Origin of the sequence: Caballeronia sp. INML3B, from assembly GCF_023631305.1 — a bacterium.
In the GTDB taxonomy this organism is placed as follows: Bacteria; Pseudomonadota; Gammaproteobacteria; order Burkholderiales; family Burkholderiaceae; genus Caballeronia; species Caballeronia turbans.
Window position 1 is genome coordinate 56,626 of the sequence record NZ_JALQDI010000015.1, and the last position, 229,286, is coordinate 285,911.

A 229,286-nucleotide genomic window follows, 5' to 3' on the forward strand; every position below is an offset into this window, starting at 1 on the left:
GCATGCGTTCCCCGCCCACCCGCGAGCGCGCGGCGAGCGGCGCGGCGCGCAACACGCCTTCCCCGACGACGTCGTCGCCGGGCGCATCGACAGGTTCGAACACGAACGAGCCGCGCCATTGCGGCAGGCGCCACACCTCCTCGTCCCGCCATTGCAGTTCCACAACGGCTTTGAACGGGGCCGCGCCGTCGTCGAGATCGGGCGCGTCAGCGCTGTCGCCCGGTTCCCAGAACAGCACATTGCGATAGACGCGCAGGCTATGCCCCGCATGATCGACGCGCAGCGCATGGCCATCGCGCGCGGCAGCCGCATCGCGCGACTGGCGCAGCATGTCGGCGATACGCGCCGTCGATGCCGCCACCAGGCCGCGCGAGCGAATCCAGAAACGCATGAGGTTGATCGCGCGATCGTCGTCGAGTGCGAGGAACGCGTCGAGCATGAGCGTGCCCTCTTCGCTCGTGCTTCGCACATGCGCGAGATCGATGCGCGCGAGCTGATCCAGAAGCCGCTGCGCCGACGCCGCATGCGATGCCGTGCGCGCGAGCGCGTCGCGAAAACCGGGGAAATGCACCGCGAGCACGGGGAGCACGTCATGCCGAAGCGCGTTGCGCGAGTAGCGCGTGTCGCCGTTGGATTCGTCGTCGATCCAGCTCAGATCGCGCTCGTGCGCGTATTGCTCGAGTTGCGCGCGCAGCAATCGCAGAAGCGGACGCAGACGCGGCACCGCGCCGTCCGCCCGCTGCGGCGCCATCGCCGCCAGACCCGCGACGCCCGCGCCGCGCAGCAACTGCAGCAGCACGGTTTCGGCCTGATCGTCGGCGTGATGCGCGATCAGGAGCGCGTTCGCGCCGTGCTCGTCGCAGAGGTCGTCGAGCGCGCGGTAACGCGCGTCGCGCGCCGCCGCTTCGAGGCTCTCGCCGCCCGCGCGCGCGACATCGACATGACGCGCGGCGTAACGCACGTCGAGCGACGCCGCGAAGCGCTCGCAATGCGCGGCCCACGCGTTCGCGTTGGGACTTAGGCCATGATGAATATGCAGCGCGACGATGCGCCGCGCGCCGAAGCAGCGCACGGCGGCATCGAGCAGCACGGTGGAGTCAAGCCCGCCGCTCAAGGCGACCGCGAGAAGCGCATCGGAGGAAAGGTCCGCGTCCGAAACCGACGCGCGCACCGCCTCGAAGACGAGGCGGCCGGCTGGGGTTTCGTTATCGGAAGTCACGAGAGTTCGTGAAAGATGAGATGACGAACGATGGCGGGATTACGCGCCCGGCAGCGATTCCTTGTACTTGCCGTACGCCATCAGCTTCTCGAAGCGACGCTCGCGCAAGTCGTTGACGCTCATGCCCTGGAACTGACGCAGCGAATCGGCGAGCGCGCGGCGCAGGAGCGCGGCCATGCCCTTCGCATCGCGGTGCGCGCCGCCGAGCGGCTCGTTCACGATCTTGTCGATCAGACCGAGCGCCTTCAGGCGATGCGCCGTGAGGCCGAGTGCCTCGGCCGCCTCGGGCGCCTTCGCCGCGCTCTTCCACAGAATCGACGCGCAGCCTTCGGGCGAAATCACCGAATAGGTTGAGAACTGCAGCATCATCACGGTATCGGCGACTGCGATCGCGAGCGCGCCGCCCGAGCCGCCTTCGCCGATGATCGTCGTGATGATCGGCGTTTTGAGCTCGGCCATCACATACAGATTGCGTCCGATGGCTTCGGACTGTCCGCGCTCTTCCGCGCCGATGCCCGGATAGGCGCCCGGCGTATCGACGAACGTGAAGATCGGCAGGCTGAACTTCTCGGCCGTGCGCATCAGACGCTCGGCCTTGCGATAACCTTCCGGACGCGGCATGCCGAAGTTGCGCAGCGCGCGTTCCTTCGTATCGCGGCCCTTCTGATGGCCGATCACCATGCACGGCTGACCGTTGAAACGCGCGAAACCGCCGACGATCGCGAGGTCGTCCGCGAAGGCGCGGTCGCCATGCAATTCGTGGAAATCGGTGAAAAGCTCGCTCACATAGTCGAGCGTGTACGGACGCTGCGGGTGACGCGCAATCTGCGAAACTTGCCAGGGCGACAGGTTCGCGTAGAGATCCTTCGTGAGCTGCTGGCTCTTTTTCGACAGCCGCTCGATTTCTTCCGAAATATCGACAGCGGAATCGTCCTGAACGAAGCGGAGTTCTTCGATCTTCGCTTCGAGTTCAGCGATCGGCTGCTCGAAATCCAGAAACGTGGTCTTCATATGTTCGAGTCCTAGAACATCGGGCAGCGCGTATTCTAACCGCGTCCGTCCCTCAAAAATTCGCGCGGGAACTATCGATTATAAATCAACGATAGGTCGCGAAATTCGCGCGCCCCGCGCGTGTGTATTTTAGTGATCCGCCGGAATCGGATTGAGACTGCGCCACATGTACCAGGTCGCGACCGTGCGCCATGGTTCCCAGTTCGCCGCCACTTCGCGCGCCTCGCTGCGCGTCACCGGCTCCCCGCTGAAGTAGTTGACGCTGATTGCCTGAATCAGGCCGAGATCGTCGAGCGGCAAAACGTCCGGGCGCGACAGATTGAAGATGAGGAACATCTCGGCCGTCCATCGGCCGATGCCGCGAATCTGCGTGAGCTCGGCGATCACGGCTTCGTCGTCCATCGATGTCCATGCATCGACATGCAGCGCGCCGGATTCGAAATGCTGCGCGAGATCGAGAATGTATTCGGCCTTGCGTCTGGACAAACCGCACGCCTGCAGCTTCTCGTGGCCGAGACGGATGAAATGCGCGGGATGGACCTCCGGGCATGCGCCTTTCACGCGCTCCCAGATCGCTTGCGCCGCCTTCACTGAAATCTGCTGACCGGCCACCGAGCGCGCGAGCGTCGAGAATGGATCGCCGAGATTGACGAGATGGATCTCGCCGAACTTCGGGATCAGCTTCTTGAGGATGCGGTCGCGCTTCATGAGATCGGCGCACGCACGGTCCCAGTAGTCGGGACGAACGATTTCGCGCGTGAGCCCGCCGATCTGCACCGGCACCGCCGCGTCAGCCGTGACGACGCGCGACTTGCGCACGACTTCGCCCCGCTCCGCGACGAGCGCCTGCGCGCTCGCGCCATCGCCGGCAACCGCGCGGCCGTTGCCCTTCGCGGGCGACGCTTCGGCTTCTTCCGTGCCTGCGTTGGATGGGCGTGCGGCCCCGTTCAGGCGCGCCGCCGTCTCGGGCTTCGCCGCCTTGAGCGCGGCGCTTCTCGCCGGCTTCGCGCCGGCGGGGCCGCGCTTGAGCGCCGTCTTGCGGCCGCCCGTCGCACCTGCGCCATCAATCTGCTGCGTGTCCGCTTTCGTTTGCGCGCCGCGCGTGCGCTTTGCCGCGCCCGACGCATCGCTGACAGACGCGGGTCGTTTGACCGGCGTCTTCCTGGCCGTTGCCATCTTGCCTCCTGCCTGGTGAGTCGATCAGAGGGTTCGAATGGTCGCGCTCACACGCGGCGCCATTCGGTCGACCCACCCGGTTTGTCTTCAAGCGCAATACCGGCTTCGAGCAATTCGGCACGAATCCGGTCTGCTTCGGCGTAGTTCTTCGCCTGCTTCGCGGCAATGCGTCCGGCGATCTTCGCTTCGATCTCCTGCGGCGAAAGTCGCGGCTCCGAACCCGTGCCGCTCGCCTGCTGCAGGAACACACGCGGCTCGCGCCCGAGTAGACCGAGCACGCCCGCGAGACCCTTGAGCTGACGAGCGAGCGCGGGCTCGCGCGTACGATTCACTTCGCTCGCGAGATCGAACAACACTGATACGGCCACCGGCGTGTTGAAGTCGTCGTTCATCGCAGACTGGAAACGCTGCGCGTTCGCCTCGTTCCAGTCAAGTTGCTGATTGTCCGGCTCGACATCCTTCAACGCCGTATATAGGCGCGTCAACGCGTTCTTCGCATCGTCGATATGCACGTCGCTGTAATTCAGCGGCGACCGGTAGTGTGCCCGCGCAATAAAGAAGCGCACCACTTCGGCATCAAATTTTTCAAGGACTTCGCGGATCGTGAAGAAGTTGCCGAGCGACTTCGACATCTTCTCGTTGTCGATCTGCACGTAGCCGTTGTGCATCCAGTAGTTCACGAACGTCTTGCCGGTCGCGCCTTCGCTCTGCGCGATTTCGTTCTCGTGATGCGGGAACTGCAGGTCCTGCCCGCCGCCGTGAATGTCGAAGTGATCGCCGAGCAGCGTGCAGCCCATCGCGGAACATTCGATGTGCCAGCCCGGACGCCCGCGGCCCCACTTCGAATCCCAGCCGGAGTCGGCGGGCTCGCCGGCCTTCGCCTGCTTCCACAGCACGAAGTCGAGCGGATCTTCCTTCGCATCGTTCGCGGCGACGCGCTCGCCCGCGCGCAGGTCTTCGATCGACTTGCCCGACAGCTTGCCGTAGTCGGCGAACTTGCGCACCGCGTAGTTCACGTCGCCGTCCTTCGCCTGATACGCGTAGCCGTTCGCCTCCAATGCATCGATCATGCCGAGCATCTGCGGGATGAAGTCGGTCGCGCGCGGCTCGATGTCCGGGCGCGCGACGCCGAGCGCGGCCGCGTCTTCATGCATCGCCGTGATGAAGCGATGCGTGAGCGACTTGATCGGCTCGTTGTTCTCGACTGCGCGGCGGATGATCTTGTCGTCGATGTCCGTGATGTTCTGCACATACGTGACCTTGTAGCCGAGCGTGCGCAGCCATCGTTGCACGATATCGAAGACCACCATCACGCGCGCATGGCCGATGTGACAATAGTCATACACCGTCATTCCGCAGACATACATGCGTACCTCGCCGGCTTTGAGCGGCGTGAAGGGTTGCTTGTCACGGGCGAGCGTGTTGTAGATGCGCAGCGAGTTCATAGAAGGCGAAGCATGGACCGGAGTCGACCGTATGCCGGGCAGCAGGCGGCGTGTTCGAAGCGCGCGGGAGCAAACGAGACCCACACGCGAGCACGAACACGACGGTCATGCGACCAGGACGGAGGCGGCCACGAGTGGCGAAAGATAGTCTGGCGTCGGCGCGGCATGCGTGCCCGGAGAACCAGGCGCAAGACACGTGCGCGGGACGTGCAGACCTTTTGTTAGAATGGGTCGGAGTATAACACCGGGACTTGAGCCTATGAAATGTCGAAGCGGCCGCGCGGCGGGCTTTGCAAGCCGCGCTCCGGGCCAGGCCGAAAGCCTTGCCGGACAGTGCGCCGCATCGGGCAAATCTGCTCGCTCTCCGGTCCTCGCGATCGTTCACGCCCTCACGCGCTCGCGGTCTCTTTCGCCGCTTTCGTGGCTTCTTTCGCTGCAACCTTCATTGACTCGATTCCAAGTGACTCATCGCAAAGCGCGCACGTCTCTGCAACTCTCTTGCCGGTTCGCTTCCCGGACGCTCGGCACATTCGCCGCCCGGACGCTCGCCATCGCGACGCTCGGCTTCGCCGCATGCGTCGGCATGTCCGGGGCCGCGCTCGCGCAGACCTCGACCGCCACGCGCGACGACACGCCGCAAGTCGATTCGGCCATCGCGAACAAGGACTGGAGCGCCGCACTCACGCAACTCGATGCGCGCATCGCGGCCAATCCGCGCGACGTGCAGGCGAAGTTCAAGCGCGCAACCGTGCTCGCGCGCCTGAACCGCGACGACGAAGCCATCACCGCCTTCACCGAGCTCACGCAGGCCTATCCAGAACTGCCCGAGCCATACAACAATCTCGCCGCTCTCTACGCGAAGAAGGGCCGCTACGAAGACGCGCGCGCCGCGCTCGAAACGGCGGTCAAGGCGAACCCCGGCTATGCGCTCGCATACGACAATCTGGGCGATCTTTATCTTCGTCTCGCGAGCGAGTCGTACAAGCGCGCGCAATCGCTCGGCTCGAAGAGCCCGATCACGAGCCAGCGCATCACGGCGATCCAGAACATCTACACGCCTCCGAAGAAGCGCGCGGGCGCGGCGGAAGGCGCATCCGGCGCGGGTGCGGCAATCGCGCCGCGCACGGCCGCCGACGAATGGGCGCCTGCGTCCGACACCGGCTCGCCGGCCATGCCAGCGCCCGACGAGTATTCGCCGTTCGGCGGGCCGACCGGCCCGCTGCCGACCACGCCCTACGTCGCGCCGAAGGCGCAACCGTAAGCGCCCTTCGCGCTCGACTGTCTGCATTCACCACACGAGGATCCATCCTTCATGAAATTCCTGATGTTGGCGCTTTCGAGCGCTGCCCTGATTGCGAGCGCGCCGGCGTTCGCCCAGCCGACTGCGCAGGCTGCGCACCCCACCGTGCTCTTCAAGACCACGCAAGGCGACATCAAGGTCGAGCTGTATCCCGAGAAGGCGCCGAAGACAGTCGCGAACTTTCTCGACTATGTGAAGTCCGGTCAGTACAGCGGCACGATCTTTCACCGCGTGATTCCGGGCTTCATGATCCAGGGCGGCGGATTCAGCACGAGCTTCGCCGAGAAGCCGACGCGCGCGCCGATTCCGCTCGAAAGCAAGAACGGTCTGAAGAACGCCACGGGCACGATCGCGATGGCGCGCACGAGCGACCCGAACTCGGCCACCGCCCAGTTCTTCATCAATACGGTCGATAATGCGGGTCTCGACTATCCGAGCCCTGACGGCAACGGCTATGCCGTGTTCGGCAAGGTCGTCGCGGGCATGGACGTCGTGAAGAAGATCGAGGGCAGCCCGACCACCACGCGCGGCCCGATGCAGGACGTGCCGCAAAAGCCGACCGTGATCGAGTCGGCCACCGTGGTCTCGCAGTAATCCGAAGCGCATGTCGCTGACCTCGCGCGCAGGCCGCGTCGGGGCTCAATCAAACACATTGGAGAAAACACCATCATGGTCGAACTACATACGAACCACGGCGTCATCAAGCTGGAACTGGACGCCGAGAAGGCGCCGAAGACCGTCGAGAACTTCCTCAACTACGTGAAGAAGGGTCATTACGACAACACCGTGTTCCACCGCGTGATCGACGGCTTCATGATCCAGGGCGGCGGCTTCGAGCCGGGCATGAACCAGAAGCCGACCGATGCGCCGGTCAACAACGAAGCCAACAACGGTCTCAAGAACGACACCGGCACGATCGCGATGGCGCGCACGAACGATCCGCATTCGGCAACCGCGCAGTTCTTCATCAACGTGAAGGACAACGACTTCCTGAACCACTCGTCGCCGACGCCGCAAGGCTGGGGCTATACCGTGTTCGGCCGTGTCGTCGAAGGCATGGACGTGGTCGAGAAGATCAAAAAGGTCAAGACGGGTTCGAAGGGCTTCCACCAGGACGTGCCGGTCGACGACGTGGTGATCGAGAAGGCCGTCGTGGTCTGATCCCGGTCATTGCATGATCGATACGAAGACTTCATTCGATCGCGAAGCAGCGGGCGCAGCGAACAAAGCGCGCCCGCTGTTTTTCATTGCCGACCTGCATCTCTCGGAAGCGATTCCGAAAACGGTCGCCGCCTTCGAGCATTTCATCGAGGTCACGGCGAACGACGCGGACTCCGTTTTCATTCTCGGCGACCTGTTCGAGTTCTGGATCGGCGACGACATTCTCGACGGTCCCGCGACCGACGCGCGCGCCGACTTCGCGCGCCGCATGACGCGCCTCATGCACACGCTGTCCGAACGCGGCATCGGTCTCTATGTGATGCACGGCAATCGCGATTTCCTGCTGGGCAAGCGCTTCATGAAAGATGCGGGCGCATTGCCCCTGCCCGACCCCTTCGTGATCACCGCGTTCGGCAAGCGCATCGTGCTCGCGCACGGCGACGGTCTGTGCACGGCGGATCGCGCGTATCAGGGCTTTCGCGCGTTCGCGCGCAACAGGTTCGCGCAGCGCCTTTTTCTGGCGTTGCCGCTCGACACGCGCCTGGGAATAGGCCAGCGCATGCGCACGAAGAGCGAAGGCTCGCGCATGACCGGCATCAAGGCCAAATACGACGTGACCAGGAAGGCGGTGTCCGAACTCTTCATCAAGAGCCGCACGAATACGCTGATTCACGGCCACACACATCGTCCGGCGATGCATCGCGAAGTCGAGGGCGTGCGCTGGGTCTTGCCCGACTGGGAGCTGGACGCCAACACGCCGCGCGGCGGCTATCTCCGTCTCGACGACGAAGGCGTGCGCGCGCTGCCGCTCTAGTAGCGCCCTATCGCTCCAGCGAAGCGGCGCGCTCTTCCGCCGTCTTGCCGTCCATCGACGTACACAGACGCTTGAGATCGACGAGCGCGGCGCCATCGACGGCATTGAGCGCTTCCACGCGCGCGCCGAGCCGCTCGAGCGCCGCGACGATGTCGTCGATGCGCTGCGTCTGCGTCGACGCGTGATCGATCAGGCCGTGGATGGCGAGCGAGACCGGATCGTCCGCGTTCGGTGTGATGCCGTAAGCGCAGAAACCTTCGTGCTTCGTTTCCTTCGGCCTGGAAACCGCCGGCATCACGATGCGCGCCGGATTGCCCACCGCCGTGCCGCCCGCCGGCACCGGCTTCACGACCACCGCGTTCGAGCCGATCTTCGCATCCGCGCCGATAGTAAAGCCGCCGAGCACTTTTGCGCCCGCGCCGACGATCACGCCGCGCTCGAGCGTCGGATGGCGCTTCGCGCCGCGCGTGAGTGAGGTGCCGCCGAGCGTCACGCCCTGATAGATCGTGCAGTCGTCGCCAATTTCAGCGGTCTCGCCGATCACCACGCCCATGCCGTGATCGATGAACACGCGCCGCCCGAGCGTCGCGCCCGGATGAATCTCGATGCCCGTAAGAAAGCGCGCAAGCTGCGACACGAAGCGCGCGAGCCAGCGCCATTGCGCCCGCCAGCACGCGTTTGCTACACGATGCAGGACGATCGCGTGCAGCCCGGGATAACAGGTGACGACCTCCCACGCGCTGCGGGCGGCGGGATCGCGCTCGCGGATGGCGGCAATGTCTTCGCGAAGTCGGTCGAACATGGCGATATCTCGATTGTGGGAAGGGGGCGCGCGGACGTTCGTGCAGTGCAAGGCCTTAAGCACGGAACACGCAAAGCTTATATCGGCTGTCGCGGTTTTTTGCCGATTGTAGGGCGAGCGCGGAGAGTTCGCTCGATGCCCCCGATGGCAGCGCGGTCGCTGCTATCGGTCAGATCAGAGCACGCGCGTTCTAGTCTTTGTTCGCGTGCAGGAGGATGTGCTTTGCCATTCCGCGCAGGATATTCACCTCTTCGCGCTCCAGCCCCGCGCGCGCGAAGAGCCGCCGCACGCGCGACATCAGCTTCTTCGGATTGTCCGGATCGAGGAACTCGAGCGCGACGAGCGCCTCTTCGAGATGCGCGTACATGCCTTCGATTTCATCGCTCGACGCACTCTGCCCCGACGATTCGGCGACGGCGAGCGCACGCGCCGGCGCCTGAAACGCGAGCCGCAGCTCGTAAGCGAGCACCTGGACGGCCTGCGCGAGATTGAGCGAACTGTAGGCGGGGTTGGCAGGAATATGCGCAAGCGCGCTGCAGCGCTCGACATCCGCGTTCGACAGGCCCGTGCGCTCGTTGCCGAACACGAGCGCGATGTCGCCCTGGCGCACGAACTCATGCGCGCGCCCGGCAAGCGCGCGCGGGGGCATCTGCGGCGGACCGTATTCGCGCATGCGTGCCGTGAGCGCGACGGACCAGTGCACGCCCACGAGCGCGTCGGCGAGCGTATCGACGACGTGGGCGGACGCGAGGACGTCATCGGCGCCGGAGGCCATCGCGATGGCTTCGGGCTCGTTCTTGACGCCGGCGATGCGCGGCGCGACGAGCACGAGGCGCGCGAAGCCCATCGTCTTCAACGCGCGCGCGGCGGCGCCGACATTGCCCGGATGACTCGGCTCGACGAGGATGAAGCGCGTGGAGGTGAAGCCGCCTGCGGGCGCGGAAAGTTCGTTGGGTTCCAAGGCGCGATGTCTGCTGATGTGCGAACCCGCTATGTTAACGCGCTTTGCAGAACCGGCGAAATCGCGCGGCCACTTTCGGGTAAAATGGCCCCTTCGCGCGCCGCGAACGGTTTTTTCATCGAGTCGAACCTTCGCGCGAACGCACCGCTCTTATTCAATTCGTCTTTCGTCGACATAGTCGTTGTCGCCAACTTTTCCGCCCGCGCGCATCCGTTCACATGAGCGCGCGGCGGTCAGAGGATTTCGCTCATGCATCCGATGCTCAACATCGCTGTCAAGGCCGCACGCCGCGCCGGACAGATCATCAATCGCGCGTCGCTCGATCTGGATCGCATCCAGGTCAGCAAGAAACAGCACAACGACTTCGTGACGGAAGTCGACAAGGCGTCCGAAGCCGCCATCATCGAGACACTGCACACTGCCTATCCCGATCACTCCATCCTCGCCGAAGAATCCGGCGAAACGGATCGCGAGTCGGAGTTCCAGTGGATCATCGATCCGCTCGACGGCACGACCAACTTCATCCACGGCTTTCCGTACTATTGCGTGTCGATCGCGCTCGCGCACAAGGGCGTCGTGCAGCAGGCGGTCATCTACGATCCGACGCGCAACGACCTCTTCACCGCATCGCGCGGCCGCGGCGCGTATCTGAACGAACGGCGCATTCGCGTCGGCAAGCTGGATCGTCTGTCGGACGCGCTCATCGGCACGGGCTTTCCGTTCCGCGACGGCCAGGGCCTCAACGGCTACATGCGCCTCTTCAGCGAAATGACGCTGTCGTGCGCGGGCCTGCGCCGTCCGGGCGCCGCCGCGCTCGACCTCGCGAACGTCGCGGCCGGGCGTCTCGACGGCTTCTTCGAGCAAGGCATCCATCCGTGGGACGTGGCCGCGGGCAGCCTGATCGTGACCGAAGCGGGCGGGCTCGTCGGCAACTACACCGGCGAATCGGATTTCCTGTTCAAGAACGAGATCGTCGCCGCCAATCCGAAGGTGTACGCGCAGATGGTCAAGATTCTCGACATGTATTCGCGCACGCGTCTGACCGGCGAATAAGCGCATCGGCGGGGCGCGCCTTGCGCCCCGTCGTTTCCCTCCTCTCGCGCCCCGGGCGCGCCGCCTGCTCTGCAACGAATGCAGGGCTCCGTTACAGTGCAAACTTTGCCCTCGTGTCCGCACCGGCGATGCGCGCTTTTTCCCCGTCTGCCCCGCTCTTGCGCCGCGCGCCGCGCCACACGTCACGCCAGCTCATGAAGAAAGGCTTCTACACGATCATCGCCGCGCAGTTCGTCTCCTCGCTCGCCGACAATGCGCTCCTGATCGCCGCGATCGCGATGCTCGCCGTCGTGCATTCGGCGCCGTGGGTCACACCGCTTCTGCAAATCTTCTTCACGATTTCGTATGTGGTGCTCGCACCGTTCGTGGGCGCATTCGCCGATGCCATCCAGAAGCGCCACGTCATGTTCGTCTCGAACGCGCTCAAGGCGGCCGGCTGCGCGATGATGATCGCAGGCGTCCATCCGATGCTCGCATATGGCGTCGTCGGTCTCGGCGCGGCCGCTTATTCGCCTGCGAAGTACGGCATTCTCACCGAGCTGCTGCCGCCGCAGAAGCTGATCGCGGCGAACGCGTGGCTCGAATCCGCGACGGTCGGCTCGACGATCCTCGGCACCGTGATCGGCGGCGCGCTCGTGAGTCAGGTCGTCGCGCGCTGGGTTACGCATGCGCATTTGCCGCTCGTGAATACCGCCGCGCACGCCGCGCTTTTCGCCGTGATGGTGATCTATGCGTCGGCGGCCGTCATCAACGTGTTCATTCCCGACACCGGCGCGCGTTATCCAAACCTTTTGACGGAGCCGACGAGGCTCGTCCACGATTTTTCGTATTGCTTCAAGGTGCTGTGGAAAGACAAGCTCGGGCAGATCGCGCTGTGGGTCACGACGCTGCTCTGGGGCTCGGCCGTCACACTTCAGTTGCTCGTGCTCAAATGGGCCGACGCGAATCTGGGCCTGTCGCTCTCGAAAGCCGCCATCCTGCAGGGCGTGACAGGCCTGGGCATCGCGCTGGGGGCGGCGGCGGCGGCCGCGTGGATCATGCTGCGCCAGTCGCTCAAAGTGTTGCCCGTGGGCGTGCTCATCGGCGCGGTGGCGGTCGCGATGGCGTTCTATAACAAGGACCTGTTCCCGGCAGACTCGGGCGTGCATATCGGCCCGTGGTTCGCGCCGGCGTACATCCTGATGGCGTATCCGCTGATGATCGCGCTCGGCAGCTTGTCCGGCTTTTTCATCGTGCCCATGAACGCGATCCTGCAGCATCGCGGCGCGACGTTGCTGTCCGCCGGACATTCCATCGCGGTGCAGAACTTCAATCAGAATATCGCCGTGCTCGCGATGCTCGGCACCTACGCGCTGCTCTTGACGATCAATGTGCCGGTGCAATGGATCATCGTCGTATTCGGTCTGTTCGTGTGTCTGATGATGGCGCTCGCGATGCGCCGTCACACGCAGAACGAGCGCGATACGGATCTCATCGCGCTGGTCGAGGAATGAACCTTGCTGCATCGTATATTCTGGGTTCATACCCCGGCGCCGCGGAGGAGGAAGAAGGGAGGGAACGCGCACGTCCGGGGCGAAGTCGTAAAGCTGTAGGCGCGCAGGGATTTCCGCACAAGACGTGACGACAGTGACGACAGGAAGGCGGACCCGGCGACATTCATTCGGCAACGTCAATAAAGGAGCATGAAATGGGATTGTTCACACGTTCGACGCTCGACAGCAAGATCAATGGCGCAGCCGATCTCGGCCAGCGCGCGGTGCGCGGTGCGAGTGACGCGGTCGATTCGGCCAGCGGCCAGTTGCGCAGTCTGCTCGACGATCTGGAAAGCTCGATCCAGAACGCCAAGGACATCGACGCGGACAAGCTGCGCAAGGAGTTGCAATCGAAGCTCAAAATCGCGCGTTCGCAGATGAACGGCGCGGGCGGCGCCATCACCGGCAAGCTGAACGATGCCGCCGGTTACGCCGACGAATTCGTCCATGACAAGCCGTGGCACACGCTCGGCGCGGTGGCCGGCCTCGCGTTGCTCATCGGTTATCTCGCCGGGCGCGCGTGAAGCGCTGCGGCTTCGTCTGAATCTGCCGCCGGAACGGTCTCGCGATTGTTCCGGCGGCATGCGCTGTTCTCGCGATAGGCGTGAGGGCACGATGTAATTGCCCGCAGCAACAGTCCATTGGCCATCTGGCCGAATCGCCGTCTTCCCGCGACAGGTTAAACTCTTGCCCTATCGGCTGATTGGCGGCCGGTGCACGTCGCGTCCGGCCGTTTGGTCGTTCCGGCTTTCACAGCACGCAAGATGGGCAATCACACGGCATCCCCCGACACCTCCACCGACACCGCGCCGCTCGCGGATCTGTCCCAGCACACGCCGATGATGCAGCAGTACCTGCGCATCAAGGCGGAGCATCCCGGCACGCTCGTTTTCTACCGGATGGGCGATTTCTACGAGCTTTTCTTCGATGACGCCGAAAAGGCCGCGCGCCTGCTCGATCTCACGCTCACGCAGCGCGGCGCGTCGGGCGGCAATCCGATCAAAATGGCGGGCGTTCCGCATCACGCATGCGAGCAATATCTCGCGAAGCTCGTGAAGCTCGGCGAGTCGGTTGCGATTTGCGAACAGATCGGCGATCCGGCGACCTCGAAGGGGCCGGTCGAGCGCAAGGTCGTGCGCGTCGTCACGCCGGGCACGCTGACCGACGCGGCCCTGCTCTCGGACAAGAGTGACGTCTATCTGTTGGCGCTCTGCCCTGCGCACAATCGTCGCGGCGTCGTCACGAGCGTCGGTCTCGCGTGGCTCAATCTCGCGAGCGGCGCATTGCGCCTCGCGGAAGTCGCGCCGGGACAAGTCAGCACGGCGCTCGAGCGCATTCGTCCGGCCGAAACGCTCATCGCGGATTCGATCACCGACGTCCCGGCATCGCTCGGCGTGACGAATCCCGGTGCGACCACGCGCGTTCCGGCATGGCACTTCGATGTCGGGTCGGGCACGCAGCGCTTGCGCGAGCAGCTCGACGTCGCGAGCCTCGACGGCTTCGGCGCGCAAACCCTCACCTGCGCGTGCGGCGCGGCTGGCGCGCTGCTGCTCTACGCTGCGGCGACTCAAGGTCAGCAGTTGCGTCACGTGCGCAGCCTGAAGGTCGAATACGAATCGGAATACATCGGGCTCGATCCCGCCACGCGGCGCAATCTGGAACTCACGGAGACGCTGCGGGGCACCGAGTCGCCCACCCTCTTCTCGCTGCTCGACACCTGCTGCACGACGATGGGCAGCCGTCTGCTGCGCCACTGGCTGCATCATCCGCCGCGCGATGCATCGATCGCGCAGGCGCGCCAGCAAGCGATCGGCGCATTGCTCGACGCGCCCACGACCGGCGGTCTCGACACCCTGCGCGGCGCGCTGCGCAAGATCTCGGACATCGAGCGCATCACGGGCCGTCTCGCGTTGCTGTCGGCGCGGCCACGCGATCTGTCGAGCCTGCGCGATACCTTCGCCGCGCTGCCAGACCTGCGCGCGCTCGTCGCGAGCCTCGCCGCGCACACGCCGGCGCTGGAGCGCATCGCCGCCGAGCTGGAGCCGCCGCACGAGTGTCTCGATCTTCTGACGAACGCCATCGCGACCGAGCCCGCCGCATTGATTCGCGACGGCGGCGTGATCGCGCGCGGTTACGATCCGGATCTCGATGAACTGCGCGATATTTCGGAGAACTGCGATCAGTTCCTGATCGACCTCGAAGCGCGCGAGCGCACGCGCACGGGCATTGCGAATCTGCGCGTCGAATACAACAAGGTGCATGGCTTCTACATCGAAGTCACGCGCGGGCAGACCGACAAGGTTCCGGACGACTACCGCCGCCGTCAGACGCTCAAGAACGCCGAGCGCTACATCACGCCAGAATTGAAGGCTTTCGAGGACAAAGCGCTGTCCGCTCAAGAGCGCGCCCTCGCCCGAGAACGCGCGCTGTACGACGCGCTGCTGCAGACTCTGCTGCCATTCATCGGGGATTGCCAGCGCGTCGCAAGCGCGCTCGCGGAACTCGATCTCCTGTGCGCGTTTGCCGAACGCGCCCGCGCGCTCGACTGGGTCGCGCCGGAATTCACCGCCGATGCGGGCATCGATATCGAACAGGGCCGGCATCCGGTCGTCGAGGCGCAGGTCGAGCAGTTCATCGCCAACGATTGTTGCCTGAGTCAGGACCGGAAGCTCCTGCTCATCACAGGCCCGAACATGGGCGGCAAATCGACCTTCATGCGTCAGACCGCGCTGATCGCGTTGATGGCTTACGTCGGCAGTTACGTGCCCGCGAAACGCGCGCGTTTCGGCGCCCTCGACCGCATCTTCACCCGCATCGGCGCGGCCGACGATCTCGCGGGCGGCCGCTCGACTTTCATGGTCGAGATGACCGAAGCGGCGGCGATCCTCAACGACTCGAGCGCATCGAGCCTCGTGCTGATGGACGAGATCGGGCGCGGCACCTCGACCTTCGACGGCCTCGCGCTCGCGTGGGCGATCGCGCGGCATCTGCTCACGCACAACGGCTGTTACACGCTCTTCGCGACGCACTACTTCGAGCTTACGCAACTGCCCGCGGAGTTCGCCCAGGCGGCGAACGTGCATCTGTCGGCGGTCGAGCACGATCATGGCATCGTGTTCCTGCACGCGGTGAGCGAAGGTCCGGCCAATCAGAGCTACGGTCTGCAGGTCGCGCAACTCGCGGGCGTGCCGGCGGCGGTGATTCGCGCGGCGCGCAAGCATCTCGTGCATCTGGAACAGCAATCGGCCAGCCAGCCCGCTGCACAGTTCGATCTGTTCGCGAGCCAGCCGTATACGCCGTATGGAGACGACGATCCGCCCCACGAAGAGCTGGAGAAGACCGAAGCGCCGGAACATCCGGTGATGGACAAGCTGCGCGCGCTCGATCCGAACGATCTGCGCCCGCGCGAAGCGCTCGATCTGCTCTACGAACTGCATGAACTGGCGAATCGACCGCCGGATGCATCGCGTTGAGCGTGGCGCTCCGCGCGTCGAGCGCAACGCCGCGGCGCGCCTGACAAGCGCCGTGACGATCGCGGTCGCGCTCGCATGCGGCGCGATCGCGCATGCGCACGCCGAGGGAAACGCGCCGCTCGGCTTCGCCGTGATTTCCGATGCCCTCACCCGCCCCGCCGACGAAGCACCCGTGCGCCGCATGCTCGATGCGATCGGGCGCGACGGCAGCATCGCGTTCATCGTCTACGACGGCAACTTCAAGGGCAGCACCGAGCCGTGTCGCGACAGCATCTATCAGTCGCGGCACGACCTGCTGGACGCGTCGCGCACGCCAGTCGTGCTGTTGCTCGGCCAGCACGACTGGGCCGATTGCGGCCTCGCGCATGCGGGCGCTTACGACCCGGTCGAACGGCTCGATTTCGTGCGTCAGCTCTTCTTCACGGATGCCAGTTCGCTTGGACAAAGCCCGCTCACACTGTCGCGCGAGAGCGACCTCGCGCGCTTTCGCACGTTCCGCGAAATCGTGCGCTGGCAGGCGCAAGGCATCGCGTTCATCGGGCTGAATGTGCCGAGCCCGAACAATCACTATCTGACCGCGGGGGGACGCAACGGCGAGTTCGAAGACCGCGCCGTCGCGACGAGCTTCTGGCTGGAACATGCGGCGGAATCGGCGCGACGCTCCGAGATGCGCGCGCTCGTGATCGTGCTTCAGGCCGATCCTGACTTCTCTCGCTACGAGCGGCGCGAACGCTTTGCATGGCTGCACTTCTCGCGCTCGAACCAGCCGCGCGATGGCTTCCTCGAACTGAAGCGCAGTCTCGTGAAGGCGGCGGAAAGTTTTCGCGGACCGGTCATCGTGATCCACGGCACCGATGCGCCGGAGCCGAACGGCTTTCATATCGACCAGCCATTGCGCAACGACAAGGGCTTGATCGTCACGAATCTCACGCGCGTCGCGCTCGCGTTCAGAAAGCCGCAATCGCAATGGCTCGAAGTACAAAGCGATGCGCAATGGCATCCGCCGTTTCGACTGCGCGTGCGCGATGTGAAGGACACCCGTACGCGAGAATCGAACGCGCCGCCGCCCGGAGCGCCCGCGCAGCCGAGCGAGCCTTATGCACCTTATCCGGCGCCCTATCCCGCACCGCAACCCGCGTTGCCGGAATCGGCGCCGCCTGCGCTGCCGCGCAACGATCTGCCGGAGTCGCTGCCCCCGCCGCCTTCGATGCCGCTACCTGCGTCCGGTCTGCCGCCGATCCTGACGCCGCCGCAGTCCTTGCCGCCGATCTATCCGGTACCTGCATCGGGCGTGCAAAACGGCGCGAGCGGACAATAAAAAAAGCGCAGCCGAAGCTGCGCTTTCCTGAGCGGTCGACGCGCTCAATGCAGCGTCGGACCTGCATCCTTGCGCGGCTCGCCGTCATCGTCGTCTTCATCTTCGTCGATGACGTGCAGGCCGTCCGCGCCATGCGCGTGCTGATGCTGAATCTCGTCATCCGTCGCCGTGCGTACTTCCTGCACCGACAACGAGAAACGCAGCGCCATGCCCGCGAGCGGATGATTGCCGTCGAGCACGACTTTGTCTTCGGCGACGTCGGTCACGGTATAGATCAGCGAGTCGACGTCGTCATCGCCGTCTTCGGGCGTGCCCTCGAACTGCATGCCCACTTCCAGCGGCTCGGGAAAACGGCTGCGCTCTTCGACCTTCACGAGTTCCGGATCGTACTCGCCGAACGCATCCTGCGGTTCGAGCTGAATGAGCGTTTCATAGCCCGCCTCGTGACCGTCGAGCGCTTCCTCGATCTTGGGGAACGTGCCATCATAGCCGCCGTGCAGATAGACCATCGGCTCGTCGCTCTCCTCGATCAGATTGCCTTGCGCATCCGATAGCTTGTAAGCGACCGAAACGACAGTGTCTTTCGCAATTTTCATTGGATCCTCCAAGATACAAGCCTCGATTATACGATGCCCAAGCGGCCCCAAGACGCAACACCATCCCCGGTTTCCGGCCTTCCCGCGCGTGCTCGCGCGCCTTTGCCAGACGAACTCACACCCCTGTTGGGCAACCGTACGCCGCGACAGTTCATGCGGCGTTACTGGCAGAAAAAGCCCCTTCTGATCCGGCAGGCCATTCCCGATATTACGGCGCCGCTGGCACGCGACGAACTGTTCGAGCTCGCCGATCTCGACGACGTCGAGTCGCGTCTCATCACACATTTTCGCAACACCTGGAATCTGGAGCACGGCCCGTTCGCGCCTGACGAATTGCCCCCGGTGAAGAAACGCGAGTGGACGCTGCTCGTGCAGGGCGTGAATCTGCACGACGATCGCGCGCACGCGTTGATGAACCGGTTCCGTTTCATTCCGGACGCGCGTCTCGACGACATGATGATCTCGTATGCGACCGATGGCGGCGGTGTCGGACCGCACTTCGACTCCTATGATGTCTTTCTGCTCCAGGTGCATGGCAAGCGGCGCTGGCGCATCGGGGCGCAGCGCGACCTTTCGCTAAAACCCGGACTGCCGTTGAAAGTTTTACAGCACTTCGAGCCCGAGGAGGAATGGGTGCTGGAGCCCGGCGACATGCTCTATCTGCCGCCGCATATCGCGCACGACGGCATCGCGGAAGGCGAATGCATGACGGCGTCGATCGGCTTTCGCGCGCCCTCCACGCACGAACTCACGGCGCAGTTTCTCTATCACCTCGCCGAGCGCATGGGCGACGCCTCGGATGGCCCTAAAGGGAACGCGCGCTATCGCGATCCGGCGCAGGAGCCCGTGTCGAGTCCGGCGGCGCTGCCCGCCCTGCTCGTCGACCGTGTTGGCGCGATCCTTGCGAACGTCAACTGGAACGAAAAGGACATCGCGGCGTTTTTAGGCACGTATTTGAGCGAGCCGAAAGCGAATGTCGTATTCGACCCGCCCGAGCGCGCGTTGAATGAGCAAAAATTTGTGGAAAGAGCCAAAAAGACGGGCGTCAGGCTAGATAGAAAGACTATTTTGCTCTATGACGCGCGGTCATTTTTCGTAAATGGTGAAGCCGCAATGTTGTCGTCCAGGCTTAAAAAGTGGCTCCCCGAATTGGCCGATGCTCGCTGTCTGGAAGCGAAACGCTTTGTAACACTTACAGACGAATCGTCAATGACAGCGCTGCTGCACGAATGGTATTGTGCGGGCTGGCTCCGGATGGGTGCTTTGCCTTGACAGGCTTGCCTTCACGAGACTTCCTGATACGCTGCGGATGCTAGAATTTTGCTGTTCCGCAATATGAAAGTTTGTATGAGAAAGACAACGTATCGTCCCCTGATTTATCGACGGTCGTTACGAAAGTGCCTATAATTTCCGGCCAAGCCGTAGGAAGTCTCACACAAAAAAGAATTGTGAGTCTCCACAGCGGCCCAGGTCGGTGTTGGAGCACACATTACCGGTACTTTGCGCTGTTGCTTACCTTTAACCATAAAAGGACGTGATCATGAAGAAATCCCTCCTCGTAGCATCCCTGTTGGCTGCTGTTGCTCTGGCTGCATGCAACAAGTCTAGCGAAACGGCTGCTCCGAGCGCTGCAAGCGATACGTCGGCTGCTTCGGCTCCGGCTGCTGCTGCTTCGGACGCAAACGCTGCTGCATCGAGCGCTTCGGCCGCTGCAAGCGACGCAGCTTCGGCTGCTGGCGCAGCTTCGGACGCTGCCGCTTCGGCTGCCGCTCCGGCATCGGGCGCAAGCCAGTAAGGCGGTTGGCGCACGCCGCAGGCCGCTCGATGCGGTCCTGCAAACAAAAAAACCGGCTCTTGGGCCGGTTTTTTTGTATCTGCATTCTGCGCCGATGCGCGCGCAGCGCGTCGCGTTATTTATCTAGAGCGTGAGCCAGTCGAAACCTTCCGCCTGGGTCGCGACGACGATATCGACCGCAGACGCGCCCAGCACGGCCGCAAGCGCAGCTTGCGCAAGATGCGGCAGATTATTTTGCTGGCTAAGGTGAGCGGCCACGAGATGACGCAGCCTGGAACGGTCGAGCGATGCGAGAATGGCCGCCGCCGCTTCATTGTTCAGGTGCCCGTGCGTTCCGCCGATGCGCGCCTTCAGCGAAGGCGGATAGCGGCTCGCGGCGAGCATCTCGACATCGTGATTCGATTCGAGCACGAGCGCGTCACAGCCGCTCAGCACGTTCGTGATATGCGGCGTGGAGACGCCGACATCCGTCAGCACGCCGAGACGGCAAGCGCCGTCGGAGAAGACATATTGCAGCGGCTCGCGGGCATCGTGAGGCACGGTGTACGGCATCACGTTCAGATCGCCGATCGCGACGCTTTCATCGCCCCAGAGCACGTTCAATTCGACGTTGGCTTCGTCGGCGCCGATCGCGCGCGCCGTGCCCCAGCTCATGTGCAGCGGAATGGACCACCGGCGCGCGAGCGTCAACGCGCTGCCGATATGATCCGTGTGCTCGTGCGTGATGACGATGGCGTCCAGATCCTCGGCGCGGCAGTTCAGGCGCGCGAGGCGGCGCTCGACTTCCTTGCCGGAGAATCCGCAATCGAGCAGCACGCGCGTCGTGGTCGCGCCGCTCGACGCCTCGACGAGCAATGCATTGCCCTCGCTGCCGCTGCCGAGACTGGCGAATCTCACAATGAACTCATCATCGACTGACTAACGCGTTCGTCTAGTTCAACTGAGCATGCAGCAACGACACGATACGCTGCGCATCGGACGAGGTGTCCGGCTGGCCATTCGCATCGACGACACCGACTTGCGTGACCGACTCTGCCTTCGGCCTCACGTTGACGAGGAACTGTCGCGTCGGCTTTGGCGTGTTGCCCGAAAAGAACTTGCCGAAGAGACCGTCCTTCTTCAGCTCCGCCATGGAGTCCGAAAAATGGACGTAGTAGATGCCCTTGTCGCGATCGCGATTGTCGACCGTGAAGTTCGTGCGATCGAGCGCGAGGCCCACGCGCAGCCATGCGCGATCGAACGGCTCGGCGAGGTCGAGCGTGGAACCGCCCGCGCTTTGATCCACGGCCACCTTCGCCCCCGACGGACGCGCCTGTGCCATCAGCTTTTGCGACTGCGCTTCGGTCAGGCCGAATTTCTGCATCAGCTTCGTGAGCACCGCGGCTTCGAGCGCCGGATTGCGCGGACGCGCCTCCCAGCGCGATGAGGTCTTGTCCTGGCCCGTCAGCACTTCTTCCATCGCGCTGTGCGTGATGGAGATATCCGTCGAGCCGTCGGACGCGCGGTCGACTTGTGTGCGGAACATGTCGCGCGTCCCGGACGAGTACGCGAAATCGAGCAGCTTGCCCACGCTGTTTCTGAACCAGTCGTTCGGAATGTTCGCGCGGTTCTCCGCCCAATCGGTCGCCATGATGCCGGTCTGCGGCGCATCGGTCTTGAGCGTGAAGCCGTTCTCTTCCCAGAACTCCTTCAGCGGTCCCCAGATCTGATCGGGCGAGCGGCCATCGACGACGAGCCAGCGGCGATCGCCGTCGCTCTCGATGTGCATGCCGAACGGATCCTGCGCGTTCGGCACGCCGAGCGTCGGGTTGCCGGCCGGCGTGACCGAACGCTCGGCGGCGCCGCCGAGCGAGTTGATCTTCGGCGGCGCGGCATAGCGCTGGCTGATGTCGGCCGTGGTCAGGTCGGACGGAACCGTGAGCGACGGCGCGGTTTCGGCAGCCTTGTAGTTGACGCGATCCGGCGCGAGCCAGTCGTTGAGCGTGTCGCAACCCGCAAGCGAGAAGAGCGCGCCGGCGCCGAGCGACAGCACGCTCACACGTTTGGCATGAGTAAGAAGAGCGGAAAATTTCATGAGGTCCTTCTTTGCTGCTGATGACGCATTGCCTCGCGCCGAACCCGGTCTAGCCGAGCGGCTCAGCGAAGCCAATGTCGAGGCCAATGAGCGGCGGTTGATGACTGAAGGTGTGGTTCATTTCGATCACCTGCGGCGGCGCGGCCTTTCGATTCTTTGTGACTTGGCGCGCCGCCACGTGTGATCAGGCAAGAAGCCCGGCGTCGCGCAACGCGTCACGCACCACGTCGTGATAACGCGCGTCGAGCGGCGTGAGCGGCAGACGGATGCCGCCTTCCATGCGGCCGAGCGCTTGCAGCGCCCACTTGGCCGGAATCGGATTCGATTCGCAGAAGAGTTGCTTGTGCAGCGACAGCAGCTTCAGATGGATGCGGCGCGCGGTGATCGCATCGCCTTCGATCGCGGCGCGGCAGAGCTGGCTCATTTCCTTCGGCGCGACATTGGCCGTCACCGAGATATTGCCGTGGCCGCCCAGAAGCATCAGCGCGATGGCCGTGGGATCGTCGCCGCTGAAAATCGAGAAGTTCGCCGGCGCGTGCTTGATCAGATGCGCCGCGCGATCGATATTGCCCGTCGCTTCCTTCACGCCGATGATGCCCGGCACTTCGGCGAGGCGCAGGATCGTCTCGTTGCTCATGTCGGCAACGGTGCGGCCCGGCACGTTGTAGAGGAGCACCGGCAGATCGACCGCTTCCGCGATGGTGCGGAAATGGCGGTACATGCCTTCCTGCGTCGGCTTGTTGTAATACGGCACGACTTGCAGCGTGGCGTCGGCGCCGACTTTCTTCGCGTGCTTCGAGAGTTCGATGGCCTCGGCCGTCGAATTGCCGCCCGCGCCCGCGATGATCGGGAAACGCTTCGCCGTGTGCTCGACGGCCGTCTGGATCATCAGAATGTGCTCTTCGACCGACAAGGTGGCCGATTCGCCGCTGGTGCCGACCACGACGAGACCGTTCGAGCCTTGCTCGACGTGCCAGTCGATCAGTTTTCGAAACGCCGGCAGATCAAGACTACCGTCCTCGTGCATCGGTGTGACGATGGCAGGGATGCTGCCGCGGATCTGGATGCCGCCGTGTGTTCCGTTTGTCATGAAACTCTATGAATTTAATCGTGAATTTAATCGCAAAAAGCGATATTACGCGATTGTAGCGGATTAGCCGCCGAGCGCGTAACGCGGCGGACCCGAGGGTGTGTTACCAATCGTGAGCGCGTTTTCCGCCCACCCTTTCGCTGACTGCGCTTCACGAACCGCGCAAATTCGCTGCACATAGGCAGGACGCGGGACGTCGGTGAATCCGTCCTCGTAGGCGATCACGCGCAGACGCCCTCTCACTACTTCGAGCAATTCGCCGGGTTCGAGCAGAAACGCGGGATTCGACGGCTTGCCGATACTGCCATTGCCGGCCGCGAAGGTCTCGTAGATCAGCACGCCGCCGGGTGCGAGCGCATCGATGAAGTGCCCGAACAGCGGGCGATGCAGGTAATTCGTGACCACGATTGCGTCGAACGTTCGGTCGTCCGGCAGCGGCCAGCGCGCATTTTCGATGTCGGCCGTAAGCGTCTCGATGCGCGGTATGGCGGACATCGAAACGAGCGCGTCGGCATCGCGGTCGATGGCCAGAACCGAAAAGCCGCGCGCCGCGAACCAGCGCGTGTGTCGGCCGCTGCCCGCAGCGACGTCGAGCACCGCGCCGGCGGGCGCGACGAGATGCGCCCAGCGCACGACCCACGGACTCGGCACGCCTTCCATCAGCTGTAGGACAGGCCCATCGCCTCGCGCACGTCGCGCATCGTCTCCGTGGCGAATTTGCGCGCCTTGTCGCAGCCGTCCGCGACGATCGCGCGCAACAGCGACGGGTCGTCCATGTACTTTTGCGCGCGCTCGAGCATCGGCTGCTGCTCGCGCAGAATGCCTTCGATCACCGGCTGCTTGCATTCCAGGCAGCCAATGCCCGCGCTACGGCAGCCCTTCTGCACCCATTCGTGCGTCTTTTCGTCCGTATAGACCTGATGCAGCTGCCACACCGGGCACTTGTCGGGATCGCCCGGATCGGTGCGCCGCACGCGCGCCGGGTCGGTCGGCATCCTGCGGACCTTCTGCTCGATGGTCGCGGCATCCTCGCGCAAACCGATGGTATTGCCATAGGATTTCGACATCTTCTGCCCGTCGAGCCCTGGCATGCGGGACGCTTCGGTCAGCAGCACCTGCGGCTCGACGAGAATGATCTTGCGCGAACCTTCCAGATAACCGAACAGCCGCTCGCGGTCGCTCATCGACAGACTCTGCGATTCCTGCAGCATCGCGCGCGCTTGCTCGAGCGCTTCGTCGTCGCCTTCCTGCTGATACGCGACGCGCAACTCGTGATAGAGCTTCGCGCGCTTGCCGCCGAGCTTCTTCGCGGCTTCCATCGCCTTTTCCTCGAAGCCCGGCTCGCGGCCGTACAGGTAGTTGAAGCGGCGCGCGATCTCGCGCGTCATCTCGACGTGCGGCACCTGATCCTCACCGACCGGGACGAGCGACGCGCGATACAGGAGGATGTCCGCCGCCATCAGCACCGGATAGCCGAGGAAGCCGTAGGTCGACAGATCCTTCTCGCGCAGCTTCTCGATCTGCTCCTTATAGGTCGGCACGCGTTCGAGCCAGCCGAGCGGCGTGCCCATGCCGAGCAGCAGCGACAGTTCGGCATGCTCGGGCACACGGCTTTGGATGAAAAGCGTCGCCTGCGCCGGATCGATGCCTGATGCCAGCCAGTCGATGAGCACCTCCCACACGTTTTTCTCGATGACCTCGGGCGTCTCGTAGTGCGTCGTGAGCGCGTGCCAGTCGACCACCGCGAAGAAGCACGGGTACTCGGACTGCAGCCGCACCCAGTTTTTCAGCACGCCGTGATAGTGGCCGAGGTGCAGCGACCCGGTGGGCCGCATGCCGGAGAAGATACGGTCTGGGAACATGATGTTATGGGAATAGTGAAGCAAGGGGATTCAGAATAGCCGACACCGCCGTGTAACCGACGTTCACGAGCGGCCCGAGCCAGTAGCGCGTCAGCACGCCGGTCACGACAAGCGCCATCACGATGAAGAAGCCGTACGGCTCGAGCTTCGAGAACGCGATCGACGCGCGCACCGGCAGGAGCGCCATGACGACGCGGCCGCCGTCGAGCGGCGGCAACGGGAAAAGATTCAGCACGCCGAGCACGAGATTCACGCCGACGCCCGCGGCCGCCATGCGCGTGAAGAACAGTTCGTCGACGTGAAAAGCCGCGAGCATTACCGCGATCACGCCCCAAATGAGCGCCTGCACGAAGTTGCTGCCCGGGCCGGCCGCGGCGACCCACAGGCTGCCCCAGCGCGGATTGCGCAGGTTGCCGAACGCGACCGGCACAGGCTTCGCGTAACCGAACATGAACGCGCCGCTCGTCACGAAGTACAGGACGATCGGAATCAGGATCGTGCCGATCGGATCGATATGGCGCATCGGGTTCATGGAAACGCGGCCCAGAACGTAGGCCGTGTTGTCGCCGAGCAAGCGCGCGGCATAGCCATGCGCGGCCTCGTGCAGCGTGATTGCGAAGATCACGGGGAGCGCGTAAACCGCGATGGTCTGTATCAGGGAAGGGTCCATGGGGCGCTATTGTATCAAGCGGGCAGGTCCGATCCGACGCGCACGACGGCGCCGGGCGCGCACTATTTCGCCCATGATGTGCGAAAACGCTTAATCGGGTCGTAGGCCCGTGTGCGCTACTGCGCGGCGCTTACGCCGTGAGCCCGAACGGTTCGAGACTGCCTCTCCCCGCGCGCACGAGCACTGACTCCCCCGATGAAAGGTCGATCACCGTCGACGGCTCCGCCGGACACGCACCGGCATCGATCACGAGCTCGACCTGCTTTTCCAGGCGCTCGCGAATTTCCTCCGCGTCGTTGAGCGGCTCGGTGTCGGGCGGCAGGATCAGCGTCGAGGCGAGAAGCGGCTCGCCGAGCGCCTCCAGCAGCGCAAGCGTGATCGCGTGGTCCGGCACGCGCAGCCCGATCGTTTTGCGTGACGGGTGCGACAGCCGGCGCGGCACTTCCTTGGTCGCCTGCAGTACGAACACGTAAGGCCCCGGCGTCACCGACTTGATGAGGCGGTACTGCTGGTTGTCGACCATCGCGAAGTTCGAGAGCTCGGAAAGATCGCGCACGAGCAGCGACAGCAACTGCTTGTCGTCGATGCCGCGAATGCGTCGCAATCGCTCGACGGCGTCCTTGTCGTCGAGATGGCATCCGAGCGCGTAGCTCGAATCCGTTGGCAACGCGACGACGCCGCCGTCCTTGATGATCTGCACGGCCTGATTGATGAGCCGCGGCTGCGGATTGTCCGGATGAATGCGAAAGAATTGAGACATGGCGACGCCTTATTGTTTCGATCGTTATCGCGAATGCCCAGGCGCGGCGCGGATCACGCGCGAGCGCGCCTGACGCGATGTGCGTGCGGAAAATTACCGTTGATGCAAAGACCGTGCGCGTAGGGCCGGAACGACGCGCGCCAGGGAAACGCTAGAGCCAGCGTTCCCAGACGGGCGTGAGATCGTCAGGCAGCGGCGGAAGGCGGCCTAGATCGACGCGCCCTTCGCCCGCGCCGTGAAAGTCCGAGCCGCGCGACGCCTCAAAGCCGTAGCGGCGCGCAACGTCGGCGTATTCGCGGTACTGGTCGGGCGTGTGGCTGCCCGTCACCACCTCGATCGCATGGCCGCCGAGCTGGATGAATTCGTCGAAGAGCGCGGCGAATTCGACCGGCGTGTAATCGTAACGCCCCGGATGCGCGATGATCGGCTCACCGCCCGCATCCTTGATCCATTTGACGGCATCCGCGAGCTTCGCCCAGCGATGCCCGACGAAGCCCGGCTTGCCGTCGCCGAGATAGCGCGTGAACACGTCCGCGGTGGACTGCGCGTAACCCGCCTCCACCAGATACCGCGCGAAGTGCGTGCGCGAAATCATGTCGGGATCGTCGGTGAAGCGCAGCGCGCCCTTGTAGCAATCCGGAATGCCGATCGCCGCGAGCGCCTCGCCGATCGCCACACCGCGCGCCGCGCGCCCGTTGCGCGTGCATTCGAGCCCGGCAAGCAGCGCCTCGTTGTCCGGATCGACGTTCATGCCGACGATGTGCACCGTGCGCGACGCCCACGTCACCGAGATCTCGACGCCCGGCAGGTAGCCCATTCCGAGCGCCTCGGCGGCCTTGCGCGCTTCCTTCTGCCCGCCGAGCTGATCGTGATCCGTGAGCGACCACAGCGTCACGCCGTTCGCATGCGCGCGCTGCGCAACTTCGGCGGGCGCGAACTGGCCGTCGGACACGGTGGAGTGGCAATGCAGATCGGCGTTCATTTTCGGCTCTGGGGTTTCACTGACATTCTAACTGTAATGGCATGACACGCCGGTTATGCAGGCCCCTTCTTACCGGCGCGCCGCTCATGCGCAGAACGCGTCAATCAGCGACGCGACGCGCGCCGGCTGGTCGTGATGGATCATGTGCCCGGCGCCGTCGACGATTTCCTCACGCCAGTCGGCAAAAGCGGCGAAGCGCGTCTTGAACTCGGCGACGGGCGTCAGTCCCGCGAGGGCGGCGAGCGTCGGCGAGTCCTTCGCCTCGACGTGCAGGACCGGCGCCGTGACCCGCGCCCACGCGGCGGTGACCTCGTCCAGCCGATACAGCGTCGGTCCGCGCAACTTGTGCGCCGGGTCGGCCAGCAGATGGAAGCGTCCGTCGCTTTGCTCGCGCGACCAGTGCTGCGCGAGATAGCGCGCACGCGCGAGCGGCAGACGCGGATTCGTGCGGATCAGCCGATCGGCGACTTCATCGAGGCCCGCATAGCTGCGCAGCGCCGGCGGCGCGCGCAGATCGTCGAGCCATTGCGCGATTCGCCCGGGCGATTGCGATGCGCGCGCCGCCGGCAGACCGAAGCCTTCCAGATCGACCACGCGGCGCACGCGCTCGGGCCGCACGCCTGCATAAAGCAGCGCGACGTTCGCGCCCATGCTGTGACCGACGAGATTCACCTGCACGCCCCGCGCGAACTGATCGAGCAGCACGTCGAGATCGGCGAGGTAGTCCGGAAAGTAGTAATGCCCGCCGCCCTTTTGAGCGACCGGCCAGTCCGACAGGCCGAAGCCGCGCGCGTCGGGCGCGAGGACCTGCCAGTCGCCGGCGAGCGCATCGACGACGAACTGGAACGACGCGCTCATATCCATCCAGCCGTGCAGCATGAAGAGCATCGGGGCGTCGGGCGAACCCCAGCGGCGCACATGCAGACGCACACCGCGCGCATCGACGAATTCGGAGCGCGATTCTTTCATGGTGCCGCCTCGAATAAAGGATGATCGTTCGATTATAGCGGCGATGGCCGCAGGCTATTTCGCGTCGTCCAGGCCGGCGAGCGCGCGCAGTTCGGCTTCGTCGAAACCCGCGTCGCGGCGCGCCTCGAAGTTGAACGGGCCGCGCAGCTCCGGCGCGTGGTACTGCTCGGCGAGGCGTTCATAGGTCGCGTGCGGATCGAGACCCAGGCCGTCGCACAGGAAACGGAACCAGCGATTACCGATCAGCACGTGGCCGATTTCGTCGCGCAGGATGACATCGAGAATCCCCGCGGACGCGTGATCGCCCGCCTGCGCGAGGCGCTTGCGGATCGGCGGCGACGCGTCGAGCCCGCGAGCCTCCAGCGTGCGCGGCACGAGTGCCATGCGGGCGAGCACGTCGCCGCGCGTGCGCTGCGCCATCTCCCACAGGCCGTCGTGCGCCGGGAAATCGCCGTAGGCATGGCCGAAATCGGCCAGCCGCGCGCTCAGCAGCGAAAAGTGATGCGCTTCCTCAGCCGCGACTTTCAACCAGTCGAGATAAAAATCCTGCGGCATCGACGGAAATCGCCAGACGGCGTCGAGCGCGAGATTGATGGCATTGAATTCGATGTGCGCGAGCGCATGCAGCAATACGGCGCGGCCCGCCTCCGACTGCATGCTGCGACGCTTCAGCGACGACGGCTCGACGAGTTCCGGACGTCCGGGCCGGCCGGGCAGATCGCCGGGTTCATCGAACGTGGCTCGCCGATCGATTCGGGATGGCTGCGCGCGCGCCGCCTCGAACAGCGCGCCGGCGCGCGCCGCTTTCGTCGCGGGGTCGCGCTCGCGCAGGACGGCGAGCGCCGCGCGGCGCGTGCAGGCGTCGGCGTCGTCTTTGGTGGGAATCACAGGGTGGTGCATCGAACGATCTCGAAAACAGGCCTCGAACCGCGCGGTCCAGCGGACGCTTACGGCAAACAGCTAAAATGGTAATCCCGGCGGACGCCGCACATCGCCTAACAATCCGCGTAACAATCCGCGCAACGATCGGTGCGACCGGGACGGCCGTGACCGTCAAGCCGCACCGGCAGGCGCGCATTTTAGCGCCACCAGCGCCCCGCCCTTACGACACCACGCCCCAGGAGACAATGTGGCCATCTACAAACTCGGCGACGACGCCCCGACCATCCATGAAAGCGTGTTCCTCGCGGACACCGCGACCATCATCGGGCGCGTGACGCTCGAGGAAAACACGAGCGTGTGGCCCGGCGCCTCGCTGCGCGGCGACAACGAGCCGATCGTCGTCGGGCGTGGCAGCAACGTGCAGGAAGGCGCGGTGCTGCACGCCGACCCCGGCTTTCCTCTGACGATCGAAAACGATGTCACCGTCGGTCATCAGGCGATGCTGCACGGCTGCACGATCAAGGAAGGCTCGCTGATCGGGATCCAGGCCGTGGTCTTGAATGGTGCGGTGATCGGCCGCAACTGTCTGGTTGGCGCGGGCGCCGTCGTCACCGAAGGCAAGGTATTCCCGGACAACACGCTGATTCTCGGCGCGCCCGCGAAGGCGGTGCGGGAAATCGGCGAGGCGGATATCGCACGCATGCGCGCGGCCACGGCAAGTTACGCCGACCGGCGCGAATATTACAAGGCGCAGCTCGTGCGCATCGGCTGAGACCCGGAAGACCGGGCGAGCCTCAACACCCAAGGAAGAGTTGTGAACGACCAGTTGCAGAAATTCATGTTCAACGCAGCGCCCGTGCGCGGCGAGATCGTCTCATTGCGCCATACGTGGCAGGAAGTGCTCGCGCGCCGCTCGTACCCTGCGGCAGTGCGCAACGTGCTCGGCGAGATGATGGCCGCATGTGCGCTTTTATCCGCGAACCTCAAGTTCGACGGCACGCTCGTCATGCAAATCTACGGCGACGGACCAGTGAAGATGCTGGTCGTGCAATGCAATTCCAACCTCTCGCTGCGCGCCACTGCGAAGCTCGCCGAAGGGACCGAGCGCGAGCTCGAGAACGAAATGTCGCTCGCCGAGCTACTGAACCGTCACGGACGCGGGCGCTGCGTCATCACGCTCGATCCGGCCGACAAGAAGCCGGGACAGCAACCGTATCAGGGTATCGTGCCGCTGTCGGGCGAACACGGCCCGCTCTCGTCGATGGCCGAGGTGCTCGAGCACTACATGCATCACTCCGAGCAGCTCGACACGCGCCTATGGCTCGCCGCCGACACCGATCGCGCCGTCGGCATGCTTTTGCAGAAGCTGCCGGGCGATGGCGGCATCGTTCCGCACCCGGGCGAACACGACGCGGACACCTGGCAGCGCGTCTGCCATCTCGGCAGCACGCTTTCGACGGAAGAATTGCTGAAAGAAGAACCGGACACGGTCTTCAAGCGCCTGTTCTGGCAGGAGAACGTGCAGCACTTCGATCCCGCGCCGGCGCGTTTTCAGTGCACGTGCTCGCGTGAAAAAGTCGGCGGCATGCTCAAGATGCTCGGCCGCGAGGAAGTCGACGGCGTGATCGCAGAGCGCGGTAACGTCGAAGTGCATTGCGAGTTCTGCAATCAGCGCTACGACTTCGACACCGTCGACGTTGCGCAACTTTTTGTCGCAAAAGAACTCTCACAAGGCGTGAGTCCGGCGTCGGACCGGCGCCACTGAAACGCCGCGAAAGCCTTGTCCAGCGGGAGGTTGCGCCGCATGCGCCAAGGGCTTCGGAGGCCCGGTGACCGTTCGGCGCACCCGCTTACGGCCTAGACTCACGACAGACTCCGCAAGCTATGATTGGGGCTCCTGTACAGATGTCCGGCCCGCTGGAGGTCGTAAATGAAAACCACACCATTCAACTGGAAACTGCTGCCATGCCTTGCCGGCGTCGCACTCTTCGCCGGCTGCATGATGGATCCGCCCGGTCCTTCGCCGATCTATAGCCGCTTGCCCGATACGCCGTCCGCGCCCCAAGAGACGCTGACGCCACAGCAGCAGATGGAACGGTACAACGCCATCGACAAGCAGGCGCTAAACGAATCGCAGCAAGCTGCCGCCGCGGGCAATGCGGCGAAGACGATGTCGCAGTTCTACGCACCCATGCCGGTCTCGGTGTACGGAGGCTATTCGAGCGGCGGCTGGGGCGGTCCGTATTGGGGCACTGGCGTCGGATTCGGCACCTGGTGGTAATCGATCCGGCAACAGGCTCGGCAGAAAAAAAGCGCGGTCGATGACCGCGCTTTTTTGTTCCGACCGGGGAGCCGCCACGCTACTGCGCCGTGCCTGCCGGCTGTTTCTTCTTCGCTTCGGCTGCTTTTTCCTTCTGCGCCTTCTTGTCCAGATCGCGCAATTCCTGCTTCGAACGCGACACCGGATTCGGCACCACGCGCAGCGGCGCTGCCGAGACCTGACCGCGCGTCGAACCGTTCATGCCCGGCACGTTGGCGGAGTTGACGGGCGCATTCGAATTCGGCGCGACGAACTGAACGAATACCTCGCTGTCCTTCACCATGCCCATTTCGTAGCGCGCACGCTCTTCCACGGCGGCAGTGCCGTTTTGCAGATCCTGCACTTCGCCCTGAACGCGCTCGTTGCGCAACCTCAGGTTCGTGTTCTTCTCCGTCTGCTGCGCGAGCTGCTGCTGCAATTCATGCACGCGCAGCCAGCCGCCGTGGCCCCACCAGAGCGGGTATTGGATCAGCACCAGCAGCAGAATCAGAACGACAGTTACGAGCCGCATTCACGTAGCCGAAATAAGCGCCGCCCGGCGGCAAGAATGCCGTGGGCGGCGGGCTTCAAAAGATGACGCTTTAAAGACGACTAAGCGTCTTTATCGACTAAAGCGGCAAAAGCTTTAGCGCAAGTTGTAGAACGCCGACTTGCCCGGGTAGCTCGCGATATCGCCGAGGTCTTCCTCGATGCGCAGCAGCTGGTTGTACTTCGAGATGCGGTCGCTACGCGACAGCGAGCCGGTCTTGATCTGCCCGGCGTTGAGGCCGACGGCGATATCGGCGATCGTCGAGTCTTCCGTCTCGCCCGAGCGATGCGAGATCACGGCCGTGTAGCCTGCGCGCTTGGCCATTTCGATTGCCGCGAAGGTTTCCGTCAGCGTGCCGATCTGGTTGATCTTGATGAGGATCGAGTTGGCGATGCCCTTCTCGATGCCTTCCTTCAGGATGCGCGTGTTCGTCACGAACAGATCGTCGCCGACGAGCTGGATCTTCTTGCCGAGCTTGTCGGTCAGGATCTTCCAGCCTTCCCAGTCGGACTCGTGCATGCCGTCTTCGATCGAGACGATCGGAAATTTGTCTGCGAGCGTCGCGAGGTAATCGGCGAATTCGTTCGACGACAATTGCAGGCCTTCGCCCGCGAGCTGGTACTTGCCGTCGTGGTAAAACTCGCTCGCCGCGCAGTCGAGCGCGAGCAGCACGTCTTCACCGGCGCGATAACCGGCCTTCTCGATAGCCTGCAGAATCGTCGACAGGCACTCGTCGTTGCTACCGAAGTTCGGTGCGAAGCCGCCTTCGTCGCCCACGGCCGTGCTCATGCCGCGCTCGGCCAGGATCTTCTTGAGCGCGTGGAACACTTCCGCGCCGCAGCGAAGCGCTTCGCGGAAAGTCGGCTGGCTGACCGGGACGATCATGAATTCCTGAATGTCCAGGCTGTTGTTCGCGTGCGCGCCGCCGTTGACGATGTTCATCATCGGCACCGGCAGTTGCATCGCACCCGAGCCGCCGAAGTAGCGGTACAGCGGCAGGCCGGCTTCCTCGGCCGCGGCCTTCGCGACCGCCATCGAGACGGCGAGCATCGCGTTCGCGCCGAGGCGCGACTTGTTGTCGGTGCCGTCGAGCTCGAGCAGGGTCTTGTCGAGGAAAGCCTGTTCCGAGGCGTCGAGGCCCATGATGGCTTCGGAAATCTCGGTGTTGATGTGTTCGACGGCCTTCAGCACGCCCTTGCCGTTGTAGCGGCCGGCTTCGTCGTCGCGCAGTTCGATGGCTTCGCGCGAACCGGTGGACGCACCCGACGGAACCGCCGCGCGGCCCATCGTGCCCGATTCGAGCAACACGTCGCATTCGACGGTCGGATTGCCTCGCGAATCGAGAATCTCGCGGCCGATGATATCTACGATAGCACTCATGGTTTCCTCAAGAAATGACGATGAATTCTGTCAGTCGCAACGAAGCGCGCCGCCTGTTTTTACACTTCGATACACGCGGCGGCACGCGCTTCACTGCTTCGCTCAGACCCTTTCGATGACCACCGGTTCAGCGCCGGCGCAAAGAGCGGTCGTTTCGGGATAGCGACTCGATCCGCATCGCTTTTGTGGGAGCGGGCGTTGGCCCCGCTGATCTGCGCGGGTACGCGGATACCGCCCTCACGCGCTGCACGCTCCTCCGTTGCTCCGGTCACGCCAGGCGACCTGTTTTTTCGTGACACGCCCGCCGATGATGACGCCCGCGCCCCACTTCCTTTTGCCGCAGATACTCAGTTGAAATCGTTCTCGAGGAACGAGCCGCTCTTCACCGCGCGATCGATGGTGATGAGCGTGGAGAGCAGCGCCTCCATGTGCTGCAGCGGCACCGCGTTCGGGCCGTCCGACTTCGCACAGGCCGGGTCCGGATGCGTCTCCATGAAGAGGCCCGCGACGCCCGTGGCGACCGCCGCGCGCGCCAGCACCGGAACGAATTCGCGCTGACCGCCCGAGCTCGTGCCCTGCCCGCCCGGCAACTGCACCGAGTGCGTCGCGTCGAACACGACTGGCGCATTGGTTTCACGCATGATCGCAAGCGAGCGCATGTCGGACACGAGGTTGTTATAGCCGAACGACACACCGCGCTCACACGCCATGAAGCGGTCTTCCGAGAGACCCGCTTCACGCGCGGCATCGCGCGCCTTGTCGATCACGTTCTTCATGTCGTGCGGCGCGAGAAACTGACCCTTCTTGATGTTCACCGGCTTGCCCGAACGCGCGCATGCGTGGATGAAATCGGTCTGGCGGCACAGAAACGCGGGCGTCTGCAGCACGTCCACGACCGATGCGACCGCTTCGATCTCGTGCTCGGCGTGGACGTCCGTGAGAACCGGCACGCCGAGCTGCTTCTTCACTTCGCCGAGAATGCGCAGCCCTTCGTCCATGCCGAGGCCACGGAACGACTTGCCCGAGCTGCGGTTCGCCTTGTCGTAGGACGACTTGTAGATGAACGGCACGCCGAGCTTCTCGGTCATCTCCTTGAGGCGCCCGGCGACGTCGATCGTCATTTGCTCCGATTCGACGACACACGTGCCCGCGATCAGAAAAAACGGCTTGTCCAGGCCGGCCTCGAAGTGACACAGCTTCATGCTTGCGCTCCCGCGGTCGCCGCAGCCCGGGCCGGCGCCTTCGCGTCGGCGGATTCGGCATGAACGCGCGCCGCATCGACGAACGCCTTGAAGAGCGGATGCCCGTCGCGCGGCGTCGACGTGAATTCGGGGTGGAACTGCACGCCGACGAACCACGGGTGCAGCGACTGCGGCAACTCCATCATCTCGGGCAGGTCCTCGCTCGGGGTACGGGCGCTGATGATAAGCCCGCCGGCTTCGAGCTGGGGCACGAAACGGTTATTGACTTCATAACGGTGACGATGACGTTCGTTCACGTCGCTGCCGTAGATGCGCTCGGCCATCGTGCCAGGCTTGATCGGGCACTTTTGCGATCCGAGACGCATGGTGCCGCCGAGATCCGACTCCTCGCTGCGCTTCTCGATGCGGCCCGCGCGGTCGTACCACTCGGTGATGAGCGCAACGACCGGGTTCTGCGTGTCCTGATCGAACTCGGTGCTGTTCGCATCGGCGAGACCGGCGACGTCGCGCGCGAATTCGATCACCGCGAGCTGCATGCCGAGGCAGATGCCGAGATAAGGCGTCTTCGATTCGCGCGCATAACGGATGGCCTTGATCTTGCCTTCCGTGCCGCGACGGCCGAAACCGCCCGGAACGAGCACCGCGTCGAGATGCTTGAGCGCATCGGTGCCTTCGGCGTCGATCTGCTCGGAATCGATGTACTCGATGTTGACCTTCGTCGACGTATGGATGGCGGCATGACGCAGCGCTTCGATCAGCGACTTGTACGACTCCGTCAGCTCGACATACTTGCCGACCATGCCGATGGTCACTTCATGCTTCGGGTTCTCGAGCTTCTCGACGAGGTTCGACCACATCGTCAGATCGGCCGGCGGCGGCGAGAGCTTGAGCTCTTCGCAGATGATGTCGTCGAGGTGCTGGTCGTTGAGCATCTGCGGAATCTTGTAGATGCTGTCCGCGTCCCACACGGAGATCACGGCGTCTTCAGGCACGTTCGAGAACATCGAGATCTTGGCGCGCTCGTCATCGGGAATCGGACGGTCCGCGCGGCACAGAAGCACGTTCGGATAGATACCGATTTCGCGCAGCTTCTGCACGCTGTGCTGCGTGGGCTTCGTCTTCAGCTCGCCCGCGGTCGCGATGAACGGCACTAGCGTGAGGTGCACGAAGCACGCGCTGTTGCGGCCCATGCGCAGGCTCATCTGACGCGCGGCCTCGAGGAACGGCAGCGACTCGATGTCGCCCACCGTGCCGCCGACTTCCACGATTGCCACATCCGGCTGACCGCACGTCGCCGCTGCGGCGCCACGCTCGACGAAAGCCTGGATTTCGTTGGTGATGTGCGGAATGACCTGCACCGTCTTGCCCAGATATTCGCCGCGGCGTTCCTTGCGGATCACCGATTCGTAAATCTGGCCGGTGGTGAAGTTATTGGCCTTGCGCATCTTCGTGCTGATGAAGCGCTCGTAGTGGCCGAGGTCGAGGTCGGTCTCCGCGCCGTCTTCCGTCACGAACACTTCGCCGTGCTGAAACGGGCTCATCGTGCCGGGGTCGACGTTGATGTAGGGATCGAGCTTGAGGAGAGTGACTTTGAGACCGCGCGATTCGAGGATCGCGGCGAGAGAGGCGGCGGCAATACCCTTGCCAAGGGACGAAACTACGCCGCCGGTGACGAATACATATTTGGTCATCGCTAGATGCTCGCGGGAAAAACGGATTATACCGTAAAGGCAGACTCCCACGAAGCGCGCCAGACGTCGGGATTGGCTACGAATCTGCGCATTTCCGCGTCATTTTTGCGGAACATCGCACGGGCCGTTCGTCAAGTCCCGCGTGCGTGCTCGTGCCCTTTCGGCCGCTTCGTCATTGCGATGACTGCATCGCTTTAAGCAGGCGCTGCACTGCGCGCGCGGTGTCGATCGGGCGCTCCATCGGAAAGAGATGGCTGCCTTCCATCCATTCAATCCGCGCGCCGGCGATGCGCCGCGTCATGCCGAGTCCCACTTGCCGCACCTCGCGCGAACGCGTCCCCGCGATGAACCCGACCGGCACCGGCACGCCGTGCGCGAGTCGCGCGCCGAGCGTATGCGGCAGCGTGCGATAGATCAGATATTCGATGTGACGATCGAATGCGAGCGAGCGCGCGCCGTTCGCATGAGTCTGCGGAATGCCGAAGTCGATGTAGTCGGAGAGCATGCGCTCGTCCCAGCGCGCGAACGCGGGCTTCGACAGAAAATGCCGCCATGCCTCGTCGCGGCTCGCCCACTGCGTGCGGCGCTTCCTGGTCGCGGCGGCGGGCGACAGCCGCTCATCCAGTCCGGTCCATTGCGTAACGCGCAGAAGGCTGCTTCTCCAGCCGGCAATCACGGGGGAATCGAGCATCACCACGCCTTTCACCCATTGCGGGCGCTTGAGCGCCGCCATCAGCGACAGATAGCCGCCCAGCGAATGCCCGACGAGCCACACCTTCGGATGCGCGCTGTCCGCTTCCCGCCGATAGCGGCTCATGTCGTCGATGAGCTGATCGACGAGATACGGCCAGTCGCGCGTCACCGGAAAGCGCGCATCATGCCCGATGCACTCGATGCTGCGAACGTCGTAATCGTCGGAAAGCTCCGCAAAAATCGTGCGATAGACCGATGCCGGAAAGCCGTTCGCGTGCGAGAAATGGATGATGTCTTTCAAGCGGGATTCGTCTCCGTTCTTGTTCTGGTTTCAACGCCCCATCCAGTAGCGCGCGTGCGTCTGCCGGTAGCGCTCGAGCACGATCTGCCCGCCGATGTCGATGCGCGCCGCGCCGTCGTCGTCGCTGCGCGAAAGCGCGATCTCGCGCAACCCGTAACGCGCGAACACGGTCGGGTGCGGATGGTGAAAGCGGTTGCGATAGCCTACCTGAAATATCGCCGCCAACGGCCCGACAGAATCGAGGAAAGGCTCGGTCGACGACGTCCGGCTGCCGTGATGCGGCGCGATCAGCACGTCGGCATCCAAGGCGGCGCGGTCGCGAGCGATCAGCGCGCGTTCGACGTCCGCTTCGATATCGGCCGCGAACAGCGCCGCGCGCCCCGCCGCACTCGTCACCTTCAGCACGCACGACTGATGATTCGGCTTTCCCGAGAGCGGCCCCGGCTCGGGCCACAGCACGCGGAATTCCACACCGTCCCACGTCCAGCGCTGTCCCGCCGTACAGCGCAGCGTTTGCGCGCCGCGTGCGCGCGCGTTCGGCCACAACGCGTCCGTCGCGGGCAGCGACGCCAGCAACTGGCGCACCTCGATCGATTGCAATACGGCGGGCGCGCCGCCTGCGTGATCCGAATCGGAATGGCTGATGACGAGCGTATCGAGCATGCGAACGCCCGCGGCCTGGAGATACGGCGCGACGATGCGCTCGCCCGCGTGCGTCGATTCGGGACCGGGCCCGGCGTCGAAGAGCAACGCATGCCGCGCCGTCTCGACGACGAGTGCCGAGCCCTGCCCGACATCGAGCGCGGTGACGCGAAACGCGCCTTCGGGCGCGGGATGCGTCGCGGGAGCGAGAAGCGGCAGCCAGGTGAGCGGCGCGGCGAAGCGCAGCGGCCAGCCTCGTGGCGCGAGCGCCCACGCGACACCGATGCACGATGCCGCGAGCGCAAACGCATCAGGCTTCGGGAGAAACCAGAGGGGCGATGGCACGGCGTCGGCGAGGCGCGCGAGTAAGTCGCAAAGCACCGAGAGCGCGGCGTGCGCGGCGTGGAGCATCGGCGCATCGAGCGGCGCGGGAAGCATCAGGCCCGCGAGCGTCGCGGGTGTCACGAGCACGCTGATCCACGGTATCGCGAACGCGTTCGCGAGCGGACCGAGCAACGGAATCTGTGAGAACCAATAGACGGTGAGCGGCGCGAGCGCGATGGTTATCGCGTACTGCACGCGCGCGCTCGACGTGGCGTGACGCCGTGCACGGCCGCCGAACCGCGTGATGAGAGGAAGCAGTCTCGGCCCGGTCGCGTGCGCCGGCCGCTGTCCGACTTCACTCGGATCGGCGCGATCCCACTGTTCGATTTCGTCGTGCTCTTGCGCCTGCGCGCGTGACTCGACTCGCCCCGCCGCCGCGATCGCGTGCAATATCGCCCCCACCGCGCAGAACGACAGCCAGAATCCCGGCGATGTCACCGCCCACGGATCGGCGACCAGCACGAGCACGAGCGCCCACAAGAGCACGAGCGACGACGCGGGCCGCCTTCCGCACAGAAACGCGATGGCGACGATCAGCAGCATCCAGACCGTGCGTTGCGCCGGCACGTTGAATCCGGCGAGCGCGGCGTAGCAGGCGGCGAACACGGCCGCACCGGCCGCCGCCACTTTCGGCGCGGCCACGATCAATGGCGCGGGCACGCCGCGCAACCTGAGCCGCTTCCACACGAAGCCGAAGATCAACGCCGCCAGTCCCGCGACGAAGCCGATGTGCAACCCCGATATCGCGACGAGATGACTCGTGCCGGTCGCGCGCATGAGGGCCCAGTCGGCATCGCTGACCGCCTCCTGCGCGCCCACCGCGAGCGCGACGATGATCCCGCGATGCGGCGCGTGCCCCAGCACCGATTCGATGCGATCGCGCGCGCGGGCACGCAGACGGTCGATCATCAGACGCGGGCCCGTCGCATCGGGACTCACGCGCCGCGGCGTGCGCGCAGCCGACACAGTGCCCGTCGCGCGAATGCCGCGTTCGAGCAGGCTCGCTTCGCCATCGCGCAGGCCGAAGTTCGCATCGGCATGCGCGCGCTTCAAACGCGCGCTCAGCGTCCATCGTTCGCCAGCGCGGAGTGGCGTTCGATCCGGCGACATCCACAACAATCGCACGATGCGCGGAAAGTCGCGCAGACCCGCGCCGTTCGCTTCGACTTCGAAGAGCAGGCGCGCGCCGTCCGCCCGTTGCTCGGAAAGCCCGCGCACGAAGCCCGTCAGTTCGATGTCGCGTTGCTCGTACGCGGCGGGCAACTGCTCGCGCAGCCGGACTTCAGCGCGCACCGCGGCATAGGCGAAGCCGAGCGCGCAGGCGCCGAGCGCGAAGCTCGCGATGCGCACGCGCGGCTTCATCGCGCCGAGCGTCATCGCCACGATGAACGCCGCGCAGCCCGCGAACCACACGATTGCGTCCGGCAAGCCAGCCTGCTGTTGCAATCCCCAGACGCCCAGCGCAAATCCCAGCAGAATCGCCCGCACTTCTTCCTCTTCGTTTTCGTTGCCGCAGACGCGCGCTCGCAGAGACGGACGTCGATCGAAACGATTATGAAGAGGCGGGCGCGAGCCGTGGGAGCGCTGCGTGAGCGTTAGCCGTTGTGCCTAGGGCAAGCGTGTTTTCGTCGATGCCGCGCAACTGCGCGAGCACCGTTGCGATGCGCGCGACCTGATCGGGCGTGTTGCGTTGCTTGTAGCGCCACGAAGGCGCGATATCGGGCGCATCGGTTTCGAGCACGATCGCCTCAAGCGGAAGCTCGGCCGCGAGCCGCCGGATCTGCAGCGCGCGTTCGAACGTGAGATTGCCGCCGAAGCCGAGATGCATGCCTTGCGCGATGAACGCCTCGGCCTGCTGGAAACTGCCGTTGAACGCGTGCGCGATGCCCCGATGAATATCGTGCACGCGCAAGCCTTTCAGCACCTTGTCCTGCGACTTGCGCACATGGCAAATCACCGGCAGGCCGAACTCGCGCGCGAGCTTCAACTGTTCGTTGTAGAAGAATTGCTGGCGCGCATCGTCGAGCGTCGGAACGAAATAGTCGAGCCCGATTTCGCCGATGCCGACGAACAACGGATCATCGAGACTCGCCTCGATCTCCTCGCGCAGCACGCGCAGATCGTCTTCACGCGCGCCCGGCGTGAAAAGCGGATGAATGCCGAGCGCGTATGCGCCGCCCGCGATGCGATGCGCGAGCGCGCGCACCGCCGCGATGTTGCCGCGATCCACGCCCGGAATCACGATGCGCGTCACGCCTGCATCGAGCGCCGCGCCCGCGACGGCATCGCGGTCGGCGTCGAACTCTCCGGCATCGAGATGACAATGCGTATCGATCCACATGACGCCTCCCGCACAGCAACGCGTTATACCGGCACCGGCGGCTCTTCGTGCAGCACGCCGTCGCGCAGGCGCATGATGCGGTCGCAGCGCGCGGCGAGATCGGGATCGTGCGTGACGATCACGAAACTCGTTTCGAGCGTCTGCGACAGCTCCAGCATCAGGTTGAAGACGGTGTCGGCCGTGCCGCCGTCGAGATTGCCTGTGGGTTCGTCGGCGAGCACGCACGCGGGACGCGTGACGAGCGCGCGCGCGATGGCCACACGCTGTCGCTCCCCGCCCGACAACTCGCCCGGCCGATGCTTCGCGCGATGACCGATGCCCACGCGTTCCAGCATCTCCTGCGCCTGGCGGCGCGCATCCTCTTCGGACATGCGGCGGATGCGCAACGGCATCGCGACGTTATCGAGCGCCGTGAATTCCGGCAGCAGATGATGGAACTGATACACGAAGCCGAGCGCACGGTTGCGCAGCTCGTTGCGCTCCTTCTCCTTCAGCTCGGTGAACGGCTTGCCGAGCAGCGAAACCTTGCCCGCGCTCGGCTCGTCCAGCCCGCCGAGCACATGCAGGAGCGTGCTCTTGCCCGAGCCCGATGCGCCGACGATCGCGAGCTTCTCGCCGCGCATCACGTCGAGCTGCGCGTTGTTGAGCACCTGCACATTGAAGCCGCCCTGCACGAACGTCTTCGAAATGGCCGATGCCTGCAGAACGAGATTGCTGGACGGAATCAGATCACTCATAGCGCAGCGCCTCCGCCGGACGAACCTTCGCACCGCGCCAGCTCGGATAGAGCGTCGCGAGCGACGACAACAGGAACGCGATGACGCCGATCTTGGCGACGTCGCCCGGCACGAGTTCCGACGGCAGTTCGCTGATGAAATACACCGAAGACGGCAGGAACTGGACGTTGAAGAGATGCTCGATCATCGGCACGAGCCACGGAATGCTCCACGCGACGAGACAGCCGAAGGTCACGCCGAGCGCCGTGCCGATGAAGCCGATCGTCACGCCCTGCACGACGAAGATCTTCATGATCGAGCCGGGCTGCGCGCCGAGCGTGCGCAGGATGGCGATATCGGCCTGCTTGTCGGTGACGGTCATCACGAGCGAGGACACGAGATTGAACGCCGCCACCGCGATGATCAGCGTGAGGATGATGAACATCATGCGCTTTTCGATCTGCACGGCGGAGAACCACGTCTTGTTCTGCTGCGTCCAGTCGCGGATATACAAATCGCCCGACAGCGTGCGCGCGAGCTGCCGCGCGACTTCGGGCGCGCGCTGCATGTCCTTCAGGCGCAGGCGCACGCCGGTCGGCGCGGGCAGACGGAAGAGCGCCTCGGCGTCGTGGATTTCGATGAGCGCGAGCGTCGAATCGTATTCATAGTGACCGGACTCGAAGACGCCGACGACGGTGAACTGCTTGAGCCGCGGCATCATCCCTGCCGGCGTGATGGTGCCTTCGGGCGCGACGAGCGTGATCTTGTCGCCGTTTACCACGCCGAGATTGGCGGCGAGATCCTTGCCCAGCACGATGCCGAACTCGCCCGGCTTGAGATCCGTCAGCTTGCCTGCGCGCATGTCCTTGCCGATATCCGACACTTCCGGCTCCAGCGACGGCTCCACGCCGCGCAGCGCGACGCCGCTCACCGCGCCCTGGCGCGTCAGCAGCGCCTGCGCTTCGACATAGGGCGCGGCGCCCATCACTTCCGGATTGCGGCGCGCTTCCTGGGCGGTCAGTTGCCAGTTGGGCATGGAGCCGGTCGGCGAGAAGATTTCGACGTGCGCGAGCACCGACAGCATCCTGTCTCGCACTTCCTTCTGGAAGCCGTTCATGACCGACAGCACGACGATCAGCGCAGCGACGCCGAGCGCGATGCCCGCCATCGACACGAGCGCGATGAAGGAGATGAAGCCGTTGCCTGTGGTGCGTTTGCTGGCGCGCGTGTAGCGCCAGCCGATCTGCCATTCGTACGGAAGTTTCAAGCGATTCCTTTCTGCTGCTGTCCAGCGTTGTTATGCCCCGGTGGCGCGGTGGTCGCTCTTTGCGCGGCATCGCCGGCATCGTCTGAATGACGCGGCGATCTTCGCGGATGCATGGCGACGGCGGCGAAGCGCGCCGGCTTGCCACGACCAAGCGTGAAATCTGCGAAAGTTTGCCATATATGGAGAAAGCGACGCATGAGCACGCGTCGATCGCCGGGCAAAACCGGCATGGCGGGCGTCATCGCCCCACCCGCTTTGCCCTACAATGCCGAGCATCATGCCCGTTCACGACCTCCATCTCCTGCTGCCGTTCGCCCTGCCGTCGGCCGCGGACGCCGCCATCGCCCTGCACGGCCTGGAGAGCGCGGCGCTCGACAAGCTGCTCGCCCGCGCGACGCTCGAGGAACGCGTCATCGGCGAGGACTTCCAGCGCACGCTGCCGCACGAACGCTGGATCGCGCGGCGCTTCAACGCCGTCACGCCCGCTGCTCAACGCTACGCCGACGATGCCCCGCTCGCCCCCTTCATGCTGCTCGCCGACGGCGGCACGCCCGGCAATGCGCCCTGGGCCTGCATCGAGCCGGTTCACGTGCGCATCGCGCACGATCATCTGGTGCTGATCGATCCCGAGACGCTCGGCGTGCATACGGAAGAAGCGCGCGCACTGCTTCAGACGGCGCGGCCGGTGATCGAAGACCTCGGCGTGACGCTGCAAGCGCCGACGCCGTTGCGCTGGTATGTCTCGGGCGAGGCGCTCGGCTCGCTCGCGGGCGCATCGCCGCTGCGGGCGACGGGCCGCAACATCGAAATCTGGCTGCCCCACGAAGCCCGCACCGGCGAGCGCTCGCGCGCGTGGATGAAGCTGCAGAACGAAGTGCAGATGGCGTGGTTCGAGCACCCGCTGAATCTCGAACGCGAATCGCGCGGCCTGCCCGCGATCAACTCGATCTGGCTCCACGGACAAGGCACGATGCGGCCCGTGGCGAGACCGTTCGCACGCGTGATGTCAGACGCCGCGGCGACGCGCGGTCTCGCGCTCGCGTCGGGCGTCAAGCCGTCGACGCCGCCCGAGTCGTTTGCATCGCTGTCGAAAGACGGCTCGCAAGGCGCGACGCTCGTCGAGCTGAATCCGTTCTCCGCGCCGTTCATCGAGCAGGACTGGGCGCGCTGGAACGCGTCGCTCAAGGAACTCGAAGCCGCGTGGTTCGCCCCCGCGCTGCAGGCGCTCGGCGATGGCTCGCTCGGCCGCCTGAGCCTCACGCTCTGCGGCGACACCGGCTCGGTCACGCTTTCCGTCACGCGCGCCGATCTGCGCAAGTTCTGGCGGCGCCGTCCGATCGCGGCGCTCTTCATCGAATAAGGCATACCCTGCAATGACGCGAATCGTTACGCGCGCCTCCTCTCCCGCCGACGCCGAAGCGCTGATGCGCCACGGCCTGCATCCCGTCATTGCGCGCCTCTATGCATCGCGCGGCGTGAGCTCGCCCGACGAAGTCGAAACCGAGTTCAAGCGCCTGCACGCGCCCGCCGGCCTGAAAGGCTGCGACGATGCCGCCGTCGTGCTCGCCGATGCGCTCGCCGCGGGCAAGCGCATGCTCGTCGTCGCCGATTACGACTGCGACGGCGCCACCGCCTGCGCGGTCGCCGTGCGCGGCCTGCGCATGTTCGGCGCGACCATCGACTATCTGGTGCCGAATCGCTTCGAATACGGCTACGGGCTCACGCCGGAAATCGTGGAGCTGGCGGCGCGTTCCAAAGCCGGCCTGCCGGATCTGCTGATTACCGTCGATAACGGTATCGCGAGCGTGGACGGCGTCGCCGCGGCGAATGCCCTCGGCATCGACGTGCTCGTCACCGATCACCACCTGCCCGGCGACGAACTGCCCGCCGCGCGCGCGATCGTCAATCCGAACCAGCCGGGCTGCGAGTTTCCGAGCAAGTGCATCGCGGGCGTGGGCGTGATGTTCTATGTGCTGCTCGCGTTGCGCGCGGAGTTGCGCAAGCGCGGCGCTTACACGGACGCGCCCGAGCCGCGTCTCGACGGCCTGCTCGATCTCGTCGCGCTCGGCACCGTCGCCGATGTCGTCAAGCTCGACTGCAACAACCGGATTCTCGTCGCACAAGGCTTGAAGCGGATTCGCTCGGGCCGCATGCAGCCGGGCGTCGCGGCGCTCTTCCGCGCCGCCGGCCGCGATGCGCGCGCGGCGTCGGGCTTCGATCTCGGCTTCGCGCTCGGCCCGCGCCTGAACGCGGCGGGACGGCTGTCCGACATGTCGCTCGGCATCGAATGCCTGACGACCGACGACATCGGCCGCGCGTGGGAACTCGCGCAGCAACTCGATTCGATGAACCGCGAGCGTCGCGAAATCGAAGCGGGCATGCAGCAGCAGGCGCTCGCCGAGCTGCAGACGATCGATCCCGGCGAGCGTGCGACGCTCACGCTCTACGATGCGAGCTGGCACCAGGGCGTGATCGGCATCGTCGCGGGACGGCTCAAGGAGCGGTTCCATCGGCCGTCCTTCACGTTCGCGCACGCCGACGACAGCGGCACGCTCTGCAAGGGCTCCGGCCGTTCGATTCCCGGCTTTCATCTGCGCGATGCCGTCGATCTCATCAGCAAGCGCGAGCCCGGCCTCATCCACAAGTTCGGCGGCCACGCGATGGCCGCGGGCCTGACGATTTCCACCGCCGACATTCCGCGCTTCACCGAAGCGTTCGAAGCAGTCGGACGCGAATGGCTGACGCCCGAAGCGCTTTCGCGCACGCTCGAAACCGATGGCGAGCTGGAAGACGCGTATTTCACGCCGCAGTTCGTCGACCTGCTCGACGCCGCCGTCTGGGGACAAGGCTTTCCCGCGCCCACGTTTTCCGGCGAGTTCGAAGTCGCGTCGCAGGCACTCGTGAAAGAGAAGCATCTGAAGCTGTCGCTGTTGCGCGGGCGTCAGCGCTTCAACGCGATCTGGTTCAACCACGTCGATCCGCTGCCGCCGCGTGCGACTGTCGCGTACCGGCTCGTCAGCGATTCGTGGAACGGCGTCGCGCGCGTACAGCTGATCGTCGAGCACGCGGGCTGAGAAGGCGCGCCGGGCGCCCGGAAAGCCGGGGAAACCCTGTCGATCGGCTATAATTTCATCTTTTTACGAAGCCGAAGATCGACAATGGAAGCGGAACGTCTCAACGCGATCGAAAGCCTTCTGGCCGACCTGCGCCGCCGCGCGGCCGAGCTACGGGGGTATCTTTGACTACGACGCCAAGTCCGCGCGTCTAGCCGAAGTCAACAAGGAACTCGAAGACCCGAACGTCTGGAACGACTCGAAGAACGCCCAGGCGCTCGGTCGTGAAAAGAAGCTGCTCGACGGCGTGGTCTCGACCATCACCGCGCTCGACAACGACCTGCGCGACGCCAGCGATCTCTTCGACATGGCGCGCGAGGAACAGGACGAGGACACGCTCGTCGCGTGCGAATCCGACGCCGATGCGCTGCGCGTTCGCGTCGAGGACATGGAATTCCGCCGGATGTTCTCGAACCCGGCCGATCCGAACAACTGCTTCATCGACATTCAGGCGGGCGCGGGCGGCACCGAAGCGTGCGACTGGGCGTCCATGCTGCTGCGCCAGTACCTGCGTTACTGCGAGCGCAAGGGCTTCAAGACCGAAGTTCTAGAAGAATCCGAAGGCGATGTCGCCGGCATCAAGAGCGCGACGATCAAGGTCGAAGGTGAATACGCGTACGGCTATCTGCGCACCGAAACGGGCATTCACCGCCTCGTGCGCAAGTCGCCGTTCGATTCGTCGGGCGGCCGGCATACGTCGTTTTCGTCGGTGTTCGTGTATCCGGAGATCGACGATTCGATCGAGATCGAAATCAATCCCGCCGACATCCGCACGGACACGTATCGCGCATCGGGCGCGGGCGGCCAGCACATCAACAAGACCGATTCCGCGGTTCGTCTGACGCACGCGCCCACGGGCATCGTCGTGCAGTGCCAGAACGACCGCTCGCAGCACCGCAACCGCGCGGAAGCCATGCAGATGCTGAAGGCGCGTCTCTACGAGTTCGAGATGCGCAAGCGCCAGGCCGAACAGGACAAGCTCGAATCCAGCAAGACCGACGTGGGCTGGGGCCATCAGATCCGCTCCTACGTGCTCGACCAGAGCCGCGTGAAGGACCTGCGCACCAACGTGGAAATGAGCAACACGCGCGCCGTGCTCGACGGCGACCTCGACGACTTCATCGGCGCGAGCCTGAAACAAGGCGTTTAAGTCTTTCGGCGCGGATATCCATCGGCGATATCCGCGCTTCGCTTCGTTTCGCCGCGCATCCGCGCATTAAAAGCCAAGAATCATCATGACCGAACCGACTCAACCGGGCGCCGCTCCCGAACTGGAAGAGAACCAGATCATCGCCGAGCGACGCGAAAAGCTGCGCGCGCTGCGCGAGCAAGGCGTCGCCTATCCGAACGATTTCCGCCCGACGCATCAGGCCGCGGCACTTCAGAGCGAATACGCCGAAACGGACAAGGACGCGCTCGAAGCGAATCCTCTGCCCGTCGCGATCGCCGGCCGGATGATGCTCAAGCGCGTAATGGGCAAGGCCAGCTTCGCGACGGTTCAGGACGGCAGCGGCCAGATCCAGTTTTTCGTGACGCCCGCCGATGTCGGCGTCGAAACGTACGACGCCTTCAAGAAGTGGGATCTGGGCGACATCATCGCCGCGAAAGGCGTGCTGTTCCGCACGAACAAGGGCGAGCTGTCGGTTCGCTGCACGGAATTGCGTCTTTTGTCGAAGGCGCTGCGTCCGCTGCCGGACAAGTTTCACGGCCTGGCCGATCAGGAAATGCGCTATCGCCAGCGCTATGTCGATCTGATCGTCACGCCGGAGTCACGCAAGACGTTCATGGCGCGCACGAAGGCCGTCACGTCGATCCGCAATTTCATGTCGCAGGCGAACTTCATGGAAGTCGAAACGCCGATGCTGCACCCGATTCCGGGCGGCGCGGCGGCGAAGCCTTTCGTCACGCATCACAACGCGCTCGACATGCAGATGTTCCTGCGCATCGCGCCCGAGCTGTATCTGAAGCGGCTGATCGTCGGCGGCTTCGAGCGCGTGTTCGAGATCAACCGTAATTTCCGGAACGAAGGCGTGTCGCCGCGTCACAATCCGGAATTCACGATGATGGAGTTCTACGCCGCGTACACCGATTACCGCTGGCTAATGGACTTCACCGAGCAACTGATCCGGCAGGCCGCCATCGATGCGCTCGGCACAGCGACCATCACGTATCAGGGCCGCGAGCTCGATCTGAGCAAGCCGTTCCATCGTCTGACGATCAATCAGGCGATTCAGAAATTCGCACCGCAGTACACCGACGGGCAGCTCTCCGACGCCGCGTTCCTGCGCACGGAACTGAAGAAGTTCGGCGTCGATACGACGCAGCCGGCTTTCCTGAACGCGGGTCTCGGTTCGCTGCAACTCGCGCTGTTCGAAGAGACGGCGGAATCGCAATTGTGGGAACCGACATATATCGTCGATTACCCGATCGAAGTGTCGCCGCTCGCGCGCGCGTCGGATTCCGTGCCGGGCATCACCGAGCGCTTCGAATTGTTCATCACGGGGCGCGAAATCGCCAATGGCTTCTCGGAGCTGAACGATCCGGAAGATCAGGCCGCACGCTTTCAGAAGCAGGTCGATCAGAAAGACGCCGGCGACGAGGAAGCGATGTACTTCGACGCCGACTACATTCGCGCGCTCGAGCACGGCATGCCGCCGACGGGCGGCTGCGGCATCGGCGTGGATCGTCTGGTCATGTTGCTGACCGATAGCCCGAGCATCCGCGATGTGATTCTGTTCCCGCATCTGCGTCGCGAAGACTGAGTTTCTGGCTCGATCGAAAAGCGAAAAAAGCGCGCCCCCGCGGCGCGCTTTTTTTTCGGCCCGCAGATTTTGTTGTAACCGCTGGTAAAAGTTTCAAGTCCGGATTGGCGGCGGGGGCCCATGGGTGCGCGCTGCAATGGTTGGCACCGGTCGTGCTTTTATCAAAGCACGATGCACCCGCAATTTGTTACAAGCGGAAAAGCGAAAAATCCCGGGCTCGCCCAGAATTGTGTTGCGGACATGTTGTAACAGCGGACATTGGTAGCAGCATTTCGCCTCGAAACGGAGGTTCAACAATGGATAACGGAACCAACAAACTCAGCACGTCGCCCTCTTCCGGCGGCGCTCAGCCGCCGCAGCGGCGCCTGCATCCGCTCGTCGCGACGGCAGCGGGCGCTGTGATCGTCGCGAGCCTTGCGGCCACTGCCGCGATGACGGGACTGTTCCCGAAGGCATCTAGCAATTCGGCACAGAATCCGCAGACGCAGACGGCGGCGGTTGCGCAGCAGCCGGTGGTCGAATCCGCGGCGCCCAGTGCGGCGCAGCAGCGCACCGCCGCGCAACAACAGGCGGCTCAGCAACAAGCGGCTCAACAACGAGCGGTTGAACAACAAGCAGCCCAGGAGCAGGCGCAACAGGTGCCCGCACAGCCGCAGCCCCTGCAGCCATCGTACGCGCAGCAGCCGCAGCAGCACCCCGCGTATTGCTCCGCCTGCGGAACCGTCGAGGCGATCTCCGCCGTCAAGCAGGAAGGCCACGGAACGGGGATCGGCGCGGTCGGTGGCGCGGTGGCGGGCGGTGTTGTCGGCAATCAGTTCGGGCGCGGCGGCGGCCGCACCGCGATGACGCTGCTCGGCGCGCTCGGCGGCGGCCTGGCGGGTAACTCGGTCGAAAAGCATCTGCGCAGCGAAACCGATTATTCGGTGCGCGTCCGGATGGAAAACGGCAAGACACGCACGTTCACGTACAAGAACCCGCCGCCGTTCGCGCAGGGTCAGCGCGTGCACATTCAGAACGGGACGCTGGTCGCGGGTTGATCGACGCGCATGGAGAAACAAAAAAGGCGGCAATCCGGGAGGGTTGCCGCCTTTTCTTTGCTTGAACGGATTCCGCTCTAATGCTCCCGCTGCGAACTGCGCGCCGGATTCGGCCTGCCGCGCACCGCGAGATATCCCCACCAGATGTAGCCCGAAAAGCCGTACAGCACGAACAGGCAGAACAGCATGACCGGCGGATCGGACGATACGAGGACGAACGCCACCACGATCAGCAGCACGCCCGCGAACGGCACACGATAGCGCACGTCGAGCGCCTTGCCGCTGTAAAACGGCGCGTTCGACACCATCGTCACGCCCGCATAAACGGTCAGCGCGAACGCAACCCACGGCAGCCACACGAGCTTGAGCGGCACGCGGTTATCCGTCGCGAGCCACACGAATCCGGCGATGAGCGCCGCCGCGGCCGGCGACGGCAACCCCTGGAAGTAGCGCTTGTCGACCACGCCGACGTTCGTATTGAAGCGCGCGAGCCGCAACGCCGCACCCGAGCAATACACGAACGCCGCGAGCCAGCCCCAGCGCCCGAGGTCCTTCAATACCCACTCGTACATCACGAGCGCCGGCGCGACGCCGAACGACACCATGTCCGACAGACTGTCGAACTGCTCGCCGAACGCGCTCTGCGTGTGCGTCATGCGCGCGACGCGCCCGTCCATGCCGTCGAGCACCATCGCGACGAAAATGGCGATGGCCGCAATCTCGAAACGGACGTTCATCGCCTGGACCACGGCGAAGAAGCCACAGAACAAGGCCGCCGTGGTGAACGCATTGGGCAGCAAATAAATGCCGCGCTTGCGCAGAAACTGCTGCCGCTTCGCGCGACGCGTCTCCACGGCGCCGACGTCCTGAGCCGCCTTGTTGCGGCGGAACGCGCGCGGAGGCGTCGCGGGCGCGCGGTTACGGCGCGGTTTGAATGCCGCCATCGCGTCCTCCGCGTTATTGCGCGAACTCGGCGAGGATCGTCGACGAAGCCGAAACTTTCTCGCCGATCGACACACGCGGGCGGCTGCCCACCGGCAGATAGACGTCGACGCGCGACCCGAAGCGGATGAAGCCGTAGCGCTGTCCGCGCGTGAGCGGCTCGCCGACGTGCACGTAGCACAGAATGCGTCGCGCGATGAGGCCCGCGATCTGCACCGACGTCACGGTATGCCCGCTCGCCGTCTGCAGCACGACCGCATTGCGCTCGTTTTCGGTGGACGCCTTGTCGACGGCCGCATTCAGATACGCGCCCGGAAAGTACTGAACCTTCGTGATGGCGCCGTCCACCGGCGAGCGCTGCGAGTGCACGTTGAACACGTTCATGAACACGCTGATCTTGAGCGCCTCGCGTCCCACGTACGGATCGTGCGCGGTTTCGACCGCGACGATGCGCCCATCGGCCGGACACAGCACCGCGTTGGGCTGGGTCGGAATCGGGCGGGCCGGATCGCGGAAGAACTGGACGACGAAAATCACGATCAGCCAGAAGAACCAGGCGAAGCCGAAGCCGCCCGTCGCTTGCACGAGGATGGCGACGACAGCCGCGATGGCAATGAACGGCCAGCCTTCGCGGGCAATGATCGGATGAGGATAGTTCATGAACGGGTTCTGTGTTTTAGGAGGGTAGCCCCCCTTCTTCGCAGAAGGAGAGCCCCCTAAGAACCGTACGTGCGAGTTTCCCCGCATACGGCTCCAATCTACGTACAAAGCCCAGCTTTATGACCGGGCCGGCTTAGTTAGCGCAATTTTACCTACATGCACTTGTCGGTGGCAGTCGGGATGCAATAGCACTCGATTGAAGAGGGCGTCGGAACCACCATGCATCCGGTACTCCAGATGATGATCGTGCCAACCGGTCTCTCGTGTCAGAGCACAGCCGCAGTGCGCACACAGCCCGCCTTGCAATAGGTATAGCGAAACCCATTGCTTGCGATGTCGCATTGATGCTTCCATGCGCGCTTGTCGCAGTTGTTCGCCATACTGCTCCCAATCAGGATCAAAAGGATTGAAGTCGCCTTTGATCTTGCGATGCCGCCTGATCGATGTACCGCGAAGCTGGTACAACTCTGTCAAGCCGTTACTGCCATCGTCTCGAACTACAGGAACAGCAAAAATCCAGTGTCGGGCGCCATCTGAATGAAAGTATTTCTTCCTCACCCATTCAGCACCCTTGTTTGGATGTCGCCGTTTTGACCACCACCAAAGTCTCCGGAAGATCAGAGACTCCATGCGGCTATACGCCTGCTTGGCTACGACGGGGCTGTGATACTGCGCCCAACCCCGTAGCATCTGGTTCAGCAATCGGATCAAATCCTCGTGCGTTACCGTCTTGTTGCCACTGATCGTTTCCGACACCTTTCGATAGAACGTCTGCACGTTCTTCTTGCTCGGCTTGATGAGCAGCTTTTCCGAATACTTCCGGAAATTCCACCCAAGGAAATCGAAGCCTTCGTCAATGTGGGTGATCCGCGTTTTTGTCTCGGACAGTTGCAAGCCCCGAACAGCAAGGAATGCTTCCACCCAAGGCCTGACCTCGTTTTCCAGAATCTCTTTCGAGTCGCCGGTGATCACAAAGTCATCCGCGTATCGCACCACATTCACTTTCAGCTTCTTGGCTTTCGCGATTCCCAACGTCGCACCGAGGTGCGCGATCAGTTCACGCTCCAGCCCGTTCAGCGTCACGTTTGCCAGCGTCGGGGAGATGATGCCTCCCTGCGGCGTACCGGCCTCAGTCGCCTGTAGCTGCCCCTTGTGAATCAGGCCAGCCTTCAACCACTTCCGGAGGATCTCCTTGTCCATCGGGACATGGCTTTCCAACCAGTCGTGGTTGATCCAGTCAAAGCAGCCTTTGATATCCGCTTCCAGCACCCATCGGGCCGAGCCCTTCTGGGACATTGCGACGAATATCTGCGACATGGCATCGGCTGTCGAGCGATTGAGTCTGAATCCATAAGAGTTCGGATCACTCGTCGTTTCCGACACCGGCTCCAAGGCCAGCAGATACAGGGCTTGCATCGCCCTGTCCCGCATGGTCGGAATGCCCAGAGGGCGCTCGTTTCCATTGGCCTTGGGGATAAAGACTCTCCGTAATGGCAAAGGCTTATATCCACGCCGCTTCAACCTGCCGATGGCTTCCCACCGGCTCTCAGGCGAATCCCACAGTTCGCGATCGACTCCGGCCGTTCGCGCACCTTGGTTCTGCGTAACACGTCGTACCGCGTACAGCTTTGCGGACAACGTGCGGGTAAGCATCCGTTGCAAGGCTTTCACCCTGCGCCAGTCGCCTTCCCGCGTCGCCTTCGCAATTCGTATCTGCATCCCTCTCACGTTCCGTCCGACGCGACGCCAATCTACGGCGTGCCAGTTGTCAGGCACGTGGGAAAGCGCAGATCCATCCTTTCGGACAGATACTCTCATGCTGCTCTCCTACCTTGGGTTGATCATTCCCGCAGCAGAAGGCGCATCTTCCCCAGCGGGGTAGACACACCCCGCTGGGAAACAACAGTTGAACAAATATGGACGCATGCGCCCATATGTCATCCTGGTACTACGCACGAACGCGAGCGCTCGTGTCTCACCAAGTCACAAGGTCTGTCAGCCATCTTGCGACGGTAGACCAGACGGAAGTCTGCCCGCTTTCGCGTGGGATGATGTCTCAATCCCTATCCGGACCATTACAGCCCGTCATTCGCTTTCTCCGTCATCCTCTACCCGCATCGTCAACAGCGTTCCTTGCGGGCCGCCTGCCAGCCCAACTGCACTGGCAACGATACGGGCTTACCGTGTTCCCGGCCTGCCACATGACTGACGTAGGTTCTGCCTTTCCCCCGGCGGTCCTCAGACGACGTAACCCGAATTTCAAGCGAGTTATCCGACCGCACACCGTTTTGGTTAATGCCTATCAGCAGCTTTGGCATCGTCCTACTTACGAGGTTTATCAGCAGTTCACTTCCGTTAACCGTATCAGCCAGCCTAGCGCCTCAACCCCCTTGCTGCTAGGAGTCTCCGAATACCTGTTTCACAACAGGCAGTCACCCAAACTTCGGGGGCTACATTGTCAGAGAAGCTTCACACCCCACCGTTGCCAGTGACGCATGTCCTCTTAGGCTACTGCTGGTCGTACAGCAGGTTCTCTACCTCATAGGGACTAATCCCGTGAGGTTGAACAATGACAAACCGAGCTTGCGCTCGACCTTCCCTGAAATCACATACGCCAATCCGCTTTGTTAGCGGAGTTGAAGCCGCTAACTGGGCGGAACCTGACGGTAATCAGGTCAATGCAATTACGCGCAAGGGTCCGAAGACTCCTGCGCATCTACAGCTACGATTCCAAGCCAAACGGCGCTCGGTTTCGTTTGCTACACAAGGGGTGGCCCAAGGTGCCACCAATGGGACGGCTTGCGCCGTCCAGTCGATGCGACTCACGTCGCACTAAAAACCGTAGGATAGCAAAAGCCGCCCGGCGCACAGGGCTGCCGGACGGCTTTCGATTCAGCAAAAATCGTGACGCTTAGTTCTTCGACTGGTCGACGAGCTTGTTCTTCGCGATCCACGGCATCATCGCGCGCAGCTTCTCGCCGACTTGCTCGATCTGATGCTCGGACGTCAGGCGGCGGCGCGATTGCAGCGTCGGCGCACCGGCACGGTTCTCGATGATGAAGCTCTTCGCGTATTCGCCGGTCTGGATGTCCTTCAGCACGGCCTTCATCGCCTTCTTCGTCTCTTCCGTGACGATGCGCGGACCCGTCACGTATTCGCCGTATTCGGCGTTGTTCGAGATCGAGTAGTTCATGTTGGCGATGCCGCCTTCATAGATCAGGTCGACGATCAGCTTCAGTTCGTGCAGGCACTCGAAATACGCCATTTCCGGTGCGTAGCCCGCTTCCACCAGCGTTTCGAAGCCGGCCTTGATCAGGTCGACGGTGCCGCCGCACAGAACCGCTTGCTCGCCGAACAGGTCGGTTTCGGTTTCTTCACGGAAGTTCGTCTCGATGATGCCCGCACGGCCGCCGCCGTTGGCCGCCGCGTACGACAGCGCCACGTCACGCGCCGCGCCCGACTTGTCTTGCGCCACCGCGATCAGGTGCGGCACGCCGCCACCCTGGCTGTACGTGTTGCGAACGGTGTGACCCGGCGCCTTCGGCGCGATCATGATGACGTCCAGATCCGCGCGCGGAATCACCTGACCGTAGTGCACGTTGAAGCCGTGGGCGAACGCGAGCGCCGCGCCCTGCTTGGCATTGTCGTGCACTTCCTTCTTGTAGACCTCGGCGATCTGCTCGTCGGGCAGAAGCATCATGACGACATCGGCGCCCTTCACGGCTTCGGCCACTTCCTTCACCTTGAGGCCCGCGTTCTCGGCCTTGCTCCACGATGCGCCGCCCTTACGCAGACCCACCGTCACGTTTACGCCGCTGTCCTTCAGGTTCAGCGCGTGTGCATGGCCTTGCGAGCCATAACCGATGATGGTGACTTGCTTGCCCTTGATGAGGGAGAGGTCGGCGTCCTTGTCGTAGAAAACTTTCATGGTGGTTCCTTGAGTCCTGATGCGTTGAATGGTTGCGCTACGTGTGCTGCAAATGAATGGATGAGGCGCCGTTACACCTTGAGAATCCGCTCGCCCCGGCCGATGCCGGAGCTGCCCGTGCGAACCGTTTCGAGGATCGCAGTGGCGTCGAGCGCCTGAATGAACGCGTCGAGCTTGTCGGACGCGCCGGTCAGTTCCATCGTGTAGGTCTTCTCGGTCACGTCGATGATGCGGCCGCGGAAGATATCCGCCATGCGCTTCATCTCTTCACGTTCCTTTCCGACCGCCCTTACCTTGATGAGCATCAGCTCGCGCTCGATGTGGGCGCCCTCTGTCAGGTCGACCACTTTCACCACCTCGATCAGGCGGTTCAGGTGCTTCGTGATCTGTTCGATCACGTCGTCCGAGCCAATGGAAACGATGGTCAGCCGCGACAGCGAACTGTCTTCGGTCGGCGCCACCGTCAGCGTTTCGATGTTATAGCCGCGCGCCGAAAAGAGCCCGACGACACGCGATAACGCGCCCGGCTCGTTTTCCAGCAGAACGGAGATGATGTGTTTCATTGTCGTGATTCCCGAATGTGTCCAGAAGTGGCGTGTGTTCGAAAAACCCGCGCGCAGCGCATGTCCTTTGTGAAGACAGGCGCGCGCGAGCCTCGCGAGACAAAGCCGCGTTATAGATCCTCAGAGCCGAGCAGCATTTCCGTGATGCCTTTGCCTGCCTGCACCATCGGGAATACGTTTTCGGTCGGATCGGTCTGGAAGTCGAGAAATACGGTGCGATCCTTCAAACGCAGCGCTTCTTTCAGCGCCGGTTCGACGTCCGCGGTTTTTTCGACACGAATGCCGACATGGCCATACGCTTCAGCCAGCTTCACGAAGTCGGGCAGCGCGTCCATGTACGAACTGGAATAGCGCTTCTTGTACTCGATCTGCTGCCACTGGCGCACCATGCCGAGATAGCGGTTGTTCAGCGAGATGATCTTGACGGGCGTGTTGTACTGCTTGCACGTCGAGAGCTCTTGAATGCACATCTGGATGGAGCCTTCGCCGGTGATGCAGACGACTTCGTCGTCCGGAAAGGCCATCTTCACGCCCATCGCCGCCGGCAGGCCGAAGCCCATCGTGCCGAGGCCGCCCGAGTTGATCCAGCGGCGCGGCTTGTTGAACGGATAGAACTGCGCCGCCCACATCTGGTGCTGGCCGACGTCCGAGCACACGAACGCGTTGCCGTCGGTGAGCTCCCAGAGCTTCTCGACGACGTACTGCGGCTTGATAATCTCGCTCTTGCGGTCGTAGGACAGACAGTCCTTCGAGCGCCAGCCTTCGATCTCGTCCCACCATTGCTTGAGCGCCTGCGCGTCCGGGCCGTGCTCGGCGTGCTGAAGCTGCTCGATCAGCTCCTTCAGCACTTCCTTCACGTCGCCGACGATCGGAATATCGACCTTCACGCGCTTGGAAATGGACGACGGATCGATATCGATATGGATGATCTTGCGCGGCGACGACGCGAAGTGCTTCGGATCGCCGATCACGCGGTCGTCGAAGCGCGCGCCGATCGCGATCAGCACGTCGCAGTTCTGCATCGCCATGTTGGCTTCGTACGTGCCGTGCATGCCGAGCATGCCAAGGAATTTCTTGTCGGACGCGCGATAGCCGCCGAGCCCCATCAGCGTATTGGTGACCGGATAGCCGAGCAGATCGGCGAACTGGTTCAGCTCGCGCGAGGCATCCGCGAGAATGATGCCGCCGCCCGTATAGATGTACGGACGCTTCGCCGATAAAAGCAGTTGCACCGCCTTGCGGATCTGGCCCGAATGACCCTTCGTGACCGGGTTGTACGAACGCAGCGACACACTCTTGATCGGCTCGTACTTGCACGGCGCCTTCGACACGTCCTTCGGAATGTCGATCAGCACCGGGCCGGGACGGCCGGTACGCGCGATATAGAACGCCTTCTTGACCGTCGCGGCGAGGTCGCGCACGTCCTTCACGAGGAAGTTGTGCTTCACGCACGGGCGCGTGATGCCGACGGTATCGCACTCCTGGAATGCGTCGAGGCCGATGGCCGCGGTGGGCACCTGGCCGCTGATGACGACGAGCGGAATCGAATCCATGTAGGCCGTGGCGATGCCGGTGACGGCATTGGTGACGCCCGGGCCCGATGTCACGAGGCACACGCCCACATTGCCCGTCGAGCGCGCGTAGGCGTCGGCGGCATGCACGGCGGCCTGTTCGTGACGCACGAGGATGTGCTGAATCTGGTCCTGCTTGTACAGCTCGTCGTAGATGTAGAGTACCGAGCCGCCGGGATAGCCCCAGATGAATTCGACGTTCTCGTCAGCGAGCGCGCGCATGAGCACGGTGCCGCCGATGGAGTCAGCTTCGTGAGGGGGTGTGGTATCCGACGTGGAGAATTCCGCGCTAGGCATGTTCATTCATCACCTTTCGAATTTTCGGCAAAAAATTGATCGGGTGCTCTCTGCCGGGCTTGTGGCTCGGGTTCAAGCGGCGCGTCTAGGTTTGACAGGCGAACTTCATGGGCTCGCCTCAAAGCAGACATTTCACTGATGATGCGAGTCAGAAAATGTAACAGCGCGGCGCGCGGCGGGTCAAGCAAAAAGTTACCGAATTCGCCGATCGCACCGACGGCGCGCCCCCGAGGGTGAAAGCGGCTTGCAAGCACAACCTGTCGAATGAACGGTCAATCGGTCGTGCGAAGGTCGGAAGTGGCAACAAAACCTCTCAATCGCTCCGGATGCGGCGAAACTTTGCTAGGATTCGCAGGTTTTCCCAGAACTCCACGATCCCTTTCGACGCAAGTTCGTTGCGCCGGGTCCCCAACGGATGGCATCAGACAAGGAACTCGCCGACTTCCTGGCGAGCGTCGAAAGACGCGCGTTCAAGCAGACCGTGTACACCGTTCGCGACGACGACGCGGCGCTCGACATCGTGCAAGACGCGATGATCAAGCTGGCGGAGAAGTACGGCGACCGCCCATCGAGCGAGCTTCCGCTTTTATTCCAGCGTATCCTTCAGAACGCGACGCACGATTATTTCCGTCGCCAGAAGGTGCGCAACACCTGGGTCAGCCTCTTCTCGTCCTTCGGCAACGCCGACGACGACGAATTCGACCCACTCGAAACCTTCGAATCCGAGGACAGCGCGGTCGGCAGCGAAAGCAGCGAGAGCCGTCTGGAGCGCGAGCAGGTATTGAATCTGATCGACGCCGAAATCCAGAAACTGCCGGCGCGTCAACGGGAAGCGTTTCTCATGCGTTACTGGGAAGACATGGATGTCGCTGAGACGGCCGCCGCGATGGGGTGCTCCGAGGGCAGCGTGAAGACACATTGCTCACGCGCTACGCACGCTCTCGCACAAGCCCTGAAAGCCAAAGGGATCACGCTATGAGTTCCGCTCTTGAAACGAAGGAAAACGAGTTCGCGCTGAAGGTCGTGCGCGCGCTGGACGAGAACACGTCGAATATTCCGGCTGCCGCCGTCGACCGGCTGCGCGAGGCGCGCCGTGCCGCGATCGCGCGCAAGAAGCCGGAGAAAGTGGCCGTGGCGATGGCCGCGCCCGCGTTCGCGCCGGCTCTAGCAGGCGCGGGCGCCACGCTCACGACGGGCGGCACCGACGACGATCATCGTCCGAAGGGACTGCTCGCACGCCTTGGCGGGCTGGGCCTCGCCTGGCCGCTCGCGGCGCTCGTCATCGGGCTGGCGGGCATCGCGTATTGGGAAGATCAGCAGCGCAAGGCGGAACTCGCCGATATCGACGCGGCCATGATGAGCGACAGCCTGCCGATCGACGCCTATCTGGATCACGGGTTCAACGCGTATCTGACGCGCAATCATTAAGCACTGAGTACAGCGGGGGAATTTTCGGGTGAGTTACAAGCGCGGTCTCGCGATTGTCTTCGGTTGCGCGATTGCGGGCCTGGTTGCCTTCGCCGCGACCTATCCGCGCTTTTATTCCCCCGCCGCCGTCCCGCCTTCATCCGCCGCGGCGCCGAGCGGCGGCTCCGGCACGACGGCCGATTCGAACGCCTCGACGCTGTCCGCGCTGGCGTCCACCGGCCCGCTCTCCTGGAGCCGCCTCACCGAAGCGCAGCATGCGGCGCTCGCACCCTTCGCGTCGCAATGGGATTCGTTCTCCGACGAGCGCAAGCAGAAGTGGCTGAAGATCGCGTCACGATTTCATCGGATGTCGCCCGAGGCTCAGAAGCATCTGCATCAGCGCATGGAGGAATGGGTGCGCCTCACGCCCGACCAGCGCAAGGTCGCGCGCGAGAACTATCAGGTTTCCAAATCGGTGCCGCCGGACAAGCGCGAAAAGGCGTGGGACGCCTATCAGAAGCTCTCCGAAGAGCAGAAGAAGAAACTGGCCGCGAGCGAGCACGTGCGCCGGCCGACGATCGTCTCCGCGCCGCCTACGGGCAAGACCGAAGTGAAGGACATCAATCGCCTCGTCACGGCGCGCGAGCAAGGGCACGCTCCCGGACATGCGGAAGGCGGATCGGGTGCGGCAGCCGCGCCGTCGGCGCCCATCTCCGGCGTGCCGACCCAACCCGCTATTCCGAACGCCGCGAGCATCGTCCCGGCCACACCGATTCCGGTATCGCCGCAACAGGCGCCTTCGATGTACAACGGCTCGTGAGCGCTCAGCCCGCAGTCGTCACCGTCGACCCGATGCGCGCGCCCACGCTGCGCCGCCGCCTCGCGACGATGCTCTACGAAAGCGTGATCCTCTTCGGCGTGGTGTTCCTCGCCGGCTATCTTTTCAGCACGCTCACGCAGCAACGCAACGGCCTCACGCATCACAACTGGCTGATGTCGTGGATCGGCATCGTGCTCGCGGCCTACTTCGTGTATTTCTGGACGCACGGCGGCCAGACCCTGCCGATGAAAACCTGGCGCGTCAAGGTCGTCGATGCGCAGGGCCAGCCCGTCGGACCCGCGCGCGCGTTCGCGCGCTACGTGCTCGCGTGGCTGTGGTTCCTGCCGCCGCTCGCGCTGCATCCGCTCTTCTCCCTCGCCGTACCGCAGACGCTCGCCGTCTTCGCGGCGTGGGTCGCGCTGTGGGCCGCCGCCGTGTGGCTCGATCCGGCGCGCCAGTTCCTCCATGATCGCCTCGCCGGCACGCGCATCGTCGCAGTACAACGTCCTGCCAAGTAATAAGAACTTCTCGTGACTGTCACGGCTCGGTCACAGCTGCATGGCGCAATGCGCATACCGAAACCCGATGCGCGAGCCAATGGCCTTCAACTCGTCAGTTCACCCGGCAATCGACCCGCCCTCCCCCTTCAGCTTCGACAATAGCGAGCGCACCGGTCCCTTCGCACTGCGATCCGAGTCCACCGAATCATCCGAGTCTGCTTCCGCTGGCGCGCCGGGCTTGTCCGACTCGCGCGCCACGGCGTCCGTCCATCACGACGATCTCGCTGATTCGGCCGATAAGCCGCACCGGTATCGCACGATCTGGCTCTCGGACATCCATCTCGGTTCCGGCGGCTGCCAGGCGCACTATCTCCTCGATTTCCTTCGGCACCACGAATCGGAATATCTGTACCTCGTCGGCGACATCATCGACGGATGGCAATTGCGCAAAGGCTGGTTCTGGCCGCAGGCGCACAACGACGTCGTGCAGAAGATCCTGCGCAAGGCGCGCAAGGGCACGCAGGTCGTCTACATCCCCGGCAACCACGATGAAGCCGCGCGGCAGTTCTGCGATCTCGCGTTCGGCGACATCCACGTGCGCGGCGAGGCCTTCCACACGACCCTTGCGGGCAAGCGCCTGTGGATCGTGCACGGCGATCTCTTCGACGGCGTGATCCAGCACGCGAAATGGCTCGCCTATCTCGGCGACACCGCCTACACGGCGATCCTGTTGCTCAACCGCTGGTTCAATCGCGTGCGCACGAGGCTCGGCTTCAATTACTGGTCGCTGTCGCAGTACCTGAAGCATCAGGTGAAGAACGCGGTGAACTTCATTTCCCAGTTCGAACGCGTGATGACCGACGAAGCACGCCGCCGCGGCTGCGACGGCGTCGTATGCGGGCACATCCACAAGGCCGAGATCCGCGACATCGACGGCATTCTCTACTGCAACGACGGCGACTGGGTCGAGAGTCTCTCGGCGCTCGTCGAAACCTATGACGGCGAACTGAAGGTCGTCTACTGGACCGTGATGCGCTCGCCGGAAGCGCGCCTGACGCGCGCACGCGCGACCGTCTAGCCATCGCGCCACGCCATGACAGGCAACACCAACTCTGGGCCGCATCCGATGAAAATCATGATCGTTACCGACGCATGGGAGCCGCAGGTCAATGGCGTCGTGCGCACTCTCACGCAAACGACGAAGGAACTCACCGCGCTCGGTCATCGCGTGGAGTTGCTCACGCCGCTCGAATTCAGAACGATTCCTTGCCCGACCTATCCCGAGATTCGCCTGTCGCTGCTGCCGGGCCGGCGCGTCGCCGAGCGTATCGACGCATTCGCGCCGGACGCGCTGCATATCGCGACGGAAGGCCCGCTCGGGCTCGCTGCGCGCTCGTATGCGCTGCGTCACAAGCTGCCGTTCACGACCGCATATCACACGCGTTTTCCGGAGTATGTGAAAGCGCGCTTCGGCATTCCGCTCGCGATGACGTATCGCTTTCTGCACTGGTTCCATCGCGACTCGCAGGCGGTGATGGCGCCGACGCCCGTCGTCAAGAGCGACCTCGAACGCTTCGGCTTCGATAACGTCGTGCTGTGGACGCGCGGCGTCGATCTCGACATCTTTCGTCCGATGGACTCGAAGGTGCTCGACACCGCGCGGCCGATCTTTTTATATGTCGGGCGCGTCGCGGTCGAGAAGAACGTCGAGGCGTTTCTGAAGCTCGATCTGCCCGGTTCGAAGTGGGTCGCGGGCGAAGGCCCGGCGCTCGCGGAGCTGAAGTCGCGCTACACGAACGTCAACTATCTCGGCGTGCTGTCGCAGCCGGAGCTGGCGAAAGTCTACGCGGCGGCGGACGTATTCGTCTTTCCGAGCCGCACCGATACCTTCGGCCTGGTGCTGCTCGAAGCGATGGCCTGCGGCACGCCGGTCGCGGCGTATCCGGTGACGGGCCCGATCGACGTGCTCGGCGAACACGGCCCGGGCGCGCTTCACGAGGATCTGCGCGAAGCCTGCCTGCAAGCGCTGAAGATCGAGCGCGCCGATGCGCGTGCGTGGGCCGAGCGCTTCTCGTGGCGCGCGGCGTCGGAGCAGTTCGCCTCGCATCTTCGGCAGTTCGAGCCGCGCGCCGCCAGTTCGGACCGGGCGGCCGCATGACGCGACGCGCCGTGGCGCAGGAGAAAGCCGAAGCGAACGCGCGCGCCGGGTCGTACGCGGCGGCCCGCGCGCGCGATCCGTTCGACGACGACATTGAAGAGATCGACGATACGCCGTCTCAGCCGACCGAGCCGCTCGGCCCCGACGACCTTCCCTTCAATCCGTACAAGGGCAACCGCGGCTTCACGCGCGCGTGGCACGCGATGAAGAATTCGCTCTATGGCTTTCGCGTCGCGATCCGCGAGGAAAGCGCGTTTCGGCAGGAACTGACGCTGGCCGCGATCCTGCTGCCATGCAGCCTCTTCGTACCGGTCGCGCCGGTCGAGCGCGCGGCGCTGATCGCGTCGGTGCTGCTGGTGCTCATCGTCGAATTGCTCAACTCGAGCGTCGAGGCGGCGATCGACCGCATTTCGCTCGAACGTCACGAACTGTCGAAGCGGGCCAAGGATTTCGGCAGCGCGGCGGTGATGGTCGCGCTCGGCGTCTGCGTCATCACGTGGGGCCTGATTGTGTGGCCGCTTGCATCCGCGTGGCTCGCGCGTATCTTATAAAAGAGAGGAGCCGCGCGCAAAGCCCGCGCCCGTGCAGCCGAACGACCGGTTTATAATCGTCCGACATTCTCAAAAATAGCAACGGAAGCGGCCGCGCGAACGCTCATCCCGAGCCGACGCGGCCCGATCCCAAGGTCGGACGACATGGAAGCCAAACCACCCCGCCGCACCCGCGAACGGATACTCGAGCTGTCGCTGAAGTTGTTCAACGATATCGGCGAGCCGAACGTCACCACGACGACGATCGCCGAAGAGATGGAAATCAGTCCGGGTAACCTGTACTACCATTTCCGCAACAAAGACGACATCATCAACAGCATCTTCGCGCAGTTCGAGCAGCAGATTCAGAAGCGCCTGCGCTTTCCTGACGATCATCGCCCGACGATCGACGAGATGTGGTCGTATCTGCAATACATGGCGGATTTCCTCTGGACTTACCGCTTCCTGTATCGCGACCTGAACGATCTGCTCGCGCGCAACCGCACGCTGGAAACGCACTTCAAGCAGATCATCACGCACAAGGTGCACTTCGCGAGCCAGTTGTGCGAGGCGCTCGTCGCCGATCAGGAAATGGTCGCGACGCCCGAAGAGATCAAGGTGATCGCGACCAATATCGGCGTGATCGCCACGTACTGGCTTTCGTACCAGTACGTGATGAATCCGCGCAAGTACAACGATCAGGAAGCGATCCGCGCCGAGCTGCATCAGGCGAGCCTGCATATCATCTCGATCATGGCGCCGTATCTGCGCGGACGCTCGCGCCAGTTATTCGATGACCTCGTTTCCGGTAAGCTTCCGAAGCGCGAGTATGCGGACTTCCTGCCGCCGCGCGACGAGGTATCGAAGACCGAAGCAAAGGATTCCAGATAAATGAAGGCAGTATGTGTCTATTGCGGCTCCTCGAACGGAGCCCGCCCCGTCTATGCGCAAGCGGCCAAGGCGTTCGGCCGCGCGCTCGTCGAGAATGATCTTTCGCTCGTGTATGGCGGCGGCCGCGTTGGACTGATGGGCCTCATCGCCGATGAAGTGCTCGCCGCGGGCGGCCGCGCAGTGGGCGTGATTCCCGAGCTGCTGCTCGCGAAGGAAGTCGGCCATACCGATCTTACCGAACTGCACGTCGTGCCCGATATGCACGAGCGCAAGAAGAAAATGGCCGACCTCTCCGATGCGTTCGTCGCGATGCCGGGCGGCGTCGGCACGTTCGAGGAGTTTTTCGAGGTCTACACGTGGGCGCAGCTCGGATATCACCAGAAGCCGGTCGGCCTGCTGGACGTGAACGGCTACTTCGATCCCCTTTTGGCGATGCTGCGCCATACCGTCGAAGAAGGTTTCATGCGGGCGCCGTATCTCGACATGATCCAGGTCGCCGCCGAACCCGCCGAGATGATCGGCAAACTCGCGCGCTACATTCCGCCCGCGAACGACAAGTGGTCCGAAAAGCGCAACGCCGTCTAAGGAACAGCGAATGTCCAAAGTCATCCTGATTACCGGCGCAAGCCGTGGCATCGGCCGCTCGGCCGCGGTGCTCGCGGGCGCGCGCGGCTGGTCCGTCGGCGTGAACTATGCGTCGAACGCGGCCGCCGCCGATGAAACAGTCGCAGCCGTGCAGGCGGCGGGCGGCAAGGCGATCGCCATCCACGGCGACGTGAGCGACGAAGCCGCGATCATCGCGATGTTCGATGCGACCGAAAAGGCGTTCGGCAAGATCGATGGCGTCGTGAACAACGCGGGCATCGTCGCGCCCGGATCGGCGCTCGCGGACATGGACATCGCGCGCATGAAGCGCATCTTCGACATCAACGTGCTCGGCGCGTACCTGTGCGCGCGCGAGGCGGCGCGCCGCATGTCGAGTTCGCGCGGCGGCAGGGGCGGATCGCTCGTGAACGTTTCGTCGGCAGCGGCGCGGCTGGGCGGTGCCGGTGAATACGTGGACTACGCGGGATCGAAAGGCGCGATCGATACGCTGACCATCGGGCTCGCGAAGGAATTGGGACGTGAAGGCGTGCGCGTCAACGCCATCCGTCCGGGGCTGATCGAAACGGACATTCACGCGAGCGGCGGCAAGCCCGACCGCGCCCAGGTGCTCGGTGTGACGACGCCCATCGGCCGTCCGGGCACGGCGGATGAAGTCGGCGAGTCGATCGTGTGGCTGCTTTCGGATGCGTCGTCGTATGTGACGGGGGCGCTGCTCGACGTCGCGGGCGGGCGCTGATCGAATCAAAGCCGACTCAGACTAAGCGGATGCGCGACGAAAGACTCTCGACTGAGTTCTAGAACGCGCGACGCTCAGAACCCGCCGTGCTTCGCCAGCCACGCTTCTTCCTCAGCCGACATCTGCCGCCCGAGAATCCGGTTGCGATGCGGAAAGCGTCCGAATCGTTCGATCACCTCCGCGTGCTCCAGCGCCGATTCGTAAAAACTCGAAACGCTCGTCTCGTCTTTTAGTTTTCTGAAGAGTCGCAACGATTCGCGTTGGCTTTCGGGCGCTTCGTCATGCTCGAACGGCATGTAGCCGAACGCGCGGTGATACGCGCTCGGCAGGCGCAGATCGTCGCCGCGCTCGACCAGCGTCCGCGCCAGCGCAAGCGCGCGGCTGTCGCCCGCAAACGCGCGCGGCGTGTTCCGATAGCAATTGCGCGACAGTTGATCGAGCAGCACGATCAACGCGAGCGTGCCGAGCGGCGTGCGCTCCCAATCCTGCAAGCCGCCCGCCTGCGCCGCTTCCAGCAACGCGCCGAACCGCTCGGCAAGCAGCGAATCGAAAGCGCGCTTTTTCCGCCACCACAGTTTGCGATCCGCTCCGAACTCCGCAGAACCCGGCTCACCAAACCAGAGATCGAGCACCGCCTGAGCGCGCGGATCCATGCTCAAACCAGTTCGAGCACGAGACGCCGCGTGCGCGCGCTCTTCTTCTCCAGTTTCGCGATGCGCAGCGCGCCGATCTCCCCGGTATTGCGCACATGCGTGCCGCCGCACGGCTGCAAATCCACATTCTCGATGCGCAACAGGCGCACGCGGCCGAGGCCCATCGGCGGCTTCACGCTCATCGTGCGCACGAGTTCGGGGCGCGCGGCCATCTCATCGTCGGTGATCCATTCGGTCTGCACGTCGTGCGCGCCGCCGACCAGTGCGTTCAGCTTCGCTTCCACGGCTTCGCGTTCGATTGGCTCGACCGTCGCCAGATCGAGGCGCGCGTAATCGGTCGTGATGCTGCAGCCGTCGACCGGAAACGGCAGCACCGCGCAGATCAGATGGCTCGCCGTGTGCAGGCGCATATGCCGATAACGCCGCGCCCAGTCGATCTCCGCGCTCACCGTGTCGCCGACCGCGAACTTCGCCAGCGCGTCGTCCTGACCCGGCGCGGGCACATGCACGGCGTCATCCGGCGTCGCGCCTTCGAACTTCGCCTTGCGCGTATCGGCAATGGCGATGACCGTGCCGTCCGCGAGCGTCAGCGTGCCGGCGTCGCCGGCCTGGCCCCCGCCGAGCGGATAGAACACGGTCTGATCGAGGTGGATGCCCTGCTCGTCGATGGCGGTGACGGTCGCGTCGCAACGCGTCAGATAGGCATCCTCGCGAAAGAGTGCGCGTGTGCTCATGTCTGTGCTCATGTCTCTTATTCCTTGCTGTATTCGGGGATGGGCGCCTCCAGCACGCCGCCGACCGAACATGATGCAGCAGATACGGCCCCGTCGAACCGATACAAAACGGCGCGAATCAACCGGGACGGTTGCGCATCCAGTCGGCGGTGTCGAAGAAGGACGTCAGAAGGCGCTCGCGCAAGGATTCGTCGAGGCCGATGTCCTCCATCGCCCACGCCATGCAGCGCAGCCACTGATCGCGCTCGCCCGATGCAATCGCGAACGGCAGATGCCGCGCCCGCAATCGCGGATGCCCGAAGCGGTCGATGTAGTGATCCGGCCCGCCCATCCAGCCGCACAGGAACCAGAAGGTCTTGTTGCGGGAATTGTCGAGCGTGGGCGGATGCAGCGCGCGAATGCCCGCGAATTCGGGCTCGAGATCCATCAGGTCGTAGAAACGGTCGACGAGCGCGCGCACGCGCTCCTCGCCGCCGATCAGCTCGAAAGCGGTCGGCTTTTGCCCTTCGTCTTCAGGAGTTACGTCGGTCATTGCTCAGATTCGGAAAACTAGGCGTCGCGCAGGGATTGCAGCGCGGGCCGCGCCAGCACGCGCCGCAGGCTCAGCCAGCCGCCGAGCGCGGCGCATGCGACGCCCGCGACGATGCCCGTCGGCACGAGCCACGGATTGAAATCGATATGAAACTCGAACACGCGCGCTGCGAGCACATAGCCGATGGCCTGCGCACCGATCGCCGCCATCAGGCCCGAAAGCGCGCCCACAGCCACGAACTCCGCGACCTGCACCGAGCGCACCTGTTTGTGCGATGCGCCGAGCGCGCGCAGAAGCGCCGACTCGCGCACGCGTTCGTCGCGCGTGCCGGCGAGCGCTGCGTACAGCACGAGCACACCCGCCGCGAGCGTGAAGAGGAACAGAAACTGCACGGCGCCGATCACCTGCGCGAGCGTGCGATGGATCTGCGCGAGAATCGGCGCGATATCGATGGCCGTCACGTTCGGATAACGCGCGACCAGGCCGTCGATCACGCGCTGTTCTTCCGCCGGCAGATGGAAGCTCGTGATGAAGGTCGCCGGAAGATCGGCGAGCGCCTCGGGCGGCATCAGCACGAAGAAGTTGACCTTGAACGAGTTCCAGTCGACCTTGCGCACGCTCGTCACGCTCGCTTCGACGGGCAGGCCGGCGACGTCGAAACGCAGCGTGTCGCCCATCTTCACGCGGATGGTCTTCGCGATGCCCTCCTCGATCGACACCTGCGGCTTGCCGTCCTTGCCGAACCACGCGCCTTGCGTCACGCGGTTGTCGCCGGGCAACTCGGTCGTGTACGACAGATTGAATTCGCGGTCGACGAGGCGCTTCGCATCGGCCTTGTCATAGTTGTCCGGATTCACCGGCTTGCCGTTGATCGCGACGAGACGCGCGCGGACCATCGGCGAGAGCCCGGCGTCGGGCTGGCCGTGCGTGTGCAGATAGTCGAGCACGCCCTGACGCTGGTCGGGCTGAATGTCGATGAGGAACTGATTCGGCGCATCAGGCGGCGTCGCGTCGCGCCAGCCCTTGATGAGATCGTTGCGCGTCATGCCGATGAGCAACAGGCACATCAGGCCTATGCCGAGCGCGGTGATCTGCAGCGCGCTCGATCCACTGCGCCGCTCCAGCGACGCGAGCGCATAACGCCAGCCGACGCCCGCGCGGCTGCGTTCGCGGCGCACGAAGCGCGCTGCGGCCCAAAGCGCCGCCCGCGCGATCACGCCGAACACGAGTAGTCCGGCCGCGAAGCCGCCCGCGACAATGCCGCCCAGCTTCACTTCTCCCGCCGCGACGATCAGCAGCGCCGCGAACAGCAACACGCCGACGCCATACGCCGCATGCGCGACGCGTTGCGCATCGCCGAGTTCACGGCGGATCACGTGGACCGGCGGCACTCGCGTGATCGGCAGAAGCGGCGGCAGCGCGAAACCGAGCAAAAGCACGAGGCCCATCGCGATGCCCTGCAACGCCGGCCACACGCTCGGCTGCGGCAACTCGACATCGACGAGCGAACCGAGCCAGTTCAGCAAGACGAGATGACCGCCGAAACCCAGCACGATGCCGACCGCGCTGCCGAACACGCCGATCGCGAGGAATTCGTTCAGAAAGAGCGCGCGCAGCGTGCGCTGGCTGACGCCGAGACAGCGCATTGCCGCGCAGCCGTCGAGATGCCGGCGCGCGAAACGATGCGCCGCCATCGCGATCGCGACCGCCGCGAGCAGCGCCGTCAGCAGCGAGACGAGCGTGAGAAAGTGGCTCGCGCGATCGATCGTCTGGCGCACCTGCGGCTGCCCGTCGGAGAGCGATTCCAGGCCGACGCCGCGCAGCTTGCCGCCGTCGACCTGCTCGCGCGCGAATCTTGCGAACCGCTCGACGTTGCTGTCGGAACCGGCGACGAGCAATCGGTACGTCACACGGCTGCCATACCCGATCAGTCCCGTGCCCGCGATCTCGTCGGCGCGCATCATGAGGCGCGGCGAAAAGTTGACGAACGAGAAGCCGCGATCCAGTTCGCGCGTGATGACGCCCGCGACCGTGAACGTGCGCGTGCCGACCTTGACCGCGCCACCGACGCGGGTCTTGAGCGCATCGAGCAAGGCAGGATCGACCCAGACGGTGCCGGGCGCCGGAATGCCATGCGCGGGCGCATCGGCGGCATCCGTGCCGGGCGCGATGCGCAGCGCGCCGCGCAACGGATAACCTTGCGTCACGCCCTTGATCGCCGCGAGCCTCGAAAGCGGCTCCGCGGCCGTCGAGCTGATCATGCTCGGAAAAATCGTGGTGCCCGCCGTCTCCAGTCCGAGCGATTTCGCCTCTTTCGCGAACATCGGATCGACGGGATGATCCGCGCGCACGACGAAATCGGCGGCGATCATCTGACGGCCGTCGCGCGCGAGCCCCTGACGCATGCGATCCGCGAGGAACCCCACGCTCGAGAGCGCCGCGACTGCGAGCACCAGCGCGAGCAGGAGCATCGTGAGTTCGCCCGCGCGCCAGTCACGCGCGGTCATGCGCCATGCCTGACGCACCGTCTGCATAAAACCGAGTTTGATGGCCGGGTGAGAATGTCCAGCCTTGAGTGCAGCCTGATCGTTGCGGAATGCGGTGCTCAATCGTGCTTGCTCCGCAGCCGGTTCATGCGATCGGAACTCGGCAGCATGTGCTTCGCCATGCGCGACACGCCACCATGCACGCCGCGCGCGAGACGCGGCAGCGCCCAGCCGGCGAGCACCAGAAACGCGAGCAAGAGCACGAGAAACAGGAACGGCACGAAAAGCGCGAGCGTGATGCCCGCGAGGGCGCCGACGTCCTCGGTCGCCGATGCCGCCCAGTTCGACACGGGCTCCGGCGACAGATTGATGAGCGCGCGCGTGCCCGCCTTCGCAAAATGCGATGCCCCGGCGAGCGTGCCGCCCGCGAGCGCCGCGACGGTGAGCAGGGCCGGATCGGCGTGGCCGAGCGAGCCGGCCGCGAGCACGGCGCCCGCCGGAATGCGGATGAAGGTGTGGACCGCGTCCCACAAGGAATCGACGGCGGGAATTTTATCGGCGAGAAATTCGACGAGCGCGAGCACCGCCGCCGCGCCGATCACCCACGGCGAGCCGAGCACCGCAAGCGTATCCGGCAGATGGACAAGTCCCATGCGCTGGAACATGCCGGCGATGAAGACGGTGAGATACAGGCGCAGCCCGCTCGCCCATGACAGGCCCGCTGCGAGCGAAAGTGACTCAAGCATTGCCGCCTCCCTTGTGCTGCCTGCTGCCGGCGTTCGTCGCTGGCGGACGATTTGCCGGCTGAAAAAAGCGGCCTGACCGAAAATCTCGAAAGAAGGTGCCTACATCCACGAAGATAGCGCAAAAAAACGGAATATAGGAATCAGACGAAAACGGATGACCTCAGACCATTATATCCACCCAAATACGCGCGGTGCAGCAACGGTTCGAGCGAATGCCCTTCCCGGTGCGCCGGCGCACGTCGAGGTGGCGCCGACGCAACGGGCGAGACCCGATGAAGCCTTAGTGCCCCGACGAAATCTTGAGCCCGACGAGCCCCGCGACAATCAGCACCGCGCTCACGATGCGCGCCGCCGACAAGGCCTCGCCCAGGAAGACGATGCCGAACACGAATGCGCCGAGCGCGCCTATGCCCGTCCATACGGCATAGGCCGTGCCGAGCGGCAACTGTTTCATGGCGATGGCGAGCAAAACGAAACTGCCGATAGCCGTGATGATCGTGAAGATGGACGGTCCGAGCCGAGTGAAGCCCTCGGACGATTTGAGACCTGCGGCCCACGCAACTTCGAGCAGACCGGCGATGAAAAGAAGAATCCAGGACATCGGGCGACTCCCTTGAAAAATGGGGCCGTCCCCGATGAAACGAGGCGCATGCGGTCGTCCACATGGCCTTAAGAGCAGACCTGCGATTGTATCAAACTGGTGCATGCGCGGCCCGGTGCATGCAGGGCCGCGTCGCGCGGCGCGTGGCCGCGTTCATGAAAACCGTGTATTAAGTAAAAAGCGCCCACGCGGGGCGCGCCGTTCGACATAGCCGCTGCAAAAAGCCTGAACAAAGGAGCGTTCATGGATGTCGATTCCGTCCTGCTCTCCCGCTTCCAGTTCGCGTGGGTCGTCGCGTTCCACATTCTGCTTCCGGCGTTCACGGTCGGCCTGTCGTGCTATATCGCGACGCTCGAATTCAACTGGTGGATCACGAAGCGCGACGTCTACCGGCGGCTCTCGGCGTTCTGGCTGAAGATCTTCGCGGTGTCTTTCGGGATGGGCGTGGTATCGGGCATCGTGATGCCCTTCCAGTTCGGCACCAACTGGAGCCGCTTTTCGGACGCGACCGCCAACGTCGTCGGCCCGCTGATGGGCTATGAAGTGCTGACGGCGTTCTTCCTCGAATCAGCGTTTCTCGGCGTGCTGCTTTTCGGGCGCAAGCTCGTGCCGCAATGGGCGCACGTGATGTCCGCGATTTTCGTCGCCGCCGGCACGGTGATCTCGTCGTTCTGGATACTCGCCGTCAATAGCTGGATGCAGACGCCGCAGGGCCATCGCATGCTGCCCGACGGCCGCTTCGAAGTGGTGAGCTTTTTTGACGTGATCTTCACGCCGTCGTTTCCGTACCGGCTCGGGCATACGGTGAGCGCGTTTCTCGTGACGGCGGGCTTCGTCATTCTCGGCGTCGGCGCGATGTACCTGCGACAGCGCCGCGCACTCGAGGAAAGCCGCGTGATGGTGAAGATGTCGCTGATCTTTCTCATCATCATGGTGCCGGTCCAGATGGTGATCGGCGACGCGCACGGCCTCAACACGCTGCAACATCAGCCCGCCAAGCTCGCGGCGATGGAAGGCCTCTGGGAATCAGGCACGCGCATCCCCGCCAATCTCTTCTCGATTCCCGATCAGGAGGAAGAGCGCAATCACTTCGAGATCTCGATTCCGGTGCTCGGCAGCCTGTATCTGACGCACGATCCGAACGGCTTCGTGCGCGGGCTGAAGGACTTCCCGCGCGAGGACCGTCCGCCCGTGGCCGTCGTGTTCTTCGCGTTTCACATCATGGTCGGCATCGCGCTTCTCATGTTCGCGCTCGTGCTGTGGGGCATCGTGCAGTTCGCACGCGGCAGAATCGAGACGAGCCCGCGCTGGCTGCGCGCGGCCACCTGGGCGATGCCGCTCGGCTTCATCGCGGTGGTCGCAGGCTGGACGACGACCGAAGCCGGCCGCCAGCCGTGGACCGTGTACGGCATCCTGCGCACGAAGGATTCGGTGACGCCATCGCTCACCGCGGCCGATGTCGGCCTCTCGTGGCTGCTCTACATGCTGGCTTATGTCGTCATCTTCGGCGCGGGCTTCTTCCTGCTGCGGCGCCTCGTGCGCGTGGGGCCGGCGGAAGTCGCGCATGCGCACGAGAAGGACGAACTGGACGCGAAGACACGCGCGGCGCGTCCGCTCTCGGCGGTATCGGCCAGTGCGGGCGGCGCGACGCGGCCCGTCAGCGACGACGATATCGTGCCGCCTGGCCGCGGGCGCCATTAACGTCGAAAACGGAGAACGCGATGCTCGATCTCGTGCCGCTGTGGGCCGCCATTCTCGCGCTGGCGGTGTTCATGTATGTGCTGCTCGACGGCTTCGATCTCGGCGTCGGCATGATGTTCCTGCCGCGTCGCGACCCCGAATCGCGCGACCTCATGATCAACTCCGTCGCGCCGGTCTGGGACTTCAACGAAACGTGGCTGATCCTCGGCGGCGGCGGGCTCTTCGCGGTGTTCCCGCTTGCGTTCGCGATCATCGTGCCGGCCGTGTACTTCCCGATTCTCTTCATGCTGCTCGGGCTGATATTTCGCGGCGTCGCGTTCGAGTTCCGCGAGGTGATCGGCGCGCGCAAGTGGCTCTGGGACGGCGCGTTCGGCTGCGGCTCGCTCGTCGCGACGTTTTCGCAGGGCATCGTGCTCGGCATGTTCATTCAGGGCTTCCCGATCGAAGGCCGCGTCTATGTGGGCACGAGCTGGAACTGGGTCGCGCCGTTTCCGCTGCTGGTCGGCGTAGGGCTGATCTTCGGTTATGCGCTGCAAGGCACGACCTGGCTCGTGCTCAAGACCGAAGGCGAACTGCAGCAATGGAGCCGCCGCATGGCGCGCTACGCGCTCTTCGGCGTGATCGTGTTCATTCTGCTCATCAGCCTGTGGACGCCGCTCAAGGATGCGCGCATCGCGGCGCGCTGGTTCGGCTTTCCGCAGAGCTTCGTGTTCGCGCCGGTGCCGGTGCTCACCGCGCTGCTCGCGTGGACGCTGTGGTCGAGCCTTGCAAAAGGCCGGGAAGTGATGCCGTTCCTGTGCTCGATCGGCCTCTTCTTTCTTGCCTTCACGGGGCTCGTGATCAGCCTGTGGCCGTTCATTGCGCCGCCTTCCGTTACGCTCTGGGATGCGTCCGCCGCGCCGCTATCGCATCAGTTTCTGCTGATCGGGACAATGTTCCTGCTGCCCGTGCTGATGATTTATGTGATCTGGTCGTATTGGGTGTTTCGCGGGAAGGTGCGCGGGGATATCGGGTATCACGCGTGAGAGCTTTTAGGCTTTCGCCCGGCGAAGCCCAGGCAACATCCCAACGCACTCCGAGCCGCATCAGAGCTTCTGCTGCGTCGCGAGGGACAGTATCCGCGCCCACTTGCGCGCCTCGCCGCGATCGCGCATTGGCAGATTCCATGCGCCATGCTTCGCATCCTGCACGTCGAGCACCACCTGCCACACGCCGCTTGCGCCGCCCGGCTCCTGCATGCGCGCGCCGCGCAGGTCCGCGAAGATATAGCTGCCGCGCTCGTCGCCGACGCGCACATCGCACAGACGCTTGCCCGCCGCGACCCGCACGCCGCCCCAGTCGCGTTTGAGCTCATGCGTCCAGTCGCCGCTCTCCCCCTTGCGCAGGTTCGGCGCGATCTCGCGGCGGCTCGCGAGCCAGCGCATTACGCCGGCGGCGATCGCGAGCAATACGACGACCGCCACGGCGACGGCCACTCCCAGCCCGAAATGCGCATGAAGCGCGTTGAACGACCAGATCGCGCCGTAAATCAGCAATCCGAGGGCGATCAATCCGACGACGATGGGCATGGCGTCTCCCGCGCGCTCAACCGGTGAAACAGAAACGTATCACTGCGCCTTGTGCTTCGCGTTCCAGTCACGCAGCGCCTGCAGCGTGTTCGCGACATGCTGGTCCGGCGACAGGCTCGTGTATTCGTAGATGACCTTGCCGTCAGGCGCGATCACGTAGGACACGCGATTGGCCATCGTGCTTTTCATCGGCATGGAGGCGTCGTAGGAACGGATGATCTTCGAGTCCGCGTCCGCCGCGACCGGGAATTTGCTGCGGCACTCGCTCACGGAGAACTTCTTCAATGTGTCGATGTTGTCATGCGACACGCCGATGACCGTCGCGCCCTCGGCCTTGTACTGATCGACCGCTTCGGCGAATTCGTGCGCCTCGATCGTACAGCCCTTGGTGAACGCCGCCGGATAGAAGTACAGGACTACCGGGCCTTTCCTGAGCGCGTCGGCGAGCGAATAGTCGTACACGTTGCCGCCGAGCGATGCCTGCGCGGTGAAGTCGGGCGCGGGATCGCCGGGCTTGAGCGTCGCGCCTGCCGTGAGCGGATGCATCGCCGCCGCGATCGCAAAGGCACCACCCACCATAAAGCTGGAAATCCTGCTCTTCATGCGCGCTCCTTTCGATGACCTCGTTCATGCGAAGACGGCGTGCTACGCGTCGTCCGCGCCCTGATCCATGCGATGTCCGGCGAACCACGCCGCCGCATCGAACTGCAGTTTCGCGAGCACGGCGGGCGTGAGCGCCTCGAACGATGGCCGGGCGTGCCGGCTCGCGTCGATCGCGGACGCATCGCCCCGCTCCGCCGCCCGCGCGATGCCGAGCAGCGCGCCGAGCGGCCCCTCGCCCGCCAGGATGGCGCCGCGGATTTCCGCCGCCAGATGGAGCTTATCGAGAATTTCCACCGGCTGCATGTCGAGCACCACATGCACGAGCGAGAAGATGCCGGTCATGAACGCGGCATCGGAGAAGGCTTCGTCGGCGGGACGCAGCATTTCGGCCGCGAGCTCCAGAAAGCGCGCGCGCGTGCCGACGAGCTGCAGGAGCGGGTCCGAGCGCCACGGCAGGCCGCTGCCGTCGGCGTAGAGCAGCAACTGTGTCCAGCGCATCAACTGGCGCGTGCCGGTCGCCGCGATCGCCTCGCGCAGCGACGACACGCGCCGCCCGCGCGTCTGCGCACTCGAATTGGCGAGGCGCATCAACTGCACGACGATGTCCGGGTTGCGCTTCAGCTCCGCCTCCAGTTCGCGCATGCCGGGCTCCCCCGCGAGCACGGCCATCAGGCGCAGCAGCGAGCCGCGCGCGGGACTGGCGCGACGCGCCGACAGCACCTGCGGCCGCGCGAAGAAATAGCCCTGGAAGAAGTCGAAGCCGAGCTTGCGCGCTTGCGTGAAATCGTCGGGCGTCTCGACCTTCTCGGCCACGAGCAGCTTGCCGCGCCGTTTCACCGCCGCCGCGAGTTCGGGCAGATGGTCATGATCCGCCGCCAGAAAATCGACCTTGACGATATCCACCGATGGCAGTGCGCCGAGCAGCGCATCGTCGAGCCGCACGACATCGTCGAGCGCGAAGCGAAAGCCCGCGTTGCGCAATTGCGCGCAGCGCTTGAAGAGCGTCTCGTCGAAGGCGATGTTCTCCAGCAATTCCAGCACGAAGCGCTCGGGCTGCATGATGTGGACGATGTCGTCGAACAGCAGCTCGCGGCTCATGTTCACGTAGCCCGGATGCGGCCCGAGGACCGCCGGCACGCCGATCTCGCCGATCGTGCGCGCGACGACATGCGCGGTCGCCTGCATGTCGTCGTGAACGCGCGCGCGATTGTCGGGACTGTCGCGAAAGAGCAGTTCGTAAGCGACGAGCACGCCGTCGCCGTCGAGGATCGGCTGGCGCCCCACATATACGCGCTGTCCGCGCCTCGCCGGCGCCGCGCGCTTCACGGACGAATCGGGCATCGCACGGACCGCTCGGAGGCGCGCTGCGGCGCTGTAAAGCCTTGCGTGAAGGCCGGCTCCGGAATTCTGGCGATGGCGCAGGCCGGCTGCATGGTGAATTCGATCATGGGGCGGAAACGGGGCGAACGGAATGCTGGTGGTCAACAGCGCGACGAAGGCCCGGCAACGATCGCACGCGCGGGGAAACCGTTCTCACTGAAAACGCGCCACTGTAACCGAATTCGCCTGACCAGATAATATGAAACTTCATATCGACAATTCCTGGACAAACTTGATCCCTCTCGGAATTGTTGCACCTTCGTGACGGGTTAAAGAAATCGCTCACCACGCCGATAACTCGCCTGATAGAGCGTGCCGCGCGCATTGCGGCACGTCCCGGCCGGAACCCGCGAGACGCGGCGTTTCGCGCGCCGCCGTTCGTCCGACGAAGGGGAGCGCAGCCGCCAGAACCCTACGAGACCATGCAAGCGAACCGGATCAATGTCTCCCGCCGTGCACCGTGGCGCATCGCGCTCGATGTGCTCGCGCGCGCATGGGGAAGCACCGCGCGCAAGGAGCACGACCGCGCGCCCGACGCGCATCCCGAAGCAAGCCCGCCGGAGCCGTCCGGCGACGCCGACGCCGTGACGAGCGCGGCGACTGCCGTAACCGCCGCACCCGCCCTGGCCGGCGCATCCGAAGCGACGCTCGGCGCGGTCGATTTCCTCGCGCAGCTCGACGACGCGCTGCGCTTTCAATATGTATCGGATGCGAGCATCGAGTTCATCGGCTATCACCGTGACTATCTGAGCATGCTGACGCTGCACGATCTCGTCGCGTCCGAAGAGGCCGACGAACTGCACGCGCTCGTCGCCCGGGCGCGCGCGAGCGGCAGGCTCGAATCGGCGACGCTGACCGTCGTGAAGTCGCTCACCTATCCCGTCTGCGTCGAGCTGCGGCTCGTATCGACGGCCGCGCGCGGCGCGCCCGGTTTCGCGCTCGCCGCGTTCGACGTGGCGCACTGGCGGGAGCGCGAGGCATCGCTCACGCACGCGCTCAACCACGATCCGCTGACAGGCCTCGACAACCTCGTTGCGCTCAAGACGGCGATCAGCGCGGCGCAGGATGAAGCCGAGCTCATGCGCACGCACGCCGGACTCGTGCTGCTCGACATCGACGATTATCAGCGCATCAACCGCGCGCTCGGCTACGACGCCGGCGACGAGCTTCTGCGCGAGACCGCGCGCCGCATCCAGCACACGGCCGGGCACGGGGAGCGCGTGGCCCGCGTGTCCGGCGACGAATTCGCCGTGCTCCTGCCCGCCGGCACCACGGCGGAACTCGCCGAGGGTCTCGGGCGGCGCCTGCTCACCGCGATCGCGCAGCCGTATCGGCATCGCGGGCAGCACACGCATTTGTCGGCGAGCGTGGGGGTCGCGCTGTATCCGGATCAGAGCGGCAAGAACGCGAAGAGCGGCGCGCAAACGAGTCTGCTGCGCATGGCCGATCAGGCGCTCGCGCAGGCGAAGGAATCGGGCGGCAACGCGCTCGTCTTCCACACGATCGACGACAACCCCGCCGACGCCGAACGCCTGAAGCTCGAAGCGGATCTGTACGAAGCCGTGCGCAACGGCGAGTTCTCGCTGTACTTCCAGCCGATCACGAAGATCCGCACGGGCGCGGTGGTCGGCGTGGAAGCGCTGATGCGCTGGAATCATCCGGTGCACGGGCTCGTGCCGCCGTCGACGTTCATCCCGCTCGCGGAATCGATCGGCCTCATCAACTATCTGGGCAACTGGGTGCTGAAGGCCGCGTGCATGCAGATCACGCAGTGGGATGCGATCGGCATCCGGCTCGATTACGTGTCGGTGAACGTGTCGCCGCAGCAGTTCCGCGACAAGCGCTTCACCGCGGCGGTGAAGGAAGCGCTCGCGCTCACCGGCATCGACGCGCGCCGGCTCGTCTTCGAGATCACCGAGAGCCTCCTGATGCACGACCCGGAAGAAGCGACGCGCCTTCTGGAAGCGCTGAGGTCGATCGGCATTCGCTTCGCCGTGGACGATTTCGGCACCGGTTATTCGAGCCTCGCGTATTTACAACGTTTTCCGCTTTCGAAGCTCAAGATCGACCGCAGCTTTGTCGAGAACCTGATTACGTCCCGCAACAACCGCGCGATCGTGAGCGCGGTCGTCGGGCTCGCGCAGTCGCTCGGGCTGGAACTGGTCGCCGAAGGGGTGGAGACCGAAGCGCAGCGCGATTTGCTGGCGGACCTCGGCTGCGACCATATTCAGGGCTGGCTCATCAGCCACGCGATGCCGTCGGACGAGTTGGCGCGCTCGTTCCAGTCGAATACGCTCGTGCTGCATGAGTCATCATGAGCGGGCGATCGTTCGTGTTCTAATCGAAGGACGCGCCGTAACTCCCTAATAACGTGTACATTTCGTTGTCAGGGTGGATTGAATTTGTTGGGCCGCCTCGGGTCAGCCGTCGCGTAACGAACAGGCTTCTTACTTTTAGCAATGGCACGCACCAAGGCCGAATTACTGGACAAGTTGTGGGCACGCATGAGCGAGCGCGGGGACTTCCCCATGCTGTCTCAGGCGCTGCGCTCGACCGTGTCCGCGATGAGCGATGACGACCTCGACTTCACGTCGCTCGTGCAAGTCGTGCTGTCGGACGTCGGGCTCACGCAGAAGGTGCTGCGCCTCGCCAATTCGGCGATGTACATCGCGTTCGGCGGCAATATCACCACCGTCACGCGCGCGCTGATGGTCCTCGGCATGGACGCGGTCGGCCATCTCGTCGTGGGACTGAAGCTCGTCGATCACTTCCATCAGAGCGCGCCGCGCCGTATCGACGCGAAGCTCGAACTGAACCGCACCCTGCTCTCGGGCGCGGTCGCGCGGCAGCTCACCGAGCACAAGGATTTGCGCTCCGCCGAGGAAGCGGTCGTCTGCACGCTGATGCGGCAGATCGGCAAGCTGCTCGTCGCGTTCTATCTCGAACACGAGTGGGATCAGTTGCGGCGCAAGGCGGCCTCGGAGAACATTCCGGACAGCGACGCGTGCGCCGCGCTTCTGGGCGTCACCTTCGACGAGATCGGCCTCGAAGCGGCGGATCGCTGGCGCCTGCCCGAGACGATCCGCGAGGGCATGCGCGCGACCGATCCCAACGCGCCCGTCGACGAAACCGTGCCGAAGCACGTGCGCTGGCTGCGCGCCATCTCCAACTATTCGACCGAGGTCGCCGACGCGCTCACCACGCAGAACGTGGCCGTGGACGGCCGCGAATCGGCGCTCGTCGATATCGCCAGCCGCTACAGCGGCCCGCTCCAGACGGACGCCGAGACGCTCACGGCAATGAGCCTCGCGCTCGCGAACGAGGAAGCGAGCGACGGCGTGATCCGCGAGATCTCCGAGCTGCAGGCGAACGCCGATGCCATGGCTCGCGCGAATGTATCGGCGCAAGCGCGCATCGGTGCGAGCGTCGAAGACTTGCGCGCGTTGCCATCGAAAAATGCCCTCGCGCCCGCGCTCTCGATGGCCTCGGAGTCGATTCTCGGGAGCCTGCACCTGTCGCGCACCGTGGTGTTCGTGCGCCAGGCCAACAACGAGTTCCACGCGCGTCTCGCGCTCGGCGGGGGCGTCGGGCCGATGCTGCCGCAACTGCGCTTCTCCGCGGATTTCCGGCCGGACGTGTTCCATCTCGCGATCACGAATCCGGTCGGCATCTTCATCGAGAATGCGCACGACGCGCGCATCGACGCGCGCCTGCCGCGCTGGTACAAGGACACACTCGGCGAGGCGCAGGCTTTCGTGCTGCTGCCGGTGAAATCGAACGATTCGACGGTCGCGCTCATCTACGGCGACTGGACTTCCCCGCAGCACGTGCGCAAGATCTCGGCACCCGAGATGAGCGCGCTGAACGAGCTTACGAAGGAACTGAGCCGTTTTTTTCTTAGCGCGAACTGGAAGGAAGTCGAGCTGATCTGATCGGCTTCCTTCTTGCGCGCATCAGCCTTTCTGCCTCATTCCCGCTTGAGAATCGCCACGGCCTGCTCGCCGTATCGCACGATATAGCCGCCGTGTGCACGCTGCCATTCCCGCGCGTCCGCCTCGTTCGCAAACCAGTTCTTTTCGTAGTCGTTGAACGCGCCGGCGTCGAGCCGATAGCGGTCGATAATCGCGCCCGCTCGTTCGTCGATATCGGGCTTACAGACGTCCCAGCTCGCGTAGCCGAGTTCGGCGGCGAGCATCGCAAGAAGATGCTTCAGTTGCAGATCGCCGCGCATCGCGTGCAGATCCGCGAGACGTTCCGCTCGCGTGACTTTTGCCGCGAGCAGGCGGCGCAAGACGGGCATGGATGCGCTCGTGTCGCCGTCGCGCGCATGGCGAAGCAGACGCCGCGCGTGTTCGCGCAGAAAGTCGCTGTTGGAAACGGAAGAAGAAATCGGACAGGATGTGGACCACATGACGTTGTTCCTTTGTTGCGCCGTTCTCGCTGCGGCTGTAAAGGTCGACGTGCGGTTCCATCCGGAGTTGATGCAAGGCGTGGCAGGTGCGTAAGACTTTCGCGAGACCGGGCGCCCTGCCGCGCCCGTCCGCGATTCTATATCGACGTATTGCGTCAGGCCAACTGGAATTTGCCGACCAGCGACTTCAGCGCGCGCGCCTGATCGTCGAGCGATTGCGCCGCCGCTGCCGCCTCTTCGACGAGCGCGGCGTTCTGCTGCGTGTTCGCGTCCATCTTCGTGACGGCTTCGCCAATCGACTCGATGCCCGTCTTCTGCTCCGCCGATGCCGCCGAAATCTCGCCCATGATGTCCGTGACGCGGCGCACCGCCTTCACGACTTCCTCCATCGTCGCGCCGGCTTCCTGCGCGTAGGCCGAGCCGTCCGACACGCGCGACACCGACGTATCGATCAGGCCTTTGATCTCCTTCGCCGCCGACGACGAGCGCTGCGCGAGACTGCGCACCTCGCCCGCGACGACCGCGAAGCCGCGCCCCTGCTCGCCCGCGCGCGCGGCCTCGACCGCCGCATTCAGCGCGAGGATGTTGGTCTGAAACGCGATGCCCTCGATCACGCCGATGATGTCGCCGATACTCTTTGCGCTGGCATCGATGCGCTGCATCGTCTCGACGACGCGGCCGACGACGGCACCGCCCTTCTCCGCGATCGCCGATGCGTTCGCGGCGAGCGTGCTCGCCTGCTTCGCGTTGTCCGCGTTCTGACGCACCGTCGATGTGAGCTGCTCCATGCTGGCCGCGGTCTTCTCCAGCGCGACGGCCTGCTCCTCGGTGCGGCGCGACAGGTCGACGTTGCCCGTGGAAATCTCGCTCGACGCCGATGCGATCGCCTCCGCGCTCGCGGCGATATCGCCGACGGTCGACGAAAGGCCCGCCTGCATTTCGGAGAGCGCGTGCAGCATCGAGGCATCGTCGCGGCGCTTGAGCTTGACCGGATACGCGAGATCGCCCGACGCGATGCGCCGCGCGATGTCCTTCGCGTAGCCGGGCTCGCCGCCGAGCTGTCCGGCGAGACGGCGCACGACCCATTCGGAGACGACGATCGCGAGCACGAGCAAGCCGAGCGTCAGCACCGAGACCATCACGAACGACGAATGGAAGATGAACGCGGCGGAATCGATCGTCGCCTTGGCCGCGGCGCCACGGCGCGCGACGAGATCGTCGACCATCTTTTCGAGCTTGCCCGTTTCGACGAGCAGCGACACGTCCTGCGTGCCGACTTGCCAGTTCATCTGCGAAAGATCGAGCGGCTGCTCTTTCACGAGCTTGACGAAGGTGCGCAGGTTGTCGCTCCACTTCGCGAGCGCCGTGGAGAAACTCTTTTGCTGCGCGAGCGCGTCCTTGTCGGCGTGATCGATATATTGCGCGAGCTGCGTCTGCTCCTTCACGATGTCCGCGAGCGACTGCTCGATCTGCGCGCCAAGATCGTCGCGCTCTTTCGCGGTGGACGCGGTGAGCAGCATCTTCTGCGAGCGGCTCGCACGCAGCAGATAACCGCGCGTTTCCTCGGCCGCGCGGCTCGCGACGTAGCCTTGCGTGTAAATGGATTCGGTCGCGCCGTTCAGACGGCTGATCTGCGTGAGCGAAATCGCGCCGATGGCAAGCGTCCCGGCGAGCACGAGCCCGAACGCGAGCCTGAGCGATGCCTTGACGGACAGCGCGCGCCTCGTCGTGTGCTCGTGCGTATGTGCTTCAGCCGCCGCGGCGTCGGCGTGCGCCACGAAGCCCGCGTCTTTTGCGGTGCGTAGCGAAAACAGTTTCATCGATCGATCCCCGAATTGATCTGCGGGCGTAGCCGTCGTGCGGCAAGCCCTGGTCTGGTCCCCACCGGGAGTACGGCAAGTTTGCCGGCTTCTTGAGCCTTTTTATGGCGAAGCGAACACGCGTTCGCCCGTCGCGCTTTTTATAACCGGCCAAAAATCGTTGCGTAAGACGAAACAACCGCGACACGCGCCGGTTATCGTGTCCGATTCGCGACAAAGCTTGGCAGGACAACGCAACGGGGACAGCCTAAACTTGTCAGAAATTCAGCTTGCGCATAAATGTCGCACTGAAAGAGATCAAAAACCTGGGACGTTTTCCGCTTCTTTTCTGCCATTCATCATGCAAACGAGCATCGACAAGGGCGCTTTGTCGCCTTCCGGCGCACCGGCCGGCGCCGCCGCCGCGGGTTCCGCGAGCACGGGCACGCAACGCACCGTGTATTCCGTTCTGGGCGCGATCAGCTTCTCGCACCTTTTGAACGACATGATCCAGTCGCTGATTCTGGCGATCTATCCGATGTTCAAGAGCGAGTTCGCGCTCTCGTTCGGACAGATCGGCCTCATCACGCTGGTGTATCAGGTCACGGCTTCGCTCCTGCAACCGCTCGTCGGGTTATATACGGACAAGCACCCGAAGCCTTACTCGCTGCCCGTCGGCATGGGCTTCACGCTGTCGGGTCTCTTGCTGATGTCGGTCGCGGGCAATTTCGGCACGCTGCTGATCGCCGCGGCGCTGGTCGGTTGCGGATCGTCGGTGTTTCATCCGGAGTCGTCGCGGGTCGCGCGCATGGCGTCGGGCGGCAGGCACGGCCTCGCGCAGTCGCTCTTTCAGGTCGGCGGCAACGCGGGCTCGTCGCTCGGGCCGCTGCTCGCCGCACTGATCGTCATCCCGCACGGGCAGAAGAGCATCGCGTGGTTTTCGGCGGCGGCGCTCGTCGCGATGTTCGTGCTGGCCAACATCGGCCGCTGGTACAAGCGTCATCCGGCGACGAAGAAGGGCCGCGCGCAGGTCGCGCATGCCACGCTGCCGCGCAACAAGGTCATCATGGCAATGAGCGTGCTCGTGCTGCTCGTGTTCTCGAAGTACTTCTATCTCGCGAGCATCACCAGTTACTTTACGTTCTATCTGATCAGCAAGTTCGGCCTGTCGGTGCAGGCCGCGCAGATTCACCTGTTCGTGTTCCTCGCGGCGGTGGCGGCGGGCACGATCATCGGCGGGCCGGTCGGCGACAAGGTCGGGCGCAAGGCGGTGATCTGGGTATCGATTCTCGGCGTCGCGCCGTTCACGCTGCTGATGCCTTATGCGAATCTCTTCTGGACGGGCGTGCTGTCGGTGATCATCGGGCTCGTGCTGGCCTCGGCGTTCTCGGCGATTCTCGTGTATGCGCAGGAGTTGATTCCGGGCAAGGTCGGAATGGTCGCGGGCCTGTTCTTCGGCTTCGCCTTCGGGATGGGCGGTGTGGGCGCGGCGGTGCTCGGGCATCTCGCCGATACCACCAGCATCGACTACGTGTACAAGGTTTGCGCGTTCCTGCCGTTGCTCGGCGTCCTGACGGTGTTGCTGCCGAAGACGCATGAGGCGCATGCGAAGGGCTGATCGCAACATGGCGTGATGCATCGCGGCGGGCGCGCCGGTCCTTCAGCGGATCGCGCGCCCTTCGCGCTTCAGGCACTCAGTTTCCCAGCGCTTCTCTCACCTGCATCAACGCGCCCGGATCTTCGATGGTCGGCAACTCGCCCGGATCGCGCCCTTCGGCGAGCGCCGCGATCGCTCTTCGCAGCAGCTTCCCCGAGCGCGTCTTGGGCAGCATCGTCACGAAATGGACTCTGGCCGGACGCGCGATCGCCCCGAGCTGCGAATCCACCGCGTGACAGAGCTCCGCCTCCATGCCCTCGCGCGCGCCCGGCGCATTGATGCGATCCGCATCGCGCAGCACGACGAACGCCGCCGCGGCCTGGCCCTTCACCGAATCCGCAATTCCGACGACCGCGACTTCGGCCACGGCCGGATGCGCCGACAGCGCCTCCTCGATCTCGCGCGTCCCGAGTCTATGCCCCGCGACATTAATCACGTCGTCGGTGCGCCCGAGAATCGACACGTAGCCGTCTTCATCCTGCACGCCCCAGTCGAAGGTCGAGTAGACCATCTGATCCGGCACGCTCTTCCAGTACGTATCGACGAAACGCTTGTCATCGCGCCACACGGTCTGCATGCAGCCCGGCGGCAACGGATACGACAGCGTGACGACGCCCTTCTCGCCCGGCGCGCATGTATCGCCCGTTGCTTCGTTGCGCAGCTTGAGGTCGAAGCCCATCGACGGCACGCCCGGCGAGCCGAGCTTCGTCGGCAATTCCTCGATGCCGCGCGGAATCGCGATCATCGGCCAACCGGTTTCCGTCTGCCAGTAGTTGTCGATGACGGGCTTCTTCAACGCGCTCTGGATCCACTGCGCGGTCGGCTCGTCGAGCGGCTCGCCCGCGAGAAACAGCGTGCGCAGACTCGACAGATCGTATTTCTCCATCAGCGCCGGGTCCTGCTTCTTGAGCACGCGAATCGCAGTCGGCGCGGTGAACATCAGGTTGATTTTGTACTGCTCGACGAGCCGCCACCAGACGCCGCCGTCGGGACGGATCGGCGTGCCTTCGTACATCACCGTCGTCAGTCCGGCGATCAGCGGCGCATAGATGATGTAGCTGTGCCCGACGACCCAGCCGACATCCGATGCGGTGAACATCGTGTCGCCCGGCGCGCCCTGAAAAATGTGCTCCATCGATGCGGCGAGCGCCACCGCGTAACCGCCGACATCGCGCTGCACGCCCTTCGGCCTGCCCGTCGTGCCGGACGTGTAAAGCACGTACGAAGGCTCGTTGGATTCGAGCCATTCGCAGGGGACGTGGGCATCGAAGAATTGCTCGCGCAGCGGCTCGTACGAGACGAGATAGCTCGCCTGCAGACGCTCGGGCGCGAGCTGACGGTCGATCAGGAGCACCTGCGGCACCTTGTATTCGGCGCGAGACAGGGCTTCGTCGACGAGCGGCGTGTAGTCGATCACCTTGCCCGCGCGCGCGCCGGCATCGGCGGTGACGATGAGCGCAGGCTCGGCGTCATCGATGCGTGCCGCGAGATTCGGCGCCGCGAAGCCGCCGAACACGACCGAATGAATTGCGCCGATACGCGCGCACGCGAGCATCGCGAAGAGCGCTTCGGGGATCATCGGCAGATAGATGAGCACGCGGTCGCCCTTCGCCACATGCAGCGAACGCATGACGGCGGCCATCCGGTTCACTTCCGCATGCAGCTCGGCGTAGGTGTAGCGGCGCTCGATGCCCGTTTCCGTCGAGACATAGACGAGCGCGTCCTGTTGCGCGCGCGAGGCCAGATGCCGGTCCACCGCGTTATGGCACAGATTCGTCTTGCCGCCGACGAACCAGCGCGCGAACGGCGGCTTGCTGCGGTCGAGCACCTGATCGAATGGCGTCTGCCAATGAATGCGTCGGGCCTGTTCGGCCCAAAACGCTTCGGGCTCCTCGATCGACCGTCGATACGCTTCCTGGTAAGTCGGCATGCGCGTCCTCTGCAAAGCGGCGTTGGCTGGCTTGAATGCGGTGCATGGGACCGGAACAGGCGCTGAAGCGCCCGCTCCGGTCGACACAGGATAGAGCAGCCATCGAACGCTTGCTAGACAGGGCGCGCCCTGATCGGTCCGCTCGTCAGATCGCCCGGCTGCGCGTGGCGGGAACGGGCGCGGGCGCGGCGGCCGCATGCTTGAGCAGCACGGGCGCAAGCTCGCCCGCGACCCGGATGCTCGACACGACGACCATGCGCACGCCGCTGCCCTCGGTCAGCGTGCGCAGCGTTTCGCGCGTCGTTGCGCGCGCCGCGATGCGCGGCTCGATCACGATCAGGCCGCGGCAATATGCGGCGAGCATCGCGCGATGCGTGCGCATCCAGGCGGCGCGCAGACGCGCGTCGTCGGCGGTTTCGTTCTCGTCGTGCTCGGCCACCAGCACGAAGGGCGTCGCGAGCGCCAGGAGGCGTCGCATCTGCGCACTCCATGCGAACGCGTAACCCGGTTTCACGGCGCGAGGACGCAGGCGCACGAGCGGGAATCGGCTCGCATCGAAAAGGCGCTCGTCGAGTGCGAGCGAGGGCAGCGTGACGGGTGTCGAAGTGGAATCGGCGGCGTTCACAGCGGTTTCGGGCTCCAGTAGTTCAGCGCGGCGACGAGCGACGGCCAGCGCGAACGCCGCGGCGTCACGCGTTTCCTGGGCTGCGTGACGCGCGGCGGACGACGCGTCGCTTCCTTCGGCGCCTGAGTGGCCGCTTCGCTCCATGCGCGGCGCGTGGTTTCGAGAACCTTGGCGGCGTTCGTCGAAATCGCGCAACGCTCGTCCATCTCGCGCGGCGGGCGCTCTTTGCCCGTGATGCCGCTGGCGGTGAAATCGTTGGTCATGTCGTCGGACCTCCCGTTTGCTCGATGACTGCCTCACGTCGAGCGACTCATTGTATTGAGAATCATTCTCAACTACAAGCGGGAATTTTCGATGAAAACGAGGACTACTGGAATGCGAGCGTTGGCGATGAATCAGGCGGCGGCGCGCAAGAACCGCGACAAGATGCCCGACGAGTAAGTCGCGGCGATCGACGTCAGGAATTCGGCGAAGGATGCGGGCGCGGCAGCGTCGGCCGTATCGGAAATCGTGCGCACTACCGCGCACGGCACGTCGTGCTCGTAGCAGACCTGCGCGATGGCCGCGCCTTCCATTTCGACCGCGAGCGCGTCCGGCAAGGCTGCGCGCAATGCGAAGAGCGCGTCGTGGCTCGCGATGAAGCGATCGCCGCTCACAACGAGCCCGCGATGCACGCGCGGCGCGGCGACGGCGAAGCGTTCCGACAGCGCGCCGCCCTCCTCGGCGATGAACGCGCCGGCGGCCGCGGCGAGTACATCGGAAAGCGGGCGATCGGCGTCGAACCCGGCGCGGTCGAGCAGCGGCACTTCGTAGCGCGCAAAGAGCGGCGATGCATCGAGATCGTGCTGCATCAACGCATCCGCGACGACGACGTCGCCTACCTGCACATCCGCCCGCACGCCGCCCGCGACGCCGGTGAAGACGATGGCATCGGCCTCGAAGACGTGGATCAGCGCGCTCGCGGTCGCCGCCGCGGCGACCTTGCCGATGCGCGCCAGTGTGACCACGACGGCCCGGCCATGCGCCTCGCCGACGTAGTACTCGCGCCGCCCGAGCGTGACCGTGCGAACCTCGCCCGCCGCCTGCATCTGCGCGATCAGATCGCCTAGTTCCTGCGGCAGCGCCGCCATGATCCCGAGCCGCTTCATGCTCATTCCACGGCCTGGAGCTTCGCGACCGAGAGCGCGAGCCATTTTTCGCCGTGGCGCTTGAAGCGCACTTGCGCGCGCGCGTCGCCGCCGGAGCCTTCGAGCGCCGTCACGGTGCCTTCGCCGAACTTCGTGTGAAACACGGCCTGGCCGACCTTGAAGCCGGACTCGGCCGCGCGCTGCTCGTTCGCGAACGCGGGCAGCGTGGCGCTCGCCTGGCTGCCGCCGTAGGTCGAACCCCCGCGTTCCTGGCCGGGACGCGCGAACCAGTCGCGGCCCCAGCCGGCGTTGTCGGCGCGTCCGCCCCAGCGCGCGCCCGCCTCGATCTTCGGCGTGAGCCACTTGAGCGAGCCTTCCGGCAGTTCATCGAAGAAACGCGAGCGGATGTTGTAGCGCGTCTGACCGTGCAGCATGCGGCTCTGCGCGAACGACAGATAAAGCCGCTCCTTCGCCCGCGTGATCGCCACGTACATGAGACGCCGCTCCTCCTCCAGCCCGTCCGATTCCTGCGCGCTGTTCTCGTGCGGGAACAAACCTTCTTCCAGCCCGGTGATGAACACCGCCGTGAACTCGAGGCCCTTCGCCGCGTGCACCGTCATGAGTTGCACGGCGTCCTGGCCGGCCTGCGCCTGGTTGTCGCCGGCTTCGAGCGACGCGTGCGACAGAAAACCGGCGAGCGGCGTCATCGTGTCGGGATTCTGCGCGGGATCGGCGATGCCGGGCGCATCGAGCACTTCGATCTCGCCGTCCTCGCTCACCGCCGCGATCTCCGGCGCCGATGTCGCGCCCGGGCGCAGCGGAATCGAGCGCGCGGGCGTGTCGAGGCCGTACCCTTCCTCGCTGACGAACGCAGCCGCGGCGTTCACGAGTTCCTGCAAGTTCTCGAGACGATCCTGCCCTTCGCGCTCGGTTTCATAGAATGCGGCGAGACCGCTCGCGCGCACGACGTATTCGACCGTTTCCGGCAGGCTCATCTGCTGCGTCTCGGCGCGCATCTTTGCGATGAGCGTCGCGAACGCGCCGAGGCTCGAGCCCGCCTTGCCGGTGACATACGGCACGGCGGCGGCCATCGAACAGTTGTAGAGACGCGCCGCGTCGGCCAGTTGCTCGATGGAACGCGCACCGATGCCGCGCGTCGGGAAATTGACGACGCGCGCGAACGCGGTGTCGTCGTTCGGGTTGTCGATCAGACGCAGATACGCGAGCGCATGCTTCACTTCCTGACGCTCGAAAAAGCGCAGGCCGCCATACACGCGATACGGAATGCCCGCGTTCACGAGCGTATGCTCGATGGTCCGCGACTGCGCGTTGCTGCGATAAAGCACCGCGACCTCGCCGCGCGACACGCCCGTATTGATGAGCGCCTTGATCTCCTCGACGATCCAGCCCGCTTCCTGCGAATCCGTGGCGGCCTCGTAGACGCGCACCGGCTCGCCGTGGCCCGCGTCGGTGCGCAGATTCTTGCCGAGCCGCCGTGCGTTGTTCGCGATGAGATAGTTCGCCGTATCGAGAATGTGGCCGTGCGAGCGGTAGTTCTGCTCCAGCTTGATGAGATTGCGCACGCGAAACTCGCGCTCGAAGTCGTGCATGTTGCCGACGTTCGCGCCGCGGAATGCGTAGATCGACTGGTCGTCGTCGCCGACCGCGAAGATCGCGTTGTGCTCGCCCGCGAGCTGTTTCAGCCACGCATATTGCAGCTTGTTCGTGTCCTGAAACTCGTCGACGAGAATGTTGCGAAAGCGCGCCTGATAGTGCGCGCGCAGCGGCGGATTGTGCGCGAGCAGCTCATGACAGCGCAGCAGCAGCTCCGGAAAGTCGACGACGCCCTCGCGCTGGCATTGCTGATCGTAAGCTTCGTAGAGCTCGACGAACTTGCGGTTGAACGCGTCGGTGGCATCGACGTCTTTCGGACGCAAGCCCTGCTCCTTCGCGTTGTTGATGAAGTACTGGAGGTTCTTCGCCGGATACTTTTCGTCGTCTACGTTCAGGCCCTTCATCAGACGCTTGATGGCCGAAAGCTGGTCGGCCGTATCGAGGATCTGGAAGGCCTGCGGCAGGCCGGCGTCGCGGTAATGCGCGCGCAGCATGCGGTTGCACAGGCCGTGAAAGGTGCCGATCCACATCCCGCGCGTGTCGATCGGCAGAAGCGCGGAGAGACGCGCCATCATTTCGCGCGCGGCCTTGTTCGTGAAGGTGACGGCCAGCACCGTCGGCGGCGACGCATAGCCCTGCTGGATCAGCCATGCGATGCGTGTGATGAGCACGCGCGTCTTGCCGCTGCCGGCGCCCGCGAGAATGAGCGCGGGCTCGTTCGGCAGCGTCACGGCGGCAAGTTGTTCGGGGTTCAGATTCGCGAGCAGGTCGGGCATGGGAAAGTGCAGCGGCAGGAGAGCGGGCCAGAAATAATTCTGGCGACGGGCCGGTCATTATAAGACCGCGCTGATGGAGTCGCCGGCTGCCGCAGCGCGCCCGCCCACGGCCCGAATTCGTCCGACGGACCGCGCGGAACCTTATAATTGGGGATTCCCCCGCATTTTTTCACGCATTTTTCGGCAGATTCCACAAATGAGCGACAGCACGCTTGCGAAGAGCTTCGAGCCTCAAAAGATCGAGTCCCAATGGGGCCCGGAATGGGAAAAACGCGGCCTTTGCGCGCCCACGTTCAAAGAAGGCGCGAAGAATTTCTCCATCCAGTTGCCGCCTCCGAACGTCACCGGGACGCTGCACATGGGGCATGCGTTCAACCAGACCATCATGGACGGTCTCACGCGCTATCACCGCATGCTCGGCGAGAACACGCTGTGGGTGCCGGGCACGGACCACGCGGGCATCGCGACGCAGATCGTCGTCGAGCGCCAGCTCGACGCGCAGGGCGTCTCGCGCCACGACCTCGGCCGCGAGGAATTCCTGAAGCGCGTCTGGGCATGGAAGCAGCAGTCCGGCTCGACGATCACGAATCAGGTGCGCCGCCTCGGCGCGTCGATCGACTGGTCGCGCGAGTACTTCACGATGGACGACAAGATGTCGGCCGCCGTGGGTGTCGTATTCGTCACGCTCTACAAGCAAGGCCTCATCTACCGGGGCAAGCGTCTCGTGAACTGGGACCCGGTGCTCGGCACGGCCGTGTCGGATCTCGAAGTGGTGAGCGAGGAAGAGAACGGCAGCCTGTGGCATATCCGCTATCCGCTGCCGGACGGCTCCGGCCATCTGACGGTTGCGACGACGCGCCCCGAAACCATGCTCGGCGACGTCGCCGTGATGGTGCATCCGGATGACGAGCGCTATCAGCATCTGATCGGCAAGACGGTCGTGCTGCCCCTTTGCGATCGCGAAATCCCCGTCATCGCCGATGAATACGTCGATCGCGAATTCGGCACCGGCGTCGTGAAGGTCACGCCCGCGCACGATTTCAACGACTACGCCGTCGGCCAGCGCCACAAGCTGCCGCAGATCGAGATCCTCACGCTCGACGCGAAGATCAACGACAACGCGCCCGAGAAGTATCGCGGCATGGACCGCTTCGATGCGCGCAAGGAGGTCGTGAAGGATCTCGAAGCGCTCGGCCTGCTCGAATCCGTCAAGCCGCACAAGCTGATGGTGCCGCGCGGCGATCGCACGCAGGTCGTGATCGAGCCGATGCTCACGGACCAATGGTTCGTCGCGATGACCAAGCCCGCGCCCGAAGGCACGTTCAATCCGGGCAAGTCGATCACGGAGACGTCGCTCGATGTCGTGAGAAGCGGCAAGATCAAGTTCGTGCCGGAGAACTGGACCACGACGTACTATCAGTGGCTCGAGAACATTCAGGACTGGTGCATCTCGCGTCAGTTGTGGTGGGGCCATCAGATTCCCGCGTGGTACGGCGAGAACGGCGAGATCTTCGTCGCGAAGACCGAGGAAGAGGCCCGCGCCGATGCCGACGCGCAAGGCTACAAAGGCCCGCTCAAGCGCGATGAAGACGTGCTCGACACGTGGTTCTCCTCCGCGCTCGTGCCGTTCTCGTCGCTCGGCTGGCCGAACAAGACGAAGGAGCTCGAGGCATTCCTGCCCTCTTCCGTGCTCGTGACCGGTTTCGACATCATCTTCTTCTGGGTCGCCAGAATGGTGATGATGACGACGCATTTCACCGGAAAGGTGCCGTTCGACACCGTCTATGTGCACGGCCTCGTGCGTGACGCCGAAGGTCAGAAGATGTCGAAGAGCAAGGGCAACACGCTCGACCCGATCGACATCGTGGACGGCATCGATCTCGAATCGCTCGTCGCGAAGCGCACGACGGGCCTCATGAACCCGAAGGCCGCCGCGCAGATCGAGAAGAAGACGCGCAAGGAATTCCCCGAAGGCATTCCGTCGTTCGGCACGGATGCGCTGCGCTTCACGATGGCGTCGATGGCCACGCTCGGCCGCAACGTGAACTTCGACCTCGCGCGCTGCGAGGGCTATCGCAACTTCTGCAACAAGCTGTGGAACGCCACGCGTTTCGTGTTGATGAATTGCGAAGGCCACGATTGCGGCTTCGCGAATCCGGGCGCGTGCAAGCCGGGCGATTGCGGTCCGGGCGGCTACACCGATTTCTCGCAGGCCGACTTCTGGATCGTGTCGCTGCTTCAGCGCGTGGAGGCGGAAGTCGAGAAGGGCTTCGCGGACTACCGATTCGACAACGTAGCGAACGCGATTTACAAGTTCGTGTGGGATGAATACTGCGACTGGTATCTCGAACTCGCGAAGGTGCAAATCCAGAACGGCACGCCGGAACAGCAGACCGCGACGCGCCGCACGCTGTTGCGCGTGCTGGAAACGGTGCTGCGCCTCGCGCATCCGATCATTCCGTTCATCACCGAGGCGCTGTGGCAGAAGGTCGCTCCGCTGACCGACGCGTTCCCGTCGGGCGCGAAGGAAGGCGACGTTTCGATCATGACGCAGCCCTACCCGCGCGCCGAGCAGAAAAAGATCGACGAATCCGCGGAACAGTGGGCCGCCGAACTGAAGAGTGTCATCGATGCATGTCGTAATCTGCGTGGCGAAATGAATCTGTCGCCCGCGGTGAAGGTGCCGTTGCTCGCGCACGGCGACGCGGCGCGCCTCACCACGTTCGCGCCGTATATCGCCGCCCTCGCGCGTCTTTCCGAAGTGAAGATCATCGACGACGAAGCCGCCCTCGACAAAGAGGCTCATGGCGCGCCGGTCGCGATCGTCGGCACGAGCAAGCTCGTGCTGAAAGTCGAGATCGATGTCGCCGCGGAGCGTGAGCGTCTGACGAAGGAAGTGGACCGGCTGAATGCCGAGATCGCTAAATGTAACGCGAAGCTGGGGAATGAAAGCTTTGTTGCAAAAGCACCGGCGGCCGTCGTTGAACAGGAGCGCAAAAGGCTGGCAGAATACGGAACCACCATCGAGAAACTTCAGGCCCAATTATTGCGTCTGCCCGCCTGAAATTGGGGGTTCGAATCATTTATCGATCCGTTCCGGTTGTCTCGACGTTTCAATGATTAAGAGGATCAGGGTCATCACATGCTAAAAGTTACCAAAGCGGTTTTTCCCGTCGCGGGTCTGGGCACGCGGTTCCTACCGGCGACCAAGGCAAGCCCGAAGGAAATGCTGCCTGTCGTGGACAAGCCGCTGATTCAGTACGCGGTCGAGGAAGCGATGGCGGCCGGCATTACAGAAATGATCTTCGTGACGGGTCGCAGCAAGCGTGCCATCGAAGACCATTTCGACAAGTCCTATGAGATCGAAGCGGAACTCGAGGCGCGCGGCAAGGACAAGCTGCTCGAGCTCGTGCGCAGCATCAAGCCGAGCCACGTGGACTGCTTTTATGTTCGTCAGGCCGAAGCACTCGGTCTCGGCCACGCGGTGCTGTGCGCCGAGAAGCTCGTCGGCGACAACCCGTTCGCCGTGATCCTCGCGGACGACTTGCTGTACGGCAAGCCGCCCGTCATGACGCAGATGATCGAAGTGTTCGACCACTATCACAGCTCGGTGATCGGCGTCGAAGAAATCCCGCCTGAGGAATCGAAGTCTTACGGGGTCATCGACGGCAAGGAGTGGGAAGACAATATCTTCAAGCTCGCGGGCATCGTCGAGAAGCCGGAACCGGCCGTGGCGCCGTCGAACCTGGGCGTGGTCGGCCGTTACGTGCTCAAGCCGCGCATCTTCGATCACATCCGCGCGCTGAAGCCGGGCGCGGGCGGCGAACTGCAACTGACGGACGCGATCCAATCCCTGCTGTCGGACGAGCAAGTGCTCGCGTACAAGTACCACGGCACCCGTTTCGATTGCGGCAGCAAGCTGGGCTATCTGAAGGCCACGGTGGAGTTCGCCCTGCGTCATCCGGAAGTGAAGGCCGATTTCGAGGAATACCTGCGCAACCGCGCGCCGATTCTCGAAGGCTGAAGCACTGGCCGATCCGGTTGAACAAAAATGCCCGTCACCTGCGTGACGGGCATTTTGTCTTTGGACGCCTGTTTGTCTCTTTCAGCGACGACGCATCAGAAAAATAAACGTCTTGTCCTGCGACGTCGACTCGACGATCTCGTTGCCGGTCTGTTTGGCGAACGCCGCGAAATCGCGCTGCGATCCCGGGTCGGTTGCGAGCACTTTCAGAATCTGACCGCTCGTCATGTCGGCGAGCGCCTTCTTGGCCCGCAGAATCGGCAACGGACAGTTGAGCCCGCGCGCGTCGACTTCCTTGTGAACTTCCATCGCGATTGAACCTTTCTTTGCCTGTGGGTGAGCGCTCGGTGAAGGTTCGATTCTAGCGCAGCAGTCACAACTCCACCGCCCGCCCGCTTTCATAAGCCTGCCGCATCGCGATGCCGATACGCGTCGCTTCCCGCGCATCTTCCAGTGTGAGCCCGGTCGGTCTCCCGTCCGCGAGCAACGCCACGAACGCCTGTGCCTCGCGCAAAAACGCATCCTCGAAGCGCTCGAAGAACGTCGGCGTGCAGGCATTGCGCATACCGTTTGCATCGGCGATCTCGACGCGGTTCGCGCGCGGATTGCGCCCCACCGACAGCGCGCCCGCCGTGCCGATCACCTCCGTCTGCGTGTCGTGCCCATGCGCCATCGTGCGCGATGCGTACAACACCGCAATCCGCCCGTCCTCGAACTCGATGGTGCCCACGCCGTTGTCGATGTCGCCGCACTCGCGCAAGCCGTCGTGAATCGCAATGGTGCCGCTCGCATATACGCGCCGGGCGCGCGGATTGCCGAGCAGCCAGCGCGCGAGATCGATGTCATGCACGCTGCAATCGAGAAAGAGCCCGCCCGATGTCGGCGCGAATCGCACGAAGAAGCCGTCCGGATCGTTCTTGTCGCAGGTCTGCGAGCGCACCATGAAGGGCCGGCCGATCGCCCCTTTCGCGATGCCGTCGAACGCATCGCGATAGCTCGCATCGAAGCGCCGCACGAAGCCGATCATCACATGCAGATGCGCATGACGCGCATGTTCTTCCAGCACGGCGTCGCATTCGGCGAGATCGAGCGACAGCGGCTTCTCGCAGAACACGTGCTTGCCCGCGCGCAATGCGGCGATGATCTGCCGCGCATGCAGCGACGTGGGCGTGACGAGCCACACCGCGTCGATGGAAGCGTCCGCGAGCAGTTCGTCGTAGTCCGCATGGAGCGACAACTCGGGCAACGACGCCGCCGCCCACGCGCGCTCTTCCTTCACCGGGCTGCACGCCGCGACGAGTCTCGCGCCCGGCACGTGCCACGCGAGATTTTCCGCATGCCGGAGCCCGAGCCGCCCCAGTCCGACGATACCGACGCGCAGCGGATTCATGCGACGTTCTCCCCGAACGTGACGATGCGCTTCTCGCGCCACGACAACGTCGCGGCTTCGGCCAGTTCCAGCGCCTTCAATCCGTCCGCGACCGTGGTACGCACCGGCTTGCCCGACTCGACCGCATCGAAGAAATGCGCGATTTCCGCCGCGTAGGCCGCGCGATAGCGCTCCAGAAAGAACGCTTCGGGCTTGTCGCTCGAGACCGCCGCTGTCGTATAGGCGGTGACTTCCGTCGGCCGCACGTTGCCCGCTTGCAGCATGCCGGCGCTGCCGAGCAACTCGAAGCGCTGATCGTAGCCATACGCCGCGCGCCGCGCCGTGTTGATCTGGCACAGACGCCCGCGCTTCGTGCGAATCGTCACTGCCGTCGAATCGATATCGCCCGCATCGGCGATGGCCGGATCGCTCAGGCAACTGCCCGTCGCGTGCAGCGTGTCGGCTTCGTCGTCGAGAATCCAGCGGAAGATATCGAAGTCGTGGATCAGCATGTCCTTGAAGATGCCGCCCGAATGCTTGATGTACTCGACCGGCGGCGCGCCCGGATCGCGGCTCGTGACGATCAGCATCTCCGGCTCGCCGATCTCGCCCGCATCGATGCGCGTCTTCAGCGCCGAGAACGTGGGATCGAAGCGGCGCTGAAAGCCGATCATGCAGACGACGCCCGCTTGCGCGACAGCATCGGCGCACGCACGCGCGCGCTCGATCGTGAGATCGACGGGCTTCTCGCAGAACACATGCTTCTTCTGCGCCGCGGAGGCGAGAATCAGATCCGCATGCGTGTCCGTGCTCGAACATACGACGGTCGCAGCGACGGAGGCATCGCCCATCGCGCCGTCGACGTCGGCGACCTGCGCTCCATATAAAGCCGCCAACGCGCACGCCGCGTCACGATTCACATCGACGACGTATTTCAAACGCACGCCCGACTGCCGCGCGAGATTGGCCGCGTGGATCTTGCCGATGCGCCCTGCCCCGAACACCGCCACATCAATCGTCATAGCCACCTGTCTCCTTGGATTCCTCGACGTTCAACTCCAGCCGGTACGCGAGCGCGATGAACAACGCCTGGCACAGGCAAATGGTGCTCGTGAGCGAACGGAACGCGAACGCGCTGCCTTCCTTCACGAACAGGCTCGCGCTCGCGTGACGCGCGAGCGGCGAAAGCTGGCTATCGGTGATGACGAGGGTCTTCGCACCGTGATGCTGCGCGGCGCGCACGCAGTACTGCGTCTCCTTGCCGTAGGGCGCGAAGCTGATCGCGACCACCACATCCCCCTTCTTCACGCTGCGGACCTGCTCGCGGAACATGCCGCCGAAGCCCGAAATCAGATGCACGCGCTTCTTCGTGTGCTGCAATGCATAGACGATGTAGCTTGCCACCGCGAACGACCGGCGCACGCCGATCACATAGATGTTCTCGGCTTGCGAAAGCATGTCGACGGCGGCTTCGAACTGCGCGTCGTCGAGGCCGGCTTCGAGCTCGTCGAGACCCGTGCGGCTCGCCGCGATGAACTCGCGCGCCACCGACAGGCCCGACGCCTCGCCCGCCTTCTCGTCGATGAGCTTGCGGATGCGCTGCTGATAGCTCTGCTGCGAGCCGCCCGCGCCCGTGTAGGCCTGCCTGAACACGGCCTGCAAGTCGGAGAAGCCGGAGAAGCCGAAGCGCTGCGCAAAACGCACGACCGCGGACGCGTGCACGCCGCATGCACTCGCGATATCGCTCGTGCGATCCATCATCACGCTCTGGCGATGCTGTTCGATGTAGCTCGCGACGCTCTTCAACTGGCGCGGCAGGGAGTCGTACGCGTCGGTGATCCGCTGCATGAGTTCGTCGACGCTTTGTACGTCGGTGCTGGCGTCATCCATCAGAGGCTCTTTCGATGTTCGTCGTAGAACCGATTATAGGAACGCGGCAAGCAAATTGGAATGTATTTTCCATTTGCCGCACCAATAAAATATCTGTTGCAGACCACCGAAAACTGACCTACTCTTGGTCCTGAGCACGGCACATCAAAAGGTCGGCTCGCGAGACATCACACCAAACAACAACCGAGATAGGTGGAGACAATGACCCTTTGCAACGGTCGGGCCGCGCTGCGCGCGCTGGTGGCTGCTGCTGCGTTGTGCAGCGCAACGTTGATGGCGGCGAGTCCCGCTCACGCGGCGCCCGACGCGAAGTTCGTGCTGATCAGCCACGCGCCGGATTCGGATTCCTGGTGGAACACCATCAAGAACGCGATCAAGCAGGCGGATGAAGACTTCAACGTGCAGACGGACTACCGCAATCCGCCGAACGGCGATATCGCGGACATGTCGCGTCTGATCGAGCAGGCCGCCGCGCGCAACTACGACGGCGTCATCACCACCATCGCCGACTTCGACGTGCTGAAGAGTTCGCTCAACAAGGTCACCGCGAAGAAGATTCCACTCGTTACGATCAACTCGGGCACCGAAGAACAAAGCGCGCAACTGGGCGCGATCATGCACGTCGGCCAGCCCGAATATGTCGCGGGCAAGGCGGCGGGCGAAAAGGCGAAGGCCGCGGGCATCAAATCGTTTCTGTGCGTGAACCACATCGCGACGAACACGGTTTCGTTCGATCGCTGCCGCGGTTTCGCCGATGCGCTCGGTGTCGACTACAAGGCCGCGACGCTCGATTCGGGCCAGGACCCGACCGAGATCCAGTCGAAAGTCTCGGCGTTCCTGCGCAATCATCCGGACACGCAAGCGATCCTCACGCTCGGACCGACGCCCGCTTCCGCGACGCTCAAGGCAGTCGCCCAAATGGGCCTGCAAAACAAGGTCTATTTCGTTACCTTCGACTTCTCCGATGACATCGCGAAAGCGATCAAGGACGGCACGATCAAGTTCGCGATCGATCAGCAGCCGTATCTGCAAGGCTATATCCCGGTGGCGGTACTCGCGATCGTCCACAAGGAGCACACCACCGATCCGGCGAAGATCCGCCAGATTCTCGAAGCGAATCCGAAGTTCAAGGCACGCCTCGCAACCTACGGATTGGAACCGTCGTACGGCCCCAGGAACATTCGTTCGGGTCCGGGCTTCATCACCAAAGAAAATCTCGACAAGGTCGTGAAGTACGCCGGTCAATATCGTTGATCCCGGCATGACCTTCTTCGGGCGGCTTCGGTAAGCCAGGAACCGCCCGCTTTTCTCAAGTCCACTGTGTCTTACTGCGTCCGTTCGCGGACGCGGCAGGGGCGCGCGCATCGCCGCTGAACTGAACTTCGTCTCGAGTCTCAAGGAGCCATCATGGGCGTAGCCGGCAAGCATTACCCTCCCCACGTGAATCCTCAGCAGGACACCGCTGACACACCTGACAACGCGAAGCCCTCGGATGAGCGCGTACGCCGGCAATCGTGGTTCGGTCATTTGCTGAATCGCCCTGAATTCGCGGCCATTTCGGGCACGGTGCTCGTGTTCCTCGTGTTCGGCTTCGGCGCGGGTTCGTCGGGCATGTTCAACCTCGACGGCGTCATGAACTGGTCGCAGGTCGCCGCCTATCTCGGGCTGCTCGCGGTCGGCGCGTGTCTTCTGATGATCGCGGGCGAGTTCGACCTGTCCATCGGTTCGATGATCGGTTTCGCGGGCATGATGGTCGCGTTGCCCTCGGTCTACTTTCACTGGCCGTTGTCGCTTTCCATTCTCTTCGCCTTCGTGATGTCGATGCTGCTCGGCGCATTGAACGGCTATCTCGTGATGAGGACGCGGCTGCCTTCGTTCATCGTCACGCTCGCCTTCCTGTTCATCCTGCGCGGCCTGACGCTCGCGCTGTCGATCATGTTCGCGGACCGCACCATCATCTCCGGCGTGGGCGATCTCGCGCAGGCCGATCCGATCGCCAACACGCTCTTTCATGGCGTCGCCCTCCACGGCGTGTTCACCTGGCTCGCGCACATGGGCATCGGCAAGTTGCTCGATAGCGGCGAGCCGCTCGTGCCGGGCATTCCGAAGGTCATCATCTGGTGGCTCGTGCTCGCGGCAATCGGCGCGTTCGTGCTCGCCAAGACGCGCTACGGCAACTGGATTCTCGCGGTCGGGGGCGATGCGAATGCCGCGAAGAACGTCGGCGTGCCGGTGAAGCGCGTGAAGATTTCGCTGTTCGTGCTGACCGCGTTCTGCTCGTGCCTGTTCGCCGTGCTTCAAGTGTGCGACATCGGTTCCGCGGCGGCCGACCGCGGCCTGCAGAAGGAATTCGAGGCGATCATCGCGGCGGTCATCGGCGGCACGTTGCTGACGGGCGGTTACGGCTCGGTGGTCGGCGCATGCTTCGGCGCACTGATCTTCGGCGTCGTGCAGATCGGCATCACTTATACGAACGTGAGCTCGGACTGGTTCCGTGTGTTCCTCGGCGTGATGCTGCTGATCGCCGTGCTCTTCAACCACTACGTGCGCCGCCGCGTCTCGCAGGCTCAATGAGAGGAGAACCGACATGAACGACGACAACATCCTCGCACTCGAGAACGTCAGCAAATTTTTCGGCAAGGTGATCGCCCTCAACGGCGTCACGTTGCGGCTCAAGCGCGGCGAAGTGCATTGCCTGCTCGGCGACAACGGCGCGGGCAAGTCCACGCTCATCAAGACGCTCGCGGGCGTGCATGCGCCCTCTTCCGGCGACTATCTGGTCGATGGCAAGCCGGTCCATTTCGAATCGCCGAAGGAAGCGCTGGATCTCGGCATCGCGACCGTGTATCAGGATCTCGCGCTCGTGCCACTGCTTTCGGTGGCGCGTAATTTTTTCATGGGCCGCGAACCGCAGAAGAAGCGCTTCGGCCTCTTCAGCGTGATGGATCTCGATCTCGCCGCCGAAACCTCGCGCGCCAAGCTTGCGGAAATGGGCATCAACGTGCGCGATCCGCATCAGCCCATCGGCACGATGTCCGGCGGCGAGAAGCAATGCCTTGCGATCGCGCGTGCGATCCACTTCGGCGCACGCGTGCTGATCCTCGACGAACCGACCGCCGCGCTCGGCGTGAAGCAGAGCTTCAACGTGCTGAAGCTGATCCACAAGGCGCGCGAAAAAGGCATCTCGGTGATCTTCATCACGCACAACGTGCATCACGCCTATCCGATCGGCGATTCGTTCACGCTGCTCAATCGCGGCCGCTCGATGGGCACGTTCACGAAGGACACCATCAGCAAGAACGAAGTGCTCGACATGATGGCGGGCGGCGCCGAAATGCAGCAGATGATGACCGAACTCGAAGGCGCGACGATCTGAGGACATTCAAGCCATGCCAACACAAACCACCTCTCGCTTCGCGCCGGACCGAACACGCGATATCGTGTGCCTCGGACGTCTCGCCGTCGATCTCTATGCGCAGCAGGTCGGCGCGCGCCTCGAAGACGTATCGACGTTCGCGAAATATCTCGGCGGCTCGTCCGCGAACATCGCGTTCGGCTGCGCACGGCTCGGTCTCGCATCGTCGATGCTCGCGCGCGTCGGCAACGATCACATGGGGCGCTTTCTCACCGAGACGCTCCAGCGCGAAGGTTGCGACGTGAGCCATGTGCGCATCGATCGTGAACGGCTCACCGCCCTCGTGCTGCTCGGCCTCGAAGACCGCGACACGTTTCCGCTCGTGTTCTATCGCGAGAACTGCGCGGACATGGCCGTCGATGAAGCCGATTTCGACGAAGCGTATATCGCGTCGTCGAAGGCATTGCTCATCACGGGCACGCACTTCTCGACCGAGCAGGTGAACCGCACGAGCCGCCGCGCGCTCGACTATGCGCGGCGCAACAACGTGCGCACGATCCTCGACATCGACTATCGGCCGGTGCTGTGGGGTCTCACGGGCAAGGCCGATGGCGAAACGCGCTTCATCGCGAACGAAGGCGTTACCGCGCATCTTCAGCGCATCCTGCCGCTGATCGATCTCGTGATCGGCACGGAAGAAGAGTTTCGCATCGCGGGCGGCAAGGACCATCTGATCGACGCGCTCGCGATGGTCCGCAAAGTCACGAACGCGACGCTCGTGGTGAAGCGCGGGCCGCTCGGCTGCTCGATCATCGAGGGCGCGGTGCCCGCCTCCATCGACGATGCGCCGATACACGGCGGCGTCGAAGTGGAGGTGCTCAACGTGCTCGGCGCGGGCGATGCGTTCGCGTCCGGCTTCCTCTCTGGCTGGCTGCGCGACGAGCCGCTCGAAGCCTGTGCGCGAACGGCCAATGCATGCGGCGCGCTCGTCGTGTCGCGTCACGGCTGCGCGCCCGCGATGCCTACGCCTGCCGAACTGGATTACTTCCTCGCCGCGGCCAGCGAAGATCCCGCACGCATGCGCCGACCGGATCGCGATGCGACGCTCGCGCGGCTGCACCGCGTGAGCCCGAAGCGCAAGCAATGGGATGAAGTGCTCGGCTTTGCGTTCGATCATCGCAACCAGTTCTTCGATCTCGCGCAGCAGACGGGCGCGAGCGAAACGCGCATCGCCACATTGAAAAACCTGTTCGTCGATGCCGTCGCGCAGACCGAAAAGGAACTCGGGCTCGAAGGACGCATCGGCGTGCTGATCGACGACCGCTACGGCCAGGATGCGCTGAACGCCGCCACGGGCCGCGGCTGGTGGGTCGGACGTCCGGTCGAATTGCCGGGCTCGATGCCGCTCGTGTTCGATCACGGCCGCTCGATCGGCACGACGCTCGTGCAATGGCCGCGCGAGCAGGTTGCGAAGTGTCTCGTGCAATATCACCCCGATCATCCGCATGACGTGCGGCTCGAACAGGAAGCACAGTTGCGCGCGCTCTACGATGCCGTGCAGGAAAGCGGCAACGAGCTTTTACTCGAAGTGATCGTGCCGAAGAACGGTCCGCCCGTTGACGATGACACCGTGTATCGCGCGTTGAAGCGTCTCTACAACCTCGGCATCTATCCGGAATGGTGGAAGCTCGAACCGATGAGCGCGAAGCAGTGGCAGTCGATCGATGCGCTGATCGCCGAACGCGATCCGTATTGCCGCGGCGTCGTGCTGCTCGGGCTGTCGGCGGCCGTCGATCAGTTGCGCGACGGGTTCAAGGCTGCGGCATCGTCGAAGACCTGCAAGGGCTTCACCGTCGGACGCACGATTTTTCATGAACCGAGCCATGCGTGGCTCGCAAACGAGATCGACGACCGCGAATTGATCGCGCGCGTGCGCCGCACCTTCGAAACTTTGATCGGCGCATGGCGCGAAGCGCGTGGCGCGTCGCATGTGGACGATCGCCAGATCAAACAGGAGCAAGCCGCATGAACCAGCGTGCTACACAAACGGAGACGGCCGCGACTTCGGCGACCGTTCGACTGACCGCCGCGCAGGCCGTCGTGCGCTATCTCGCGGCGCTTCGTACCGGTAACGGAGAAGCGCTTTTCGGCGGCGTGTTCGCGATCTTCGGGCACGGCAATGTCGCGGGAATCGGCGAGGCGCTGTATCGGCATCGGGATGAATTGCCGACGTATCGCGCGCACAACGAGCAGGCGATGGCGCATGGCGCGATCGCGTATGCGAAGGCGCACATGCGCCGCCGCATGATGGCGGTGACGACGTCCATCGGCCCGGGCGCGACCAATCTCGTGACCGCCGCCGCGCTCGCGCATGTGAATCGCTTGCCTGTTCTTCTGTTGCCTGGCGATATCTTCGTGTCGCGCGCGCCGGACCCTGTGCTGCAGCAAGTCGAGGACAGTCAAGATGGCGGCGTGTCTGCGAACGATGCATTGAAAGCGGTCTCGCGATACTTCGATCGCATCGTGCATCCCGCGCAGTTGTTGAGCGCATTGCCGCGCGCGATTCGCGTGCTCACCGACGCGGCCTTGTGCGGCCCCGTCACGCTCGCGTTGCCACAGGACGTGCAGGCGATGGCCTATGACTATCCTGCATCGTTCTTCGCGCCGCCCGTCGTCGAGTTCCATGCACCCGCGCCGATTCCCCGCGAGATCGAACGCGCCGCCGCGATGCTGCGCGAAGCACGTGAACCGATGATCGTATCGGGCGGCGGCGTGCTGTACGGACTCGCGACCGATGCCTTGCGCACCTTCGCGCACAGGCACGGCATTCCCGTTGCGGAGACGCAGGCGGGCAAAGGTGCGCTGGCGTGGGACGATGCGTTGAACGTCGGCGGCATCGGCGTGACGGGCGGATCGGGCGCGAACGAACTCGCCCATGCGGGCGATTGCGTGCTCGCTGTCGGCACGCGCTTGCAGGATTTCACGACGGGATCGAACACGCTTTTCACGCAGGCGCGGCTCGTGGCGATCAACGCGAATCCGTTCGATGCGTTGAAGCAGAACGCCGTTGCCGTGCAGGCGGATGCGCGTGTCGCGCTCGATGCGTTGTCGGCGGCGCTCGGCGACTGGCGCGCATCGCCGCAATGGACGACGCGTGCGCACCGGCTCGCGAACGAGTGGCGCGAGACCGTCGCGCATGTGACGAACACGCCACTCGCGGACGGCGTGTTGCCGCGCGAGGCCGATGTCATCGGCGCGGTGCAGCGTTCGGACGATGCATCGCCCGCGAACGATATCGTCGTGTGTGCGGCCGGCACCTTGCCTGCGGATTTGCAGAAGCTCTGGCGCACCGGACGACCGGGCGGTTATCACGTCGAATACGGTTATTCGTGCATGGGCTATGAGATCGCAGGCGGTCTGGGCGTAAAGCTCGCGCGGCCCGAGCGCGAGGTGATCGTGATTGTCGGCGACGGCAGCTATCTGATGATGAATAGCGAACTTGCGACTTCGGTGATGCTGGGCGCAAAAATCATCGTGGTGCTGCTCGACAATCGCGGCTTCGGGTGCATCAATCGATTGCAGCAGGCTTGTGGTGGGGCGCCGTTCAACAATCTCATCGACGATTGCAGGCAAGGCGCGCCCGGTGCGCCCGAGATCGATTTCGCGATGCATGCGCGCGCGCTTGGGGCTTTGTCGGAGCATGTGTCGAGCATCGACGAGCTGCAAGCCGCGATGAAGCGCGCGCGGGCCGCAGATCGAAGTTATCTGATTTCGATTGATACCGATCCGGCTCGGCCGACTGAGGAAGGTGGATGGTGGTGGGAAGTCGCCGTGCCGGAAGTATCGGACCGCGCGGCGGTCGTCGTTGCTCGTGAGGCTTATGAGCGGGCGCTCGAGGCTAGGGGACTTTAAGGGGTTTTTCGTGGAAGCCTGCTTTGTTGTTGGTTTATTGGCGTTGCCCCTGTGCGGGGCGGCAGTCACTTTCTTTGCTGCTGCAAAGAAAGTAACCAAAGAAAGCAGCTCCACACGCCCGCGGTCACACGCAGTTTGGCCATGCTTGCCAGCCCATCGTGGGCTCAGTAGCGAGTGCCCTCATAGGCCCCATCGGACGTGGATCGCGCACGGTCTGACTAGCTAGTACCCAAACGAAGCTGGTTCAGCACCAAACGGCTTCGGCACAGCGCTACGCGCTGCCGCCGGGTATGCAAGGGACAACATCGGTCTGCACTTGCAGTGAGATGGAGGCGTCAGCAAAGAAGTACGGGCGGACCCGATGGACCGGTCGGCCGCGAAGCGGGCTGGAGCCAGTTGGTGCTGAACCGCTCCGCTGTGCGACGCGCGGTGACAGACCGTGCGCGAGCCAAGCCCGATTAGTCTTGTGGGGCGACACTTAGGTAGCCCACGATCACCTGGCAAGCATGGCCAAACTGCGTGTGACCGCGGGCTTAACGAGCTGCTTTCTTTGGTTACTTTCTTTGCAGCAGCAAAGAAAGTGACTGCCGCCCCGCATAGGGGCAGCGCTAATAAACCAACACCAATACGGGATCCAGCGAAAGCGAAAGCAAAAGCAAAAGCAAAAAACCCAGGCAAACGAAAACCCGAGGACCAAACCATGCCCATAAACGTACGCATAGGCATAAACCCACTGTCGTGGATGAACGACGACCTGCCCTCGCTCGGCGGAGAGACCCCTCTGTCTACCGCACTAAGCGAAGGAAAACAGATCGGCTACGAAGGTTTTGAACTAGGCAACAAGTTCCCTCGCGAACCGCAAGCGCTCAAGACGCTGCTCGCCCAATACGATCTCGCCCTCGTGTCCGGCTGGTACTCAGGCAGGCTCGCCGAGCGCACCGCCGAGGAGGAAATCGAAGCCGTAGGCCCGCACCTCGACCTGCTCGCGAAAAACGGCGCAACCGTGATGGTCTACGGCGAAGTCGCGCAGTCGATTCAGGGCGCGCCGCGTCCGCTCTACCAACGTCCGCGCTTCTTCTCCGATGCGCAGTGGAACCAGTACGCCGAGCGTCTGAACCGCTTTGCCGAATTCACACTCACGCGCGGCGTGCGCGTCGCCTATCATCATCACATGGGGGCGTATGTCGAGACGACCGCGGACGTCGATCGTCTGATGGCCCTGACGAACGATGCGGTCGGTCTCCTGTTCGACGCAGGACACATCACGTTCGCGGGCGGCGATGCCCTGAGCGTGCTGCAGAAGCACATCGCCCGCGTATGTCATGTGCATTGCAAGGACGTGCGGCCGGACATCGTGAAGCTCGCGCGCAATCGCAACTGGAGTTTTCTCGATGCGGTCATCAACGGCGCGTTCTCCGTCCCGGGCGATGGCTGCGTGGACTACCCGGGCATCATCGCGTGTCTCGCGAAACATGACTACGACGGCTGGCTCGTCGTGGAAGCGGAACAGGATCCGGTGATCGCGCCGAGCTATGCATATGCCGAGAAGGGCTATCGCACGCTGCGCGCGCTCGTCGACGGAACATACAAGGAGGCAGCATGAGCCTGCTGGTGAAAGCATCGCGCGAGGGACAAACCATCGCGCGCGTCACGCCCGATTCCGCGGGCTGGAAGCATGTCGGCTTCGCGGCGTATCGCCTGAACGCGGGCGATGTCGTGCATGTGTATGACGCGGATCGCGAAAGCTGCATCGTCGTGTTGACGGGCACCGTGAGCGTCGAGGCCGGCGACGAGCATTATCAGTCGATCGGCTCGCGCGACAGCGTGTTCGAGGACGCCGCGCCCTATGCGGTCTATGTGCCGCCGAAGCTCGCGGCGATCGTGCGTGCGGAACGCGATGCGGAAATCGGCGTCGCGAGCGCACCCGCGAAGGGCGAGTATCCGCCGCGGCTGATCGAGCCATCGCAGATGAAGCGCTCGACGCGCGGCAAAAACGCAAATACGCGCTACGTGTGCAACATTCTTCCGCAAACGGAAGCGGCCGAGTCCCTGCTCGTGGTCGAAGTGCGCACGCCGGGCGGACACGCATCGAGCTATCCGCCGCACAAGCACGATCAGGACAACGTGCCGGTCGAAAGTTCGCTCGAAGAGACGTACTATCATCGGTTGAATCCGCCGCAAGGATTTGCGTTTCAGCGCGTCTATACCGACGAGCGCGACCTCGACGAAACGATGGCCGTCGAGAATCACGATGTCGTGATGGTGCCGCGCGGATATCATCCGGTGGTCGTGCCGTATGGCTACGACAACTACTATCTGAACGTGATGGCGGGCAGCAAGCGCACGTGGCACTTCAAGAACGATCCGAAGCACGAGTGGATCGTGGAGCGGGATAGCAAGGCGTCGACCTAGCCGATGGAAAGCCAGTCGCCGATGACTTGCTCGTCCTGAGCAAGCCTCTCCCACGCCCCATCGAACTGAATCGCCCCATGCCCCATCACCGCGACGCGCGCATCGAGCATGCGCGCGATCGTCAATCGTTCTTCGATCAGCAGCATCGCCACACCGCGTTCGCGCAGCGCCGCGAGACACGCGGCCACTTGCGCGAGCACTTGCGGCGCGAGTCCTTCGCCGGGTTCGTCGATGACGACGAGCGACGGATCGCCCGTCAACGTGCGTGCAAGCGCGAGCATTTGCTGTTCGCCGCCCGATAGCGCACCCGCTTTCACCGACGCGCGCTCCTCGAGCACGGGAAACAATCGATACGCGTCGCTCAGCGAAAAGCGCGTGCCTTTGCGTTCACCGAGCAACAGGTTTTCGCGCACGGTCAGCGACGGAAACACGTCACGCGTTTCGGGCACATAGCCGATGCCGAGCCGCGCGATGCGATGCGGCCGCAACCCGACGAGCTGAACTTCGCCATACCGCACATCGCCCGCGCATCGCACGAGTCCCATGATGGCTTTCGCGAGCGTCGAACGCCCCGACCCATTGCGGCCGACGAGCGCGACCACTTCCCCTTCCGCGATACGAAGATTCACGCCGTGCAGCGCCTGCGCCGCGCCATACCACGCACGCAAATTTTCGATGCGCAATGTAGCGCTCATGGCGCGACTCCGCCGAGATACGCTTGCCGCACGTCACGATTCGCACGTATGGCAGCAGGCGTGCCGGTCGCAATCACGCGCCCTCGCACGAGCACCGAAATGCGATCCGCGAGACTGAACACCGCGTCCATGTCATGCTCGATCACGAGCAGCGTGCGCCCTTCCGTCGTCGCGCGGATCAAGGCGAGCGCGCGCGTCGCTTCCGCGCGATTCATGCCGGCGGTGGGTTCGTCGAGCAGGATGAGCGGCGCATCGGTCGCGAGCGCGATGCCCAGATCGAGCGCGCGTTGCTCGGCATAGGTGAGACGCGCGGCGAGTTCGCAGGCGCGTTCGGCAAGGCCGATGGCATCGAGCATCGCGTGTGCGCGCGCATCGATTTTTCGCGAAGGCAGCCATCGGTCGAGAAAGCCCGATGACGACGCGCCGAGCGCCGCGCAACGCAGATTGTCGAGCACGGACAAGCCGCCGAATACGCTCGTCGTCTGGAAGCTGCGCGCAAGCGTTCGGGCGACGCGCTGCGGCGGCTCGCCCGTGATGTCGATCCCGTTCGCGACGATGCGCCCGTCATCCGGCCGCGCACGGCCCGAGATCAGATCGAAAAGCGTGGACTTGCCCGCGCCGTTCGGTCCGATGAGCGCATGCCGTTCGCCCTGCGCGACGCGCAGATCGACACCGCGCAACACCTGCGTCGCACCGTAGCGTCGGGTGACGCCGTGCAGTTCGAGCGCGGCGTTCATCGCGCGGCCCTCGCGCGTCGTGTGAGCCACAGACCCAGCAATGCGCACGCCAACGCGATGAGCCACGCACGCGCATCGATTCGTCCCGCATAGAGCGCTTCGACCGGAACGACCACCGCGACGCCCCAGACCATCGCGCTGAACGCCCCGAAGCACAGCGATCGCGCATCGCGCCTGACGACACCCGCGACGCCCTCCGGCGCGGCGAGCACGACCCACATGAAAAAGAGCCCGAGATACATCGGCCACGCGGCGGTCACGCTCGCCACGGCGACGCTGAAGAACGTCAGCAGCACCGCGCCGATCACCGGCCCGAAGAACGCGCCGGTCCCGCCGATCACCGTGGCGACCAGCACGCTCGTCGAGCGCGCGATGCCCACGCTTTCCGATGACACCAGCTCCACATTGATCAGCGCCAGCACGCCCGCGATGCCCGCGAAGAACGCCGACACGACGAGCACGCGAAACCGCACGCGCGCCGGTGCGAAACCGATCGCCGCCGCGCGCGCGGGATTGTCGCGCACGGCGTTGGCGAGGCGGCACATCGGCGTGCGCGAGAACGCGAACATCGCGAGCGCCGATACGACGCACCAGCACGCGATCAGCGCATAGGCCTCACGGAGCGGCCCGAAGGTCCATGCGAAGAACGACGGCCCGCTCGCCCGGTCGATCGTCACCCCGCCCTCGCCGCCAAACCATCCGGGCACGAGCCACACGCACGCGGCGACGAGCTCGCCGATGCCGAGCGTGATCATCGCGAAAGGCGTGCTCGCGCGCTGCGTCGAGATCGCGCCGAACACGACGGCGACGAGCATCGCCGCGCATCCGCCGACGACCGGCAGGAGCGGCAACGGCACGCCGTAGCGATTGAACACATGCGCGGCGGCGAATGCGCCGAGCCCCGGATATACGGCGTGGCCGAACGACAGCAGCCCGGTCTCGCCGAGCAACAAGTTGTACGAGAGCGCGAAAACGATGAGCGTCGCGGTCTGCGCGCTGTAGGCGAGCAGCCAGGATCGATCGAAGAAGAGCGGCAGCGCGAGCGGCAGCGCGAGCGCAAGAAACTTACGCATCTTGCATGCGCTCGCCGAAGAGTCCGCGCGGCCGCGCGGCCAGCATCGCGACGAGCACGAGATAGGGCAGCACGGGCGCGAGCTGCGCGACCGTCAACGCGCTCCACGCCGGCGGCAGCGTCAGGCCGAGCGATGCTGCGATGCTGCCCGCCGACACGCTCGCGCCCACGGCGAAGGTCTGCACGCAGCCGATTAGAAGCGACGCGCCGAGCGCGCCGCCCAGCGATCCGAGCCCGCCGATCACGAGGACGACGAACACGATCGGTCCCATTGCATCGGCCATCGCCGGTTCGATGACGGCGAGCGGCGCGCCGATCACGCCACCGAGCGCGGCAAGCGCGGTGCCGACGGCGAAGACCATCGTGAACACGCGCGGCACGTCATGGCCGAGCGTTTCGACCGTTGCGGGATGCGTGAGCGCCGCGCGTACGACGAGTCCCGTCTTCGATATGCGCAGTATCAGCCAGAGCGCGCCGAGCATCAGGACCGCGATCGTCATCATGAACACGCGGTAGCGCGCGAACGATGCGCCGTAGAGCGTGAAAAGCGGACCGTCGAGCACGGAAGGAATCGACGCGGGCAAGGGCCCGAGCCCCCATACGAGCTTGACGCCTTCGCCGATCACGATGGCCGCGCCGAACGTGAGCAGCATTTGCCCGAGCGCGCCGCGCGCATGCACGCGTCTCAACAACAATCGCTCGAACAAGGCGCCCGCGATGCCGACGACGACCGGCGCGACTATCAACGCGGACCAGAATCCGCCATGCGCGGCGAGCGCCTGCCCGACATACGCGCCGAGCATATAGAAACTCGCGTGTGCGAAGTTGAGCACGCCGAGCATGGAGAAGATCAGCGTAAGGCCCGCCGACAACATGAAGAGCAGCAATCCCACGCTCACGCCGTTGAGCAGACTTACGCAGAACCACTGGAGCAAAACGCGACCCTCAGCCGTTGATGAGCGGCTTCAGCGCATCGACGAGCGGCGCGGGCAGCGGCACCGGCCTGCGCGTCACGCGATCCACATAGACATGCACGAAGTGCCCTTGCGCGGCGGCGGTGTCCGAGCCTTGCGTGAAGATCGCCACTTCGTAGCGCACGCTCGTGTTGCCGAGCCGCTCGACGCGCAAGCCCGCTTCGATCGGCTCAGGAAACACCACCGGCGCAAAGAAGTTGCAGCGCGTCTCGACGACGAGGCCGATGGTCTCGCCCTCGCTGAAATCGAGCACGCCTGCGCGCAGCAGATACTCGTTGACGACCGTGTCGAAGTAGCTGTAGTAGACGACGTTGTTGATATGCCCGTAGACGTCGTTATCCGACCAGCGCGTGCTGATCGCGAGAAAGTGCGCGTAGTCCGCGCGCGTGGTCGGAACCGGCTTGCTCATTGCTTAAAGAGACTCCGTCAGCATGCGTCGATAATCGTCGGCACTCGCCTCGCGCGGATTCGTCTTGTGGCAATGATCCGCGAGCGCGCCCTTCACCACCTTGTCGAACATGCTCTCGTCGACGCCCATCTGCGAGAGACGCGTCGGCAAGCCGAGGCGCGCGGTCATGTCGTGCACGGCCTGCGCGACATCGGCGTGCTCCGCGAGATTCATCACGCGGCGCATGCGCGCGAAGCGCCGTTCCGCGACGACCGACGGCGCGCTCTCGTTGAAGCGCAGCACCGCGGGCAAAACCACCGCGTTCAGCGTGCCGTGATGCAGCGACGTGCGGCCGTTCACCGCGAGCCCGCCCAGCGGATGCGACAGCGAATGCACGCAGCCCAGGCCCTTTTGAAAGGCCATCGCGCCTTGCATGGACGCGGACATCATGTTCAGGCGCGCGTCGCGGTCCTGGCCGTCGTGCGTCGCGCGCTCGATGTTGGCCCACGCGCGTTCGAGCCCGTCGAGCGCGATGCCGTCGGCGGGCGGATTGAACGCGGGCGCGAGAAACGTTTCGATGCAATGCGCGATCGCGTCCATGCCGGTTGCGGCGGTGAGCGCCGGCGGCAGGCCGAGCGTGAGCGACGGATCGCAGATCGCGGATTTGGGCAAAAGATGCCAGGAATGGAAGCCGAGCTTGCGCCCGTCCTCGAGAATGATGATCGCACCGCGCGCCACTTCGCTGCCCGTGCCCGACGTGGTCGGCACCGCGATCAGCGGCGCGGCGCGCTCGGTGATCCTGCCGCTACCGCCTTCGATCGTCGCGAAGGTCGTCAGTGGCGCGTCGTGCGTCGCCGCAATCGCAACGCCCTTCGCCAGATCGATCGACGAGCCGCCGCCCACCGCGATGAGGCCATCGCAATCTTCGCGCCGGTACTGCTCCGCGGCTCGCAGGACCATCGCTTCGGTCGGATTCGAAGGCGTGTCGTCGAACACCGGCAGCGCGCCGAGCTTCGCGCTTTCGATCACACGATTCGCGAGGCCCGCCGCCGCGACGCCTTTATCGGTGATGACGAGCGGACGCCTCACCCCGATGCGCGCGCATTCGCTTTCCAGCGCCTGAAGCGCATCGTAGCCGAGGTGGATATGGGTCAGGTAGAAAATGTAGGCCATGGCGCGGGAACCGGTGAGGAATGTGCGGGCATGTTGGGGCGCTGCGACGCGCGTGTCAATCGGGGTTAGATCGACGCGGCCAACGTGCGCACGTCATCGACGAACCGTTCGACGGTCTCGCGCTTCGTGTCCCATGCGCACATCAGACGGCAGCCGCCGGATCCGATGAACTGATAGAAGCGCCAGCCCTTCGCACGCAGCGCCGTGGCAACGCGCGCCGGCAGTTCCGCGAACACCGCGTTCGATTCGGGCTTGAAGAGCAGGCTCACGCCGGGAATGTCGGCGAGGCGCTCGGCCATCAGTTGCGCCATCGCATTCGCATGACGCGCGTTGCGCAGCCACACGTCGTTGTCGAGCAGGCCGAGCCACGGCGCGGAGATGAAGCGCATCTTCGATGCGAGTTGCCCCGCCTGTTTGAGTCGATAGGCGAAATCGGCGGCGAGCGCCTTGTCGAAGAACACGACCGCCTCGCCCACCGGCAAGCCGTTCTTCGTGCCGCCGAAGCACAACACGTCGACGCCCGCGCGCCACGTGATCTCCGACGGATGCACGTTCAGCGTCACGACCGCGTTCGCGAAACGCGCGCCGTCCATGTGCACTTTCAGATGGCGGCGCTTCGCAATCGCGGCGATCGCGCGGATTTCCTCGACCGTGTACACGGTGCCCACTTCCGTCGCCTGCGTGAGCGCGACGACCTTCGGCTTCGGATAGTGGATGTCCGCGCGTTTCGTGACGAGTTCTTCGATCGCATCGGGCGTGAGCTTGCCGTTCTCGCCACGCGCGGTGAGCAGCTTCGAGCCGCCCGAGAAGAACTCGGGGCCGCCGCATTCATCGGTTTCAATATGCGCGAGCTCGTGGCAGATCACCGAGTGATACGACTGACACAACGAAGCGAGCGCGAGCGAATTCGCCGCGGTGCCGTTGAACACGAAGAAGACTTCGCAATCGGTCTGGAAGAGATCGCGGATGCGATCGCAGACTTGCGTCGTCCACGAATCGTCGCCGTAGGCGGGCTCGTGGCCGCTGGTGTTGGAATTGATCAGCGCTTGCAGCGCTTCGGGGCAGATGCCCGCGTAATTGTCGGAGGCGAAGTGCTGGATCGGGTCCGTGGGCGCTGTCATGGGATCGCTGTGATGGCCTTGTCAAAACGAGGCGCGCGAACGGGTGACGTCGCGCGGCCGCAATCCGGCCATTCTAGCGGCTCGGATCGACGCGCGCCGTGGCGCCGATCCGAGCAATGCTGGTTTGCTGTCTTACTTGGCGTCGGGCGCGCTCGCCGCGTTCGCCTGCTGCGCCTTCTTGTCCTTCTTGCTGGCCTCGTGATGGCCGATCGCGCAGCCGCCTACCGCGCCCGCCGTCCCGTGCTTGCCCGCGACGTGTCCCGCCACGCCGCCGACCGCCGCGCCTTCGATACAACCCTTCGCCTGTGCCGCGCCCGTTGCGGCGAGCATGGCGGACGTCAGTGCGATCAATACGATTTTGCGACTCATGATGCATCTCCCTCTTCTCGTGAACGTGACGGGAGCGTTGCACGCAGTGTGCCTGACAGGCTGTAATAAAAAACGGCCCGGTCCGAAGGGACCGAGCCGTCATACAGCGGAAGAAGAATCGACTTAGAGCTGTTGCTGAACCCAGCCCGTCACGCCCGCGAGCGCGGCCGGCAGATTGGCCGGTTCGGTGCCGCCCGCCTGCGCCATGTCCGGACGACCGCCGCCCTTGCCGCCGACTTGCTGCGCGACGAAGTTGACGAGCTCGCCCGCCTTCACCTTCTTCGACGCATCCGCCGTCACGCCCGCGATCAGGCTGACCTTGCCGCCATCTACGGATGCGAGCACGATCGCCGCGCTCTTGAGCTTGTCCTTCAGCTTGTCGACGGTTTCGCGCAGCGTCTTCACGTCCGCGCCTTCGAGTTGCGCGGCAAGCACCTGCACGCCGGATACATCGACGGCTTGCGACACGAGTTCATCGCCCTGGCTTGCCGCGAGCTTCGATTTAAGCGCGCCGAGTTCCTTTTCCAGCGACTTCACGTGCTCCTGAACCTGCGCGATACGCTGCGTGAGTTCCGAAGGCTGCGCCTTCAGCGCGCCCGCCGCCGCGTTGATGCGTTGATCCAACTCCTGCACGTAGCGCACGGCGTTGTCACCGGTGATCGCCTCGACGCGGCGAATGCCCGCCGCGACGCCGCCTTCCATCACGATCTTGAAGAAGCCGATATCGCCCGTGCGCCGCACGTGCGTGCCGCCGCAGAGCTCGCGCGAGAAGCCGAGATCGAGCACGCGCACGGTGTCGCCGTACTTTTCGCCGAAGAGCGCCATCGCGCCGCCCTTCACCGCGTCGTCGTAAGGCATCACGCGCACGACGCCCGGCGCGTTCGCGATGATCTCGTTGTTCACGATCTGCTCGACGCGGCGGATTTCGTCATCCGTCATCGGCGCGTTGTGCGCGAAGTCGAAGCGCGTCTTGTCCGCATCGACGAGCGAGCCTTTCTGCTGCACGTGGCCGCCGAGCACTTCGCGCAGCGCCTTGTGCATCAAATGTGTGGCCGAGTGATTGCGCGCGGTGCGGGCGCGGCGCACGGCGTCGATTTCGGCCTTTAAGACATCGCCGACCTTGAGCGTGCCCTGCTCGACCGTGCCGTGATGACCGACGACATCGGCCTGCACCTTCAACGTATCCGCGACGGCGAAGCGCACGTTCGCGTTCGCGAGCACGCCCTGATCGCCGACCTGACCGCCCGACTCCGCATAGAACGGCGTGTGATCGAGCACGACGACCGCCTGCTGGCCGTCCTTCGCCTCGTTCACCGATGCGCCTTCGACATACAGCGCGAGAATCCTGGCGTCGTCGAAGATTTCCTTTTCGTAGCCGTGAAAGGTCGACTTCGCGCCCGAGTATTCGAGGCCCGCCGCGATCTTGAACTTGCCCGCCGCGCGTGCCTGGTCGCGCTGACGCGCCATCGCGTCGTCGAATGCGGGTTCGTCGACGGTCACGCCGCGCTCGCGGCACACGTCCGCGGTCAGGTCGAGCGGGAAGCCGTAGGTATCGTGCAGCTTGAACGCGAGTTCGCCATCCAGTTGCTTGACGCCCTTCTTTTCCAGCTCGGCGAGTTCGCCTTCGAGAATCGACATGCCGTGCTCGATGGTTTCGAAAAAGCGCTCTTCTTCCTGGCGCAGCACGTCGGTCACGCGCTGTTGAGCTTCTTTCAGTTCCGGATACGCCGCGCCCATTTCGGCGACGAGATCCGCCACGAGCTTGTGGAAGAACGCGCCCTTCTTGCCGAGCTTGTATCCGTGACGGATCGCGCGGCGCACGATGCGGCGCAGCACGTAGCCGCGGCCTTCGTTGCCGGGAATCACGCCATCGACGATGAGGAACGAGCACGCGCGGATGTGGTCTGCGATCACCTTAAGCGAGTTGTTTTCCAGATCCGGCGTGCCGGTTTCCCGCGCGGCGGCCTTGATGAGGTTCTGGAACAGATCGATTTCATAGTTGCTGTGCACATGCTGCAGCACGGCGGCGAGGCGTTCGAGGCCCATGCCCGTGTCAACGCACTGCTTGGGCAGCGGCGTCATGTTGCCCTGCGCGTCGCGGTTGAACTGCATGAACACGAGATTCCAGATCTCGATGAAGCGGTCACCGTCTTCTTCGGGCGATCCCGGCGGGCCGCCCCAGATTTCCGGGCCATGGTCGTAGAACACTTCGGAGCACGGACCGCACGGGCCGGTGTCGGCCATCTGCCAGAAGTTGTCGGATGCGTAACGCGCGCCCTTGTTGTCACCGATGCGGATGATGCGTTCGACCGGCACGCCGATTTCCTTCGCCCAGATGTCGAAGGCCTCGTCGTCTTCCTTGTAGACGGTCACCGTGAGCTTGTCGGCCGGCAGGTTGTAGACCTTGGTGAGCAGCTCCCAGCAATAGTGGATGGCGTCGCGCTTGAAGTAATCGCCGAACGAGAAGTTGCCGAGCATCTCGAAGAACGTGTGATGGCGCGCGGTGTAGCCGACGTTCTCCAGATCGTTGTGCTTGCCGCCCGCGCGCACGCTGCGCTGCGCGGTGGTCGCGCGCGAGTACGGACGCGATTCGCTGCCCAGAAACACGTCCTTGAACTGGACCATGCCCGAGTTGGTGAAGAGCAGCGTCGGGTCGTTGCCGGGCACGAGGCTCGACGAACGCACGATCGTATGGCCCTTCGATTCGAAAAACTTCAGGAATTTCTCGCGTATTTCGGCGGCTTTCATAGCGTACGGGGCGTGTCTTCGGTTTCTTGATGGTGCCCGCGGGCGGCTCTCTGCGAGCCTTGGCCGGCGTGGCGAGGGTGATTGTCGATTATACGGGATTCGCCGCGTCCGACCGGGCGCGCGGCAGGTCCGGTATCGCGCGCGCGGCGGTTCTGTGCGACATTCGCAGTCCGGAGACAAATTTGAGCGAGCGAACCGACGAATGGGAGCCTTGAGCCATATCCGCGTGCTGGACCTGACCCGCGTGCTGGCGGGACCGTGGTGCGCGCAGACCCTCGCCGATTTCGGCGCGGACGTCATCAAGATCGAGCGGCCCGAAACCGGCGACGACACGCGCCACTGGGGGCCGCCCTACCTGAAAACGCCCGGCGGCGAGGACACGCACGAGGCCGCGTACTATCTCGCGGCGAACCGCAACAAGCGTTCGGTGACGGTGGATATCGCCACGCCGGAAGGTCAGCAGATCGTCCGCGAGCTGGCCGCGCAAAGCGATGTCGTGCTGGAGAACTACAAGGCCGGGCAACTGAAAAAGTACGGGCTCGACTACGCGTCGCTGAAGGCCGTGAAGCCGGACATCGTCTATTGCTCGGTCACCGGCTTCGGGCAGACGGGGCCGTATGCGCAGCGCGCGGGCTACGACTTCATCGTGCAGGGCATCGGCGGGTTCATGAGCATCACCGGCGAGCGCGACGGGCAGCCCGGCGGCGGTCCGCAAAAAGCCGGCGTGGCGATCGCGGACCTGATGACGGGCATGTACGCGACCATCGGCGTGCTCACCGCGCTCGCGCACCGCGACCGCACGGGCGAAGGGCAATACATCGACATGGCGCTGCTCGACGTTCAGGTCGCGATGCTCGCCAACATGAACACCAATTTCCTCGCGAGCGGCAAGCCGCCGGTCCGCTGGGGCAACGCGCATCCGAACATCGTGCCGTATCAGACCTTCCAGACGAGCGATGGCTGGATCATCGTCGCCGTGGGCAACGACGGGCAGTTCCGCAAGTTCGTCGAAGCGGGCGGCCGCGCCGAACTGGCGGACGATTCGCGTTTCGCGGCGAACCCGTCGCGCGTGCGCAACCGCGACATCCTCGTGCCGCTGCTCGCGGACATGGTGCGCAGCAAGGGCAAGCACGAATGGATCGCCGAACTCGAAGCCGCCGGCGTGCCGTGCGGTCCGATCAACGATCTCGGCGAAGTCTTCGAAGATCCGCAGGTGCTCGCGCGCAAGATGCAGATCGATTTGCCGCATCCGACGGCCGGCACGGTCAAGCTCGTCGCGAGCCCGATCAAGATGAGCGCGACGCCGCCCGAAGCGCGCACGCATCCGCCGCTATTGGGCGAGCACACGACGAGCGTGCTCGCCGACGTGCTCGGTTACGACGAGGCGAAGATCGCGCAGTTGCGGGCGTCGAAGGCAATCTGAGCGAGTGCGCGCGGGATTGTCCGGATCAACGAACGCCGGCGCCGATCAAACCGCCCGCCGCCGCGCCCGCGACGGTGCCGATCGGCCCGCCCGTGACCAGGTAGCCGAGCGCGCCGCCCGCAGCCGCGCCGACTCCGGCGTGGGCCTGCTGGCGCGACACGTTTGCGCAGGCCGCGAGGCTCGATACGAGCGCAGCGGCGGCGGCCAACTTGAGCGTCGTGATGGCGATCTTTTTCATGATGGGCTTCCTGGTGTTGTCGTTGTGATGTGTTGTGCTTGTCGCGCAGTCCCGCGCCGTACAACCAGACGCGGTCGATGCAGGCGAGCCGATCTTAAAATTGCGCACCCGCGCCCTCAACGCGATTTACGTCCGGTTACGGTGGTTACGATGCGCGTCGCCGGGCGTAAACCATGTAACGGAACTCGCGAAACGGCGCGACTGTGCGAATCGCGCGACGAAACCGGCCGCGAGCGCTCCAACAACGTTTCCGCAGCCTGCTCCCGACGGTTGCGTAAGGTAGAATCGACCCAATATTCAAGGCCTTCGTACGTGTTCCGGGCCGAACGGCCTCGATGAACGCTTCCCGAACCGTCTCACGCGCGCGAGCGCACCCGCTGGCACTCTCTTTCGCATGAACACCGATCGCAACGACGCTCCGGCGCCATCCAATTTCATTCGCAACATCATCGAAGACGACAACCGCTCCGGCAAATGGTCGCAGCGGGTCGAGACGCGCTTTCCGCCCGAGCCGAACGGCTACCTGCATATCGGCCATGCGAAGAGCATCTGCGTGAACTTCGGCCTCGCCGCGGATTACGGCGGCGTGTGCCATCTGCGCTTCGACGATACGAACCCCGAGAAGGAAAGCGTCGAATACGTCGATTCGATCATCGACGCCGTGAAATGGCTCGGCTTCGACTGGAACAAGGACGGCGCGGAGCACAAATACTTCGCGAGCGACTACTACGACAAGCTGTACGAGTTCGCCGAGATGCTCATCAAGAAGGGCCAGGCATACGTCGACAGTCAGACGGCCGAAGAGATGCGCGCGACGCGCGGCTCGGCCACCGAAGCGGGCATCAACTCGCCGTATCGCGACCGCACGCCCGAAGAGAACCTCGACCTCTTCCGCCGCATGAAGGCGGGCGAGTTCAAGGAAGGCGAGCACGTGCTGCGCGCGAAGATCGACATGGCCTCGCCGAATTTCAACATGCGCGATCCGGTGATCTATCGCATCCGCTTTGCGCATCACTACCGCACGGGCGACACGTGGTGCATCTACCCGATGTACGACTACGCGCACTGCGTGTCGGACGCGATCGAGAACATCACGCACTCGCTCTGCACGCTGGAATTCGAGGATCATCGCCCGCTCTACGACTGGTTCCTCGCGCAACTCGCGGACGATGGCGTCTTCCAGCGTCCGCTGCCGCAGCAAATCGAGTTTTCGCGCCTCAACCTCACGTATGCGATCACGAGCAAGCGCAAGCTGCTGCAACTCGTGCAGGACAATCACGTCGACGGCTGGGACGATCCGCGCATGCCGACCATCGTCGGTGTGCGCCGGCGCGGCTTCACGCCGGAAAGCATCCGTTTGATGGTCGAGCGCGTCGGCGTGACGAAGGTCGATTCGTGGATCGACATGAGCGTGCTCGAAGGCGCACTGCGCGACGATCTCGATGACAAAGCTCCGCGCGCGATCTGCGTGCTCGATCCTTTGAAGCTCATCATCGACAACTATCCCGAAGGACAGAGCGAGACGTGCAGCGCGCCGGTGCATCCGCATCACCCGGATCGCGGCGTGCGCGCGTTCCCGTTTTCGCGCGAGCTGTGGATCGAACGCGAGGACTTCCAGGAAACGCCGCCGAAGGGCTACTTCCGTCTCTTCCCGGGCAACAAGGTGCGGCTGAAGTACGGCTTCGTCGTCGAATGCACGGGCGCGGACAAGGACGAGAACGGCAACGTGATCGCCGTTCATTGCAACTATTTCCCGGACAGCAAATCGGGCACGGAAGGCGCGAACAACTACAAGGTGAAGGGCACGATCCACTGGGTCAGCGCGGCGACGGCGTATGCGGCCGAAGTGCGCCTGTATGACCGCCTCTTCAAGGAGCCGCAGCCCGGCGCGGGCGGCGCGGAATTCCTCGACGCGCTCAATCCGGATTCGAAGCGCGTCGTGAACGCCTATCTCGAGCCGAGCGCGCGCGACGCGCACGCCGAAGACCGCTTCCAGTTCGAGCGGCACGGCTATTTCGTCGCGGACCGGCTGGATTCGCAGCCGGGCAAGCCGGTGTTCAACCGCATCGTGAGCCTGCGCGACAGCTGGGGCAAACCGGCCTGATATCGACAGGACCAAGGCGCCGCGCAGCCACGCGGCGCCCTCGATGAATCTTGCCGGACTCATCGCACGCCGCTTCTCACGAGGACATCATGAAGCAGCCGCACTACTTCGCGCAGCGCCGCACATGGGCGCAACGAAGCGCCGCCCTCGCCTCCTTGCTCCTGCTCGCATCCGCCGGCGCGCACGGCGCCATCGCCGCCGAACTCGCCACGGCGCAGGCCACGGTCGATCAGATGCCGCCTTCCGCGACGCTGCGCAAGATCGTGGAAAACGGCGCGATCGTGCTCGGCACCCGCGAGTCGTCCGTGCCGTTCTCCTACACGGTGAAGCAACAGCCGGTCGGCTACTCGTACGACATCGCACTCAAAGTCGTCGACGAGATCAAGAAGCGCCTCAACATGCCCAATCTCGCGGTGAAGAACGTGCAGGTCACGTCGGCGAACCGCATCTCTTATGTCGTGAACAATCAGGTCGATCTGGAATGCGGCTCGACCGCGCATGTGGCCGACCGCGACCCGCTCGTCGCTTTTTCGAACAGCTTTTTCCAGTACGGCATCCGCATGGCCGTGAAGAAGAAGTCGGGCATTCGCGACTACGCGGATCTCGCGAACAAGACAGTGGCGACCACGGCGGGTACATCGGATGAGCGCATGTTGCGGCAGATGAGCATCGACAAGAAGCTGAATCTGCGCATCATCAGCGCGCGCGATCATGCGGAAGCGTTCGCCGCGTTGAAGTCGGATCGCGCGGTGGCGTTCGTGATGGACGATCCGCTTCTCTACGGCAAGATCGCCCAGGAAGGCGCGGCGCGCAACGAGTACACGGTGACGGGCGCATCGCTCGCGAACGAGGCGTATGGCTGCATGATGAGAAAGGGCGACCCCGTGTTCAAGCGTATCGTCGATGACGTGATCGCCAACATGCAGCGCTCCGGCGAAGCCGCGAAGCTCTACGAGACCTGGTTCATGCGCCCGATTCCGCCCGATGGCATGAACCTGCAATTTCCGATGTCGCCCGAAATGAAGGCGCTCTTCGCCAATCCCAATGACCGCACAGTCGACTGACTACAGCGTCTCGTGCAGTTGCGCGAGCGATAGCGTCGTCTCGAACAGACGCGCGAGGCTGCGGCTCGCGAACTTATCGACGTCCGCCGGGCTGACCCAGCGGTAGGCGTCCATCTCGGGAATCATCGTGCCGTCGCTATAGCGCGGAAAATACGATTCGCACACGCAGTTCTCGAGCTGCACTTCGTCTTCGCTCACGCGCACCGCAAAGAGATGCAGGTCCTTGTCACGACGATAGACGAAGCGTCCGAGATCCTTCAGCCGCGCGGCGGGCAGCACGATGCCCGTCTCCTCGACGAGCTCGCGCAACGCCGCCTCGCGCGGGCTTTCGCCGGGATCGGCGGCGCCCTTGGGCACGTCCCAGTGCGTGGTTTCGGTCGCGTGGCAGAGCAGCACGTCGCCCTGCCCGTTCAGCATGACCACGCCGCACGATACGGTGCGGGCGGTCATCGACGGCTCTGCCCGTTCATCACTGCTTCTTGAGTTTCCACTTGCCGTCGCTCGCCTTGCAGGCCACCGGCGTCCAGGTCTGCGTCTGCCCCTTGGCCTGCGCGATGAGCGTGACCTTGCGGCACTTGAGGCCATCGGACTCGAACGTTTCGTGCGGCGTGACCGTGCCGTTGATCGGGACCGTGTTGCCCGTGCCCTTGTTGTCCCAGTCGAGCGATTCGCCGTCCTGCTTGGTATTGAGCGCGGTCTGCGCGGCGTTGTTGAGCGCCTGCAGGTCGCGCTGCTTCATGTAGGTGATCGGCGTGTTGTTCAGGAATCCGAGATTCGCGGCGGTTGCGCCCGTGCTCAAAGCAAGCAGCGCGGCTGCCGCGAAAGTCGGGAAAGAAGCGCGAGCGAGCGCTCGATGTGTGATCGGCATTGAATGTTCCTCTTGCGGATGAGTATGCCGCCTGCAGATGCAAAGAGCGGCAACGGCGATTCATCAACTCGGCCCGTAGGGGCGGGTCGCAAGGAGGATAGCATGACGCGCGGCGTTCGGCGGCCCGGGCCGCGCGGGCTTGCGTCAATTGGAAGTGGAGTTCATTTCGTCGATGCCGATGCCCTTCTGCGCGTTCCTGTCCTTCGCCGGATCGTAGCCGTCGGTGAGCGTATCGAGGAACGCGACGACGTCCCTGATCTCGGCTTCGTCGAGCGCGGGCCTGTCACCCTTCGTTCGATCGAACGGCGGCTCGGTATTGACGTTCTGCCAATAGCGCTTCGGCAGATCGTCGAACTTCTGGACGACGCCTTTCTTCGACACCGGATAGAACTTCTCCGGGTTCGTGTCGCGCTCGACGTAGAAGCGCACCACGTCTTCCAGGTTGTGATAGATGCCGTTGTGGAAGAACGTCTTGCGCGTCGCGACATTGCGCAACGACGGCGTGCGGAAGATGCCGCAATACTCGTCCTGGCCCGTCAGGTCGCGGCGCTCGGGACCGCATGCCCCGAGATCGTGGAAGTTCGGGTTTCTGTTGACCGGCAGCGCACGATTGCGCGGCACGCCGATCGCGATCAGGCCGAAGTCGCTGAACTGCGGCGGCGAGCCGTCCTTTGCGCGCTGGCTGATGTGGCACGACGCGCAGTTGCCCTTGTTCTCGTCGTTGAAGAGCCGCAGGCCGTGCATCTCGGCCTCGTTGAGCTTCGCGCGGCCCGCGAGAAACGCGTCGTACTTGCTCGTGTACGGATAAAACTTTTCAGGCGTCTGCTCGAACGCTTCGAGCGATTGCAGCACGGAGGCGAACACCTTGTCGTCGCTGTCGAATACATCGGCGCCGAACGCCTCGCGGAAGTCGTCCGCATAGGACGATGCCTTCACCGCGGCCGCGAGCTTCGCCGGCGTGCTGCCCATCTCGAACGACGACAAGAGCGGCATGCGCGCCTGGTCCGAGCCATGATCGACGCGGCCGTCCCACGTGAGCCCGCCGGTCGGGCCGGCATCGACGCTCTCGTCGCCTTCATCGTCGGAATCGTGAAAATGGCGCGTGAAGGCGGGCACCGCCTGCAGATACTTGAGCGAAGGCACCGCGCGGAATCCCGGCTGATGCATGTCGTTGCCGCCGAGCTGCACGGATAGCGCGTTCGGCGGCCCGAACGCATGGCTCGGGCTATGGCACGACGCGCACGCGAGCTTGCCGGAGCCGGACAGCGACGGATCGGAGAACAGCTTCTCGCCGAGCGAGGTGATCTGCTTCACATGCGCGAACACCTCCGCGCGCGACTGACCATGCGGCGCCGCCTCGGCCGCGATGCGCGTCGCGGCCTGCGTCTGCCCGCTCGCGCCGTTGTCCGCCGCATGGGAATCGCAGCCGCTCATTACCGCCGATGACGCGCCGAGCGCGAGCGCAAGAAGGACAAACGGCAAACGCATCGAAGACATGGACGTGCGGATCGGAATCGAAAGATGCCGAAGCGTATGTCGTGCGCATGTCTTTCATGTGACAAGGACGAACTTTATTAAGCGAACATTACGCAAACGAAAGCCTTGTTACATCGCTGCGTCAATTTGCGTTGCGACACTGCCCACGCCGGCGGGCAAAGGCTTTTGACGACGACGCCCGCGTCACGCGCCGGTCTCCAAACCAAGAGAGAATCTCAATGAACAACAAACTCGTTTGCGTGGTGCCGCTCGCGGCCGCTCTCGCACTCGGCCTCTACGCATGCGGCGGCGACGATCATCAAGACAACGATATTTCTTCGGTGAAGAACGTCGTCGTGATCTACGCGGAAAACCGCAGCTTCGATAACCTCTATGGGCACTTCCCCGGCGCGAACGGCCTGCAGAACGTGACGGCGGCCAACTCCCGGCAGCTCGACCGCGACGGCAGCGTGCTCGCGACGCTGCCGTCGATCTGGACCGGCCTGACGGCGAAGGGCGTGACACCCGCGATCTCCGAAGCGATGACGGCGAACCTGCCGAACGCGCCGTTCGCGATCGACGATCCCAACGGCTTCAACACGCAGCTCAACGTCACGACGCGCGATCTGTATCACCGTTTTTACGAGAACCAGATGCAGATCGACGGCGGCAAGAACGACAAGTTCGCCGCATGGGGCGACTCGGGCGGTCTCGTGATGGGCCACTACGACACGCCGCCGGACAAGCTGCCGCTCTACAAGATCGCGCAGCAATACACGCTCGCGGACAATTTCTTCATGAGCGCGTTCGGCGGTTCGTTCCTGAACCACCAGTGGCTCGTCTGCGCGTGCACGCCGATCTATCCGAACGCGGACACAAGCGTCGCGAAGGGATCGATTTCGGCAGTGAATGCGGACGGCGTGTCGCTCAGGACGAAGACCAATCCGCCGCCTTCCGCGCTGACCGGCTCGGCCGACGCGCAGTTCGTCAACTCGGGCACGCTCACGCCCGATTTCTATGCCGTCAACACGATGCAGCCGCCGTATCAGCCGAGCGGTAACAAGCCGGTCACCGGCGGCGATCCGAACCTCGCGGACCCGAGCCAGCCGACGACGCTGCCGCCGCAAACGCAACAGCACATCGGCGATCTGCTGAACACGGCCGGCGTGAGCTGGGCATGGTACGGCGGCTCGTGGGCGGCGGCGCTCGCCGATCGTTCGGTCATCAACGGCGCGGTCAACGTGGTGCCCGACTTCCAGACGCACCATCAGCCGTTCAACTACTTCGCCGACCTCGCACCGGGCACCGCCAATCGCGCGCAGCACTTGCTCGATGGCGGCACGAACGGTTCGGAGTTCATCAAGGCGATCGATGCGGGCACGCTGCCGCAAGTCGCGTTCTATAAGCCGCAGGGCAACCTGAACGAGCACGCGGGTTACACCGATGTCGCGCAGGGCGACCAGCACATCGCAGATCTCGTTTCCCATCTGCAGAAGAGCCCCCAGTGGAAGAACATGGTCGTCGTCGTGACGTATGACGAGAACGGCGGCTTCTGGGATCACGTCGCGCCGCCGAAGGGCGACCGCTGGGGCCCGGGAACGCGTATTCCGGCGCTCATCATCTCGCCGTATGCGAAGAAGGGCTTCGTCGATCACACGCAATACGACACGACGTCGATCCTGCGCTTCATCACGAAACGCTTCGGCTTGCCGGAACTGCCGGGCCTGAAATCGCGTGACGACGCGCTCGTCGCGAACGGCGGCAAGGCGATGGGCGATCTGACCGCCGCGCTCGACTTCTCGCAGTAAGCACTGCTCGTCGACGCTGAAACGAGACGGGCCGCGGCCCTCAAGCCGCGGCCCGTATTTTTTGTGCCGATGCTCACGCGCCCGCAAATAGCGTCGCCAGATCGTTCGTGCGCGCGCCGCTCGCCTGCGCGAGCACGCGCGCTTCCAGTTCGTCGATATGCGTTCGCATCGCCGTGAGCGCGGCAGCGAGATCGCCGTCCTCGAGGGCATCGACGAGTCTTCCGTGTTCGTCCGACGCGCAGTTCGACAATTTCGACGGATCGAAGAGCGCCTTATAGAGTTCGGTCTTCGCAACCAGCTTGGCGAGAAACGCGTGCACTTCCGGCGCACCCGCCAGTTCCGCGAGCAGCAGATGAAAGTGACCCGCGAGGCGCACGCACTCCTCCACGCTTCCCGCCTTCACCGCGCGCTGCTCGGCTTTCACGTGCGCGCGCAACGCGCGCTTCGCCTGCGCAGTCAGCGTGCCGCACAGCGCCGCGACGATGCCCGCCTCCACCACCTGCCGCGCGCGATAGACCTCGCTGATGTCGGCGGGCGTGGGTGAAGGCACGAACGCGCCGCGATTCACTTCCAGCGTGAGCTTGCCCTCGGCGCCGAGCCTTGCCAGCACCTTGCGTATCGTGCCGCGCGTGCAGTCGAACGCGGCGGCGAGCTCGCGCTCGACGAGCTGCGCGCCCGGCGCGAGCTTGCCGTGCAGGAGCGCGGATGTGATCGCCGCGTACACGCGTTCGTCGGCCGACGTTGCGCTCGCGGTTTCATTCGATGATGTGTGCTTGCGTGATGCCATGATGCCCAGTCGTGCTTGCGTTGAGTCGCATTGTAGCGAGCGCCCGCGTCCGGACGCGAATCCGGCCTATCAGATTTGGCGTATTTTTGGTTGACCAAACGCTGCTAGAATGGTCAACCAAATCGAGCGACGCACCGGAGGATTCCATCGTATGAAACCATCGACCTGGATCGTCAACGCACGACCGTTCGGCGGTGCGCCGGTGGATGTGCGCGTCGACGGCACGACGATCGGCGCGATCGCGCCGCACGGCGAGCGCAAGCCCGCGCCGGGCGATATCGTCATCGACGGCGCGCTCGCGCTGCTGCTGCCCGGTTTCGTCGAAGGACATACGCATCTGGACAAGACCACGTGGGGCATGCCGTGGTATCGCAACGCGGTCGGGCCGCGCCTCGCCGACCGCATCGAGAACGAGCGGCGCTGGCGCGGCGAAAGCGGCCACGACGCCGCGAAGGCATCGCGCGCGCTGGCGCTCGCTTTCCTGCGCGCAGGCACGACGCGCTTGCGCACGCATGTCGATATCGACACCGATGCGGGCCTGCGTCATCTCGACGGCGTTTGCGCGACGCGCGCCGCGCTCGCCGATGTGCTCGACATGCAGATCGTCGCGTTTCCGCAATCGGGCATGCTGAAGCGCCCCGGCACGCGCGAGCTGCTCGACGCCGCGCTCGCGCATGGCGCGGATGTGCTCGGCGCGCTCGACCCTTCTTCGATCGACGGCGATCCGGCCGCCTCGCTGGACGCGACATTCGCGATCGCGACGAAGCACGGCAAGCCCATCGACATGCATCTGCACGAGCCCGGCGATCTCGGCGCGTTCACCTTCGACTTGCTGCTCGATCGCGTGGAAGCGCATGGTTATCAGGGGCGCGTCGTCGTGAGCCATGCGTTCTGCCTCGGCTCGCTGACCGACGCGCGGCGTGGCGCGTTGCTCGAACGCATCGCGCGCGCGGACGTCGCGCTTTTGACGACCGCGCCCGCATCCGTGTGCGTTCCGCCGTTGCGCGAAGCGCGCGCGGCGGGCGTGACGCTCTTCGGCGGGAACGACGGCATTCGCGATGCGTGGACGCCCTTCGGCTCGCCCGACATGCTCGAGCGCGCGATGCTGATCGCGATGCGCTACGACCTGCGCCGCGACGACGATCTCGCCACCGCGTTCGATTGCGTCTCGATCGAAGCGGCCCGCGCGTGCGGCTTCGCGCACTACGGTCTCGCGCCGGGCATGCGCGCGGACCTCGTGCTCGTCGATGCGGAAACGGTCGCGCAAGCCGTCGCGATGCGTCCGCCGCGGCGTTTCGTGATGGCGAACGGGGTGCCGATTTCGCCGGAATTCACGCGATGAACCCGCGCGCATCGAACCTTGCGTGGCTCGCGGTGATCGTCGCGATCGGCCTCAACCTGCGGCCGCTGCTCACCTCGATCAGCCCGCTGATGGGCGTGATCCTGCACGCGACGGGATTGTCGTTCCGCGGCGCGTCGATGCTGACCGGCCTGCCCGTCGTCGCGATGGGCGCATGCGCGTTCGGCGCGAGCGCGCTGTCACGTTCAGTCGGCCAGGCACGCGGCGTGGCGATCGGGCTCATCGCGATCGTCGCTGCCTGCGCGGGACGACGCTTCGCCGGCGACGCGGCCGCGCTCATCGCGAGCGCGGCGATCGCGGGCACGGGCGTCGCGGTCATTCAGGCGCTCTTGCCCGGCGTCATGAAGACGCGCTTCGCCGCGCGCCTGCCCTTCGCAATGGGCCTCTATTCCGCATCGATCATGGCGGGCGGCGGACTCGGCGCGAGCATCACGCCCGCGGTCGCGTCGCGCATGTCGTGGCAGGCGGGGCTTGCGTTCTGGGCGTTGCCCGCGCTCATTGCGCTTGCGGCATGGATGCTCCTGATGCGCGCGGACGCCTTGCCTCGCGCATCGTCGGCGCGTCACGCGAAGCCCGCGCCATCGCTCTTTGTCAATCGGCGGGCGTGGACGCTCGGAATCTTCTTCGGGCTCGTCAATGGCGGCTATACGAGCCTCGTCGCATGGATGCCCGCGTACTACCAGCAACTCGGCCGCGGCGTGACCGAGAGCGGCGCGCTACTGGCGATGCTGACGGTCTTCCAGGCGTCGTCGGCCTTGCTTCTGCCGATGGCGGCCGCCCGCTTCGGGCGCGGCCGCGACCGTCGTCCGTGGCTCGCGCTCGGTCTCGCCGCGCAACTGGCGGGCTTCGGTCTGCTGCTCGTCGCGCCGCTTGCGGCGCCGCTCGCGGTCGTTGCATTGCTCGGCGGCGGGCTCGGCGGCGTGTTCGCGCTCTCGCTCGTGCTGACCCTCGATCACGCCGACGATCCCGCACTCGCCGCGCGGCTCGTCGCGTTCGTGCAGGGCGTGGGCTTCGTCATCGCGGCGATCGCGCCGGTCGTCGCGGGCGTCGTTCGCGATGTGAGCGGCGGTTTTTCGATGTCGTGGATGATGCTGGCGGCGAGCCTTCTCGCGATGATCGCGCTGAATGTCGTCTTCGGGCCGCGCAGCTATGCGCACGCGATGCGGCAACAGGACGGCGCCCTCAACGCACCGCGTGACATGCGAAGTACTCGTCGAGCAGATCGGTCATCTGCCACACCGGGCACGGACGGCGGCAGTGTCCGTCGTAGCCCGCTTCCTTGAGACGCGCGATCGGCTCTTCGGGCAGAAAGCCGCTCATGGCGATGACAAGGCGATTCGCGTCGTCATCGAGCTCGCGAAGCGCGCGGACCAGCGCGTAATTGCCGCAGCCACCGACGCGCGTATCCAGAAAAAGCACATGCGGACGCCATTCCCGCGCGATATGTTTGAGCGATGACGCGTCCACCGCGAGTTGCGCCGGAAAGCCCTTCAGTTCGAACAAGGACGCGAGCGATGCGCCGAGCATGCGCTCCGGCAGCGCGAGCAGCACGCGCCGCGACTCCGGTTGCAGGCGCGCCTGCTTGCGGTTCCATAGCGAGCATTGCGCCAGGCTGGTTTCGTATGCTCGTTTGTTCAAGTCATTCCTCTTGTGTCGATTCGGCTTGTCGCCGTCACCGTTATGGCGCACCGCGCGCCACGATGACGCATCGGCGCACCGCGGATGGGCGGAACGCTCGCTTGTACGAGATGGTTAGTTTCTCCGATGCGTTGCGGGGCGCGGGATTTGCGAAGATCGGGCACGCGCACGGGTGGAGGATGGGCAGGAAGCGGGCCAGGTGCAGGGCGGGCGCCGATTCGATTAGTGATGCTGACGTTCCGGGCGATTTGCGCGGGTGCGCGCGTGCGGGCTTCATGAAAACAAAAAGCCCAGTCGCAACGACTGGGCTCGACGCAGGCATGTGGCCCGCCCTACACGACTCGAACGTGTGACCTACGGCTTAGAAGGCCGTTGCTCTATCCAGCTGAGCTAAGGGCGGAGAACCGGAGCGCGGCAATGCAGAAAAAAGCAGCCGCTGATCCGAAGAGATCGCGATTTTACCTCATTCGCCGCTTCGCTAGTCCCGAGTTCGTCACACCGGCTGCGGATGCATCGTGAACCAGCCGAGGAAGAAAACGCCCGCGATCACGCAATACACACCGAACGAGGCGAGCTTGCCGTGCCCTTCGAAGTAGCGCATCAGAAAACGCACGCTGAGATACGCCGCGATGCCGGTCAGCACGCCGCCCAGCAGCGAATCGGCCAGTTGCCCCGGCGCGTGAAAGAGCTTCGGCAATTCGAGCACGCCCGCCGCGAAGATGATCGGCGTGCCGAGCAGAAACGAGAATTCCGCTGCAGCCTGCGCCGTGAGGCCCGCGCCCACGCCCGCGATCATCGTCAGACCGCTGCGCGAAAAACCCGGAATCAACGCGCCGATCTGCGCAAGGCCCACCAGAAACGCTTGCTTGAACGTGAGCTTCTCGGGTGCTCGTGTCGCGCGGCTTCTCTGCAAACGGTCGCCCAGCCACAGGAGCACGCCATTGACGATCAACGCCGCCGCGACGATCCGCAAATCGTGAAAAATTGCCTCGAGCCGCTTTTCGAGCACCAGCCCGACGATACACGTCGGAATCGTGCCGATGATGAGCGCCCACATCATGTGGCCGTCGTCGTTCTTGCGGCCGCCGAGCGACGCGAAGAAGCCGCGGATCAGCGCGATCCAGCGCGTGCGGAAATACCATAGCAGCGCGATGGCCGTGCCGAGGTGCAACGCGACCAGAAACGGCAGTAATTGCGGCGCATGCTTGTCGATATGCATGCCGATCAGCCCGGGAACGAGCAAGGTGTGCCCGAGACTGCTGACCGGAAAGAGTTCGGTCACGCCCTGGAGCACGCTCAAGAATACGAGAAACCACAGAGTCACGCGTCGGTCCTTTTTTGAGGAGGAAGAAGGACGCGCCGTGCAGTTCCATCCCTCGCATCACGCGAAGCCGAACGAGGCAGGGGGATATTGGAACAGGAAGGAAAAGCCGATACGGCGCGCAAACGGGACCGATTATGCCGGGGGGGAAATCGAGCGCCAAGCGCAAACCGCACACAAATTGCACCGACAGTCAATCGTCGGGAAAACGAAGAATGATCGCAAGCGGACTACAGGCTATACGAAAGAAAGCGCGCCAGGTAGCACTGCGCGGCGTTGCGGACCGCGTTACCCGTCAGGCCGTCAGCTTGTAGAGGAAGACTGCCGTGCTCGCGCCGAAGAGGCCGAACATCGCGACGCCCATTGCCATCGCCAGATCCATGGTTGCTCCTTGTCCGTCTGATTCCTAACACTGGAAGCATATAACAACATATTGCATAAGCCTTGCTTAGTCGCAATTTCCCGCAAAGGGTTTTTCCGGACGGAATTCCAAGGCAGAATCGTCGGGTCGAGCCGCGCCGGATCGCCGTGCGCGGCGCCTCGCCATTCAACGGAGCGCCTGCCATCATGTCACCGGAAATTGACGTCATCGAAATCGAGCGCGACGGCGCCGCCATCCAGCTCGCTCCGCAGGCGGGCGGGCGGCTCATGACCTGGCGCGTCGGTGGCGATGCGGTCCTGCACTGGCCCACGGGACCCAATGGACCCGACTGGTCCAATCCGGCCAAGATCCGCGGCGGCAATCCGCTGCTCTTCCCGTTTCTCGGGCGTCATTTCGTCGACGGCGAGATCGGCAAATGGCGCGACCCTGAAGGCGTCGTGCATGCGCTGCCGACCCACGGCTTCGCGCGCAACCTGCCCTTCTCCTGGACGCGCGATGCGGACGGGCACGGCCTGCGCATGACGCTCGTCGACAGCGACGCGACCCGCGACGGCTATCCGTTCGCATTTCGCTTCGAGGCGGCATACCGCATCGTCGACGGCAATACGCTCGAAGTCGAACTCACGACGTCGAATCCGGGCGAAGTCGCGCTGCCCTACTACGCCGGGCATCACTTCTACTTCGATCTGCCGCACGGCCGGCGCGCCGAGAGCAGCGTGGAGCTGCCGCACACCGAGCGGCGCCGGCAACTCACGGACGGCTCGATCAGCGAAGCCGAGCCCGGGCTGCCGCGCTATTCGCTCGCCGACCCGAGCATCGTCGATACGTTTCACTGCCTCACGCAACAGTCCGACGAACCCATGTTGCTCAAGCTGCCGGGCCTTAAGCGCACGATCGCCTTCGAACTGCAGCAGCCGGACTCCGTGCCGTGGTACGCGGTGACGACCTGGACCGAATCGGACACCTCGGACTTCTATTGCGTCGAGCCGTGGATCGGCCTGCCCGACGCCATTCACAATGGCCGCGGCCTGCGCTGGCTCGCGCCGGGCAAGACCGAGACGGCATCGCTCAGGCTCGCCGTCACGCACGGCGAGTAAGGCGAACGGCGCCGACGCAAGGCCGCACGCGGCGTCTTTCTGTTCGGGGAAACCCGAGACGGTAAAATCCTGCCTTTTGATTCGCCGTGCGACTGTGCTGCGCACTTCTCGCGGCGGTGCTTTACGAGGTCAGGTTTGCAAAAAAGAATTCGACGGCTCGTCTGCGCATCGCTCGTCGCAGCGTTGGCCGCGTGTGGAACGGGGCCGGTCGCGCCGGGCTTTTATCGCGTGGAGCGTGGCGACACCGTGTCGAAGATCGCGCGCGAGAATCGCACCACGGTCTCGAACATCAAGCGCTGGAACGGGCTCACGAATCCCGACGCCATCGAGGTCGGACAAGTGCTGCGCATCGCGCCGCCGGCGGGCAGCGCGGCTGCGGCGGACTCATCGAGTGCGGGAGCGGGCGGCAGCGCGAAGAGCGATGCCGGCGCGCAGGCTTCGTCGCAGAACAAGGCGGGCCCGGGCGTAACGCTCGTCTGGCCGGCGCAGGGCAGCATCATTCGCGGCTTCGACGGCAAGAACTCGAAGGGCATCGATATTGCCAATGTGGCGGGCACGCCCGTCGTGGCTGCCGCCACCGGCAGTGTCGTCTACGCGGGCAACGGCCTGCGCGGCTACGGGAACATGCTGATCGTCAAGCACGACGATGATTATCTGACCGCCTACGCCCACAATCGGGCGCTGCTGGTAAAGGAAGGCCAGACCGTGCAACAGGGCCAGCAAATTGCCGAAATGGGCGATACCGACAGCGACCGCACGATGCTGCATTTCGAAGTGCGCTACATGGGCCGCTCGACGGACCCGGCGCGCTATCTACCGCCGCGTTAAGAAGTCCGGCGGACGTTACGAGGAAGATTGATGAGATTGACGATGAGGATGAACACGGCCGCGCTCGGCGCGGCGCTGGCCTTGACCGGCGCACTCGCCGGATGCGCGCACACGGCGACGATGACCTACCTGCCTTCGGGCGACACGGGCTTCGCGATCAACTGCAGCGGCAGCGATGCGAGCACGACCTGGGCAGCCTGCTACAAGCAGGCGGGCGAAATGTGCGGGGCGTACGGTTACGACGTGGTGTCGAAGGACGCCGACACCGGCGCGACCGCGGGTGGTTCCGTCGGCGGAATTTTCGGGGCGAACATCAAGAATCGCTCGATGGTGATCCGCTGCAAACAGTGATGCCTCGGCGAGCAGTGCGACGCGCGGGCCGTCAGGCGTCAGCCGCGTCGTCCTTCGGCTTCTTCGCGCCCGGCGTGCGCCAATGTCCCGACAGCGGATCGATATGCGCCGCAAACGCAACGAGCGATCCGACCGCGAGCGGTGCGACGGCAGCGAAAACCCAGAGCAGATCCATGACAGATACACTTTGAAACACGTTCGCCAGATGATACTCGTCCGGCAATTGTTCCGCTCGAAGGAACCTTCTGAAAACGTGTGACAGGTAACATTTGCCGCAACCGGCGCATCCGGCGGCGGCGTGCACACAGTCATGACACGGCGTGCTTTTGATACCGGCGCCAGCCCGCGCAAGATGTCCGCGCGAACAGTCAGCGCGGGTCATCAGAAGCCCCGATGTTGGCGCTTATTGAGGCTTGACCGGATCGGTGATCATCGACGGCGGGGTCATGTCCGTCGGCACGCCCTTGTAGTCGGGCGGATCTTGCGGTTCGTGCTTCTGATGAGAAGTGTCGGCGCAGGCGGCGAGGCCGAACGCGACGAGTGCGATGCAGACAACGGCGGAAACGATACGCGGCATGAGACTCCCGAACGAGCGTCGAAAAGACAAAGGGGCTACAAGCCGTAACTTGTAACCCCTTCGTGTATCGTGGTCGGAGCGAAAGGATTCGAACCTTCGACCCTCTGATCCCAAATCAGATGCGCTACCAGGCTGCGCTACGCTCCGAGAAGCCGCAGATTGTAACGTGCCCGGCGCGCGTTCGCAACGGAAAACGCGGGCACGCATCTTTCTGCTTCGTCCGAGAGCGAACCTCATCATCCGGAGACACCCCATGAACCTCATACTCTGGCGTCACGCCGAAGCGGAAGATCAGGCGTCGAGCGATCTCGCGCGGCAACTCACGTCGCGCGGACGCAAGCAGGCGCAAGGCATCGCGAAATGGTTGAAGGCGCGCATCGACGATGACGCCGTCTTGCTCGCCAGTCCCGCGACGCGCACGATCCAGACGGCCGAGGCCTTCGGCGACCGCTATCGCGTTATCGACGCGCTCGCGCCGGGCAACGGCGCGCAGGCCGTGCTCGATGCGGCCGGCTGGCCGGAGGGCGTCGCGGAGACGGTCGTCGTGATCGGGCATCAGCCGACGCTCGGCCGCGTCGCCGCCCTCCTCATGACCGGCCACGAATCGGAATGGTCGATCAAGAAGGCCGGCATCTGGTGGTTCCAGGGCCGCACGCGCAGCGGCGACGGCCACGTCGTGCTGCGCGCGGTGGTCAATCCCGATCTGCTTTGAGCGCGGCAGCGGCGGCGCAAGCTCGCGTTCATGCGCGTGTCGTTTCATCGAAACGTCATTGCGATGCCATGCGAGCGTCACCGTGCATTACTACATTGGCGAGGACTTGAAGCCACAGCCACGTCCTGTCGAGGAACGCCAATGCAAGATTTGCCGACGCCCTTCCTGCAACTCGGAGCGTCATCGCTCTCGCTCGATTCGCGCCGCCACCTTCCGCGTCCGTCCGAAACCGTCACGGGCCGCGAGCGCCTGCAAGTGGCGTGGGCGCGTGACGAAGACGCGCTACGCGACGCGCAGCGCCTGCGCTACCGCGTGTTCTCCGAAGAAATGGGCGCGCATCTGTCCGGCCCCGCGGGCCTCGACGTCGATGCCTTCGACGCCTATTGCGATCACCTGCTCGTGCGCGATCTCGACACGCTGCAGGTCGTGGGCACGTATCGCGTGCTGCCGCCGCATCAGGCCGCGCGCATCGGCCGTCTGTACGCCGAAAGCGAGTTCGACGTGTCGCGCCTGACGCATCTGCGGCCGAAGCTCGTCGAAGTGGGCCGCTCGTGCGTGCATCCGGACTATCGCAACGGCGCGGTGATCATGTCGCTGTGGGGCGGCCTCGCCGCGTACATGATGCAAAACGGCTATGAAACGATGCTCGGCTGCGCGAGCGTCGGCATGATCGACGGCGGGCATTACGCCGCGAATCTCTATACCTCGCTGCCGGCCAATGCGCTCACGGCGCCCGAATACCGCGCCTTTGCGCACACGCCGCTGCCCGTCGAGGAACTGCGCACGGGCGCGACCGTGAGCCCGCCGCCGCTCGTGAAAGGTTATCTGCGCCTGGGCGCGAAGATCTGCGGCGCACCCGCCTGGGATCCCGACTTCAACACCGCCGACTTCCTCACCCTCTTCCGTCTCTCCGATATCAACGCGCGTTATGCGCGGCACTTCATCGGCGACATGCAGGGACGCTGAAGCCCCGAAACGAAGAGGCCCCGCTCGACGGGGCCTTCTCATTCTCATCGCGGCATCAGTCGCCCGTGTAGACCACGCGATACGGCCGGCCGATCTTCTCCCATTCCATCGCTTCCTGAACGAGGCTGTAATCGGTGAGCGGATTGTTCGTCACCCACTCGTTGGGCACATGTACTTCGAAACCGCCGCGCGCTTTCTTCACCTCGATGCCGGGCAGTCCGACATCCGTGCGGCGGCGCGACAGCAACGCCGCGAGGCGCAGGCAGAAGAGCAACGTCCACTCGATGTCGCGCGACTGCGCGAGCTTGCCGAGCTTGCCCGCATGCCCGAGGACGAGCGTGGCGAGACGCGCCTGATCGGTGCGCGAGAAGCCGGGCATGTCGGCGTTGCTCGCGATATACGCCGAATGCTTGTGATAGGCGCTATGCGCGATCGACAAGCCGATCTCGTGCAGCGCCGCCGCCCACGCGAGGAACATGCGATTTTCCTCGCGCACGTCCTCGTCGGGTTCGTCGAGCTGATCGTAGAAGCTGATCGCCAGTTCGCCGATGCGCTCGGCCTGCGCGGCATCGACGCCATAACGGCGCTTGAAGCCTTCGACCGTCACCGTGCGCATATCCTGATGCTGTGAGCGCCCGAGCAGGTCGTACAGCACGCCGAGACGCAGCGCGGCGTCGGTCGTGTCGGCGTATTCGATGCCCAGTTCCTCGAACACGCCGAGCATGATCGACAAGCCGCCCGCCAGCACCGGCACGCGATCGGCTTTCAGCGCGACGAGCTTTAGCCGGTTCACGTTCTCGGCCTTGATGAGCGCGCGCTTCAGTTTCTCCAGGCCGCCGCGCGAGATGCCGTGCGTGATGCCTTCGTCATTGAAACCGTTCGCCTCGATCAATTCCGCGAGCGCGCGCGCCGTACCCGACGAGCCGATCGCCTGATCCCAGCCGGTGCCCTTGTATTCGCTCGAAATAATCTGGATTTCGCGTTTGGCGGCGAGTTCCGCCTGACGCATCGTGTATTCGTCGACGTTGCCCGCCGGAAAAAACTGGCGGCTATGGCTCACGCAGCCGATATAGAGGCTTTCCATGTGAATCGGCGTGTAATGCGAGCCGATGATGAACTCCGTCGAGCCGCCGCCGATATCGACCACGAGCCGCTTGCCCGCGCTCGCGGGCACCGAGTGCGCCGCGCCCGCGTAGATGAGGCGCGCTTCCTCGCGCCCCGCGATCACTTCGATCGGAAAACCGAGCGCGGCTTCCGCCTCGACGAGAAAATCGTGCGCGTTCTTCGCGACCCGCAGTGTGTTAGTGGCGACGGCCCGCACGTGATCGGGATGAAAATCGCGCAGGCGTTCGCCGAAACGCTTCAGGGCCTCCCAGCCGCGCACCTGCGACGCGCGATCGAGCAGCTTGTCCTTGGACAGGCCGCCGCCGAGCCGCACGGGTTCGCGCAGCGCGTCGACCTGATAGATCTGGCTGCCCGCGGGCGTTTCCTCGACCCGTCCCACGATCAACCGGAAGCTGTTCGATCCGAGGTCGACGGCGGCAAGTAGATGGGGATGTGTGACCATCGGATATCCAGAGTCGTGAAGTGGGGAAAGGCACTGTCACAGCGGCGCTGTTGCAGCGCACGAATTCTATTCTATGCCGACACGGCCCACGGCCCTCGCCGCTCGTTCGGAACCGCGCGTTTGCGCTAGCGACGCTATTCGCAATGTGAGTAGAATTTGTGACAATCGGTCTGTCATAAAAAACACATGATACTGTGAGAGCATCCGAGAGTTCCCTTGCCCATCTGATCGAGACACCTTCCCTCCCTCCGATGTCCATACGCTATCCGCTATTCAACCGCGAACTGGGCATATTAGGTTTCAACGAGCGCGTCCTCGCGCAAGCCGCCGACACGACCGTTCCCCTGTTGGAACGCCTGCGCTTCATCTGCATCACCAGCAGTAACCTCGACGAATTCTTCGAAGTCCGCATGGCGGGTCTGCAGGAGCAGATGCGCGACAACCCCGGCTCGCTGTCGCCGGACGGGATGTCGCTGCAGCACGTCTACGACCTCGTCTCGGAGCGCGCGCAGCGTCTCGTGCGCCAGCAATACTCGATGCTGCACGACATCGTGCTGCCCGCACTCGAAATGGAAGGCATCTATTTCCACGGCGCGGAAGACTGGACCGAGCAGCAGACCGCATGGGCGCGCGAATACTTTCACAGCGAATTGCTGCCGGTGCTCACACCGATCGGGCTCGATCCCGCGCACCCGTTCCCGCGCGTGCTGAACAAGAGCCTGAACTTCGTCGTCGAGCTGGAGGGCACCGACGCCTTCGGCCGGCAGGCGATGATGGGCATCGTCCAGGCGCCGCGCGCGTTGCCGCGCCTCGTGCGCATGCCCGAAGCGCTGTCGGGGTATCCGCATGGTTTCGTGCTGCTGAGTTCGTTCATGCAGCACTTCGTGAACGACCTGTTCCCGCATCTCGTCGTGCGCAGCTGCAATCAGTTTCGCATTACGCGCAATAGCGAGCTCTTCGTCGACGAGGACGAAATCACCAATCTGCGCGTCGCGCTGCAGGGCGAATTGCCAGCGCGGCATCTGGGCAACGCAGTGCGTCTCGAAGTGTCGGCGGAAACGCCCCCGCATCTCGTGCGGCGCCTCCTCGATGAAGGTCAGTTGAGCGAACGCGATCTGTATCGCGTGAACGGGCCGGTCAATCTCGTGCGCCTCATGCAGTTGCCCGAGATGGTCGACCGGCCGGACCTCAAGTTCGTGCCGCATATCCCTTCCGTGCCGAAGGCGATCGCGAACACGTCGAATCTTTTCGATGCGGTCGATCAGGGCGATATCCTGCTGCATCATCCGTACGAGAGCTTTCAGCCGGTGCTGGAGTTGCTGCTTCAGGCGGCGAAGGACCCGCAGGTCGTCGCAATCAAGCAGACCATCTATCGCACGGGCACCGATTCGCCGCTGATGGACGCGCTCATGCAGGCCGCGCGCAATGGCAAGGAAGTGACCGTCGTCGTCGAGCTGCTCGCGCGTTTCGACGAGGAGACGAACATCAATTGGGCGTCGCAGCTCGAAGCCGTGGGCGCGCATGTCGTGTATGGCGTGGTCGGCCACAAGTGCCACGCGAAGATGATGCTGATCGTGCGGCGTGTGTCGCAGGGCGGCAAGCTCGTGCTGAAGCGTTACGCGCATCTGGGCACGGGCAACTATCATCCGCGCACGGCGCGTCTCTATACCGACTTCGGCCTGATGACTTCCGATCAGGAGATGTGCGAGGACGTGCATCACGTGTTTCAGCAACTGACGGGCATCGGCGGCGAGATTGCGCTCAATCAGCTATGGCAATCGCCGTTCACGCTGCATGCGAAGCTCATCGAAGCGATTCGCGCCGAGGCCGAGCATGCGCGCGCGGGGCGGCGTGCGCGCATCGTCGCGAAGATGAATGCGTTGCTCGAGCCTACCGTCATTGCCGCGCTTTACGAGGCGTCGCATGCGGGCGTAAAGATCGATCTGATCGTGCGTGGTGTGTGTTCGCTCAAGCCGGGTGTGGAGGATCTGTCGGAGAACATCACGGTCCGGTCGATCGTCGGGCGCTTTCTCGAACACCATCGCATCTTCTATTTCTATGCGAACGGCAAGGAAGATGTGTTTCTTTCGAGCGCCGACTGGATGGATCGCAACTTCTTCAGACGCGTGGAAGTAGCGTTTCCGATACGCGATCGGAGGCTGAAGCGGCGCGTAATTGCCGAAGGGTTGTCGGTGTGTCTCGGTGACAATCAATCGGCGTGGGTGATGCAAAGCGATGGGCACTATCGCAAGCGTCGGCCTGGCAAGGCTATTCGCAACGCCCAGTTGGGGTTGCTTGCGAAGTTTTGCTCCTGATTTTATTTGCTTTCGCTTTCGCCGGATCCCGATGTCTTATGGGGATCCGACGAAAGCGAAAGCAAAAAACCAGAAGCCCCTCACGCGGCCAGCGACTTCCTCAACGCTGTCCGCGACCCAGGAAACCGCACGATGAACATGCTCCCCTTCCCCACCTCGCTCTTCACATCGAGCTCGGCATTGTGCCGTTGCAACACATGCTTGACGATGGCGAGCCCGAGCCCCGTGCCGCCCGTATCCCGCGACCGGCTACGATCCACGCGATAGAAACGCTCGGTCAAACGCGGGATATGCTCCGCCGGAATGCCGAGCCCACTGTCTCGCACGGTGAACACCGCGCGCTCCTTCAACCGCTGCCACGTCACTTCGATCGTTCCGCCATCCGGCGTATAACGCACCGCGTTCGTCACGAGGTTGCCGAGCGCGCTCATCACTTCCGTCTCCGCGCCCGCGATGGTCAGCGCATCGTCGCAATGGAACGTGATGCGATGCCGCCCGTTCGACAGATTGTTCGCATCGTCTTCCAGGTGGCGCATCACGGCACGCATGTCGAGCAGCTCTTCGCCAGGCGGACGCATGTCGCCTTCCAGATTGGCGAGCACGAGCAGATCCCGCACGATGTTCTGCATGCGCGACGCCTGCTGCTCCATCATGTCGAGATAGCGCCTGCGGTCGGCTTCGTCGAGCGGCAGCTCGCGCATCGTTTCGAGAAAGCCGGAGAGCACCGTGAGCGGCGTTTTCAGTTCATGCGAGACGTTGGCGACGAAGTCGCGTCGCATCGAATCCGTGCGCTCCAGCTCGGTGATGTCCTGCGTGAGAATCAGCTTGCGATGATCGCCATACGGAAACACCTGCACCGACACCGTGTATTTGCGGCTCACGCCCATGCCGCGCATCACGAGCATCTCTTCGTAGTGGTGCGCGTTCAGGTAGCGAACGAAATCCGGATGACGCACGAGATGCGTGATGTGCTGGCGCAAGTCGCGCTTTGCATCGAGCCCGAAGTGCTTCTCGGCGATCGCGTTGCACCACTCGATCTGGTCGTGATCGTCGAGCATCGCCACACCGTTCGGTGACGCCTGGATCGCCTGAATGAAGCGCGCATGCTGTTGCTCGACCTGGCGCACTTGCGCGTGCCAGCGCTTCGCGAGCTTGTGCAGGCGGTAGTAGATTTCGCCCCAGATGCCGAGCGCGCTCGGCACTTCGCCGTAGACCGGCGCTTCGAGCAGACGCCACAGGCGCTGCATGTGATAGGTGACGAAGAAACCTTGCACGACGAGCATGAGCACCGCGAAGGCGAGTGCGACCCGCACGCCCGCGAATGCGCCGATCGCGACGCAGAGCGCGGCGAGCAGCGCGAGGGACACGATCGCACGCGTCCAGATGATGTTCATGTTGTCGGCGAGTCTGAGTGACGTTGATGCGGAACGTTGAAGCGGACGACGCTGAACCCGGACTCAGGCGCTCTTCGCAAGCCGGTATCCGCTGCCGCGCACCGTTTCGATCATAGCATCGCAGCCCGCCGGCTTGAGCGCGGCGCGCAGACGCTTGATGTGCACATCGACCGTGCGCTCTTCGACGAATACGTGATCGCCCCACACCTGATCCAGCAGTTGCGTGCGGCTGTGCACGCGCTCCGGATGCGTCATGAAGAAATGCAGCAGCCGGAATTCGGTCGGGCCGAGATCGAGCTTGATGTCGTTGCCCGAATGACTCGCCGCCACGCGATGCGTCGCCGGATCGAGGCGCAGGCCGTTGATCGCGACCACGTCTTCCGTCAACTGCGGCGCGCGGCGGCGCAGAACCGCCTTGATGCGCGCCATCAGTTCCTTCGGCGAGAACGGCTTCGTGACGTAATCATCCGCGCCGATCTCGAGGCCGAGCACCTTGTCCTGCTCGTCGCCGCGCGCGGTCAGCATGATGATCGGGATGTGCTTCGTGCGCTCGTTGTTGCGCAGTTCGCGCGCGAACGATATGCCCGACTTGCCGGGCAACATCCAGTCGAGCAGCACGAGATCGGGCAGCACGTCGCTGATCAGGTTTTGCGCCTGCTCCGCGTTGTATGCGCGAATCGGGCAATGTCCCGCATGTTGAAGATTCACCGAAATCAGCTCGGAGATCGCGGGTTCGTCTTCGACGACGAGGATACTGCTGGGCATCGGCACCTCTTGACCTTTTGCTTGAGTTAAAACGATTGCGCGCGGCCGATCAGCTGAGCGCCTCGCGCTCGAGCTGGTCGCGCGAGACATGGCGCACGTCCGTGCCCTTCACGATATAGATGATGAACTCGGCGATGTTCTTCGCGTGATCGCCGATGCGCTCCACCGCCTTCGCGATGAACAGATAGTCGAGGCCCGCGGAGATCGTGCGCGGATCTTCCATCATGTAGGTCACGAGCTTGCGCACGAAGGCGCGGAATTCGTCGTCGATGGCCTTGTCGTCGCGCACGATCTGCGCGGCGGCCACCGTGTCCAGACGCGCGAACGCATCGAGCGCGCGGCGCAGGATCGACACCGCCATCTCGCCCGAGAGCTTGATCTCGGCGATGTTCACCGTGCGGCCCGCGCCGTCTTCGTTGATGCGCTTCACGCGCTTGGCGATCTTCTCGGCTTCGTCGCCGGCGCGCTCGAGATTCGTGATCGTCTTCGAGATCGCCATGAGCAGACGCAGGTCGCGCGCAGCCGGCTGACGGCGCGCGATGATGTTGCTGCACTCCTCGTCGATCTCGACTTCCATCGTGTTCAGGCGCGCTTCGGCCGCGATCACCTGATCCGCGATGCCGATATCGAATTCGTTCAGCGCCTGCATCGCGTTGATGATCTGCGACTCGACCAGACCGCCCATTTCCAGCACTTTCGACGACACCGCGTTGAGGTCGGCGTCGAACTGGCTCGAGAGATGTTTATCGGACATGTATGCTCCTTATGCCTTTCTGTTGACCTGGCTGACGTTCAGCCGAAGCGGCCCGTGATGTAGTCTTCCGTTTCCTTGCGGGCCGGCTTGATGAAGATCTTTTCGGTATCGCCGAACTCGATCAATTCACCGAGGTACATATAGGCAGTGTAGTCCGAACAACGCGCCGCCTGCTGCATGTTGTGCGTGACGATGACAACCGTGTAATCGCTTTTCAGTTCGGCGATCAGCTCTTCTATGCGCCCCGTCGAAATCGGGTCGAGCGCGGAGCAAGGCTCGTCGAGCAGCAGCACTTCCGGGCGGATCGCGATGCCGCGCGCGATGCAAAGACGCTGCTGCTGGCCGCCCGACAGACCGTAGCCGCTCTGTTGCAGCTTGTCCTTCACTTCGGTCCAGAGCGCGGCCTTGGTGAGCGCCCATTCCACGCGATCGTCCATCTCCGAGCGCGAAAGCTGCTCGAACATCTTCACGCCGAACGCGATGTTGTCGTAGATCGACATCGGGAACGGCGTGGGCTTCTGGAACACCATGCCCACGCGCGCGCGCAACAGCGAAATGTCACGCGTGGTGTCGAGCAGGTTCGCGCCGTCCATCAGGATTTCGCCTTCGGCGCGCTGCTCCGGATAGAGCGCGTACATCTTGTTGAACGTGCGCAGCAGCGTGGACTTGCCGCAACCCGAAGGACCGATGAAGGCCGTCACCTTCTTCTCCGGAATACGCAGGTTGATGTTCTTAAGCGCGTGATACTTGTTGTAGAAGAAGTTGAGGTTCTTCACCTCGATCTTCGGCTTGATGGAATCGGCAGGCTGCGAAGCATGCGTCGGACGCACGCTGCCCGGCACCGGGCCGCGCTCGACCGGCGCTGCTTCAACCTTCGAATTCAGGTGGTTGACACCACTTTCGACCATATTCATGGAATCACTCCGCCCTTATTTCTTCGAGAAGATCGCACGCGCCAGGATATTCAGACCCAGCACGCCGAGCGTAATCAGGAACACACCGGCCCACGCGAGCGATTGCCACTGCGGGAACGGACTCATCGCGAACTTGTAAATCGTCACCGGCAGGTTTGCCACCGGCTGATTCATGTCCCACGAGAAAAATTGATTCGACAGCGCCGTGAAGAGCAGCGGCGCGGTTTCGCCGGCGATACGCGCGATCGCCAGCAGCACGCCTGTCACGATGCCGCCGACCGACGCCTTCAGCGTGATCGACATCACCATCTTCCACTTCGGCGTGCCGAGTGCGAACGCGGCTTCGCGCAGTGCGTTAGGCACGAGCTTCAGCATGTTCTCGGTCGTGCGGATGACGATCGGAATCTGCAGCAGAGCCAGCGCGATCACCCCGGCCCAGCCCGAGAAGCGGCCCGCCTTGGCCACCACGATCGCATACACGAAAAGACCGACGACGATCGAGGGCGCCGACAGCAGAATGTCGTTGATGAAGCGCGTCACGCTCGCGAGCCAGCGCTTCTGGCCGTATTCCGCGAGATACACGCCCGCAAGGATGCCGAGCGGCGTGCCGACGCACGTCGCGAGGAGGACGAGCATCAGCGAGCCGACGATCGCATTGGCGAGACCGCCGCCATCGGTGTTCGGCGGCGGCGTCGATTGCGTGAAGAGATCGATCGACAAACCGCCGATGCCGAGCCTGAGCGTCGTATAGAGAATCCAGATGAGCCAGACGAGGCCGAAGGCCATCGCGGCGAGGGAAAGCGTCAGCGCGACTGCGTTGGTGGCGCGGCGACGCCTTTGCAGCTTCTTGCGCGTGGCCTGCACGCGGTCCGGGTCGTGACTGAAGGTAGCGGGACGGCTCATTATTTACGACCCTCCCCGCGTTCCATGCGAAGCAGCATCAGCTTCGAGAGCGCGAGCACGAAGAACGTGATCACGAAAAGGATCAAACCGAGTTCCATCAGCGCCGAGGTATGCAGGCCCGGGCTCGCTTCCGCGAACTCGTTGGCGAGCGCGGAAGTGATGCTGTTACCGGGCGAAAAGAGCGATACGTTGTCGAGCAGGTTCGTATTGCCGATGACGAACGTGACGGCCATCGTCTCCCCGAGTGCGCGGCCGAGGCCGAGCATGACGCCGCCGATCACACCGGCGCGCGTGTAGGGCAGCACGATCTTCCACATCACTTCCCAGGTCGTGCAGCCGATGCCGTACGCCGATTCCTTCAGCAGGACAGGCGTGACTTCGAATACGTCGCGCATCACGGAGGCGATGTACGGGATGATCATGATCGCGAGAATCACGCCCGCGCACAGGATGCCGATGCCGATCGGCGCGCCCTGGAAGAACATGCCAATGACGGGCACATCACCGAGCAGATGGCCGAGGGGCTTCTCGAAGTATTGCGCGAAGATCGGCGCGAACACGAGCAAGCCCCACATGCCGTAGACGATCGACGGAATCGCCGCGAGCAGCTCGATCGCGACGCCCAGCGGCCGGCGCAGCCATGCGGGCGACAGCTCCGTCAGGAAAAGCGCGATGCCGAAGCTCACCGGCACGGCGATGATGAGCGCAATGATCGAGGTCGCAACGGTGCCGTAGATCGGCACGAGCGCGCCGAACAATTCGCTGGGCGGATCCCACTCCGAGCGCCAGAGGAACGAGAAGCCGAATTTCTGGATGGTCGGCATCGACGCGACGATCAGCGAAACGATGATGCCGCCAAGCAGAAGCAGCGTGATGACGGCCGCGAGCCGTGTCACGCCGCCGAAAATGATGTCACCGATACGGCTCGGCGCGCGCTGTGTCTGCGCCGCCGGCACTGCCGACGCTAAGTTGGTGTCCGACATGGCAACCTTGGTTTCGCTACGTGTCAGACCGCGCGGCGGCGTTACGGCCAGCCACGCGGCTTTCCTTGTTACTGACCGTCCAGGCTTCAGAAGCTTAGGACAGTTTCCAGCTATGAGTACTGCGCTTACTCAGCAACGGACTTGCCCGACGCATCCTTGACCTTCGCCTTCCATTGCGTCTTGATTTCGGCGACGACCGAATCCGGCAGCGAGATGTAATCGAGATCGCTCGCAGCCTGACCGCCGTTCTTGAACGCCCAGTCGAAGAACTTCAGCGTTTCGGTGCCTTGTTGCGGCTTCTCCTGCGTCGCGTGCAGCAGCACGAAGGTTGCGCCGACGATCGGCCATGCGTTCTGGCCCGGCTCGTTCGTCAGGATCTGGTAAAACGACTTCGACCAGTCCGCACCGGCGGCCGCCGCCTTGAACGTGTCCGTCTTCGGCTCGACGACCGTGCCGGCCGAATTCTTCATGCCGACGTAGGTCATCTTGTTCTGCTTCGCGTACGCCCACTCGACGTAGCCGATCGCGCCCGGCAGACGCTGCACGAAGGCCGCGACGCCGTCGTTGCCCTTGCCGCCCGTGCCCGTCGGCCAGTTCACCGTCGAGCCTTCGCCGACCTTCGACTTCCACTCGGTGTTGACCTTCGACAGGTAGTTCGTCCAGATGAAGCTGGTGCCCGAGCCGTCGGCACGACGGACCACGGCGATGTCCGTATCCGGCAGCTTGACCTTGGGATTCAGCGCGGCGATCGCCGGGTCGTTCCACTTCTTGATCTTGCCGAGGTAGATGTCGCCGAGCACCTGACCCGACAGCGTCACTTCACCGGCCTTCACGCCCGGCACGTTGATCACCGGCACGACGCCGCCAACCACCGTCGGGAACTGGAACAGGCCGTCCTTCGCGAGTTCTTCATCTTTCAGCGGAGCGTCAGAGCCCGCGAAATCCACCGTCTTCGCGATGATTTGCTTGATACCGCCCGACGAGCCGATGCCTTGGTAGTTCACCTTGCCGCCGCCGGTTTTCTGGTAGGCGTCCGCCCACTTGGTGTAGATCGGAGCTGCGAAGGTAGAACCCGCGCCGGTGATGTCGGCGGCTTGCGCGGAGATGGCGAACAGGGCGCCAATTACGCCGGCCAGCGCGGTTTGCATCAATTTCATTGAAACCTCCAGGGTTATGAGCGTGTGTCGTGTATGCGTGTGAGACGACAACGCGAAATATAGGAGGAGTCTGTGACAGTAATATGACTTTTCGTGAAGCCACCGTGTCATTCGCCTTACGCCTTGAAAGTTAGATCACGCTCGACTTGTCAAGGTGCCGGCGCAAATAAAAAAGCGGGCCGCGGCCCGCTTTCAGCGATGATGACGAACTTCAGTAAACGCCTACGAAGTCGCCTCTTTCACGACTTGCGCAATCGTTTCCGCGTAGCGAACCGCATCCTTCTGCGCCGACGCTTCAACCATCACGCGCAAGACCGGTTCGGTTCCCGATGCGCGAATCAAGACCCGGCCGTGCGATTCGAGGGAACGCTCGGCTTGCTCGACCGCGCGGCGGATCGCGTCGCTGCCTTTCCAGTCCGCGCCCGCCTTCATGCGCACGTTGATGAGCTTCTGCGGGAACAGGCTCACGCCGTGCAGCAATTCGGCAAGCGACTTGCCGCTGCGCTGGATCGCCGCCAGAACGAGAAGCGCCGAGACGATGCCGTCGCCGGTCGAGTGACGGTCGAGCGACAGGATGTGACCCGAACCTTCTGCGCCCAGCAGCCAGCCGTTTTCGCGGAGCTTCTCGAGCACGTAACGGTCGCCGACCGCCGCCCGCACGAACTGCACGCCGGCTTCCTTCAGCGCCACTTCGACGGCCATGTTGGTCATCAGCGTGCCGACGGCGCCCTCCACTTTTCCGTCGGTCGCGATGCGGTCCTTGACCAGCACGTAGAGCAATTCATCGCCGTTGAAGAGACGGCCGGTCGAATCGACGATCTGCAAGCGGTCCGCGTCGCCATCGAGTGCGATGCCGAGGTCGGCCTTGTGCTCCAGCACGGCGCGCACGAGCGCGTCGGGCGCGGTCGCACCGCAGCCATCGTTGATGTTGAAGCCGTTGGGCGACACCCCGATCGACACGACTTCCGCGCCGAGTTCGTGGAACACGTGCGGTGCGACGTCGTACGCGGCGCCGTGCGCGCAATCGACGACGAGCTTCAGCCCGCGCAGGTCGAAGCTCGCGGGGAAGGTGCTCTTGCAGAACTCGATGTAACGCCCGCCCGCGTCGTCAAGACGCCGCGCCTTGCCCAGACGTTCGGACGGCGCGCATTCCATCGGCTGCTCGAGTTGGCGCTCGATGTCGAGCTCGACTTCGTCGGGCAGCTTGTTGCCGTCCGCGGAGAAGAACTTGATGCCGTTGTCGTCATACGGATTGTGCGACGCGCTGATCACGACGCCCGCTGACAAGCGCAGCGCCCGCGTCAGGTATGCGACGCCGGGCGTGGGCATCGGGCCGGCCAGCATGACATCGACGCCCGCCGCCGAAAAACCCGACTCCAGCGCGGCTTCGAGCATGTAGCCCGACACGCGCGTGTCCTTGCCGATCAGCACCGTCGGACGATTGCCTTTTTTTTGCTGGGCGCGGTCCGCGCCCGCCAGCACCTTGCCGGCCGCGTAGCCGAGCTTGAGTACGAAGTCCGGCGTGATCGGCGCGACGCCTACGCGTCCGCGGATGCCGTCCGTTCCAAAGTATTGACGTGTCATTGTTGCTTGACCCTCCTCGCGGCCGTATGGCGCTTGTCATCGGACCGCGATTTCTAGTTGATGAATTCTATAGACGCGCGCCTGCGCCTAACTTCCTGATGAATGAGGCCAGGTGTCAATGATGCCCATTCCTGGCAGCATTCTTTGTGGCCTGCCAGACTTTCAGCGCATCGACGGTCTCCGCGACATCGTGCACGCGGATAATCGCCGCACCCCGTTCGGCCGCGCAGACTGCGCCCGCGACGCTTGCCGCGAGCCGCTCGCCGGCGCCGCGTCCGGTGACCGCGCCGAGCATCGATTTCCGGGACATGCCTGCGAGCAACGGAAAGTCCGTCCCTGCTGGCAACGTGGCCGTGATGTGCGCGAGCAACGCGTAATTATGCTCGACCGTCTTTCCGAACCCGAAGCCCGGATCGAAACTGACGCGCGATGCAGCGATGCCCGCGTGCGCGAGCGCAGCGACGCGCTCCGCGAAGAACGCGCGCACGTCGGCGACGACGTCGTCGTACACGGGATCGTGAAGCTGCATCGTGCGCGGCTCGCCGAGCATATGCATCACGCACAGTCCGCAGTTACTGTCTTTGACGGCATCCAGCGCGCCTTCCCGACGCAAGCCCCAGATATCGTTGATCATGTCCACGCCGGCCTCGAGCGCGGCACGCATGACGCCAGGCTTATAGGTATCGACGGAGAGCGGCACCTGCATGGCGCGCAGCGCCTCGACGATCGGCACGACGCGCTGCAGTTCCTCGTCGAGCGGCACGGGCGGCGCGCCCGGACGCGTGGATTCGCCGCCGATGTCGATCATGTCGGCGCCATCGGCAAGCATCTGCTCGGCGCGTGCGAGCGCGGCATCGCGCGACACGAAGCGGCCGCCGTCGGAGAACGAATCCGGCGTAACGTTGAGAATGCCCATGACGAGCGGGCGCTCGAAGGTCAACATGAAGCGGCCGCACTGGAGCGGCGCTGCTGGAAGCGGGGAAGACATTGGTGTGGTCGAAGCGAGTGGGAGCGAAGCAGAGATCAGGATTGGCGGACGGGCTGTCGCAAGGCGTCTGGCCTGAATTCAATTTGAGGCGAATGGGAGTCGCGCGGCGCTACGTTCAGCATCTCATTAAAACTGTGCCGAGAAGTGAAAATGGGCCGGCGTGCAAAGCACACCGGCCCATGAACGGACGCAGGGAACTTAGGCCGTTGCCGGCGCGTTGCCCGGTTTGACCTCGGTGCCGCTGCTGCCACCCGGCGGCGTATCGCCCGACGGAGGCGGCAGATTCTTCGGCGGACGCGGCGGACGATCCGACATGATGTCGCTGATCTGCTCCGCGTCGATGGTTTCCCACTCGAGGAGCGCCTTGGTCATCGCTTCAACCCTGTCGCGGTTGTCTTCCAGCAGCTTACGGGCGAGCGCATATTGTTCGTCCAGGATGCGGCGGATTTCCGCATCGACCTTCTGCTGCGTGGCTTCGGACACCGTCTTCGAGCCGAGCTTGCCGAACATGCCGTCCGGTTCGGTGTCGACGTAGACCATCGTGCCGAGCACATCCGACATCCCGTAACGCGTGACCATGTCGCGTGCCATCTTGGTTGCGCGTTCGAAGTCGTTCGAAGCGCCGGTCGACATCGAGTTCAGGAAGACTTCTTCTGCTGCGCGACCGCCGAACAGGATTGCGATTTCCTCGAGCATCTTGTCGCGATACAGGTTCACGCGGTCATGCTCCGGCAACTGCCAGGTGACACCAAGCGCCCAGCCACGCGGCATGATCGTGACCTTGTGAACCGGATCGGCATGCGGAAGCAACTTCGCCACCACCGCGTGACCGGACTCGTGATAGGCCGTATTGCGACGCTCTTCCTCACGCATGACCGCCGACTTGCGCTCCGGACCCATGAAGATCTTGTCCTTCGCATCCTCGAAGTCCTGCATTTCGACGATGCGCTTGCCGCGGCGCGCCGCGAACAGCGCAGCTTCGTTCACGAGGTTCGCCAGGTCAGCGCCCGAGAAACCCGGCGTGCCGCGTGCGATGACCGATGCGTCCACGTCGTTCGCGATCGGCACCTTGCGCAGATGCACCTTCATGATGTGCTCGCGACCGCGGATATCCGGCAGACCGACATACACCTGACGGTCGAAGCGGCCCGGGCGGAGCAGCGCTTTGTCGAGCACGTCCGAACGGTTCGTTGCCGCGATTACGATGACGCCCGAGTTCGCCTCAAAGCCATCCATTTCGACGAGCATCTGATTCAGTGTCTGCTCGCGCTCGTCGTTGCCGCCACCCATACCGGCGCCGCGATGGCGACCGACCGCGTCGATTTCGTCGATGAACACGATACACGGCGCGTGCTTCTTCGCCTGCTCGAACATGTCGCGCACACGGGCCGCACCGACACCGACGAACATTTCGACAAAATCAGAACCCGAGATGCTGAAGAACGGAACCTTCGCTTCGCCCGCGATGGCGCGTGCGAGCAGCGTCTTGCCGGTACCCGGAGGGCCGACCAACAGCACGCCGCGTGGTATGCGCCCGCCCAGCTTCTGGAATTTCTGCGGATCGCGCAGGAAGTCCACCAGTTCCGACACTTCTTCCTTGGCTTCGTCGCAGCCCGCGACGTCGGTAAAATTGATTGCGTTGTTGTTCTCGTCGATCAGTCGCGCTCGCGACTTCCCGAATGAAAACGCCCCGCCTTTGCCGCCCCCCTGCATCTGCCTCATCATGTAGAACCAGAACCCGATGATCAGGATCGTGGGCCCGAGGTAGTACAGCGCGGAGACGAGCGCATTCGGTTCATCGTCAGCCTTGCCGCTGACCTGAACGCCATATTTCATCAGATCGCCGACCATCCAGATGTCGCCGGGCGACACGATCTGGTATTTCTGGCCGTCCGCCGGAGTGACCGTGAGATTGCGGCCCTGAACGGTAACGTTCTTCACTTTGCCGTTCTTCGCGTCGTCCATGAACTGCGAATAGGACACACCTTCCTGGACGCGGGGCTTATCGAACTGCTTGAACACCGTAAACAGCACCAGTGCGATCACGAGCCACACTGCCGCTTTAGAGAACATATTGTTGTTCAAAGCACCACTCCTCACTCATAGACGGGCGCCTACATAAACCTTGCGACGCCACCAAAGCATTCTAATCCAGACCGCTAACCCCTGCCATAAGGTTTATCTACCGCACAAATAGCGGCTGACCCGTAATTTTCGGCATAATCCGCGCAAATATCGCAGAAATTCGCCAAATTAGCGGAGCGGGCCTTTCAGTTCGGGTGCTTGAGCCGCCGCCCGAGAATAAAAGTCTCCGACGATTTGTCACGGGAGGCCTTGGGCTTGCGCGGCGCCACCACTTTGAACTGGTGCTTGAACTTTTCGACGATCTGACTGTAACCGCTGCCATGAAAACATTTGACAAGCAGCGCACCTTCCGGTTTCAGATGGTTCTGCGCGAACTCCAGCGCCAGATCGCAGAGATGCTCGATGCGCGCGGCATCCGCACTCGCTACGCCAGAGAGGTTGGGGGCCATGTCCGAGATTACAAGGTCCACTTGCCGCTCCCCCACGATTTCATCGAGTTGGGCGAGCACTTCGTCCTCGCGGAAGTCGCCCTGAATGAACGTGACGTCCGCAATCGGCTCCATCGGAAGGATATCGAGCGCGATGATCGTCCCGTCGATACCGCCCTCGCGCTCGACGTCCCGCTTCGCGCCCTGCGCGAGCTTGTTGCGCGCGTACTGGCTCCAGCTTCCGGGCGTCGAGCCGAGATCGACGATCACCTGCCCCGGCTTGATGAGCTTGTCCTGCTCGTCGATCTCCTTAAGCTTGTACGCGGCGCGCGCGCGATAGCCTTCGCGCTGCGCCATCTTCACGTAGGGATCGTTGATGTGGTCATGCAACCACGATTGATTAAAACGGTTCTTTGCCATTCAAACTGAGCTCATGTGGCGCGCTGACAGCGCGCCCGGTGCGTATTTTGCTGCATCGCGCGATGCTTTTAGCGGATAATACGCGTCTTGTCGGCCGGACCGGCCCTCGGACGCTTACGTGCGCCGTACCCGGCATCCGGCCTGTTCTGTTTCTGGTGGGCGATGGCGCGATCGATGCGCCGCAGATCCGGCGCGAAGCCATGCGCTTTCGCTTCAGCGTGTTCAAACCGCCTCGCGAGCGTACCTCACGCCGCCCACATTTTAGTCGAGTCCCAAATTTCACATGCCAGCTCTTAAACTCTCCCCCGCCGAGCGCGCCGATCTGCGTTCCCAGGCCCATGCGCTCAAGCCCGTCGTGCTCGTCGGCGCGGAGGGTCTGACCGATGCCGTGCTGAAAGAGATCAACGTGCACCTCGAAGCGCACCATCTCATCAAAGTCCGCGTGTTCGGCGACGAACGCGAAACGCGTGTCGGGATCTACGACGAAATCTGCGATCGCCTGAACGCCGCGCCCATCCAGCATATCGGCAAGCTGCTCGTGATCTGGAGACCTGAAGGCGCCGCGCCGAAAAGTCGCGCCACCCGCACGCGCAGCACGATGCCGCCGAGCGCAGGCGAAGCCGCCGACCGCCCGACCAGGGGCCGTGCGCCGCGCGTCGTCAAGGCAGTGAAAATCACGCGTGACGCGCCTGCCTTCAAGAAGCCGAAAAAGCAGACGCTGAAGGTGCTGGGTAATGAACGCGTCACCGCTGGTGGCAACGTGAAGCGCGCGAAAAAGCGTCAGACCAGCTCGAAACGCCAGCATCAGGACGTGAAGTGATCAAACGGCGCGTGCGATTCCACTTCAACGCACGCGCCGCCCTGTAACGAATGCGATTCAGCTTCGCGCCCGCTTCGCCGCCACCTTGGCCGAATTTTTCTTCGGCACGATCTTGGCCGGCGCCGCACCCGGCAGGCGCCACACCAGCGCAATGCCGAAGAGGCATTCGATCACATAGATCGCGCTCGATATGCCGTGCAGTATGCCGAACTCCTTCGCATACGGCGAACTCGCGAGATCGGTGCCCGCTTCCTGCGCTGCCATGCGTAGCGAGTTCATGAACGGCTGCAGCGCGAAGTAGCCGACCAGCACGCAGAGAAGCATCACCGCGACGATCCACCGAACGCGCTTGTAGTCGACGATGCCGCTTTTCACAAAGCGATTGCCGAGCAGAATGAGCACGAGCGCACTGACCACGCCGATGATCGCCTCGATCCTGAAGAGTTGCGCCGCTACCGAGCCCGCCGACGTGCGGTCGAGCATCGAAAAGAGGACGGGCGCGGCGACGAAGCCCAGGGTCAGCAAGCTACCGACCCAGACCATGCTGATGGTGCGAAAGAGCCGGTGCTCCATCAGACGTAACGCACTGCAATGATTTCATACTCGCGCGCGCCGCTCGGAGCCTGCACCGACGCCACGTCGCCTTCCGATTTCGCGATGAGCGCGCGCGCGATCGGCGAGCTCACCGAAATGAGACCGTGATCGATATTCGCTTCGTCATCGCCGACGATCTGATACGTCACCATGTCGCCCGACTCCAGGTCCTCCAGCTCGACCGTCGCGCCGAACACCACGCGACCTTCGGCCTCGACCTGCGTCGGGTCGATCACTTGCGCGGCAGCGAGCTTCGACTCGATCTCAGCGATGCGGCCCTCGATGAAACCCTGCTTTTCCTTCGCGGCATCGTATTCCGCGTTTTCCGACAAGTCGCCTTGCGCGCGGGCCTCCGCGATCGCGTTGATGACCGCCGGACGCTCCACGGCCTTCAGGCGCTGCAATTCGTCGCGCAGCAACTCCGCGCCGCGCTTCGTCAAAGGAATCGTGCTCATAGACCACTCACAAACAATTTCGTCAAAAAAATTACCGCGGTTAAGCGCATCTCCCTATAAAAGGAGACGCCGCTTAACCGCGGCTCGTGATGCTTAGACTGGTAATCGAAGCCTTAGTTTAGGCGAGCATGCAGCCCTTGTAAATCATAGACTTCCAGATCGCGGAGATAACGCAGGCCCTCGACCGCCGCGCGCGCGCCCGACATGGTCGTGTAGTAGGTGACCTTGTTGGCCTGCGCGCTCATGCGAATCGAGCGCGAATCGGCGATTGCGGCGCGCGTTTCGTCGACGGTCGTGAACACGAGCGCGATCTCGCCGTTCTTGATCATGTCGACGATGTGCGGACGGCCGTCCTTCACCTTGTTCACGACCTTCACCGGCACGCCCGCCGCCGCGATCGCAGCCGCGGTGCCCTTGGTCGCGACGATCGGATAGCCGAGCTCATGCAGCATCTGCGCGACTTCGACGGCCTTCGGCTTGTCTGCGTCCATCACCGTAAGCAGCACCGTGCCCGATTCCGGCAGACGCGAGCCGGCCGCAAGCTGCGACTTGAAGAGCGCTTCGCCGAAGGTGCGGCCCACGCCCATCACTTCGCCGGTCGAACGCATTTCCGGCCCGAGCACCGGATCGACCGCCGGGAACTTGACGAACGGGAACACGGCTTCCTTCACACTGAAGTACGGCGGAATCACTTCCTTCGTGACGCCTTGCGCCTTGAGCTTCTGACCGACCATCGCGCGCGCGGCGATCTTCGCAAGCGGCAGGCCCGTTGCCTTCGACACGTACGGCACCGTGCGCGATGCGCGCGGATTCACTTCCAGCACGTAGATGATGTCCTTTTTCGAGCCATCGTCCTGCGGCACTTGCTGGATCGCAAACTGCACGTTCATCAGGCCGACGACGTTCAGCGCCTTCGCCATTGCGGCGGTTTGCCGCTTCAGTTCGTCGACGGTTTCCTTCGACAGCGAGTACGGCGGCAGCGAGCAAGCCGAGTCGCCCGAGTGCACGCCCGCCTGTTCGATGTGCTCCATCACGCCGCCGATGAACACGTCGTCGCCATCGGAGATGCAGTCGACGTCGCATTCGATCGCGTCGTTGAGGAAGCGGTCGAGCAGCACCGGCGAGTCGTTCGATACCTTCACGGCCTCGCGCATATAGCGTTCGAGGTCGCGCGGCTCGTGGACGATTTCCATCGCGCGGCCGCCCAGCACGTACGACGGGCGCACGACGAGCGGATAGCCGATTTCTTCCGCGAGCTTCAACGCTTCGTCTTCCGCACGCGCCGTGCGGTTCGGCGGCTGGCGCAGATCGAGATCCTTCAGAAGCTGCTGGAAGCGTTCGCGGTCTTCGGCGGCATCGATCATGTCCGGCGACGTGCCGATGATCGGTACGCCATTCGCTTCGAGATCGAGCGCGAGCTTGAGCGGCGTCTGTCCGCCGTACTGCACGATCACGCCGACCGGCTTTTCGAGATCGACGATTTCGAGTACGTCTTCGAGCGTCAGCGATTCGAAGTACAGACGATCGGACGTGTCGTAGTCGGTAGACACGGTTTCCGGATTGCAGTTGACCATGATGGTTTCATAGCCGTCCTCGCGCATCGCGAGCGCGGCATGCACGCAGCAATAGTCGAACTCGATGCCCTGCCCGATCCGGTTCGGGCCGCCGCCCAGCACCATGATCTTCTTCTTGTCGGTCGGATTCGCTTCGCACTCGTCCTCGTAGGTCGAGTACATGTAGGCGGTCTTCGTCGCGAATTCGGCCGCGCACGTGTCCACGCGCTTGTAGACCGGGCGCACTTTCAGTTCATGGCGCTTCTTGCGCACGTCGTCCTGCGTCGAGCCAGTCAGCTTCGCCAGACGGCGGTCCGAGAAGCCGCTCTTCTTCAGATACAGCAGCTCGTCCTTCGTGAGGCTCGCGAGCGTGCGGCCTTCGAGCGCCTTTTCCTTCAGGATGATCTGTTCGATTTGCGCGAGGAACCACGGATCGATCGACGTCTCTTCGAAGATCTCGTCCATCGTGAGGCCGAGACGGAATGCATCGCCGAGATACCAGATGCGGTCCGGGCCCGGCTCGCCGATTTCGCGGATCGCTTCGTCGCGGCTCGTGGTCTTTTCATCGAGACCGTCGACGCCCACTTCCAGACCGCGCAGCGCCTTCTGGAACGACTCCTGGAACGTGCGGCCCATTGCCATCACTTCGCCCACGGACTTCATCTGCGTCGTCAGGCGCGAATCGGCCTCGCGGAATTTCTCGAACGCGAAGCGCGGCACCTTCGTCACGACATAGTCGATCGTCGGTTCGAACGATGCCGGCGTCTGGCCGCCCGTGATTTCGTTCTTGAGTTCGTCGAGCGTGTAGCCGCACGCGAGCTTCGCGGCGACCTTCGCGATCGGGAAGCCCGTCGCCTTCGATGCCAGCGCCGACGAGCGCGACACGCGCGGGTTCATCTCGATGACGACCATGCGGCCGTCCTTCGGATTGATCGCGAACTGCACGTTCGAGCCGCCCGTATCGACGCCGATCTCGCGCAGCACCGCGAGCGACGCGTTACGCAGCACCTGATATTCCTTGTCGGTCAGCGTCTGCGCGGGCGCGACGGTGATCGAGTCGCCCGTGTGCACGCCCATCGGGTCGAGGTTTTCGATCGAGCATACGATGATGCAGTTGTCCTTTTTATCGCGAACGACTTCCATCTCGTACTCTTTCCAGCCAAGCAGCGATTCTTCGATCAGCAGTTCGCGCGTCGGCGAAAGATCGAGACCGCGGCGGCAGATCTCCTCGAACTCTTCCTTGTTGTACGCGATGCCGCCGCCCGAGCCGCCCAGCGTGAACGAAGGACGAATGACGGTCGGATAGCCGCCGCTGCCCGTCGCCTCGGCGATCTGGGCCTGAACCGCGAGCGCTTCTTCCATCGAATGCGCGATGCCCGACTTGGCCGAACCGAGGCCGATCTTCGTCATCGCGTCCTTGAACTTCTGACGGTCTTCCGCCTTGTCGATCGCTTCGGGCGATGCGCCGATCAGTTCGACGTTGTACTTCTCGAGCACACCGTGGTGGAACAGGTCCAGCGCGCAATTAAGCGCGGTCTGTCCGCCCATGGTCGGGAGGATCGCGTCCGGGCGCTCCTTCGCGATGATGCGCTCGACCACCTCCCACGAAATCGGCTCGATGTAGGTCACGTCGGCCGTGTTCGGATCGGTCATGATCGTCGCTGGATTGCTGTTGACGAGGATGACCTTATAGCCTTCTTCTCGCAGCGCTTTACAGGCTTGTGCGCCCGAATAATCGAACTCGCACGCCTGGCCGATGATGATCGGGCCCGCGCCGATGATGAGGATGCTCTTGATGTCTGTGCGCTTCGGCATAACTGCTCTCGAATATATATGTTCGGTACTTTTAAGCGGCGACCTTCGCCGACTCCATCAGCTTGATGAAGCGGTCGAACAGATACGCGATGTCGTGCGGGCCGGGCGACGCTTCCGGGTGGCCCTGGAAACAGAACGCGGGCTTATCCGTGAGCGCGAAACCTTGCAGCGTGCCGTCGAAGAGCGAGACGTGCGTGACCTTCGCGTTGGCGGGCAACGTCGAGGCATCGACTGCGAAGCCGTGGTTCTGCGACGTGATGACGACGCGGCCGTCTTCCATGTCCTTCACCGGATGGTTCGCGCCGTGATGGCCCGTCTTCATCTTCATGGTCTTCGCGCCGACGGCGAGGCCCATGATCTGATGGCCGAGGCAGATGCCGAAGGTCGGAATGCCGCGCTCGATGAACTCGCGCGTGGCGCGGATCGCGTAGTCGCACGGTTCCGGGTCGCCCGGGCCGTTCGACAGGAAGATGCCGTCCGGATTGAGCGCGAGCGCGTCGGCGGCGCTCGATTGCGCCGGCAGCACGGTCACGTGGCAACCGCGCTCGGCAAGCATGCGCAGGATATTGAACTTCACGCCGTAGTCGAATGCGACAACGCGGAATTTAGGCGCTTCCTGCTTGCCGTAGCCGCTGCCGAGCCGCCATTCGGTCTGCGTCCACTCGTAGTTCTTTTCCGTCGACACGACCTTTGCGAGGTCCATGCCCGCAAGACCCGGGAACGAGCGCGCGAGGCCGAGCGCCTTCGCTTCGTCATCGGTGCCGGCGAGAATGCAGCCGTTTTGCGCGCCCTTCTCGCGCAAGATGCGCGTGAGCTTGCGCGTGTCGATGCCCGCGATCGCGACGACGCCCTGGGCCTTCAGATAGTCGGAGAGACTTTGCTCGGAACGGAAGTTCGATGCGAGCACCGGCAGATCACGAATGATGAGGCCGGCGGCATGGACTTTGGTGGCTTCGACATCTTCGGCGTTCACGCCGTAGTTGCCGATGTGCGGATAGGTCAGCGTGACGATCTGGCGGGCATAGCTCGGATCGGTCAGGATTTCCTGATAACCGGTGATGGCGGTGTTGAACACCACTTCGCCGATCGTCGAACCGGGCGCGCCGATCGATTGACCACGAAAGACCGTGCCGTCGGCAAGTGCGAGGAGTGCGGGGGAAAATGACGGCAACACGGGAAGCTCCTTGGGGAACACCCTGTTACCGACCTGTCTGTCCGAAATTCAGGCTTGGCCTCCCGTCGCTCGAAGAACGAGGGGTTTCCTTCGCAGTGAAAGCGGCGGCTCGCGGGGCGCGCATCGTGGCTCGAACCGGCACGCTTGCGCGTGGCAACGAAGGATTCAAGCAGGCGATCGGCGGCGTGCGGCGCGCAGTTCGTGCGCAGCGAACGACGGTGAATGGGAGGTAGGCGCTAGGGTGCGGGTTGATATGCTCAAACCTTCGAATTATAGCGCGAAAAGGTCACATTCGCCAGATTTGAGAAATGTCCGCTTGCCGGCTACTTTGTTCGCGCGCCGATCAGCGCGCCGCGCGTTCGACCTTCTGCACCGTGCGGCTTGGGAAAACGTACCAGACCGCGCTCGCGACCTGCAGCCCGATCAGCACGATCCAGACCGTCAAGTGCGCCGACGCGGGATAGCGCCCTCCATCGGAGGGCCAGAACGAAAGCATCGCGCCGACGCCCACCTGAAAACCGAAGATCAACAGAAAAATCACGAGCGTCAGCGTCGTGTGCGCGCGTCCGATCATGTGCGACGGGAAATACTCCGCGGCGACCGCGTAGCTCAGAATACCCGTGCCGCCGAAAATCCCGTATGCGGCAATCAGCACGGACGGCGCTACCGGCACGCGCAGCACCATCAGCAGTTGCGTGGCGACGAACAGCATCATGCCGGCGCCGCAGAACGCATACACCGACACGCCGCGCCGTTCCATCCCGCGCGCCGCCGCGCCGAAGCCGACGCAGCCGAACATCATCGCAAAGCCGAGTATCGAAACGAGCGCTGCCGCGTGTGCCGGGGCGAGGCCCATTACATCGAGCAAATAGGGGCGAATCCATAGCGATTGCATCGCATAAAAAACGCCCTGCGTGACAACGGAAAACGACGCGATCTTCCAGAACACGCCGCTTTTCAGGATGAGCCACGTGCCCTTGAACTGGGTGACGACGTCCGCCTGGTGATGCGGATCGGCCTCCGCCTTGCGTGGCGCGAAAAGGACGATCGCGGCAGCGACGACGAGCGTGAACATGCCCAGTCCCACGCACACCTGCCGCCAGCTCGCGACCTGCAAGAGCGCGGCGAGCGGCGAGCCCACGACGACACCGCCCAGCCCGCCGACGGCCATCGTGAATCCGTTGATGAGCGGCAGGCGCGCAAGCGCGAAATGCTGCGCCGACGCCTTGAAGGCCGCGCTCAGGCACACCGACACGCCAATGCCTATCAGCAATCGGCCGATCATCAGCCCCGCAAGCCCCCGGGATGCGCCGAACACCCAGATGCCGGCCGCCGCGAAGACCAGCATGCTGGCCGTCACGCGACGCGGTCCGAAATGATCGAGCAGCACGCCGACGGGAATCTGCGCCAGCGCGAAGCCGATGAAATACAGCGAAGTCAGCAGACCCAGATCGGCCGCGGACAGGCCGAGGTCGTGCGTGATCAGCGGCGCGAAGCCGAGATTGACGCCGCGGAACACGTACGAGACGAAGTAACCGGCGGCGAACAGGAAGAAAACACGAAGGTGAGCGGTGGGCGACATGTGAAACGGGCGCTTCATTGATTCTTTTTGGATCGCCAGTTTAACGGGGTCGTCAAACGAAAACGCCGTCACCTTGGTGACGGCGTGGGATAGCGCTTCGTAGAAACGCCGGCTTTATTTCTTTTTGCTGGTCTTCGCCGGCGCGGCCGGCTTCACGGCCTTGGCCGTGGCGGCATGCTTTGCTGCGTGCGATGTCGTCGAAGCCGACACTTTCGTCACCTTCCCCGCCGAATGCGCGGCTGACTTCCCGCCGCGCGAAGACTTCGTTTCCGGCACGCGCGTGCCGATCTTCGACACGCCGCCCGACGAACGGCTAGACGCCGCCACCGTCTCCACGCGCGCCGGACCCGGCTCGGCCGGCACCGCACGGCCGTACGGCACGTGCAGGACGACGACCTGGCCCGGCATGAACACATCACCGTGCGTGCGGTTCCATGCGCGCACCTGCGCCGGCGACACGTCATAGCGGTCCGCCAGCGTGTTGACGGCCTGCTTGCGGCGCACACGGATCACGAGTCTGCGCGTGTCGGGGACGTCGCGCTCGATCGCGAGCATCGCGTTCGCGGCGACGTCGGCGCTGATGTCTTCGTCGTCGTCGTCCGTGCGTGGCACGACGATCGTCGAGCCGGGCTTCAGACGCATGCCCGCCGGAATGCGGTTGACGGACATCAGCGTGTCCGCGTCCACACCGATCTTCTCGGCGATCGCCGCCGGGCGCGACCGCTCGGTCACCGTATAGGTGGTCCATGACGACAGCGCGCCCGAATACGACGACAGATTGCGCTGGAACGAAGCCGCGTTGTCGAATGGCAGCAGGATCTGCGGATTGGTCGCGCCGAGTATCACCGGTTTCGAGAACGACGGATTCAGCGAACGGAATTCTTCCACGCTCATGCCGGCGAGCTTCGCGGCCATCGTCACGTCGATATCGCGCGCGGTCGTGACCGTCACGAAATACGGGTGATTCGGGATGTCCGGCAGCGTGAGACCGTACGTCTGCGGATTGCTCACGATGTTCTTCACGGCCTGCAGCTTGGGCACGTAGTTACGCGTCTCGTTGGGCATGCGCAGGCTTTCGTAGTCGGTCGGCAAGCCCGCCGCCTCGTTGCGCGCGATCGCGCGCTGCACGTTGCCCTCACCCCAGTTGTACGCGGCGAGGGCAAGATGCCAGTCGCCGAACATGTCATGCAGACGCGAGAGATAGTCGAGCGCGGCGCTCGTCGAGGCGAGCACGTCGCGGCGCTCGTCCTGCCACATGTTCTGCTTGAGGTTGTAGTCGCGGCCGGTGCCCGGCATGAACTGCCACATGCCCGCGGCCTTCGCCACCGACAGCGCCTGCGGGCTGTAAGCCGACTCGATGAACGGCAGGAGCGCCAGTTCGGTCGGCATGTGGCGCTGCTCCAGTTCCTCGACGATGTGATACAGGTACTTCTGCGAGCGCGTCGTCATGCGCTCGACGTAATCCGGGCGCTGCGCGTACCAGTTGACCTGCATGTCGACGAGATCGCTTTGCAGATCGGGAATCTGGAAGCCGCCGCGAATGCGGTTCCACAGATCGGACGATCCCGCGAGCGAAGTCACGGGCGTCTTGTCGACGTTGATGGTCTCTTTGGCTGCTGCAGTGCGGCGAATGGCGTCGGCGACTTGTTGCTGCTGTTGCTGCGAAGCGGTGGAGTTGACTGGAAGTGATAAAGGATCTGACGCTGTAGGTCCCTGGCTCGCGCACGCGGCGAGCATCAGGACGGACAGCGCGCTAAGGGTTAGTCGCATGGAACGTCTCTGCTTCCACAAAATGATGCTTGGAAATTTGGAGCCGATAGTACGGAACAGCACTTAAGACGTCAATAAGAATGCGCGCAAAACCCCTGCAAAATCCTGCATCTAACGGCGATTCCAACGTTTCGGTTGAAGTTAGCCCCAAAAGCTTCGGGTTAGCGGAACTTATCTTTCCAGCCGCGCATCATTCGGAACGCTTCGAGCCGGTCCGAAACTGGTGTGCCGAACTGTAAAGTAAGTGTCGCGCGGATCGCCGGAACGTCAGCGCGCAGGAACGGATTCACCGCTTTTTCGTGGCCGATGGTGGTCGGTAGTGTCGGTTTGCCGGCGGCGCGCAGCGCCTGTGCGTCGTCGCTCCAGCGCAGCAGCGCGGTGTTGTCCGGCTCGCATGCGCGCGCGAATCTGATGTTCGAGAGCGTGTATTCATGTGCGCAGTGAACCTGAGTGTGCTCCGGCAACGCTGCGAGCGCGTCGAGCGAGCTCAGCATCTGTTGCGGCGTGCCTTCGAAAAGACGGCCGCAGCCGCTTGCGAACAGGGTGTCGCCGCAAAAGAGGTGCGGCGTGCCGCTCTGGTCGCCGGGCTGGAAGTAAGCGATGTGACCGGCCGTATGGCCCGGCACGTCGATGACTGCGAGTTCGAGCGCCGGATGCGCGATGCGCACCGTATCGCCGCCCGTGACGCGCTGGGTCAGATGCTCGATACGCTCGCCGGCCGGGCCGTAGACAGGGATGCCACCCTCTGCCGATCGTCTATCGAGGAGCGCTTTCACGCCGCCGACGTGGTCCTGATGATGGTGCGTGAGTAAAATAGCGGTCAGTCGCCAACCGCGCCTGGCGAGATACGCCTCGACGGGCGCAGCGTCACCGGGGTCGACCACGACCGCATCGCGCGAGTCCGACACGAGCCAGATGTAGTTGTCCTCGAACGCCGGAACCGGCACGTATTCGAGTGCATCCTGTACAGGTAGATTCTTGGCAAGCGAATTCATGGCGATCTTTTATGCGGCAATTCGAACATGTCTGACCGACCGATTATAGACTGGGCCACCTGGACGAGCTCGGCGCCCGGACGCTACGTGCTCGAATGGGAGCAGGCGCAGCTCGATCACGTGGTGTCCGACATTTTCGGCTATCACGCGCTGCAGCTCGGCATGCCGCATCTCGACGCACTACGCGAGAATCGCATGACCGGCCGTGCGCTCGTACTCGACGCCGAAAGCGCATCGAGCGCGCCCTACACGCCGCCGCGCGCCACGACGCCCGGTGTGAGCGCGCTACCGGCCGCGAGCGCGCCAGATGGCCGCAGCACTGTGTGGTGCGATCTGCTCGACCTGCCCTTCGAAGCACAAAGCGTCGATCTGCTCGTACTGCCCCACACGCTCGAGTTCTCGCCGGACCCGCACCGGCTGTTGCGCGAAGCCGAACGTGTGCTCGTGCCCGAAGGGCAGTTGATCATCCTCGGCTTCAATTCGCTGAGCCTGTGGGGCGCGCGGCAATCGCTCGGCAAGGTGGCGGGGCGGCCGTTCGTGCCGGCGGCACACGAGATGATCGCGTTCACGCGCATCAAGGACTGGATCAAACTACTCGGGTTCGACCTTGAACGCGGGCGCTTCGGCTGCTATCGTCCGCCGCTCGTCACGGACAAGTGGCTGCAACGCTATCAATTCATGGAAGCTGCCGGCGACCGCTGGTGGCCCATTTTCGGCGCGGCGTACATGATCACGGCGGTGAAACGCGTGCGCGGCATGCGTGTCATCGGTCCGCGCAAGCTGAAAAAGACCGCGCTCGCGTCCGGCCTCGCGCCGGTCGCGGCTCCGCATACGCGCAACGAGACCCGCAACGAGCATTGATGACTCAAGAATCCGCATCGAACAAGGTAATCGACATCTACACGGACGGCGCCTGCAAGGGCAATCCCGGGCCCGGCGGCTGGGGCGCCCTCCTCCGCTTCGGCTCGCTGGAAAAGGAACTGTTCGGCGGAGAGGCCGCGACCACGAACAACCGCATGGAACTGATGGCCGTGATCTCCGCACTCGAGGCGCTGAAGCGCCCGTGTCACGCGATCATCCATACCGATTCGCAATATGTGCAAAAAGGCATCAGCGAATGGATCCACGGCTGGAAGAAAAAGAACTGGATGACCGCCGCGAAGACGCCCGTCAAGAACGCCGATCTCTGGAAGCGGCTCGACGACCTCGTCGCGCAGCATGAAATCGAATGGCGCTGGGTCAAGGGCCACGCCGGTCATCCCGAGAACGAACGCGCCGATGCGCTCGCCAATCGCGGCGTGACCTCGCTCGCGGACAGCTAATCAAATTACACGTCATCTATGCGCCAATTAATACTGGATACCGAAACCACCGGCCTGAACGCGAGGACCGGCGACCGAATCATCGAAATCGGCTGCGTGGAACTGATCAACCGCCGGCTCACCGGCAACAACCTGCACCTCTACGTGAACCCCGAGCGCGACAGCGATCCCGGCGCGCTCGCGGTCCATGGCCTCACCACCGAGTTCCTGAGCGACAAGCCGAAGTTCGCCGAGATCGCCGCTCAACTGCGCGACTTCATCGCGGACGCGGAGCTGATCATCCATAACGCGCCCTTCGACGTCGGCTTTCTCGACATGGAGTTCTCGCTGCTCGGATTGCCGAAGGTGTCAGAGACATGTGCCGGTGTGATCGACTCGCTCGCGCAGGCCAAGCAGATGTTCCCCGGCAAGCGCAATTCGCTCGATGCGCTGTGCGACCGCTTCGGCATCAGCAACGCGCATCGCACGCTGCACGGCGCGCTCCTCGACTCGGAATTGCTCGCAGAAGTCTATCTTGCGATGACGCGTGGCCAGGAAAGCCTCGTCATCGACATGCTCGGCGATCAGCCCGCGTCGGGCTCGGTTTCCACATCGCGCATCGCGCTCGACGATCTCGACTTGCCGGTCATCATTGCGAGCGAGGCCGAGCTCGCCGCGCACGAAGCCGTGCTGACCGATCTCGACAAAGCGATCAAAGGCGCGAGCGTATGGCGCACGGAATCGGCACCGGCTGAAAGCGATGTCGTTCCTGCATAAATTTTTTCGAATTTAGCTTAAGAGCCTCTTTACGAAACAAGAAACGCCTGACATAATCTCGTCTCTCTTCGGGTGGTTAGCTCAGCGGTAGAGCACTGCCTTCACACGGCAGGGGTCACTGGTTCGATCCCAGTACTACCCACCAGGATTCTGGTGTTGGTAAAGACAAGCACCGAAGAACAAAAGGCCCAAGTCTCACGACTTGGGCCTTTTTCATTTCCGTCACCCGAAGGCGGTTGCTAAGACGTTACGACGCCCACACGCCACGCGCCATCCCGCTTGCGGCGATCACCATGACCATCACGAGTCCCGCTTCAAGATCGCTCATCCACGCAAAACGCCGCGCGCGCGTCAGGTCGATCGTCCCGCCCTGCGCGAGCGCGATGCGCCAGCGAATCAGCGCAAGCATCGGCGAGACTTCGATCAACAGAATCACGACGAGCGCCGTCATCTTCAAATGAAAAAGCGGTTCGTGCAGATAGTAGGCGCCCCCTTTTTCGAATCCGCCGAACGCGCGCGTCACGCCCGTCACGATCAGCACGATCGCGGTGACGCCCCACACCGAGTCCGAGCGGAACACGTCACGCAGGCGCAACTCGTTCGCCTGGATGGACTGCGTGGCGTCGAGACGCCGCAGCGCGCGGGCCCGCGCGAGCACCGAGCCGAGCGCGAACCCGAAAGCAAGAAGATGAATTGCGGCCAGCAACCAACGTATCAGCATCCTTTCCTCCCTGACGAGACAGGAACGACGTGTACGGCATTTTCGGCTTGCGAAGTCGAACCGACTCAGCCCTGACGCAGGGTCGCATCGAGCGCCCGCGCCGCGCTGCGATCGCTTTCGCTGGCGAGCGGCGCGCGGAACACGGTGGTGCGATTGTGCCCGGCTGCGGCGGGCGAGTCCCACAATAGTTCGATTTTCGGCCGACGCGCGAACACGCCGCGCCGCACTTCGCCGCTTGCGCGAATCGCGGGGCCGGCGGGCTCGGTGGCCGGTGTGAGCATCGTCGTGGATGGCGATGCGTCCGACGACGGCGCCGGCCATTTCACCGACAGTTCGCGCGCATCGTATTGGCCGAGCTTTCGGCTTTCCGCCCAGACGACAGCGGTCCGCGTGACCGGATCGAGCGAGATCGCATAGCGGCCGATCGCGAAACGCCGCGCTGCGATGTTCGTGCGCCAGAGCGCGCGCGGCCGGCAGATCCACATGATGACCGCATAAAGCGCCGGGCCGACGACGAGCCAGCCGTTGGTCTCGGCGAGCGCTTGTGTGAAGCGCCGCCATCCTGAACTCCAGACGAACGCGCCGACGGAAAACATCGCAAAGCCGAAAGCCAGCAGCGCGATGAAGCGCAACGCCTGCCGCAGCCACTGCGGCAGCGGATGCAGCGGACGTTCCGTGCGCGCCTTCGCGCCCGGCAGCACGATCAGGAGAAAGATCAGGACGAGGTTCACGCATGCCCACGGCGAGGACGTCATCGCGCGCAGCGAGGACAGGTAGCCCATCTGCGACATCGAGAACGCCCAACGCGCCGCGAGCACCAGTCCGATCGCACGCAATGCGAACACGGTGCCGGCGCCCGGTGCCGGGCTCGCGCTGATTTGCTTGGGTCTCGCCAAAAGAACACTCCTGTCCACGATCGATGCATACTGCTCCGCGCATCGCGAAGCCCGGTCATTATAGGGAGATTACGGATGTCGTCAGAGGTTTGACAGCCCTTGCGCGGCGTAGCGCCCGAAAGGCGGACCTAAGTGTGCTATTACGACAACGCCCCGCGTGCCTTGAGGCACGCGGGGCGTTGTTTTGTTGCCGATGCCGCGCGAAGCGGCAAGACTTGCTCAGCTCGCGTTGACTTCGCGCAGAACGGTGCGGCGCTTCTGGCGCAGCAATTCTTCATAAACGTTGACGTAGTTCTGCGCCATCACCTTCGACGAGAAACGCGCTTCGAATGCGCCACGAACCTTCTCGCGCGACAGCGTGTCGAGCCGCTTCACGGCGGCGATCGCCGAGAGTTCGTCTTCGACGACGAAGCCCGACACACCGTTTTCGATCACTTCCGGCACCGAGCCGCGGTTGAACGCAATTACCGGCGTGCCGCAGGCCATCGCTTCGATCATCACGAGGCCGAAGGGCTCCGGCCAGTCGATCGGGAACAGCAGCGCGTGCGCATTGCCGAGGAACTCCGTCTTCTCGGCTTCGCTGATTTCACCGATGTACTCGACGTGCGGCAGCGCGAAGAGCGGCTTGATCTCTTCTTCGTAGTACGCGCGGTCGGCCTTGTCGAGCTTCGCGGCGATCTTGATCTTCATGCCCGCAGCTTGCGCGATGCGGATCGCGCGGTCGACCCGCTTCTCCGGCGAGATGCGGCCGAGGAACGCGAGGTAGCCGGGCTTCACGTTCGGAATCGGCTTCAGCAGGTTTTCCGGCAGACCGTGATACACCGTGGAGAGCCAGTGCGCCTGCGGCAGCGGCTGACGCTGGTTGTCCGAGATCGAGATAACCGGCACGTCATTGAACGTGTTGAAGATCGGCTGCAGTTCGGGCAGGTCGAGACGGCCGTGCATCGTCGTCAGGAACGGCACCGGCTGGCGCGCGAACAGCGAGAACGGGTAGTAGTCGATGTGGAAGTGCAGCACGTCGAACTCGTCGGCGCGGCGGCGGACTTCTTCGAGCAAAAGCATGTGCGGCGCCATCGTGTCGCGGATGGTCGGATCGAGGCGCAGCGCCTGCGGCCAGAACGCTTCGAGTTTCGCGGAGGTCTGCGAATCGCCGCTCGCGAAGAGCGTCACATCGTGTCCGGCATCCACGAGTGCCTCGGTCAGATAAGACACCACGCGTTCCGTGCCGCCGTACAGCTTCGGCGGAACAGCCTCGTGGAGGGGCGCGATTTGAGCGATTCGCATGTCGTGAAACTCCTAATGAAAGATCAGGCAAGTACTGCTGTCATGTTGACGTTGGAGAGCGAATCGCTCGGCTCGGGCGAAGCTCTCCGCGGCGCGGGGCCGCGGCGCTATGGCTGGTGCTCGAGTGAAAAAGCGGGGTCGCTGGTCACCGGTTTGGCGCGCAGGCGTTCGGTCCAAGCAATTGGGGTTCCATATCTCGAAAATCGCCGCGCGCCAGCAAATAACGCACGTCCGCTCCGGCGGTTGACGGGAACTTGCAAAAACCTGTCGAAGGCCTAAGGGCAAACCCGAACCGGATTATGGAGCCTTTTACAGCGTGCGCCGGCAGTCATTTCAACTTATTTACCTTGTTACACGAGGGATACACTTTGCAAACCCCTGTTTATTAAGGTTGTTCTACATTGGAGCACGGGTTGAACGATGCCCGGCGGCGTGCGCGCGTAACAGCGGCTGGGCACCCGGCGGGGGCTTGCATCAGCGACTCGATGTCTGGCGCGACACGTGCTTTTCCACCGCTGCCGAACGTAACCCGTGACTGCCCGCCCCGCCCGGCGAGCGTTTCATCGCAAAAAGCTGCGCAATGTGCTTACAATGCGCGCCCATGCGCCAGCCGCGCGCCCGCCGGCCATCACGACGCGGCGCAGGACCATTTTTCGCCGCGGGCGATGTTCGGATGGCCACATAGGCCGGACGTCATGTGCCCGAAGACGCGTTGCCCTCCGCGATACTGGATACAATTCGTGATGGAGACGGCGCAGCGTCGCCTCGCTTGACGTCAGTCGCGCCGGATCGGGCGACGAATTGCATGCCGGTTGCCGCAGACGACACCGCACATGGCACTGCCCTATGGCGCAACATACGCTCAACCGCTCTACGACCAAAAAAGACCATTGGACCAACTCACCGTCTCCCAGCGTAACGCGCACAACGCGAAGCTCGCGAGCTACGCGCATCGGCCGCTCGCGTTCCTGTTGCGCTACATCCGCCGGCATCCCGTCGCGCATTCCATCGTGCTTTTCAGCGTCTTCGCCGCGGTGGGCTGCGCCCTCGCCTCGCAGTACGCGATCAAGCATCTGATCGATGTCCTCGGACAAGGCCGCGGGCATCCCGGGCCGCTGTGGGGCGCGTTCATGATCCTCGTCGGGCTGATCGCCGCCGACAACCTGCTGTGGCGGGTCGGCGGCTGGGTCGGCGCGCACGTGTTCGTGATCGTCACCGGCGACTTGCGCAAGGATCTCTTCTCGTATCTGTCCGGCCACTCGCCGACGTATTTTTCCGAAAAGCAGCCGGGCATGCTCGCGAGCCGGATCACCGCCACGTCGAACGCGATCTACACCTCCGAGAACGTGATGGCGTGGAACGTCCTGCCGCCGTGTATCGCGGTGCTGGGCGCGATCGTAATGATCGTCTCGGTCAATCCGCTGATGGCCGCCGGCCTGATGACCGCATCGCTGGTCCTCGCGCTGATCCTCTACCGGCTTGCGAAGCGCGGCTCGGCAAGGCATCACAGTTTCGCGTCGAAGGCGGCGTCGGTCGATGGCGAGCTCGTCGACGTGATCGGCAACATGGCGCTCGTGCGCGCGTTCGGCATGACCTTTCGCGAGCAGAAGCGCTTCGGCTCAACGGTGAAGGCCGAAATGGTCGCGCGCCAGCAGAGCCTGCTGTACCTCGAAAAACTGCGCCTCTTCCACGCGGTCGTGACGGCGATTCTCTCCGCCGGCCTGCTCGGCTGGGCGCTTTGGCTGTGGTCGCAGGGCCGCGCGACTTCGGGCGATATCGTGCTCGTCAGTTCGCTCGGCTTCACGATTCTGCATGGCACGCGCGATCTCGCCGTGGCGCTCGTCGATGTCACACAGCACGTCGCACGTCTTGCCGAAGCCGTCCAGACGCTGCTCGAGCCGCACGGCATGCCGGATCGCTCGGATGCAACCGAACTCGTGCCGCAAGGGGGGCGCGTCGATTTCGAAAGCGTCACGTTCGCGTATCCGCGCCGCCGCCCGATTCTCGACAACTTCCATCTGCATATCGAGCCGGGCCAGCGCGTCGGGCTGATCGGCAAGTCGGGCGCGGGCAAGTCGACCGTGCTCGCGCTGCTGCAGCGCTTCTACGAGCCGCAGAAAGGCAGCATCAAGATCGACGGCCAGGATATCGGCGCGATCACGCAGGACAGCCTGCGCCACGCGATCGCGCTCGTGCCGCAGGATATTTCGCTGTTTCACCGCACCGTGTTCGAAAACATCGCTTACGGCCGTCCGGATGCGAGCCGCGAGGAAGTGCTCGCCGCCGCGCGCGAGGCGCGCTGCACGGACTTCATCGAAGCGATGCCGGAAGGTTTCGACACGATCGTCGGCGACCGCGGCGTGAAATTGTCGGGCGGCCAGCGCCAGCGCATCGCGATCGCACGCGCGATCCTGAAAAACGCGCCCATTCTCCTGCTCGACGAAGCGACCTCCGCACTCGACAGCGCATCGGAGGAAGCGATTCAGCAGGCACTCGACCGTCTGATGGTCGGCCGCACGGTGATTGCGATTGCGCACCGCCTGTCGACGCTGCAGAACTTCGATCGCATCATCGTGATGAGCGCGGGCAAGGTCATCGACGACGGTTCGCCCCAGGAATTGCGCGACCGTCCGGGGCTGTATCGCGAGTTGCTCGCGAAGCAGCACGGCAAGGTGCCGTCGATCGTGGCAACGCCGCACAAGCAGCCGGCCTGATCGCTCCGCCAGTCGAAAAAGCCGCGTTTTCGAGAAGAAAACGCGGCTTTTTTGCGTCTACGCGCCCGCTTTCAGATCGCGCAGGAAGTTGTCGCGCCAGACGGAGACGTTGTTGGCGCGAAGCTGCTGCATCATCTCGCCGTAGCGCGCCTTGCGTTCGTCGAGCGGCATCTCGAGCGCGGTGGCGAGCGCGTCGGCCATGCCGTCGATGTCGAGCGGATTGACGATGAGCGCGGCCGTCAGCTCGCGCGCCGCGCCCGCGAACTGCGACAGCACGAGCACGCCGGGATCGTCCGGATCCTGCGCAGAGACATACTCCTTCGCGACGAGATTCATGCCGTCGCGCAACGGCGTGACGAGGCCGACATGCGCCTCTCGGAACAGCGCGGCGAGCACCGGCCGCTCATACTGGCGATGGATATAGCGAATCGGCGTCCAGTCGAGCTCGGCATAGCGGCCGTTGATGCGGCCCGATTCCGCCTCGAGCTGGAAGCGCATGTCGCGATAGGCGTCGACATCGGAGCGTGTCGGCGGCGCGATCTGCAGGAACGACACGTTGTTGCGCTGATGCGAATCGTGCTCGATCAACCGCTCGAACGCGCGAAAACGTTCGACGAGGCCCTTCGAATAGTCCAGGCGATCGACGCTCATCACGAGCTTGCGATGGTGCAGCGTCGCCTTGACGATCTCGACGTCCCGCCCGCTTTCGCCGTCCTTCGCGAGCGCGGCGATCTCGTCGGGATAGACGCCGATCGGATACGCCGCCGCGCGAAGCGCATGGCCGAACGCGCGGACTTCGACCGGCTCGGCACCGTCGCGCCGCAGCGTGCCGCCCGTTTCCGTTTCGATGTATTCGCAAAACGCGCGCAGATCGGGCGCGGTCTGGAAGCCGAGCAGATCGAACGCGCAGAGCGCCTCCGCCAGCTCGCGATGGCGCGGCACGCTCAGCAGAATCTGCGGCGCCGGAAACGGAATATGCAGAAAGAAGCCGATGCGATTCTTCACGCCTAGCGCGCGCAGCGCCTGAGCGAACGGAATGAGGTGATAGTCGTGCACCCAGATCACATCGTCGGCTCTGAGCAGCGGCGCGAGCTGTTCGGCGAGCCAGCGGTTCACGCGGCAATAACCGTCGTATTCGTGGCGATCGAACTCGATCAGGTCCGGACGATAGTGAAACGCGGGCCACAACGTCGCGTTGGAAAAGCCGCGGTAGTACTGGTCGTAGTCGCGCCTCACGAGGCCGATGGTCGCGAAGGTCACCGGCCCGTGTTCTTCGAGCTTGATGCCCTCGGGATGAGACGCGAGCACGTCCCCGCTCCAGCCGAACCACATGCCGCCGGTTTCCTTCAGCGCGTCGTACACGCCGACTGCGAGACCGCCCGCTGCGGGGCCGCCTTCTGAAATCGGCGCGACGCGGTTCGAAACGATGATCAGCCGGCTCACGCGTGCTTCCCCGCCGTGCCCGCAATCACCTGCAACCAGTCCAGCAACAATTCGACCGATTCGATGCGCGCCCGCGCCACCGTCTCGCCCGGCCCGATCTTCACCGACAGCCCGTCGAACTCGTTGACGACCGCGAAGCCCTTCTCATCGGTGAGATCGTCGCCGATGAATACGGGCTTGCGGCCCGTGAACGGCGGCTCGCCCATGTAAGCGCGCACCGCGCGGCCCTTGTCGACGTCTTTCGGCTTGATCTCGTAGACCATCTTGCCCGGCTGCAGTACGTAGGCGTCCGCGTATTCAGCGACGAGCTTCTCCGTGGCCGCGCGCGCGGCCGGCTCGCGGTCGGGAGCGTTGCGGTAATGCAGCGCGAGTGCCGCGCCCTTGATTTCCAGCAACATGCCCGGATTCGCGTTGACGACCTTCTCGAGCGCGTGCTCCATGCGCAGCAGCCGCTCGTCGTTGAAACCGATGCGCTGGACGTCGCCGTTCGAATCGCGCCGTTCCGCGCCGTGCATGCCCGCGACGGGCAAGTCGGCCATCTGCAGGAACGAGTCGATATTGTCGATGCCGCGCCCCGACACGACCGCGACCGCGCCGTTGGTCGCGCGCCGGAGCGCTGCGAGGATGTCGGGCACCGAGCGCGGCACGAAGATGCCGTCGGGCGTGGAGGCGAGTTCGACGAGCGTGCCGTCGAAATCGAAGAAGAAAGCGGTCTCGGCAAGAGACAGGGAATCGGGAAGAGTGAGCATCGATCTTTGGCCTGTGGTTGCCTGTGATGTGGCGCGCGCCCGTTTCGAACGTCGCAATGCGTGCGCATCTTACCGCGCGAAAGCTTTCGTTTAAGAAAGGTCTTAGCTTACAGCCCTCGCCGTTGGTCCTTTCAGCGCGCCTGGGTCATGCGGCAAATCGTCTCAAAAATAGTCCGATCGCGACATGATGCGCTGGCGGCGCCGCGAAAGGCGTGTATTTTGCGACAGGAGTTCATACCGAATCATCCTGCAACGCACTTTCCGATGCACGCTTCGTTCCTCCATCCTCTCGCACGGTTCACGCGGCCCCGGCGCCTCATCGCCCTTCTTTCGCTGTGCGCGCTCGCCGCCTGCTCGAAGCCCGCCGAGCCGTGGCATCTGACCGATGTAGCGGGTCACTTGCCGGACCTGGACTTCTCGCTCGTCGACGATGCCGGCGCGCCCGTCACCGGACAGTCCTTCGCGGGCAAAACGACGCTCGTCTATTTCGGCTACACGCATTGCCCCGACGTCTGCCCCGAAACGATGGCGCGCCTCATGCAGGTGCTCCAGCGCGTGGGCGCGGACGCGGACAACACGCGCATCGTGTTCGTCTCGGTCGATCCGGCGCGCGATACGCCCGCACTCCTGCGCTCCTACGTGCGCGCCTTCGACGACAGGCATGCCGTCGGTCTGACAGGCACCGAACGCGCGATCGAATCGGTCGCGCAGCGTTATCGCATCGCGTATCAGATGGAAAAGCGCGACCCGAACGGCGAATACGAAGTCACGCATAGCTCGGCCGTCTATATCTTCGATGCCGCCGGCCACGCGCGCCTGCTCGCGACCGACCACGATTCCATCGACGCCATCGCGAACGATCTGAAGCGCGTGATTCACGCGAAGGACGCCTGACGATGACCACGCTTTTGTATTGGCTCGATCCGTGGGAGCCGTCACCGACGGTCGTGATCGCCGTGCTCGTCGCGGGGATGTTGTTCGCGCGCGGCGCCCGGCACGCGCGCGTGTCGATCTCGCGTCGCATTGCGTTCTGGTTCGGCCTGATCGCGCTCTATGTCGCGCTCCACACGCGGCTCGACTACTTCTTCGAGCATGAATTCTTCATGCATCGGCTGCAGCATCTGGTGCTGCATCATCTCGGGCCGTTCCTGATCGCTCTGTCGTATCCCGGTGCGGCATTGCGCGCGGGCGTTCCGTTCGCCTGGCGGCAACGCTGGCTGCGCCCGGCGCGCCGACCCGAGCCGCGCGCATGTTCTTCGATATCGTGTTCAATCCCGCGATCGCGGTCGCGCTGTTCGTCGGGCTGATCTACTTCTGGCTGCTTTCACCGATCCACTTCAAGGCGATGCTCGATTATCGGCTCTACCGCGTGATGAACTGGAGCATGGTGATCGACGGTCTGCTCTTCTGGTGGCTGATTCTCGATCCGCGTCCGGCGCCGCCCGCGCGGCTCGCGCCCGGCAGACGCATACTCGTCGTGATCGCCGCCATTCCGCCGCAGATTATCCTCGGCGCTTATATCTTCTTCACGCCGCACGAGTTGTATCCGATCTACTCCATCTGCGGCCGCGCGTTCACATGGATCACGCCGATGCGCGATCAGCAGATCGGCGGGCTCTTGCTATGGATTCCGGGATCGATGATGAGCGTCATCGGCGCACTGATCGCGCTGCGTCACTGGCTGCGGCTGTCGGCGCGCTCGCGGCTAAGGAAGGAACGTGTCGGACGCGGCGCGGGCGCGCCGCTCACCGGCCCGAAGGCCACGACATCATGATTCGAAGCCAGGACGGCGCATCCATACGTGCGGAATGCCGTCTTCATCATGCAGCCCCGACGACGGCACGAAGCCGAACGCGCCGTAGAAGCGTTGCAAATGCGCTTGCGCGTGCAGGCTGATCGGCTGATCGGGCCATTGCTTCAGGATGTGCTCGAGCGCGCGCTCGAGCATCGTGTTGCCGAGCTTCATCTTGCGAAACCTGGCGGTCGTCAGCACCCGGCCGATGCGCACGTGCTTCTCGCTTTCGTCTGGATGGCCCGGCAACAGCACGCGCAGATAGCCCGCGAGTGCGGGACGCTCGTCGGCCTTGCCGTATGCGAGGAGGTGCCACGCATCGAGATCGAGTCCGTCGATGTCGCCATACACGCAATTCTGCTCGACGACGAACACGGCGCTACGCGCGGCGAGCATGTCGTAGACCTCGGCGGTCGTCAGGTCGTCGAAGCGCTTCCAGCGCCATTCGAGTTGAGAGAGTGGATCGGTCATTGGCGTTCGTGTGGCGGAAGTATGGCAATTATGCCGTGTCGTGCCGCGACGGGCGGGACGCAGAATCGGCTGAATACCGGCGGGCCGAAAAGAAAAAAGCCCTGACGGATCAGGGCTTTTCAAGTGGAGGCGCGGACCGGAGTCGAACCGGTCTAAACGGCTTTGCAGGCCGCTGCATAACCGCTTTGCTACCGCGCCAAAAGCGGTTTTGGTGCATGCCGGCGATCATGCCGGCTGTGCCACCAAACAAAAAGGGAAGCTTGGCTTCCCCTTTGACTGGAGCGGGAGACGAGTCTCGAACTCGCGACCTCAACCTTGGCAAGGTTGCGCTCTACCAACTGAGCTACTCCCGCACTATCCTGCAACGCTAAACTGCCAGTTTCCGATGCCTCGCTGCGCTTGCCAATTCAGCGCCGATGACATCGAAACTTTCAAAATCTGGAGCGGGAGACGAGTCTCGAACTCGCGACCTCAACCTTGGCAAGGTTGCGCTCTACCAACTGAGCTACTCCCGCACTATCCTGCAACGCTAAACTGCCAGTTTCCGATGCCTCGCTGCGCTTGCCAATTCAGCGCCGATGACATCGAAACTTTCAAAATCTGGAGCGGGAGACGAGTCTCGAACTCGCGACCTCAACCTTGGCAAGGTTGCGCTCTACCAACTGAGCTACTCCCGCATTTGCTACTGCTCTCTTTTGCTCTCGTTTCGCTTGTTGCGTCGCGCCGTGCATCAGAGAAACGAGATTATGTAGAAGCCAAAGAGGGCTGTCAACTGTTTTGTGAGAGGAATTTATGGGTTCGACGCAATTTTTTGCAATGATCGCTACGATCCCTCACAGCATGCCGCCGCGCTCACGAATCTGAGGCCACGCGAGCTTCATGTAGTAGAGCATCGACCAGACGGTGAGAAACGCCGCGACGTAGATGAGCCACAAGCCCCACACGCGCGTGTCGATGATCCAGGGCGTGCCGGCGATCTTGAGCGGCCCGTAAAACAGCAGCATCGGAATGGCGACCATCTGGCATACGGTCTTGAACTTGCCGAGCTGATTCACCGCAACGCTCTTCGATGCGCCGATCTGCGCCATCCATTCGCGCAGCGCGGAAATCGTGATCTCGCGGCCGACGATGATGAGCGCGATCACCGCATTCAGCCGCGACAACTGCACGAGCACGAGCAGCGCGGCGGTGACCATCAGCTTGTCGGCGACCGGATCGAGGAACGCGCCGAACGAAGACGTCTGATTGAGCTTGCGCGCAAGAAAGCCGTCGAACCAGTCGGTGAGCGCCGCGAGTACGAAAATGATCATGCCGAGCAGGTTGCGATGCTCCGGGCTCATCATCATGTCCGGCAAATAGAACACGCCCACCACGAGTGGAATCAGCACGATTCGCAGCCACGTCAGGAAGATCGGTAGATTGAACGGCATGGGCGAAAGCGGTTGAGGGACGTGTAAGGAAGCCGACATTGTGCCGCGTCGACCCCGCGCTCACAAGGCGGCACGCCGTGCGGCAGGCGCTTGCGGCTCAATGCAACTGACGATAAATCTGCTGCGCCAGCGCCAGCGAAATGCCTTCGACGCTCGCCAGGTCTTCGACGCTCGCCGCCTGCACGCCGCGCAATCCGCCGAATCGCGAAAGCAGCCGCTGACGCCGTTTCGCACCGACGCCCTCCAGTTCTTCCAACCGCGATGTCTGGCGCGCTTTCGCCCGCTTCGCGCGCATGCCGGTGATGGCGAAGCGGTGCGCCTCGTCGCGGATCTGCGCGACGAGCATCAGCGCCGCGCTTTCCTTGCCGAGCTCGAGCGGAGCACGGCCATCGGCGAACACCAGCGTTTCGAGGCCCACCTTGCGCCCTTCCCCTTTCGCAACACCGACCAGCATGCCGTGATCCAGCCCGAGCTCCGAGAAAACTTGCCGCGCGATCTCGACCTGCCCTTTTCCGCCGTCGATCAGCACGATGTTGGGCAGCGTGCCGCCCGCAGCCACGGGTTCGGCGGCATCGGGCGTGACGTTGGGGTCGGCGGCATCGTCGGGTTGCAGGGTCGTCGCTTCGTCGTTTGCATTCGCGGCGGCCTGCGCGACCATCTTCTCGTAGCGGCGCGTGAGCACCTGGCGCATCGCGGCGTAGTCGTCGCCGGGCGTGATGCCGTTGATGTTGTAGCGCCGGTATTCGCCCGACTGCATCTTGTGATGGTGATACACGACGCACGATGCCTGCGTCGCCTCGCCCATCGTATGACTGATGTCGAAGCACTCGATGCGCAGTTGCGCGAGATCGTCCATCTCCATGGAAAGCGTCTGGGCAAGCGAGCGCGTGCGCGCCTGCTGCGACCCCTGCTCCGACAGAAGACGCGCGAGCGCGAGCTTTGCATTGTTTTCGGCCATGGAGAGCCACGCGCGCTTCTGTCCCTGCGGCTGACGCAGCAGCGTGACCTTGTGGCCCGCTTGTTCCATCAGCAGATCGACGAGCTCGCGGCTCGACGGCGCATGACTCACGACGAGCACCGGCGGCACGCGATTGCCGATGTAATGCTGCGCCATGAAGGCTTCGAGCACCTCGGATTCGAGCGCGCCTTCGCGCGGTTCAGGCTCGGCTTCGGCTTCGGCTTCAGATTCCAATGCGGCTTGCACCGTCTCGAGGCTCGTCTGCGTGAACGATTCGGCGGCCCGCGCATCCTGTTCGGCTGCCTGCACGATTGCTTCGACATCGGCGGGCGCTGCGTCGGCGGGCGTGGCGGGGGCCGCTTCCGCAACGTCGGCAAGCTCGGGCAGATCGTCTTCATCGTCCAGCGCCATCGCGCTTTCGACGTGCGCCGGGAAATACGCCTTGTCGCCGAGATGCCGCCCGCCGCGCACCATCGCGAGATTCACGCAGACCTTGCCGCCGAGCGCGACGACCGCGAGGATATCGACGTCGCTCTCGCCGCCGACTTCGATCGCCTGCTGATGGAGCACGGTCGACAGCGAGCTCATCTGATTGCGCACCGCCGCGGCCTGCTCGAACTTCAGATCGGCGGCGAACGCGTGCATCTTCTGTTCCAGTTCCTTCATCACTTCGCCCTGCCGCCCGAGCAAGAAGCGCGATGCGTTCGACACGTCGCGGGCGTAATCCTCTTCCGTGATGAGCCCCGTGCACGGCGCCGTGCAGCGCCCGATCTGATGCAGGAGGCACGGCCGCGTGCGGTTGCTGAAGACCGAGTCCTCGCAGGTGCGCAGCTGGAATACGCGCTGCAGGATCTGGATGCTCTCGCGCACCGCCCACGCGCTCGGAAACGGGCCGAAGTACTGGTTTTTCTTGTCGACCGCGCCGCGGTAGTAGGCCATGCGCGGAAACGTGTGGCCCGTGAGCTTGAGGAACGGATACGACTTGTCGTCGCGAAAAAGAATGTTGTAGCGCGGCGCGAGCGCCTTGATGAGATTGTTCTCGAGCAGCAGCGCTTCCGCTTCCGAACGCGTGACAGTCGTCTCGATCTTGCGGATGCGCGTCACCATCATCGCGATGCGCGGCGAATGCAGCGTCTTCGTGAAGTAGCTCGACACGCGCTTTTTCAGATTGCGCGCCTTGCCGACGTAGAGCACGTTGCCATCGCCGTCGTAATAGCGGTACACGCCGGGCAGATGCGGCAGTTGGGCGAGCGTCTTTTTCGGGTCGAAATCCGGTTGGGGGGCGTCGGTGTCAGTCATGCAGCAAGGGGGCGGAAAAGCATAGGCACGGCGGTGAGCCGTGCCGGGCGCGTTATCTGTCGGGTAGCCCGACTTTCTTGCGAAAGCCGGGCCCCCCGAGAACCGTACGTGCGAGTTTCCCCGCATACGGCTCAAATCTACAAACAAAGTTCTGTCTACGACAGAACCGGCTTAGTTACAACTAGTTTTCCAGCGTGCACTTGCCGGTGGCAGTGCGGGTGAAGCAGCGCCCGGTTGGACAAGGCGTCGGTGCCGCCATGCATCCGATATTCCAGATGATGGTCGTGCCAACCCGTTTCGTCCGTCAAGGCACAGCCACAATGCGCGCATAGCCCGCCTTGTGACAGATATAGCGCGGCCCACTGCTTTCGGTAACGCATCTGTTCCCACATGCGCCCCTGCCGCAAGGTCTCGCCATACTGCTCCCACTTCGGATCAAAAGGATTGAACTCGCCCTTGATCCTCGTGTGCCATTTGATAGCTGTACCGCTAAGCTGGTACAACTCATTCAGCCCCCAACTGCCGTCCTCGCGCTCCGTGCGAACGGCAAACACCCAATTCCGGGCACCGACAGAGTGAAAGTACTTCTGCTTCACCCATACAGCGCTCTTCTGCGGATGCCTCCGCTTCGACCACCGCCAGAGCTTCCGAAAAATCAGATGCTCCATCCGGCTGTACGTCTGCTTGGCCGAGACCGGATGGTGATACTGCGCCCATCCGCGCAACATCGGGTTCAGCAGTTGGACCAGAACCTCCTGCTTTACCGTTTTGTTGCCGCTGATCGTTTCCGCCACCTTGCGATAAAACGCTTGCGCGTTTTTCTTGCTCGGCTTGATGAGCAGCTTTCCCGAGTACTTCCGGAAATTCCACCCAAGGAAATCGAAGCCTTCATCAATGTGGGTGATCCGCGTTTTTGCCTCTGACAGTTGCAGGCCTCGAACAGCAAGGAATGCTTCCACCCAAGGCCTGACCTCGTTTTCCAGAATCTCTTTCGAGTCGCCGGTGATCACGAAGTCATCCGCGTATCGCACCACATTCACTTTCAGCTTCTTTGCCTTTGCGATCCCGAATTTCGCACCGAGGTGCGCAATCAGTTCACGCTCCAGCCCGTTCAGCGTCACGTTTGCCAGCGTCGGGGAGATGATGCCTCCCTGCGGCGTACCGGCCTCAGTCGCCTGTAGCTGCCCCTTGTAAATCAGGCCAGCCTTCAACCACTTTCGGAGAATTTCCCTGTCCATGGGGACATGGTTTTCCAGCCAATCGTGGTTGATGTGGTCAAAGCAGCCTTTGATATCCGCTTCCAGTACCCATCGGGACGAATTCCTCCGGGACGTGCAAGCTCGTACCTGACCCATAGCGTCAGCCGTTGAACGATTGATCCGGAACCCATACGAGTTCGGGTCGCTCGTCGACTCTGCTACCGGCTCCAAAGCCAGCAGATATAAGGCTTGCATCGCCCTGTCCCGCATGGTCGGAATGCCCAAAGGACGCTCCTTTCCATTGGCCTTGGGGATAAAAACTCTCCGTAATGGCAAAGGCTTATATCCGCGCCGCTTCAACCTGCCGATGGCTTCCCACCGGCTCTCAGGCGAGTCCCACAGTTCGCAATCGACTCCAGCCGTTCGCGCACCCTGGTTCTGCGTAACACGTCGTATCGCATACAGCTTCGCGGACAACGTGCGAGTCAGCATCCGTTGCAGGGCTTTCACCCTGCGCCAGTCACCTTCCCGCGTCGCCTTCGCAATTCGAATCTGCATCCCTCTCACGTTCCGCTCAACTTTCCGCCAATTGACGGCATTCCAGTTGACAGGCGCGTGGGAAAGCGCAGATCCGGTCTTTCGACCAGATACTTTCATGCTGCTCTCCTACTTGGAAAAAGTCCCCAGGCAGAAGGCGCATCTCCCCAGAGGGGCAGACACACCCCTCTAGGGAACAACAGACACCTCAATAGGAGCGCGTGCGCCCCTATCTCGGACAAACACCTCAGTACGGGCGCATGCACCCGTACCTGACCAAGTTACAGAGGGTAGTCAGCCGCCTTGCGACGGTAGACCAGACGGAAGTCTGCCCGCTTTCGCGTGGGATAATGTCTCAACCCCTATCCGTGCCATTACAGCCCGGCATTCGCTTTTTCCGTCCTCCCATACCCGCATGATCAACAACGTTCCTTACGGTCCGTCTGCCAGCCGTACAGCGCTGGCGACCATACGGGCTTACCACGTTCCCGGCATGTCACACGACTGACGTAGGTTCTGCCTATCCCCCGGTGGTGCTGTAACGACGTAGCCCAAATTCTAAGTGGGCTATCCGACCACGTACCGTTTTGGTTAGAGCCCGATGTTTCAAGCAGCTTTGGCTCCTCACTGGTAACGAGGTTTATCAGCAGTTCACTTACATTAACCTTATCAGCCAGCCTAGCTCCTCGACCCCCTCGCTGCTGGGAGTCTCCGAACAATCCCCTCACGGGAACGGTCCGCCCGATACCTCCGGGGGCTACATTGTCCGAGGAGCTTCACACCCCACCGTTGCCAGTGACGCATGTCCTCGTAGGCTACTGCTGGTCGTACAGCAGGTTCACTGCCCTCCCCCAAACTGCAGGTCGGGCCGAACAATGACATCCCGAGCTTTCGCTCGTATCGTGTAGCGGGTTCACCACACTAGGCGGCGAACGCTGCAAACAACACTCCGCTTTGTCAGCGGAAGTGAAGCCGCTGACTGGGCGGAATCTGGTGATAACCAGACTAATGCAACACGTTTCACGGCCAAGCTGCACCGCGGTTCGTTCCATCCAGGAGTGGCCGAAACCACCCCTACTACAAGGGCGCGGCCCACAAGGGGGCCGCCTGCGGAGGGTAGAGCGACCAAAACCGAAGTCTCAGGCGATATCCCTCTAGTCGATGCCTCTTAACGCGAGGCCCACGGACACGAGCGTGCGTGTCGCACTAGAATCGCCAGTTTAGAACATTACGCCGCGCGCCTTCGTCCTCATGACTACCCATCCCGCCGCCCCGGAACTCGCCTGCGACATCTTCTGCGCGGTGGTCGACAATTTCGGCGACATCGGCGTCTGCTGGCGTCTCGCGCGCCAGTTGCACGCGGAGCACGGCTGGCGCGTGCGTCTTTGCGTCGACGATCTGCAGGTCTTTCATGCGCTCTGCCCGGAGGTCGACGCAACACTTTCGCGTCAGGATGCGATGGGGGTCACGATCGAGCACTGGCACGACCCATCGCACGCGGGCGACACGCTCGCCATTCCGGATGTCGTGATCGAGGCGTTCGCGTGCGAGCTGCCGCACGCGTACATCGCCGCGATGGCGCGCCGCGACCCGAAGCCCGTCTGGATCAATCTCGAATACCTGAGCGGCGAGGACTGGGTCGCGGATTTCCACCTGCGGCCGTCTCCGCACCCGCGCTATCCGCTCGACAAGAGCTTCTTTTTCCCGGGCCTCGGCAAGGGCACGGGCGGCGTGCTGAAGGAGCGCAATCTTGATACGCGCCGCGAGCAGTTCGATGCCGATGTCTGGTGGCGCGAGCGAGTCGACGTCGAGCGGCCGGGCGACGGTGAAACGGTCGTGTCCCTCTTCGCCTATGAAAATCCGGCGGTCGACGCGCTTCTCGCGCAATGGCGCGACGGCGATGCGCCAGTCGTCCTGCTCGTGCCTGAAGGCCGCGTTTCCGGCGCACTCGCGCGGTTTTTCGGCCTGCCCAGGTTCGCGGCCGGCATGTCGGCGCGCGCGGGCGCGCTGCGGGCGCACGCGCTCGGCTTCGTCGAGCAGCCTCGCTTCGACGAACTGCTCTGGGCCGCCGACATCAACTTCGTGCGAGGCGAGGATTCCTTCGTGCGTGCCCAATGGGCGAACAAGCCGTTCGTCTGGCATATCTACCCGCAAGCCGACGACGCCCACGTGCCGAAGCTCGACGCCGCCCTCGCGCATTACACGCGCACGCTCGACCCGTCCGCCCGCGACGCCGTCGCGCGTTTCTGGCACGCGTGGAACGGCGCGGGCGTGCCGGACTGGGCCGATTTCTGGCGTCATCGAGCGAAGCTGGAGACGTGCGCGGCGCGTTGGGCGAAGGAACTGGCGGGCGTCGGCGATCTGGCGGGCAATCTCGTCGCACATGTTGCGTCGCGCCTCGTGCGATGAGCATCGCGTCGCGCGTTCCAAGGCGCGCCATGCGACTGGCCAAATAAGCAAAAACTCAGTTAAAATAAGCGGTTATCCGAGGAAGCAGGTCGCAGTTCCAGCATTTCGCCGCATGGGCCGGCTCAAACGCAAGTCCCTCCCTCGTTAGCAGAACTCTCGCACGGCGGCGGCAAAATACCGGCAGCGCCGCCGTCCGATCGATTCATTCCAGGCATTCAAGCCAAATCCTTTCGTACAGGACCTAGTTTTATGAAGACCGCACAAGAACTCCGCGTCGGCAACGTCGTCATGATCGGCAACGATGCCATGGTCGTGCAGCGCGCCGAGTACAACAAATCGGGCCGCAACGCCGCGGTCGTGAAGATGAAGTTCAAGAACCTGCTGACGGCAGCCGGCATGGAAACCGTCTACAAGGCGGACGACAAATTCGACGTCGTCGTGCTCGACCGCAAGGAAGTGACGTACTCGTACTTCGCGGACCCGATGTACGTCTTCATGGACGCTGACTACAACCAGTTCGAAGTCGAAGCCGAAATGATGGGCGACGCGCTCAACTACCTCGAAGACGGCATGGCGTGCGAAGTCGTGTTCTACAACGAGAAGGCCATCTCGGTCGAACTGCCGACCACGCTGGTTCGCGAAATCGTCTACACCGAACCGGCCGTCAAGGGCGACACGTCGTCGGGCAAGGTCCTGAAGAACGCCAAGCTGAACACCGGTTTCGAGCTGCAAGTGCCGCTCTTCTGCAACATCGGCGACAAGATCGAAATCGACACCCGCACGAACGAATACCGCAGCCGCGCGTAAGCCTCGCGCAACTGCATCGTTAGCTGAGCGGTGCAAAAACGCGTCGCCGCCCAGCAGCAAAAAAGCGCCCCATCGCGGGCGCTTTTTCTTTTGCATGAATTTTTTGACAAATTCAGGCAAACTTTACCGGTCGCGCCCCCTTTAGGCTCGATTGCGATCAAATGAAGTATCCGCGAAAGGTCTGCGGGAAGCGCTTCCATCGGAAAAAATAACTGCGTGGCACGATTTCTGCTCGAACGTGCAAATCCAGATTTCAGAACCGACATGCCAAGCACGCCTTTCATCCGAAGCCGGTTTCTGGTCGTCGCGGCGCTCGCATTGCCCGCGTTCGCTTTCACCGCCGGCTGCAAGTCCAGCCCGGCGACATCAGCGAACACGAACGGGGCCAGCGAGATCATCACCGACGACGCTGCGCTTGCCGCTCGTGTGAAAGCCGCGCTCGTCGCGGACCCGGAACTGAAAGTCTTGCCGATGAGCGTCGCGACGTATCGCGGCGTCGTGCAGTTGTCGGGGTATGTGGATTCGGAGGTACAGATTCAGAAAGCGCTCGCCGTGACGCGAGGCGTACCGGGCGTGCAATCCGTCAGCAACGAATTGCATCTCAGGTCGCAATGACGCGCTCGCACACGAGATGAAGAACGAGTAACGCAGGACGAAAACCGCAGCGGGCTACGCGCCAGACGCCGGAACGAGGCGCCGTTGCCCGCCCACGACTCGCCGGATCCTACGCGGAGACGGCGCACTACAGTCCACTTTGATACGTTGGTTCGCCATGCCACACGCACTGATTGTCGAAGACGATCCCAATAGCCTCTCCGGCCTGTCCGCGATCCTCACGGCAGACGGCTTTTCCGTCGATACCGCCACGACGCTCGCCGAAGCGCGCTCCGCGCTGACCCGCTTCATCCCGGATGTCGTGCTGATCGACCTGAATCTTCCGGACGGCTCCGGCCTCGACCTCCTGCCGAGCTTGCCGTCGCAACCGCCCGATGGCGCACTGCCCGTCATCGTGATGACCGGCAACGCGACGGTCGAAAGCGCAATCGAAGGCCTGCGGCACGGCATCTGGGACTACCTGCTGAAACCGGTGAACATTCCGCGCTTGCGCAGCCTGCTCGCGCGCATTCCGAGGCCGTACGAGCTCACCGAGGAAGTCCAGTCGCTGCGCTCGACGCTGCGCGAGCTGGGCCACTTCGGCGACATGATCGGCCGCAGCGCCGCGATGCAGCACGTCTACGATCTGATCGAGCACACTGCGCCGACGGAAGCCGCCGTGCTGATCTGCGGCGAGCCGGGCACCGGCAAGAAGATCGCCGCACGCACGATCCATCAATTGAGCCGCCGGCGCAAAGGCCCGTTCGTCACCTTCGACTGCTCCGCGAGCCGCAACGGCGACGGCTCGCAGCGTTCGATGGAAAGCGTCCTCTTCGGCCACGAACGCAACGCATTCGCCGGCGCGGAGAACCGCGAGCCGGGCCTGCTCGAACAGGCGGGCGGCGGCACGCTTTTCCTCGATCAGATCGATTCGCTGCCGGCCGCGCAGCAGGAAGCGCTCTTGCGCGCGCTCGATTCGCAGACGTTCATGCGCGTGGGCGGCAGCAACCGCATCATGACGGACTTCCGGCTGATCGCCGCCTCCCGCTTGCCGATGCGCGAGGCGGTCGCGAGCGGCGCAATGCGCGAGGATCTGTTTCAGCGGCTGTCGGCGTCGTCGATCGTGCTGCCGCCGTTGCGCGATCGCGACGACGACATCGCACTCATCGCGGAGACGCTCGTCGATGAACTGAACCGCGAGAACCACATCGCCGGGATCACGAGCGGGTCGCCGAAGCGGATCAGTCCGGCTTTCATTCGAGAGTGCATCGCGAGCGAATGGCCGGGCAACGTGCGCGAAATGCGCGAGCGCGTGCGGCGCGCGTATCACGCGTCAGGCGAGACGATCGAAACGCTGCGCGTCGATGAGCCGGGCGGTCTCGGCGGACGCGGCCTGAACGGCAGCAGCGTGCAGGTGACGGTCGGCACGGCACTCGCGGACGTCGAGGACATGCTGATCCGCGCGACGCTCGAAGCGGTCGGCGGCACGCGCCATCGCGCGGCGACGCTGCTCGGCATCAGCCCGAAGACGCTCTACAACAAGCTCCAGCGGATGAAGCTGGAATCGTCGTGATTCACGACGATTCCAGAAGCAAAGCGCCACGATTCAGGTCGTGGCGTTTTCGTTTTAGCCGAGCGTCTCTTTGACGAGCGAGCGCGCTGCCTGATAGTCGGCCTGCGCCTGCAGCTTGCTCCAGCGCAACGCCTTGCCGCGCGGACGCATCTGCCTCAGGCGCTGTTCGGATGCCTTCGGCGGCGTATAGCGCAACTGTTCCAGCACCTTGCCCGCCTCCTCCGGCTGATTGCAGATCAGCACCATGTCGCAGCCCGCGCTCAGCGCGGCGGTTGCCGCTTCGGTGAGCGTGCCGCCCGCGCGGGCGGCTTCCATCGACAGATCGTCGCTGAAGATCGCGCCGGTGAAGCCAAGCTTGCCGCGCAGGATGTCCTGCAGCCAGATGCGCGAGAAGCCAGCGGGTTTATCGTCGACCTGCGTGTAGATGACGTGCGCCGGAATCACCGATGACAGCGACATGCCGAGCCAGTCATACGGGCGCACGTCGGTGTCGAGGATTTCTTCGAGCGGGCGATCGTCGGTCGGCAGCGCGACGTGCGAATCGGCTTCAGCGAAACCGTGACCCGGAAAGTGCTTGCCGCAATTCGCCATGCCGGCGAGCGCGAGGCCGTGATTCAGGCTCTTCGCGAGCATCGTCACGACGCGCGGATCGCTATGCAGCGCACGATCGCCGATGACTTTGGACTGTCCGTAATTCAGATCGAGCACCGGCGTAAAGCTCATGTCGATGCCGCACGCGCGCAACTCCGCCGCGAGCACGTAGCCGAACGCGGTCGCGGTTTTCGTCGCGGCCAGTACGTCGCGGTCCCAAAGCTCGCCGAGTTTGCCCGGCGCGGGCAGCGCTGTGAAGCCGTCCGTGCGAAAGCGCTGCACGCGCCCGCCCTCGTGATCGACAGCGATCAGGATATCGTCGCGTACCGCGCGGATCGCATCCGTCAGCGCGACGAGCTGCGCGCGGTTTTCGAAATGTCGCGCGAACAGAATGATGCCGCCCGTCATCGGATGCGTGAGGCGCTCGATATCCGCGTCGTTCAGCGTCGTGCCGGCGACGTCGAACATGACGGGCCCGGGAGTGCGTTTCATCGGATTCAATTGGATTGTTGTGTGTTGGTTGGATTGAACTCAGACCTGATCGGGCACTTCCGCAATGACGAACGACACCGCGTAATCGCGCTCGTCGCTGACCGTGATCTTCGCCGTGATGCCGCGTTGCGCGAGCCACTCGGCCAGTTCGCCGGAGGCGGCGATCATCGGCTTGCCGCTCGGCTCGTTGAGCGTCTGCAGCGCGCGCCAGGTCATCGGCCAGCGCATGCCGAGGCCGATCGCCTTCGAGAACGCTTCCTTCGCCGAAAAGCGCGTCGCGAGAAACGCGAGCCCGCGCACTTCCGAGCGCGCGTTGCGCGCGTGATAGATGCGCAACTCGTCGGGGCCGAGCACCTTTTCGGCAAACCGCCCCTTCGTGCGCTTCATCACCGCCGCGACGCGGCTCACCTGCACGACGTCCGTGCCGATTCCGTAGATGGCCATGACGTGCGCGCTCAGCGAGTGTGGATCGACGCGAGGCGCGACGCGACCATGATCGCCTTCATCTCGCGCACGGCGTTCTCCCAGCCCGCGAAAATCGAGTGCGCGACGATCGCGTGCCCGATATTCAACTCGACGATGCCCGGCAGCGCGGCGATCGCCTGGACATTCGTGTAGTGCAGTCCGTGGCCCGCGTTCACCTTGAGCCCGAGCGAGTTGCCGAAATCGACGCTCGACGCGACGCGTTCGAACTCGCGCTGCTGTTCGGCTTCGTCGTGCGCCTCGGCGTAACGGCCCGTGTGCAACTCGATCACGGGCGCGCCCGCTTCCTGTGCCGCGCGAATCTGCGTCTCGTCCGGATCGATGAAAAGCGATACGCGCGCGCCCGCATCGGCGAGCTGCCTGCACGCGGCCTTCACTTCTTCGAACCGGCCCGCGACATCGAGGCCGCCTTCGGTCGTCACTTCCTGGCGCTTTTCCGGCACGAGGCAGACATCGTGCGGCTTGATCTCGCACGCGATGTCGAGCATCTCGCGCGTCACCGCGCACTCGAGATTCATGCGTGTTTTCAAAAGCGGGCGCAGCGTGCGCACATCGGCATCGACGATATGGCGACGGTCCTCGCGCAAGTGCAGCGTGATGGCGTCCGCGCCCGCTTCTTCGGCGGCGAGCGCCGCGCGGATGGGATCGGGATACGACGTGCCGCGCGCATTGCGCAACGTGGCGACGTGATCGATGTTCACGCCCAGATCGATCACGCTCGCCGGCGATGAGAGAAAGAAGCTCATAGTTTTTGCAGGTCGATCAGTATCTGACGGGTGGCGAGCGGCGCGCCGCCCAGGTAGTGGTTCAGCAGGAAGCGCATCAGTGTTTTGCTCTGCGCGGCCGTCTGCGGGCTGGTGTAATCGTCGCGCTCCATGTCGATGAGCGTCTGTCCCGAGATCACCGGCCAGGGCGCGGGAAGGTCGTCCGACGCTTCGCGCACGCCGCGGTCGGGATCGAAGACGTAGCGGCCTTCAGCCTCGACCGGCTGGCGCGTGACGGTGCGCGTGAGATTCATCGCGTAGCCGGTTTCGCGCAGCAGCACGCGCTCGAACGAGCGCAACACCTGCACGGCGGGCTCGTCGTGAGCGAGGCGCGAGAGCGTCAGCACGTAGTGGTTGAAGAGCGCCGGATGCGCGTCTTCGCGCGCGCAGAACTTGACGAGCAGTTCGTTCACATAGAAGCCGCAGAGCAGCGCGTCGCCGGTCAGCGGCAGCATGCCGCCCACCCATTCGGCGGTCGTCAGCGTGCGGACTTCGCCCTTGCCGGACCACGACAGGCCCAACGGCTGAAACGTCTGCAGCACGCCGCGCAACGCGGAATGGGGACGCTTCGCGCCCTTCGCGACGAGCGCGACACGGCCGAAATCGCGCGAAAACACGTCGATGATGAGGCTCGTCTCGCGATACGGATAACTGTGCAGCACGAAGCCCGGCTGCTCGGCGATACGAAAGTCGGAGCGCGGCGCGGCGCGTGGCCGCTTCTCGCCGCTCCCGGTAACGGACGACGACGGCGACGCCCGCTTGCGCTTCGGCACGGCGCGCGTGGCCGGGCGCTCGTCCGCGTCGAAATCGTCGTCGGGACGATCATCGGCGGGCGGAATCATCCGGGCGTCGTTCGAGCCGTCGTCCATGCATCACTCGTAGCCGTATGCGCGCAGGCCGGCTTCGTTGTCCGCCCAGCCGCTCTTCACCTTGACGAAGGTTTCGAGATACACGGGGCCATCGAAGAGCTTCTCCATGTCGAGTCGCGCTTCGGTACTGATCTGCTTCAGCTTCGCGCCCTTCTGGCCGATGATCATCGCCTTGTGACCGTCGCGGTCGACGAGAATCGTCGCGAAGACGCGGCGCAGGCGCCCTTCGGTCTCGAATTTTTCGATGAGCACCGTGCTCGTGTACGGCAACTCGTCGCCGGTCCAGCGAAAGACTTTCTCGCGCAGGATTTCGGCCGCGAGGAAGCGCTCGCTGCGATCGGTCAGATCGTCCTCGCCGTAGATCGGCTCGCCTTCCGGCAAATAGGGCTTCACGACGGACAAAAGCCGCTTGATGTCCTCAGGATGCTTGGCCGACAGCGGCACGATCTCGCGAAATTCGCGCAGCGCCGACATCTGCTGCATGAAGGGAAAAAGCGAATCCTTGTCGCCGACGCGATCGAGCTTGTTGGCGATCAGCAGCGTGGGAGTGCCGGCCGGGATCAGGTCGAGCACTTTCTGGTCGTCGGGACCGAAGCGGCCCGCTTCAATCACGAAGAGAATCGCATCGACGGAAGTCAGCGTCGACGTCACCGCACGGTTCAGCGAGCGGTTGAGCGCGGTGCTATGGCGTGTCTGGAAGCCGGGCGTATCGACGAAGATGTACTGCGCGTCGTCGAGCGTATTGATGCCCGTGATGCGGTGACGAGTCGTCTGCGCCTTGCGCGAGGTGATGCTCACCTTCTGACCGACGAGCGCGTTCATCAGCGTCGACTTGCCGACGTTGGGACGGCCGACGATCGCGACCATGCCGCAGCGGAAACCGGAAGAAGTAGGAGCGTTCATAGATGTGTGCGGCAAGAAATCGTTGGGGCGCGTGTGCGCGATGTGCGCGGCGGCGCGCGTCAGTGGCCGGCGTCGGCGGCACGCACGATGCGGCCCGCGATCACATCCGGGCTCGTGGTGTTGCGCGTCTCGGTGTCGGCTGCGGGCTCGTCGTCGCGATCGTCGGATGGCGCGGGCTTGTCTGCGCTGGCGCTTCGCTCGGACGCCTGCATCGTGTCGCCTTTCGCCGCTTTCTCCGGCTTGTGGATCACGGCGCGGTCGGGCTTGTCGGCGGCGGCATAGGCGCCCGCGGACGGCTCGACATGCGTCGCACGGATCACGGCGAGCGGCGCGGTGGCCGGACGTTCCGGCGCGCCTGCTTGCGCGCCGTGCTGAGCATGATGGCGCTCGCGTCGGTCGGGAGAACGCAGATCGAGTGCCGTCTGAATGCCGGTGACGCCGGGGACCACTTCGGGTTCGACCTGCTTCGCGGCGCGCGCGCCCTTGCGCTTTGGCTTGACGCCGAGCGTCGGCGCGGCGGCCACCACTTCGTCGAGCGCCTTTTTAGCGGCGGCCTGTTCGGCGGCGCGGCGGCTCGCGCCGGAACCCGACACCTTAACGTCGAGCTTCGGCACCGTACATTCGACTTCGAACTGCTGATTGTGCGCGGCGCCGTGAGTCGCGATCACGGTATAAGTCGGCAGCGCGATCTTGTGACCCTGGAGATACTCCTGCAGCAGCGTCTTCGCATCCTTGCCAATGGTGCGCGGATCGATGTGATCGAGCACCGGCGTGTAGAGCCGCTTGATGACCGTGTATGCGGCGTCGAAACCGCCATCGAGGAAGATCGCGCCGAAGATGGCTTCGAGGGTATCGGCCAGAATCGACGGACGGCGGAAACCGCCACTGCGCAGTTCCCCTTCGCCGAGCCTCAGGCCTTCGGACACGTTGAGCGCCTGCGCGATCTCGTAAAGCGACTGCTGTTTGACCAGATTCGCGCGCACGCGCGACAGGTCGCCTTCATCGAGTTTGCTGAATCGTTGGAACAAAAGCGCCGCCACCACGCAATTTAGAACGGAATCGCCGAGAAATTCGAGCCGTTCATTGTGCGTGGCGCTGTGACTGCGGTGGGTCATCGCCTGGCGCAGCAATTCCGCATTGCGAAATTCGTACCGCAGCCGGCTTTCCAACGGAGAAGATGGCATGGAGAGAGTATAACGCGGGCGCGGGGGCGGACGATTCCGCCGGCCGACGCCGGAAAACGCGTGGCGAGACGGTGTTAGCCGCGCTTCTTCACGCCGTTTCGAAGCTTGTTTTAATCGTGACGAACGCCGGTCGTCTGATGGAGACCAACCGGCGTTACTTGCTTCACTGGAACGAACCGATGCGCTTCAGATTGCTGAAGTTCATCCAGATGAAGAACGCGCGCCCGACGATGTTGTTGTCCGGCACGAATCCCCAGTAGCGGCTGTCCGCGCTGTTGTCGCGGTTATCGCCCATCATGAAGTAATTGCCCGGGGGCACCTTGCACGTGACGCCCTGCGCGTTGTAGTTGCAGTTGTCGCGAAACGGGAAGTCGTCCGCGCCGACGACAAACGGCGGCACTTGCGGATTGTTCAGGATCGCGTTCTTGCGGCCGTCGAGGTCTTCCTCGAACTGCTTCGCGTATCCGATGCGCTCGTCATCGAAATAGTCCGGCAGCGGCGTTTCGGGCACCGGCTTGCCGTTGATCGTGAGCTTCTTGTCTTCATACGCGACCGTGTCGCCGGGCAGACCGATGACACGCTTGATGTAGTCGACCGATTCGTCCTTCGGATAGCGGAACACCACGACATCGCCGCGCTTCAACGGGCTGCCGTTCGTCAGCTTGGTGTTGGTGATCGGCATGCGCAGACCGTACTCGTACTTGTTCACGAGGATGAAGTCCCCGACGAGCAAGGTCGGAACCATCGAGCCCGACGGAATCTTGAACGGCTCGACGATGAACGAGCGCACCACGAACACCGCAAGAATCACCGGAAAGAAGCTCGCCGTGTATTCGAGCCACCACGGCTGACGCAGCTTGTCGTCGCGCAGGCGGGCGCGCGTCTGCGCGGCGTTTTCATCAGCGAACCGTTCCCCTACGCGCTCCTGCTGGCGGTCGAACTCCGCCACTGTGGCCTCGGCGGCGCGCCGCCGTTGCGGCAGAAACACAAGTTTGTCGAGCACCCATGCAATACCCGTCAAGACGACGAGCATCAAAAGAATCAATGCGAAATTCATCAATCGCTTCCGGTTGTTATCGTTGTTTGCCTCGCGGCACCAGCATCATTCATCGACGCGCAGAATCGCGAGGAAAGCCTCTTGCGGGATTTCGACCGAGCCGACCTGCTTCATGCGCTTCTTGCCGGCCTTCTGCTTTTCGAGCAGCTTCTTCTTGCGCGTGATGTCGCCGCCGTAGCACTTCGCGAGCACGTTCTTGCGCAGCGCCTTGATGTTTTCGCGCGCGATGATGTTCGAGCCGATGGTCGCCTGAATCGCCACGTCGTACATCTGACGCGGAATCAGTTCGCGCATCTTCGACGCCACTTCGCGGCCGCGATGCTGGCTTTGCGAGCGGTGCACGATGACCGACAGCGCATCGACCTTGTCGCCGTTGATGAGCATATCGACCTTGACGACATCGGCCGCGCGATACTCCTTGAACTCGTAATCCATCGACGCATAGCCGCGCGATGTCGACTTCAGGCGGTCGAAGAAGTCCAGCACGATTTCCGCCATCGGGATTTCGTACGTCAGTTGGACCTGACGGCCGTGATACTGCATGTTGATCTGCGAACCGCGCTTGGCCGTGCACAGCGTGATGACCGAGCCGACATATTCCTGCGGCATGTACAGGTTCACCGTGACGATCGGCTCGCGCACTTCCTCGATCTTCGGCGGCTCCGGCATTTTCGCCGGGTTCTCGACGGAGATGGTCGTGCCGTCGCGCTGCACGACCTCGTAGATCACCGTCGGCGCCGTGGTGATGAGGTCCATGTCGAACTCGCGCTCGAGCCGCTCCTGCACGATCTCCATATGAAGCAGGCCGAGAAAGCCGCAGCGGAAACCGAAGCCGAGCGCCTGCGACACTTCCGGCTCGTATTGCAGCGAGGCGTCGTTCAACTTCAGCTTTTCGAGCGATTCGCGCAGCGCGTCGTACTGGTTCGCCTCGACCGGATAGAGACCGGCGAAAACCTGCGGCTTCACTTCCTTGAAGCCCGGCAGCGGCGCTTCGGCGGCGCGATTCGAGAGGGTGACGGTATCGCCCACTTTTGCGGCCGTCAGCTCCTTGATGCCCGCGATCACGAAGCCCACCTGCCCCGCCGACAGTTGCGCGAGGTTCGTCGACTTCGGCGCGAATACGCCGACGTGCTCGACCGGGTATTGCGCACCGGTCGCCATCATCTTGATCTTGTCTTTCGGCTTCAGCGTGCCGTTGACGATGCGCACCAGCATCACCACGCCGACGTAGTTGTCGAACCACGAATCGATGATGAGCGCCTGCAGCGGCGCGTCCACATTGCCCTTCGGCGGCGGCACTTTCGCGATCAGCGATTCGAGCACGTCCTCGACGCCCAGACCGGTCTTCGCGCTGCAATGCACGGCGTCTGTCGCGTCGATGCCGATCACGTCCTCGATTTCGGCGATCGCGTTTTCGGGATTCGCCGCCGGCAGGTCGATCTTGTTGAGCACCGGAACGACTTCGACGCCCAGCTCGATCGCGGTGTAGCAGTTGGCGACCGTCTGCGCCTCGACGCCCTGACTCGCGTCGACCACGAGGAGCGCGCCCTCGCACGCGGACAGCGAGCGGCTGACTTCGTACGAGAAGTCGACGTGCCCGGGCGTGTCGATCAGGTTCAGGTTGTAGACCTTGCCGTCACGCGCCTTGTAGGTGAGCGCCGCGGTCTGCGCCTTGATCGTGATGCCGCGCTCGCGCTCGAGGTCCATCGAATCGAGCACCTGCGCTTCCATCTCACGGTCGGACAAGCCGCCGCACAACTGGATGATGCGGTCAGCGAGCGTCGACTTGCCGTGGTCGATGTGCGCGATGATCGAGAAGTTTCGAATATGATCCATTCAGTGCCGCAAGCCAAAAAAAGCGAAAAAGGCGCGCCCTCACCAACGCGGAGCACGCCTTGAAAATTTGGGGGAAAACTTCTGCATTTTAGCCGAAAACGGGGGTGGCCCGGCGGATTTCGCCTTTGCCGCACTTACGGCTCACGCGCGCCGAGCACCGCGTACACGGCGCGAAGATCGAGCCGGTACTGGCACAACTCGACGCCGTCGAGCGTGAGCACGGGCACGCGCTCGTCGTAGCGCGCCTCCAGCAGCGGATCTTCGTCGATATCGATCCATTCGATCGCCATACCGTGTCGCGCGGCGATCGGCTCCAGTTCGGCCCGCATCTCCTCGCAGAGATGACACCAGGCGCGCCCGTACAGCACAAAAGGCGCGCCCGAAGACGACGTCATGCGCTTACTTCTGCGCCGGCACGCGCGGGCGCAGCGGCACGAACTGCGTGTTGTCGCCGCGACGCACGAGTATGGCGACCATCTTGCTGGCGTCCAGACCTTGAGCGACTTCCTGGAACTGCTTCGCGCTCGTGATATCCGTATCGCCGATGCGCATGATGATGTCGCCCTTCTGGAAGCCTGCGCGGGCCGCCGGCCCTTCGACGGCATCGATCTGAACGCCGCTCGACAGCTTGAGCGCCTTCTTCTGGTCGGCCGGAATGTCGCTTACCGCCATCCCGAGCGAATTACTCGCGCGCTCCTTCGGTTGCGGCGCCTTCTTCTGCTCGGTCTTCGCGACCTTGTCCGGCTGCATCTCGGCCACGACGACAGACAGATCGCGCGTCTGGCCCTTGCGCCAGACCGTCAGCGTGGTCTTGGTACCGGGCTTGGTGTCGCCGACCATGCGCGGCAGATCGGTCGCGGTCTCGACGTTCTGGCCGTTGAACTTCAGGATGATGTCGCCCGGCTGCACGCCCGCCCGGTCGGCCGGACCGCCCGATTCGACGCTAGATACGAGTGCGCCCTGCGCCTTCGGCAGCCCGAGCGAATCCGCGACATCCTTTGTCACTTCGCCAATCGCCACCGCGATGCGCCCACGCACGACTTTGCCCGACGCCTTCAGCTGATCCGCCACGCGCATCGCTTCGTCGATCGGAATCGCGAACGAGATGCCCATGAAGCCGCCCGTGCGGCTGTAGATTTGAGAATTGATACCGATCACCTCGCCCGCCATGTTGATGAGCGGACCGCCTGAGTTGCCCGGATTCACGGCGACATCGGTCTGAATGAACGGCAAGTAATCGCCCGTGTCACGGCCCTTCGCGCTGACGATGCCCGCGGTCACCGTGTTGTCCAGGCCGAACGGCGAACCAATTGCGAGCACCCACTCGCCGACGCGCACCTTGTTCGAATCGCCGATGGTGATCGCCGGCAGATTCGTCGCGCTGATCTTCACGACGGCCACGTCCGTGCGCTCGTCCACGCCGACGAGCCGCGCCTTGAATTCGCGTTTGTCGGTGAGCGTGACGTAGATGGTGTCGGCATCGTCGACGACGTGCGCGTTGGTCATCACGTAACCATCGGTGGACAGGATGAAGCCCGAGCCGACACCGCTGCTTTGCTCGGAGTTGTCCTGGTTGTCGTCGGGCGCGTTGCGGCTACCGCCCTTGCCCTGGTCGCCGCCGCTGCCACCGCCGCCGTTGTTGCCGCCACCGCCGCCACGCGGAGGCTGACCGGGCATCGGAATGCCAAAGAAGCGGCGAAAGAACTCGGACATATCGCCTTCATCGAGGCCCGGCGGCAGACCGCGCAGGTCGCTGCTCGAACCAACGCGCGAGGTCGTGCGAATGTTCACGACCGAGGGCCCCACCTTGTCGACGAGCGTCGTGAAGTCCGGCAGGTTCACCGTGGGCGCCGCTGACGCAGATTGCGATACGAACGGCAGGCACACGGCGAGCGCCGCGGCCGCGATGAACTTGCGCAGCGAGAAGTTGCTCATATGTAAGGCCGGGATCTGGATTACTTGGAAGGCTTGTATTCTATGGTAGAAGCAAATTGCTGCAATGTGGCTTGCGGCACTTCGCCCAGCAAGGTGATCCAGAAATCCCCGCGGCGCTTCACCAAAACATGCGTGGCGCCGCTATTGCCCGCGCCTTCCTTGCGCGTATTTTTTTCGACCGGCTCGACGAAAACGGAGATCGTCGCGAGGCCATCCGAAAACACGGCCTGATCGACCGGAATCGGCGGTTGGCCCTGCTGGCTCGACGCCATCGGACGGCGAAGCTCGCGAATCTTGCGAAAACCCGCGATATTCGGCGTCAGTTGCCAGCCTTGCGCTTCCATGTCGACCGGCTGAACGGGCGGCCGCACGATGGTCCAGCCCGACGTGCCGCGGATGCCGTTCGCGATCGGCGCCTTGTCGATCGGCCCGCCGATGCGCACTTGCGAGAATGAAAGCTGTTCGAGCACCTGACCGTCCGGATCGAGCGTCTGCGCGCGCAGCAGCAAGCCGGTTTTCGCGTCGGCCCAGAGCTTGTAGGCGAATCGCCAGGAATCTTTCGGATCGAGTTCCAGCACCTGGCTGTCCACGCCCGCGACACGATCGCTGCCCAGAAGCTTCGGCTCGTAGACCGCGAGCACCTGGTCGCCGCTGGTTGCGAGCAGCGCGGGGAAAGAATCCCGGTTCTGCCGATGCTCGACGACGAGAAGATGCCGTTCCGGCACGAACGTGAACATGTCGTCGTCGTGACGCAGCATCTTGCGCGGCGCGCCATCGAGACTTTCGAGCGATTCGTATTCGCCGTCGCCGCGCGTCGCGACATGCGTGATACGCGACGATTGAACCGTCGCGCCGCGTTGATAGACAAACGTCCCTTCGTAATTCTGCTGCTGTGCCGCTTCATGAATGCGGTTGAGCAGGCTGGCGGCTGTCTTGCGAACAGCGGCGGGATCGTCTCCCTGGGCGTAGGAACCTGATGCCGCCGTCAACAACGCGGCTGCGCAGAGCATCAACGCCGGCAGCCGCCCCCAGTATCTTGTTTTATTCAACCGCACATTCAGCATCAAATTATTGGCCCTGCGACGTAGCCGCCGCGCGAATCAAAGGCATGGAACCGGGCATCGAAGGCTGCTGGGAGAATTGCTGATGCGCTTCGAGGTATTGATCGAGATCCGCGTCGCGGATGATGTTCGCTTCCACGATCGGCGTGCGCGTGGTTGCCGCGGGCACCGACGCGAGCGCGACGCGCTGCATCGAATCCGCCGGTGCGACGCTCGCCACCTGCGTGCCGGCTCGGCCGCCCACGCCTTGCAGTTGCGGCACGACGATCCACGTCAGTGTGGCGGCGGCCGCGGCCACCGCAAAGGCCGGCATCACGCGACGGCGCAGCACGCCGCCCCGCGCTTTCGCCGCCGCGGCTGGAGCAAGCACATGCGCTTCGGCCTCGAAGCGCTCGGAGAATGCGGCCATGAACGCACTGCTGCGCGCCGGGCTGACCGCGAGATCGTCGGAACGCAGGGCGTCGCCGATCAGGTGATAGGCCGACCACGCTGCACGTTCGTCGCTTTTCAGGTCCGCGAGAAACTGGCTGACACCGCCCATTTCTTCGAGCGATTCACCGTCGACGAACGCCGACATGCGCTCGCCGCGCAAACCCGCCTGTGTTTGATTCTGCATCGAGACCGACCCCATGATGCTCCCCATCCTTGACCACACCCCGTTGTGACACCACCAACCCAGATATCGCGTCCCTGCCCCTAGGATTTCCGCTGCCTACCAGCGCTTGCCTTCGGGAGTGTCCAACAACGGACGCAATTTTGCCGCAATGGCTTCGCGAGCACGAAAAATTCTCGATCTGACGGTGCCGATCGGGCAATCCATCATTTCAGCGATTTCCTCGTAACTCAGACCTTCAATTTCCCTGAGCGTGATGGCAGTGCGCAATTCCTCCGGCAACAGCGCCATCGCAGCATTGACCGTTTCGGCGATCTGCTTGCTCATCAACATCGACTCAGGCGTGTTGATATCCCTTAGTTGGTCCGCGTCGGAGAAAGTTTCCGCTTCTTCAGCATCGGCCTCGGTAGAAGTGGGAGCGCGGCGGCCCTGTGTCGCAAGGTAGTTCTTCGCCGTGTTGACGGCAATCCGGTAGAGCCAGGTATAGAACGCCGATTCACCCCGAAATTGCGGCAGCGCACGGTAGGCCTTGATGAAGGCGTCCTGGGCGACGTCCTCGACCTCGGCGGGGTCGCGCACGAGGCGCGAGATCAGTCGAATGATCTTGCGGTGGTATTTGGCGACCAGCAGTTCGAACGCGGCCTTGTCACCTTTCTGGACACGCTCGACCAGCAATTGGTCGATTTCTTTTTCGCTCACCTGTGAAATCCGTTTAACTTTGGGTGTTGCGCGGAGGGCTATTGTAGCGTTACCGCCTTTAAGGCAACCGGTACGCTCATGTGCCGTTACAGTCGTTACAGGTGGGAAGCTGCGGCGCGGCGGGCCTGCACCGAGAGTTGCCGAAAGGTATCGGAATCGACGGAATCGGCAGCGACGACGAGCGTTTCGCGCCGCTCACGCGCGTCCAGAACCGTCAGGACGAGGAGTTGTCCACTCCATTGCGCGCATCCCGCGATGCGCGTGTACCGCACCGCCCCGGTCCGGCTCCGGATCGTGAGGCCGTCCGACAGAAGGCCGATGGCCGAAGGCTGAGCCCGCATCCACCGATACGACGCGAGCGCAAGCACCGCCAACGTCGCCGCGCAGGCCACCGATGCATGCCCGGCGTGTTCGGCGTGCGCGAGGACACACTGAAACACCGACGCGCCCACGACACCCGCGAATCCGAGCATCGCGCCCAGCAGAAAACGCGACGGCCGCATCGCGACGCCCGGCGTAGTGCCGATTTCCCGATGCGGCCGATCTTCCCGCGCGCCCGCCATATCGATTCCCTTGATGACGAGCGCGCCGTGCTCAGTGGCGCTTGAAGACGAGGGAGCCGTTCGTGCCGCCGAAGCCGAACGAGTTCTTCACCGCTACGTCGATCTTCATTTCCCGCGCCGTGTTCGCGCAGTAGTCCAGGTCGCACTTCGGATCCTGGTTGAAGATGTTGATGGTCGGCGGCGACACCTGATTGTGGATCGCAAGCACAGTGAACACCGACTCCAGACCGCCCGCGCCGCCCAGCAGGTGACCCGTCATCGACTTCGTGGAGTTCACGACGACCTTCTTTGCCTGATCGCCGAGCGCGCGCGTGATGCCGATCGTCTCGGCGATGTCGCCGAGCGGCGTCGACGTGCCGTGCGCGTTGACGTAGTTCACCTCGTCCGCATTGATGCGCGCGTTCTTCATCGCGTTGACCATCGCGCGGCGGCCACCGTCACCGTCTTCCGGCGGCGCGGTCATGTGGTACGCGTCGCCGCTCATGCCGTAACCGAGCACCTCGGCATAGATCTTCGCGCCGCGCTTTTTCGCGTGCTCGTACTCTTCGAGCACCATCACGCCCGCGCCTTCACCGAGCACGAAGCCGTCGCGGTCGGTATCCCACGGGCGGCTCGCCGTCGCGGGATCGTCGTTGCGTTGCGAAAGCGCGCGCGCCGCCGCGAAGCCGCCGATGCCGAGCGGGGAAACCGTCGCTTCCGCGCCCCCGGCGATCATGACATCCGCATCGCCGTATTCGATCAGGCGCGACGCCTCGCCGATGCAATGCAGGCCGGTGGTGCAGGCCGTGACCATCGACAGGTTCGGGCCCTTCAGGCCGAAGCGGATCGACAGATGGCCGGAGATCATGTTGATGATCGATGCCGGCACGAAGAACGGCGAAATGCGGCGCGGGCCGCGATTGAGCAGCTCGGTCTGCGTGATTTCGATCATCGGCAGACCGCCGATGCCCGAGCCGACCACGACGCCCACGCGCTCCGAGTTCTCATCGGTGATCTCGAGGCCGCTGTCCTGCACGGCCTGGACGCCCGCGGCAAAGCCGTAATGGATGAAGGTATCCATATGGCGCGCCTCTTTGGCGGGCATGTAGTCTTCGATGTTGAAGCCCTTCACCTCGCCGGCGAAACGCGTGGAGAAGTTCGTCGCATCGAACTTCGTGATATTGGCGATGCCCGACTTGCCCGCGACCAGATTGGCCCAGCCGTCGGCAACAGTATTGCCGACAGGCGAAACGAGCCCCAGGCCTGTAACAACAACTCGACGACGGCTCACGGTAACCCCTTATCCATAGAATGACGAAAAACAAAAGCCACAGCGGCCACAGGAAACGCCCTGTGTGCCCTGTGGCTGTCAAATCGGTTTGCAGCGACGATGCATCAACTGGTTGAGCGATGAGTCGCTGGCGCGTCCGGCCTCAGGCCTTGACGTTCGCGCGAGCGTAATCGATCGCTTGCTGAACCGTGGTGATCTTTTCGGCCTCTTCATCGGGAATTTCCATGCCGAATTCGTCTTCCAGCGCCATCACGAGTTCGACCGTATCGAGCGAGTCAGCGCCCAGATCGTTCACGAACGATGCTTCGTTCTTGATTTCGGCTTCCGCCACGCCCAGTTGTTCGGCGACGATCTTCTTCACGCGCTGTTCGATGTTGTCCATGCAGCCCTCCGAGGGAAAAAAGTTCAAAAATACGAGTGCGCGCATTTTATCAGGTTTGGACCCGCAAAATACGGCGCGTCAGTTCCATGCTCCGTCGTCCGACGCCCTTCATCAAGAGGGCTGTCGCCGCAGTCGCATCACTTTGTCACTGCCGCGCTGAAGCGGTGCGCACGAAGCTTCTTGAGCATTTCGCGCGCCCGTCCCGGCGCGGATATTAAGCGAAATTCAGCGAAATGCCTATTAAGGCGTTACATGTACATGCCGCCGTTCACGTGCAGCGTGGTGCCCGTGATGTAGCCGGCAAAAGGCGATGCCAGGAACGCCACAGCATGCGCGATATCTTCCGGCGCGCCCAGTCGGCCAAGTGGTATCTGCGCGGTCAGCGCGGTGCGCTGCTCTTCCGGCAGCACCTTGGTCATGTCCGTGTCGATGAAACCCGGTGCGATGCAGTTCACGGTGATGCCGCGGCTGCCGATTTCACGCGCGAGCGCGCGCGTCATGCCCGCGACGCCGGCCTTCGCCGCGGCGTAATTGGCCTGACCCGGATTACCCGACGAACCGACCACGGACGTGATGTTGATGATCCGCCCGCCGCGCGCCTTCATCATCGGGCGCAGCACGGCCCGCGACAGACGGAAGACCGCGCGCAGGTTCGTGTCGATGACGGCGTCGAATTCGTCGTCCTTCATGCGCATCGCGAGCTGATCCTTCGTGATGCCCGCGTTATTGACGAGCACGTTCAGCGCGCCGAATTCCTTCACGATGCCGTCGATGAACGCATCCGCCGCGGCCGCGTCGTTCACGTTCAGCACCGCGCCGCGGCCCTTGCCGCCGGCTTGCTGCAACGCTTCGCTGATGCCGGCCGCGCCGCTTTCGCTCGTTGCCGTGCCGATGACCGTCGCGCCCTGCTTCGCGAGTTCGAGCGCGATCGCGCGTCCGATGCCGCGCGACGCGCCCGTGACGATTGCTACTTGATTCTGCAGACTCATGTCGTTGTTCCTCAGCCAGCGATCAGTTTGCGCGTTTCCTCGAGCGATGCCGGGTCGAAGACCGAGCCGCCGACGAGATTGCCGTCGATACGCTTGGTCAGACCCGCGAGCACCTTGCCCGGACCGCATTCGATGACGTGCGTGACGCCCTCTTTCGCCATCGCCTGGACGCATTCCACCCAGCGCACCGGACCGGCGGCCTGGCGCACGAGCGCGTCCTTGATCGCGACCGGATCGGAGACGATCGCGACATCGACGTTATTGATCAGCGGAATCTGCGGCACCTTGATCTCGACCTTCGCAAGATAGGCGCGCAACTGGTCCGATGCAGGCTTCAGCAGGGACGAATGGAACGGCGCCGACACCGGCAGCGGCAGCGCGCGCTTCGCGCCCTTTGCCTTGGCCACTTCGCACGCCTTCTCGACCGCCGCCTTCGAACCCGCGATCACCACTTGCGCGGGCGCGTTGAAGTTCACCGCTTCGACGACACCCGCCGACGACGCCTCCGCGCACACGGCGCGCACGGTGTCGTCGTCGAGGCCGAGAATCGCGGCCATGCCGCCTTCGCCCACCGGCACGGCGCTTTGCATCGCCTGCGCGCGGAAACGCACGAGCGGCACGGCGTCCGTGAATGCGAGCGCGCCGGCCGCGACGAGCGCCGTATATTCGCCGAGACTGTGACCCGCGACGAGCGCCGGCTTCAGACCCGTTTCCTTTTCCCATACGCGGTAGATTGCGTAGGCCGCGGTCAGCATGACGGGCTGCGTGTTCGTCGTCAGATTCAATTCTTCGGCGGGGCCTTCGGCGATCAGCTTGCCGAGATCCTGGCCGAGCGCGTCGGATGCCTGCTGCACCGTTTCGCGCACGATGGCGTGATCGGCAAAGGCGTTGAGCATGCCGACCGATTGCGAGCCCTGTCCGGGGAAAACGAACGCAAATTTCATATCGTCCTCGTTGATTGGAATGATCCGCGATGTCGTCGGTGTCTGTGCACGCGCCACGCGCGCATGCGGCGCGCGGCGGCTATCGTGACGAAGGGATCAGTTGCGAATGAGTAGAGGGAATCGATGAACGATCAGTAACGGATGACCGACGCGCCCCACGTGAAGCCGCCGCCCACGCCTTCGATGAGCACGTTGTCGCCGCGCTTGATGCGGCCGTCGCGCACTGCGACGTCGAACGCGAGCGGAATCGATGCCGCCGACGTGTTCCCGTGCTCGCCGACCGTCACGACCATGCGTTCCGGCGGCAGATGCAGCTTGCGGCAGGTGCTCTGCATGATGCGGATATTGGCCTGGTGCGGGATCAGCCAGTCGATGTCTTCCGGTGCGAGCTTCGCCTTGTCGAGCGCTTCGAGCGCCACCTTTTCCAGCACGTTGACCGCAAGCTTGAACACGGCCTGACCATCCATGTGCAGGAACGCACTGCCTTCGATCACCCCGCCGTTCACGTTGCCCGGCGTGCAGAGAATGTCGGAATAGCTACCGTCCGCGTGCAGGGCGCTCGACAGCACGCCCGGCTCTTCGGACGCCTGCATCACGACCGCGCCGGCGCCGTCGCCGAACAGCACGCACGTGGTGCGATCGTTGAAATCGAGGATGCGCGAGAACGTCTCGGCGCCGACGACGAGCGCGGTGCGGTTAAGGCCGCTGCGAATGAAACTGTCCGCCGTCGCGACGCCGTACGCGAAACCTGAGCACACGGCTTGTACGTCGAACGCCGCGCCGTTGTTCTTGATGCCGAGCTTGTTCTGCAGCAGGCAGGCGGTGCTCGGAAACACGAAGTCCGGCGTGGATGTAGCGACGATGATCAGATCGATCGATTGAGGATCGATGCCGGCTGCCTCGATCGCTTTCTGCGACGCGATGAGCGCGAGATCGCTGGTAGTTTGATTCGGAGCCGCAAAATGACGCGCGTGAATCCCGGTGCGCGCGACGATCCATTCGTCGTTCGTCTCGACGCCCTGCTTCGCGAGACGGTCCGCCAAGTCCTGATTCGTGACGCGCTCGGACGGCAGGTAACTGCCGGTGCCCAGCACGCGAGAGTAAAGATTGGATTGAGCCATTATGCCTTCGAGTGTAGAGCAGTACCGGACTCGCCCGGCGGGTTCGGCTGCGAGTTGGGCTGGGAAGCGGGCTGTGAAGCGGGCTGCTGGATCGATTGATCCGCCGCAGCCGGCGCACTCGCCGCGAAAACGGTCGCGTCGGCCTCGCGCGCGGCGGGCGCATTCTCTTCCATCGCGCGCACCAGGCGTTCGAGCACGCCATTTTTGACGGCATCATACCCGCGTTTGATAGCCCACTCAAACCCGAAGGCCTCGGCCGAACCGTGGCTTTTAATGACGAGCCCGCGCAGGCCGAGCAATGCCGCGCCGTTATATTGCGCGGGATCGACACGCTTCTTGAATCGCTTGAGCACGGGCAGCGCGACGAGCGCCATCGCCCTCGAAGCGAACGAGCGGCTGAACTCTTCCTTGATGATGTCGGCGAGCATCTTCGCGAGACCTTCGGAAGTCTTCAGCGCGACATTGCCGACGAAACCGTCGCACACGACGACATCGGTCGTACCTTTATAGATGTCGTTGCCTTCGACGTTGCCGTAGAAGTTGAGCGTGCTCGCGCGCAGGAGCTCGCCCGCGCGCTTGATCGTTTCGTTGCCCTTGATGACTTCTTCGCCGATGTTGAGCAGGCCGATGGTGGGCCGCTCGCGGCCTTCGATCGCCGATACGAGCGCGTGGCCCATTTCCGCGAACTGAAGCAGATGTTCGGGTTCGCAATCGACGTTGGCGCCGAGGTCGAGCACGGTGGTGTAACCCTTCTGGCTCGGCATCGCGAACGCGATGGCGGGACGCTCGATACCGGCGAGCGTCTTCAGCACATAGCGGGAAACCGCCATGAGCGCCCCGGTGTTTCCGGCGGAAATGCAGGTCTGCGCCTCCCCTTCCTTCACGAGGTTGAGCGCGACGCGCATCGACGAATCTTTTTTCTTGCGCAGCGCCACTTCGACGGGGTCGTCCATCGCGACGACTTCGCTTGCGGGAACGACGGTCAGGCGCGGCTCATCGACGGCCTTCGACTTTTTCAGCTGAGCGCGAATGGGCTGCTCGAGACCGACGAGCATCAGGTGCGCGTCGGGATGCGAGCGCACGAAATTGACGGCAGCGGGAACGGTCACGGCCGGACCGTGGTCGCCTCCCATGCAGTCGATGGTTATCTTTACAGTCATGGAATGCGACGAATTTCGGGCACAAAAAAGCGGCAGTGAAATGCCGCCTTCTCGTCGTACCGGGAAAGTGTCAAGAGCGAGTTGCGCCCGCGTGCCCGCAAAACGGTTACGACGGGCGCATCAGGCGTCGACGAACGCTTAGTCGTTCTTCGTCTTGATGACTTTCTTGCCACGATAGTAGCCGTTCGGGCTCACGTGGTGGCGCAGATGCACTTCACCCGTGCTCGGCTCGACAGCCAGCGGAGCCGTCGTGAGGAAGTCGTGGGAACGGTGCATGCCGCGCTTCGACGGCGACTTCTTGTTTTGCTGAACTGCCATGATTACTCCAGAAAAATTTTGCGAATTCTAACACAGCCCGATCCGCCGACAGCCCTCGGCCGTTCGGCCATCGGGTGCGCACATCGCGCTACCAGTTTGTTGCGTGCTACAAAACCATTTCAGTGCTTCTTGTCGTCGGATCCGCCCTGCTTCAGCTTCTCCAGCACGGCAAAAGGATTCGGTTTTTCGTCCGCTTCCTGCGCACCGCCTTCATCCGGCTCGTCGTCCGCAGCGCCCGGAAGCAAGCTTTCGTGGATCTCGGGACACACGTTGTGCTTGGGCACGAGCGGCAAGGACAACAACAATTCCTCTTCGATCAAGTCGACGAGATCGAACTGGCGCGAGCCTACGATCACTTCGACTTCATCGTCGTCGAGCGGAAATTCGTCCGCTTCTTCTTCCGTCGCCACGATCCGATACGTTGCGTCGACATCGAGATGTTGCGAATACGGCTGAAGACAGCGCTGACACATGAGCCACACCGAGCCGTGCACCGCAAGGCGCAGATACGGCTGCGGCGCCTCCGTGCCGTCGTCCTGCAGTTCCGGCTGGGTCGAGCCCTCGCCCTGCCAGGTGAACACGGTGTCGCGGTCTGGCGCTTCCGCCGGCACTTCGGCTAACATGCGCGGCATCTGCGACAAGCGCAGCGCGCCGGCCGCTTGCCTGCCGCTTTTGGCGAAGTCGTAAATGTCGAGCGCGCGCAGATCGGCGGGGCTCACAGGTTTGCCAGGATTCTGAGTCATGTGCGCTCCTGCTTGGGCCTTGCTGGGTTAGTGCTTCCGGTGAGTGCTCAGTATGCACCGCGATGCTACACCGGACCACGCGTGGCTTGCCCGAATTTGCATCGGGCCGACATTCGTGCTTCTTGGCGTGCTGCCAGGCATTTTCAGCTGAAAGCGCTTCTGCTTCTGCTTGCCTCTGCTTCTGCCTCTGCCCCTGCTTCTTCTACCGGGCTCATCGGCCCGAGCAGGCAAGTTCGCCGCGCAAGTACCGATGAAAAGCCCAAAATCATATCGGCTTTATTCTTTCGAGTCAAATACTTAAGGGCGGACCTGCCGTCCGTCGTTTTTACACCCCTTTTGGCCGGATCCGCTCCATGTCCGAAGCTTTGAAAACGCCGCTGCGCCTCATTCTGGCGTCCAGTTCACCTTATCGGCGCGAGTTGCTCGAGCGCCTGCGCATTCCTTTCGATGTCGTCTCGCCGAATATCGACGAGATGCCGCTCGCCGGCGAGACCCCCGAGGCGACCGCCGTGCGGCTGTCGATCGCCAAGGCGCGTGCCGCGGCCGAGCGCATCGATGGCCACGGGGGCGGCGCGCTCGTGATCGGCTCCGACCAGGTGGCGACCTTCGACGGCAAGCAGATCGGCAAGCCCGGCACGCACGAAAAAGCCGTCGCACAGCTACAGGCGATGCGCGGCCGCAGCGTGGAATTTCATAGTGCGCTATGCCTGTTCGACAGCCGCACGGGCAACGTGCAATCCGCCGACGTCATCACACGCGTGCGGTTTCGCCGCTATTCAGACGCGCAGATAGAGACGTACTTGCGCGCAGAAACGCCATACGACTGCGCCGGCAGCGCGAAGGCCGAAGGCCTCGGCATCGCGCTTCTCGAAGCCATCGAATCGAACGATCCGACCGCGCTGATCGGTTTGCCGCTGATCGCGCTGACCGGCATGCTGGTGAACGCCGGATATCCGGTTCTGGAGGCGGCATGAGCGGCGTTCTGTATCTGATCCCGAATACGCTCGGCGAAGGCGACGCCGACGCGCTCGCGCACGTCCTGCCCGAACCGGTGCGCGCGCAGGCGGCTGCGCTCGCGTATTACATCGGAGAGAACGCGAAAACGACGCGCGCTTTTCTGAAAAAAGTGGGCACGCAGCGGCCGATTCAGGAAATCGACGTGCGCGAGCTTAATGTCAACACGCCGCCCGCCGACATCGACAAGCTTCTGGCGCCGATTCTGGCCGGCACCGACGCAGGTCTCGTCTCCGAAGCCGGCTGCCCTGCCGTAGCCGATCCCGGCGCGCTGCTCGTGCGGCGCGCGCATCAGCGCGGCGTGAAAGTCGTGCCGTTCGTCGGTCCGAGTTCGATTCTGCTTGCGTTGATGGCGTCGGGCATGAACGGCCAGAGCTTTGCGTTCAACGGCTATCTGCCCGTCGATGCCGGCGAGCGCGGCAAGCGGCTGCGCGAGCTGGAACAGCTATCGCGCAAGGCCAATCAGACGCAAATCTTCATCGAGACGCCCTATCGGAACCGCGCGATGCTCGACACGCTGATCGCGACCTGCGCGCCGTCGACGCTGATTTGCGTCGCCGTCGATTTGACGCTCCCGGGCGAAACCATCGTCACGCGCACCGCAGCCGACTGGAAGAAACAAACCGCGCCGGACCTGCACAAGCGTCCGGCGATTTTTCTGTTGCTCGCGTCGTAATCAGCGCAACTGTGGCTTGCCGCCGAGCGTGAGCGCGCGCACGGCGGCATCGCCGACCGAGGCGCCGAAGCGCTTCACGACACGCTCGCTGATGCTCTCCTTCTGCGTGTAATCGACGATATCCGGCTGCTTGATGATCTCGCGCGCCACGTAGCTGGCATCGCCGAAACCATCCGCGAGACCGAGCTCGACGCTTTTCTCGCCCGTCCAGAACATCCCGGAGAAGAGCTCCGGGTCGTCCTTCAGACGTTTCCCGCGTCCCAGCTTCACCGCGTCGATGAATTGCGTGTGGATCTGATCGAGCATCTCCTGTGCGTGCGCGTTCATGGCGGGCGATTCGGGCGAGAACGGATCGAACGCACCCTTGTTCGCGCCCGATGTGTGCATGCGGCGCTGGATGCCCAGCTTGTCCATCAGGCCGGTGAAGCCGAATCCGTCCATCAGCACGCCGATCGAGCCGACGATGCTCGCGCGATCGACGTAAATCTTGTCGGCCGCCGCCGCGACGTAATAGCCGCCCGAGGCGCACATGTCGTCGACGACCACGTACAGCGGCGTCTTCGGGTACTTCGTACGCAGCCGCCGGATCTCACCGTTGATGATGCCCGCCTGTACCGGACTGCCGCCCGGGCTGTTGATGCGCAGGATCACCCCCGCCGTGTTTTCGTCCTCGAACGCGCTCTGAAGCGCCCCGTCGATGTTGTCGGCGCTCGCATTGCTGTTCGCGGAGATTTCGCCTTGCAGGTCGATGAGCGCCGTGTGCTTGCCCGCCTTCGCGACGCGCTCGCCGGTGAAATCGAACACGCCCCACGCGATCAGCGCGATCACGCCAAGAAACACGAAGCGAAAGAAGATACGCCAGCGCCGCGCGGCGCGCTGCTCGCGGATGGCGGCAAGCGCGATGCGTTCGAGCGCGTCGCGCTCCCAATTGTCGTTGCCGCGCGGCGGAAGGTTGTCGGACATGCGTGATGAACGTGTTGAGAAGGGAATCAGGCGGGACGCAACGCGTCGTCAGGGAGCCAGAAGACCGCGCGGCCCTCCGGCGTATCGCGTTCCTCGACCGTCACGGGCCGAAGGCGCGCGCCGCGGCACGGACCGCCGACGCATTTTCCGGTGTCGGGTTCGTAGATCGCCCCGTGCGTCGCGCACATCAAGTATAGGCCCGAGCTTTCGAAGAACTGGCCCTCGTTCCAGTCGAGCTCCATCGGCACATGTGCGCAGCGGTTCAGATAGCCGTGCGGCTTGCCGTCGTAGCGCACGAAGAAGACGACGGCGTCGCCGCTCGCCTCCGTTGCCGGAACGCGCACGCCCGCGCCGCCATCGACGAGTTCTTCCGCAGCGCACACGCGCACCGCATCCTGCGCGGGCGCCGTCATGCGTGCTCCCGCAGCCAGCCGGCCAGGGACGCAACGCTGTCGGCGCAAAACTGCGGCTTGAGCACCGCAAGCGAGTCCGCCGGATGCGCGCCGTACCCGACGCCGATGCCCGCGGCGCCCGCGTTGATCGCCATCTGCAGGTCGTGCGTGGTGTCGCCGATCATCACCGTGCGCGCGAGATCCTGGCCGAGTTCGCGCGTGAGTTCGTGAAGCATTGCGGGATGCGGTTTCGAGAATGTCTCGTCGGCGCAGCGCGTGCCGTCGAAGAGACTCGTGAGCCGCGATTCGTCGAGCGCGCGATTCAGTCCGACGCGGCTCTTGCCCGTCGCGACGCCGAGAAAATAGCCGAGGTCGCGCAATTCCTGCAACAACTCGCGCACGCCGTCGAAGAGCTCGGTCTTCTGGCCCATCGTCAGGAAATGGAAGCGGTAACGCTCGGCGAGGCGCGGGTAGTCGGACGGATCGAGCGTCGGCGCGCAAATCTGCAACGCGTCCTTCAGGCCCAGACCGATTACGTAGCTCGCGGACTCGTCGGCGGGAACCGGCAGGCCGAGATCGCGGCACGCCGCCTGAATGCTGCGCGTGATATGGGCGGTCGAATCCATCAGCGTGCCGTCCCAGTCGAAAACGATCAGATCGAATTGCTGCCGCGCCATTTAAGCTGGTTCTCCGTTTTTGAGTTGCTCGATGAAGCGCTTGCATTCGGCGGGCAGCGGCGCTTCGAACTGCAAAGGCTCGCCCGTTGCCGGATGGGTAATTTTCAGGCGATAGGCATGCAGGAACATGCGTTTGAGCGACGGCTTGGCGCTCGGTCGGGCCAGTTCCTTGTTCAACGCGAAATCGCCGTACTTGGCGTCGCCCGCAATCGGCAGGCCGATGCTCGCCATATGCACGCGAATCTGATGCGTGCGGCCCGTCTTCAGTTCCGCCTCGACCCACGCGTAGTCGCGCCAGCGTTCGATCAGATTGAATACCGTGTGCGACGGCAGCCCGTTCTCCTGGACACGCACGCGCCGTTCGCCATCGGCCGCGACGTACTTGTGCAGCGGCGCCTTCACGATGCGTCTGCGGCCCCAATCGCTCTGCCAGTCGCCATGACCGAGCGCGTAATAGCGCTTGTCGATGCGATTCTCGCGGATCTGCTCGTGCAGGTTCACGAGCGCGCCACGTTTCTTCGCGAGCATGAGCACGCCGGAAGTTTCCCGATCCAACCGATGCACCAGTTCGAGGAATTTCGCGTGCGGCCGTGCGTTGCGCAGTTGCTCAATCACGCCGAACGCGACACCGCTGCCGCCATGCACCGCGACGCCGCACGGCTTGTCGATGACGACCAAATGGTCATCCTCGAACAGGATCGGAAACTCGGCGGCCGGCGCGTTCGACGAAACCGGCGCCTCGTCCGGCTGCGCCGTGCGGATCGGCGGCACGCGCACGAGGTCGCCTAGTTCGAGCCGGTACGCCGCGTCGATGCGCCCCTTGTTCACGCGCACTTCGCCACTACGAAGAATGCGGTAGATATGGCTCTTGGGGACGCCCTTGCACACGCGCAGCAAAAAATTGTCGATTCGCTGACCCGCGGCGGTTTCGTCGACTTCAATCATCGAGACCTGTTCGCTTGCGACCCGTTTATGGGATGTTTTGCCTAACTCATTCATTCTGAATATAATTTGCGAGCAGCCTGAAAAAGTCGACGCTTAGGATCAAGCAGCGGCGGGAATTAATCAGACTGTACAGGTGCAAGCGATAAACCATCATTTTACTTGCGCCCAAGGTCGGTTGCTCACCCGGAAAATCGAGAGCGACGAGTTGCACGCACGGCGATATCACCGGCAGGGACGGAGCCCACAGGCGCGTTCGGTCGGGTCGATCGCCGACGGTAACGGATTTTTGGTCAAAAAGAATTTTATCGGCGAGAAGCGACGGCGCCCGGCAAGCAAATCCGGATGCCAGCCTGGATCGACCCTGCCATCGAGCGGGCGAAACAGACAAATCGAAGCTCGCCGGTTTTGCGAACAACTGCCGGCGAAAACCGCTGCTGCGCTGATTTCTGCGAAGCGCGGTAACGCCGCAAATGAGGCGAGACACACGGCCGCGCGCCGACGGGAGCAATCGGGCCCGCGGCCGCGACGGCGCGGCATGGCAGCAAGGAAGATCGGTCACGAAGCATCGCGCTGGTTTGCGCGAGACCGTTCGGCCCCGCAGCCGCCGTTGGGAGGAATCAGGCTCTTCGCAAGAGCGCGGGTTGGTTCGGCGCGTCCATTTTGAGACGCGGAACCGCAGCGCCGCCGTTCATCCTCGCCACGCGCCGCGCGACGCATCGAACGCCTCGCAGTCGCTTCGCAATGAGCCCCACGGCGCGGCCGCCCCATTCGGGCGCCGCAGCCTGCTTTCGGCAATTCTCCCGCCAGAAGTCCCGCTCCAGCGTGCTTTGTGACAACACACAAAAAGCGTGGCACGCCCACCCTCCCGCTTCGCGCGCGTGATGTTTGACGTCACTGACGCCGATTCGCACGACGAGGAAGGACGGAGCCGCTCTGGAGCCGTTTCATGAAACGCATGCTGTTTAACGCGACGCAGCAAGAAGAATTGCGCGTCGCCATCGTTGATGGGCAGAAGCTCATCGACATCGACATCGAAACTGCCGGGCGCGAACAGCGCAAAGGCAATATCTACAAGGGAGTCGTCACTCGCATCGAGCCGTCGCTCGAAGCCTGCTTCGTCAACTACGGCGAGGACCGCCACGGTTTTCTGCCGTTCAAGGAAGTCGCCCGCCAGTATTTCCGCGATGGCGTCGAGATGCGCTCCGCGCGCATCCAGGACGCGCTGCGCGAAGGCCAGGAACTCATCGTTCAGGTCGAGAAGGAAGAACGCGGCAACAAGGGCGCGGCCCTGACCACGTTCATTTCGCTGGCCGGCCGCTATCTCGTCCTGATGCCGAACAACCCGCGCGGCGGCGGCGTGTCGCGCCGGATCGAGGGCGACGAACGGCAGGAACTGCGCGAAACCATGGCGCAGCTCGAATTGCCGGAAGGCATGAGCATCATCGCGCGGACCGCCGGCATCGGCCGTTCGGCCGAAGAGCTCCAGTGGGACCTGAACTACCTGATGCAACTGTGGCGCGCGATCGAAGCCGCGTCGCAGAGCGGCGTCGCCGGCCAGCCGATGCTCATTTATCTCGAATCGAGCCTCGTGATCCGCGCGATCCGCGACTACTTCCAGCCGGACATCGGCGAAATTCTCATCGACACGACCGAAATTCATGATCAGGCGCGCGCCTTCATGGATATCGTGATGCCCGACAACCTGCAAAAGGTGAAGCGCTATCACGACGACGTACCGCTCTTCTCGCGCTTCCAGATCGAGCACCAGATCGAAACGGCGTACTCGCGCACGGTGCCGCTGCCCTCGGGCGGCGCGATCGTGATCGATCACACCGAGGCGCTCGTCGCCATCGACGTGAACTCGGCGCGGGCGACCAAGGGCGCGGACATCGAGGAAACCGCCACGCGCACCAACCTCGAAGCCGCCGATGAAGTCGCACGTCAGTTGCGTCTGCGCGATCTGGGCGGCCTGATCGTGATCGACTTCATCGACATGGAGTCGGCAAAGAGCCAGCGCGAAGTCGAGCAACGCCTGAAAGACGCGCTCAAGCACGACCGCGCACGCGTACAGATGGGCAAGATCTCGCGTTTCGGCCTGATGGAGCTGTCGCGCCAGCGTCTGCGCCCGGCGCTGTCCGAAGGCAGCCACGTGACCTGCCCGCGCTGTAACGGCACGGGTCATATCCGCGACACCGAATCGTCCGCGCTGCAAGTGCTGCGGATCATTCAGGAAGAAGCGATGAAGGAAAACACCGCGGCGATCCATTGCCAGGTGCCGGTCGAGGTGACCGCCTTCCTGCTCAACGAGAAGCGCTCGGAAATCAACAAGATCGAGTCGCGCTTCAAGGTCAACGTCGTCCTGATCCCGAACAAGCATCTCGAGACGCCGCACTACAAGCTGGAACGTCTGCGTCATGACGATGCTCGCCTCGACGAGCCGCGCGCGTCGTGGAAGATGGCCGTCGAAGCAGCGAGCGAACTGGAGTCGGAAACCGGCTACAGCAAGCGCACCGAAGAAGTGAAACCGAAGCAGGAAGCGGCCGTAAAGGGCATCACGCCCGAAAAGCCGGCGCCGAGCGCACCGGTCAAGCCCGCGCCCGTCGAAGCCGCGCCCGTGCAGGCCGCGGTGCCGGCGAGCGGCGGTTTCATCGCGTGGATCAAGAATCTGTTCGGTATTCAGCCGCAAGCGCAGCCCGCTCCGGCGCCCGTCGAAGCTGAGCCGGCCACGCGCGCTCCGCGCGAACGCGGCGAGCGCGCGGGCGGCGGAGATCGCAACCGCAACCGTCGTGGCGGCAGCGGCGCCGGGCGTGAAGGCGCAGCCGCAGGCGCTGCAACGGGTGGCAACGGTGCGGGCCGCCAGGGCGCGCGTCGTGAAGATCGCGAGGCGCGTGGCGGCCGCGAAGGACGTGAACTGCGGGAAGTCCGCGAGCCGCGCGAGGCTCGTGAACCGCGTGAGGCGCGCGAAACCCGCGAGCCGCGTGAAGCGCGTGAAGCGCGTGAGCCGCGCGAAGCCCGCGATCGCAACGCGGAACGCGCCGCTCGTCCGGAAGCGACCGAGCGCCAGGAGCGCCGTGAGCGTCCCGACCGTGGCGAGCGTGTTGAACGCGGTGAGCGCACCGAACGCACCGAACGCGGTGAACGTCCTGATCGCGCGGAACGTGGCGAGCGCCGCAAGCCGCAACCGGAAGCCGCCGTCGAGGCGCTGACGCAGGGCGAAACGGTGCCGTCGGAGATCGTCGAAGCGGTGCAAGTCAATGTCGATGCGCAACAGGCCGGCATCGATGCCGCCGCCGAGCAGGCAGCCGCGCGTGAAGGTGAAGAGCGCCGCCGCCGTCGCCGTGGCCGCCGTGGCGGCCGCCGCGAGCGCGAAGAGGATGGCATGACGGTGAATCACGCAGCCGACGTCGCCGAGGCGGAAGGTTCGGCCGAAAGCGTCTCCGCGCAAGCCGGCGTATTCGACGCCGAAGCCGCGCAGGAAGCGGCCGCGCGTCGCGAAAGCCGGCCCGCCGCAGCTCAGCCGGTCGAGCAGGCGATCGAGCAGCCCGTCGCTCAGCCGGTCGAAGCCAAGGCGAAACCGCAAGAGCACGCGCCCGCCGCAGCAGAAGAAGCGCCGGTTGCCCGGACCATCGAAGCGGAGCCCTTCGAACTGAAGGCGCAGACGCCCGAGCCGGCCACGTTCGATCTCTTCGCCAAACCCGCTTCCGCGGCGATCGAGAACCCGTTCGGACCGACATCCAAGGTTGCCGAGACGACGACGGCCGATCCGTTCGCGTCTGCCGCGACGGAAGAGTCGAAGCCTGTCGAAGCGGCCCAGCGGGTCGAAACGGCGCCGGAGCCTGCCGAACCGGTAGCGGCTGAATCCGCCGAGGCAGCCGAGCCGGCGAAAACCGCCGCGGTCGCGCCGACGCCGGAGGCAACGATCGTCGAGCCGGTGAAGCCGGTCGAGAGCACGCAAGCGCAAGCCCCCGTGGCCGAGCAGGCGCCCGTCGCCGTCGTTGCGGAGCCGGTGAAGTCCGCCGCGCCGGCCGCGCCCGCGACGTCGACGCCGATCGCGGTCGAAACGCTCCAGCCGATGCTGGAGCGCGCGGGTCTCGTCTGGGTCAACACCGACGAAGGCAAGCTGCGCGAGGCGAACGCCGCTGCCGCACGCGAGCCGGCTGCGGTGCGCGTGCCGCGCGAGCGCAAGGCGCTCCCGCCTGCCGACACCACGCCGATGCAGCAAGTGGAAACCAGCAAGCACGTCCACTAAGCGCGCGTGAGCCGGTTTGCTTCGGCGAACCGGCAAAAGCAGAAAAACGCCATCGATTCCGTCGATGGCGTTTTTTTTCGCCCCGCCAAAAGCCGGACCGCGGGAAAACCGCGACCTCGGGTCGGTGCGTGTGAACGCCCGGTTCCGCTAAAATGAGACGTTACAACCGTCATTCGAACAAGGCCGCAGTGGCCGATCCGAGCCGAGTCATCATGTCCCGACGCATCATTCCTCTCGCCGATATCAGCGCGATTCCGGATTTCTCCGGAGCAGCGACGTCGCCGGCCGGACTGCTCACGGACACGCTCGCGCGCCCGCTGCGCGACCTGCGCATTTCGGTGACGGACCGCTGCAACTTCCGCTGCGTGTACTGCATGCCGCGCGATGTGTTCGACAAGGACTACCAGTTCCTTCCCCACGCCGCCCTGCTCTCGTTCGAGGAGATCGAGCGCCTCGCTCGCGTGTTCGTCGCGCACGGCGTCGAGAAGATTCGCCTGACGGGCGGCGAGCCGCTCCTGCGCAAGAACATCGAATTCCTGATCGAGCGGCTCGCGCTCCTGCGCACGCCGGAAGGCCGCCCGCTCGACCTGACCCTCACCACGAACGGCTCGCTGCTCGCGCGCAAGGCCCGGTCTCTGAACGACGCGGGCTTGGCGCGCGTCACGGTGAGTCTGGACGCTCTGGACGATGCACTCTTTCGCCGCATGAACGACGCCGATTTCGCGGTCGCCGACGTGCTGAACGGCATCGAAGCGGCGCAGGCCGCCGGGCTTGATCCGATCAAGGTGAACATGGTCGTGAAGCGGGGCACGAACGATCAGGAAATCGTGCCGATGGCGCGTCATTTCAAAAACAGCGGCACGGTTCTGCGCTTCATCGAATACATGGATGTCGGTGCGTCGAACGGCTGGAACATGAGCGAAGTGCTGCCGTCGGCGCAAGTGGTCGAGCGCATCGACGCGCATTTCCCGCTCGAACCGCTCGAAGCGCATACGGCCGCCGAAACGGCGCAGCGCTGGGGCTATCGCGACGGCAGCGGCGAAATCGGCGTGATTTCCAGCGTCACGCGAGCCTTTTGCGACTCCTGCACGCGCGCGCGGCTCTCGACCGAAGGCAAGCTCTACCTTTGTCTTTTCGCGGTGTCGGGCCACGACCTGCGTGGGCTCATCCGCGGCGGCGCGAGCGACGAGGAAGTGGCGACGGCCATCGCGCGCATCTGGGAAGCGCGCGGCGACCGCTATTCGCAATTGCGCGGCAGCACGTCGGCACCGTCGCGCGAGGATGCGCGTCGCGTCGAGATGTCGTACATCGGCGGCTGAGCGGCGCTCGCTCGTGCTGAACGCTCACTCCTCATCGAATGTCACCGCGCTCGTCCTCGCGGGCGGACGCGGCTCGCGCATGGGCGGCGTCGACAAAGGCATGCAGCCGTTTCGCGGCGAACCGCTCGCACTGCATGTCATGCGCCGTATCGCGCCTCAGGCGGGCGCGCTGCTGATCAGCGCAAACCGTTCCATCGAAGACTACGAGCGCCTGGGGGCAGCGTTCGGCGCGCGCGTCATTCCGGACGCGCGGGCGGAATATCCCGGTCCGCTCGCCGGCATCGCCGCCGCACTACGCGGCGCGACCACCGAATACGTCTTGACCGCGCCTTGCGACGCGCCTTTCGTCGATGAACATATCGGCGTCGCGTTGATGCAGGCGCTCGAAACGCACGGCGGCGACATCGCGTACGCCGCAACGGTCGATGGATCCGGACAAGTCATGGCGCACCCGGTTTTCGCACTGCTGCGCACCTCGCTCGCCGACGATCTCGACGCCTCGCTCGACCAGGGAGAGCGCAAGGTCCGCGCGTGGTACGCGCGCCACAAGGCGATGGAAGTCCGATTTCACGATGAACGCGCGTTTTACAATATCAACGATTTACAGCAGCTGGCCGAGCTGGAACGCCGCTGACTCTCACGTCCGCCATTGCGGCAATCCGCGTTCGGGCGTTCAATCACCGCGCGGCCTCGTGGCTGCTTCTTCGCCGGGTTCCGGCGCGATCCACGCGATTCATGACCACGTCCAAGGAACTCTCCGCCTGCGTCGCCCAGTACGATCCAGACGCGCTTCCCGTCGAAGCCGCGCAGGAAATCGTGCGTCAATGGGCCATGCCGCGCATGCGCGACGCGCAGGTCGAACGCGTTGGTCTCTATGACGCGCTCGGACGCGTGCTCGCCCATGACGTGGTTTCGCCCATCGACGTACCTGCGTTCGACAATTCCGCGATGGACGGCTATGCGTTCGCGAGCGAGGCGCTCTTGCGCGGCAGCGACACGCTCGATTTGTCCGTCGCGGGCACGGCGTTCGCCGGACGGCCTTTCGAAAGCACGCCGGTTGCGGACCAATGCGTGCGCATCATGACGGGCGCGCTCATTCCGCCGGGCTGCGACACCGTCGTGCCACAGGAGCTCGTCACGCGCGAGGGCGACGCGATCCGCTTCTCCACCGCAAAAATCCGCGCGGGCCAGAACCGGCGCCTCTCGGGCGAGGATCTCGCGAAGGGCGAACCGGCACTGCTCGCGGGCCGCATCGTGCGCGCATCGGATCTCGGCCTGCTCGCGTCGCTCGGCATCGGCGAAGTGTCCGTGCGCAAGCGTCTCACCGCCGCCTTCTTTTCGACGGGCGACGAATTGCGCTCGGTCGGCGAAACGCTGAGCCTGGGCAGCCTCTACGACAGCAACCGCTACACGCTCTTCGCGATGCTCAAGCGACTCGGCGTAGAAACGGTCGATCTCGGCATCGTGCGCGACGATCGGGCATCGCTCGAGAAGGCGCTGCGCCATGCGACCGAAAGCGCGGATGTCGTCATCAGTTCGGGCGGCGTGTCCGTCGGTGACGCGGACTTCACGCGCGAACTGATGAACTCGCTCGGCGACGTCGCCTTCTGGAAGATCGCGATGCGCCCCGGCCGGCCGCTCGCGTTCGGTCGCCTGTGGTCGGGCGAGCGCGCGGGCACGGGCAAGTCGGCGCTCTTCTTCGGCCTGCCGGGCAATCCGGTCGCCGTGATGGCGACGTTCTACTTCATCGTGCGCGAAGCGTTGCTTGCAATGTCGGGCGCGACGCGCCAGCCGCTCACGGTCATCCGCGCGATCGCCGCCGAGCCGATGAAGAAACGCGCGGGCCGCACGGAGTTCCAGCGCGGCATCGCAACGCGTGGCGACGACGGCCGCTTTCGCGCCGTCACCACGGGCCCGCAGGGTTCCGGCGTGCTCAGCTCGATGAGCGAAGCCAACTGCTTCATCGTGCTGGAGCACGCGCGCGGCGACATCGACATCGGCGACGAAGTCGAGATCGTGCCATTTGACGGTCTGATCTGACGCACGCCGCAACGAACGTCGCCAGCACAAACATTCCTACATCGATAGACGGGGCTTTCCTTCCATGAAAAAGCAGATCTCATTCATTGCACCCGGACAGACCGCCAAGGCGCTGATCCTCGTGTACCTGACCTTCAGCGTGCCGATCGTGCTGCTCGGCGTCGTGGTCGCGTTCGTGCGATACGGCTCGGTGGAAGTGAGCACCGTCACGAGCGCGCTGCTGCTCAACGCGATTCTCGGCTTCATCCTGCTGTGGATCGCCTGCCACGCGTACAACTGGGTGGCGTCGCGTTTCGGCGGCATCGAGATCGTGCTGTCCGATGCGCCGGAGGAAGCGTGAGTACCGCGAACGGGAATGTCACGATCCGCGCGGCCACGCCCGCCGACGTCGCCGCGATCTTCGGCTTGATGTACGAGCTCGCGGAGTTCGAGAAGCTCACGCATCTGTTCATCGCAACCAAGGAAGGCGTTCACGAGGCCCTCTTCGGCGCGCGTCCCGCTGCCGAAGCGCTCGTCGCGGAGCAGGAAGGTGAAGTCGTGAGTTACGCGCTCTTCTTCCAGAACTTCTCCACGTTCCTCGGCAAACGCGGCCTCTATCTCGAAGACCTGTACGTGCGCCCGTCGATGCGCGGCAGCGGTCTCGGTACGCTGATGCTGAAGAAGCTCGCCGCGCTCGCTGTCGAGCGCCAATGCGGCCGCTTCGAGTGGTCGGTGCTCGACTGGAACCAAAACGCCATCGACTTCTACGAGAAGATGGGCGCGACGGTGCTGCCCGACTGGCGCATCGTGCGTGTGACGGGCGAGCCGCTCGAACGCCTCGCCCAGTAGGTCACATGTCGTCGTCGCTTTCGGGCGATGACGCATCACCCAACAGCCCCGCCGCCTGTTCTCCCGGCAACGCCTCGACATCGCGCAGGCGCTTGCCCATCTGCCGTGTGCGCGTCTGCGCCGCTTCGATCGAGCGCGTGACGGTTTCGAGTTGCGACTTCGTTCTTGCCAGCACTTCGCCGAACTTGCCGAATTCCGTCTTCACCGCCCCGAGCACCTGCCACACTTCGCTCGAACGCTTCTCGATGGCGAGCGTGCGAAATCCCATCTGCAAACTATTGAGAAGCGCGGTCAACGTAGTCGGTCCAGCGATGGTCACCCGATAATCGCGCTGCAGCGAATCGCTCAGGCCCGGGCGCCGCAACACTTCAGCGTAGAGTCCTTCGGTCGGCAAAAAGAGCAGCGCGAAGTCCGTGGTGTGCGGCGGCGCGACGTACTTTTGCGCGATCGACTTCGCTTCCGCGCGCAAACGGCCTTCGAGCGCGCGCGACGCGTCCTCGACGCCGGCCAGGTCCGCCCGTTCCTGCGCGTCGATCAGACGCTCGTAATCCTCACGGGGAAACTTCGCGTCGATGGGCAACCACACGGGCGTCGCGGCATCGCCCGGGGCGCCAGGCGCATCGTGACGGCCCGGCAGTCTGATCGCGAACTCGACGCGCTCGTTGCTCGTCGGAATCGTCGCGACGTTCTTCGCGTACTGGTCCGGCGTCAGCAATTGCTCCAGCAGCGATTCGAGCTGCACTTCGCCCCAGATGCCGCGCGTCTTGACGTTGGTGAGCACCTTCTTGAGATCCCCGACACCGGCGGCGAGCGTCTGCATTTCGCCGAGGCCGCGATGCACCTGCTCCAGCCTGTCCGACACGAGCTTGAACGATTCGCCGAGGCGCTGTTCGAGCGTTGCGTGCAGCTTTTCGTCGACCGTTCGGCGCATCTCGTCGAGCTTCGTCGCGTTGTTGGCCTCGATGTCCTTCAGACGCGCTTCGAGGGTCGCACGCACTTCGCCGAGTCGCCGCTCGTTTGCCTCCGATAGCTGCGAGAGATGCAGCGACATCGAATCGGCGAAGCGCTTCAGCGCGTTGCCCTGATCCTCGCGCGCCTGCTGGCTTTGTTGCGCGAGTTGCTGCGCGAGCGCGTCGAACTGCGCGTTCTGCACGCTCGACGTGCTCGCCAGTTGCGTCGCGAGCGTCTGATGGAATTGCGTGAAGCCGCTTTGCGATTCCATACGCGACACGCGCGCGCTCTCGGCAATGTCGCCTCGCAGACCACGTTCGAGCCGTTCTTGCGCGCGCGCATGCGCCTCGCCCATATCGTTTACACGATCGGTGAGCGCCTCGAACTCATCGTAAATGTGCGCATTGGAATTACGCCGCATCGCGACGATGAGCGCGATGAGCGACACGACCAGCGCGATCGCCAGCGAAGCGACAGCGCCATACAACAATTCCGTCATTTCTTCAGCACGTCCGGATTGATCGGGTTGGGCGGATTTCCGGCTTGCGGCCCTTCGCCGAGCGCGGCAATGAGATTGTCCGCCGCGAGATTGGCCATCGCGCGGCGCGTGCCCTCGGTCGCGCTCGCGATGTGCGGCGTGAGCACCACGTTATCGAGCAGCAGGAAATCCGGGTTGAAGTCCGGCTCTCCCTCGAACACGTCGATGCCCGCCGCCGCGATGCGCTTGTCGCGCAATGCGACGATCAACGCCGCATCGTCGACGATGCCGCCGCGCGCGATATTCGTGAGGGTCGCCGTGGGCTTCATCAGCGCGAGCTCGGTCGCACCGATCGTGTGATGGCTCTCCTTCGTGTACGGCAAGACAAGTACGACATGATCTGCGCGCCTGAGCAGGTCTTCCTTCGACGCATATTCGGCGTTCAGCTGCGCCTCGATGTCGGGCGCGACGCGCGAACGGTTGTGATAGATCACGCGCATGTCGAAGCCGCGCGCCCGCCGCGCGAGCGCCTGGCCGATCCGTCCCATGCCGATCACGCCGAGCGTCGATCCGTACACATCGGCGCCGAGAAACGAGTCGAACGACCACTTCTGCCACTTGCCCGCGCGCAGATAGTGCTCGGATTCGGTGACACGGCGGGCAGCCGCCATCATCAGCGCCCAGCCGAAATCGGCGGTGGTCTCGTTCAGCACGTTCGGTGTATTGGTGCCGAGAACCTTGTGCGCGTCGAACGCCTTCATGTCGAAATTGTTGTAGCCGACCGCCATGTTCGAGACGACTTTCAGGTTCGGTGCACCCGCCAGTTCCTTCTCGCCCACCCATTCGCCCGCGGTGAATGCGCCGTCCTTGTCGGCAATACGGCGCGCAAACTCTTCCTGCGGGAGCACGTCGCCGAGGTTCACGTCGACATCGAAATACTGTTTCAGGCGCTCGATCACATCAGGAAAGGTGGGACGCGCGACAAGTACCTTCTTCATCGATTGCTCCTAGAAAAATAGCCAACCCAGAACGGCAAAAATCGGCAGGAGGACCGCGCCCGACCATGCGATATAGCCGAAGAAACTCGGCATGCGCACGCCGCGCGATTCGGCGATCGCCTTCACCATGAAATTCGGCGCGTTGCCGATATACGTGTTCGCACCCATGAAGACAGCGCCCGCGGAGATGGCGGCGAGCGTGGTGGCGTCGGTGGTCATGAGCGTGCGTGCGTCACCACCCGCGAGATTGAAGAACACGAGGTAGGTCGGCGCGTTGTCGAGAAACGAGGACAGCAGCCCCGTCGCCCAGAAATAGGCGATGTCGATCGGCTTGCCGTGCGCATCCGACACCGCGTGCACGATGCCCGCGAATGCGCCCGCCTCGCCCGCGCGCAGGATCGTGATGACGGGCGCGATCGTGATGAAGATGGCCGCGAACAGCTTCGCGACCTCCTCGATGGGCGCCCAGTCGAATGCGTTGCCCGCGCGCGCGCGCTTGGGCGTGAGCGCGAGCGAGGCCAGCAGTACGGCCATGAGCAGCACGTCGCGCACGAGATTTTGCAATTTCACTTCGGTGCCGAACACGTCGAACGCGATGCCGGGTTTCCATAAGCCGCTCATCAACACGAGCGCAACGATCACCGCGAGCAGCGCGAAGTTGACTTTGCCGTCGATGCCGAGCGGCGGGGTATCGGGCGTCGGATCCAGAAACGCAGGCCGCGCGTCGTGCCGGCGCCAGTAGTAGCTGTCGAGCACATGGAACACGACGAGCAGCACGCCGCAGACGAAGAGCATCGGCAGCGCGAGATGCACTGTCGTCCAGAAGAAGCCGACGCCGTTCAGAAAGCCGAGGAAGAGCGGCGGATCGCCGAGCGGCGTGAGCGAGCCGCCCGCATTCGCGACGAGAAAAATGAAGAACACGACGACATGCACGACGTGCTTGCGATTGTCGTTCGCGCGCAAGAGCGGGCGGATCAGCAGCATGGCCGCGCCGGTCGTGCCCATGATGCTCGCAAGCGCGGCGCCGAGCGCGAGCAGCCCGGTATTGAGACGCGCCGAGCCGTGCAGATTGCCGCGCACGCAGATGCCGCCCGCCACCGTATAAAGCGACGCCAGCAGGACGATGAACGGCACGTATTCTTCGAGCAGGGCGTGAACCAGTACGCTCCCCGCCGTGCCGGGACCGAAGGCGAGCGCGAACGGCGCGAGAAACGCGACGGTCCACGCGGCCGCGATCTTGCCGAAGTGGTGATGCCAGAGTTTCGGTGCGACAAGCGGAAACACCGCGATGGAAAGCAGGATGCCGATGAACGGGATGCCCCACGTTGCAGGAAGCGTTGCGCCATCGGGCGCTGCCGCGAAGGCTGGCGCCGCGGTCAACGCCAGCCCGGCGCAGACCGCGCCGGAAAGAAAATGCCGCATCGGATCAGGCTCCGCGCACGATGATCACATGCACGCGATACGGCCCATGCGCACCGAGCACGATGGTCTGTTCGATATCCCCCGTGCGCGACGGCCCCGACACGAAGTTCACTGCCCGCGGCAACTCGCCCCTTTCGGCGCGCATCAACGCGAACGCGTCTTCGTGCGCCGCCACGATGCGCGACGCCGGCACGATCGCGATATGCGTCTGAGGCAGAAGCGCGCCCGATGCGGGGGTATCGGCGCCCGAAAGCAGCACGAGCGAACCGGTTTCGGCCGTTGCGCAAAAACAGCCGGTGATGCCGACGAGATCGGCGTCGGCTGGCTTGCGCAGCGCCGCTTGAATGCCCGCTTGCGCCCAAGGCAGAGCGCCTAGCGCGGGCCACGCGACGACATCGACGGGAAGATTCAGCGATTGCAGATAGCGCGCGGCCTCGGCGGGCGCATCCGCGAGCGATTCGACGTTGGCGACCGTCGTGGAAAGACGCTCGGCTTCGAGCCTGAAGCGCGCGATCAGCTCGTCACGGTTCTGAGGCAGCGGAGGACGCGGACTCGCAGGATGCCGCTCGACATACTCCTGCGCCGCCTCGCGCTCGGCTTCCGTAGGCGTGCCGCGACGGCGCTGCGCGCTGCGAATGCGCATGAGAATATTGCGGCGCGCGGCCGATGTATCCATGGTGCCGTCCTCTGTCTGGCGTGCTTGAGATTCGTGCGCGCCGGACTGATCGACGACGCGTTCGAATTATAGCGAGCGACATTCGCGCACGAACCTCGGCCGAACGGCATAGGCCGAATGCACGAATGCGGCGCCGTCAGTCTTCGCCCACCGGCTGCGCAATGCCGAACACCTGACGCAGATAGGCGAGATACGCCTTGTCGTCGCACATGTTCTTGCCGGGCGAATCCGACAGCTTGGCGACCGGCTGGCCGTTGCAGCGGACCATCTTGATGACGATCTGCAGCGGCTGATAGCCGAGATCGTTGGTGAGATTCGTACCGACGCCGAAGGCGAGCTGGCAGCGCCCGCGGAACCGCTCGTAGAGTTGCAGCACCTTGGGGATGTCGAGCGCGTCGGAGAACACGAGCACCTTGGTGCGCGGGTCGCAGCGGTTCTCCTCGTAATGCCTGAGAAGACGCTCGCCCCAGTCGAAGGGATCGCCCGAATCGTGACGCGCGCCGTCGAACAGCTTGCAGAAGTACATGTCGAAGTCACGCAGGAACGCCTTCATGCCGTAGACATCCGACAGCGCGATGCCGAGATCGCCGCGATATTCCTTCGCCCACATCTCGAAGCCGAAAATCTGCGAGTCGCGCAGACGCGGACCCAGCGCCTGACACGCCTGCAAGTATTCGTGCGCCATCGTGCCCAAGGGACGCAGGCCGTGCTTCATCGCATAGAAGCAGTTGCTCGTGCCGGCGAACTGCGCGCCGAGCTTGTCCTTCAACGTCAGCACGACTTCCTCGTGCCACTGTCCCGAGAAGCGGCGGCGCGTGCCGTAATCGGCGATCTTGCAATCGGAATATTCAGGCGGCGTGGCGAGCAGCTTGATTTTGTCGCGCAGACGCTCGCGGCCGGTTTCGTACTCGGGCTTACGCTGCGTGTTGCGGAAGTAGACCTCGTTGACGATCGCGAGCACCGGAATTTCGAAGAGAATCGTGTGCAGCCAGGGCCCTTCGATCTCGATGTCGATCTCGCCATTGTTCTTCGGCGACGGCGCGATGCGAATGGACTTCTCGTTCAGATGAAAGAGCGCGAGGAAATCGATGAAGTCGCTTTTGATGAAGCGCATGCGCCGCAGATAATCCAGTTCCTCTTCCTTGAAGCGCAGATTGCAGAGCTGGCGCACTTCATCGCGAATCTCGTCGATGTACGGCACGAGATCCACATTCGGCGTGCGGCAGCGAAAGCGATATTCGACATGCGCGGCGGGAAAGTGATGCAGGACGACCTGCATCATCGTGAACTTGTAGAGGTCGGTATCGAGCAGCGAATTGATGATCATGGTTCTGATGGAACATCCACGCGGGTTGGCCATGCGCACGGCCTTCTGCCGACGCCAGGCCTTGTGCCTTTGGGGCCATGTTACCCGAATGCGCGCAACGGCATGCCAGTGCTCGGTCCTTTTACGAAGCGGCGCATACATACATCACGAATCGATATAAAGGGCGCTGCGTACGGCTCGCGCCCGTTTTTACCGTTACGCTACAATATGCGTTTCGGCACGCGCACCGCCCGGCCCATGTAGCCGCCCAAAGCGCGGCCCCCACGAATTCCGCATGCAGGAGCCCGAATGACTCACGTTGTGACCGAAAGCTGCATCAAGTGCAAGTACACCGATTGCGTGGACGTGTGCCCGGTGGATTGCTTCCGCGAAGGTCCCAACTTTCTCGCGATCGATCCGGACGAGTGCATCGACTGCGCCGTGTGCGTGGCCGAGTGCCCGGTGAACGCGATCTACGCCGAAGAAGACGTGCCCGGGGACCAGCAGCACTTCACAGAACTGAACGCTGAACTGGCGCGTAACTGGCCGAGCATTACCAAGACGAAGGGATCGCTTCCCGAGGCGGACGAGTTCAAGGACGTCAAGGACAAGCTGAATCTGCTCGAGCGTTGATTCGCGCGCCAGAGCGAATGTTTCGATCCAATTGAAAAAATTGGTTATTGAGTGAAGATTGGGCGTTGACACGATAATCTTGGCCCCCTATACTTTCGCTTCTCTGCTGTAGATGTTCCCCGATAGCTCAGTCGGTAGAGCGCCGGACTGTTAATCCGTAGGTCCCTGGTTCGAGCCCAGGTCGGGGAGCCAAATACTCCAGCAAGTCGGTTTCAAAAAAACCCAGTCAATCGGCTGGGTTTTTTATCTCAGTTGCAGATGTTTAAGTTGTTCCCCGATAGCTCAGTCGGTAGAGCGCCGGACTGTTAATCCGTAGGTCCCTGGTTCGAGCCCAGGTCGGGGAGCCAAGCGCTTCAGCCAAAAAGCCCAGTCACGCAACTGGGCTTTTTGCTTTTTGGCCCCGCCTTTCGCGCGCCCAACGCCAGCCTCCCGTCCAGGCAGGATTTGTGTAGCCGTTTGTGCGCGAAGGAGCAATAAATGCGCTGGCTGGTGTTGGCGATCTTTATTGCTTGTGCGGCTTACATACACGGGCGCTGCAAGGTCCGGCACGGGTTCTTCCGACAGCTTTCAGATCATTCGACGTTCATGTCGGCGCTAAACGGCTTCATCTATCTGATCTCGCGCGTGCCGTCGTCGCACTACCTGCAATCCACGTTCTTTCCCGAACTCGCCCGATCAGGGCGCATTGGAAAGCGATACGCGCCGAGGCCATCGCACTGCTCGACGCGAGCAAGATCCAGGCGGCCGCCAAATACAACGATATTGGCTTCAATTCATTTTTCCGGCGCGGCTGGCGGCGCTTCTATTTGAAACGAGGTCAGCGACCACACCGGCGGATTGAACCGCGCGTTCAAGTATTTGTATTCGATCCGGCTCGTCGGCCAAGCGATTGAAAGCGTGGAACCGGACCGTCTATTACCTCGTGAAATGGCTGGCCTTCGGCGGGATCGCCGTCGCGAACTTCTGGAAGCGCTGACGCTTCATGCAAGCCACACGACGGTCAGCGAGCGCACGCCTTGTGCGCCGCGAATCAGCACGCCTTCGATATCCGCCGTCGCCGACGGTCCCGTGACGAGCACCGCATAGCGCGCCGATTTGAAATCGGGCCGTCGATACACCTGCTGCAAGCCTTCGACGAGCAGCGCGGGATCGAGCAGCACGACGAGATGCTGCGAAAGATAGCCGATCGAGTTCACGACATACTCTTGCTCGCTGAACCACACCGAGCCTGTTTCGGCGACGCCGAAGCGCCCTCTCACGACGCCCACATCGACATCCTGGAGCGACGCGGGCAGCGTATCGGGCGACAGCGGTCGCGTGCCGTCGATGCCCGGCACCGCCGACGCGATCACCTTCGCATTCGGAAAGCGAGACGCGATCAGCGCAGTCACATCGCCCAACTCGGCGGCGTCGACGCACGTGCCGCCCATCGCGGTCAGCGCCGCCGTGAAACGCGCCTTGAGATCGCCTTCGGGTGCCGGAAAAATCGGCACATCGGGACGCGGACGTGATGCAGGCTGCGCCGCGCGGATCTTCGACAAAAAAGCTTCGCGAGTCGTCATTTTTCGAGCTTCCGGTTCTTCTTGTACCACTCATGAAAAGTCTCGGCGGGCGCTTCGGGCAGATCGCGCTGACGTCCCCAGATGTTGAGCGGGTTGTAGAGCACGAAGTTGGGCAGGCGCTTCAGCGCGCCGCCGAGCGATGCGACCGTCGCGCGATAGAGCGTCGGACTCGCGAGCAGGCGCCCCGCCATCTTCAGGACTTCCTGCTTGACGAATGGCACTTCGTGTTTCTCCGCGATCACCTCGCGCCACTTGTAGATCTGCTCATGAATATTCACCTTCACCGGGCAGACGTTGGTGCAACTGCCGTTCATCGTCGAGGCGAACGGGAGCGCGCTATAGCGCTTCAGATCGTGAGTCGGATTGATGATCGCGCCGATCGGCCCGGAGTACGTTCCGCCATAAGAAAGCCCGCCGCTGCGCCGATACACCGGACACGTATTCATGCACGCGCCGCAGCGGATGCATTTGAGCGAATACCAGAAATCGTTCATCGCGAGCCGCTCGGAGCGGCCGTTGTCGACGAGGATGAAGTGCATCTCCGTGCCCGGACGAGGCTCTCGAAAGTGCGACGTGTATTGGGTGATCGGCGAACCCAGCGCGCTGCGCGACAGCATGCGCACGAACACGCCGAGATCGGCGATCGTCGGAATGATCTTCTCGATGCCGATCGACGCGATATGCAGCGGCGGCACGTTCGCCGACAAATCCGCGTTGCCTTCGTTCGTGCACACGACGACGGTGCCCGTTTCCGCCACCGCGAAGTTGCAGCCGGTCATGCCCGCCGTCTTCTCGCGCACGAAGTACGGCCGCGTGTTCATGCGCTGGCTTTCGGCGAGATAGTGAATGTCGCTGTTCTTCGGATCGGTGCCGATGGTCTTGCCGAATAGCTCGGCCACATCCGCGCGCAGCTTGTGCACCGCCGGCACGACCATATGGCTCGGGTCCTGATGATCGAGCTGCTGGATACGCTCGCCGAGATCGGTTTCCATTACCGTGATGCCGCGCGGCTCGAGATAGTCGCGCATGTAGCACTCGTCGGTGAGCATCGACTTGCTCTTGACGAGCGAGGTCATGCCGCGCTCGCTCATCAGCTTGTGGACGAGTTCGTTGTGCTCCTGCGCATCGGCCGCGAAATGCACGACGACGCCGTTCTTCCCGGCCTGATCGACGAACTGCGCGATGTAATCGGCGAGATTGGAAAGCGTGTGCTCTTTGATCTGCGACGCGAGATCGCGCATCGTCTCCCATTCGGGGATGCCGTGCGCCTGCGCGTCGCGCTTGCTGCGCAAATCCCACAGACGCTTGTCGTGGAACGCGACGTGATCCGGCTTTTGCAGGAACGCGCCCGCCGCCTTCGCGTGATCGATGCGAACGGTTTTGCTCATGCGCGGACTCCGTTCAGAACCTGCGCGATATGAATGAATTTGGCATCGGCTTTCATGCGCTCCGCGCAGCCTTGCTGATGCATGAGACACGACATGTCGCCCGAAACGATGTACTCCGCGCCCGCCCCGATGTGATCGCGCACCTTGTCCTGACCCATGCGCACGGACACGGCCTCTTCGGTGACCGAGAACGTGCCGCCGAACCCGCAGCATTCATCGGGACGCGCGAGCGTGACGAACTCGATGCCTTTCACGCCTTCGAGCAGCGCGCGCGGCTTCGAAAACGGCGTGCCCGCGACTTCCGAGTTCGATGTCTCAAGCAGATGCCGCACCGCGCTGCAACTGTTGTGCAGCCCGACCTTGTGCGGAAACTCGGCCCACGGAAACTCGCGCACCTTCAGCACGTCATGCAGGAATTCGACGAGCTCGTACGTGTTGCGACGAACCTTTTCGACCGCGCTCGTCTGCTCGATCGCGGTGAAATGTTCGCGGACATGATGCACGCAGCTCGCCGACGGCCCGACCACATAGTCGTAGTCGGCGAAATTGCGCGCGAAGACGCGCTCGGCGCCCGCGGCGTCCTTGTGTGCGCCGCTATTGGCCATCGGCTGACCGCAGCACGTCTGATCCGGCGGATAGTCGACGTCCACGCCGAGCCGCTCGAGCAGTTCCAGCGTGGCGATGCCGACTTGCGGGTAGAACGCGTCGATGAAACAGGGGACGAACAGGGCAACTTTCATGAGGTCCGATCGTGGGTTGGACAATCGTTTTGGTAAGCTTGGTCTGACCAAGACTTTAATGAGATGCCTCTTTCGTGTCAAACTCGGACTTCCTCCAGCTTTCATCCGGCATAAACATCCAACGATGAGTTTTCAGCCCGTCCATACGCATTCGTACGCCCGTGTGCGCCTCTCCGATGTCGTGTCCGGCCAGATTCGCGAACTGATCTCGAACGGTACGCTCCTGCCCGGCCAGCGCCTGCCCGCGGAGCGCGATCTGGCGGAGCAGTTGAACGTCTCACGACCGTCGCTGCGCGAGGCGCTGATCCGGCTGGAATCGGACGGCTTCATTCGCGCGGCGGGACGCGGCGGCTTCGTCGTGTCTGACGTGACGGCGCCCCTCGTGTCGCATCCGCTCGCGGCGCTGCTCGAGCAGCAACCGAACGCGAGCGCCGACGTGCTGGAACTGCGCCACGGCCTCGAAACGCTGTCCACCGCTTATGCCGCCGAGCGCGCCACCGACGCTGATATCGCGCGCATCGCTGCCGCGTTCGACGCGCTTCAGACCGCCGTCGCCGACAAAAGCACGCGCATCGCGGAAAAGGACGCCGCCTTCCATCTCGCAATCGCCGATGCAACGCACAACGTGGCGCTGACGCACGTGATGCACGGTCTCAACGAACTGGTCCGCGAATCGATGCTGACCTCGCACCGCCTCGTCGATTACGACGACGAAGTCGAAGCGAACCTGATGACGCAGCATCGCGCGATTTTCGATGCGATCGTCGCACGCGATCCGGCGCGGGCGCGCGAGTGCGCGGGCGCGCATCTCGATTACGTGCGCACGCTTTACGCGGGCTTCGCGGCGAAACGCAATCACGTCGCCTGAGCGAATCGCCTTACGAATCTGTAAGCATCGAGAAAGTCCTGATAGGACAGCACCTACACGTATATAGGACATGCACCGCTAACGTGCGCCGGCCTTCCTCG

209 protein-coding genes, 9 tRNA genes and 2 pseudogenes (1 of these 220 running past the window's edge) are annotated in these 229,286 nt (G+C 63.8%); 81 read left to right on the top strand and 139 right to left on the bottom strand.

Annotation, left to right across the window (positions count from 1 at the left end):
* The 4 genes from tilS to cysS form a co-directional block, all read right to left on the bottom strand.
* On the bottom strand, positions 1–1,219 hold the 5' portion of the coding sequence (gene tilS, locus NCS58_RS09370) for a tRNA lysidine(34) synthetase TilS (protein ID WP_250538293.1). It extends 209 nt beyond the left edge of the window; 1,219 of the gene's 1,428 nt are visible here — the first part of the coding sequence; the start codon lies at positions 1,217–1,219; its stop codon lies off the left edge, out of view.
* Between the two features lie 39 nt (positions 1,220–1,258).
* A complete protein-coding gene (locus NCS58_RS09375) occupies positions 1,259–2,230 on the bottom strand; it encodes an acetyl-CoA carboxylase carboxyltransferase subunit alpha (RefSeq protein WP_061119638.1) in 972 nt (323 codons plus the stop codon).
* A gap of 129 nt (positions 2,231–2,359) precedes the next feature.
* Positions 2,360–3,406, bottom strand: coding sequence for an endonuclease III domain-containing protein (locus NCS58_RS09380; RefSeq protein ID WP_061119639.1), 1,047 nt, complete (start codon positions 3,404–3,406; stop codon positions 2,360–2,362).
* A 47-nt stretch (positions 3,407–3,453) separates the two neighbouring features.
* Positions 3,454–4,851 (bottom strand): cysteine--tRNA ligase, encoded by a 1,398-nt coding sequence (cysS, locus tag NCS58_RS09385; protein WP_250538294.1) that lies wholly within the window; start codon positions 4,849–4,851, stop codon positions 3,454–3,456.
* Between the two features lie 460 nt (positions 4,852–5,311).
* On the opposite strand from cysS, the gene NCS58_RS09390 reads away from it, so the two are divergent.
* The 4 genes from NCS58_RS09390 to NCS58_RS09405 all read left to right on the top strand — a co-directional run bounded on the left by NCS58_RS09390 (position 5,312) and on the right by NCS58_RS09405 (position 8,126).
* Positions 5,312–6,112, top strand: coding sequence for a tetratricopeptide repeat protein (locus NCS58_RS09390; RefSeq protein WP_086961305.1), 801 nt, complete (start codon positions 5,312–5,314; stop codon positions 6,110–6,112).
* Positions 6,113–6,163: 51 nt separating this feature from the next.
* Positions 6,164–6,745 (top strand): peptidylprolyl isomerase, encoded by a 582-nt coding sequence (locus NCS58_RS09395; RefSeq protein ID WP_061119641.1) that lies wholly within the window; start codon positions 6,164–6,166, stop codon positions 6,743–6,745.
* 75 nt (positions 6,746–6,820) lie between these two features.
* Entirely contained in the window at positions 6,821–7,312 is a 492-nt protein-coding gene (locus tag NCS58_RS09400) for a peptidylprolyl isomerase (protein ID WP_061119642.1), read from the top strand.
* Positions 7,313–7,325: 13 nt separating this feature from the next.
* A complete protein-coding gene (locus tag NCS58_RS09405; protein WP_061119643.1) occupies positions 7,326–8,126 on the top strand; it encodes a UDP-2,3-diacylglucosamine diphosphatase in 801 nt (266 codons plus the stop codon).
* Positions 8,127–8,133: 7 nt separating this feature from the next.
* Here the strand turns inward: NCS58_RS09405 and cysE are convergent, their stop codons facing one another.
* Both cysE and NCS58_RS09415 read right to left on the bottom strand, forming a co-directional pair.
* Positions 8,134–8,928 carry a serine O-acetyltransferase gene (gene cysE, locus NCS58_RS09410; RefSeq protein ID WP_061119644.1) on the bottom strand — a complete coding sequence of 265 codons (795 nt, stop codon included), beginning with the start codon at positions 8,926–8,928 and terminating at the stop codon, positions 8,134–8,136.
* 190 nt (positions 8,929–9,118) lie between these two features.
* Positions 9,119–9,889, bottom strand: a complete 771-nt coding sequence (locus tag NCS58_RS09415) for an RNA methyltransferase (protein ID WP_061119645.1) — start codon at positions 9,887–9,889, stop codon at positions 9,119–9,121.
* 249 nt (positions 9,890–10,138) lie between these two features.
* Here NCS58_RS09415 and NCS58_RS09420 point away from each other — a divergent pair, with 249 nt between their 5' ends.
* From NCS58_RS09420 to NCS58_RS09440, 5 genes are all read left to right on the top strand, one after another.
* Positions 10,139–10,942 (top strand): inositol monophosphatase family protein, encoded by an 804-nt coding sequence (locus NCS58_RS09420; protein ID WP_061119646.1) that lies wholly within the window; start codon positions 10,139–10,141, stop codon positions 10,940–10,942.
* A gap of 194 nt (positions 10,943–11,136) precedes the next feature.
* Complete coding sequence (gene lplT, locus NCS58_RS09425) at positions 11,137–12,435, top strand: lysophospholipid transporter LplT (RefSeq protein WP_250538295.1); 1,299 nt, start codon at positions 11,137–11,139, stop codon at positions 12,433–12,435.
* A gap of 194 nt (positions 12,436–12,629) precedes the next feature.
* Positions 12,630–12,998, top strand: a complete 369-nt coding sequence (locus tag NCS58_RS09430; RefSeq protein ID WP_061119647.1) for a YqjD family protein — start codon at positions 12,630–12,632, stop codon at positions 12,996–12,998.
* A gap of 240 nt (positions 12,999–13,238) precedes the next feature.
* Positions 13,239–15,947 carry a DNA mismatch repair protein MutS gene (gene mutS, locus NCS58_RS09435; protein ID WP_250476812.1) on the top strand — a complete coding sequence of 903 codons (2,709 nt, stop codon included), beginning with the start codon at positions 13,239–13,241 and terminating at the stop codon, positions 15,945–15,947.
* On the top strand, positions 15,910–17,265 hold the full coding sequence (locus tag NCS58_RS09440; RefSeq protein ID WP_250538297.1) for a hypothetical protein: 1,356 nt from the start codon (positions 15,910–15,912) through the stop codon (positions 17,263–17,265). Before mutS ends, NCS58_RS09440 begins: the two co-directional genes overlap by 38 nt.
* A gap of 44 nt (positions 17,266–17,309) precedes the next feature.
* On the opposite strand, the gene NCS58_RS09445 is transcribed toward NCS58_RS09440, so the two are convergent.
* On the bottom strand, positions 17,310–17,861 hold the full coding sequence (locus NCS58_RS09445) for a peptidylprolyl isomerase (protein WP_061119649.1): 552 nt from the start codon (positions 17,859–17,861) through the stop codon (positions 17,310–17,312).
* Positions 17,862–17,894: 33 nt separating this feature from the next.
* Here NCS58_RS09445 and NCS58_RS09450 point away from each other — a divergent pair, with 33 nt between their 5' ends.
* Together NCS58_RS09450 and NCS58_RS09455 are read left to right on the top strand one after the other, a co-directional pair.
* A complete protein-coding gene (locus NCS58_RS09450) occupies positions 17,895–19,133 on the top strand; it encodes a cupin domain-containing protein (protein WP_250538299.1) in 1,239 nt (412 codons plus the stop codon).
* Positions 19,134–19,401: 268 nt separating this feature from the next.
* Positions 19,402–19,656: a hypothetical protein gene (locus tag NCS58_RS09455; protein WP_074168913.1), complete on the top strand. Its 255-nt coding sequence runs from the start codon at positions 19,402–19,404 to the stop codon at positions 19,654–19,656.
* A gap of 123 nt (positions 19,657–19,779) precedes the next feature.
* On the opposite strand, the gene NCS58_RS09460 is transcribed toward NCS58_RS09455, so the two are convergent.
* Together NCS58_RS09460 and bamC are read right to left on the bottom strand one after the other, a co-directional pair.
* Entirely contained in the window at positions 19,780–20,553 is a 774-nt protein-coding gene (locus tag NCS58_RS09460; RefSeq protein ID WP_061119652.1) for an MBL fold metallo-hydrolase, read from the bottom strand.
* Between the two features lie 34 nt (positions 20,554–20,587).
* Positions 20,588–21,730, bottom strand: coding sequence for an outer membrane protein assembly factor BamC (gene bamC / locus NCS58_RS09465; RefSeq protein WP_250490103.1), 1,143 nt, complete (start codon positions 21,728–21,730; stop codon positions 20,588–20,590).
* Here bamC and NCS58_RS09470 point away from each other — a divergent pair.
* Complete coding sequence (locus tag NCS58_RS09470) at positions 21,729–21,914, top strand: hypothetical protein (protein ID WP_143756369.1); 186 nt, start codon at positions 21,729–21,731, stop codon at positions 21,912–21,914. The two genes, bamC and NCS58_RS09470, sit on opposite strands and share 2 nt — an antisense overlap.
* Here the strand turns inward: NCS58_RS09470 and dapA are convergent, their stop codons facing one another.
* The 8 genes from dapA to NCS58_RS09510 all read right to left on the bottom strand — a co-directional run bounded on the left by dapA (position 21,915) and on the right by NCS58_RS09510 (position 28,963).
* Positions 21,915–22,820, bottom strand: coding sequence for a 4-hydroxy-tetrahydrodipicolinate synthase (gene dapA / locus NCS58_RS09475; protein WP_061119654.1), 906 nt, complete (start codon positions 22,818–22,820; stop codon positions 21,915–21,917).
* Between the two features lie 63 nt (positions 22,821–22,883).
* Positions 22,884–23,480, bottom strand: coding sequence for a bifunctional 2-polyprenyl-6-hydroxyphenol methylase/3-demethylubiquinol 3-O-methyltransferase UbiG (locus tag NCS58_RS09480; protein ID WP_250476816.1), 597 nt, complete (start codon positions 23,478–23,480; stop codon positions 22,884–22,886).
* Positions 23,480–24,682: a tryptophan--tRNA ligase gene (locus NCS58_RS09485; protein ID WP_061119656.1), complete on the bottom strand. Its 1,203-nt coding sequence runs from the start codon at positions 24,680–24,682 to the stop codon at positions 23,480–23,482. The genes NCS58_RS09480 and NCS58_RS09485 overlap by 1 nt, the downstream gene beginning before the upstream one ends.
* A gap of 4 nt (positions 24,683–24,686) precedes the next feature.
* Positions 24,687–25,352, bottom strand: a complete 666-nt coding sequence (locus NCS58_RS09490) for a site-2 protease family protein (protein ID WP_061119657.1) — start codon at positions 25,350–25,352, stop codon at positions 24,687–24,689.
* A 130-nt stretch (positions 25,353–25,482) separates the two neighbouring features.
* The gene (locus NCS58_RS09495) at positions 25,483–26,112 is read right to left on the bottom strand and encodes an L-threonylcarbamoyladenylate synthase (protein ID WP_250538301.1); all 630 of its coding nucleotides are present in this window, start codon (positions 26,110–26,112) and stop codon (positions 25,483–25,485) included.
* A 151-nt stretch (positions 26,113–26,263) separates the two neighbouring features.
* Positions 26,264–27,094, bottom strand: a complete 831-nt coding sequence (locus tag NCS58_RS09500; RefSeq protein WP_061119659.1) for a 3',5'-nucleoside bisphosphate phosphatase — start codon at positions 27,092–27,094, stop codon at positions 26,264–26,266.
* Between the two features lie 84 nt (positions 27,095–27,178).
* Positions 27,179–28,063: an alpha/beta fold hydrolase gene (locus NCS58_RS09505; RefSeq protein ID WP_250538302.1), complete on the bottom strand. Its 885-nt coding sequence runs from the start codon at positions 28,061–28,063 to the stop codon at positions 27,179–27,181.
* A gap of 54 nt (positions 28,064–28,117) precedes the next feature.
* Complete coding sequence (locus tag NCS58_RS09510) at positions 28,118–28,963, bottom strand: ferritin-like domain-containing protein (RefSeq protein WP_250538304.1); 846 nt, start codon at positions 28,961–28,963, stop codon at positions 28,118–28,120.
* Between the two features lie 229 nt (positions 28,964–29,192).
* On the opposite strand from NCS58_RS09510, the gene NCS58_RS09515 reads away from it, so the two are divergent.
* From NCS58_RS09515 to NCS58_RS09525, 3 genes are all read left to right on the top strand, one after another.
* Positions 29,193–29,717: a gamma carbonic anhydrase family protein gene (locus NCS58_RS09515; RefSeq protein ID WP_061119662.1), complete on the top strand. Its 525-nt coding sequence runs from the start codon at positions 29,193–29,195 to the stop codon at positions 29,715–29,717.
* Between the two features lie 42 nt (positions 29,718–29,759).
* On the top strand, positions 29,760–30,710 hold the full coding sequence (gene hslO / locus NCS58_RS09520) for an Hsp33 family molecular chaperone HslO (protein ID WP_061119663.1): 951 nt from the start codon (positions 29,760–29,762) through the stop codon (positions 30,708–30,710).
* 165 nt (positions 30,711–30,875) lie between these two features.
* A complete protein-coding gene (locus NCS58_RS09525; protein WP_061119664.1) occupies positions 30,876–31,226 on the top strand; it encodes a hypothetical protein in 351 nt (116 codons plus the stop codon).
* Positions 31,227–31,305: 79 nt separating this feature from the next.
* Here the strand turns inward: NCS58_RS09525 and ftsB are convergent, their stop codons facing one another.
* The 10 genes from ftsB to NCS58_RS09575 form a co-directional block, all read right to left on the bottom strand.
* Entirely contained in the window at positions 31,306–31,776 is a 471-nt protein-coding gene (gene ftsB / locus NCS58_RS09530) for a cell division protein FtsB (RefSeq protein WP_061119665.1), read from the bottom strand.
* A gap of 114 nt (positions 31,777–31,890) precedes the next feature.
* Positions 31,891–33,174: a phosphopyruvate hydratase gene (eno, locus tag NCS58_RS09535; RefSeq protein WP_061119666.1), complete on the bottom strand. Its 1,284-nt coding sequence runs from the start codon at positions 33,172–33,174 to the stop codon at positions 31,891–31,893.
* 347 nt (positions 33,175–33,521) lie between these two features.
* Positions 33,522–34,376, bottom strand: a complete 855-nt coding sequence (gene kdsA, locus NCS58_RS09540) for a 3-deoxy-8-phosphooctulonate synthase (RefSeq protein ID WP_250538305.1) — start codon at positions 34,374–34,376, stop codon at positions 33,522–33,524.
* Positions 34,373–36,067, bottom strand: a complete 1,695-nt coding sequence (locus NCS58_RS09545; RefSeq protein WP_250538306.1) for a CTP synthase — start codon at positions 36,065–36,067, stop codon at positions 34,373–34,375. The genes kdsA and NCS58_RS09545 overlap by 4 nt, the downstream gene beginning before the upstream one ends.
* Before the next feature lie 172 nt (positions 36,068–36,239).
* Positions 36,240–37,061, bottom strand: a complete 822-nt coding sequence (locus tag NCS58_RS09550; protein WP_061119669.1) for an alpha/beta fold hydrolase — start codon at positions 37,059–37,061, stop codon at positions 36,240–36,242.
* A gap of 30 nt (positions 37,062–37,091) precedes the next feature.
* Positions 37,092–39,575: a ComEC/Rec2 family competence protein gene (locus tag NCS58_RS09555; protein WP_250538307.1), complete on the bottom strand. Its 2,484-nt coding sequence runs from the start codon at positions 39,573–39,575 to the stop codon at positions 37,092–37,094.
* 64 nt (positions 39,576–39,639) lie between these two features.
* Positions 39,640–40,428, bottom strand: coding sequence for a TatD family hydrolase (locus tag NCS58_RS09560; protein ID WP_250538309.1), 789 nt, complete (start codon positions 40,426–40,428; stop codon positions 39,640–39,642).
* 23 nt (positions 40,429–40,451) lie between these two features.
* Entirely contained in the window at positions 40,452–41,165 is a 714-nt protein-coding gene (gene lolD, locus NCS58_RS09565; protein WP_250538311.1) for a lipoprotein-releasing ABC transporter ATP-binding protein LolD, read from the bottom strand.
* On the bottom strand, positions 41,158–42,411 hold the full coding sequence (locus tag NCS58_RS09570) for a lipoprotein-releasing ABC transporter permease subunit (protein WP_250538312.1): 1,254 nt from the start codon (positions 42,409–42,411) through the stop codon (positions 41,158–41,160). Before NCS58_RS09570 ends, lolD begins: the two co-directional genes overlap by 8 nt.
* Complete coding sequence (locus NCS58_RS09575) at positions 42,408–42,653, bottom strand: hypothetical protein (RefSeq protein WP_250538313.1); 246 nt, start codon at positions 42,651–42,653, stop codon at positions 42,408–42,410. The genes NCS58_RS09570 and NCS58_RS09575 overlap by 4 nt, the downstream gene beginning before the upstream one ends.
* Before the next feature lie 23 nt (positions 42,654–42,676).
* On the opposite strand from NCS58_RS09575, the gene NCS58_RS09580 reads away from it, so the two are divergent.
* From NCS58_RS09580 to NCS58_RS09600, 5 genes are all read left to right on the top strand, one after another.
* Positions 42,677–43,771, top strand: coding sequence for a regulator (locus tag NCS58_RS09580; RefSeq protein ID WP_250538315.1), 1,095 nt, complete (start codon positions 42,677–42,679; stop codon positions 43,769–43,771).
* Positions 43,772–43,784: 13 nt separating this feature from the next.
* Positions 43,785–45,485 carry a single-stranded-DNA-specific exonuclease RecJ gene (recJ, locus tag NCS58_RS09585; protein WP_250538316.1) on the top strand — a complete coding sequence of 567 codons (1,701 nt, stop codon included), beginning with the start codon at positions 43,785–43,787 and terminating at the stop codon, positions 45,483–45,485.
* Between the two features lie 84 nt (positions 45,486–45,569).
* Positions 45,570–46,674 (top strand): peptide chain release factor 2 gene (gene prfB, locus NCS58_RS09590; protein WP_250538318.1). Its coding sequence is split into 2 segments (ribosomal slippage): positions 45,570–45,650 and positions 45,652–46,674, totalling 1,104 coding nucleotides; the frame shifts between segments, so codons are not numbered across the junction.
* An 85-nt stretch (positions 46,675–46,759) separates the two neighbouring features.
* Entirely contained in the window at positions 46,760–48,286 is a 1,527-nt protein-coding gene (gene lysS, locus NCS58_RS09595; RefSeq protein ID WP_061119679.1) for a lysine--tRNA ligase, read from the top strand.
* Positions 48,287–48,582: 296 nt separating this feature from the next.
* Complete coding sequence (locus NCS58_RS09600) at positions 48,583–49,323, top strand: glycine zipper 2TM domain-containing protein (protein ID WP_250538320.1); 741 nt, start codon at positions 48,583–48,585, stop codon at positions 49,321–49,323.
* Between the two features lie 77 nt (positions 49,324–49,400).
* Here NCS58_RS09600 and pssA read toward each other — a convergent pair whose 3' ends face one another.
* The 6 genes from pssA to NCS58_RS09630 all read right to left on the bottom strand — a co-directional run bounded on the left by pssA (position 49,401) and on the right by NCS58_RS09630 (position 57,290).
* A complete protein-coding gene (pssA, locus tag NCS58_RS09605) occupies positions 49,401–50,267 on the bottom strand; it encodes a CDP-diacylglycerol--serine O-phosphatidyltransferase (protein ID WP_061119681.1) in 867 nt (288 codons plus the stop codon).
* Between the two features lie 13 nt (positions 50,268–50,280).
* Complete coding sequence (locus NCS58_RS09610) at positions 50,281–50,925, bottom strand: phosphatidylserine decarboxylase (protein WP_250476828.1); 645 nt, start codon at positions 50,923–50,925, stop codon at positions 50,281–50,283.
* Between the two features lie 117 nt (positions 50,926–51,042).
* Positions 51,043–52,743, bottom strand: coding sequence for a group II intron reverse transcriptase/maturase (ltrA, locus tag NCS58_RS09615; RefSeq protein ID WP_250538321.1), 1,701 nt, complete (start codon positions 52,741–52,743; stop codon positions 51,043–51,045).
* A 1,093-nt stretch (positions 52,744–53,836) separates the two neighbouring features.
* The gene (gene ilvC, locus NCS58_RS09620; RefSeq protein ID WP_061119684.1) at positions 53,837–54,853 is read right to left on the bottom strand and encodes a ketol-acid reductoisomerase; all 1,017 of its coding nucleotides are present in this window, start codon (positions 54,851–54,853) and stop codon (positions 53,837–53,839) included.
* Between the two features lie 71 nt (positions 54,854–54,924).
* Complete coding sequence (ilvN, locus tag NCS58_RS09625) at positions 54,925–55,416, bottom strand: acetolactate synthase small subunit (RefSeq protein ID WP_008341906.1); 492 nt, start codon at positions 55,414–55,416, stop codon at positions 54,925–54,927.
* Positions 55,417–55,526: 110 nt separating this feature from the next.
* A complete protein-coding gene (locus tag NCS58_RS09630; protein ID WP_250538322.1) occupies positions 55,527–57,290 on the bottom strand; it encodes an acetolactate synthase 3 catalytic subunit in 1,764 nt (587 codons plus the stop codon).
* Positions 57,291–57,699: 409 nt separating this feature from the next.
* Here NCS58_RS09630 and NCS58_RS09635 point away from each other — a divergent pair, with 409 nt between their 5' ends.
* The 10 genes from NCS58_RS09635 (at position 57,700) to NCS58_RS09680 (ending at position 64,932) form a co-directional block, all read left to right on the top strand.
* Positions 57,700–58,263 carry an RNA polymerase sigma factor gene (locus NCS58_RS09635; protein WP_061119686.1) on the top strand — a complete coding sequence of 188 codons (564 nt, stop codon included), beginning with the start codon at positions 57,700–57,702 and terminating at the stop codon, positions 58,261–58,263.
* On the top strand, positions 58,260–58,712 hold the full coding sequence (locus NCS58_RS09640) for a DUF3619 family protein (RefSeq protein WP_250476829.1): 453 nt from the start codon (positions 58,260–58,262) through the stop codon (positions 58,710–58,712). Before NCS58_RS09635 ends, NCS58_RS09640 begins: the two co-directional genes overlap by 4 nt.
* Positions 58,713–58,740: 28 nt before the next feature.
* A complete protein-coding gene (locus tag NCS58_RS09645; protein WP_061119688.1) occupies positions 58,741–59,511 on the top strand; it encodes a DUF3106 domain-containing protein in 771 nt (256 codons plus the stop codon).
* Positions 59,508–60,029, top strand: a complete 522-nt coding sequence (locus NCS58_RS09650) for an RDD family protein (protein ID WP_409219273.1) — start codon at positions 59,508–59,510, stop codon at positions 60,027–60,029. Before NCS58_RS09645 ends, NCS58_RS09650 begins: the two co-directional genes overlap by 4 nt.
* A gap of 79 nt (positions 60,030–60,108) precedes the next feature.
* Entirely contained in the window at positions 60,109–61,089 is a 981-nt protein-coding gene (locus NCS58_RS09655) for a UDP-2,3-diacylglucosamine diphosphatase (RefSeq protein WP_250476846.1), read from the top strand.
* Positions 61,090–61,137: 48 nt separating this feature from the next.
* Positions 61,138–62,169 (top strand): glycosyltransferase family 1 protein, encoded by a 1,032-nt coding sequence (locus NCS58_RS09660; protein WP_250538396.1) that lies wholly within the window; start codon positions 61,138–61,140, stop codon positions 62,167–62,169.
* The gene (locus NCS58_RS09665) at positions 62,166–62,720 is read left to right on the top strand and encodes a diacylglycerol kinase (protein ID WP_250476830.1); all 555 of its coding nucleotides are present in this window, start codon (positions 62,166–62,168) and stop codon (positions 62,718–62,720) included. The genes NCS58_RS09660 and NCS58_RS09665 overlap by 4 nt, the downstream gene beginning before the upstream one ends.
* A gap of 144 nt (positions 62,721–62,864) precedes the next feature.
* Positions 62,865–63,590 (top strand): TetR/AcrR family transcriptional regulator, encoded by a 726-nt coding sequence (locus NCS58_RS09670; protein WP_250538323.1) that lies wholly within the window; start codon positions 62,865–62,867, stop codon positions 63,588–63,590.
* Complete coding sequence (locus tag NCS58_RS09675) at positions 63,591–64,175, top strand: TIGR00730 family Rossman fold protein (RefSeq protein WP_061119691.1); 585 nt, start codon at positions 63,591–63,593, stop codon at positions 64,173–64,175.
* Between the two features lie 10 nt (positions 64,176–64,185).
* The gene (locus NCS58_RS09680; protein ID WP_061119692.1) at positions 64,186–64,932 is read left to right on the top strand and encodes an SDR family oxidoreductase; all 747 of its coding nucleotides are present in this window, start codon (positions 64,186–64,188) and stop codon (positions 64,930–64,932) included.
* Positions 64,933–65,006: 74 nt separating this feature from the next.
* On the opposite strand, the gene NCS58_RS09685 is transcribed toward NCS58_RS09680, so the two are convergent.
* The 6 genes from NCS58_RS09685 to sugE all read right to left on the bottom strand — a co-directional run bounded on the left by NCS58_RS09685 (position 65,007) and on the right by sugE (position 70,684).
* Positions 65,007–65,585 carry a DUF924 family protein gene (locus NCS58_RS09685; protein ID WP_250538324.1) on the bottom strand — a complete coding sequence of 193 codons (579 nt, stop codon included), beginning with the start codon at positions 65,583–65,585 and terminating at the stop codon, positions 65,007–65,009.
* Between the two features lie 2 nt (positions 65,586–65,587).
* Positions 65,588–66,319 (bottom strand): alanyl-tRNA editing protein, encoded by a 732-nt coding sequence (locus tag NCS58_RS09690; RefSeq protein ID WP_250538325.1) that lies wholly within the window; start codon positions 66,317–66,319, stop codon positions 65,588–65,590.
* 118 nt (positions 66,320–66,437) lie between these two features.
* On the bottom strand, positions 66,438–66,851 hold the full coding sequence (locus tag NCS58_RS09695; protein WP_061119695.1) for a group II truncated hemoglobin: 414 nt from the start codon (positions 66,849–66,851) through the stop codon (positions 66,438–66,440).
* 17 nt (positions 66,852–66,868) lie between these two features.
* The gene (locus NCS58_RS09700) at positions 66,869–69,385 is read right to left on the bottom strand and encodes an ABC transporter permease (RefSeq protein ID WP_409241817.1); all 2,517 of its coding nucleotides are present in this window, start codon (positions 69,383–69,385) and stop codon (positions 66,869–66,871) included.
* 71 nt (positions 69,386–69,456) lie between these two features.
* Positions 69,457–70,083: a DUF4126 domain-containing protein gene (locus NCS58_RS09705; protein ID WP_061119697.1), complete on the bottom strand. Its 627-nt coding sequence runs from the start codon at positions 70,081–70,083 to the stop codon at positions 69,457–69,459.
* Positions 70,084–70,363: 280 nt separating this feature from the next.
* A complete protein-coding gene (sugE, locus tag NCS58_RS09710) occupies positions 70,364–70,684 on the bottom strand; it encodes a quaternary ammonium compound efflux SMR transporter SugE (RefSeq protein WP_250476833.1) in 321 nt (106 codons plus the stop codon).
* A gap of 243 nt (positions 70,685–70,927) precedes the next feature.
* Between sugE and NCS58_RS09715 the strand changes: the two genes are divergently transcribed.
* Both NCS58_RS09715 and cydB read left to right on the top strand, forming a co-directional pair.
* Positions 70,928–72,385, top strand: coding sequence for a cytochrome ubiquinol oxidase subunit I (locus NCS58_RS09715; protein WP_061119699.1), 1,458 nt, complete (start codon positions 70,928–70,930; stop codon positions 72,383–72,385).
* 20 nt (positions 72,386–72,405) lie between these two features.
* The gene (cydB, locus tag NCS58_RS09720) at positions 72,406–73,410 is read left to right on the top strand and encodes a cytochrome d ubiquinol oxidase subunit II (protein WP_250538326.1); all 1,005 of its coding nucleotides are present in this window, start codon (positions 72,406–72,408) and stop codon (positions 73,408–73,410) included.
* Positions 73,411–73,470: 60 nt separating this feature from the next.
* On the opposite strand, the gene NCS58_RS09725 is transcribed toward cydB, so the two are convergent.
* The 3 genes from NCS58_RS09725 to NCS58_RS09735 all read right to left on the bottom strand — a co-directional run bounded on the left by NCS58_RS09725 (position 73,471) and on the right by NCS58_RS09735 (position 75,897).
* Complete coding sequence (locus tag NCS58_RS09725; RefSeq protein WP_250538327.1) at positions 73,471–73,953, bottom strand: hypothetical protein; 483 nt, start codon at positions 73,951–73,953, stop codon at positions 73,471–73,473.
* A gap of 39 nt (positions 73,954–73,992) precedes the next feature.
* Entirely contained in the window at positions 73,993–74,532 is a 540-nt protein-coding gene (locus NCS58_RS09730; protein WP_409241818.1) for a peroxiredoxin, read from the bottom strand.
* A 66-nt stretch (positions 74,533–74,598) separates the two neighbouring features.
* Positions 74,599–75,897, bottom strand: coding sequence for an EAL and HDOD domain-containing protein (locus tag NCS58_RS09735; RefSeq protein WP_061119703.1), 1,299 nt, complete (start codon positions 75,895–75,897; stop codon positions 74,599–74,601).
* A 461-nt stretch (positions 75,898–76,358) separates the two neighbouring features.
* On the opposite strand from NCS58_RS09735, the gene NCS58_RS09740 reads away from it, so the two are divergent.
* Both NCS58_RS09740 and NCS58_RS09745 read left to right on the top strand, forming a co-directional pair.
* Complete coding sequence (locus NCS58_RS09740) at positions 76,359–78,254, top strand: bifunctional diguanylate cyclase/phosphodiesterase (protein WP_250538329.1); 1,896 nt, start codon at positions 76,359–76,361, stop codon at positions 78,252–78,254.
* 141 nt (positions 78,255–78,395) lie between these two features.
* Complete coding sequence (locus tag NCS58_RS09745; protein ID WP_061119705.1) at positions 78,396–79,868, top strand: HDOD domain-containing protein; 1,473 nt, start codon at positions 78,396–78,398, stop codon at positions 79,866–79,868.
* A gap of 35 nt (positions 79,869–79,903) precedes the next feature.
* Here the strand turns inward: NCS58_RS09745 and NCS58_RS09750 are convergent, their stop codons facing one another.
* Together NCS58_RS09750 and NCS58_RS09755 are read right to left on the bottom strand one after the other, a co-directional pair.
* Positions 79,904–80,347 (bottom strand): hypothetical protein, encoded by a 444-nt coding sequence (locus tag NCS58_RS09750; protein ID WP_061119706.1) that lies wholly within the window; start codon positions 80,345–80,347, stop codon positions 79,904–79,906.
* A 155-nt stretch (positions 80,348–80,502) separates the two neighbouring features.
* Complete coding sequence (locus NCS58_RS09755) at positions 80,503–82,167, bottom strand: methyl-accepting chemotaxis protein (RefSeq protein ID WP_061119707.1); 1,665 nt, start codon at positions 82,165–82,167, stop codon at positions 80,503–80,505.
* Positions 82,168–82,507: 340 nt separating this feature from the next.
* Between NCS58_RS09755 and NCS58_RS09760 the strand changes: the two genes are divergently transcribed.
* Entirely contained in the window at positions 82,508–83,764 is a 1,257-nt protein-coding gene (locus NCS58_RS09760; protein WP_250538330.1) for an MFS transporter, read from the top strand.
* A 76-nt stretch (positions 83,765–83,840) separates the two neighbouring features.
* Here NCS58_RS09760 and NCS58_RS09765 read toward each other — a convergent pair whose 3' ends face one another.
* The 5 genes from NCS58_RS09765 to NCS58_RS09785 all read right to left on the bottom strand — a co-directional run bounded on the left by NCS58_RS09765 (position 83,841) and on the right by NCS58_RS09785 (position 89,875).
* Positions 83,841–85,733 carry a propionate--CoA ligase gene (locus tag NCS58_RS09765; RefSeq protein WP_061119709.1) on the bottom strand — a complete coding sequence of 631 codons (1,893 nt, stop codon included), beginning with the start codon at positions 85,731–85,733 and terminating at the stop codon, positions 83,841–83,843.
* Between the two features lie 145 nt (positions 85,734–85,878).
* Complete coding sequence (locus NCS58_RS09770) at positions 85,879–86,358, bottom strand: hypothetical protein (RefSeq protein WP_250538332.1); 480 nt, start codon at positions 86,356–86,358, stop codon at positions 85,879–85,881.
* On the bottom strand, positions 86,355–86,621 hold the full coding sequence (locus tag NCS58_RS09775) for a hypothetical protein (RefSeq protein WP_061119711.1): 267 nt from the start codon (positions 86,619–86,621) through the stop codon (positions 86,355–86,357). Before NCS58_RS09775 ends, NCS58_RS09770 begins: the two co-directional genes overlap by 4 nt.
* 132 nt (positions 86,622–86,753) lie before the next feature.
* Positions 86,754–87,506 carry a 5'-methylthioadenosine/adenosylhomocysteine nucleosidase gene (locus NCS58_RS09780; protein ID WP_086961307.1) on the bottom strand — a complete coding sequence of 251 codons (753 nt, stop codon included), beginning with the start codon at positions 87,504–87,506 and terminating at the stop codon, positions 86,754–86,756.
* Positions 87,507–87,508: 2 nt separating this feature from the next.
* On the bottom strand, positions 87,509–89,875 hold the full coding sequence (locus NCS58_RS09785) for a UvrD-helicase domain-containing protein (RefSeq protein WP_250476838.1): 2,367 nt from the start codon (positions 89,873–89,875) through the stop codon (positions 87,509–87,511).
* Between the two features lie 196 nt (positions 89,876–90,071).
* Here NCS58_RS09785 and NCS58_RS09790 point away from each other — a divergent pair, with 196 nt between their 5' ends.
* Entirely contained in the window at positions 90,072–92,939 is a 2,868-nt protein-coding gene (locus NCS58_RS09790; protein WP_250538334.1) for a valine--tRNA ligase, read from the top strand.
* A gap of 78 nt (positions 92,940–93,017) precedes the next feature.
* A complete protein-coding gene (gene galU, locus NCS58_RS09795) occupies positions 93,018–93,899 on the top strand; it encodes a UTP--glucose-1-phosphate uridylyltransferase GalU (protein ID WP_061119715.1) in 882 nt (293 codons plus the stop codon).
* An 81-nt stretch (positions 93,900–93,980) separates the two neighbouring features.
* Here galU and NCS58_RS09800 read toward each other — a convergent pair whose 3' ends face one another.
* The 4 genes from NCS58_RS09800 to NCS58_RS09815 form a co-directional block, all read right to left on the bottom strand.
* Complete coding sequence (locus NCS58_RS09800) at positions 93,981–94,208, bottom strand: sulfurtransferase TusA family protein (protein WP_035509205.1); 228 nt, start codon at positions 94,206–94,208, stop codon at positions 93,981–93,983.
* A 64-nt stretch (positions 94,209–94,272) separates the two neighbouring features.
* The gene (locus tag NCS58_RS09805; protein ID WP_250538337.1) at positions 94,273–95,289 is read right to left on the bottom strand and encodes a Gfo/Idh/MocA family oxidoreductase; all 1,017 of its coding nucleotides are present in this window, start codon (positions 95,287–95,289) and stop codon (positions 94,273–94,275) included.
* Positions 95,286–96,290, bottom strand: coding sequence for an inositol 2-dehydrogenase (gene iolG, locus NCS58_RS09810; protein WP_250538398.1), 1,005 nt, complete (start codon positions 96,288–96,290; stop codon positions 95,286–95,288). The genes NCS58_RS09805 and iolG overlap by 4 nt, the downstream gene beginning before the upstream one ends.
* Positions 96,280–97,158 (bottom strand): MurR/RpiR family transcriptional regulator, encoded by an 879-nt coding sequence (locus NCS58_RS09815; protein WP_061119718.1) that lies wholly within the window; start codon positions 97,156–97,158, stop codon positions 96,280–96,282. Before NCS58_RS09815 ends, iolG begins: the two co-directional genes overlap by 11 nt.
* Before the next feature lie 201 nt (positions 97,159–97,359).
* Here NCS58_RS09815 and NCS58_RS09820 point away from each other — a divergent pair, with 201 nt between their 5' ends.
* From NCS58_RS09820 to iolB, 7 genes are all read left to right on the top strand, one after another.
* Positions 97,360–98,412, top strand: a complete 1,053-nt coding sequence (locus NCS58_RS09820; protein ID WP_061119719.1) for a sugar ABC transporter substrate-binding protein — start codon at positions 97,360–97,362, stop codon at positions 98,410–98,412.
* 153 nt (positions 98,413–98,565) lie between these two features.
* On the top strand, positions 98,566–99,732 hold the full coding sequence (locus NCS58_RS09825; protein ID WP_061119720.1) for an ABC transporter permease: 1,167 nt from the start codon (positions 98,566–98,568) through the stop codon (positions 99,730–99,732).
* A gap of 13 nt (positions 99,733–99,745) precedes the next feature.
* Positions 99,746–100,534, top strand: a complete 789-nt coding sequence (locus tag NCS58_RS09830; protein ID WP_061119721.1) for an ATP-binding cassette domain-containing protein — start codon at positions 99,746–99,748, stop codon at positions 100,532–100,534.
* A 13-nt stretch (positions 100,535–100,547) separates the two neighbouring features.
* Entirely contained in the window at positions 100,548–102,542 is a 1,995-nt protein-coding gene (iolC, locus tag NCS58_RS09835; protein ID WP_250538338.1) for a bifunctional 5-dehydro-2-deoxygluconokinase/5-dehydro-2-deoxyphosphogluconate aldolase, read from the top strand.
* Positions 102,539–104,425, top strand: coding sequence for a 3D-(3,5/4)-trihydroxycyclohexane-1,2-dione acylhydrolase (decyclizing) (gene iolD / locus NCS58_RS09840; RefSeq protein ID WP_250538340.1), 1,887 nt, complete (start codon positions 102,539–102,541; stop codon positions 104,423–104,425). Before iolC ends, iolD begins: the two co-directional genes overlap by 4 nt.
* A gap of 700 nt (positions 104,426–105,125) precedes the next feature.
* On the top strand, positions 105,126–106,028 hold the full coding sequence (gene iolE / locus NCS58_RS09845; protein WP_061120939.1) for a myo-inosose-2 dehydratase: 903 nt from the start codon (positions 105,126–105,128) through the stop codon (positions 106,026–106,028).
* Positions 106,025–106,837: a 5-deoxy-glucuronate isomerase gene (gene iolB, locus NCS58_RS09850; RefSeq protein WP_250538341.1), complete on the top strand. Its 813-nt coding sequence runs from the start codon at positions 106,025–106,027 to the stop codon at positions 106,835–106,837. Before iolE ends, iolB begins: the two co-directional genes overlap by 4 nt.
* Here the strand turns inward: iolB and NCS58_RS09855 are convergent.
* From NCS58_RS09855 to alaS, 9 genes are all read right to left on the bottom strand, one after another.
* A complete protein-coding gene (locus NCS58_RS09855) occupies positions 106,834–107,532 on the bottom strand; it encodes an ABC transporter ATP-binding protein (RefSeq protein ID WP_250538342.1) in 699 nt (232 codons plus the stop codon). The two genes, iolB and NCS58_RS09855, sit on opposite strands and share 4 nt — an antisense overlap.
* On the bottom strand, positions 107,529–108,269 hold the full coding sequence (locus tag NCS58_RS09860; RefSeq protein WP_061121000.1) for an ABC transporter ATP-binding protein: 741 nt from the start codon (positions 108,267–108,269) through the stop codon (positions 107,529–107,531). Before NCS58_RS09860 ends, NCS58_RS09855 begins: the two co-directional genes overlap by 4 nt.
* Positions 108,266–109,342, bottom strand: a complete 1,077-nt coding sequence (locus NCS58_RS09865) for a branched-chain amino acid ABC transporter permease (RefSeq protein ID WP_250538343.1) — start codon at positions 109,340–109,342, stop codon at positions 108,266–108,268. The genes NCS58_RS09860 and NCS58_RS09865 overlap by 4 nt, the downstream gene beginning before the upstream one ends.
* A complete protein-coding gene (locus NCS58_RS09870; RefSeq protein ID WP_250538399.1) occupies positions 109,335–110,216 on the bottom strand; it encodes a branched-chain amino acid ABC transporter permease in 882 nt (293 codons plus the stop codon). Before NCS58_RS09870 ends, NCS58_RS09865 begins: the two co-directional genes overlap by 8 nt.
* A 70-nt stretch (positions 110,217–110,286) precedes the next feature.
* Positions 110,287–110,724, bottom strand: a complete 438-nt coding sequence (locus NCS58_RS09875; RefSeq protein ID WP_250476851.1) for a thioesterase family protein — start codon at positions 110,722–110,724, stop codon at positions 110,287–110,289.
* 3 nt (positions 110,725–110,727) lie between these two features.
* A complete protein-coding gene (locus tag NCS58_RS09880; RefSeq protein WP_250538344.1) occupies positions 110,728–111,876 on the bottom strand; it encodes an iron-containing alcohol dehydrogenase in 1,149 nt (382 codons plus the stop codon).
* A 65-nt stretch (positions 111,877–111,941) separates the two neighbouring features.
* On the bottom strand, positions 111,942–112,976 hold the full coding sequence (locus NCS58_RS09885) for a low specificity L-threonine aldolase (RefSeq protein WP_250538400.1): 1,035 nt from the start codon (positions 112,974–112,976) through the stop codon (positions 111,942–111,944).
* 153 nt (positions 112,977–113,129) lie between these two features.
* Positions 113,130–113,366: a hypothetical protein gene (locus NCS58_RS09890; RefSeq protein ID WP_061120945.1), complete on the bottom strand. Its 237-nt coding sequence runs from the start codon at positions 113,364–113,366 to the stop codon at positions 113,130–113,132.
* Between the two features lie 123 nt (positions 113,367–113,489).
* Entirely contained in the window at positions 113,490–116,114 is a 2,625-nt protein-coding gene (alaS, locus tag NCS58_RS09895; RefSeq protein WP_250538346.1) for an alanine--tRNA ligase, read from the bottom strand.
* 202 nt (positions 116,115–116,316) lie between these two features.
* Between alaS and NCS58_RS09900 the strand changes: the two genes are divergently transcribed.
* Positions 116,317–117,537 (top strand): CaiB/BaiF CoA-transferase family protein, encoded by a 1,221-nt coding sequence (locus NCS58_RS09900; protein WP_061120948.1) that lies wholly within the window; start codon positions 116,317–116,319, stop codon positions 117,535–117,537.
* 25 nt (positions 117,538–117,562) lie between these two features.
* On the opposite strand, the gene NCS58_RS09905 is transcribed toward NCS58_RS09900, so the two are convergent.
* Entirely contained in the window at positions 117,563–117,775 is a 213-nt protein-coding gene (locus tag NCS58_RS09905) for a hypothetical protein (protein ID WP_061120949.1), read from the bottom strand.
* A gap of 394 nt (positions 117,776–118,169) precedes the next feature.
* Here NCS58_RS09905 and NCS58_RS09910 point away from each other — a divergent pair, with 394 nt between their 5' ends.
* Positions 118,170–119,879, top strand: coding sequence for a glutamine--tRNA ligase/YqeY domain fusion protein (locus NCS58_RS09910; RefSeq protein ID WP_061120950.1), 1,710 nt, complete (start codon positions 118,170–118,172; stop codon positions 119,877–119,879).
* Between the two features lie 89 nt (positions 119,880–119,968).
* On the top strand, positions 119,969–120,943 hold the full coding sequence (locus tag NCS58_RS09915) for a transporter substrate-binding domain-containing protein (RefSeq protein ID WP_086961504.1): 975 nt from the start codon (positions 119,969–119,971) through the stop codon (positions 120,941–120,943).
* Here NCS58_RS09915 and NCS58_RS09920 read toward each other — a convergent pair whose 3' ends face one another.
* The 3 genes from NCS58_RS09920 to NCS58_RS09930 all read right to left on the bottom strand — a co-directional run bounded on the left by NCS58_RS09920 (position 120,944) and on the right by NCS58_RS09930 (position 123,308).
* On the bottom strand, positions 120,944–121,393 hold the full coding sequence (locus NCS58_RS09920; RefSeq protein WP_250538347.1) for an NUDIX hydrolase: 450 nt from the start codon (positions 121,391–121,393) through the stop codon (positions 120,944–120,946).
* 19 nt (positions 121,394–121,412) lie between these two features.
* Positions 121,413–121,811 (bottom strand): RT0821/Lpp0805 family surface protein, encoded by a 399-nt coding sequence (locus tag NCS58_RS09925; RefSeq protein ID WP_061120952.1) that lies wholly within the window; start codon positions 121,809–121,811, stop codon positions 121,413–121,415.
* A gap of 144 nt (positions 121,812–121,955) precedes the next feature.
* Positions 121,956–123,308, bottom strand: a complete 1,353-nt coding sequence (locus tag NCS58_RS09930; protein ID WP_250538350.1) for a cytochrome-c peroxidase — start codon at positions 123,306–123,308, stop codon at positions 121,956–121,958.
* Positions 123,309–123,526: 218 nt separating this feature from the next.
* Here NCS58_RS09930 and NCS58_RS09935 point away from each other — a divergent pair, with 218 nt between their 5' ends.
* On the top strand, positions 123,527–125,095 hold the full coding sequence (locus NCS58_RS09935) for an acid phosphatase (RefSeq protein ID WP_250538351.1): 1,569 nt from the start codon (positions 123,527–123,529) through the stop codon (positions 125,093–125,095).
* A gap of 73 nt (positions 125,096–125,168) precedes the next feature.
* On the opposite strand, the gene NCS58_RS09940 is transcribed toward NCS58_RS09935, so the two are convergent.
* Positions 125,169–125,882 carry a GntR family transcriptional regulator gene (locus NCS58_RS09940; RefSeq protein WP_250476856.1) on the bottom strand — a complete coding sequence of 238 codons (714 nt, stop codon included), beginning with the start codon at positions 125,880–125,882 and terminating at the stop codon, positions 125,169–125,171.
* 151 nt (positions 125,883–126,033) lie between these two features.
* Between NCS58_RS09940 and NCS58_RS09945 the strand changes: the two genes are divergently transcribed.
* Together NCS58_RS09945 and NCS58_RS09950 are read left to right on the top strand one after the other, a co-directional pair.
* Complete coding sequence (locus NCS58_RS09945) at positions 126,034–127,224, top strand: amidohydrolase family protein (protein ID WP_250538352.1); 1,191 nt, start codon at positions 126,034–126,036, stop codon at positions 127,222–127,224.
* Entirely contained in the window at positions 127,221–128,525 is a 1,305-nt protein-coding gene (locus tag NCS58_RS09950; RefSeq protein WP_250538353.1) for a cyanate transporter, read from the top strand. Before NCS58_RS09945 ends, NCS58_RS09950 begins: the two co-directional genes overlap by 4 nt.
* Here NCS58_RS09950 and NCS58_RS09955 read toward each other — a convergent pair.
* The 3 genes from NCS58_RS09955 to NCS58_RS09965 all read right to left on the bottom strand — a co-directional run bounded on the left by NCS58_RS09955 (position 128,425) and on the right by NCS58_RS09965 (position 130,204).
* A complete protein-coding gene (locus NCS58_RS09955; protein WP_061120957.1) occupies positions 128,425–128,880 on the bottom strand; it encodes a response regulator in 456 nt (151 codons plus the stop codon). The two genes, NCS58_RS09950 and NCS58_RS09955, sit on opposite strands and share 101 nt — an antisense overlap.
* A 323-nt stretch (positions 128,881–129,203) precedes the next feature.
* Positions 129,204–129,280, bottom strand: a tRNA-Arg gene (locus NCS58_RS09960).
* Between the two features lie 93 nt (positions 129,281–129,373).
* Positions 129,374–130,204: an undecaprenyl-diphosphate phosphatase gene (locus NCS58_RS09965; protein WP_250476860.1), complete on the bottom strand. Its 831-nt coding sequence runs from the start codon at positions 130,202–130,204 to the stop codon at positions 129,374–129,376.
* A gap of 564 nt (positions 130,205–130,768) precedes the next feature.
* Here NCS58_RS09965 and NCS58_RS09970 point away from each other — a divergent pair.
* The 3 genes from NCS58_RS09970 to NCS58_RS09980 all read left to right on the top strand — a co-directional run bounded on the left by NCS58_RS09970 (position 130,769) and on the right by NCS58_RS09980 (position 132,859).
* Positions 130,769–131,680 carry an aldose epimerase gene (locus NCS58_RS09970; protein WP_250538354.1) on the top strand — a complete coding sequence of 304 codons (912 nt, stop codon included), beginning with the start codon at positions 130,769–130,771 and terminating at the stop codon, positions 131,678–131,680.
* Positions 131,681–131,815: 135 nt separating this feature from the next.
* The gene (locus NCS58_RS09975) at positions 131,816–132,508 is read left to right on the top strand and encodes a peptidoglycan DD-metalloendopeptidase family protein (RefSeq protein WP_250538356.1); all 693 of its coding nucleotides are present in this window, start codon (positions 131,816–131,818) and stop codon (positions 132,506–132,508) included.
* Positions 132,509–132,538: 30 nt separating this feature from the next.
* Positions 132,539–132,859, top strand: coding sequence for a hypothetical protein (locus NCS58_RS09980; protein WP_061120961.1), 321 nt, complete (start codon positions 132,539–132,541; stop codon positions 132,857–132,859).
* Between the two features lie 31 nt (positions 132,860–132,890).
* Here the strand turns inward: NCS58_RS09980 and NCS58_RS09985 are convergent, their stop codons facing one another.
* The 3 genes from NCS58_RS09985 to NCS58_RS09995 form a co-directional block, all read right to left on the bottom strand.
* A complete protein-coding gene (locus tag NCS58_RS09985; protein ID WP_250476861.1) occupies positions 132,891–133,034 on the bottom strand; it encodes a hypothetical protein in 144 nt (47 codons plus the stop codon).
* A 228-nt stretch (positions 133,035–133,262) separates the two neighbouring features.
* Positions 133,263–133,436 (bottom strand): hypothetical protein, encoded by a 174-nt coding sequence (locus NCS58_RS09990; RefSeq protein ID WP_250476862.1) that lies wholly within the window; start codon positions 133,434–133,436, stop codon positions 133,263–133,265.
* A 70-nt stretch (positions 133,437–133,506) separates the two neighbouring features.
* A tRNA-Pro gene (locus tag NCS58_RS09995) sits at positions 133,507–133,583 on the bottom strand.
* 106 nt (positions 133,584–133,689) lie between these two features.
* Here NCS58_RS09995 and NCS58_RS10000 point away from each other — a divergent pair.
* Complete coding sequence (locus tag NCS58_RS10000; protein ID WP_061120962.1) at positions 133,690–134,148, top strand: histidine phosphatase family protein; 459 nt, start codon at positions 133,690–133,692, stop codon at positions 134,146–134,148.
* Between the two features lie 141 nt (positions 134,149–134,289).
* Positions 134,290–135,114, top strand: a complete 825-nt coding sequence (locus NCS58_RS10005) for a GNAT family N-acetyltransferase (RefSeq protein ID WP_061120963.1) — start codon at positions 134,290–134,292, stop codon at positions 135,112–135,114.
* Between the two features lie 55 nt (positions 135,115–135,169).
* Here the strand turns inward: NCS58_RS10005 and ppx are convergent, their stop codons facing one another.
* Positions 135,170–136,681, bottom strand: coding sequence for an exopolyphosphatase (gene ppx, locus NCS58_RS10010; RefSeq protein ID WP_061120964.1), 1,512 nt, complete (start codon positions 136,679–136,681; stop codon positions 135,170–135,172).
* A gap of 251 nt (positions 136,682–136,932) precedes the next feature.
* Here ppx and ppk1 point away from each other — a divergent pair, with 251 nt between their 5' ends.
* The gene (gene ppk1 / locus NCS58_RS10015) at positions 136,933–138,996 is read left to right on the top strand and encodes a polyphosphate kinase 1 (RefSeq protein ID WP_250538358.1); all 2,064 of its coding nucleotides are present in this window, start codon (positions 136,933–136,935) and stop codon (positions 138,994–138,996) included.
* A gap of 80 nt (positions 138,997–139,076) precedes the next feature.
* Here ppk1 and phoR read toward each other — a convergent pair whose 3' ends face one another.
* The 11 genes from phoR to NCS58_RS10070 form a co-directional block, all read right to left on the bottom strand.
* Complete coding sequence (gene phoR / locus NCS58_RS10020; protein ID WP_061120966.1) at positions 139,077–140,390, bottom strand: phosphate regulon sensor histidine kinase PhoR; 1,314 nt, start codon at positions 140,388–140,390, stop codon at positions 139,077–139,079.
* A 63-nt stretch (positions 140,391–140,453) separates the two neighbouring features.
* Complete coding sequence (phoB, locus tag NCS58_RS10025) at positions 140,454–141,155, bottom strand: phosphate regulon transcriptional regulator PhoB (protein ID WP_061120967.1); 702 nt, start codon at positions 141,153–141,155, stop codon at positions 140,454–140,456.
* 49 nt (positions 141,156–141,204) lie between these two features.
* On the bottom strand, positions 141,205–141,909 hold the full coding sequence (gene phoU / locus NCS58_RS10030; RefSeq protein ID WP_061120968.1) for a phosphate signaling complex protein PhoU: 705 nt from the start codon (positions 141,907–141,909) through the stop codon (positions 141,205–141,207).
* A gap of 38 nt (positions 141,910–141,947) precedes the next feature.
* Positions 141,948–142,823 (bottom strand): phosphate ABC transporter ATP-binding protein PstB, encoded by an 876-nt coding sequence (pstB, locus tag NCS58_RS10035; protein WP_061120969.1) that lies wholly within the window; start codon positions 142,821–142,823, stop codon positions 141,948–141,950.
* Between the two features lie 15 nt (positions 142,824–142,838).
* The gene (gene pstA / locus NCS58_RS10040) at positions 142,839–143,726 is read right to left on the bottom strand and encodes a phosphate ABC transporter permease PstA (protein WP_250538360.1); all 888 of its coding nucleotides are present in this window, start codon (positions 143,724–143,726) and stop codon (positions 142,839–142,841) included.
* Complete coding sequence (gene pstC, locus NCS58_RS10045; RefSeq protein ID WP_061120971.1) at positions 143,726–144,709, bottom strand: phosphate ABC transporter permease PstC; 984 nt, start codon at positions 144,707–144,709, stop codon at positions 143,726–143,728. Before pstC ends, pstA begins: the two co-directional genes overlap by 1 nt.
* Positions 144,710–144,834: 125 nt before the next feature.
* Positions 144,835–145,866: a phosphate ABC transporter substrate-binding protein PstS gene (pstS, locus tag NCS58_RS10050; RefSeq protein WP_061120972.1), complete on the bottom strand. Its 1,032-nt coding sequence runs from the start codon at positions 145,864–145,866 to the stop codon at positions 144,835–144,837.
* A 222-nt stretch (positions 145,867–146,088) separates the two neighbouring features.
* Positions 146,089–147,450: a phosphoglucosamine mutase gene (gene glmM / locus NCS58_RS10055; protein WP_061120973.1), complete on the bottom strand. Its 1,362-nt coding sequence runs from the start codon at positions 147,448–147,450 to the stop codon at positions 146,089–146,091.
* Positions 147,451–147,565: 115 nt separating this feature from the next.
* The gene (gene folP, locus NCS58_RS10060; RefSeq protein WP_250476865.1) at positions 147,566–148,438 is read right to left on the bottom strand and encodes a dihydropteroate synthase; all 873 of its coding nucleotides are present in this window, start codon (positions 148,436–148,438) and stop codon (positions 147,566–147,568) included.
* A gap of 198 nt (positions 148,439–148,636) precedes the next feature.
* Complete coding sequence (gene ftsH, locus NCS58_RS10065) at positions 148,637–150,523, bottom strand: ATP-dependent zinc metalloprotease FtsH (protein WP_061120975.1); 1,887 nt, start codon at positions 150,521–150,523, stop codon at positions 148,637–148,639.
* Positions 150,524–150,708: 185 nt separating this feature from the next.
* Positions 150,709–151,371 carry an RlmE family RNA methyltransferase gene (locus NCS58_RS10070; protein WP_061120976.1) on the bottom strand — a complete coding sequence of 221 codons (663 nt, stop codon included), beginning with the start codon at positions 151,369–151,371 and terminating at the stop codon, positions 150,709–150,711.
* A gap of 283 nt (positions 151,372–151,654) precedes the next feature.
* Between NCS58_RS10070 and NCS58_RS10075 the strand changes: the two genes are divergently transcribed.
* Positions 151,655–152,191 (top strand): YhbY family RNA-binding protein, encoded by a 537-nt coding sequence (locus NCS58_RS10075; protein ID WP_250538362.1) that lies wholly within the window; start codon positions 151,655–151,657, stop codon positions 152,189–152,191.
* A gap of 57 nt (positions 152,192–152,248) precedes the next feature.
* Here NCS58_RS10075 and NCS58_RS10080 read toward each other — a convergent pair whose 3' ends face one another.
* The 7 genes from NCS58_RS10080 to gloB all read right to left on the bottom strand — a co-directional run bounded on the left by NCS58_RS10080 (position 152,249) and on the right by gloB (position 162,129).
* A complete protein-coding gene (locus NCS58_RS10080) occupies positions 152,249–152,764 on the bottom strand; it encodes a DUF4149 domain-containing protein (protein ID WP_250538363.1) in 516 nt (171 codons plus the stop codon).
* Positions 152,764–153,240 (bottom strand): transcription elongation factor GreA, encoded by a 477-nt coding sequence (gene greA / locus NCS58_RS10085; RefSeq protein ID WP_061120979.1) that lies wholly within the window; start codon positions 153,238–153,240, stop codon positions 152,764–152,766. The genes NCS58_RS10080 and greA overlap by 1 nt, the downstream gene beginning before the upstream one ends.
* A 113-nt stretch (positions 153,241–153,353) precedes the next feature.
* Positions 153,354–156,608, bottom strand: a complete 3,255-nt coding sequence (gene carB, locus NCS58_RS10090; RefSeq protein WP_061120980.1) for a carbamoyl-phosphate synthase large subunit — start codon at positions 156,606–156,608, stop codon at positions 153,354–153,356.
* Between the two features lie 31 nt (positions 156,609–156,639).
* Positions 156,640–157,782 (bottom strand): glutamine-hydrolyzing carbamoyl-phosphate synthase small subunit, encoded by a 1,143-nt coding sequence (gene carA / locus NCS58_RS10095; RefSeq protein ID WP_061121004.1) that lies wholly within the window; start codon positions 157,780–157,782, stop codon positions 156,640–156,642.
* A gap of 343 nt (positions 157,783–158,125) precedes the next feature.
* Positions 158,126–159,364 (bottom strand): nitrate/nitrite transporter, encoded by a 1,239-nt coding sequence (locus tag NCS58_RS10100; RefSeq protein WP_250538364.1) that lies wholly within the window; start codon positions 159,362–159,364, stop codon positions 158,126–158,128.
* Positions 159,365–159,478: 114 nt separating this feature from the next.
* The gene (locus NCS58_RS10105) at positions 159,479–161,134 is read right to left on the bottom strand and encodes a transglycosylase SLT domain-containing protein (protein WP_250476869.1); all 1,656 of its coding nucleotides are present in this window, start codon (positions 161,132–161,134) and stop codon (positions 159,479–159,481) included.
* A 161-nt stretch (positions 161,135–161,295) separates the two neighbouring features.
* Positions 161,296–162,129 carry a hydroxyacylglutathione hydrolase gene (gene gloB, locus NCS58_RS10110; RefSeq protein WP_250538366.1) on the bottom strand — a complete coding sequence of 278 codons (834 nt, stop codon included), beginning with the start codon at positions 162,127–162,129 and terminating at the stop codon, positions 161,296–161,298.
* A 27-nt stretch (positions 162,130–162,156) separates the two neighbouring features.
* Here gloB and NCS58_RS10115 point away from each other — a divergent pair, with 27 nt between their 5' ends.
* The 4 genes from NCS58_RS10115 to NCS58_RS10130 all read left to right on the top strand — a co-directional run bounded on the left by NCS58_RS10115 (position 162,157) and on the right by NCS58_RS10130 (position 164,352).
* Entirely contained in the window at positions 162,157–162,990 is an 834-nt protein-coding gene (locus NCS58_RS10115) for a class I SAM-dependent methyltransferase (RefSeq protein WP_250538368.1), read from the top strand.
* A complete protein-coding gene (gene rnhA, locus NCS58_RS10120) occupies positions 162,990–163,451 on the top strand; it encodes a ribonuclease HI (RefSeq protein ID WP_061120984.1) in 462 nt (153 codons plus the stop codon). Before NCS58_RS10115 ends, rnhA begins: the two co-directional genes overlap by 1 nt.
* A gap of 18 nt (positions 163,452–163,469) precedes the next feature.
* On the top strand, positions 163,470–164,207 hold the full coding sequence (gene dnaQ / locus NCS58_RS10125; RefSeq protein WP_250538370.1) for a DNA polymerase III subunit epsilon: 738 nt from the start codon (positions 163,470–163,472) through the stop codon (positions 164,205–164,207).
* A 70-nt stretch (positions 164,208–164,277) separates the two neighbouring features.
* A tRNA-Val gene (locus tag NCS58_RS10130) sits at positions 164,278–164,352 on the top strand.
* Between the two features lie 102 nt (positions 164,353–164,454).
* On the opposite strand, the gene NCS58_RS10135 is transcribed toward NCS58_RS10130, so the two are convergent.
* The 3 genes from NCS58_RS10135 to NCS58_RS10145 all read right to left on the bottom strand — a co-directional run bounded on the left by NCS58_RS10135 (position 164,455) and on the right by NCS58_RS10145 (position 167,108).
* Complete coding sequence (locus NCS58_RS10135; protein WP_061120986.1) at positions 164,455–164,928, bottom strand: DUF2214 family protein; 474 nt, start codon at positions 164,926–164,928, stop codon at positions 164,455–164,457.
* 65 nt (positions 164,929–164,993) lie between these two features.
* Positions 164,994–165,824 (bottom strand): hypothetical protein, encoded by an 831-nt coding sequence (locus NCS58_RS10140; protein ID WP_061120987.1) that lies wholly within the window; start codon positions 165,822–165,824, stop codon positions 164,994–164,996.
* 219 nt (positions 165,825–166,043) lie between these two features.
* Positions 166,044–167,108: a glycosyltransferase family 4 protein gene (locus NCS58_RS10145; protein ID WP_061120988.1), complete on the bottom strand. Its 1,065-nt coding sequence runs from the start codon at positions 167,106–167,108 to the stop codon at positions 166,044–166,046.
* An 833-nt stretch (positions 167,109–167,941) separates the two neighbouring features.
* On the opposite strand from NCS58_RS10145, the gene NCS58_RS10150 reads away from it, so the two are divergent.
* Entirely contained in the window at positions 167,942–169,822 is a 1,881-nt protein-coding gene (locus tag NCS58_RS10150) for an ABC transporter ATP-binding protein (RefSeq protein WP_250538371.1), read from the top strand.
* Between the two features lie 57 nt (positions 169,823–169,879).
* Here the strand turns inward: NCS58_RS10150 and otsA are convergent, their stop codons facing one another.
* Positions 169,880–171,265 (bottom strand): alpha,alpha-trehalose-phosphate synthase (UDP-forming), encoded by a 1,386-nt coding sequence (gene otsA / locus NCS58_RS10155; protein WP_250476874.1) that lies wholly within the window; start codon positions 171,263–171,265, stop codon positions 169,880–169,882.
* On the bottom strand, positions 171,262–172,014 hold the full coding sequence (otsB, locus tag NCS58_RS10160; RefSeq protein ID WP_061120990.1) for a trehalose-phosphatase: 753 nt from the start codon (positions 172,012–172,014) through the stop codon (positions 171,262–171,264). Before otsB ends, otsA begins: the two co-directional genes overlap by 4 nt.
* 264 nt (positions 172,015–172,278) lie before the next feature.
* On the opposite strand from otsB, the gene NCS58_RS10165 reads away from it, so the two are divergent.
* Entirely contained in the window at positions 172,279–172,908 is a 630-nt protein-coding gene (locus NCS58_RS10165) for an SCO family protein (RefSeq protein ID WP_061120991.1), read from the top strand.
* A gap of 2 nt (positions 172,909–172,910) precedes the next feature.
* A pseudogene (locus NCS58_RS10170) lies at positions 172,911–173,788 on the top strand (cytochrome c oxidase assembly protein).
* On the opposite strand, the gene NCS58_RS10175 reads toward NCS58_RS10170, so the two are convergent.
* The 8 genes from NCS58_RS10175 to ltrA (NCS58_RS10210) all read right to left on the bottom strand — a co-directional run bounded on the left by NCS58_RS10175 (position 173,783) and on the right by ltrA (NCS58_RS10210) (position 179,820).
* On the bottom strand, positions 173,783–174,277 hold the full coding sequence (locus tag NCS58_RS10175) for a GNAT family N-acetyltransferase (RefSeq protein ID WP_061120993.1): 495 nt from the start codon (positions 174,275–174,277) through the stop codon (positions 173,783–173,785). The pseudogene NCS58_RS10170 and the gene NCS58_RS10175 overlap by 6 nt on opposite strands.
* Before the next feature lie 124 nt (positions 174,278–174,401).
* Positions 174,402–174,475: transfer RNA gene (locus NCS58_RS10180), tRNA-Cys, on the bottom strand.
* Between the two features lie 79 nt (positions 174,476–174,554).
* Positions 174,555–174,630, bottom strand: a tRNA-Gly gene (locus NCS58_RS10185).
* An 86-nt stretch (positions 174,631–174,716) separates the two neighbouring features.
* Positions 174,717–174,792: transfer RNA gene (locus NCS58_RS10190), tRNA-Gly, on the bottom strand.
* A gap of 86 nt (positions 174,793–174,878) precedes the next feature.
* Positions 174,879–174,954 (bottom strand) — tRNA-Gly (locus NCS58_RS10195).
* Between the two features lie 156 nt (positions 174,955–175,110).
* Positions 175,111–175,707, bottom strand: coding sequence for a CDP-diacylglycerol--glycerol-3-phosphate 3-phosphatidyltransferase (gene pgsA / locus NCS58_RS10200; RefSeq protein ID WP_061120994.1), 597 nt, complete (start codon positions 175,705–175,707; stop codon positions 175,111–175,113).
* A gap of 97 nt (positions 175,708–175,804) precedes the next feature.
* Complete coding sequence (gene uvrC, locus NCS58_RS10205) at positions 175,805–177,964, bottom strand: excinuclease ABC subunit UvrC (RefSeq protein ID WP_250538373.1); 2,160 nt, start codon at positions 177,962–177,964, stop codon at positions 175,805–175,807.
* Positions 177,965–178,119: 155 nt separating this feature from the next.
* Positions 178,120–179,820, bottom strand: coding sequence for a group II intron reverse transcriptase/maturase (ltrA, locus tag NCS58_RS10210; protein ID WP_250490118.1), 1,701 nt, complete (start codon positions 179,818–179,820; stop codon positions 178,120–178,122).
* Between the two features lie 1,131 nt (positions 179,821–180,951).
* On the opposite strand from ltrA (NCS58_RS10210), the gene earP reads away from it, so the two are divergent.
* The 4 genes from earP to NCS58_RS10230 all read left to right on the top strand — a co-directional run bounded on the left by earP (position 180,952) and on the right by NCS58_RS10230 (position 185,083).
* The gene (earP, locus tag NCS58_RS10215) at positions 180,952–182,109 is read left to right on the top strand and encodes an elongation factor P maturation arginine rhamnosyltransferase EarP (RefSeq protein WP_250538374.1); all 1,158 of its coding nucleotides are present in this window, start codon (positions 180,952–180,954) and stop codon (positions 182,107–182,109) included.
* 249 nt (positions 182,110–182,358) lie between these two features.
* Positions 182,359–182,916: an elongation factor P gene (efp, locus tag NCS58_RS10220; protein WP_061120998.1), complete on the top strand. Its 558-nt coding sequence runs from the start codon at positions 182,359–182,361 to the stop codon at positions 182,914–182,916.
* Positions 182,917–183,180: 264 nt separating this feature from the next.
* Complete coding sequence (locus tag NCS58_RS10225) at positions 183,181–183,531, top strand: BON domain-containing protein (protein WP_061120553.1); 351 nt, start codon at positions 183,181–183,183, stop codon at positions 183,529–183,531.
* A 157-nt stretch (positions 183,532–183,688) separates the two neighbouring features.
* A complete protein-coding gene (locus NCS58_RS10230; RefSeq protein ID WP_061120552.1) occupies positions 183,689–185,083 on the top strand; it encodes a sigma-54 dependent transcriptional regulator in 1,395 nt (464 codons plus the stop codon).
* A gap of 54 nt (positions 185,084–185,137) precedes the next feature.
* Here the strand turns inward: NCS58_RS10230 and nagZ are convergent, their stop codons facing one another.
* From nagZ to NCS58_RS10340, 22 genes are all read right to left on the bottom strand, one after another.
* Entirely contained in the window at positions 185,138–186,166 is a 1,029-nt protein-coding gene (gene nagZ / locus NCS58_RS10235; protein WP_250476881.1) for a beta-N-acetylhexosaminidase, read from the bottom strand.
* Between the two features lie 39 nt (positions 186,167–186,205).
* Positions 186,206–186,610: a holo-ACP synthase gene (acpS, locus tag NCS58_RS10240; RefSeq protein ID WP_061120550.1), complete on the bottom strand. Its 405-nt coding sequence runs from the start codon at positions 186,608–186,610 to the stop codon at positions 186,206–186,208.
* 11 nt (positions 186,611–186,621) lie between these two features.
* Positions 186,622–187,395, bottom strand: coding sequence for a pyridoxine 5'-phosphate synthase (gene pdxJ / locus NCS58_RS10245; RefSeq protein ID WP_061120549.1), 774 nt, complete (start codon positions 187,393–187,395; stop codon positions 186,622–186,624).
* The gene (gene recO, locus NCS58_RS10250) at positions 187,392–188,282 is read right to left on the bottom strand and encodes a DNA repair protein RecO (protein WP_250538375.1); all 891 of its coding nucleotides are present in this window, start codon (positions 188,280–188,282) and stop codon (positions 187,392–187,394) included. Before recO ends, pdxJ begins: the two co-directional genes overlap by 4 nt.
* A gap of 3 nt (positions 188,283–188,285) precedes the next feature.
* Positions 188,286–189,185, bottom strand: coding sequence for a GTPase Era (gene era, locus NCS58_RS10255; protein WP_061120547.1), 900 nt, complete (start codon positions 189,183–189,185; stop codon positions 188,286–188,288).
* Positions 189,186–189,244: 59 nt separating this feature from the next.
* A complete protein-coding gene (gene rnc, locus NCS58_RS10260; RefSeq protein WP_250538376.1) occupies positions 189,245–190,369 on the bottom strand; it encodes a ribonuclease III in 1,125 nt (374 codons plus the stop codon).
* Between the two features lie 163 nt (positions 190,370–190,532).
* Complete coding sequence (gene lepB / locus NCS58_RS10265; protein WP_250476882.1) at positions 190,533–191,426, bottom strand: signal peptidase I; 894 nt, start codon at positions 191,424–191,426, stop codon at positions 190,533–190,535.
* A gap of 45 nt (positions 191,427–191,471) precedes the next feature.
* Positions 191,472–193,262: a translation elongation factor 4 gene (lepA, locus tag NCS58_RS10270; protein ID WP_250476883.1), complete on the bottom strand. Its 1,791-nt coding sequence runs from the start codon at positions 193,260–193,262 to the stop codon at positions 191,472–191,474.
* A gap of 134 nt (positions 193,263–193,396) precedes the next feature.
* Positions 193,397–193,657: a glutaredoxin family protein gene (locus NCS58_RS10275; protein WP_061120544.1), complete on the bottom strand. Its 261-nt coding sequence runs from the start codon at positions 193,655–193,657 to the stop codon at positions 193,397–193,399.
* Positions 193,658–193,661: 4 nt separating this feature from the next.
* Positions 193,662–195,197, bottom strand: coding sequence for a DegQ family serine endoprotease (locus tag NCS58_RS10280; RefSeq protein WP_250476884.1), 1,536 nt, complete (start codon positions 195,195–195,197; stop codon positions 193,662–193,664).
* 20 nt (positions 195,198–195,217) lie between these two features.
* On the bottom strand, positions 195,218–196,261 hold the full coding sequence (locus NCS58_RS10285) for a MucB/RseB C-terminal domain-containing protein (protein ID WP_250476885.1): 1,044 nt from the start codon (positions 196,259–196,261) through the stop codon (positions 195,218–195,220).
* A gap of 4 nt (positions 196,262–196,265) precedes the next feature.
* Entirely contained in the window at positions 196,266–196,889 is a 624-nt protein-coding gene (locus tag NCS58_RS10290) for a sigma-E factor negative regulatory protein (protein ID WP_250476886.1), read from the bottom strand.
* 81 nt (positions 196,890–196,970) lie between these two features.
* Positions 196,971–197,570, bottom strand: coding sequence for an RNA polymerase sigma factor RpoE (gene rpoE, locus NCS58_RS10295; protein ID WP_035501673.1), 600 nt, complete (start codon positions 197,568–197,570; stop codon positions 196,971–196,973).
* A gap of 95 nt (positions 197,571–197,665) precedes the next feature.
* Positions 197,666–198,133: a protein YgfX gene (locus NCS58_RS10300; protein ID WP_250476887.1), complete on the bottom strand. Its 468-nt coding sequence runs from the start codon at positions 198,131–198,133 to the stop codon at positions 197,666–197,668.
* A gap of 31 nt (positions 198,134–198,164) precedes the next feature.
* Positions 198,165–199,403 (bottom strand): beta-ketoacyl-ACP synthase II, encoded by a 1,239-nt coding sequence (fabF, locus tag NCS58_RS10305; protein ID WP_061120541.1) that lies wholly within the window; start codon positions 199,401–199,403, stop codon positions 198,165–198,167.
* 142 nt (positions 199,404–199,545) lie between these two features.
* Positions 199,546–199,785, bottom strand: a complete 240-nt coding sequence (acpP, locus tag NCS58_RS10310) for an acyl carrier protein (RefSeq protein ID WP_004197638.1) — start codon at positions 199,783–199,785, stop codon at positions 199,546–199,548.
* Positions 199,786–200,033: 248 nt separating this feature from the next.
* The gene (gene fabG / locus NCS58_RS10315; protein WP_061120540.1) at positions 200,034–200,774 is read right to left on the bottom strand and encodes a 3-oxoacyl-ACP reductase FabG; all 741 of its coding nucleotides are present in this window, start codon (positions 200,772–200,774) and stop codon (positions 200,034–200,036) included.
* An 11-nt stretch (positions 200,775–200,785) separates the two neighbouring features.
* A complete protein-coding gene (fabD, locus tag NCS58_RS10320) occupies positions 200,786–201,718 on the bottom strand; it encodes an ACP S-malonyltransferase (RefSeq protein WP_061120564.1) in 933 nt (310 codons plus the stop codon).
* Between the two features lie 131 nt (positions 201,719–201,849).
* Positions 201,850–202,839 (bottom strand): beta-ketoacyl-ACP synthase III, encoded by a 990-nt coding sequence (locus tag NCS58_RS10325; protein ID WP_061120539.1) that lies wholly within the window; start codon positions 202,837–202,839, stop codon positions 201,850–201,852.
* Entirely contained in the window at positions 202,839–203,999 is a 1,161-nt protein-coding gene (gene plsX, locus NCS58_RS10330; protein ID WP_061120538.1) for a phosphate acyltransferase PlsX, read from the bottom strand. Before plsX ends, NCS58_RS10325 begins: the two co-directional genes overlap by 1 nt.
* 138 nt (positions 204,000–204,137) lie before the next feature.
* Positions 204,138–204,317: a 50S ribosomal protein L32 gene (rpmF, locus tag NCS58_RS10335; protein WP_035501683.1), complete on the bottom strand. Its 180-nt coding sequence runs from the start codon at positions 204,315–204,317 to the stop codon at positions 204,138–204,140.
* A gap of 119 nt (positions 204,318–204,436) precedes the next feature.
* Positions 204,437–205,060, bottom strand: a complete 624-nt coding sequence (locus NCS58_RS10340; RefSeq protein WP_250476889.1) for a DUF177 domain-containing protein — start codon at positions 205,058–205,060, stop codon at positions 204,437–204,439.
* 353 nt (positions 205,061–205,413) lie between these two features.
* Between NCS58_RS10340 and NCS58_RS10345 the strand changes: the two genes are divergently transcribed.
* Entirely contained in the window at positions 205,414–206,034 is a 621-nt protein-coding gene (locus NCS58_RS10345) for a Maf-like protein (protein ID WP_250476890.1), read from the top strand.
* The gene (locus NCS58_RS10350) at positions 206,031–206,750 is read left to right on the top strand and encodes an SAM-dependent methyltransferase (RefSeq protein ID WP_061120535.1); all 720 of its coding nucleotides are present in this window, start codon (positions 206,031–206,033) and stop codon (positions 206,748–206,750) included. Before NCS58_RS10345 ends, NCS58_RS10350 begins: the two co-directional genes overlap by 4 nt.
* On the opposite strand, the gene NCS58_RS10355 is transcribed toward NCS58_RS10350, so the two are convergent.
* Genes NCS58_RS10355 through NCS58_RS10370 form a run of 4 tightly spaced genes read right to left on the bottom strand, consistent with a single transcriptional unit; the run spans position 206,751 to position 209,781 of the window.
* Entirely contained in the window at positions 206,751–207,713 is a 963-nt protein-coding gene (locus NCS58_RS10355; protein ID WP_250476891.1) for a S49 family peptidase, read from the bottom strand.
* 26 nt (positions 207,714–207,739) lie between these two features.
* Positions 207,740–208,126, bottom strand: a complete 387-nt coding sequence (locus tag NCS58_RS10360) for a Rieske 2Fe-2S domain-containing protein (protein ID WP_061120533.1) — start codon at positions 208,124–208,126, stop codon at positions 207,740–207,742.
* Positions 208,123–208,782, bottom strand: coding sequence for an HAD-IA family hydrolase (locus NCS58_RS10365; protein ID WP_061120532.1), 660 nt, complete (start codon positions 208,780–208,782; stop codon positions 208,123–208,125). The genes NCS58_RS10360 and NCS58_RS10365 overlap by 4 nt, the downstream gene beginning before the upstream one ends.
* Positions 208,783–209,781, bottom strand: a complete 999-nt coding sequence (locus tag NCS58_RS10370) for an RluA family pseudouridine synthase (RefSeq protein ID WP_250538377.1) — start codon at positions 209,779–209,781, stop codon at positions 208,783–208,785.
* Positions 209,782–210,673: 892 nt separating this feature from the next.
* Between NCS58_RS10370 and NCS58_RS10375 the strand changes: the two genes are divergently transcribed.
* The 6 genes from NCS58_RS10375 to NCS58_RS10400 all read left to right on the top strand — a co-directional run bounded on the left by NCS58_RS10375 (position 210,674) and on the right by NCS58_RS10400 (position 218,163).
* Positions 210,674–213,976 carry an Rne/Rng family ribonuclease gene (locus NCS58_RS10375; protein ID WP_250538378.1) on the top strand — a complete coding sequence of 1,101 codons (3,303 nt, stop codon included), beginning with the start codon at positions 210,674–210,676 and terminating at the stop codon, positions 213,974–213,976.
* A 212-nt stretch (positions 213,977–214,188) separates the two neighbouring features.
* Entirely contained in the window at positions 214,189–215,295 is a 1,107-nt protein-coding gene (gene moaA / locus NCS58_RS10380) for a GTP 3',8-cyclase MoaA (RefSeq protein WP_250476894.1), read from the top strand.
* 13 nt (positions 215,296–215,308) lie between these two features.
* Entirely contained in the window at positions 215,309–215,929 is a 621-nt protein-coding gene (gene mobA / locus NCS58_RS10385) for a molybdenum cofactor guanylyltransferase MobA (RefSeq protein ID WP_250476895.1), read from the top strand.
* A gap of 101 nt (positions 215,930–216,030) precedes the next feature.
* A complete protein-coding gene (glp, locus tag NCS58_RS10390) occupies positions 216,031–217,335 on the top strand; it encodes a gephyrin-like molybdotransferase Glp (RefSeq protein WP_250476896.1) in 1,305 nt (434 codons plus the stop codon).
* A 64-nt stretch (positions 217,336–217,399) separates the two neighbouring features.
* Complete coding sequence (locus NCS58_RS10395; RefSeq protein ID WP_008342276.1) at positions 217,400–217,675, top strand: hypothetical protein; 276 nt, start codon at positions 217,400–217,402, stop codon at positions 217,673–217,675.
* Positions 217,676–217,743: 68 nt separating this feature from the next.
* Positions 217,744–218,163, top strand: a complete 420-nt coding sequence (locus tag NCS58_RS10400) for a GNAT family N-acetyltransferase (RefSeq protein ID WP_061120561.1) — start codon at positions 217,744–217,746, stop codon at positions 218,161–218,163.
* Between the two features lies 1 nt (position 218,164).
* On the opposite strand, the gene NCS58_RS10405 is transcribed toward NCS58_RS10400, so the two are convergent.
* The 5 genes from NCS58_RS10405 to pncB all read right to left on the bottom strand — a co-directional run bounded on the left by NCS58_RS10405 (position 218,165) and on the right by pncB (position 224,015).
* Positions 218,165–219,613: a DNA recombination protein RmuC gene (locus NCS58_RS10405; RefSeq protein ID WP_061120528.1), complete on the bottom strand. Its 1,449-nt coding sequence runs from the start codon at positions 219,611–219,613 to the stop codon at positions 218,165–218,167.
* Positions 219,610–220,590 carry a D-glycerate dehydrogenase gene (locus NCS58_RS10410; protein ID WP_250538379.1) on the bottom strand — a complete coding sequence of 327 codons (981 nt, stop codon included), beginning with the start codon at positions 220,588–220,590 and terminating at the stop codon, positions 219,610–219,612. Before NCS58_RS10410 ends, NCS58_RS10405 begins: the two co-directional genes overlap by 4 nt.
* A gap of 9 nt (positions 220,591–220,599) precedes the next feature.
* Positions 220,600–222,012, bottom strand: coding sequence for a sodium:proton antiporter (locus NCS58_RS10415; protein WP_061120526.1), 1,413 nt, complete (start codon positions 222,010–222,012; stop codon positions 220,600–220,602).
* A gap of 4 nt (positions 222,013–222,016) precedes the next feature.
* Positions 222,017–222,688 carry a lactate utilization protein C gene (locus NCS58_RS10420; protein ID WP_250538380.1) on the bottom strand — a complete coding sequence of 224 codons (672 nt, stop codon included), beginning with the start codon at positions 222,686–222,688 and terminating at the stop codon, positions 222,017–222,019.
* 136 nt (positions 222,689–222,824) lie between these two features.
* Complete coding sequence (pncB, locus tag NCS58_RS10425) at positions 222,825–224,015, bottom strand: nicotinate phosphoribosyltransferase (protein WP_250476924.1); 1,191 nt, start codon at positions 224,013–224,015, stop codon at positions 222,825–222,827.
* Positions 224,016–224,303: 288 nt separating this feature from the next.
* Between pncB and fdxA the strand changes: the two genes are divergently transcribed.
* From fdxA to NCS58_RS10445, 4 genes and pseudogenes are all read left to right on the top strand, one after another.
* The gene (fdxA, locus tag NCS58_RS10430; RefSeq protein ID WP_061120523.1) at positions 224,304–224,627 is read left to right on the top strand and encodes a ferredoxin FdxA; all 324 of its coding nucleotides are present in this window, start codon (positions 224,304–224,306) and stop codon (positions 224,625–224,627) included.
* Between the two features lie 116 nt (positions 224,628–224,743).
* Positions 224,744–224,819, top strand: a tRNA-Asn gene (locus NCS58_RS10435).
* Positions 224,820–224,898: 79 nt separating this feature from the next.
* Positions 224,899–224,974: transfer RNA gene (locus NCS58_RS10440), tRNA-Asn, on the top strand.
* A gap of 130 nt (positions 224,975–225,104) precedes the next feature.
* Positions 225,105–225,603: pseudogene (locus NCS58_RS10445) on the top strand (hypothetical protein).
* Between the two features lie 4 nt (positions 225,604–225,607).
* On the opposite strand, the gene NCS58_RS10450 reads toward NCS58_RS10445, so the two are convergent.
* Genes NCS58_RS10450 through NCS58_RS10460 form a run of 3 tightly spaced genes read right to left on the bottom strand, consistent with a single transcriptional unit; the run spans position 225,608 to position 228,317 of the window.
* The gene (locus tag NCS58_RS10450; protein ID WP_061120522.1) at positions 225,608–226,189 is read right to left on the bottom strand and encodes an LUD domain-containing protein; all 582 of its coding nucleotides are present in this window, start codon (positions 226,187–226,189) and stop codon (positions 225,608–225,610) included.
* On the bottom strand, positions 226,186–227,577 hold the full coding sequence (locus NCS58_RS10455; protein ID WP_250476898.1) for a lactate utilization protein B: 1,392 nt from the start codon (positions 227,575–227,577) through the stop codon (positions 226,186–226,188). The genes NCS58_RS10450 and NCS58_RS10455 overlap by 4 nt, the downstream gene beginning before the upstream one ends.
* Positions 227,574–228,317 (bottom strand): (Fe-S)-binding protein, encoded by a 744-nt coding sequence (locus NCS58_RS10460; RefSeq protein WP_250476899.1) that lies wholly within the window; start codon positions 228,315–228,317, stop codon positions 227,574–227,576. Before NCS58_RS10460 ends, NCS58_RS10455 begins: the two co-directional genes overlap by 4 nt.
* A gap of 124 nt (positions 228,318–228,441) precedes the next feature.
* Here NCS58_RS10460 and NCS58_RS10465 point away from each other — a divergent pair, with 124 nt between their 5' ends.
* Positions 228,442–229,185 carry a FadR/GntR family transcriptional regulator gene (locus tag NCS58_RS10465; protein ID WP_250476900.1) on the top strand — a complete coding sequence of 248 codons (744 nt, stop codon included), beginning with the start codon at positions 228,442–228,444 and terminating at the stop codon, positions 229,183–229,185.
* The last annotated feature ends 101 nt before the right edge of the window (positions 229,186–229,286 follow it).

Bases quoted from the DNA above. Each gene is read 5' to 3' on its own strand.
- NCS58_RS09375 (WP_061119638.1), bottom strand. From the start codon at position 2,230: ATGAAGACCACGTTTCTGGATTTCGAGCAGCCGATCGCTGAACTCGAA.
- NCS58_RS09380 (WP_061119639.1), bottom strand. From the start codon at position 3,406: ATGGCAACGGCCAGGAAGACGCCGGTCAAACGACCCGCGTCTGTCAGC.
- cysS (WP_250538294.1), bottom strand. From the start codon at position 4,851: ATGAACTCGCTGCGCATCTACAACACGCTCGCCCGTGACAAGCAACCC.
- NCS58_RS09395 (WP_061119641.1), top strand. From the start codon at position 6,164: ATGAAATTCCTGATGTTGGCGCTTTCGAGCGCTGCCCTGATTGCGAGC.
- NCS58_RS09400 (WP_061119642.1), top strand. From the start codon at position 6,821: ATGGTCGAACTACATACGAACCACGGCGTCATCAAGCTGGAACTGGAC.
- NCS58_RS09405 (WP_061119643.1), top strand. From the start codon at position 7,326: ATGATCGATACGAAGACTTCATTCGATCGCGAAGCAGCGGGCGCAGCG.
- cysE (WP_061119644.1), bottom strand. From the start codon at position 8,928: ATGTTCGACCGACTTCGCGAAGACATTGCCGCCATCCGCGAGCGCGAT.
- NCS58_RS09420 (WP_061119646.1), top strand. From the start codon at position 10,139: ATGCATCCGATGCTCAACATCGCTGTCAAGGCCGCACGCCGCGCCGGA.
- lplT (WP_250538295.1), top strand. From the start codon at position 11,137: ATGAAGAAAGGCTTCTACACGATCATCGCCGCGCAGTTCGTCTCCTCG.
- NCS58_RS09430 (WP_061119647.1), top strand. From the start codon at position 12,630: ATGGGATTGTTCACACGTTCGACGCTCGACAGCAAGATCAATGGCGCA.
- mutS (WP_250476812.1), top strand. From the start codon at position 13,239: ATGGGCAATCACACGGCATCCCCCGACACCTCCACCGACACCGCGCCG.
- NCS58_RS09440 (WP_250538297.1), top strand. From the start codon at position 15,910: ATGAACTGGCGAATCGACCGCCGGATGCATCGCGTTGAGCGTGGCGCT.
- NCS58_RS09445 (WP_061119649.1), bottom strand. From the start codon at position 17,861: ATGAAAATTGCGAAAGACACTGTCGTTTCGGTCGCTTACAAGCTATCG.
- NCS58_RS09450 (WP_250538299.1), top strand. From the start codon at position 17,895: ATGCCCAAGCGGCCCCAAGACGCAACACCATCCCCGGTTTCCGGCCTT.
- NCS58_RS09455 (WP_074168913.1), top strand. From the start codon at position 19,402: ATGAAGAAATCCCTCCTCGTAGCATCCCTGTTGGCTGCTGTTGCTCTG.
- NCS58_RS09470 (WP_143756369.1), top strand. From the start codon at position 21,729: ATGAGGTCCTTCTTTGCTGCTGATGACGCATTGCCTCGCGCCGAACCC.
- bamC (WP_250490103.1), bottom strand. From the start codon at position 21,730: ATGAAATTTTCCGCTCTTCTTACTCATGCCAAACGTGTGAGCGTGCTG.
- dapA (WP_061119654.1), bottom strand. From the start codon at position 22,820: ATGACAAACGGAACACACGGCGGCATCCAGATCCGCGGCAGCATCCCT.
- NCS58_RS09480 (WP_250476816.1), bottom strand. From the start codon at position 23,480: ATGGAAGGCGTGCCGAGTCCGTGGGTCGTGCGCTGGGCGCATCTCGTC.
- NCS58_RS09485 (WP_061119656.1), bottom strand. From the start codon at position 24,682: ATGTTCCCAGACCGTATCTTCTCCGGCATGCGGCCCACCGGGTCGCTG.
- NCS58_RS09490 (WP_061119657.1), bottom strand. From the start codon at position 25,352: ATGGACCCTTCCCTGATACAGACCATCGCGGTTTACGCGCTCCCCGTG.
- NCS58_RS09495 (WP_250538301.1), bottom strand. From the start codon at position 26,112: ATGTCTCAATTCTTTCGCATTCATCCGGACAATCCGCAGCCGCGGCTC.
- NCS58_RS09500 (WP_061119659.1), bottom strand. From the start codon at position 27,094: ATGAACGCCGATCTGCATTGCCACTCCACCGTGTCCGACGGCCAGTTC.
- NCS58_RS09505 (WP_250538302.1), bottom strand. From the start codon at position 28,063: ATGAAAGAATCGCGCTCCGAATTCGTCGATGCGCGCGGTGTGCGTCTG.
- NCS58_RS09510 (WP_250538304.1), bottom strand. From the start codon at position 28,963: ATGCACCACCCTGTGATTCCCACCAAAGACGACGCCGACGCCTGCACG.
- NCS58_RS09525 (WP_061119664.1), top strand. From the start codon at position 30,876: ATGAAAACCACACCATTCAACTGGAAACTGCTGCCATGCCTTGCCGGC.
- ftsB (WP_061119665.1), bottom strand. From the start codon at position 31,776: ATGCGGCTCGTAACTGTCGTTCTGATTCTGCTGCTGGTGCTGATCCAA.
- eno (WP_061119666.1), bottom strand. From the start codon at position 33,174: ATGAGTGCTATCGTAGATATCATCGGCCGCGAGATTCTCGATTCGCGA.
- kdsA (WP_250538305.1), bottom strand. From the start codon at position 34,376: ATGAAGCTGTGTCACTTCGAGGCCGGCCTGGACAAGCCGTTTTTTCTG.
- NCS58_RS09545 (WP_250538306.1), bottom strand. From the start codon at position 36,067: ATGACCAAATATGTATTCGTCACCGGCGGCGTAGTTTCGTCCCTTGGC.
- NCS58_RS09560 (WP_250538309.1), bottom strand. From the start codon at position 40,428: ATGTGGATCGATACGCATTGTCATCTCGATGCCGGAGAGTTCGACGCC.
- lolD (WP_250538311.1), bottom strand. From the start codon at position 41,165: ATGAGTGATCTGATTCCGTCCAGCAATCTCGTTCTGCAGGCATCGGCC.
- NCS58_RS09575 (WP_250538313.1), bottom strand. From the start codon at position 42,653: ATGACGCCCGCCATGCCGGTTTTGCCCGGCGATCGACGCGTGCTCATG.
- NCS58_RS09580 (WP_250538315.1), top strand. From the start codon at position 42,677: ATGCCGAGCATCATGCCCGTTCACGACCTCCATCTCCTGCTGCCGTTC.
- recJ (WP_250538316.1), top strand. From the start codon at position 43,785: ATGACGCGAATCGTTACGCGCGCCTCCTCTCCCGCCGACGCCGAAGCG.
- lysS (WP_061119679.1), top strand. From the start codon at position 46,760: ATGACCGAACCGACTCAACCGGGCGCCGCTCCCGAACTGGAAGAGAAC.
- NCS58_RS09600 (WP_250538320.1), top strand. From the start codon at position 48,583: ATGGATAACGGAACCAACAAACTCAGCACGTCGCCCTCTTCCGGCGGC.
- pssA (WP_061119681.1), bottom strand. From the start codon at position 50,267: ATGGCGGCATTCAAACCGCGCCGTAACCGCGCGCCCGCGACGCCTCCG.
- NCS58_RS09610 (WP_250476828.1), bottom strand. From the start codon at position 50,925: ATGAACTATCCTCATCCGATCATTGCCCGCGAAGGCTGGCCGTTCATT.
- ltrA (WP_250538321.1), bottom strand. From the start codon at position 52,743: ATGAGAGTATCTGTCCGAAAGGATGGATCTGCGCTTTCCCACGTGCCT.
- ilvC (WP_061119684.1), bottom strand. From the start codon at position 54,853: ATGAAAGTTTTCTACGACAAGGACGCCGACCTCTCCCTCATCAAGGGC.
- ilvN (WP_008341906.1), bottom strand. From the start codon at position 55,416: ATGAAACACATCATCTCCGTTCTGCTGGAAAACGAGCCGGGCGCGTTA.
- NCS58_RS09630 (WP_250538322.1), bottom strand. From the start codon at position 57,290: ATGAACATGCCTAGCGCGGAATTCTCCACGTCGGATACCACACCCCCT.
- NCS58_RS09635 (WP_061119686.1), top strand. From the start codon at position 57,700: ATGGCATCAGACAAGGAACTCGCCGACTTCCTGGCGAGCGTCGAAAGA.
- NCS58_RS09640 (WP_250476829.1), top strand. From the start codon at position 58,260: ATGAGTTCCGCTCTTGAAACGAAGGAAAACGAGTTCGCGCTGAAGGTC.
- NCS58_RS09655 (WP_250476846.1), top strand. From the start codon at position 60,109: ATGGCCTTCAACTCGTCAGTTCACCCGGCAATCGACCCGCCCTCCCCC.
- NCS58_RS09660 (WP_250538396.1), top strand. From the start codon at position 61,138: ATGAAAATCATGATCGTTACCGACGCATGGGAGCCGCAGGTCAATGGC.
- NCS58_RS09665 (WP_250476830.1), top strand. From the start codon at position 62,166: ATGACGCGACGCGCCGTGGCGCAGGAGAAAGCCGAAGCGAACGCGCGC.
- NCS58_RS09670 (WP_250538323.1), top strand. From the start codon at position 62,865: ATGGAAGCCAAACCACCCCGCCGCACCCGCGAACGGATACTCGAGCTG.
- NCS58_RS09675 (WP_061119691.1), top strand. From the start codon at position 63,591: ATGAAGGCAGTATGTGTCTATTGCGGCTCCTCGAACGGAGCCCGCCCC.
- NCS58_RS09680 (WP_061119692.1), top strand. From the start codon at position 64,186: ATGTCCAAAGTCATCCTGATTACCGGCGCAAGCCGTGGCATCGGCCGC.
- NCS58_RS09685 (WP_250538324.1), bottom strand. From the start codon at position 65,585: ATGGATCCGCGCGCTCAGGCGGTGCTCGATCTCTGGTTTGGTGAGCCG.
- NCS58_RS09690 (WP_250538325.1), bottom strand. From the start codon at position 66,319: ATGAGCACACGCGCACTCTTTCGCGAGGATGCCTATCTGACGCGTTGC.
- NCS58_RS09695 (WP_061119695.1), bottom strand. From the start codon at position 66,851: ATGACCGACGTAACTCCTGAAGACGAAGGGCAAAAGCCGACCGCTTTC.
- NCS58_RS09700 (WP_409241817.1), bottom strand. From the start codon at position 69,385: ATGCAGACGGTGCGTCAGGCATGGCGCATGACCGCGCGTGACTGGCGC.
- NCS58_RS09705 (WP_061119697.1), bottom strand. From the start codon at position 70,083: ATGCTTGAGTCACTTTCGCTCGCAGCGGGCCTGTCATGGGCGAGCGGG.
- sugE (WP_250476833.1), bottom strand. From the start codon at position 70,684: ATGTCCTGGATTCTTCTTTTCATCGCCGGTCTGCTCGAAGTTGCGTGG.
- NCS58_RS09715 (WP_061119699.1), top strand. From the start codon at position 70,928: ATGGATGTCGATTCCGTCCTGCTCTCCCGCTTCCAGTTCGCGTGGGTC.
- cydB (WP_250538326.1), top strand. From the start codon at position 72,406: ATGCTCGATCTCGTGCCGCTGTGGGCCGCCATTCTCGCGCTGGCGGTG.
- NCS58_RS09725 (WP_250538327.1), bottom strand. From the start codon at position 73,953: ATGCCCATCGTCGTCGGATTGATCGCCCTCGGATTGCTGATTTACGGC.
- NCS58_RS09730 (WP_409241818.1), bottom strand. From the start codon at position 74,532: ATGGTGGGTGGTGCCTTTGCGATCGCGGCGGCGATGCATCCGCTCACG.
- NCS58_RS09735 (WP_061119703.1), bottom strand. From the start codon at position 75,897: ATGCCCGATTCGTCCGTGAAGCGCGCGGCGCCGGCGAGGCGCGGACAG.
- NCS58_RS09740 (WP_250538329.1), top strand. From the start codon at position 76,359: ATGCAAGCGAACCGGATCAATGTCTCCCGCCGTGCACCGTGGCGCATC.
- NCS58_RS09745 (WP_061119705.1), top strand. From the start codon at position 78,396: ATGGCACGCACCAAGGCCGAATTACTGGACAAGTTGTGGGCACGCATG.
- NCS58_RS09750 (WP_061119706.1), bottom strand. From the start codon at position 80,347: ATGTGGTCCACATCCTGTCCGATTTCTTCTTCCGTTTCCAACAGCGAC.
- NCS58_RS09755 (WP_061119707.1), bottom strand. From the start codon at position 82,167: ATGAAACTGTTTTCGCTACGCACCGCAAAAGACGCGGGCTTCGTGGCG.
- NCS58_RS09760 (WP_250538330.1), top strand. From the start codon at position 82,508: ATGCAAACGAGCATCGACAAGGGCGCTTTGTCGCCTTCCGGCGCACCG.
- NCS58_RS09765 (WP_061119709.1), bottom strand. From the start codon at position 85,733: ATGCCGACTTACCAGGAAGCGTATCGACGGTCGATCGAGGAGCCCGAA.
- NCS58_RS09775 (WP_061119711.1), bottom strand. From the start codon at position 86,621: ATGACCAACGATTTCACCGCCAGCGGCATCACGGGCAAAGAGCGCCCG.
- NCS58_RS09780 (WP_086961307.1), bottom strand. From the start codon at position 87,506: ATGAAGCGGCTCGGGATCATGGCGGCGCTGCCGCAGGAACTAGGCGAT.
- NCS58_RS09785 (WP_250476838.1), bottom strand. From the start codon at position 89,875: ATGCCCGACCTGCTCGCGAATCTGAACCCCGAACAACTTGCCGCCGTG.
- NCS58_RS09790 (WP_250538334.1), top strand. From the start codon at position 90,072: ATGAGCGACAGCACGCTTGCGAAGAGCTTCGAGCCTCAAAAGATCGAG.
- galU (WP_061119715.1), top strand. From the start codon at position 93,018: ATGCTAAAAGTTACCAAAGCGGTTTTTCCCGTCGCGGGTCTGGGCACG.
- NCS58_RS09800 (WP_035509205.1), bottom strand. From the start codon at position 94,208: ATGGAAGTTCACAAGGAAGTCGACGCGCGCGGGCTCAACTGTCCGTTG.
- NCS58_RS09805 (WP_250538337.1), bottom strand. From the start codon at position 95,289: ATGAATCCGCTGCGCGTCGGTATCGTCGGACTGGGGCGGCTCGGGCTC.
- iolG (WP_250538398.1), bottom strand. From the start codon at position 96,290: ATGACGATTGATGTGGCGGTGTTCGGGGCAGGGCGCATCGGCAAGATC.
- NCS58_RS09815 (WP_061119718.1), bottom strand. From the start codon at position 97,158: ATGGATGACGCCAGCACCGACGTACAAAGCGTCGACGAACTCATGCAG.
- NCS58_RS09820 (WP_061119719.1), top strand. From the start codon at position 97,360: ATGACCCTTTGCAACGGTCGGGCCGCGCTGCGCGCGCTGGTGGCTGCT.
- NCS58_RS09825 (WP_061119720.1), top strand. From the start codon at position 98,566: ATGGGCGTAGCCGGCAAGCATTACCCTCCCCACGTGAATCCTCAGCAG.
- NCS58_RS09830 (WP_061119721.1), top strand. From the start codon at position 99,746: ATGAACGACGACAACATCCTCGCACTCGAGAACGTCAGCAAATTTTTC.
- iolC (WP_250538338.1), top strand. From the start codon at position 100,548: ATGCCAACACAAACCACCTCTCGCTTCGCGCCGGACCGAACACGCGAT.
- iolD (WP_250538340.1), top strand. From the start codon at position 102,539: ATGAACCAGCGTGCTACACAAACGGAGACGGCCGCGACTTCGGCGACC.
- iolE (WP_061120939.1), top strand. From the start codon at position 105,126: ATGCCCATAAACGTACGCATAGGCATAAACCCACTGTCGTGGATGAAC.
- iolB (WP_250538341.1), top strand. From the start codon at position 106,025: ATGAGCCTGCTGGTGAAAGCATCGCGCGAGGGACAAACCATCGCGCGC.
- NCS58_RS09855 (WP_250538342.1), bottom strand. From the start codon at position 107,532: ATGAGCGCTACATTGCGCATCGAAAATTTGCGTGCGTGGTATGGCGCG.
- NCS58_RS09860 (WP_061121000.1), bottom strand. From the start codon at position 108,269: ATGAACGCCGCGCTCGAACTGCACGGCGTCACCCGACGCTACGGTGCG.
- NCS58_RS09865 (WP_250538343.1), bottom strand. From the start codon at position 109,342: ATGCGTAAGTTTCTTGCGCTCGCGCTGCCGCTCGCGCTGCCGCTCTTC.
- NCS58_RS09870 (WP_250538399.1), bottom strand. From the start codon at position 110,216: ATGTTGTCGGCGGGCCTTACGCTGATCTTCTCCATGCTCGGCGTGCTC.
- NCS58_RS09875 (WP_250476851.1), bottom strand. From the start codon at position 110,724: ATGAGCAAGCCGGTTCCGACCACGCGCGCGGACTACGCGCACTTTCTC.
- NCS58_RS09880 (WP_250538344.1), bottom strand. From the start codon at position 111,876: ATGGCCTACATTTTCTACCTGACCCATATCCACCTCGGCTACGATGCG.
- NCS58_RS09890 (WP_061120945.1), bottom strand. From the start codon at position 113,366: ATGAGTCGCAAAATCGTATTGATCGCACTGACGTCCGCCATGCTCGCC.
- alaS (WP_250538346.1), bottom strand. From the start codon at position 116,114: ATGAAAGCCGCCGAAATACGCGAGAAATTCCTGAAGTTTTTCGAATCG.
- NCS58_RS09900 (WP_061120948.1), top strand. From the start codon at position 116,317: ATGGGAGCCTTGAGCCATATCCGCGTGCTGGACCTGACCCGCGTGCTG.
- NCS58_RS09905 (WP_061120949.1), bottom strand. From the start codon at position 117,775: ATGAAAAAGATCGCCATCACGACGCTCAAGTTGGCCGCCGCCGCTGCG.
- NCS58_RS09910 (WP_061120950.1), top strand. From the start codon at position 118,170: ATGAACACCGATCGCAACGACGCTCCGGCGCCATCCAATTTCATTCGC.
- NCS58_RS09915 (WP_086961504.1), top strand. From the start codon at position 119,969: ATGAAGCAGCCGCACTACTTCGCGCAGCGCCGCACATGGGCGCAACGA.
- NCS58_RS09920 (WP_250538347.1), bottom strand. From the start codon at position 121,393: ATGACCGCCCGCACCGTATCGTGCGGCGTGGTCATGCTGAACGGGCAG.
- NCS58_RS09925 (WP_061120952.1), bottom strand. From the start codon at position 121,811: ATGCCGATCACACATCGAGCGCTCGCTCGCGCTTCTTTCCCGACTTTC.
- NCS58_RS09930 (WP_250538350.1), bottom strand. From the start codon at position 123,308: ATGTCTTCGATGCGTTTGCCGTTTGTCCTTCTTGCGCTCGCGCTCGGC.
- NCS58_RS09935 (WP_250538351.1), top strand. From the start codon at position 123,527: ATGAACAACAAACTCGTTTGCGTGGTGCCGCTCGCGGCCGCTCTCGCA.
- NCS58_RS09940 (WP_250476856.1), bottom strand. From the start codon at position 125,882: ATGGCATCACGCAAGCACACATCATCGAATGAAACCGCGAGCGCAACG.
- NCS58_RS09945 (WP_250538352.1), top strand. From the start codon at position 126,034: ATGAAACCATCGACCTGGATCGTCAACGCACGACCGTTCGGCGGTGCG.
- NCS58_RS09950 (WP_250538353.1), top strand. From the start codon at position 127,221: ATGAACCCGCGCGCATCGAACCTTGCGTGGCTCGCGGTGATCGTCGCG.
- NCS58_RS09970 (WP_250538354.1), top strand. From the start codon at position 130,769: ATGTCACCGGAAATTGACGTCATCGAAATCGAGCGCGACGGCGCCGCC.
- NCS58_RS09980 (WP_061120961.1), top strand. From the start codon at position 132,539: ATGAGATTGACGATGAGGATGAACACGGCCGCGCTCGGCGCGGCGCTG.
- NCS58_RS09985 (WP_250476861.1), bottom strand. From the start codon at position 133,034: ATGGATCTGCTCTGGGTTTTCGCTGCCGTCGCACCGCTCGCGGTCGGA.
- NCS58_RS09990 (WP_250476862.1), bottom strand. From the start codon at position 133,436: ATGCCGCGTATCGTTTCCGCCGTTGTCTGCATCGCACTCGTCGCGTTC.
- NCS58_RS10000 (WP_061120962.1), top strand. From the start codon at position 133,690: ATGAACCTCATACTCTGGCGTCACGCCGAAGCGGAAGATCAGGCGTCG.
- NCS58_RS10005 (WP_061120963.1), top strand. From the start codon at position 134,290: ATGCAAGATTTGCCGACGCCCTTCCTGCAACTCGGAGCGTCATCGCTC.
- ppx (WP_061120964.1), bottom strand. From the start codon at position 136,681: ATGGTCACACATCCCCATCTACTTGCCGCCGTCGACCTCGGATCGAAC.
- ppk1 (WP_250538358.1), top strand. From the start codon at position 136,933: ATGTCCATACGCTATCCGCTATTCAACCGCGAACTGGGCATATTAGGT.
- phoR (WP_061120966.1), bottom strand. From the start codon at position 140,390: ATGAACATCATCTGGACGCGTGCGATCGTGTCCCTCGCGCTGCTCGCC.
- phoB (WP_061120967.1), bottom strand. From the start codon at position 141,155: ATGCCCAGCAGTATCCTCGTCGTCGAAGACGAACCCGCGATCTCCGAG.
- phoU (WP_061120968.1), bottom strand. From the start codon at position 141,909: ATGTCCGATAAACATCTCTCGAGCCAGTTCGACGCCGACCTCAACGCG.
- pstB (WP_061120969.1), bottom strand. From the start codon at position 142,823: ATGAATATGGTCGAAAGTGGTGTCAACCACCTGAATTCGAAGGTTGAA.
- pstA (WP_250538360.1), bottom strand. From the start codon at position 143,726: ATGAGCCGTCCCGCTACCTTCAGTCACGACCCGGACCGCGTGCAGGCC.
- pstC (WP_061120971.1), bottom strand. From the start codon at position 144,709: ATGTCGGACACCAACTTAGCGTCGGCAGTGCCGGCGGCGCAGACACAG.
- pstS (WP_061120972.1), bottom strand. From the start codon at position 145,866: ATGAAATTGATGCAAACCGCGCTGGCCGGCGTAATTGGCGCCCTGTTC.
- glmM (WP_061120973.1), bottom strand. From the start codon at position 147,450: ATGACACGTCAATACTTTGGAACGGACGGCATCCGCGGACGCGTAGGC.
- folP (WP_250476865.1), bottom strand. From the start codon at position 148,438: ATGTCTTCCCCGCTTCCAGCAGCGCCGCTCCAGTGCGGCCGCTTCATG.
- NCS58_RS10070 (WP_061120976.1), bottom strand. From the start codon at position 151,371: ATGGCAAAGAACCGTTTTAATCAATCGTGGTTGCATGACCACATCAAC.
- NCS58_RS10075 (WP_250538362.1), top strand. From the start codon at position 151,655: ATGCCAGCTCTTAAACTCTCCCCCGCCGAGCGCGCCGATCTGCGTTCC.
- NCS58_RS10080 (WP_250538363.1), bottom strand. From the start codon at position 152,764: ATGGAGCACCGGCTCTTTCGCACCATCAGCATGGTCTGGGTCGGTAGC.
- greA (WP_061120979.1), bottom strand. From the start codon at position 153,240: ATGAGCACGATTCCTTTGACGAAGCGCGGCGCGGAGTTGCTGCGCGAC.
- carB (WP_061120980.1), bottom strand. From the start codon at position 156,608: ATGCCGAAGCGCACAGACATCAAGAGCATCCTCATCATCGGCGCGGGC.
- NCS58_RS10100 (WP_250538364.1), bottom strand. From the start codon at position 159,364: ATGTCGCCCACCGCTCACCTTCGTGTTTTCTTCCTGTTCGCCGCCGGT.
- NCS58_RS10105 (WP_250476869.1), bottom strand. From the start codon at position 161,134: ATGCGACTAACCCTTAGCGCGCTGTCCGTCCTGATGCTCGCCGCGTGC.
- gloB (WP_250538366.1), bottom strand. From the start codon at position 162,129: ATGAATTCGCTTGCCAAGAATCTACCTGTACAGGATGCACTCGAATAC.
- NCS58_RS10115 (WP_250538368.1), top strand. From the start codon at position 162,157: ATGTCTGACCGACCGATTATAGACTGGGCCACCTGGACGAGCTCGGCG.
- rnhA (WP_061120984.1), top strand. From the start codon at position 162,990: ATGACTCAAGAATCCGCATCGAACAAGGTAATCGACATCTACACGGAC.
- dnaQ (WP_250538370.1), top strand. From the start codon at position 163,470: ATGCGCCAATTAATACTGGATACCGAAACCACCGGCCTGAACGCGAGG.
- NCS58_RS10135 (WP_061120986.1), bottom strand. From the start codon at position 164,928: ATGCTGATACGTTGGTTGCTGGCCGCAATTCATCTTCTTGCTTTCGGG.
- NCS58_RS10145 (WP_061120988.1), bottom strand. From the start codon at position 167,108: ATGCGAATCGCTCAAATCGCGCCCCTCCACGAGGCTGTTCCGCCGAAG.
- NCS58_RS10150 (WP_250538371.1), top strand. From the start codon at position 167,942: ATGGCACTGCCCTATGGCGCAACATACGCTCAACCGCTCTACGACCAA.
- otsB (WP_061120990.1), bottom strand. From the start codon at position 172,014: ATGCTCACTCTTCCCGATTCCCTGTCTCTTGCCGAGACCGCTTTCTTC.
- NCS58_RS10165 (WP_061120991.1), top strand. From the start codon at position 172,279: ATGCACGCTTCGTTCCTCCATCCTCTCGCACGGTTCACGCGGCCCCGG.
- NCS58_RS10175 (WP_061120993.1), bottom strand. From the start codon at position 174,277: ATGACCGATCCACTCTCTCAACTCGAATGGCGCTGGAAGCGCTTCGAC.
- pgsA (WP_061120994.1), bottom strand. From the start codon at position 175,707: ATGCCGTTCAATCTACCGATCTTCCTGACGTGGCTGCGAATCGTGCTG.
- uvrC (WP_250538373.1), bottom strand. From the start codon at position 177,964: ATGACTGACACCGACGCCCCCCAACCGGATTTCGACCCGAAAAAGACG.
- ltrA (WP_250490118.1), bottom strand. From the start codon at position 179,820: ATGAAAGTATCTGGTCGAAAGACCGGATCTGCGCTTTCCCACGCGCCT.
- earP (WP_250538374.1), top strand. From the start codon at position 180,952: ATGACTACCCATCCCGCCGCCCCGGAACTCGCCTGCGACATCTTCTGC.
- efp (WP_061120998.1), top strand. From the start codon at position 182,359: ATGAAGACCGCACAAGAACTCCGCGTCGGCAACGTCGTCATGATCGGC.
- NCS58_RS10225 (WP_061120553.1), top strand. From the start codon at position 183,181: ATGCCAAGCACGCCTTTCATCCGAAGCCGGTTTCTGGTCGTCGCGGCG.
- NCS58_RS10230 (WP_061120552.1), top strand. From the start codon at position 183,689: ATGCCACACGCACTGATTGTCGAAGACGATCCCAATAGCCTCTCCGGC.
- nagZ (WP_250476881.1), bottom strand. From the start codon at position 186,166: ATGAAACGCACTCCCGGGCCCGTCATGTTCGACGTCGCCGGCACGACG.
- acpS (WP_061120550.1), bottom strand. From the start codon at position 186,610: ATGGCCATCTACGGAATCGGCACGGACGTCGTGCAGGTGAGCCGCGTC.
- pdxJ (WP_061120549.1), bottom strand. From the start codon at position 187,395: ATGAGCTTCTTTCTCTCATCGCCGGCGAGCGTGATCGATCTGGGCGTG.
- recO (WP_250538375.1), bottom strand. From the start codon at position 188,282: ATGGACGACGGCTCGAACGACGCCCGGATGATTCCGCCCGCCGATGAT.
- era (WP_061120547.1), bottom strand. From the start codon at position 189,185: ATGAACGCTCCTACTTCTTCCGGTTTCCGCTGCGGCATGGTCGCGATC.
- rnc (WP_250538376.1), bottom strand. From the start codon at position 190,369: ATGCCATCTTCTCCGTTGGAAAGCCGGCTGCGGTACGAATTTCGCAAT.
- lepB (WP_250476882.1), bottom strand. From the start codon at position 191,426: ATGAATTTCGCATTGATTCTTTTGATGCTCGTCGTCTTGACGGGTATT.
- lepA (WP_250476883.1), bottom strand. From the start codon at position 193,262: ATGGATCATATTCGAAACTTCTCGATCATCGCGCACATCGACCACGGC.
- NCS58_RS10275 (WP_061120544.1), bottom strand. From the start codon at position 193,657: ATGACGTCGTCTTCGGGCGCGCCTTTTGTGCTGTACGGGCGCGCCTGG.
- NCS58_RS10280 (WP_250476884.1), bottom strand. From the start codon at position 195,197: ATGAGCAACTTCTCGCTGCGCAAGTTCATCGCGGCCGCGGCGCTCGCC.
- NCS58_RS10285 (WP_250476885.1), bottom strand. From the start codon at position 196,261: ATGCTGAATGTGCGGTTGAATAAAACAAGATACTGGGGGCGGCTGCCG.
- NCS58_RS10290 (WP_250476886.1), bottom strand. From the start codon at position 196,889: ATGGGGTCGGTCTCGATGCAGAATCAAACACAGGCGGGTTTGCGCGGC.
- NCS58_RS10300 (WP_250476887.1), bottom strand. From the start codon at position 198,133: ATGGCGGGCGCGCGGGAAGATCGGCCGCATCGGGAAATCGGCACTACG.
- acpP (WP_004197638.1), bottom strand. From the start codon at position 199,785: ATGGACAACATCGAACAGCGCGTGAAGAAGATCGTCGCCGAACAACTG.
- fabG (WP_061120540.1), bottom strand. From the start codon at position 200,774: ATGAGTCTGCAGAATCAAGTAGCAATCGTCACGGGCGCGTCGCGCGGC.
- fabD (WP_061120564.1), bottom strand. From the start codon at position 201,718: ATGAAATTTGCGTTCGTTTTCCCCGGACAGGGCTCGCAATCGGTCGGC.
- NCS58_RS10325 (WP_061120539.1), bottom strand. From the start codon at position 202,839: ATGGCTCAATCCAATCTTTACTCTCGCGTGCTGGGCACCGGCAGTTAC.
- plsX (WP_061120538.1), bottom strand. From the start codon at position 203,999: ATGACTGTAAAGATAACCATCGACTGCATGGGAGGCGACCACGGTCCG.
- rpmF (WP_035501683.1), bottom strand. From the start codon at position 204,317: ATGGCAGTTCAGCAAAACAAGAAGTCGCCGTCGAAGCGCGGCATGCAC.
- NCS58_RS10340 (WP_250476889.1), bottom strand. From the start codon at position 205,060: ATGACTCAGAATCCTGGCAAACCTGTGAGCCCCGCCGATCTGCGCGCG.
- NCS58_RS10345 (WP_250476890.1), top strand. From the start codon at position 205,414: ATGTCCGAAGCTTTGAAAACGCCGCTGCGCCTCATTCTGGCGTCCAGT.
- NCS58_RS10350 (WP_061120535.1), top strand. From the start codon at position 206,031: ATGAGCGGCGTTCTGTATCTGATCCCGAATACGCTCGGCGAAGGCGAC.
- NCS58_RS10355 (WP_250476891.1), bottom strand. From the start codon at position 207,713: ATGTCCGACAACCTTCCGCCGCGCGGCAACGACAATTGGGAGCGCGAC.
- NCS58_RS10360 (WP_061120533.1), bottom strand. From the start codon at position 208,126: ATGACGGCGCCCGCGCAGGATGCGGTGCGCGTGTGCGCTGCGGAAGAA.
- NCS58_RS10365 (WP_061120532.1), bottom strand. From the start codon at position 208,782: ATGGCGCGGCAGCAATTCGATCTGATCGTTTTCGACTGGGACGGCACG.
- NCS58_RS10370 (WP_250538377.1), bottom strand. From the start codon at position 209,781: ATGAATGAGTTAGGCAAAACATCCCATAAACGGGTCGCAAGCGAACAG.
- NCS58_RS10375 (WP_250538378.1), top strand. From the start codon at position 210,674: ATGAAACGCATGCTGTTTAACGCGACGCAGCAAGAAGAATTGCGCGTC.
- moaA (WP_250476894.1), top strand. From the start codon at position 214,189: ATGTCCCGACGCATCATTCCTCTCGCCGATATCAGCGCGATTCCGGAT.
- glp (WP_250476896.1), top strand. From the start codon at position 216,031: ATGACCACGTCCAAGGAACTCTCCGCCTGCGTCGCCCAGTACGATCCA.
- NCS58_RS10395 (WP_008342276.1), top strand. From the start codon at position 217,400: ATGAAAAAGCAGATCTCATTCATTGCACCCGGACAGACCGCCAAGGCG.
- NCS58_RS10400 (WP_061120561.1), top strand. From the start codon at position 217,744: ATGTACGAGCTCGCGGAGTTCGAGAAGCTCACGCATCTGTTCATCGCA.
- NCS58_RS10405 (WP_061120528.1), bottom strand. From the start codon at position 219,613: ATGACGGAATTGTTGTATGGCGCTGTCGCTTCGCTGGCGATCGCGCTG.
- NCS58_RS10410 (WP_250538379.1), bottom strand. From the start codon at position 220,590: ATGAAGAAGGTACTTGTCGCGCGTCCCACCTTTCCTGATGTGATCGAG.
- NCS58_RS10415 (WP_061120526.1), bottom strand. From the start codon at position 222,012: ATGCGGCATTTTCTTTCCGGCGCGGTCTGCGCCGGGCTGGCGTTGACC.
- NCS58_RS10420 (WP_250538380.1), bottom strand. From the start codon at position 222,688: ATGGATACATCGGCCGCGCGCCGCAATATTCTCATGCGCATTCGCAGC.
- pncB (WP_250476924.1), bottom strand. From the start codon at position 224,015: ATGATCATCAATTCGCTGCTCGATACCGACCTCTACAAGTTCACGATG.
- fdxA (WP_061120523.1), top strand. From the start codon at position 224,304: ATGACTCACGTTGTGACCGAAAGCTGCATCAAGTGCAAGTACACCGAT.
- NCS58_RS10450 (WP_061120522.1), bottom strand. From the start codon at position 226,189: ATGACGACTCGCGAAGCTTTTTTGTCGAAGATCCGCGCGGCGCAGCCT.
- NCS58_RS10455 (WP_250476898.1), bottom strand. From the start codon at position 227,577: ATGAGCAAAACCGTTCGCATCGATCACGCGAAGGCGGCGGGCGCGTTC.
- NCS58_RS10460 (WP_250476899.1), bottom strand. From the start codon at position 228,317: ATGAAAGTTGCCCTGTTCGTCCCCTGTTTCATCGACGCGTTCTACCCG.
- NCS58_RS10465 (WP_250476900.1), top strand. From the start codon at position 228,442: ATGAGTTTTCAGCCCGTCCATACGCATTCGTACGCCCGTGTGCGCCTC.